This window comes from Streptomyces sp. NPDC007905 (assembly GCF_042959345.1).
In the GTDB taxonomy this organism is placed as follows: domain Bacteria; phylum Actinomycetota; class Actinomycetes; order Streptomycetales; family Streptomycetaceae; genus Streptomyces.
This window is the reverse complement of record NZ_JBIBKS010000008.1, coordinates 112,275-334,738: the sequence shown is the minus strand read 5'-3', so window position 1 is coordinate 334,738 and position 222,464 is coordinate 112,275. Positions and strand designations below refer to the sequence as shown.

Below are 222,464 nucleotides of genomic sequence, written 5' to 3'. Positions count from 1 at the left end.
GGTTACATTCCGAACCCGGAAGCTAAGCCTCACAGCGCCGATGGTACTGCAGGGGGGACCCTGTGGGAGAGTAGGACGCCGCCGAACAATCTTTGGGAAAACCCCCGCATCGAAAGATGCGGGGGTTTTCTGCGTTCCGGGTCCGTTTCCCCCGAGAGGGGCGGCAGAGGCTGATCAGAGTCGGCCGGCCGCCTTCAGAGCGAGGTACGCATCCGCCAGAGCCGGGGCCAGATCGTCAGGTGTCGCGTCCACAACCGTCACCCCATGACGACGGAGCTGCTCCGCCGTACGCCGGCGTTCGCTGTGTGCCTGTGCCGCCGCGGCGGCTTCGTACACCGCCTCGGTGTTCCCTCGGGCCTGCGCCATCCCCGCGATGTGCGGGTCGGCCACCGAGGCGACGAGCACCGTGTGGCGCTGGGTGAGCTGCGGGAGCACGGGCAGGAGGCCCTGCTCGACGGGCGCCGCGTCGAGTGTCGTCAGCAGCACGATCAGGGAGCGTCGAGGGGCCGTACGCAGAGCCGTCGCGGTAAGACCACGGGCGTCGGTTTCGACGAGTTCCGGCTCGAGCGCTGCCATCGCGTTGACCAGGGACGGCAGGACGTCGCCGGCGGAGCGACCCTGGACCAGGGCACGGACCCGGCGGTCGTAGGCGAGCAGGTCCACGCGGTCGCCGGCCCGTGAGGCGAGCGCCCCGAGGAGCAGGGCCGCGTCCAAGGAGGCGTCGAGGCGTGGGATGTCGCCGACGCGGCCGGCGGAGGTGCGGCCGGTGTCGAGGACCAGGAGGATGTGGCGGTCGCGTTCGGGCCGCCAGGTGCGGACGGCGACCGCGGACTGGCGGGCGGTGGCGCGCCAGTCGATGGAGCGGGTGTCGTCGCCGGGGACGTACTCGCGCAGGCTGTCGAACTCGGTGCCCTCTCCGCGGGTCAGCACGCTGGTGCGTCCGTCCAGTTCCCGCAATCGGGCGAGTTTGGACGGCAGGTGCTTGCGGCTGGTGAACGGGGGCAGGACTCGTACCGTCCAGGGCACCTTGTGGGCGCCCTGGCGGGAGAAGAGGCCGAGGGGGCCGTAGGAGCGGATCGTCACGCGGTCGGACTGGCGGTCGCCGCGGCGGGTGGGGCGCAGCCTGGTCGTCACGCGTCGGCGTTCGCCGGCCGGGATGCTGACGCGGTGCCGGGAGCCCTCGACCTCGGTGCCCGGCTGCCAGCTGCTGGGCGGCCATGCGTCCCGCAGTCGCGCCCGCAGCAGGCGCCGGGACGGGTTCGCGATCGTCAGCGTGACGTCGGCGCTTTCGCCGAGACGTGTGGAGGTGTCGCCGGAGCGGGACAGGACGAGGCGCCGTACGGGCGCCGCGAGTGCGAAGTCGCAGGCGCAGGCCAGCGCGAGCGGGCCGTTGACCGCGAGGATGCCCGTCCAGCCGGGTTCCAGGACGCCGACCGGGATCGAGCCGAGGGCCGCGAGAAGGGCGGCGCGTCCGGTGAGTGCCATCAGCGGGGGACCGGGACGTGGGCGAGGATGGCGTTGATGACGGAGTCGGCGGTGATGCCCTCCATCTCGGCCTCGGGGCGCAGCTGGATCCGGTGGCGCAGGGTGGGCAGGGCGAGGGCCTTCACGTCGTCGGGGATGACGTAGTCGCGGCCCGTCAGCCAAGCCCAGGCGCGCGAGGTGGCGAGCAGGGCCGTGGCGCCGCGCGGGGAGACGCCGAGGGTGAGGGAGGGCGACTCGCGGGTGGCGCGGCAGATGTCCACCACGTAGGCCGTGATCTCGGGGGAGACGGTCGTCTTGGCGACCGCCGCGCGCGCCGCGTCGAGGTCGGCCGGGCCGGCGACCGGGCGTACTCCGGCGGCGCGCAGGTCGCGCGGGTTGAATCCCGAGGCGTGGCGGGTGAGGACGTCGATCTCGTTCTGACGCGAGGGCAGAGGGATCGTCAGCTTGAGGAGGAAGCGGTCCAGTTGGGCTTCGGGGAGGGGATAGGTGCCCTCGTACTCGACGGGGTTCTGGGTCGCGGCGACCAGGAACGGGTCCGGGAGCGGGCGCGGGGTGCCGTCGACCGTCACCTGGCGTTCCTCCATGGCTTCCAGGAGGGAGGACTGGGTCTTGGGCGGAGTGCGGTTGATCTCGTCCGCCAGAAGCAGGTTGGTGAAGACCGGGCCGGGCTGGAAGGAGAACTCCGCTGTGCGGGTGTCGTAGACGAGTGAGCCGGTGACGTCGCTCGGCATCAGGTCGGGCGTGAACTGGACGCGCTTGGTGTCGAGTTCGAGGGCGGACGCGAGCGTGCGGACGAGCAGCGTTTTGGCGACTCCGGGGACTCCTTCGAGGAGGACGTGTCCGCGGCAGAGGAGGGCGACGACGAGCCCGGTCACGGCGGGGTCCTGGCCGACCACGGCTTTGGCGATCTCGGCGCGCAGGGCTTCCAGGGAGGCTCGGGCGCTGCCCGCGTCCCCGGTGCTCCCGGCGTTGTCAGTGGTCGGGTCCATCATGGACGGCGTACCTCTCTTTCGAGGGCGTCGAGTTGGTCGGTCAGTGCGATGAGGGCCGCGTCGTCGCCGGGCGGCGGTCCGAAGAGGAGGGAGTGCAGGGTCTGTCCGTCGCCGTGGAGGTGGGCGGACAGGGCGGGGAGCAGGGCTTCGGGCGAGTGCGCCTGGGCGACGGGGACGCCGACGAGGGGGGCGAGGCGCGTGCGGGTGGTGGAGCGAAGAGCGGCGGCCGCGCGGTCGCGGGCGTTGGCCTTGCGGTAGAGGCGGGCGCGGCCTTCGACGGTTTCGGAGGCGCGGATCGCCACGGGGAGGTTCTCGGGCACGAGGGGGCCGAACCGGCGTGCCCGCCAGAAGGCGGCGAGGGCCGCGGCGATGAACAGCTGCAGGGTGCCCCAGAGCCAGCCCGAGGGGAGCAGGTCGAGGAAGCTCTTCCGCTCGCCGTTGTCGGTGGCGGAGGTGTCGGAGAGCGAGGGGAGGTACCAGACCAGATGGGGGCGGGAGCCGAGGAGCTGAAGGGCGAGCGAGGCGTTGCCCTGCTTCTCGAGTCGGTTGTTGTAGAGGATGTCGGGCGCGCCGAGCACGACGGTGTCTCCGCCGCCGGAGGTCGCCGGGAGGCGGAGCAGGGTGGCGAGGCGTTCGCTGGGGTAGCAGGAGTCGGCGTCGAGGTGGGTGGTGGTGTAGCGGATGCCGCCGGTGTCGGCGCTGCCCGCCCGCCGGGCCTCGGGCAGGGTGCAGTCGGGGTCGAGCGTCGAGTCGAAGCTGGTGGCGGGGTCCGCGGTGACCCCGGGGGCGAGTCGCTCGACGGACCAGCTGCCGGCGGCTACGAGGACGGTGCGGCCGCCGGAGTGCGCCGTCGTGGAGTACAGCCCGGTCTGCTGACGGTGGGTCAGGAGGTCGGGGGCGGCGACGAGGAGGGTGGTGTCCGGGCCGGCGGCGGCGCGTGCCGCCCCGAGCGAGGTGACCACGCGCGTGGAGACGCCCCGGTCGGAGAGGAGTTCGGCGACGGCGCGGCTGCCGTAGGGGTCCGCGGAGCGCGGGTCGAGTTCGCCGTGCCGGGTCTGGGAGCGGACGGCGGCCATCGCGACGGCCGCGACCAGAATCAGCACTACGGCGAGGGCGATGCCTCGGGTGCGGGTCCACACCTGGCGGGCGGTGGGCGCCGTGGAGGTGGCGGGCAGGGTGACCCCGGTGGTCATTCGGCGGCTCCCTGGCGGGAGTTGTGGGCCGTGCCGGCTGCGCTGTTCGCGAGTACCGGCCGGCTGCGCTCCAGGTCGCGGTCGAGTTCGGCGATGCGCTGGTACGACTGCTTGCCCGCCCTTCGTCCGCCGTATGTGACGTCGTCGAACTCCCGGGCGGCCGAGCGCAGTCGGTCCGTGTGCGAGGGAAGGGTGCGGCCGGCCTCGGCGGCCGCTTCGTCGGCGGTGCGGCCGGGCCGGACGTCGAGCAGGGCCCGCTCCTCCAGGGAGCGGACGATGGCCCGCATGCGTTCCTGGACGGCCTGGTTCCAGTGGCCCTGGGCGGCGTGTGCCTCGCCGGCAGCGCGGTGTTCGGCGGCGCTGCGGGGCCGGTCGTCGAAGAGGGTGGCGGCGGAGACCGGTTGGCGGCGCGGAGTGCCCAGGCGCCACCACAGGGCGGCCAGGACGGCGACGGCGAACAGGACCACGACGAGCAGGCCGAACATGCCACCCGGTGTCGCCGAGGCGGCGGTGTCGAGCAGCCTGCCGAGCCAGTCCCAGAAGGCGTTCAGGGCGCGCTGGAGCAGGCTGGGGTCGTTCTCGTGGTACATCCGCTTGGACAGCTCGCGGCGCGCTGCTTCCCGTGCGGGATCGCGCGGAATGGTCACCGGTGGCTCGTCGCCCGAGCCGCCGGCCGCAAGGACGGTCGTGTGGACCGCGCCCAGCAGGCCTCGTGCGGCCGATCCGGCGGTGCCCGGCAGGGCTGGGGCCGCCGTGAGAACTCCCCCCGTCAGGCTCACCGCATCAGCTCCCCGGGACGGGGCCGGGGGCGCCGGCGGCGTAGCCCTGGACACCGGCGGCGCGGCCCAGTTCGAGATCGAGTGCCTCGCGGCGGATGCGCTGGTCGATGTACAGGAGCACGGTGACGCCCGCGTTGATCGGGAGCGTGATCATGGAGCCGATCACCGCGCCGATGCCGCTGATGATCAGGAAGGTCCAGCTGGGATTCTGGGCGCCGGTGGCGAGGAAGCCCACCATGCCGTCGCCGCCGATGGCGCCCGCGATGAGGGCGAAGGGGATCACCACGAGCGACGAGACGATGTTGGCGATGATCCCGGCGAGCAACTGTATGCCGAAGACGCGCCACCAGGAGCCGCGCACCAGTTTCACGGAGCGGCTCATCGACTTCACGATGCTCTGCCGTTCCAGCATCAGCGCGGGCGAGGCCAGGGAGAAGCGGACCGTCAGCCACACCATGACGACCACGGCGGCGAGGATGCCGAGGACGAGCAGCGCGATGCCGGCTCCCTCGCTTCCGCCGGCGACGGCGACGATGATGCCGGGCAGCGCGCCGCAGAGCAGCACGCCGACGGAGATGAGGCCCAGCAGAAGGAGCAGACCGAACAGCTTCGGTACCTGCGGGCGGGCGTCCCGCCAGGCCTCACCGGCGCTGACCGGCCTGCCGAGGACGGCGCGGCTGGTGACCGTCGTGAGCAGGGCGGTCGCGATGATGGTGCCGACGACGGTGACCACTGTCACGACACCGGTGCCGGCCGCGACCGCGCCGAAGGCCCGGAGCGCTTCGCCGGCCGAGGCGCTGGGGTCGTTGAGGGCGTTGGTGGTCTCGCTGTCCTTCAGGACGAGGCCCTGCAGGAGGATCACGCTGAGCCGGGTGAGGACCGCGACCGTCAGCGAGACGCCGAGGACGGTGCGCCAGTAGGTGCGCATGGTGGAGACGGCACCGTCGAGGATCTCGCCGACACCGAGCGGGCGCAGCGGGATGACGCCGGGCTTGGCCGCGGGCGGGGGACCGCCCCAGCCGCCGCCCCAGGCTCCGTAGCCGCCGGGAGTGCCGTAGCCGCCGTAGCCGCCGGGAGGACCGCCGTGCGGGCCGCCTCCGGGTCCGCCGTACCCGCCGGGCTGTCCGCCGCCCCAGCCCGGGCCGGGTGGTGGCGGCGGGGCCTGACCGGGGCTCGGGGGGCCCGTGGGAGCGGACCACTGCCCCGGTGGCGGCTGCTCGCTGGACCACTTCGGGCCTGGGCCCTGAGGGTCCGTGCCGGGCTGCGCGGCCGGTTCGGCGGGACCGGTGGGGCCGGGACGGTCAGCGGGCTCGGCGGGGCCGGACGCGCCGGGTTCCCGCCCGTCGGACGACGGGGCGGATCCGGGCGAGGCCCAGCCCGGAGTGTCTGTCATCGAAGCTCCTTCACGATGCCCGTCCGCGGTCGCGGTGGCAGGTTGGCAGACATCGTGCCATGGGGTGGTCACCGCGTGACCGGCCGCGGTAGGGGCTGCACTCCTTCAATTGTCCGCCGGTTCCGGGGCAGACTGACCGCATGGCTGATCAGTACGCGCAATCCCGCGAGGACAAGCGGCCGACCGAGATACCTGTGATCCGATGGGAGGAACCACCCGAAGGTCCCGTACTGGTGCTTCTCGACCAGACGAGGCTGCCGGCCGAAGAGGTCGAGTTGGTGTGCACGGACGCGTCGGCGCTGGTGGAGGCGATCCGTTCGCTGGCCGTGCGCGGGGCGCCGCTGCTCGGGATCGCCGGGGCGTACGGGGTCGCGCTCGCCGCCGCGCGGGGCTTCGCCGTGGAGGAGGCCGCGCGGGCGCTCGAAGGAGCCCGGCCCACCGCGGTGAACCTCTCCGTCGGGGTGCGCAAGGCCGAGTCCGCCCACCGGGCGGCGCTCGCCAGGACCGGCGACCCGACCGCGGCGGCGACGGCGGCGCTGGCCGCGGCGCGAACGCTGCACCGGGAGGACGCCGAGGCGAGTGCGCGGATGGCCGCCCACGGCCTGGCGCTACTGGACGAGCTGCTGCCGGGGGGTGGGCACCGGATCCTGACCCACTGCAACAGCGGGTCGCTGGTCTCGGGCGGGGAGGGGACGGCGTTCGCGGTGGCGCTCGCCGCGCACCGGGCGGGCCAGTTGCGGCGGCTGTGGGTGGACGAGACGCGTCCGCTGCTGCAAGGCGCTCGCCTGACGGCGTACGAGGCGGCCCGGCACGGTATGGCGTACACCTTGCTCACCGACAGCGCGGCCGGGTCGCTGTTCGCGGCGGGTGAGGTGGACGCGGTGCTGATCGGGGCGGACCGGATCGCGGCCGACGGTTCGGTGGCGAACAAGGTGGGGAGCTATCCGCTCGCGGTGCTTGCGCGGTACCACCATGTGCCGTTCATCGTGGTGGCGCCGCTGACGACGGTGGATTCTCAGACGCCGGACGGGGCGTCCATCGAGGTCGAGCAGCGCCCAGGCTTTGAGGTGACCGAGGTCACAGCACCCCAGGTGCAGGTGACGGGGGCGGGTGGCGGGATTCCGGTGGCGCCCCTGGGCACCCAGGCGTACAACCCGGCGTTCGACGTGACGCCGCCCGAGCTGGTGACGGCGATCGTCACCGAGGTGGGAGCCGTATCGCCGGTGACGGCCGAGGCACTCGCGGAGCTGTGTGCCGACCCCGGCCGGACAGCGCCCGGCTGACGGGCGGATGAGGCGTCCAGCAACGGAAAACGGCCCCTTCCCCTGCGGCGATTCGCAGAGGAAGGGGCGGTGGCGTCCGACGTCCACGTCAAGCAGGGGGCCCGACCGGCTCGCCTCTTCCGCGTGGAGGGGCTCTCAGCCGGTCACTCCGTCGCGCAGAATCCGCCGGGCCACCTCCCGCCGTGCCTCGGTGGGTTCGGCTGCGACGCCCCGCGCGCGGTCCTCGTCGCCCGTGACGGTCGCGGGGCGGGGCGCGCCGGCCCGGCCCGCGACCGTCACGGGCCGGGGCGCGCCGACGAGCAGGCAGTCCCGGCGCAGACGGGCCGGCGGATGGGTCTCGTCGATGTTGTGCCCGCGCAGTGCACCGGCGCGGCGCGGCCGCTCGTGCTCGCGCTCGGGGATCGACTCCATGTGTGCGGTGAGGCGCTCCCACAGTCCGTTCGCCCGGTCGCCGGCCCTGCTGCCGGTGCGTGCCCCGCTCCGGGCGGCGTCGTTGACCTCGCGCTGCAGGGTGGTCAGTGCGGAGTCGGCGACCAGGCGGCGGTTCAGGAGACCCACCGCGGCGGCGGTGGATCCGGCACGGGCGGAGGCGCGGTCGGCGAGGTACTCGACCCGCCGGCTTGCTCGCATCGTCAGCCGGTCGAGCAGGAACAGCACACCCTCGATCAGCCATGCGTCGGAGCCCTCGGAGCACGGGGATGAGGCCGCACAAGCACCATCGGGCACCCCTCTCCCGAGTACGGGGGCAGACAGTGACGGCCTCGTACGACTATCGTCACCGCCCAGTGACCTCGCTCACCAGCGCCTCTGTCACTGTTACGAGAATGGGATGATGTCGTTTATGAAGGGACGAGTCCTTGTCGTCGACGACGACACCGCACTGGCCGAGATGCTCGGCATCGTGCTGCGTGGTGAAGGTTTTGAGCCGTCTTTCGTAGCCGACGGCGACAAGGCGCTGGCCGCTTTCCGTGAGACCAAGCCCGACCTGGTGCTGCTCGATCTGATGCTGCCCGGCCGGGACGGTATCGAGGTGTGCCGCCTGATCAGGGCGGAGTCCGGGGTGCCGATCGTCATGCTCACGGCCAAGAGCGACACCGTCGACGTCGTCGTGGGCCTGGAGTCGGGCGCCGACGACTACATCGTGAAGCCGTTCAAGCCGAAGGAGCTGGTGGCCCGGATCCGGGCGCGGCTCAGGAGGTCGGAGGAGCCGGCGCCGGAGCAGCTCACCATCGGTGACCTGGTGATCGACGTGGCCGGGCACTCGGTGAAGCGGGACGGGCAGTCGATCGCGCTGACCCCGCTGGAGTTCGACCTGCTGGTCGCGCTGGCCCGCAAGCCCTGGCAGGTGTTCACCCGTGAGGTGCTGCTGGAGCAGGTGTGGGGCTACCGGCACGCCGCCGACACCCGCCTGGTCAACGTGCACGTCCAGCGGCTGCGCTCCAAGGTCGAGAAGGACCCGGAGCGGCCGGAGATCGTGGTGACCGTGCGCGGTGTCGGTTACAAGGCCGGGCCGAGCTGACGTGTCCGAGGACAGTGCCGCTTCGGCTCCCGGCCGGTCCGGGGACCGGCCGGGGCGGCCTGTCGGCCGCAAGACGGCGGGTTCGCGCTGGGGACGCCTCTTCGAGGGCGGCCTTCTGAAGGGCGGGGTCCAGGGCAGCCCGATCGTCCGGCTGTTCATGCGCTGGGTGCGTCGCCCGCTGCTGCCCCTCATGCGGCTGTGGCGGCGCAACATCCAGCTCAGGGTCGTCGCCACGACCCTGCTGATGTCGCTGGGTGTCGTCCTGCTGCTGGGCTTCGTCGTGATCGGTCAGGTGCGCAACGGCCTGCTGGACGCGAAGGTGAGGGCATCGCAGAGCCAGGCCACCGGCGGGTTCGCGGTGGCCAAGCAGAAGGCCGACGAGGCCGCCAGCGGCACGGGCACGGCCACCGGGACCGGTGACGGCACCGCCACCACCGACGGACGGCCGTCGCAGAACGTCATCCAGTGGATGAGCGACCTCGTGGAGTCGCTCTCCAGCGGGGGCGCCGGTGCCTTCGACGTCGTGACGCTGCCCGTGGGCGACGACAGCGGCGGCGGGCGCAGCCCCCGCGGCTCCGGGAACGTCGACCCCTCCTCCAGCGTGCCCACCGACCTGCGGGACCGGATCAACAGCAGTACGACGGCCGCTCAGAGCTACACGCGGATCGTCTACTACCACGGCAAGGAGTCCCAGCCGGCGCTGGTCATCGGCAAGCAGGTCAACGACCCCAACGGTCACCCCTACGAGCTGTACTACCTCTTCCCGCTCACCCAGGAGGAGAAGTCCCTCAGCCTGGTCAAGGGCACGCTGGCGACCGCCGGGCTCTTCGTCGTCGTACTCCTGGGCGCCATCGCCTGGCTGGTGGTGCGGCAGGTCGTCACACCGGTGCGGATGGCGGCCGGGATCGCGGAGCGGCTCTCCGCCGGGACCCTGCAGGAGCGGATGAAGGTCACCGGCGAGGACGACATCGCGCGTCTGGGCGAGGCGTTCAACAAGATGGCGCAGAACCTCCAGCTGAAGATCCAGCAACTTGAGGACCTGTCGCGCATGCAGCGGCGGTTCGTCTCCGACGTCTCGCACGAGCTGCGCACACCGTTGACCACCGTGCGGATGGCGGCCGACGTCATCCACGAGGCCCGCGAGGACTTCGATCCGGTCACCGCCCGGTCGGCCGAACTGCTCGCCGACCAGCTGGACCGGTTCGAGTCGCTGCTCGCGGACCTGCTGGAGATCAGCCGCTTCGACGCGGGCGCCGCGGCGCTGGAGGCCGAGCCGATAGACCTCAGGGAGGTGGTGCGGCGGGTGGTCGGCGGGGCCGAGCCGCTCGCCGAGCGCAAGGGCACCCGCATTCGGGTCATCGGCGACCAGCAGCCCGTCGTCGCCGAGGCCGACGCCCGTCGGGTGGAACGCGTACTGCGCAATCTAGTCGTCAACGCCGTCGAGCACGGAGAGGGCAAGGACGTCGTCGTCAAGCTCGCCGCCGCGGGCGGCGCGGTCGCCATCGCGGTGCGCGACTACGGCGTCGGACTCAAGCCCGGCGAGGCGACCCGCGTCTTCAGCCGCTTCTGGCGGGCCGATCCGGCACGCGCGCGTACCACCGGCGGCACGGGCCTCGGCCTGTCGATCGCCCTGGAGGACGCCCGGCTGCACGGCGGCTGGCTGCAGGCGTGGGGCGAGCCCGGCGGCGGCTCGCAGTTCCGGCTCACGCTGCCGCGGACCGCGGACGAGCCGCTGCGCGGCTCGCCGATACCGCTGGAACCCAAGGACTCGCGGCGCAACCGCGGACTCGACCAGGTCGGCCTGCCCCGCGGGAGCGAGGAGAAGCGGGCGACCGTACCGGTGCAGTCGAGCGCCGGCCAGGTGTCGCCGCTGCCCGCGCGCGCCCCACGTCCTGCCACCGGCACGTCCGCGGCCGACCCGACCGCGCTGCCCGGCAACGGCAACGGCGCGCGCGTGGTTCCGCGGCCGACCGGCGCCGCGCGGCGCCCCGACGACACGGCCGCGGCCGGGCCGGCACCCGACACACACGCGGGCCGTGGCGACACGGCCGGGACCGAGGACTCGACCCAGCCAGGGGAGGCATTTCGTGGGCGTTGACCGCGAGGGGGGCGTCCGGCGCAGGCCGGGACGCGCGGTGGCGTACGCGGCCCTGGGGGCCGTTCTGCTGGCCGGGTGCGCCTCGATGCCCGACAGCGGCGACCTGCGGGACGTCGAGTCCACGCCGCGGCAGGACACCGGGGTCCGCGTGTTCGCCATGCCGCCCGCCGAGGACGCCCAGGCCACCGAGATCATGCAGGGCTTCCTGGAGGCGCTGACCAGCGACGATCCCCAGTACGACACAGCGCGCAAGTACCTGACCGCCGACGCCGCGCGCGCCTGGCGGCCGGAGCGGTCGGCCACCGTCCTCGCCAACGGGCCGAGCATCGTGACCGACAACCAGCCGGCCGGCGGGGTCCCGACCGACAGCCTCACCTTTATCCTGTCGGGCAGCAAGGTCGCCACCGTCGACGCACAGCAGGCCTATGCGCCGGCCGGCGGGGACTACCGCAAGAAGGTGCACCTCACGAAGGACGCCAAGAGCGGGCAGTGGCGCATCGACTCGCTGCCCCAGGGCGTCGTCATGGGCAAGTCGGACTTCCAGCGCAACTACACGTCCGTCAACAAGTACTACTTCGCCTCCACCACGACGGCCGGGGCGACCGGGCAGCCGGTGGTGGTGGCCGACCCGGTGTTCGTCCGCGGCAAGGTGGACCCGATGACCCAGGTGGTGCGGTCGCTGCTGAGCGGTCCCACCAGCTGGCTCGAGGCGGTGGTCAGGTCGAGCTTCCCGACCGGTGCGGCCCTGCAGAAGGGCGTGTCGGACCTGACGCCGGACGACCAGAACAGACTGACGGTGCCGCTGAACGCCAAGGCCTCCCGGGCCGGGTCGGCCAAGTGCGTGGAGATGGCGACCCAGTTGCTGTTCACGCTGCGGAACCTGACCCCGACACTGGAGTCGGTCGAGCTGCAGGGACCCGGCGGGCACCGGCTGTGCGACCTCACCGGGGAGCGTGCCGACTCCGCCGCCTGGCGCGCCTCGGCCCAGCGCCCCTACTACCTGTACTTCCTCGACGGCAAGCACCGGCTTGTGCGGTTGCCGACCGGGGCCACGGGGACCAGCGCCCTTCCGGTGCCGGGCCCGCTGGGCACCGGTGACAAGGTGCTGCAGTCGGTGGCCGTCTCGCGGGACGAGCACACCGTGGCCGGCGTCGGCGCCGACGGCAAGGCGCTCTACGTCACCTCGCTGACGTCGGACGGTTCGCTCGGCGAGCCGGTGGTCAGCAGCAAGGGGCAGGCCGCGACCGACCGGCTGACCACCCCGAGCTGGGACGCCCACGGCGACCTGTGGGTGGCCGACCGCGACCCTCGTGATCCGAAGCTGTACGTCCTGGAGCAGGGCGGCGGCAAGCCGGTGCGGGTCGCCATCCCCGACCTGCCCGGGCGCATCCGGGACGTGCGGGTGGCGGCCGACGGGGTGCGGGTCGCGCTGGTCGTGGAGAAGGACGGCAAGCAGTCCCTGCGCATCGGCAGGATCGAGCGCGAGGACAAGCCGGGGGAGCGTCCCGTGGTCGTCGACTTGCGCTCGGCCGCCCCCGATCTGGAGCAGGTCACCGCCATGTCCTGGGCGGGGGACAGCCGGCTGGTCGTGGTCGGCCTCGAGCAGGGGGGCGTGCATCAGATGCGGTACGTCCAGGTCGACGGCTCCACTTTGGACGGTCCGGCGCCCGCGGCCCTGTCCGGCGTGAAGGCGATCGGCGCGTCCGAGGACGAACGGGCCCCGCTGGTGGCCTATTCGGAGGACGGGATCGTACGACTGCCGGCCGGGGCGCAGTGGCAGAAGGTGGACAAGGACGGCACGGCACCGGTCTATCCGGGTTGAGGGCGGAGCCATCTCGGCCGTTCCGGGCTGGGCGGGGTCGTGTCGGCCGGCCCGGGCTGCGGGGGAGGGCCGTGTCGGCCGGTTCGGGCTGCACGGCCGTTCCGGGCTGGGCGGGGTCGTGTCGGCCGGTTCGGGCTGCGGGGCGGGGTCGTGTCGGCCCGTTTCGGGCAGCGGGGCCTAGGACCTGTTGCGAGAGTCCCGCCTGCCCCGCCCTCCGGGCGGACGACGGGCGGCTTTGCACCGGCCCGCCCGGACTGAGGGTGTGACGGCGCCGACCAGTTCGGGCCGAGGCCGAAGATCCCGTCCGGGCGGATGGCCGTACGGTCCGCACTCGTGTGGGTGATGAGCGGCGGGCGTCGCTCCGGGCTGTCCACAGGGTGTTTTCCACAGGGGTGGCCGGTCGTGCCGGGCGTTGGCACAGTGGTGGGCATGCGGGGCTGGTGGCACGACCTCACCGACCTGGTGCTGCCGGCCGAGTGCGCAGGCTGCGGAGCACCTCGTACGGATCTCTGTCCGCGGTGCCGCACCGCACTGGGAGGAGCCGATCCGCGCCGGGTGCGGCCGACGCGGGAGCCGCCCGGACTGCCGGTGGTGCACGCGGCGGCTCCGTACGCGGGGGAGGTACGAGCGCTCCTCCTCGCGCACAAGGAGCGGGGCGCACTGGCGCTCACGGGAGCACTGGGCGCGACCTTGGCGGGGGTCGTGCGCGCGGGTCTCGGGCCGGCCGGGCCCGGCGACATGTCGGCGGTACGGCGCACGCCCGGGACCGTGCTGCTCGTCCCCGTGCCCTCGGCCCGGTGGGCCGTGCGGGCACGCGGACACGACCCGGTGCGGCGGATGGCGCTCGCGGCGGCCGGCGAGCTGCGGCGCACCGGTACGCCGGCCCGGGTGGCCGCCGTGCTGCGGCAGCGGCGGGCCGTGGCGGACCAGGCGGCGCTGGACGCCCGCCAGCGCCTGGCGAACCTCGCGGGCGCGCTGGAGGCGACGGCGGATGGGGCGCGGCTGCTCGCCGGTGGCCGTGTCGTGGTCGTCGACGACCTGATCACGACGGGCGCGAGCCTCGCTGAGGCGGCCCGCGCCCTTCGGGAGGCGGCGGTATCCCGCCGTGATGGCACAACGGCCGTGTACGAGGCCGCAACTCGGGAAGGAAGGGGGGAACGACGGATCGGAGCACGGTGGGAGAGGCAGAAGTGGGTGCATGGTGCACCGGAAAAGGTGGTACCGAACGCCATAGGAGAGGCGCTCCGGGCGGCCGTGATCGCCGCTCCTCCGGATTCTTTCGAAATAACCAGGAACTGACCGCTGACTTGCGTCGTTGCAGATAGCGAGAGGGCCAATTCACCTGAACGGAGGTACGCCGCAGTAGAGGGTGACGACATCCGTCCGGGCGAGATATGTTCGGTTGTGAGGAAAGGCGCAGGCCACACCTCTCATATCCGAATGCCGTGCTGCGGGTTTTCCGCTATCACCCGCGCCGGTGGGGTGGAGATCTTGCCCTTGGGGGAGGAGGAGGTGGAAGTCACCGAGTCCGAGGTTCCGGGGCTCACCGGGACCTGGTGCAAAAGGGAGATGCTCCGCCGATGGAGCGGAGCGATCCGGGAACGGAGTTCTGCGTGGACATCGTCGTCAAAGGCCGCAAGACCGAGGTGCCCGAGCGGTTCCGAAAGCACGTGGCCGACAAGCTGAAGCTGGAGAAGATCCAGAGGCTCGATGCCAAGGTGATCAGCCTCGACGTCGAGGTGTCCAAGGAGCCCAACCCACGACAGGCCGACCGTTGTGACCGAGTGGAGATCACGCTCCACTCCCGCGGTCCGGTGATCCGGGCGGAGGCAGCGGCCAGCGATCCGTACGCGGCACTCGACCTGGCGGCGGAGAAACTGGACGCCCGGCTACGCAAGCAGCACGACAAGCGTTTCTCACGGCGCGGCGCACGCCGGATCTCGGCGGCCGAGGTTCCCGACCACGTCCCGGACGCGGCAACGCTCAACGGCAACGGCCAACCCGTCCACGACGAGGAGACGGACGGAGTGCCGACCAAGAAGATCGGCTCGCTGGAGGTCAAGGGCGAAGGCCCCCTGATCGTCCGCGAGAAGACCCACGTCGCCTCCCCGATGAGCCTCGACCAGGCCCTCTACGAGATGGAACTGGTCGGCCACGACTTCTACTTGTTCGTCGACTCCGAGACCAAGGAGCCGAGCGTCGTCTACCGGCGACACGCCTACGACTACGGCGTCATCCACCTCAGCACGGACCCGATGGTCGCTGAGGTGCAGCCCCCCGCGGCAGGGGGCACGCTGGGCGGCTGACCCGCCCGGCCGAAGCTCAGCCGGTGCCCCTGGAAGCGTGTGTGCGCCCCCAGGGGCACCGGTGTGCGACCACTTCGCGCCCCGCACGTCACCTCCGTGTCGTCCGGGCATGGAATCATGGCCGCACCGGCCCAACCGGTGGGCCGATGCCTTGGGTTGGCGATGGCACAGGACCACAGGCCACAGCCTCTGGGGGAGGAACGATGGCGGACACCTTCGGACCGATGCGGAACGCCGACGACGGCGACGCTGTCATCGGCGTGGGCCCGGACTCGGGCTCTTCGCGCAAGGAGCCGATCAGAGTCCTGGTCGTGGACGACCACGCCCTCTTCCGCCGTGGCCTGGAGATCGTGCTCGCGGCCGAGGAGGACATCCAGGTCGTCGGCGAGGCGGGCGACGGCGCGGAGGCGGTGGACAAGGCCGCGGACCTGCTGCCCGACATCGTGCTGATGGACGTGCGGATGCCCAAGCGCGGCGGGATCGAGGCCTGCACCTCCATCAAGGAGGTCGCCCCCAGCGCGAAGATCATCATGCTGACGATCAGCGACGAGGAGGCCGACCTCTACGACGCGATCAAGGCGGGCGCGACCGGATACCTCCTCAAGGAGATCTCCACCGACGAGGTGGCCACCGCCATTCGCGCGGTGGCCGACGGGCAGTCACAGATCAGCCCGTCCATGGCGTCGAAGCTCCTCACCGAGTTCAAGTCGATGATCCAGCGCACCGACGAGCGCCGGCTGGTGCCCGCGCCCCGGCTGACCGACCGCGAGCTGGAGGTCCTCAAGCTCGTCGCCACGGGGATGAACAACCGGGACATCGCCAAGGAGCTGTTCATCTCCGAGAACACCGTGAAGAATCACGTCCGCAACATCCTGGAGAAGCTGCAGTTGCACTCCAGGATGGAGGCGGTGGTCTACGCGATGCGGGAGAAGATCCTCGAGATCCGCTAGCGCCCTGGGGCGTGTCTTTTCGAACCTGGCGGCGGCGCGGGGTCTGGCCCGCACCGTTGCCGCGCTGTCGTCGGTTGCCGATTCCCCGACGCTCGGCTGCGCTCGCGCGGGGGGACCCTCATCGCATCGGCGCCCGCCTCCGCCCTTGCGGCTGCACGCACCAGACCCTGTTCGGGTCGGCCGGTCAGGCACCGTTTCTGACCGCCGCCCTGATCCCAGAAGGCACCGCCTAGCCGAGCAGAACGGCGAGTTCCCGGGTGAGGGGCTCGCGGAGTTCGGGCGCGTCCACGCGTTCCACGCGGACGTCCGCGCAGTTCACCCAGGTCGCCGCCTCGATCAGGGCCTGCGCCACCGCGGGGACCGCCTTCGGGTCGTCCAGGGTGACCTGCCTGGCCACCAGCGTGTGGCCCTCGCGGGCCGGGTCGACCCGGCCGACCAGCCGGCCGCCGGCCAGCACCGGCATCGCGAAGTAGCCGTAGACCCGCTTCGGCTTGGGGACATACGCCTCCAGACGGTGGCTGAAGCCGAAGAGCCGCTCCGTGCGCGCCCGCTCCCAGATCAGTGAGTCGAACGGGGACAGCAGTGTCGTGCGGTGGCGGCCGCGCGGCGGTGCGGCCAGAGCCGCCGGGTCCGCCCAGGCCGGCTTGGCCCAGCCCTCCACCTCGACCGGCACCAGACCCGAGTCGGCGATCACCGCGTCGACCTGCTCGCCCTTGAGGCGGTGGTAGTCGGCGATGTCCGCGCGGGTGCCGACGCCGAGGGACTCACCGGCCAGCCGGACCAGACGGCGCACGCACTCGGTGTCGTCCAGCTCGTCGTGCAGCAGCGCGTCCGGGATCGCGCGCTCGGCGAGGTCGTACACCCGCTTCCAGCCGCGGCGCTCGACACACACCACCTCGCCGTACATCAGCGCGCGTTCCACGGCGACCTTGGTGCCGGACCAGTCCCACCAGTCGCTGGTCTTCTTCGCACCGCCCAACTCCGTGGCCGTCAGCGGGCCGTCGGCGCGCAACTGCTTGATGACCTGGTCGTAGACGCCGTCGGGGAGCTGGTGGTTCCAGTGCGGGCGGTTGCGGTAGGCGCGGCGGCGGAAGGCGAAGTGGGGCCACTCCTCGACCGGGAGGATGCACGCCGCGTGCGACCAGTACTCGAAGGCGTGGGGCCGTGCCGGAGCCGCGCCCATGGATTCGGGCTTCCAGTACGCGGCCTCGACGGTCTTGCGGCCGACCGCGCCGAGACGGGCGTACGGCACCAGCTCGTGGGAGCGGGCCAGGACCGAGATGGTGTCCAGCTGGACCGCGCCGAGGTGGCGGAGCACCCCGCGGACACCGGCACGCCGGTCGGGCGCACCGAGGAAGCCCTGGGCCCGCAGGGCGACACGCCGGGCGTCGTCCGCGGTGAGTGTGGTGGTGGGACGCGGAAGGGTCGTCATGCGTCGGACGATAGAGGGCGGCACTGACAGACCGGGAGCGACCTGCGGTTTCGTCCCGGCGGTCAGGTGCGGGCGGGCAGGTACGGCGCCGTCGACGGCAGGCCCAGGTCCGACGGGAGCAGGGAGCCCACCCAGCAGTCCCGGCGGACCCCCTTGTTGTTGATCGCCGAGCGCAGGGTGCCCTCGATGGCGAAACCGGCGCGCTCCGCCACCGCGCGGGAGGCGTGGTTGCCGACCTCGGCACGCCATTCGACACGATCGACGCCGGCCTCGGTGAAGATCCACCGGCAGGCGGTGAGCACGGCCTCGGTGACATAGCCCTGACCGCGATGCTCCTTGGCCGACCAGAAGCCCACCTCGGCCACGCCGAGCGCACGCATCGTCAGACCGAGCATCCCGGCCAGTGCCCCGCCGGCCGGAAACACGCCGAAGGTGAACATCGAGCCCTCGGACCAGCCGTCGGGGACCATCTGCTCCGTGAAGCTGCGGGCGTGCTCGGGCAGATAGGGCGAGGGGATCGTGGTCCAGCGCTGGATGTCCGGGTCCTGGGCGGCCTCGTACACCGCCTCGGTGTCGTCCGGGCCCACGGTGCGCAGAACGAGACGGTCGGTGGTGAGCGTGACGGGTTCCATCGGCCGATTCTGTTCGGGTGACTCCCGCGGCGCCAGCGTTTTCGCGGTGTGTGAGCGGGTGATCACAATTCGCGCAAATCCCCGCACCAGTGCGGCACTATCCGCGTGTGCCGTCCGTTGGACCGGGTGAAGCAGCCGTCGGGCCGCCAGGCCTCCCGGCGCAGCCGGGTCCTCGCATACGATGGCCGTTGCTCAGTACGTCAAAGGAAAACCGACCGTCCCAGGCCCGACCGGCAAGGAGACCAGCCCCCGTGTCCGTCCTCTCGAAGATCATGCGTGCAGGCGAAGGCAAGATCCTGCGCAAGCTGCACCGCATCGCGGACCAGGTCAACTCCATCGAAGAGGACTTCGTCGACCTCTCCGACGCCGAGCTGCGTGCCCTCACCGAGGAGTACAAGCAGCGCTATGCCGACGGTGAGAGCCTGGACGACCTGCTCCCCGAGGCGTTCGCCACCGTCCGCGAGGCCGCCAAGCGCGTCCTCGGCCAGCGTCACTACGACGTGCAGATGATGGGCGGCGCCGCCCTGCACCTCGGCTACGTCGCCGAGATGAAGACCGGTGAGGGCAAGACCCTCGTCGGCACGCTGCCGGCATACCTGAACGCCCTCTCCGGAGACGGCGTCCACCTCATCACGGTCAACGACTACCTGGCCGAGCGCGACTCCGAGATGATGGGCCGCGTCCACAAGTTCCTGGGCCTGAGCGTCGGCTGCATCCTCGCCAACATGACGCCGGCCCAGCGCCGCGAGCAGTACGCGTGCGACATCACCTACGGCACCAACAACGAGTTCGGCTTCGACTACCTGCGCGACAACATGGCGTGGTCCCAGGACGAGCTCGTCCAGCGCGGCCACAACTTCGCGATCGTCGACGAGGTCGACTCCATCCTCGTCGACGAGGCCCGTACGCCGCTGATCATCTCCGGCCCGGCCGACCAGGCCACCAAGTGGTACGGCGACTTCGCCAAGCTGGTCACCCGCCTGAAGAAGGGCGAGGCGGGCAACCCGCTCAAGGGCATGGAGGAGACCGGCGACTACGACGTCGACGAGAAGAAGCGCACGGTCGCCATCCACGAGTCCGGTGTCAGCAAGGTCGAGGACTGGCTGGGCATCGACAACCTCTACGAGTCGGTGAACACCCCGCTCGTGGGTTACCTGAACAACGCCATCAAGGCCAAGGAACTCTTCAAGAAGGACAAGGACTACGTCGTCATCGACGGCGAGGTCATGATCGTCGACGAGCACACCGGCCGTATCCTCGCCGGCCGCCGCTACAACGAGGGCATGCACCAGGCGATCGAGGCGAAGGAAGGGGTGGACATCAAGGACGAGAACCAGACGCTCGCCACGATCACCCTGCAGAACTTCTTCCGCCTCTACAAGAAGCTCTCCGGCATGACCGGTACGGCCATGACCGAGGCCGCCGAGTTCCACCAGATCTACAAGCTCGGCGTGGTCCCGATCCCGACCAACAAGCCGATGATCCGCAAGGACCAGTCGGACCTGATCTACCGCACCGAGGTGGCCAAGTTCGAGGCGGTCGTCGACGACATCGCCGAGAAGAACGAGAAGGGCCAGCCGATCCTCGTCGGCACGACGTCCGTCGAGAAGTCGGAGTACCTCTCGCAGCAGCTCAGCAAGCGCGGCATCCAGCACGAGGTGCTGAACGCCAAGCACCACGAGCGCGAGGCGTCGATCGTCGCCCAGGCCGGCCGCAAGGGCGCCGTGACCGTGGCCACCAACATGGCCGGCCGTGGTACCGACATCAAGCTCGGCGGCAACCCCGAGGACCTCGCCGAGGCGGAGCTGCGTCAGCGCGGCCTCGACCCCGAGGAGCACATCGAGGAGTGGGCCGCGGCCCTGCCCGCCGCCCTGGAGAAGGCCGAGCGGGCGGTCAAGGCCGAGAAGGAAGAGGTCGAGGACCTCGGCGGGCTGTACGTGCTGGGCACGGAGCGGCACGAGTCGCGGCGCATCGACAACCAGCTGCGCGGTCGCTCCGGCCGTCAGGGCGACCCGGGCGAGTCCCGCTTCTACCTCTCGCTCGGCGACGACCTGATGCGGCTCTTCAAGGCCCAGATGGTCGAGCGCGTGATGTCGATGGCGAACGTGCCGGACGACGTGCCGATCGAGAACAGGATGGTCACGAAGGCGATCGCGTCCGCGCAGTCGCAGGTCGAGCAGCAGAACTTCGAGACCCGTAAGAACGTTCTGAAGTACGACGAGGTGCTCAACCGGCAGCGCGAGGTCATCTACGGCGAGCGCCGCCGCGTCCTGGAGGGCGAGGACCTGCACGAGCAGGTGCGGCACTTCATGGACGACACGATCGACGCCTACATCGCCGCGGAGACCGCCGAGGGCTTCCCCGAGGACTGGGACCTGGACCGGCTGTGGGGTGCCTTCAAGCAGCTCTACCCGGTGAAGGTGACCATCGAGGAGCTGGAGGACGCGGCCGGTGACCGGGCCGGTCTGACCGCCGAGTTCATCTCCGAGTCCATCAAGGACGACATCCACGAGCAGTACGAGGCCCGCGAGGCGCAGCTCGGCTCCGAGATCATGCGCGAGCTGGAGCGCCGGGTCGTGCTGTCGGTCCTCGACCGCAAGTGGCGTGAGCACCTCTACGAGATGGACTACCTCCAGGAGGGCATCGGCCTGCGCGCCATGGCGCAGAAGGACCCGCTGGTCGAGTACCAGCGCGAGGGCTTCGACATGTTCACCGCGATGATGGACGGCATCAAGGAGGAGTCCGTCGGCTACCTGTTCAACCTGGAGGTCCAGGTCGAGCAGCAGGTCGAGGAGGTCCCGGTCGAGGAGGTCCAGCCGGTGGCGGGGGGTGTCCAGGACACGGTGCCGGCGCAGGCGGGCGCGCGTCCGGAGATCCGGGCCAAGGGGCTCGATGTTCCGCAGCGCCGCGATCTGCACTTCTCCGCGCCCACCGTCGACGGTGAGGGTGGCATCCTGGAGCGCGACCTCGAGGACGACGAGCCCGTTCGCTCCGAGTCCGACGGGCTGACGCGGGCCGAGCGCCGCCGGCAGGCGAAGGGCGGACGGCGCCGCAAGAAGTAGCCTGCGACGCTCGAGCCATTGACTCTGGGCCGGGTCTCCTTGTGGAGGCCCGGCCCTTCGGCTTGCGGCGGGCTGCCTGCGGGCGTTGCTTCGGCGCCCTGGGTTTCCGCCCCGGGGTCAGTCCTCGGGGGTGCGTGAGGGCCTCGGACCCAGTTCGATCGCTGTGCAGCGCCAGCGGTTGTCCGGGCCCTGTTCCAGACGGAAGGCCATGGCCCGGAGTTGGCTGCCTGCCGCGATGCGGGCGAAGACTTCGAGGGCGCCGGTGCGGGGGACGTAGTAGCCGATGTCGCGGACGACGGGGCGGGTGCCGCGGGTGCGCAGGGGGCGCCGTTCGGCGAGGCCGGCGAGGTCGTCGTAGGCGCGGCCCGCGGTGTGCCGGAGCATCCAGTGGACGGGGCGCTGGCCGCTGAGGACGGCCAGCAGACGGTCGGCGAAGAGGTCGGTGGGGCGTGGCCGCGCCGCGGCCGCCTCCGGCGTCGTAAGGGCCCTGCCCCGGACGGGGTTGCGCGGCGGCGTGCTGCCCGGGCGCCGGGAGTCCTGGCGGGTCGGAGGACGGTGGCGCGGGCGGGGCTGCGCGGCGCGGCTCATGACCTTGTTCATGGGGATCCCCGTTCGGCGGGCCCGGCACGTACCGGGCGGTAACTCGCTGGTGGGGATCTTGTACGGGGGCGGGGCCTGGCGCCGCAAGGAAGGTGGGCCGCGTGGTGAGGGCCCGGACATGTTCACCTATCCGGGTGGTGGAGGCCCCCGGAAACCCCATGGGCAGGCGGGGGCACCGGGTGAGGTGAGGGGCGTCGGGTGGACGCTGCCGAGGGTGCGGGCGGGGACCCGAAAGGGGACGGCCGCACGTATCCTGAAGGCCCGTCGGTGACCAGGAAAGAGCGGCCAGCCATGCGCGTCTACGTCCCCCTGACCCTCCCCGGTCTCGCCGAGGCGTACAAGACGGGTGAGCTGGGGAACGGCCCCTTCACGGCCTACGCCGTCACGCCCGCGTTGCGCGAGTGGTACCTCTCCGACGACATCGAGGAGCTGGAGTACGCGGCGCTCAGCCGGGCCGCGCTGGCTTCGCTGCGGCTGCTGGCGGACGATCCCGACGCGGGACGGCGCCGGGTCGTGGTCGCCGTCGACGTGCCCGACGGCGCCGCCACGACCGACCCGGACCGTGGGCTCGACCCCTCCGCGCTCGGCGAGGTGACGGTGGCCGTTACGGTGCCGCTCGCGAAGGCTGCGGCGGTGCACGTCGACGCCGACGACGCGGAGCAGGACGTGGCCGCGGCGGCTCAGGCGCTGGAGGCGGCCGACGGCGGGGACGACGACGCGCAGTTCGTCGTGGACGGGGCCGACGATCACGAGCTGCTGTGGTTCGCCACGCAGGAGATCCCCAACCTGGTCGACCGGGCCTAGGCGGTCGGGCCGGACCCCCGGCCGGCTCGCTCGGCTGCCGTGATTGTCAGCGGCGGCGGGTACGGTCTTTGGCATGGGGACGCACGCAAGCGCGCACATCGTCTGGGACTGGAACGGAACCCTGTTCCACGACAATGACGCGATCATCGGGGCGACGAACGCGGCCTTCGCCGAGCTGGGGCTGGCGCCGATCACGCTGGAGCAGTACCGGGCGCTGTACTGCGTACCGGTGCCGAAGTTCTACGAGCGGCTGCTCGGCCGGCTGCCCACGGATGCCGAGTGGGAGCTGATGGACGAGATCTTCCACCGCTACTACGCGGAGCACCGGGTGCGGTGCGGGCTCACCGAGGGCGCGGCCGAGCTGCTCGCGGGGTGGCGGTCGGCGGGACACAGCCAGTCCCTGCTGAGCATGTACGGGCACGAGGAACTGCTGCCGCTGGTGCGGGGGTTCGGGATAGAGGCGCACTTCATACGCGTCGACGGGCGTACGGGGCCGTCCGGGGGCAGCAAGGCCGAGCACATGGTGCGGCACCTGGAGGCGCTCACAGGTGCGGTGGAGCTCGCGCGCACGGTGGTGATCGGGGATGCCGCGGACGACGCGGTCGCCGCGCGGTACGTGGGAGCTCGGGCCGTGCTGTACACCGGGGGTTCGCACGGCCGGGCCAGCCTGGAGGAGGTCGGGGTGCCGGTCGTGGACACCTTGGCCGAGGCGGTGGCCGAGGCGCAGCGCATGGCGGCGTAGCCGCGGGCCGGGGCCGCGAGGCCCGCGGCTGCGTGTGAACGCTCTCGCTCAGCCCGCCGGTGCCTTCGCCCGCAACACGGTGAGGAACTCCCGCATCCACCCCGGGTGGTCCGGCCAGGCGCGGGCCGAGACCAGGGTGCCGTCGACCACCGTTTCGCTGTCCTCGAAGTGGGCCCCGGCGGACTGCATGTCCAGTTCCAGTGCCGGGTACGCGGTGACGCGGCGGCCGTGGAGGCTGTTGATCGCCGCGGTGAGCAGGGGGCCGTGGCAGATCTGGGCGACCGGCTTGTCCGCGTCGAAGAACGCCTTGAGGATCTTGCGCAGTTCGGGATCGTTGCGCAGGTACTCGGGGGCCCGACCGCCGGGGATGACCAGGGCCGCGTACTGGCCGGGGTCGACCTCGGAGAAGGCGAGGTCGGCGGGCCAGGTGTAGCCGGGCTTCTCCGTGTAGGTGTCGTAGCCGGGCTCGAAGTCGTGGACGACGAAACGGAGCGTCTTGCGGGCGGGGGCCGCGATGTCGACGTCGTAGCCTTCCTCGCGCAGGCGCTGGTAGGGGTAGAGGACTTCCAGGGACTCCGCGGCGTCGCCGGTGATGATGAGGATCTTCGCTGGCATGTCGGCTCCTCCGGGCGGCACTGTCCCCTCCGCGGGGGACGGGCACTGTCCAGGGCAACGTGCCTCGGCGGGGCGCGCTTGCCAAGAGGGCCCGTCGCTTTCAGGGTGCGGCCCGGGCCGCACCGGCGCGACCGGATGCGTCACCGACACGCACCAGGGACGCGGGACGGATGCGTCACCGACACGCACGGGACGCGCGACCGGATGCGTCACCCGACCCGCACGGGACGCGACCGGATACGCCACCCGCCCCCGTCCCGCCGCTGTGCAGAACGTCAAACTTCGGGCCCCTGTTTTGTACACATACGGCTCATGACGGGTCCGGGGTGAGGAGCGATAGCCTTGTGGCGTGATCAGCGCGATATCTCGCGGGGGCGATCCTGCTCCTGCCCTGCGCCCGGGTTGCACGGAACATCTCCGTGGCCGGGCGGCGATCGCTGGTCTTCGCGGGCGGGGCGGGGGCGCCGAAGCCCCCAGGACGCCGAGGGCGGCCCGGGACACGGCGGTGCCGAGAGCAGCGTCACATCCGGCAGACGTGCCGAGAATGGCCGAATGCCCCCCGCTCATCTCACCTTGCGGCATAGCGTCGGATCGGACCGGACACCCCGGGCCGTGGCGTCGAGCCGGAGGGAAAGAGACCGTACTTCCTTCTACGTCACGCAACGGCGCGCGACAGGAGCCAGAGGACAATGCAGACCAAGCTGGACGAAGCCAAGGCCGAGCTGCTCGAACGGGCCGCCCGGGTAGCTGAGAACAGCCCGGTCGGGGGGCACCTACCGACCGGGACGACGGGCGAGGGCACGGCCGGCACCCCCGACAGCGAGTCCGTGCTCGCGTTCCTCCAGCGCTACTACCTGCACACCGCCCCGGAAGACCTCGCCGACCGCGATCCGGTCGACGTGTTCAGTGCCGCGGTCTCGCACTACCGGTTGGCCGAGACCCGCCCGCAGGGCACCGCGAACGTCCGGGTGCACACCCCGACCGTGGAGGAGAACGGGTGGACCTGCAGCCACACCGTCGTGGAGGTCGTCACCGACGACATGCCCTTCCTCGTCGACTCGGTGACCAATGAGCTGACCCGGCAGGGGCGTGGCATCCACGTCGTCATCCATCCGCAGTTCGTCGTCCGGCGCGACCTCACCGGCAAGCTCATCGAGGTCCTGGCGACCCCGCCCACCGGCGATCTTCCGCACGACGCGCACGTCGAGTCCTGGATCCACGTCGAGATCGACCGGGAGACCGACCGCGCCGATCTGAAGCAGATCACCGCCGACCTGCTGCGTGTCCTGTCCGACGTCCGCGAGGCCGTCGAGGACTGGGAGAAGATGCGGGACGCGGCGATCCGGGTCGCCGACGGCCTGGAGAACGAGCCCGTGCCGGGCGACCTCCCCGCGCCCGAGGTCGGCGAGGCCCGCGAGCTGCTGCGCTGGCTGGCCACCGACCACTTCACCTTCCTCGGCTACCGCGAGTACCAGCTGCGCGACGACGACACGCTCGCCGCCGTCCCCGGCACCGGTCTCGGCATACTGCGCTCGGACCCGCACCACGCCGAGGACGACCAGCACCCGGTCAGCCCCTCCTTCGAACGCCTCCCGGCCGACGCCCGCGCCAAGGCCCGCGAGCACAAGCTGCTCGTGCTGACCAAGGCCAACAGCCGGGCCACCGTGCACCGGCCCTCGTACCTGGACTACATCGGCGTCAAGAAGTTCGACGCCGACGGCAACGTCGTCGGTGAGCGCCGCTTCCTCGGCCTGTTCTCCTCCGCCGCCTACACCGAGTCCGTGCGCCGGGTGCCGGTCATCCGCCGCAAGGTCGACGAGGTGCTGGAACGCGCCGGGTTCTCGCCCCACAGCCACGACGGCCGCGACCTGCTCCAAATCATGGAGACCTACCCGCGCGACGAGCTGTTCCAGACCCCGGTCGCCGAGCTGCAGTCCATCGTGACGAGCGTCCTCTACCTGCAGGAACGCCGCCGGCTCCGGCTCTACCTGCGCCAGGACGAGTACGGCCGCTACTACTCGGCCCTCGTCTACCTCCCGCGCGACCGCTACACCACCGGCGTGCGCCTGAGGATCATCGACATCCTGAAGGAGGAGCTCGGCGGCATCAGCGTCGACTTCACCGCCTGGAACACCGAGTCCATCCTGTCCCGGCTGCATTTCGTCGTCCGTGTCCCGCCGGGCACCGAGCTGCCCGAGCTGTCGGACGCCGACAAGGAGCGCATCGAGTCCCGCCTGGTCGAGGCCGCCCGCTCCTGGGCGGACGCGTTCGCCGAGGCGCTGACCGCCGAGGTCGGCGAGGAGCGCGCCGCCGAGGTGCTGCGCCGCTACAACAACGCCTTCCCCGAGGGCTACAAGGCCGACCACTCCCCGCGGGCCGCGGTCGCCGACCTCGTCCACTTGGAGCAGCTCAGCGAGGACAAGGCCTTCTCGCTCAGCCTGTACGAGCCGGTCGGTGCCGCGTCCGAGGAGCGCCGCTTCAAGATCTACCAGAAGGGCGGCACGGTCTCCCTTTCCCAGGTGCTGCCGGTGCTGAGCCGGCTCGGCGTCGAGGTCACCGACGAGCGGCCGTACGAACTGCGCTGCACGGACCGGACGACGGCCTGGATCTACGACTTCGGCCTGCGCATGCCGCGGACGGTGGGCATCGGCGGGGACCTGGGCGACGACGCCCGTGAGCGGTTCCAGGAGGCGTTCGCCGCGACCTGGACGGGCAGGGCGGAGAACGACGGTTTCAACGCGCTCGTGCTGAGCGCGGGGCTGACCTGGCGGCAGGCGATGGTGCTGCGCGCGTACGCCAAGTACCTGCGGCAGGCCGGGTCCACCTTCAGCCAGGACTACATGGAGGACACTCTCCGCAGCAACGTCCACACCACCCGGCTCCTGGTCTCCCTGTTCGAGGCACGGATGTCGCCGGAACGGCAGCAGGCGGGGCTGGAGATCACCGACGCCCTGCTGGAGGAGCTGGAGGCGGCCTTGGACCAGGTGGCGAGCCTGGACGAGGACCGCATCCTGCGTTCCTTCCTCACCGTCATCAAGGCGACCCTGCGCACGAACTTCTTCCAGGAGGCGCTCGGCGGCAAGCCGCACGAGTACGTGTCCATGAAGTTCGACCCGCAGGCCATCCCGGACCTTCCCGCGCCGCGCCCGGCGTACGAGATCTGGGTGTACTCGCCGCGGGTCGAGGGCGTGCACCTGCGCTTCGGAAAGGTCGCCCGAGGCGGTCTGCGCTGGTCCGACCGGCGTGAGGACTTCCGGACAGAGATCCTCGGCCTGGTCAAGGCGCAGATGGTGAAGAACACCGTCATCGTGCCGGTCGGCGCCAAGGGCGGCTTCGTCGCCAAGCAGCTGCCGGACCCGGCGGTCGACCGGGACGCGTGGCTGGCCGAGGGCATCGCCAGCTACAAGACGTTCATCTCGGCGCTGCTCGACATCACCGACAACATGGTGGCCGGCGAGGTCGTGCCGCCGCAGGACGTGGTGCGGCACGACGGGGACGACACCTACCTGGTGGTCGCCGCCGACAAGGGCACCGCGACGTTCTCCGACATCGCCAACGGGGTCGCCGAGAAGTACAACTTCTGGCTCGGTGACGCCTTCGCCTCCGGCGGCAGCGCCGGCTACGACCACAAGGGCATGGGCATCACCGCGCGCGGCGCCTGGGAGTCCGTGAAGCGGCACTTCCGCGAGCTGGGCGTGGACACGCAGACCGAGGACTTCACCGTCGTCGGCATCGGTGACATGTCCGGTGACGTGTTCGGCAACGGCATGCTGCTCTCCGAGCACATCCGCCTGGTCGCCGCCTTCGACCACCGGCACATCTTCATCGACCCCACCCCGGACGCGGCCACCTCCTACGCCGAGCGCCGCCGCCTGTTCGAGCTGACCCGCTCCAGCTGGGCCGACTACAACACGGAGCTGCTGTCGGCGGGCGGCGGGATCTTCCCGCGGACCGCCAAGTCGATCCCGCTGAACGCGCACATCCGTGAGGCCCTGGGCATCGAGGAGAAGATCTCCAAGATGACCCCGGCCGACCTGATGAAGGCGATCCTCCAGGCGCCGGTGGACCTGCTGTGGAACGGCGGCATCGGCACGTACGTGAAGTCGTCGGTGGAGTCCAACGCCGACGTCGGCGACAAGGCCAACGATGCCATCCGAGTCGACGGCAAGGACCTGCGCGTCAGCGTGGTCGGCGAGGGCGGCAACCTGGGCCTGACCCAGCTCGGCCGCATCGAGTTCGCGCTGCAGGGCGGCCGGATCAACACCGACGCGATCGACAACAGCGCCGGCGTGGACACCTCCGACCACGAGGTGAACATCAAGATCCTGCTGAACGGCCTGGTCGCGGACGGTGACATGACCGTCAAGCAGCGCAACAAGCTGCTCGCCGAGATGACCGACGAGGTCGGCGCGCTGGTCCTGCGCAACAACTACGCGCAGAACGTGGCGCTCGCCAACGCGCTGTTCCAGGCCAAGGACATGCTCCACGCCCAGCAGCGGTTCCTCCGCCACCTGGTGCGCGAGGGCCACCTGGACCGGGCGCTGGAGTTCCTGCCCACCGACCGGCAGATCCGTGAGCGCCTCGGTCACGCCCAGGGCCTGACCAGCCCGGAGACGGCCGTCGTCCTGGCGTACACGAAGATCACGGTGGCCGAGGAACTGCTGCACACCTCGCTGCCGGACGACCCGTACCTGCGCGGCCTGCTGCACGCCTACTTCCCGACGGCGCTGCGCGAGCGGTTCGTCGACGCCATCGACAGCCACCCGCTGCGCCGCGAGATCACCACGACCGTGCTGGTCAACGACACGGTCAACACGGGCGGTACGACGTATCTGCACCGGCTGCGGGAGGAAACGGGTGCCTCCCTGGAGGAGATCGTCCGCGCCCAGACCGTGGCCCGCGCGATCTTCCGCTCGGCGCCGGTGTGGGACGCGGTCGAGGAGCTGGACAACAAGGTCGACGCGGACGTCCAGACCCGGATCCGGCTGCACTCGCGCCGCCTGGTGGAGCGCGGTACGCGCTGGCTGCTGAACAACCGGCCGCAGCCGCTGCAGCTCGCGGAGACCGTCGAGTTCTTCTCCGAGCGGGTCGAGCAGGTCTGGCAGCAGCTGCCGAAGCTGCTGCGGGGCGCGGACCTGGAGTGGTACCAGCACGTGTACGACGAGCTGTCCGCGGCCGGCGTCCCGGACGAGGTCGCCACCCGCGTGGCCGGCTTCTCCTCCGCCTTCCCGGCGCTCGACATCGTCTCGGTGGCCGACCGCATGGCCAAGGAGCCGCTGGATGTCGCCGAGGTCTACTACGACCTCGCCGACCGCCTCGGCATCACCCAGCTCATGGACCGCATCATCGAGCTGCCCCGCGCCGACCGCTGGCAGTCCATGGCCCGCGCCTCCATCCGCGAGGACCTGTACGCGGCCCACGCGGCACTCACGGCGGACGTCCTCGCGGCCGGCAACGGCACCTCGACGCCCGAGCAGCGGTTCACGGCCTGGGAGCGGAAGAACGCGGCGATCCTGGGCCGGGCGCGCGCCACCCTGGAGGAGATCCGCGGTTCGGACTCCTTCGACCTCGCCAACCTGTCGGTGGCGATGCGTACGATGCGGACGCTCCTGCGCACGCATTCGTAGCCGTACGGCGATGAGGGCGCTCCGGGCCGGTCGAGGCCCGGGGCGCCTTCGTTCTTGCCGACCCTTAGCCGAAAACCTGCGGTGAATTTACCGTTTCCTGCTAATCGCGGCGTTTCGGATAGGGTCGGGGCTGTGACAGTGAACCTCACCGAGACCCGCCCGACGGCAGCGCCCGCGCCGGCTCCGGCCCGGCCGGTCACGCGCGTCGTGCTGGAAGTCGTGAAATTCGGGGTCGTCGGCGGCAGCGGTGTCCTCGTCAATTTCCTGGTGTTCAACCTGCTGCTGCATGGCCTGAGTTGGCCGGCGATGACCGCGACGGTCCTGGCCAGCTGTATCGCGATGGCGACCAATTACCTGGGCTTTCGCTATTTCGCCTATCGCGACCGCGCCTCGCGCAGCCGCCGCCAGATCGTCCTGTTCTTCGTCTTCAGCGGCCTCGGCGTGGTGCTGGAAAGCGGCCTGTTCTGGGTGGGTTATCAGGGGCTCGCACTGCACAGTGCGTTCGAGTCGAACGCGGTGAAGGCGCTGTCGATCGTGCTCGCGTCCGCCTTCCGTTTCCTCGTCTACCGCACCTGGGTGTTCCAGCAGGATGCGCGCCGCGCCGCCTAGCAGCGCGAGCGCCGGCCGGGCGCTGCCGCAGGCCGCCGCCGCGCTCGTCCTGCTCCTGATGGTCCTGGTGATCGTCCGTCTGCCGTGGGCGGGCGATCTCGGCATGCACGCGGCGACCGTGCAACGGCTGCGGCACAGCCTGCTGCACCCCGGGAACCCCCTGGTCGCCGCCGACACGCCGAGTCCGTACTACTCGCCGTGGATGCTGCTGCTGGGCGCTCTCGCCCGGATCACCAGCCTGTCGGTGTTCGACGTGCTGCGGATCGGTGCGCTCGCCGGGCTCGGGCTGCTGTTCACCGGCGTGTGGCGGTACGTCCGCACGCTCAGCGCCCATCGTGCCGCGCCCGCCCTGGCGATCCTGTGCCTGGTCTTCCTGTGGGGTCCGCTGCTGTTCAACTGGAGCGGCTTCCTGGGCCTCAACTCCCTCGCGCTGACGGTGTCGTACCCCAGCGTGTTCGCCCTCGGGCTCTCCTTCCACTTCTGGGCCTGGCTCACCCGGGCGCTGCGCGGTGAGAGCGGTTGGGGGGTGTGGCTGGGGCTGGGGCTTCTGTGGGCGCTGATCCTGCTGTGCCACCAGTTCACGGGAGTGGTGGCCACGCTCGGCGCGCTGGCCATGGTGATCGCCGCGCGGCCGGGCCGTGGGGTGCTGCCGCGGCTCGGCGCCGGGCCGGCACTGGGCGTGGTGCTGCTGTGGCTGTGGCCGTACTACGACTTCTTCGCGCTCCTCTCCGCGGGCGCGGATCTCGAGGCGATCCACCGGCCGCTGTACGAGCACCTGGCCGGGCGGTTCGGGCTGGTCCTGCTGGGGATCGTGGCCCTGGGCCTGCGCCTGCGGCGGGACCGCTGGGATCCCCTGGTCCTCTTCTTCGCGCTCGGCGTGCTGGTGTTCGCCGCGGGCGGGCTGACCGGGCACTACTCATGGGGGCGCGCGCTGCCGGCCGTGCTGATCCCGGCTCAGCTCGCGGCCGCGCTGGAGGTCGTGTCGGCAGGGAAGCGGGCGGTGCGGGTGGGATGGGCGTGCGTGCTGGGTGCCGCGCTGGCTGTGGGGGCGTGGGCGCAGGTGGGGACGCTCGGGTACGTGGTCGGGCGGGATGCGCTGCCCGGCGCGGTCGCGGCGAAGTACCGTACGCCGTGGGTCGGGTACCAGTGGATCACCCCCTGGGTGAAGTACGGGGACGTCGTCATGGCCCGGACGTTTCCGTCCCGGCAGATTCCCGCGTACGGGCCGTACACCGTGGCTCCTGGGTATCCCGATGTGTTCCTGCCGGATGCGGCGGGGCGGGATGCGGCGGTGACGCACTACTTCGCGACGGGCACGTCGGCTGATGCGCGGCGGGCCATAATCCGGGAGTACCGCGTGCGGTGGGTCCTGGGCGGCAAGGGGGCGGCCGGGCCGTGGCTGCGGCAGGTGGCCACCGGGCCGGGTGGCCAGGTGCTGTACCAGGTGGTGCGCTGACCGGCGCGGACGCGGGCGCCCCCAAGGGGGCGCGGGGGAACTGGGCGACCAGCCCCCGCGCACCGCTGGGGACTGGGCGACCGGCCCCCACGCACCCGCGGAGCGAAACGGTCCGGCGCTACCTCAGCACGCTCGCCACCAGCCGCGCGGCGTTGCGCACCTTCGGGCGGGCCATCTTCCGTACCACCGGGCGGATGATCCGGGCCGTGACTCCCACCGGGCGCCAGCGGATCTGCAGGCGCCCCGGGTTGCGGCCCTCCGGTTCGATGGTGACGTCGTGCGGGGTGGCGCCGGAGCGGTACTCGACGCGGGCGGTGACGGACGGGAAGTCCAAGGGGGCCAGGAGAAGGCCCGAGTGGGCGAGGCCCTGCTGCTCCAGGCGGAGCAGCGGGTGGCGTACGCCGTCGAAGCCCTGCACGGGAAGTGGTGCCGTCGCCAGGTCGAGACGTGCCCGGCCCTCGAAGATGCCCGGGCGGACCGGGTCCAGCCGGAACGGGACGGTCAGACGGCGCCGGCCGGGGGCCAGCACCAGACGTGCGCGCTGCGGGCCCACCGGCAGCCGCAGGCCGGGGTCGTAGGTGCGGATCGCGAGGGTGAGCGAGGCTCCGGGGCCCGGGGTCAGTTCGGTGATCTCGTGGCGGAACTGCGCGCTGGGGAACGGCCGGGTGTCCAGCTCCAGGTCGGAGATGTCCAGTTCGCGGCGGGCCCGGTCGGAGGAGGGGACGGTGTCGCCCCAGTAGGTGGCGCCGGACTCGTCGGTGGCGACGTGCCTCGGTGCCACGCCGTGGCCCAGGCCGCGTGCCGCCAGCCGGGCGTCGGACAGGCGGCCGTCCCGCAGGAGTTGGAGGACCACCCTTTCCGGGCGCGGCAGACGGGCGTACGCGCCCTCCGCCAGCGTGTCCAGGTACGGGCTCATGATCTCGGCGAAGGACTCCAGCCACTCGGCGTCCCGGTAGGGCAGGTCGCCCGCGTACATCCGGAAGTCGTGCTTGAGGAACTTGTAGTCCTTGTCCTCCCGCAGTACCGCGTGCCCGCTCTCCACCAGGAAGTCGTCGATCAGGCGCTGCACGTGCACCCGGTCGCGGACGTTGGAGATCTTGTGCCGCTGGTTGGAGATGGAGGCGGAGGCAGCGGTCGCGTAGGGCTCGATGTACCAGACGTACACCGGGTCCGGAATGATGGTGAACGCCTTCGCCAGGCAGTACGCCTGCGCCGAGAACAGCTGGTCCTCGTAGTGGATGCCCTCGGGGAAGCGCAGCCGGTGGCGGTCCAGGAACGCGCGGGCGTACATCTTGCTGGTGGACAGGTGCTCGAAGAGGAGTCGCGGGTCGGCCTCGATGCCGTCCAGCGTGCGGCGCTCGGCGACCAGGTGCGGCATCCACGTCGAGCACCGCCCGTTGTCCACCCGGACTCGCCGTACCGCGCCCATGGTGAAGTCCACCTCGCGCTCGCGGTGCTCGGCGAGCAGCAATTCGACGGCACGCGGCGGGAGTTCGTCGTCGCTGTCCAGGAACATCAGGTACGGCGCCCGGGCGATCTCGATGGCCCGGTTGCGCGGAGCGCTGCAGCCGCCGCTGTTCTCCGGCAGGCGCAGATAGCGGATGCGGTGGTCCTGGGCGGCCAACTCCCGCGCCACCTTTGGCGTGTCGTCGGTGGAGTGGTCGTCGCTGATGACGATCTCGATGTTGGCGTGGGTCTGGGCGCGCAGGGAGGCGACCGCCCGGGGCAGCCGGGCCGCGTCGTTGTAGACGATGACCGTGACCGTCACGTCGGGAGTCGTCATGCCGTGGCCTCCTCGGGCGTCGGGGCGGGGGTGCGTTCCTCGAGCGGGATCACCGCCGGCAGTGCTTCCTCGGGTTCGCCGAGGAAGACCCGTCGTACGACCCGCTCGGCGGCGCGCCCGTCGTCGTACTCGCAGAACCGGCGCCGGAAGGCGGCCCGCGCCTTGGCCGCGCCCTCGTCGCGCCAGGCACCCGAGGTGAAGATCTCCGCCAGTTCCTCCTGGGTACGTGCGACCCGGCCCGGGGCCTCGGCCATCAGGTCGAAGTAGACGCCCCGGGTGGTCCGGTACGTCTCCCAGTCGTCGGCGTAGACGACGATCGGGCGGTCCAGGTTGGCGTAGTCGAACATGATCGACGAGTAGTCCGTGACGAGCGCGTCGGCGGCCAGGCACAGCTCCTCGACCGGGTCGTAGGAGGAGACGTCGATGATCCGGCCGGAGCGGCGCAGGCCCGTCAGCGGGGAGGCGGCGCCGCCGTAGAAGTAGTGCGCCCGGACCAGCAGGACGGTGTCCTCGCCGAGGCGGTCGGCGAGGGCGGCCAGGTCGAGGCGGGGGGTGAAGCCGGCCTCGTAGTCGCGGTGGGTGGGGGCGTAGAGCACCGCGGTCCTGCCGGGGGCGATGCCCAGGCGCTCGCGGGCCGCGCGGACGTCGGCCGCCGTGGCGGTGTAGAAGACGTCGTTGCGCGGATAGCCGTAGTCCAGGGAGGTGTAGCGGGCCGGGTAGGCGCGTTCCCACATACGGGTGGTGTGGCTGTTCGCGCTGACGCTGTAGTCCCACTTGTCGACGCGGGCCAGCAGGGCGGCGAAGTCCAGGCCCTTGGCGGCGGCCGGGTGGTCCATCTGGTCCAGGCCCATGCGCTTGAGCGGGGTGCCGTGATGGGTCTGCAGGTGGATCGCGTCCGGGCGTTTGACCACCGCGTTCGGGAAGTTGACGTTGTTCGTCAGGTACTTGGCGGTGGCCAGCGTCTCCCAGTAGCGACGGGTGCCGGGGATGACATGGTCCGTGCCGGGCGGCAGGAGGGCCGTGTTCTCCTTGTTCACCACCCACACCCTGTGGATGTGCGGGGCGAGTTCGGCGAGCTTGGCGGCGATCGCGGCCGGATTGCAGGACACCCCGCGGTCCCAGTAGGCGGCGAAGACGGCCAGGCCGGGGTCGACCGGGCGGCCGAGCGCCCTGCGGTACTGCTGGTCGCGCAGCTTGGCGCCGACCTGGCGCTTACGGGTCCGTACGGCCTTGCGGGCCGCGCGCCGAGTGCGGTTGGCGGCCTGGAAGGCGCGGTACTTGGTGTAGGCGCCTTCTTCGAGCAGGCCGTGCCGGACGCCCTCGAGGCCGGCCGGGCGCCGGTGGTTCTCGGGGCGCCAGCGGACCGCGGCCAGGGAGGCCCGGCGGAAGAACTCGCGGGCCACCGGGTCGGGCAGGTTCTCACCGGCGAAGGTGCGCACCAGGTCGCGGACCATCAGGTCGTACATGACCGCGTGGGCGGCGCGGCGGTCCTTGGCGAGCGGGAGCAGGGATTCGTAGCGGTCGATGAGCGCGAACCGGGCCTCGGGGGTCAGGGGCGGCAGGCTCTCGGGACGCAGCATGCGGTGTTCGTACGCCACCTGGTTCAGGCAGGCGACTCGGCCGGCGTACAGCAGGGCCGCGTAGGCGGCGTGCGGCTCGTCGTCGGTGGTGAGCCGCTCCTCGTGCGCCCGCCAGAACCCGGTCCGCAGGGCGCGGGTGCCGAGCAGCGGGGTGAGGCGCAGCAGGTCGGCGGCGTCGTCCAGGGCGAGGTCGGTGCGGCCGGCGCCGGCCAGGAAACGGCCGTCGCGGGAGGGGGCGGCGGCGGTCTGCCAGGTGGTGGTGACGTGGTCGAAGAGGAGGACGTCCACCGTGTCGTCCAGCTCGGCGGCCCGCTCGGCGATCAGCCGGGTCGCCCCGGCGGGCAGGCCGTCCTTGGCGTGCACGAAGTGCAGCCAGCGGCCGGACGCCCGCGCGGCCCCCGCCGCACGGGCCGCCGCGTCACCGGTGCCCTCCGGCAGGGGAACCACGACCGTGTCGGGCGCGTGGCCCTCCGCGCTCTCCCGCGCCCAGTCGCCGACCGCGGCGACGATCACCTCGGCGTCCGGGAGGGGGCGGGTCTCCAACGCGTCGAGGAGTTCCGCCAGATGCCCCTGGGTGTTCGGCCCGTAGACGATGACGCTGAGTTGGGGCATCGCGAAGGACTCCTTCGGGTTGTCGTCTGGGGGGGGAGGAAGAGGGGGAACCTTTCTTAACATACTGTCACTAGTTGGGTGAAAGGGATAACACGCCTGAGGTAAGAGCGAGGCTCACGAAGGAAGAGGGAGCGTCGGCGTCGCGGGTTTCGGCGCCGCCTTCTTCGGGGCCGGCTGCTTCGCCGTCTTGTCGCCGGTGAACGCCTCGTACTCCTTCAGGACGTCCTCCGTCGGCCCGTCCATGCGCAGCTCACCACGCTCCAGCCACAGCACCCGCTCGCACGTGTCGCGGATCGACTTGTTGTTGTGGCTGACCAGGAAAACCGTGCCCGCGTGCCGGCGCAGCTCGCGGATCCGCTCCTCGGAGCGCTTCTGGAAGGAGCGGTCACCGGTGGCGAGGGCCTCGTCGATCAGCAGGACGTCGTGGTCCTTGGCGGCCGCGATGGAGAAGCGCAGGCGGGCGGCCATGCCAGAGGAGTACGTGCGCATCGGGAGCGTGATGAAGTCGCCCTTCTCGTTGATCCCGGAGAAGTCGACGATGTCCTGGTAGCGCTCCTTGACCTGCTCCCGGGACATTCCCATGGCGAGGCCGCCGAGGTGGACGTTGCGCTCGCCCGTCAGGTCGTTCATGAGGGCAGCATTGACGCCGAGCAGGGAGGGCTGGCCGTCGGTGTAGATGTGCCCGTTCTCCACGGGGAGCAGCCCGGCGACGGCCTTGAGCAGGGTCGACTTGCCCGAACCGTTGGTGCCGATGAGCCCGATCGCTTCACCCTTATAGGCGACGAACGAAACCTTCCTGACCGCGTGCACCTTGCGTACACCGGCCGCCTTCTCGACCTGCTTGCGGCGCAGGATGCGGTTGAGGGCGGCGGTGGCGGTGCCGCGGCCCGCGCCGGTGCCGTTGACCCGGTAGACGATGTCGACGCGGTCGGCGATGACGGTGGGGATGTTCTCTGCGCTTTCGGGGGTCTGCTCAGCCACGGCCGTACGTCTCCTCAGCCTTCCAGAAGTAGATGAAGCCGCCGATGCCGGCGAGCAGGGCCCAGCCGGTGGCCGCCGCCCACACGTGCGGGGGGAGCTGGTGGGCGTGGAAGCTGTCGATCAGCGCGTACCGCATCAGGTCGATGTAGACCGCGGCCGGGTTGGACTCCAGCAGGATCGTGACGATGTGCGGCAGGTGGTCCTTCTTGGTGAGCTTGTCGATGCTCCACATCACGCCGGAGACGTACATCCAGGTGCGCAGCACGAACGGCATCAGCTGCGCGATGTCCGGCGTCTTGGCGCCCATCCGCGCCATGATCATCGACACACCCGCGTTGAACATGAACTGCAGGACCAGCACGGGGAGCGCCAGCACCCAGGAGGCGGCGACCGGCACGCCGAAGCAGAGCAGGATGACGACCAGCGCGGCCATCGAGAACAGCAGCTGCTGGAGCTGCTGGAGCGCGAAGGAGATCGGCAGGGCGGCGCGCGGGAAGTGCAGGGCGCGGACGAGGCCGAGGTTGCCGGAGATGGCCCGGGTGCCCGCCATGATCGAGCTCTGTGTGAACGTCCAGATGAACACGCCCGTGACCAGGAACGGCACATAGTCGGGCACGTTGTGCTTGGTGCCGAGCAGTACGCCGAAGATGAAGTAGTAGACCGCCGCGTTCAGCAGCGGGGTCATGACCTGCCAGACCTGGCCGAGCTTCGCCTGGCTGTACTGCGCGGTGAGCTTGGCGGTGGCGAAGGCGGTGATGAAGTGGCGCCGGGCCCACAGCTGGCGGACGTACTCCGGAAGGGAGGGGCGGGCGCCGCTGACCGAGAGGCCGTGCCGGGCGGCCAGCGCCGCGAGGTCGTCGTCGGCCGGGGCCTGGGTCGGGGGCGGTGTGTGGAGGACCTGGCTCACATCCGCTGCTTTCGCTCGGGGGAGGGGGGTGTCCGGCTGCCGCCGGGCCAGTGCGGTCCCCGTCCGTCGTCCGGCGTTTCCTTACGCTTCTCTTCACGTTCTCTTACGTCAGGACGGGACCGTATCGTCGCAACGTGAGCGTAGAACCATCGGCCGTCGGAACGCAACCGTTTCGTCGTAACGCCCTATGCTGGTCCGCATGACGACGAACGCCGACGAGGCCCCGAAGCGTGCGCGCCGCCGGGCCCCCGCCGGGGCCGCCGTGCTCCGGGAGGACGTGACCGAGGCCATCCGGGCGGCCGTCTTCGAGGAACTGGCGGCCGTCGGCTATGCCCGGATGTCCATCGAGGGGATCGCGCGGCGGGCGGGCGTCGGCAAGACGGCGGTGTACCGGCGGTGGCGTTCCAAGCTGCATCTGGTGCTGGACGTGGTGTCGGCGATGGCGGTGCTGGGGCTGCCGGTGCCGGACACCGGGTCCCTGGAGGGGGATCTGCGGCTGCTGTACGAGGTGACATCGCGCGCTCTGCGCCACCCTGTCGCCTCCCAGATCATCCCCGACCTCCAGGCGGAGGCGGCCCGCAATCCGGAGATCGCGGAGGCGATGCAGAAGGCGCTGCGGGACGGCCAGGAGGGGGTCGCCAGCAAGATAGTGGCGGCGGCGGAGCAACGGGGGGAGGTGCGGGCGGGGGTCGACGCCGACCTCGCTCTGGATCTGATCTCCGGCCCGCTGTACTGGCGCGCGGTGGTGATCCGCTCCCCGAAGCTGCCGAAGGGCTACCTGGAGAAGCTGGCGCGGGCCACGGCGGGAGCGCTCAAGGCGTTGTGAGGGGACTGGGCCGGCCGGGCCAGCACCCCCCAGGGGCGCGGGAACCGCGCGACCAGCCACGTGCTATCCGCAGACCACTCCGGGGCCGAGTAGCCGCTTGGCCAGTGCGACCAGATCCCGGGCGCGCAGTACCCGGTCGCCGAAGCCCGGCAGGGGCACATGCAGCGGCTCCGTCCACCGCTTCGGTATCGCGCCGATCCCGTACACCGCTCCCGCCAACGCCCCGGTGACCGCCGCGACCGTGTCCGTGTCGCCGCCGAGGTCGATCGCGGCGCGGACGGCCTCCTCGTAGCCCGCCGTCGTCCGCAGGGCCCACACCGCCGAGCCCAGGCAGGGCCACACCGCGCCGTTGAACTCGGTGGCCAGGTCCGGGTGCCAGTCGGGGGAGAGGACGGTTGCGTACCGGGACCGGTGGTCGGGGTGGAGCGCCGCCAGGGTGTCGGGTACGGCGGTGAGCGGATCCGAGCCGGCGAGGGCGACCCGGATCAGCTCGTGGAGGGCGGCGGTGCCTTCCCAGGCCGCCCGGTCGCCGTGGGTCAGGGCGGAGAGGCGGCGCGCGGCGGTCATGGTGGCCTCACGCCCGTAGCGGGCGAAGTGGACCGCGGAAGGAGCCGCCCGCATCAAGGCACCGTTGCCGGCCGCCCGTTGACTGACCTGGAAGTGCAGTGCGGCCGCCGTGTCCCACGGATCGCCGCTGGTCAGGACCGCCTCCGTCTGGAGGCCGATGTCCTTCGGGCCGGCGGCCGCCCAGCGCTGGAAGCGCCGGAACACGTCCGGGAGGTCCAGGCCGCCGCGTTCCAGCAGCGACTCGGCGATCAGTACGGCCATCTGCGTGTCGTCGGTCGCCTCGCCCGGCTCCCAGCCGCCACCCCCGCGCATCTCGCCGCCGTGGCCGGCGTGCGGGAAGTGGGTCGAGAAGGCGCCCTCGGGGCCGAACTCGAAGGGCGCCCCCAGGGCGTCGCCGACAGCGGATCCGGCCACGACGCCCACGGCGCGCTCGACGAGCGGGGGGTCGGTCATCCGCGCAGCCTACGACCGCGCGGCCTCCGGGTGCAGTCGTACCCAGCCCTCCCAGGCCGAGGCGATCATGTCCTGGACGTCGTACTTGGCCTGCCATCCCAGTTCGGTGCCGATGCGGTCGGCCGAGGCCACGACACGGGCCGGGTCGCCGGGGCGGCGGGGGGTGACGGTCGGGGGGCGGTCGTAGCCGGTGACCGCGTTGATGTGGTCGATCATCTCGCGGACCGAAACGCCCTCGCCGCGGCCGATGTTGAGGGTCAGATCGCTGCCGGGGGTGGAGCGCAGGGCGCGGGCGACCGTCACATGGGCCTCGGCCAGGTCGGCCACGTGGATGTAGTCACGGACGCAGGTGCCGTCGGGGGTCGGGTAGTCGTCGCCGAAGATGCGCGGGGACGCGCCCTCGGTGAGCTTCTCGAAGACCATCGGGACCAGGTTGAAGACGCCGGTGTCGGCCAGGGCCGGAGTGGCCGCGCCGGCCACGTTGAAGTAGCGCAGCGAAGCGGTGGCGAGGCCGGTCGCCCGGCCGGTCGCGCGGACCAGCCACTCGCCGGCCAGCTTGGTCTCGCCGTAGGGGGAGAGCGGGAGGCAGGGCGTCTCCTCGGTCACGACGTCCACGTCCGGCATGCCGTAGACCGCGGCGGAGGAGGAGAAGACGAAGGCCGGGATGTCCGCCTGCGTCACCGCCTCCAGCAGGACGCGCAGGCCCTCCACGTTCTCCCGGTAGTAGTCCAGCGGGCGGTCCACGGACTCACCCACCTGTTTCTTCGCCGCCAGGTGGACGACCCCGGTCACCTCGTGGTCGGCGAGGGTGCGCGCCACCTTCTCGCCGTCCAGGGTCGAGCCCTGCACCAGGGGAACCTCGTCCGGCACACGCTCGGCGACGCCCGTGGACAGGTCGTCGTAGACCACGGTCCGCTCGCCCGCCTCGGTCATCGCGCGTACGACGTGTGCCCCGATGTATCCGGCGCCGCCGGTGATCAGCCAGGTCATGTACGGCCGTCCCCTCGTCAGCCGGCCTGTGGTGGCCGGCTCTGTGTCCTGTGGTTCTCAGTGAATCAGGCGGCGCAGCCGACCGCGGGCCACTGCCATGACTCCGCGTAGCCCGGCCGCCACGCGCAGCGCCAGGGCGCCGGAGTGGGTGGCGTACGGCTGGACCAGCAGCACGCCGTGCCGGGCGCTCGGGACGGCGTGCCGGCGCAGGCGGCCGGCGCCCGCCAGGGCGTGCGCCGTGACGTCCCGGGTCGTGCCGTCCGCGAAACGCAAGGTCAGGCGCAGGTCCCAGGTGCCCGCGCCGAGCGCGGCCAGGTCGACGGGCACCTCGGCCCACCACAGGTCCGTGCCGGAGGGCGTGAACGCCTTCGTCACCCGCTCGGCCGCGCGCTCGTCCTCCCGGCACTGCCACTCCACCTCCACCTCCTGCGGCACGGCCTCGGCCATCCGCCCGTACAGCTCGTGCAGCCGCAGGCGCACACGGGTGTCCCGCGCGCGTGGGCGCAGTTCCGCGTCCACCGCGAGTGGCAGGAGGGGGACGGGACGGGTCAGGAGAGGGGTGAGGGTGACGTTGGGGAGGTCGGCGGACCAGACGGGTGTGCCGTCGGGCGCGCGGGCGTAGGGCGGGAGCAGCCGGGCGGGGCGGGCGGCCAGCTCCTTCAGGCGGGGCAGGTCGCGCGGCTCCGGGGACTCGAGGACGACCCGCGCGAGCAGCCGGCCGGGCGCCACCGGGTTCGGTTCCCAGTCGGCGACGTCGTAGCGCCCGAGGTACTCCCGGGTGTGCGCCCACCACGCGCGCTGGTACTGCGCATCGCGCAACCCCAGCTCACGCGCGTACATGCGCAGCTCGTGGTCGAGGAACTTCGCCCGCGCGGCCCGCGCCAGCTCCTTCTGCCCGGCGCTCAGCAGAATGTCGTACGCCAGCGCGCACGCCTCGGTACGCGCCTTCCAGTTGTCGATGCGCTCCCGGTCCAGGGAGAGCGACAACTGCTCGGCCGATCGGCGCACGTGCCACACGTACACGCGCTGCGGTACGAGCGCGATGCGCGGCGCGGCGGCGAGCACGCGCGCGGTGAAGACGAAGTCCTCGTACAGGAAGCGCCCTTCGGGGAAGCGGATGCCGTGCCGGCGCAGAAAGGCGGTCCGGTAGAGCTTGTTGACGCACAGCGTGTCGTGGACCAGGCGGGGGCGCTGGGAGGGGCGTGCGAGGACGGTGTGCGCTGTGTAGAGGGGGGCCTGCCAGGGCTGTTCGCGCCCCGAGGGCAGCTCCCGGCGCACGCACAGGCCGCTCGTGACCTCGGCGTTCCCACCGGTGGCCGCGGCCAGCAGCGCGTCCACCGCGCCGGGCGGCAGCACGTCGTCGCTGTCGAGGAACATCACGTACGGCATCGTCACCGCGTCGATCCCGGTGTTGCGCGGGCTGCCGCAGCCGCCGCTGTTGACCTCCCGGCGCAGCACCCGCAGCCTGGGATCGTCGGCGGCCAGGCGGGCCAGCAGTTCGCCGGTGCCGTCCGTCGAGCAGTCGTCGACGGCCACCACCTCGCCGACGGCGGCTCCCTGGCCGAGCGCCGAGCGCACGGCGTCGGCCATGTGGGCGGCGTCGTTGTAGCCGATGACGACGACACCGACCTGGGGCGTCGGACGCGGGTCTCGCGGGTCTGGATGCATGGGGTCCACGGGCCGGAAGCGTAGAAATGTTAAGTAATAACCCGTTAAGAGATGCTTAATGCTCGGTCCGGAAGACGGTCGGAATCGGGTCGGGGTTCCGTCGCGGGCACGGGCTTTCCGGCCGGCGGCCGCGCGGAGCGCCACAGCAGGACGAAGGACAGCACCGCGGCGGCCGCCAGCAGCCCGTTGCGGGCCAGCATCAGCAGACAGCCGGTCCAGGTCCCGGCGACCACATCGCGGTAGAACATCGGGAACGCCACGGAACTCAGCGCGCTCGCGGCGAGGATCAGCACCGCCACCGGACGCTGGCTGGTGTGCCGCGAGGTCAGGCACACGGCGGCCAGCCCGAGCAGCCAGATCATGTACTGGGGGCTGATGACCCGGCTGGTGGCCGTGAACAGCAGCACCCCGGAGAGCGCGGCGTCGTACGGCGTGGCCGGGCTCCAGTGCCGCGCCCGCAGCCTCCACAGCACCAGCAGCGCGAACGCCGCCGCCGTGAGCGCGAGGGAGGCGGCGGCGACGGCGCGCACGTGCGGGCCGACCAGCTCGATCGCGCCGTACTGGTAGCGGGCCCGGCCGGACCAGCCGACGTGCCGGGCCAGATTGAGCGCCGTACCGCCGAACGACTCGATCTGCACTCCCCGGCCGCCTTGCTGCCACAGGAAGGCGAGCGGATTGTTGAACGAAACCTCGAAGAGTGCGAGGCAGGTTCCCCCGGCGGCCACCGCCCATCCCCACGCCCTCCGCGTCGCGGGCCCCTGGGGCGTGCCCAGCAGCACCAGCACCGGCCACACCTTCACCAGGGCGCCCAGGCCTCCCAGAACACCGCCCGCGCGCGGGGAGCGCGCCAACGTCAGCAGGGAGACGACGGCGAGCGCGGTCACCTGCACGTCGTACCGGGCGAGCGGCACCTGCAGCAGCAGCGGCAGACCGCCGGTCCACAGGGCCGCGCCGAGCAGGCTGTGCCCCGGACGCGTCCCCGCGCGGAAGAGGGTCACCGCGATCAGCGCGTCCGCGGCCAGCGTCAGTGCCACGAACGCCTGGAAGTACGTCCACCACGGCAGCAGGCCCGGCGCCAGCAGCACCGCGCCCGCGCCCGGCGGGTACTGCCAGGTGCTGTCGTGGGCCGGGAACGCGCCCCGCGACAGGACGCCGTACCAGTGGAAGTACAGCCGCCACACCTCGCGCGGCACCGAACCCCCGCCCAGCAGGGGCGAGCTGTCGTGGGTGAGCAGCCACGACATCAGGGCACGGGTGGCGAGCCATACGGCGGCGAGGGCGAGGACCGGGCCGGGGGTGACACGGAGACGGTTCATCAGGCGGGAGCCTAATCCGCGCGGATGGTATATCCATGCTGATACGCCGTCAATAAGTGGCAAATATTGGCTAATCGCAAAAGATCGGGCCGTGGTGAACGTCAGGCCTCTTGTGAAACCGCAGCCGCGCAGGGCGGCTGGAGCAGCAGCCGTCGCACCCCCCGGTGCAACGACCGGTGTGCCGAGCCGGATGCTGTGGCGCCTTCGCCGGGCCCTCGCCGTCTCCGTGCCCTCGCTGGTGATGCTCGCGCTGGGACTGTGGGGACTGGACCGCGCCGGGATGTGGCGGGACGAGGCCGTCACCTTCCAGGTCGCGCGCCGCACGGTGCCGCAGATCTGGCGGCTGGTGCACGGCGTGGACGCGGTGCATGGTCTCTACTACCTCCTCATGCACGCCGTCCTCACCGTCCATCCCGGCGAAGTCGTCCTCAGGCTGCCGTCCGTGTGCGCGGCGGCGCTGACCGCGGGACTGGTGGCCGCGCTCGGCACCCGGCTGGTCCGGCCGCGCGTCGGACAGTGGGCCGGACTGCTGTACGCGATCACGCCGATGGCGGGCCACTACGCCCAGGAGGGCCGGTCCTACGCCCTGGTCGCGGCCGGTGCCACCGGGGCGACGGTGCTGTTCGTGCGAGCCGTGCGGGGAGGTTCCTGGTGGGCGTACGGCGTCGCCCTCGGCCTGACCTGCTGGTTGCACGAGTTCGCGGTCCTGCTGCTGCTCGCCCACGCGCTGTCGCTGGCGCTGGCCCGGGTGGGGGCGCGGGTATGGCGGGGCTGGGGGTGTGCGGCGAGCGCGGTGGGGCTCGCGCTGGTGCCGATGATCCTCGTGTCGCGTGCCCAGTCGGCGCAGGTGGCGTGGTTGCGGGAGCCGACGCCGGAGACGGCGCTGGGCTTGCTCCGGACGTTTCTGGGACCGACGGACGGGGTGTGCTGGCCGTGCCTCGTACTGGCCCTGCTGGGGCTCGCGGGGTTGGCCGGGCGGCGGGGGGAACTGACCTGCGCGGGGGTCGCCCTGCCGTTGGTCGTGGTGCCACCGGGCGCGTTGATGCTGGTGTCGCAGGTCTCGCCGTTGTACGTCGACCGGTATGTGCTGTACGCCCTGTCGGGGGCGCCGTTGCTGGTGGCGGCGGGCGCCGATCGCGTGGCGGGGGCCGCCGCGCGACTGTGGGCACACGGGGACGGGACGACGCAAGGGCACCCGCGGCCGCCGGGGCCCACCAGGACCAGTCCCCTCTCCGGCTCCCCCCTCCTGACCCTGACCGGTGTTCTCGCTCTCGCCCTCGCCCTCACCCACCAACTGCCCCTCCTCGGCGACGACCGTGACCCGGGCCGCCGCCCCGACGACCTCGCGGCCGTCTCCCGGGTCGCCGGGCGGGCGGTGCGGCCTGGGGGCGCCGTGCTCTTTCTGCCGGCGCAGACCCGGAACACGGCCCTCACCTATCCGGGGGCGTTCCGCGGGGCGCGGGATGTGGCGCTGGCGCGGTCGGCGCCCGAGTCCGGGAGTCTGTACGGGCAGGAGGTCGGCGCGCAGACACTGCGCCGGCGGGTGGGCCGGCTGGAGCGGGTGTGGGTCGTGGCCGACCGGGATCTGCTCGCCGGGCGCTGGAGGCCGGGCAACCCCGCCGAGCAGGCGAAGCTCGCCGTTCTCGCACGGGACTTCGTCCCCGGCGAGGAGTCCGTGCAGGGCGATGTGGCGGTGCGGCTCTACGTCCGCCGGTCCGCCCTCAGCCGCAGCTCTGGGCCGCTTCCGGTGAGGCCTCTTCCAGTGCGGCCGCGTCCAGCGCGGAGGTGAGCCGGTCGAGACGCTCGCGCAGCTCGCCGATCTCCGCCAGTTCGAAGCCCGTCGCCGCCGCGATGCGCCGCGGCACCCGAAGGGCACGCTCGCGCAGCGCCGCGCCCTCCTCGGTCAGCCGCACCCGCACCGACCGCTCGTCCTGCGCGCTGCGCTCGCGCCGGACCAGACCGGCCCCCTCCAGCCGCTTGACCAGCGGGGAGAGCGTCCCCGAGTCCAGGCGCAGCTGCTCACCGAGCTTCTTGACCGGCAGGTCGTCCTGCTCCCACAGCACCAGCATCACCAGGTACTGCGGGTAGGTGAGCCCGAGGTCCTTGAGGATCACGCGGTAGACGCCGTTGAAGGCGCGGGACGCCGCGTGCAGGGAGAAGCAGATCTGGCGGTCCAGACGGAGCCAGTCCGCTTCGGAGGGGTTGGGGGTCGGCATGGCGGTCATGGGTCCAGGGTAGCTCCTGCGAGTAATTTAGTTGTGCACAACTAAATCGTGTGCTCTACTTGTGGTCGCAACGAACCCCACACCCGAGAGGGATGGTCTTCCATGGACGCGCTCTACACCGCTGTCGCCACCGCCACCCACGGCCGCGACGGCCGCGCCGTCTCCTCCGACGGCAAGATCGACCTCAAGCTGGCCCCGCCGGTGGAGCTCGGCGGCAACGGCGAGGGCACCAACCCGGAGCAGCTCTTCGCCGCCGGTTACGCCGCCTGCTTCGGCAGTGCCCTCGGCCTCGTCGGCCGGCAGGCGAAGGTGGACGTCAGCGACGCCGCCGTGACCGCCGAGGTGGGCATCGGCAAGCAGGGCGAGGGCTTCAACCTGAAGGTGACGCTGCGCATCGAGCTGCCCGGCACCGTGGACGAGGCGACCGGCCGCAAGCTGGTCGAGACCGCCCACCAGGTCTGCCCCTACTCCAACGCCACCCGCGGCAACATCGAGGTCGACCTCGTCATCGAGTAAGGCCCGAGGCCAGGGGTGACCTGCGCGGCCTCACGTCGGGGCCGGCAGGTCACCTCCGACGGCCTGACCGGGGATCCTCACGGCCCCCTCCCCGGCAGCGGGCATCGACTCGCCGAGCAGCAGTGTCCGTACGACCCGCTCGGCGGCCCGCCCGTCGTCGAACTCGCAGAACCGCTCACGGAAGTCCGCCCGCAGCCGCGCCGACTCCTCGTCCCGCCACGCCCCGGAGGCGAACAGCCGGGCCAGCTCCCGGTAGGAGCGGGAGACATGGCCCGGCGCCTGAGCGGTGATGTCGAGATAGGCGCCCCGGCTCGCGGTGAACGCGGCCCAGTCGTCGGCGTGGAGCACGATCGGCCGGTCCAGGTCGGCGTAGTCGAACATCAGGGCCGAGTAGTCGGTGACCAGCGCGTTCGAGGCGAGCATCACCTCCTCGGCGTGCGGCTCGTCCGTCGCGTCGACCACGACCCCGCGCCGGGCCAGCTCGGTCAGGCCCAGACCCCGCGCGGGGCCGGTCGCCAGCGTCGGGTGCAGCCGGACCACGAGGGTGTGTCCCTCGCCCAGATCGGCCGCGAACCGGGCCAGGTCGATCCGGTCCACATGTCCGCCCCTGCGGTAGTCCCGGCGGGTCGGCGCGTACAGCACCACCGTGTGGTCCTCGGGGATCCCGTGCCGCAGCCGGAAGGCGCCGCCGTCCCGGTCGCCGGCACGGACCAGCACGTCGTTGCGCGGGCTGCCGGTGCGCACCGAGGTGAAGTGGCAGGGGTAGGCCCGGTCCCACACCAGCTCCGAGTGCCGGTTGGCGACCAGGCTGTAGTCCCAGCGGTCGGCCCGGCGCAGTATCTGCGGCACGTCGAAGCCGAGCCGGGCGCCGGGCTTGCCCAGCAGGTCGGCACCCATGTACTTCAGCGGGGTGCCCTGGTGGGTGTGGATGTGCACACTGCCGGGCCGTTTGGCCAGCGAGCCGGGCCAGTTGACGTCGTTCACGAAGAACTTCGCCCGCGCGGCGACCTCCAGACAGCGCCGGGAGTCCACGAGCACGTGCTCGACCCCGGCCGGCAGTTGTGCCGCGGTCTCCTCGTCCCGGACCACCCACACCCCGCGCAGCCGCGGGGCGATCTCCAGGGCCTTGTGGTAGACGGCGGCCGGATCGCCCAGCACGCCTCGGTGTGACGACGCCGAGTACACCACCAGGTGCGGGTCCAGCGGCCGGTGTGCGTGCAGCCCGGCCCAGCCGCGCCGGGCCCGCCCGGCGGCGGCCCGGCGCGCCTGCACGGCCCGCAGCCCGGCCTCCCGCCCCACCCGCTCGGTCTGCCGTTTCAGCCGGTACATCGCGTAGGAGCCCTCCAGCAGGGCGGCCTCACCGTCCACGACCGCACCCTCGGGCCGGTGCCTGCGGATCATCTCCGCCGTACGCCGGAAGAACTCGGCCTTGTCCTCCGGCGGCAGCCGGTCCGGCTTGGCGAGGATGTCCAGGCAGTGCTCGGCCATCTTGCGGTGCAGGTACGGCCGCCGGCTCCACAGCTCCTCGTGCCGGTCCACGAAGGCGAACACCCGCTCGTACTGGTCGTGGATGTCGAAGTGCTTGCGGCTGGTGGTGGACAGGATGTTGCCCTGCCTGCGCTGCCGGTAGTTCAGGCAGATCCGGTCCAGGGCGGCGATCCGCCGGGCACTGAGCATGACCGGGAAGGTCCAGGGGGTGTCCTCGTAGTAGCCGGGCGGGAACTCGAAGCCGTTCTCCTCGACGAAGTCGCGCCGGTAGACCTTGTTCCACACCACCATCAGCAGGTCCAGGATCTCCGGCCGGTCGGCGGCCGCGAAGGTGTCCGCGCCGGCCTCCGTGAGCACGTGTGCGAGCACATTGCGCCGGGTGCCGCCCCACCAGTAGGTGCGCGCGTAGTCGAAGACCAGCACGTCCGGGTCCGCGGCCTCCGCAATGCGCTCGGCCATCGCGCGCAGCACGCCCGGGGTGAGGGTGTCGTCGCTGTCCAGGAAGAACAGGTAGTCCCCGGTGGCGTGCCGCAGCCCCGCGTTGCGGGCCCGGCCGAGGCCGACGTTCTCCGGCAGGTGCAGCACCTTCACGCGCGGGTCGCGGTCCGCGTACTCGTCCAGGATCGCGCCGCAGCCGTCCGGTGAGCAGTCGTCCACGGCGATCAGCTCGAGGTCGCTGAAGCACTGCAGCAGCACCGAGTCGAGGCACTCGCGCAGGAAGCCCTGCACCTTGAAGCAGGGGACGATGACGCTGAAGCGGGGCACGGCGGATCAGCTCCTCACGAGGGTCGCGGCGGCGGGGGCGGGGATGCGCTCCGCGAGCGGGATCACCGGCGGGATCGCCTCCGGCGGCTCGCCGAGCAGCACCCGCCGTACGACGCGTTCGGCGGCCCGCCCGTCGTCGAACTGGCAGAACCGCTCCCGGAACGCGGCCCGCGCGGCCCGGGCCCCCGGCCCCGCGTACGTGCCGTCGCGAAAGACGCGGGCCAGCTCCTCAGGGGTGCGGGCGACGGGCCCCGGCGGCTCGGTCATCAGGTCGAAGTAGACGCCCCGCGTCTCCTGGTAGACCTCCCAGTCGTCGGCGTACACGACGATCGGCCGGTCCAGGTTGGCGTAGTCGAACATGATCGAGGAGTAGTCCGTGACCAGCGCGTCCGCCGCGAGGCACACGTCCTCCGAGGAGCGGTGCGCCGTGACGTCGATGATCCGGTCCGAGCCCTGGGTGCACCCCCGGTCGTAGAAGTAGTGGGCGCGCAGCAGCACGACCACGTCCTCCCCGGCCGCCTCGCAGAACGCCTCCAGATCGAGGCCGGTCTCGAAGCCGGTGTGGTGGTCGCGGTGGGTCGGCGCGTACAGCACGGCCGTTCGGCCCTCGGGCACACCCAACTCCCGCCGCAGGCACGCCACATCGTCCGCCGTCGCGGTGTAGTAGACGTCGTTGCGCGGATAGCCGTACTCCAGCTGCTCGTACGAGCCGGGGAAGGCGCGCTCCCACACCTGCGTGGAGTGGCGGTTGGCGGAGAGGTTGAAGTCCCAGCGGTCCACCCGCCCCAGCAGCTTGGTGAAGCTGCCGGTCCGCGCGGCCACCACCGGGTACGTCGACTGGTCGACGCCCATCTTCTTCAGCGGCGTGCCGTGCTGGGTCTGCAGATGCACGCTGCCCGTCCGCTTGACGACGCCGTCGGCGAAGTTGGCGTTGTTGACCAGGTACTTGGCGCGGGCCAGCACCTCCCAGGAGCGGCGGGAGCCGATCACCGCGTAGTCGACGTCCCCGGGCATCGCATGCGCCTGGTCGGCCTCGACCAGGAACACCGAGCGGATGTGCGGGGCGAGTTCGCGGGCCTTGGCGTGGATCGCGGCCGGGTTGCAGGCGTAGCCGCGGCCCCAGTAGGCGCAGTACACGGCGAGCTGGGGGTCGAGCGGGCGGCGCAGGTCGCGGGCGTAGCGCAGCCGGGTGCGGAGCATGCGCGGGCGCGGCACGCTCTCGCCGGCCCTGGCCGTCAGCTGGTTGGCGCCACGCAGTGCGCGGAACGCGGTGTACGCGCCCGTTGCCAGCAGCCGGTGCTGCACGCCCAGGCTGCCGCCCGGCGCGCGGTAGCCGGCCGGCCGGTGCCGCCGGTACAGACGGCCGGCCCTGCGGAAGAACGCGCGGTGCCCGGCGGGCAGCCGCTCCGGCCGGGAGGCCGTCTTCAACACATGCGCGAACACCTGCTCGAAGAGCGCCCGGGTCCGCTCGGCGGACAGCCCGCTCTCGGCCACCCGGCCCAGCACCAGCTCCACCTGGTCCAGCAGGGCGTGCTGGTGCGGTCCCGGCAGATTGAGCCGGCTGCCCTGCCGGCGCAGCCGGTGCCGTACGACGACCCGGCGCAGCACCGCGACCCGTCCGGCGGCGATCGTCGTCAGGCCGCCCCAGCCGAGGTCCGTGAAATGGCTGTCGGGGAACACAAGTTTGTGCTCGGTGAGGAAGGTGCGGCGGTAGGCGGCGCTCCACGCCGGGAGCTTCACACCGGTCAGCTCGGGGAACGCGTCCGGCGTGAAGGCCCCTTTCGGCGCCCGGGCCAGTAATGGGGCGGCCGGGTTGGTGGGCTCTCCCTCCCACCAGGGCGTCCGCTCGTGCTCGACGTGGAGCACGTCGACACCGGCGGTCTCGGTCAGCCGCGCGTCCAGCGCCGCCAGCGCACCCGGCAGCAGCAGGTCGTCGCCGTCGAGGAACAGCACGTACGCGCCGGCCGCCGCCCGCATCCCGGCGTTGCGCGCCCCGCTCAGACCGGCGGACGGCGGCGAGTCGACCGGTGTCACCCGGGAGTCCCGCTCGGCGTATCCGGCGGCCACCGCGGCGGCCGGGGCGTCGGGAGCGTCGCAGACCGGGATCAGCTCCAGGTCGCCGAAGGACTGGCCGAGGACCGAGTCCAGCGCCTGGGACAGCCGACCAGCGACCCCGTGGGACGGGACGATGATGCTGAAGCGGGGCATTCTGCTCTTTCTGTTGTCTTGCGGACGCGGCTTGGCCGTCCGGCGGGACGCCAGGTGGACGGCCGGGCCGGAGTGGGCCGCGTCGTACCGAGGGGCATGCAAACTCCCGGAAGAACCAACGCTGTTCAGCGGAACTCGGTGACGGGAAGGGGGCCGGAGGGCTGCGGCACGGTGGCGAGCGGGGAGCGCGCGAGCCCCGCGGCGGCCGACGGCACGGGCCGGCGGTCGGCGAGCGGGATGAACTCCGGCCGCCCCTGCGTCTCGCCCAGCACGACATGCCGTACGACGCGTTCGGCGGCGCGCCCGTCGTCGTACGGGCAGAACCGCTCCCGGAAGGCCGCCCTCAGCTGGGCGGAGCGCGAGCCGCGCCAGTGGCCGCCGGCGAAGATGTCGATCAGCTCGTCCTCGCTGCGGGCGACCGCGCCCGGCGGGAAGTCGCGCAGGTCGAAGTAGGTGCCCCGGGTGGCCTCGTAGGCGTCCCAGTCCTCGGTGTGGACGATGATCGGCCGGTCCAGGTTGGCGTAGTCGAACATCAGTGACGAGTAGTCGGTGAGCAGCGCGTCCGAGGCCAGGCAGAGGGACTCCACGCTCGGGTGCTCCGAGACGTCGATGATCCGGGCGCCCTGGCCGAGGGAGCCGCCGTGCGCATGGTGGGCGCGGGCGAGGATCACGAAGCGCGGGCCGAGGCGGCGCAGGACGCGCTCCAGGTCCAGCAGCGGACGCTGGGTGCGGCGGTGGTCGCGGTACGTGGGCGCGTACAGGATCGCGACCGAGCCCTGCGGGATGCCCAGCGACTCGCGCAGCCGGGTCACGTCCAGCGAAGTGGCCCGCTGGAAGACGTCATTGCGCGGGTGGCCGTACTCCAGCGTGGTGTAACGGCCCGGGTAGACCCGCTCCCAGGTCAGGGTGGAGTGCCGGTTGCCGGAGAGCACGTAGTCCCACTGGTCCACGCCCCGCAGCAGCTCCTCGAAATCGGTGTCCCGGGCCGCCGCCGGGTGCTCCTGGAGGTCGAGGCCCATGTGCTTGAGCGGGGTGCCGTGCTGGGTCTGGACGAAGACCTGGCCGGGGCGCTTCTTCAGCCTGCGGTCGAAGTTGACGTTGTTCACCAGGTACTTGGAGCGGGCCAGCGCCGTCCAGTAGGCGGCCGTGCCGGGACGCAGCCGGCCCGGGCCCGGCGGGATCACCTGCTGGTGCTCGGGCCGGGCGATCCAGGCGGTGCGGATGTGCGGGGCGTGCGTACGGAACGCCTCCTCCAGGGCGCCCGGGTTGCAGCCGTGGCCGCGCCCCGCGTGGGCGGCGAACACCGCCCGGTCGGACCGCAGCGGCAGGCGCAGCTGGATCCGGTAGTGCAGCTGGAGCGCGGTGGTCCTGAGGGAACGGGCCAGCTTCACCGCGGACTTCAGTACACGGCGGCGGACGGCCGAGGCCAGGCGCAGGGCGCGGAAGGTGCGGTGCAGGCCGAAGCGGACCAGGACGTGCCGCAGCCGGAAGCGGTGGAGAGGGACCTTGGTGCCCGGGACGCGGTAACCGCGGTAGTGGGCACGGGCCCGGCGCAGGAACTCGGCGCGGCTGCCGCGGGGCAGCCGGTCGCGCCGGGTGAAGATCGTGACGTAGTGGTCGATCATCCGACGGAACAACTCCGGTCGCCACCGGTAGAGTTCCGGCCGCTGCTCGACGTAGGCGAACACCCGGTCGTACTGCTCGAAGATGTCGAAGTGCTTGCGGCTGGTGGTGCTCAGGATGTTGCCCTGCCGGCGCTGCCGGTAGTGCACGCACACCCGGTCCAGGGTGGCGATCGACTCCGCCGCCATCAGGGCCGGGAAGGTCCAGGGCGTGTCCTCGTAGTAGCCGGGCGGGAACGCGAAACCCTGCTCCGCGACGAACTCCCGCCGATAGGCCTTGTTCCAGGCGACCATCAGCACCCGCAGCAGCCCCGGGCGGTCCTCGAGGCGGAAGGGCGCCGGCTCCTGCTGGGTCAGCTGGGCGGTGACCTGGTTGCGGACCGCCTCGCCGTTCCAGTAGGTGCGCGCGTAGTCGAAGACCAGGACGTCCGGCTCGCCGGTCTCCTTGATGCGGTCGGCGATCGCGCGCAGCGCGTGCGGGGTGAGGGTGTCGTCGCTGTCCAGGAAGACCAGGTAGTCACCCGTCGCCTCGGCCATGCCCGCGTTGCGGGCGCGGCCCAGGCCCTGGTTCTCCGCCAGGTGTACGGCCTGCACGCGGGCGTCGCGGGCGGCGTACTCGTCGACGATCGCACCACAGGCGTCCGGTGAGCAGTCGTCGACGGCGATCAGTTCGAGATCGGGATAGGACTGCGAGAGCACCGAGTCCAGGCACTCCGACAGATACGCCTGGACCTTGTACGCGGGGACAATGACACTGAACCTGGGCAAGGGACATCCATGGGTCGGTCGGCGCGGGCGTTCTGCCCGGGAACGGCCGATGGAGTGACTTGGTTACGGTTCGTACGGCATGTGGGGGACATCCGGTGAACGCCGAGGGGCGGGCCGCTGAAGACCCGCCCCTCGAAAAGCGCCCGGTTGATGACTACTTGACCGCGCCCGCCATGACTCCGGAGACGAACTGCCGCTGGAACGCGAAGAACACGGCCAGCGGGATCACCATCGAGATGAACGCGCCCGGTGCCAGCACGTCGATGTTGTTGCCGAACTGCCGTACCTGCGTCTGCAGGGCGACCGTGATCGGCTGCGAGCCGGACTTGGTGAACACCAGCGCGACCAGCATGTCGTTCCACACCCACAGGAACTGGAAGATGCCGAGGCTCGCGATCGCGGGCCCGCCGAGCGGCATCACCACCCGGACGAACAGGCGCAGTTCACCGGCGCCGTCGAGGCGGGCCGCCTCGAGGAGTTCCCTGGGGATCTCCGCGAAGAAGTTCCGCAGCAGGAACACCGCGAACGGCAGGCCGAAGCCGACGTGGAACAGGATCACCCCGAAGATCGTCCCGAACAGCCCCAGCTTGCCGAACAGTTCCGCGATCGGGATCAGCGCGACCTGTACGGGCACCACCAGCAGACTGACCACGCCGAGGAACCACCAGTCCCGGCCGGGGAACTCCATCCACGCGAACGCGTAGCCCGCCAAGGAGCCGATCACGACGACCAGGATCGTCGCCGGGACCGTGATCAGCACGGTGTTCATCAGGGAGTTGGTGATGTCGCTGTTCTCCAGCAGCTTCTGGTAGCTCTCGAAGGTCAGCTGGGACGGCCGGCTGAACACCTTCCACCAGCCGCTCGCGCTCATGTCCTCCGGCGCGCGCAGGGAGGAGATGAGCAGACCGATGGTCGGCACCAGCCAGAACAGGCCGACGAGGACGAGGAAGACCCGGACCAGTCCGCCACCGAGCCTCTCGGTGATCTTCGAGCCGAGCGACTGCCGGGCCTTCACCGTCGTGCCGGCGGGTGCCACCTTCCCTATGCTTCCGGCGGCCGTGGTCATCGCCGCACCTCCCGCCTCAGCCGACGAACGTTGAACAGCATCACCGGGATCACCAGCAGCAGCAGGAACACCGCGATGGCGCTCGCGATGCCCGGCTGGCTCTCCGCGAAGCCCTTGCGGTACAGCTCCAGGGCCAGCACGTTGGCGTCATCCTGGGAGGATCCCGGCGCGATGATGTAGACGAGGTCGAACACCTTGAGCACGTTGATCATCAGCGTGACCAGGACGACCGCGAGGACCGGCGCCAGCAGCGGCACGGTGACCCGGCGGAACACCTGCCACTCGTTGGCCCCGTCCACCCGCGCGGCCTCCAGCAGCTCCCGGGGCACGCCCGCGAGCCCCGCCGCGATCAGCACCATCGCGAAGCCCGCCCACATCCACACGTACGAGCCGATGATGGCCGGGGTGACCAGCGCCGGGCCGAGCCAGTCGACGCCGTTGTACGGCTCCTTGAAGTTGTTCGCGGGAAGCCTCAGTCGGGCCCCGTCGGCCTTCGCGGGCAACGTGAAGGTGCCGTCGGCGGCGGCCGTCGTCGAGGCCACCACCGTGCCGTCCTTCACCGCCTCGATCCGCATCCCGGCGTAGCCCGGCTCGGACGGGTCGGGCGCGCCCAGCTTGCCCACGCCCTGGCCGCGCGTGAAGTCCTGCCAGGTGGTGCCGGTGACCTTGCCGGGCACCGGCTCGGCGGCCACCGCCTTCTTCGTGCCGTCGGGCAGCTGGTCGGGGGCGACGCCGACCAGCGGGAGCGTGACCGGACGGCCCACCTGCACCGTGGCCTTCGTGATGAAGCCGCCCTGCTCCGGTTCGAGCGGCGACTCGCGGCCCGGGTGTGCCTTCGGGAACGCCGACGACTGGGCGAAGGTGTCGTGGACGCCCACCCACACCGCGTTGGCGACGCCCTTGTCCGGGTCCTGGTCGTACACCAGCCGGAAGATGATCCCGGCCGCCAGCATGGAGATCGCCATCGGCATGAAGACGACCAGCTTGAACGCCGTGCCCCAGCGCACCCGTTCGGTCAGCACCGCGAAGAGCAGGCCGAGCGCGGTGGAGACCGTGGGCGCGAACACCACCCAGATGACGTTGTTCTTCAGCGCCGTACGGATGCCGTCATCGGTGAACAGCGCCTTGTAGTTGTCGACCCCGGCGAAACCGTCGCCCGAGGCGTTGTAGAAACTGCGGACGATCGAGTACCCGATCGGGTACACCACGAGCGCGCCCAGCAGCACCAGGGCGGGCAGCAGGAAGAGAGCTGCCACCGTCCTGCGGGTGCCGGTCACGCTCTTGCGGCTCTTCGGTGCGGCGGAGCCCGGTGGGGCCCCCGCCGCCGCTGCCGACGCCATGGCCGGATCAGCCTCCGTTCCCGTACGCGGCCGCCGCGTCCTTCTCCAGTTTCGCCTGGGCGCCCGCCACGTCCTTCGGGTTCTTCAGGAAGTCCTGCAGGTCCTTCCACTCGCCCTTGCCCGGGGTGCCGCCGAAGGCCTGCGGGGCCTGGTCGGACATGTCGAAGCGGAAGTCGTCACCGGACGCGATCAGCGCCTTGGCGATCTTCTGCTGCACCGCGTTCGGGTACGCCGAGACCGGCACGTTCTTGTTCGGGGAGAGGTAGCCGCCGAGTTTCGCCTGGATCGTCGCCGCGTCCGGGGAGGCCAGGAAGGTGGCCAGCGCCTGCGCCCCCTTGGAGTCCTTCAGGATCACGGCCGCATCACCGCCGGAAACCACCGGCGCGCCGGTGCCGACCGCCGGGAACGGGAACACCTTCGCGTCCGTGCCCACCTTCGCCTTGGTGTCACCGATGTTGACCTGCGCGAAGTCACCCTCGTAGACCATGGCCGCCTTCGGCTGGTCGCCGCCGGTGAAGGTCTGGGTGACGGACGCCGGGAACTCGGTCTGCAGGGCGCCGTCCGCGCCACCCGCCACATAGTCCTTCTTGCCCCAGATCTGGGCGAGCGTGGTCAGGGCCTGCTTCACCGAGGGATCGGTCCACTTGATCTTGTGCTGGGCGAGCTGGTCGTACTTCTCGGGGCCCGCCTGGGACAGATAGACGTTCTCGAACCAGTCCGTCAGCGTCCAGCCGTCGGCCCCGCCGACCGAGAACGGCGTGACACCCGAGTCGTACACCGCCCGCGCGCTGGTCAGCAGTTCCTGCCAGGTCTTCGGCTCCTTGGCGCCCGCGTTCTCGAACGTCTTGGCGTTGTACCAGATCAGCGACTTGTTGGCGGCCTTGTAGTAGACGCCGTACTGCCGGCCGCCGACCTTGCCGATGTCCTGCCAGCCCTGCGAGTAGTTCTTCTGCAGCTCCTTGAGCGCGTCCGCGCCGAGGGGCTTGGCCCACTTCTTGTCCACGGCCTGCTTGATCGCGCCCGGCTGCGGCAGCAGGGCGACGTCCGGCGGCTGTCCGCCGGCGATCTTCGAACCGAGGAAGTTGATGATCGGGTCCTGGGCGGGCACGAACGTCACCTTCGCGCCCGTGCGCTTCTCGAACTCGGCGAGGACCTTCTTGAAGTTCGCCTGTTCGGTGCCGGTCCAGACAGCGGCGACCTCCAGGTTCACGCCGTTCAGCTTCGGCAGGGTGACGCCGGAGCCGCTCCCGGTGGCCCCGCTGCTCGTGTCGCCGCTGCCCTTCTTGGCGTCGCTGCCGGAGCAGGCGGTGAGCGCGAGGGCTCCCGCGAGCAGTGCGGCGAGTGTGGTGACGGCCCTGTTTGTCCGGATGGTGTTGCTGCGCATCACTTCCCCGTTCGTCGTTCTCCGTTGAACGTCAGAAGACTGTCCCGTGCGCTCCGGTGTACGCCGGGCCGTACGGGAGCGGCAAGAGCGCCTGCGCCGTCCAGTGGTTCATCGTGACCGGCTCGTGATCAGGAAAGTATGCGCGCCGGGGCGGACGGGATCGTGGCGACAGGGCCTAGAGCAGTGAGGGCACCTCCGCCGCGGCGACCTCCCGGGCCGCGCGCTCCACCGCGCTGGCCAGCAGGGCCAGGTCGGTGGGGCCGTTGCCCAGTTCGCGCACGGGACGGCGGGCCGGCGGATCACCCATGCGCTGCCACTCCAGCGGCACCACGGTCGGTCGCTGGGTCGCCGTCCGCGGGATACGGCCCGTCACGCGGCCGCCCTGGAAGCCGACGGCCCGGCCGTCCGCGTATGTCAGCCGGCCCCGCCCCGGCGCCGGTTCGTCCGGTCCCGCGGACGGCGCGTCCAGTGCTATGTGCAGGGTGGCCCGCCGGGCCGGCTCCGTCTCCGCCGTACGACCGCCCGCCGCGGCCGCGGCCACCAGGTGTACGCCGAGCCGCTCGCCCTCCCGGGCCACCGCCTCCAGGGCCCGCAGCACCGACCCGGCGGCGGGGCGGCCCGGGGAGCCGAGCGCGGGGGAGACCAGTGCGTCCAGATCGTCGACGACCACGACGAGCCGGGGCAGCGGCGGTGCCGCCTCGGTGCGCTGCCGTGCCGCGGCGCCGGGCCGCAGCCGCAGAGTGGAGCTGGGCGGTGCCTCCATGTCCCCGGCTCCGGAAGCGGCCGGCCGCCCGTTGGGGGTGCGCTGCGCGACGATACGGCCCGACACCTCACGCCCCGCGTGCCACTGGGCGAAGTCCGTCCGGCCCAGCAACTCCGCGCGCCGCTTCAGCTCGGCGCTCAACGACTGCGCGAACTCCCGCATGCGCACGGGGTCGTTGGCGATGAGGTGGGTCGTCACATGGGGTATGTCCGTACAGACGCGCAGCCCCTCGCCGCGCCCCGCGCCCGTGCCGACGCCGTCCCGGCCGTCGATCAGCACCATGCCCAGCCGGTCGGGCCGCTCGGCGGCGGCCAGCGAGGCGACCACGGCCCGCAGCAACTCGGTACGGCCACTGCCGGCCGGCCCCTCGACCAGCAGATGCGGCCCGTCGGTCACCAGGTCGGCGGTGAGCGGGCCGCGCGGCCCGGCTCCGAGCACCGCTCGGGCCCGGCCCCCCATCGACTCCGTGTCGTCGGCCGCGTCCGCCCAGCGCGCCATCAGCGAGGCCGGGGTGGCCCGGGCCAGCCCCAGCTCGTCCAGGAGCCGCGCCGACTGCGGCAGCGGTACGGACACGCGCGCGTGCCGCTCGCCGACGGGGCCGTCCGGCCGTAGCGGCGCGAGGGCCCGCGCGAACCGCTCCGCCCAGGCGGCGGAGACGGCGTCGACGGTGGCCAGGGTGCCCGGGCCGACGGGTCCGGTGGGCGCGACACGCATTAGGTGCAGCGCGCCGGCGACATCGCCGCTGAGCAGGGCCACGGCACCGCAGTGCCGGATGGTGGGCGCGACCGCGCAGGCCTCCTCGTAGGTCCGCGCCACGGGCGAGGCGGGAGTGGCGGCCGCGGTCTCGGCGAGGCAGACGACGTGGATCCCGGCACGCGGTCCGGCCACGGCAAGCCGCGCCAGGCCCTCCTGCAGGGAAGCCCCGCCGGGGTCCCCGTCCACGACGACGACCGTGTACGGACCCGGGAAGCCGCCGCTTCCGTCCAGGTCGGTGTCCTCCCTGGCCCACGAGGGGCGGCGGGTGGGAGTGGTCCGGTCGGAGGCGACGGGGGAGACCGGGGAGGCGTGGGTGCCGGGGGCGGCGGGGCCCGGGCCGGGGGCCTGGTCGGTGGGGGCCGCTCCGGGTGCCGGATCCGGTGCGGTGCGGCCGCGCGCCGGGGCCGTCCGTGCCCCGGCGGGCAGGGCCGCGCTTCGGCCCGCCGTCGCGTACTCCTCCACCCGGCGCAGCAGTTCCTCCGTGCGCGCGGCCGCCTGTTCGCGGTCGTGGGCCAGCAGCAGCCGGCAGTCCTGGCCGTGGCCCGGGCGGACGTGCGGGAGCCAGCCCAGCCAGGACCACTCGGCCGTGCGCTCCTCCACCGGGCGGCTCCGGTCCGCGCTGATCAGCACGATCTCGAGCAGGTCGGGGGAGTGCAGCGCGGCCAGCTGGGCCAGCACCGCGCGGGCCAGCCCGGACAGCCGGGGGCGCGGACCGGCCAGACCCAGCGCACCCGCCTCGCGCAGCGCGGCGGTCACCGGTACGGCGGGCAGCACGCCCGAGCCGTCCGGTGCGCTCCGGTCGGCCGTACCGAGCCGCACGGTCAGCGCCTCCGGGTGACCCGGCTCCCGCTCCCACAGCCGGGGCCCCGGACCCAGCGCCGTCAGCAGCAGCGCGGCGGGGTCCGGCCAGGTCTCCGGCAGCTGCGGGACGTCGGCCGCCGGGGCGCCGGCCGTACCGGCCTGCGCGCTGCCGTAGGCCTCCCGCTCGGCCGCGGGCTGCTCGCCGCGCCCACTGGTCAGCCGGCGTGCCCATGCGCCGAGTCCGCCCCGGCGGCGGCCGCCCTGGGGCATGTCGGTGCCCCGCAGGGGTGTGTCCTTGCGGCCGCCGCCACCCGTCGCGTCCATGTCGGAAGCGGCGCTGTCCGGTGCCGGGCCGTGAGCCGCCGTACCGGCGTACGCGCCACCGGACAGGCCGCCCGGACCACCGACGCCGTAGTGCCCCACGTGCGTGTCCCCGCCACGGGAAGGCGCACCGGGCACGCCGGGTGCCGGGATGTCACCGCCGGACGCCGCATCCGGCGCTCCCGTGCCACCGTCCCGCGTCTCGACATGCGGCGCCCCGGCCTGACCGGGCACCGCCCGTTGGTCCCGGCGCTGGTACTCCTGGGCCCCCGCGCCGCCGCCCGAGGCGCCCCAGCCCGCCGCGCCGTGCGTGTGCTGCGTCGGTCCGGAGGGGCCGTCGGCTCCCGCGCCCGAGGCGGGTGCCACGCGCGCGTGCCCGGCGGCGTCCGCCGCGCCGGCCCCGGAGCCGGCACCCGGCGCAACGGGCCCGGCACCCGGCACCGCGGCGGCCCCCGAACCGCCTGCCGGCTCCGGAGCACCGGTTTCCCCGGCTCCCATGGCGACCCGCAGGCAGCCCTCTCCGTCCGGCACCGTCCGGACCCGGGCGCCGGGCCCCCCGGACGGGGTGACCCGCAGGGCGGACTCGCCGATCCTCAGCAGCGCCCCCGCGGGGAACCGCACCGGGCGCTCGCCCACGCGCGTGCCGTCCAGGGCCGTGCCGTTGGTGGAGCCGAGGTCGGCCACCGAGACGCGGCCGTCGGCGGCCACCGTGACCGCGCAGTGCAGGCGGGAGACGTCCGGGTCGTCCAGCGGGACGTCGGCGTCGCCGGAGCGGCCGACGGTGATCCGGCCGCCGTGCAGCAGATGGACCCCGCCCGCGTCCGGACCCGCGACCACGTGCAGCTGGGTCGGCGCGTCGTCCAGCTCGGGATGCGGCTCGGGGGCCGCCGGGGCGCCCAGGGACAGCACGGCGCCGTCGACCAGCGGAGGTTCGCCGAGGGTGCAGCGGCGGGGGTCCAGCCGCTCCGCGCCCGCGTACAGGACCACCGGGGCGCTACCGGTGTCCCGGCCCGTGCCGCCCTCGCCGGTGACCGCCGCGGTCAGCGCCGACGCCACCGCGGCCAGGTCCGTACCCGCGGGCGCCGTCACCAGCACGTCGCGGCTCGCGGCGCGGCCCCGCTGCGGGGACGGGCCCAGCGGGTCTACGACGGTCAGCCGGATCTGCATCGCCGTCAGCGGTCCCTTCTGCCCGGGCGCGGACGTCCCCCACCCCCGCACGAGCACGTCGGCCAGTACTGGACGCATCCTCGCACCTGTCACTGACAACACGCCCGCGACCCGGTGCCAAGTGATCTTGATTGGTCAGCTCTGCCCCCAAAAGTGCCTGACCAGTAGCGCATCGATGATCAGTTGAGATCGGTCACGTCCGCTCCCTGGCAACCACGAGACCAGAGCGAGCGTCTTTTCTTCGAACATCGACGACAACGCTTACGTAGTGCCCCTCGGGGGCGGCACTACAGTGGATCGGAACACCGGAACACAGGCGAGCAAGCAGCCAAGCAAGCAGCAGGGAGCGCGTGACGTGCGGCCAGTCGGCAGCAAGTACCTGCTCGAGGAGCCGCTCGGACGCGGCGCCACGGGCACCGTCTGGCGTGCCCGCCAGCGCGAGACCGCGGGTGCCGAGGCGGCCGTGCCCGGCCAGCCCGGCGAGACGGTCGCGATCAAGGTTCTGAAGGAAGAGCTGGCGAGCGACCCGGACATCGTGATGCGGTTCCTGCGGGAACGCTCCGTCCTCCTCCGGCTCACCCACCCCAACATCGTCCGGGTCCGCGACCTGGTCGTCGAGGGTGATCTGCTGGCCCTGGTCATGGACCTCGTCGACGGCCCCGACCTGCACCGCTACCTGCGCGAGAACGGCCCCTTCACCCCGGTCGCCGCGGCCCTGATGACGGCGCAGATCGCCGACGCCCTCGCCGTGAGCCACGCGGACGGTGTCGTCCACCGCGACCTGAAGCCCGCCAACGTGCTGCTCCAGCAGTACGACGGCCAGATGCACCCGATGCTGACCGACTTCGGCATCGCCCGTCTCGCCGACTCCCCGGGCCTGACCCGCACCCACGAGTTCGTCGGCACACCCGCGTACGTCGCGCCGGAGTCCGCCGAGGGCCGTCCGCAGACCTCCGCCGTCGACGTCTACGGCGCGGGCATCCTGCTGTACGAGCTGGTCACCGGACGTCCGCCGTTCTCCGGCGGCACCGCGCTCGAGGTCCTGCACCAGCACCTGAGCGCCGAGCCGCGCCGCCCGTCCACCGTCCCGGACCCGCTGTGGACCGTGATAGAGCGCTGCCTGCGCAAGAACCCGGAGGAGCGGCCGAGCGCCGAGAACCTCGCGCGCGGGCTGCGGGTCGTGGCCGAGGGCATCGGCGTGCACGCGAACTCCGCCCGGATCGCCGCCGCCGAGGGCGTCGGCGCCCTGCTGGCACCCGACCCGGCCCCGGCCGCCGTCCCGGGCGTGCCCGGCGCCGCCGACCCCACCCAGGTGCTGCCGACCAACGCGCCGGGGTCGTACGACCGGCACGATCCGAATGCGGCGACCAGCTTCCTGCCGCACACCGGCGGTCCCGTCGGCGCCGCCGACCCCACCGCCGTCCTGCCCAACACCGGCGCGGCCGACCCGACCGCCGTCCTGCCGCCGGTGCCCCCCGGGCAGCCCGGCGCGCAGCCCGACCAGCCGCATCCCTGGCAGACGCAGCTGCGCGCCGCCCGGGACCGCAACGAGCAGACGCAGATCCAGTACATCGACCCCGACGAGGACCCGCTGCGCCGCCGCCCCCAGCGGCAGGTCGCCCGGCCGCAGCAGCAACCGCGCCCGGCCCCGCAAGCGCGTCCGCAGCAGCCCCAGCCGCGCGGCAGGCAGCGCCCGCCGGCCGGGTACGGCTATCCGCAGCAGCAACCCCAGCAGTACGCCCCGCCGCAGCAGCCGCAGCGGTACGCGCCGCCCGCCCCGGAGCCGCAGCGGCCCGCGCGCGAGCCCCGGCCGGCGCGCCAGCGCAGCGCCAACCCGATGAAGATCCCCGGTCTGGGCTGCCTGAAGGGCTGCCTGTTCACGATCGTCATCCTGATCGTCGCGAGCTGGCTGGTCTGGGAGCTGACCCCGCTGCACACCTGGATCGGTCAGGGCAAGGGCTACTGGTCCCAGCTGAGCGAGTGGGCCGGCAAGGTGGGCCACTGGGCCAAGCGGCTGGGCGACTCCGCCCGTGGCGGCAACTGATCGCCGGTTTGGGGATTTGTCGACATCTGGCGGGTGATTTCCGTCTCCACGGTGAAGGTTGGCCCTTGCGACGCGTAGTTTTAGCGACAACACGCGTCGGTAGGAGCACTCTTGGCACGCAAGATCGGCAGCCGGTACACCGCCAACCAGATCCTGGGGCGGGGCAGCGCCGGCACGGTGTGGCTGGGCGAGGGACCCGACGGTCCCGTCGCCGTCAAGCTGCTGCGCGAGGACCTCGCGTCCGACCAGGAACTCGTCGGACGCTTCGTCCAGGAGCGCACCGCACTGCTCGGCCTGGAGCACCCGCACATCGTCTCGGTGCGCGATCTGGTGGTCGACGGCAACGACCTGGCCCTGGTCATGGACCTGGTGCGCGGCACCGATCTGCGCACCCGTCTCGAGCGTGAGCGGCGCCTCGCGCCCGAGGCGGCCGTGGCGATCGTCGCGGACGTCGCCGACGGGCTCGCGGCGGCCCACGCGGCCGGGGTCGTGCACCGCGACGTGAAGCCCGAGAACGTCCTGCTGGACATGCAGGGCCCGCTCGGCCCGGGCGGCGCCCACCCGGCGCTGCTCACCGACTTCGGCGTCGCCAAGCTGATCGACTCGCCGAAGCGGACGCGGGCCACGAAGATCATCGGTACGCCCGACTACCTCGCTCCCGAGATCGTCGAGGGCCTGCCGCCGCGCGCCGCCGTCGACATCTACGCCCTCGCGACGGTCCTGTACGAGCTGCTTTCGGGCTTCACGCCCTTCGGCGGCGGCCACCCCGGCGCGGTGCTGCGCCGGCACGTCACCGAGACCGTCGCACCGCTGCCCGGCATCCCCGACGAGCTGTGGCAGCTGATCGTGCAGTGCCTGGCGAAGGCACCCGCCTCCCGGCTGCGCGCCTCGGAGCTGGCCGCGCGGCTGCGGGAGCAGCTGCCGATGCTGGCGGGGATGCCCCCGCTGGACGTGGACGAGCCGGACCTCTCCGAGGAGGCGGAGGAAACCGTGCCGCCGGCCCCGTCCGTGGGCGAGCCGGTACGGCGACGCGGGGCGGTGTCGCTGGTGCCCGGCGCGAAGCCGGACTCCAACCGGGACACGCACACGTCGATGCGGGTGCCGGGGCCGGACGAGTTGGCCGGTGGGGCGCACGGGACGGCGCGGGTCCCCCGGGCGTCCGGTGCGCCCAGGCCGGGCTCGGCACGGCACCGGGCGGCCGTGCGGCGGCGCAGGATCACCCTGGGCGTGGCCGGGGTGGCCGTAGCGGCTGTCGTGGGCGTCGGGGCGTGGTGGGCCACCTCGGGGGAGGACCAGCCGCCCCAGGACACGCACAGCACGTCGGCCCCGTGACCTTCCGGCAGCCGGCGCCGCGGCCCCGGTACCCGTCGGCTGCGCGCACCCTGCCCTCGGCGCTCGACGGAGCCGTTACGCTGGAGGCGTGGCAGTCGTCGATGTATCCGAAGAGCTGAAGTCCCTCTCCTCGACCATGGAGTCGATCGAGGCCGTCCTGGACCTCGACAAGCTGAGGGCAGACATCGCCGTGCTCGAGGAGCAGGCGGCCGCGCCCTCGCTGTGGGACAACCCGGACGAGGCGCAGAAGATCACCAGCAAGCTCTCCCACCTCCAGGCCGAGGTCAGGAAGGCGGAGGCGCTGCGCGGCCGGATCGACGATCTCGCGGTCCTCTTCGAGATGGCCGAGGAGGAGGACGACCCGGACACCCGCGCCGAGGCCGAGTCCGAGCTGACCGCCGTGAAGAAGGCGCTGGACGAGATGGAGGTCCGGACGCTGCTCAGCGGTGAGTACGACGCCCGTGAGGCGCTCGTCAACATCCGCGCCGAGGCCGGCGGCGTCGACGCCGCCGACTTCGCCGAGAAGCTCCAGCGCATGTACCTGCGCTGGGCCGAGCAGCGCGGCTACAGGACCGAGGTCTACGAGACGTCGTACGCGGAAGAGGCCGGCATCAAGTCGACCACCTTCGCCGTGCAGGTGCCGTACGCCTACGGCACCCTCTCCGTCGAGCAGGGCACGCACCGCCTCGTGCGCATCTCGCCCTACGACAACCAGGGCCGCCGCCAGACGTCCTTCGCCGGTGTCGAGGTGCTCCCCGTCGTCGAGCAGTCGGACCACGTCGAGATCGACGAGTCCGAGCTGCGCATCGACGTCTACCGGTCCTCTGGCCCGGGCGGTCAGGGCGTGAACACGACCGACTCCGCGGTCCGCATCACGCACCTCCCCACCGGCATCGTGGTCTCCTGCCAGAACGAGCGGTCGCAGATCCAGAACAAGGCCACCGCGATGAACGTCCTGCAGGCCAAGCTGCTGGAGCGGCGCCGGCAGGAGGAGCAGGCCAAGATGGACGCCCTCAAGGGCGACGGCGGCAACTCCTGGGGCAACCAGATGCGTTCGTACGTGCTGCACCCGTACCAGATGGTCAAGGACCTGCGGACCGAGCACGAAGTGGGCAACCCGGAGGCCGTGTTCAACGGCGAGATCGACGGTTTCCTGGAGGCCGGCATTCGCTGGCGCAAGCAGCGGGAGAAGTAACTTTGTCGACATGCCAACTGCCGCCCTCGAGGCGGCAGTTGGCATTTGTCTGGCGTTTTACGTCACACTCACAGGCTCCAAGTCCCGGCAAACGCCGCCCCATCGGACATTACGCGCGCAACGGCCTTGACGTTGCTTTGAAAAATGGGAAAGGTGAAGCGTGGCATGCGTATCTCTGGGGCGCATGTGAACCGGGGGAATGGAAGCGCTCGACCTTGAATCGGGCTTCGTCAGCTGCCTCCGTCGATCACGGCAAGCCCCACGCGCCGCCTCACTGACGAACAGCTACTGGGGGTAGCAACCATATGACGAAGAAGACGCGGATCCGGGTCGCGCGGATAGCCGCCGGCGCCGTGATCGCGGCTGGTGCCTCGCTGACCGCCGCAGGCGCCGCCTCCGCCCTGGACCTCGGTGTCCAGGCGGGCCCGATCAGCCTCGGTGTGAGCGCGGACGGGAACGACGACGGCGGCACCGACGGTGGTGGCGGCTGCGACCCCGTCGGTGTCTGCGACACCACCGGGGGTGACTCGACCGGCGGCGACACCACGACCGGCGGTGACACGACCACGGGTGGTGACACGACCACGGGTGGTGACACGACCACGGGCGGTGACACGACCGGTGGCGACACGACCGGTGGCGACACCACGGGCGGTGACACCACCATCGGCGGTGTCATCGGTGGTGACACCACGACGGGCGGCGACACGACCGGTGGCGACACGACCGGTGGCGACACGACCGGTGGCGACACGACCGGTGGCGACACGACCGGTGGCGACACCACGGGCGGTGACACCACCACGGGTGGCAGCGGCACGACCGGTGGTGACTCCAGCACCGGCGGCTCCAGCAACGGCGGCGGCACCGGCGGCGGTTCCAGCACCGGTGGCGGCAACGGCGGCTCCGGCAGCACCGGCGGTTCCGGCAACGGCGGCTCCACCGGCGGCTCCAGCACCTCCGGCGGCAACGGCCACACCACCCCCGACGGCGGCGGCAACGACAACGTCTCCCAGGAGGAGGGCTCCTCGGCCCTCACCGACACGGGCTCGGACACCACGGCCCAGGGCGGCGACAAGCAGCTCGCCGAGACCGGTGCCGGGCAGACCGCGTTCCTGATCGTCGGCGCCGCGACGATGATCGCCGGCGGAGTCGGCTTCCGCGTCCTGCCGCGTCTGGTGAGCGGCCGCGGCGGCGCTGCCGCCTGAGCGTAGCCCCAGGGGCCACGCACAGCACATCGGGCACACGGCGAAGGGCCCGGAGCATGGCGCTCCGGGCCCTTCCGCCGTTTCTTCCGGCTTACGCGGTCTGGTGCGCCAGCAGCGCCACCGCGGCGATCAGCACCGCGAGCAGCGCGATCAGCGCCATGGGGTTCAGCCCCGCGAAGAAGCCCTCCTGCTGCAGTCGCTCGCGGTTGGCACGGCACACCGGGCACCGGCCCTCGCTCACGGGCGACGCGCAGTTCGCGCACACCAACCGGTCGTACGTCATGCGCTCGCCCTCCTTGCACCGGCCATCACACATACAACGCACACGGGAACCAGAACGTTCCCCCTCCACTCTGACAGGTTCCCCCGGAAAGGGCGCGGGCGCTCGGAGAAGCCCGAATTCAGGACGTACAAAAACGCACAAGCCCCACCCAACCGCGACCGGAGCCTGCGCTTGCGCACCCGGTTCGCGTATGGTCACGCTCATCTACCCCCGGCGACCCGTGGTGCATCCGTGATCCGATTCGACAACGTCTCCAAGGTCTACCCCAAGCAGACCCGCCCAGCCCTCCGGGATGTGTCCCTGGAAGTGGAGAAGGGCGAGTTCGTCTTCCTCGTGGGGTCCTCCGGCTCCGGAAAGTCCACCTTCCTGCGGCTCGTCCTCCGCGAGGAGCGGTGCAGCCACGGCCAGGTGCACGTCCTGGGCAAGGACCTCGCACGCCTCTCCAACTGGAAGGTGCCGCAGATGCGCCGCCAGCTGGGGACGGTCTTCCAGGACTTCCGGCTCCTGCCGAACAAGACGGTCGCGGAGAACGTGGCCTTCGCCCAGGAGGTGATCGGCAAGTCGCGGGGCGAGATCCGCAAGTCCGTGCCGCAGGTGCTCGACCTCGTCGGGCTCGGCGGCAAGGAGGACCGGATGCCGGGCGAGTTGTCCGGTGGTGAACAGCAGCGCGTGGCCATCGCGCGGGCCTTCGTCAACCGGCCCAAGCTGCTGATCGCGGACGAGCCCACCGGCAACCTCGACCCGCAGACCTCCGTCGGCATCATGAAGCTGCTCGACCGCATCAACCGGACGGGCACCACCGTCATCATGGCGACGCACGACCAGAACATCGTGGACCAGATGCGCAAGCGCGTCATCGAGCTGGAGAAGGGCCGCCTCGTGCGCGACCAGGCCCGCGGCGTCTACGGCTACCAGCACTGACGAGGAACGAAAGGCTTAACCAGACGCCATGCGCGCCCAGTTCGTCCTGTCGGAGATCGGTGTCGGTCTCCGCCGCAATCTGACGATGACCTTCGCCGTCATCGTCTCCGTCGCCCTGTCCCTGGCCCTCTTCGGCGGTTCGCTGCTGATGAGCGACCAGGTGAGCACCATGAAGGGCTACTGGTACGACAAGGTCAACGTCTCGATCTTCCTGTGCAACAAGAGCGACGCGCAGTCGGACGTCAACTGCGCCAAGGGCGCGGTCACCGAGGGCCAGAAGAAGCAGATCCTCGCCGACCTGGACAAGATGCCGATCGTCGCCAAGGTGACGTACGAGTCGCAGGACGAGGCGTACAAGCACTACAAGCAGCAGTTCGGCAACTCCCCGCTGGCCGGCTCGCTCACGCCGGACCAGATGCAGGAGTCGTACCGCATCAAGCTGAAGGACCCGCAGAAGTACCAGGTGATCGCGACCGCGTTCAACGGCCGTGACGGTGTGCAGTCGGTGCAGGACCAGAAGGGCATCCTGGACAACCTCTTCCAGCTGCTGAACCTGATGAACCGGGCGGCGCTCGGCGTGATGGCGCTGATGCTGCTCGTCGCGCTGCTGCTGATCGTCAACACCGTGCGCGTTTCGGCGTTCAGCCGTAGGCGCGAGACCGGGATCATGCGCCTGGTCGGTGCCTCGGGCTTCTACATCCAGGCGCCGTTCATCATGGAGGCCGCGGTCGCCGGCCTCATCGGCGGCGGCCTCGCCTGCATCTTCCTCGTCGTCGGGCGGTACTTCACGATCGACCACGGCATGGCCCTGTCCCACAAGCTCACTCTGATCAACTTCGTCGGCTGGGACGCGGTGTTGACCAAGCTCCCGCTGATCCTCGCGACCAGTGTGCTGATGCCTTCGTTGGCGGCGTTCTTCGCGCTGCGCAAGTACCTGAAGGTGTGACGCATGCCAAGAGGGCCGTACGGGCATCCGACCGTGCGGCCCTTCGCGTTGTCCTAGACTCACCGCCATGTCAGGCCGCGACCTGTTCTGTCAGCCCCGCCGCTTCGGCCGCGGGGCCGCCCTGACGTTGGTCTTCGCCGGTGTCCTCGTCGCAGGCGCCGCCACCGGCTCCTTCCCGGACACGGGTCAGACGGGCCAGTCCGGCCGCAGGGCCGCCTCCGGGCCGGCGCGTACGGCACTCCGGCACGAGGACGTGCGCAGGGCCGCCGCCGAGGCCATGGCCGACGGCAAGTCCCCGATGGAGGCGGCCGAGCGGGCCGTCAGCCGCAGCGGTGACCGCTGGGGCGCCGTCTACTCCGAGGGCGAGTACGAGGAGTTCCAGGAGGCCCTCGACGGCCAGTACACCGGCGTGGGCCTGTGGGCGCGGCGCGAGGCGGACGGACGTATCGAGGTGACCCGGGTGCAGTCGGGCTCGCCCGCGGCCGACGCCGGGATCCGCCCGGGCGACCGGCTGCGCAGCGTCGACGGCGGCAAGGTCGACGGGCGGCCGGTCACGGAGGTGGTCTCCTTACTCCGCGGCGACGCCGAGGACGCGCCCGCCGGTACGACGGTCACGCTCGGCCTGCAGCGCGGCACGCGCGCGTGGAGCGAGACCCTGCACCGGGCCCACCTCTCCACGGACTCGGTGACCGTCCACAGGCTGCCCGGCGGTGTCACCGTGATCAGGATCGCGGCCTTCACCAAGGGCTCCGGTGACGCCGTCCGCGCCGCGGTACGGCAGGCCCCGGCCGGCGTCGTGCTCGACCTGCGGGGGAACTCCGGCGGCCTGGTCACCGAGGCCGTGGACACCGCCTCCGCCTTCCTCGACGGCGGCCTGGTCGCCACCTACGACGTCGACGGCGCCCAGCGCGCCCTGCACGCCCACACCGGCGGCGACACCACCCGGCCCCTGGTCGCCCTGGTCGACGGGGGCACCATGAGCGCGGCCGAGATGCTCACCGGCGCACTGCAGGACCGGGGCCGCGCGGTGGTGATCGGCTCCCGCACCTTCGGCAAGGGCTCCATCCAGATGCCGACCGAGCTGCCCGACGGCTCGGTGGCCGAACTGACCGTGGGCCACTACCGCACCCCCTCCGGCCACGCCGTGGACGGCCGGGGCATCACTCCCGACCTGGACGCGGGCCCGGGGGCCCTGCAGCGGGCGGAGACGGTCCTCACCGGGCTCGGTGACCCCTCGTAGCTCCCGTTAATGCGCTTCCCCCGCACCCCCTCCATGGTGCGAAAATGGTGGGCACTATGAGCAAGGGAATGTACGTACCGAAGGAGTCCCAGCCCAAGCAGGGCGGAGGGGCCGCGAAGGCGGCCAAGGACGGCAAGCGCAAGATCGTCGCGCAGAACAAGAAGGCACGGCACGACTACGCGATCATCGACACCTACGAGGCCGGGCTCGTGCTCACCGGTACGGAGGTGAAGTCGCTGCGTCAGGGACGCGCCTCGCTGACCGACGGCTTCGTCCAGATCGACGGGAACGAGGCGTGGCTGCACAACGCCCACATCCCCGAGTACAGTCAGGGCACCTGGACCAACCACTCCGTGCGCCGCAAGCGCAAGCTTCTCCTGCACCGCGAGGAGATCGACAAGCTGGAGTCCAAGTCCCAGGAGACGGGTCACACGATCGTGCCCCTCGCCCTGTACTTCAAGGACGGCCGTGCGAAGGCGGAGATCGCCCTCGCCCGGGGCAAGAAGGAGTACGACAAGCGGCAGACCCTGCGTGAGAAGCAGGACCGGCGGGAGTCGGACCGGGCGATCGCGGCGGCGAAGCGCAAGCAGCGGGGAGCCTAGCCGTCCCGGCCGCCGGGAATGAACTGGCATCGTCGTGCGTTGGTCACGTACGATGGGACCGCACTCCACAGCGAGTGCGCACCCTCTTCGCGGAGGGTTTGAAAAAACAACATGGGGATGATCGGTTTCGACAGCGGATGTCGAAGCAGGGGAAGCGTGTCGAGGAAGCGGCAATGATCTCGTAAACCATATGTCGCAAAAAATAATCGCCAACACCAAGCGCGATTCCTCCTCGTTCGCCCTCGCTGCCTAATCAGCAGCTAGCGAACTCTCACAGGAGTGTCAGCCCGGGGCTGTTCCCGACCCGGATCCTGGCATCAGCTAGGGAACTAAACCTTGATCCCGGTCACGGGGTGAAGAGGGAAATCTAACAGTGACTGAGCCCGTCGGAGACTTGTCCGCGTGATCTCCGGGGCTGAGAAAAGCGAAGCGGACTGCACACGGAGAAGCCCTGATTCCGCACCGTTGGACGCGGGTTCGATTCCCGCCATCTCCACGAACTCCCTCCGGGGGGTACCCCATGTGGGCAACGGCCCCGTCGCTTCCGAGCGGCGGGGCCGTCGTCATGCCGTGGCGCTCCCGCCGTCACGCGGCGGCGGGAGCGACGGGAGCCGCGTCGGCGCCGGCGCGGGTCAGCGAGGCCAGCCCGAGGGCGACCGCGGCGGCGGTCACCGGCACGGCGTACGCGGTGGCGGGGGACAGGTGCTCCACCGCCCAGCCGCCCGTCGCCGACCCACAGGCGATCCCGGTCAGCAGCCCGGTCACCACCAGGCTCATCCCCTCGTTCAGACGGTCGGCCGGGGTGCGGCGCTGGACCAGGGTCATCGCCGTCACCATCGTCGGCGCCGTCGCCATCCCCGCCGGCAGCAGCGCGCCCGCCAGCACCCACAGCGATCCCGTGACCCACGCGGCCAGCCACGGCAGCGTCATCAGCACGGCCATCCCGGCCAGGCAGTGGCCGAGCCGCAGCCCGGCCGGCTTCAGGGCCCCGTAGAGAAGGCCCGCCGCGCACGAACCCGCCGCCTGCACCGCGAGGACGACACCGGCCGCCGCACGGTGTCCCTGCGCGTCGGCGTAGGCGATCGTGACGACCTCCATGGAGCCGAACACCGCACCGGTCGCCACGAAGCAGGCCAGCAGCGGCGGTATCCCCGGGCTGCGCAGCGGCGAGGGGCCCTTCGAACGGGCCAGTGGCGGCGGCTCGGTCGTCCGCTGGGCGGTGAACAGCAGCATGCCGCCGAGCAGCAGGACGGCACCGGTGAGCGTGCCCGCCTCCGGGAAGAGGGTGCCGGTCAGGAAGGACGCCAGCACCGGGCCGAGCATGAAGCACAGCTCGTCGGCCGCCTGCTCGAAGGAGTTGGCGGTGTGCAGCCCACCGGGATCGTCGCGCAGCAGGTGGGCCCAGCGGGCGCGGGACAGGCCGCCGATGTTGGGGGTGGCCGCGGTGGCGGCGTACGCGGCGAACAGCGTCCAGTCCGGGGCGTCGTAGCGGACACACAGCAGCAGAGCGAGGCTGCCGAGTACGGCCGCCACGGTGACCGGTACGGCGACCCGGGCCTGTCCGTACCGGTCGACGAGCCGTGCGATCCAGGGACCGGCCACCCCGGTCGCCGCGAGCCCGGTCGCGGTGACCGCACCCGCGAGGGCGTACGAACCCCGCGACCCGCCGATCATCACGACCGCGCTCACACCGAACATGCCCATCGGGAGGCGGGCGATCAGGTTGCCGGCGGTGAAGGCCCGGGTGCCGGGAGGAGAGAACAGGCGGCGGTATCCGGTGAGTTGTGCCGATCCATGCTGTATTCGGCTGTCATCGGTGGTCTGCTGGGGCATGGCTCAACGTTCACCCGAAGTCGATCAGCGGGTCCAACACCTTCTCGGCGCCGATTCACGCACCCTCGTTGTAAATTCCCCACCATGCCCGCTCCCGCCTCCATGGACCCACGCCTCCTGCGCGCCTTCCTCGCCGTCGCCGAGGAGCTGCACTTCCCCCGGGCAGCGGCCCGCCTCTACGTGGCCCAGCAGGCGCTCAGCCGGGATGTGCGGCGGCTGGAGCGGGAGCTCGGTGCCGAGCTGTTCCTGCGGACCACCCGGCAGGTCACGCTGACCCCGGACGGTGAGCGTCTGCTGCCGCATGCCCGGCGGGTCCTCGCCGCCCAGGACGACCTGCTCGCCGCCTTCGGCCAGGCCCGGCCGCTGCTGGTCGACCTCAACTCCGCGGGTCTGGTCACCGGCCGCCGCGTACTGCACCGGGCCCGCGAACTCGCCCCGAGCTGATGGCCCGCTACGAGAGTGGTCTCACGGGAGCGGCGGCCGAGCTGCTCGCCGGCCGGCTGGACGCCTCCTTCGGGCGCTTCGCCGGTCTGGAGGCGGGCCTGCGGTCCGGTCTGGAGCAGCAGCCCGTGCGCTACGAGCCGATGGCCGTGGTCCTGCCCGAAGATCACCCCCTGGCCGCCCTGGCGGAGGTGCCGCTGGCCGCGCTGGCCGGGGAGACGGTGTACGCCGGTGCCGGGAACCCGCGCACCCGGGAGTGGACCGACCTGGCCCTTCACCTCTTCGAGGGGCGCGGCATCCAGCTCGCCTCCCCCCTTCCGCCCGCGGTCGGGGACGAGGAGTTCGAGCGGATCATGGCCAAGACGGGGAACCCGATTCTGGCCGTGGTGGACTTTCCGGCCATGCCGCGCACGGTCCTGCGGCCGCTCGTCGACCCCGTCCCGCTGTCGCCCGTGTCGCTTGTCTGGCGAAAGGGGCTGGTCCATCCCGGAATGGACGCACTCAGGAGCGCCGCGACCGAGGTCGCGAGGGCCGAAGGCTGGCTGCGGCGACCGACCGGCCGATGGATTCCAGCCATCGATGTGGGTGTGATGAACGCCCATAAGTGACAGGTGGCAAACACGGAACCCCCGCGTGCGCGACATGCCTGGCCTGAACACGGTGGGGTAAAGGGGGCGCTCGGGCCAGGTGGGGGCTGGTTCGGTCGACGGGCGCTCGGGGTCGTAGGCGCACGTAGGCGCACCCAGAACGGTCCCGTGGGGGATGTGCGCGCGCGAAAGACTGGCGAGAAGACGCCCACTGGCCGCTGATCGGTCTGACCATCCTGGGCTTCGGCTGGATCGAGGACATCGCGGCGAAGCGGAGCCCGCGGCCGTGGCCGGACGGGGTGAGGCGGGGCGGGGGCCGGCGGAAGCCGGCGTGAGAGCGCCTGTCCTCACCGGCCGCCCTCCGCGCGAGTGAGAGCAACGTTCCCTTCCGGTCACTCACAGCCACAGCCAGGAAACGCGTCCTCCCTACCTTCGGGCTCAGTTCCTCATTGGAAGACCGAGTACCCGGAGCACCGTGGAGGCGCCATGACAGCCCCAGCCCCTACCCGTCGCAGTGGCCGCTGGATCGAGCGCTGGGATCCGGAGGACGAGGGATTCTGGGAGGCGACCGGGCAGAAGGTCGCCAACCGGAACCTCTGGTTCTCCGTGCTCTCCGAGCACATCGGGTTCTCGGTCTGGACCCTGTGGTCCGTACTCGTGCTCTTCATGGGGCCCGAGTACGGCCTCACCCCCGCCGACAAATTCCTGCTGACCTCCATGGTCACGCTGGTCGGCGCGGTCGTCCGCGTGCCCTACACCTTCACCGTCGCCGTCTTCGGCGGGCGGAACTGGACGATCATCTCGGCCGGCCTGCTGCTCGTGCCGACCATCGCCGCCTTCGTGGTGATGGAGCCGGGGACGTCCTTCTCCACCTTCCTGGGAGTGGGGCTGCTGGCCGGCATCGGGGGCGGCAACTTCGCCTCCTCCATGACCAACATCAACGCCTTCTTCCCGCTGAGGAAGAAGGGGTGGGCCCTCGGGCTCAACGCCGGCGGCGGGAACATCGGCGTGCCCGTGATCCAGCTGGTCGCCCTCGCGATCATCGGGGCGAGCGGCGGGCCGCGGGTGCTGCTCGGGATCTACATCCCGCTGATCGTCGTCGCCGCCTCCCTCGCCGCGCTGTTCATGGACAACCTGGCGACGGTGAAGAACGACACGGGCGCGGCGAAGGACGCCGCCAGGGACGGACACACCTGGATCATGTCCTTCCTCTACGTCGGGACGTTCGGGTCCTTCATCGGCTACAGCTTCGCCTTCGGGCAGGTGCTGACGAACCAGTTCGGGCGTACCCCGCTGCAGGCCGCCTACCTCACCTTCATCGGCCCGCTGCTCGGCTCCCTCATCCGGCCCATCGGTGGCCGGCTGGCCGACCGGTACGGCGGGGCCCGCATCACCCTGTGGAACTACGTCGGCATGGCCACCGCCACCGCCGTACTCGTGGTGGCCAGCATGCAGAAGTCGCTGCCGCTGTTCGTGTCGGTCTTCGTCGTGCTGTTCGTGCTCAGCGGGCTCGGGAACGGGTCGACGTACAAGATGATCCCGGGGATCTTCCAGGCCAAGGCCGTCGCCAAGGGGCTCGAGGGGGAGGAGGCGGCGGCTTACGGCCGGCGGCTCTCCGGTGCCTCCATGGGGCTCATCGGGGCCGTCGGCGCGCTCGGCGGTGTCGGCATCAACCTCGCGTTCCGCCAGTCCTTCCTGTCCTACGGCTCCGGCACCGGCGCCTTCGTCGCCTTCCTCGCCTTCTACGGCGTCTGCTTCGCGGTGACCTGGGCCGTATACCTTCGCCGCCCGGCTGGGCAGGTTCAGGCCAAGACCGCGGCTTCGGAGGCGAAGTCGCAGCTCAGCTATGCGGAAGTGTGACGTAACACCGCGGACATCACGCCGAACCGAGCCTGTCACGCACCGTTGACAGGCTCGTTCGGCATGCGGGCCAGGTAGGAGAGCGATGTACGACGAACAGCAGCAACCCGAACACGGACCCCTCGCCGGTTTCACCGTGGGCGTGACCGCCGCGCGCCGCGCCGAGGAGCTGGGCGCACTGCTCCAGCGGCGGGGTGCCACCGTGCTGCACGCGGCCGCCCTGCGCATCGTGCCGCTCGCCGATGACGGCGAACTGCTCGCCGCGACCAAGGAGCTCATCGACCAGGTGCCCGACGTCGTGGTGGCCACCACCGCCATCGGGTTCCGGGGATGGATCGAGGCCGCCGACGGGTGGGGACTCGGGGAACAGCTGCTGGACCGGCTGCGCGGGGTGGAGCTGCTGGCCCGCGGGCCGAAGGTGAAGGGGGCCGTACGGGCCGCCGGACTCACCGAGGAGTGGTCGCCGTCCAGCGAGTCCATGGCCGAGGTGCTCGACCGGCTGCTGGAGGAGGGCGTCGACGGGCGCCGGATCGCCGTACAGCTGCACGGGGAGCCGTTGCCGGGGTTCGTGGAGGCGCTGCGGGCCGGGGGAGCGGAGGTCGTTCCGGTGCCGGTGTACCGCTGGATGCCGCCGGAGGACATAGGCCCCGTCGACCGCTTGCTGGACGCCGTCGTCTCGCGCGGGGTGGACGCGCTCACCTTCACCAGCGCGCCGGCCGCCGCCTCGTTGCTGTCGCGGGCCGAGGAGCGGGGGCTGCTCGGCGAGGTGCTGGTCGCGCTCGGCCATGACGTGCTGCCCGCGTGCGTGGGCCCCGTCACCGCGCTTCCGCTCCAGGCCCGGGGCGTGGACACCGTGCAGCCGGAGCGCTTCCGGCTCGGGCCGCTCGTGCAGCTGCTGTGCCAGGAACTGCCGGGGCGGGCCCGGACGTTGCCGATCGCCGGGCACCGGGTGGAGATCCGGGGGCACGCGGTCCTGGTGGACGGCGCGCTGAAGCCGGTGCCACCGGCCGGGATGTCGCTCCTGCGGGCGCTGTCACGGCGGCCGGGGTGGGTGGTGGCCCGGGCCGAGCTGCTGCGTGCGCTGCCCGGCGCCGGGCGGGACGAGCATGCGGTGGAGACGGCGATGGCCCGGCTGCGTACGGCTCTTGGATCCCCGAAGTTGATCCAGACCGTGGTCAAGCGGGGCTACCGGCTGGCGCTGGACCCGGCCGCGGATGCGAAGTACGCGGACGCGTAGGGGGCCGCAGCCACGCGGTGGGGCGCCCCGTCATCGGCACCCGGGTCAGACACCCCAGCGCCACCGTCGACAGCACCGCCCGTACGACGTTCCACGCCACCCAAGGGCCCTCGAAGTGCAGCCTCAGGGAAGAGGGACTGCCCTGTCCCGCCAGGCCGTTGTTCAGCGGGACATCGAACACGACCGTGACGAGGAGGGCGAGCGCGTACGCGGCGAGTGCCGCCACCACCCACCGGCCTCCCGCCGCACCCCGCAGTTGCCACGCCGACACCCCCGTCAGCACCAGCGCCCCCAGGAACCTCAGGAAGAAGACCGGGTTCTGGATCACCTCGTCGCTGTCGCGCATGACCTCGACGTACGTCCGGTCGTCGCTGCGCGCCGGCGCCGGCATCACCGCGCAGGCGAAGACGTAGAAGACCCCGGCGATCAGGCCCATCGCGACCGTGGCCGCGCCCAGCACGACCCTGCCGCTCCTCGTGTCCGTCATGCGCTCCAGCCAACCGAAAGGCCTCCGCTCCGGACATCGCCGAGGCGCGCGGGCGCATACGTGTGCGTCCAAGCCCGGTACGGGGGGTTCCGGCCGGCCGCCGGGCCGGGCACTGTGAGGAGGAGCGACGGAACGGTTCCCCTGTCCTAGGCGGTGGCAGGCACATGGCACTGGGTACGGTCACGGTCCCGTACGAGCTGCGGTTCGACGCCGGGCGGATCTGTCTGGATCTCCTCGCGACCACGCATCCGGCCGAACGGCTGGACGCCGTCGAGCCGTTGCGTGCCTGGATCAGCGGATCCGGGCTCGTGCCACCCGGCACCCCGCTGGGCCACGCCGACGCCTCCTGGCCGGTGGGGTTCCGGGAACTGCGCGGGCTCGTCGGCCCGTTGGTGCGCAGCAGGGACACGGCGGACCCGGCGCCGTACGACCGTGCGCTCGGCCGGCTCAACGAGCTCGCCCGGGCCGCGACCCCGGTCCCGTGCGCGGTGCGGGGCGAGGACGGCACACTGGTGCGGCAGTTCGCGCGGGTGCCCGAGTGCGCGGGGCTGCTCGCCGTCGTCGCGCGGGACGCCCTTGAGCTGCTCACCGATCCCGTGGCGCGGGCGGCCGTCCGGGAGTGCGAGGGGGACAACTGCCCCCTCGTGTACCTTGACACGTCCCGGGGGCGCAGGAGGCGCTGGTGTTCCAGCGAGGTCTGCGGGAACCGGGAGCGGGTGGCCCGGCACCGGCGGCGGGCGGCCCTCGCGCGGGCCTGAGTGTCCGGTACGGGTCTTCTGCCGGATAGGGTCCGATAGCGTCCGCGTGGCGGCCGGAGTGATTTCGGCAACACCGGGTTTGCCGGTCGTCCCGCACGGGCAGCCCGGCCGCCTTCGGCGACGTGCCGGAAATATGAAGATCGCGTGGTGGGAATGTGCGCGCATGTCCCGCTCGTCGCGTCACTCACAAGAAAACTGTCACCCCACTTTGAACATCACGCCGCCCCCGTCCGTACGGGTGGGCGAGCGACCGACTGGGGGAACCCCCGGACACCGGAGGTGGGCGTGCGCAAGGATGCGGCCGTGGCCAATGAACGTGGATCGAGGGCCCGACATCGCATGTCCTCACAGCCCTCGGAACCGGATGAGGAGCTGATGCGTGCTCTGTACCGCGAGCACGCCGGACCTCTGCTTGCGTATGTCCTCAGGCTGGTCGCCGGAGACCGGCAGCGTGCCGAGGACGTCGTGCAGGAGACGCTTATCCGTGCCTGGAAGAACGCCGGTCAGCTCAATCGGGCGACCGGTTCGGTACGCCCCTGGCTGGTGACGGTCGCGCGCCGCATCGTCATCGACGGCCACCGCAGCCGGCAGGCCCGGCCGCAGGAGGTCGATCCGTCGCCGCTGGAGGTCATCCCCGCGGAGGACGAGATCGACAAGGCGCTGTGGCTGATGACGCTGTCGGACGCGCTCGACGACCTGACCCCGGCCCACCGGGAGGTGCTCGTCGAGACGTACTTCAAGGGGCGTACGGTCAATGAGGCGGCCGAGACGCTGGGCATCCCGAGCGGCACGGTCCGCTCCCGGGTGTTCTACGCCCTGCGGTCGATGAAGCTGGCACTGGAGGAGCGGGGGGTGACGGCGTGATGAGCGGATACGGGGGAATGCAAGGATTCGGCACGGGTGGTAGGGGTATGTCTGTCCCCATGCAGGGATCTCCGGTGCCGAACGAGCACGAGACCGTCGGCGCCTACGCCCTCGGGATCCTGGACGACTCCGAAGCAACCGCTTTCGAGGCCCATCTGGCCGGCTGCGAGTGGTGCGCCCAGCAGCTGGACGAGCTGGCCGGTATGGAGCCGATGCTGGCCGCCCTCGCGGACCTGCCGGGTTCCGGCAGCACGCCCGCGATCGGCGAGTCGCTGTCCGCCAAGCCGAGTCCACGGCTGGTGGAGAAGCTGGTCGACGAGGTCTCCGAGCGTCGTGCGCTGAAGCGCCGCAAGGGCTTCTACCTGGTCGCGGCCGCTGCCGCGCTGATCATCGGCGGCCCGGTGGCCATCATGGCGGTCAACGGCGGCGGTGACTCGGGGCAGACCGCCACACCGCTGGCGGCCACGGCCCAGACGACCTTCAACCAGCTGCCGGACAAGGTCTCGGGCACGGACGGCACCACGGGCGCCAGCGCGACCGTCGCCATGGGAGAGAAGGACTGGGGCACCTCGGCGGTCCTCCAGCTCAAGGGCGTCAAGGGACCCCTCAAGTGCTCCCTGATCGCCGTCGGCAAGAACGGCGAGCGCCAGACGCTGGGCTCCTGGTCCGTCCCGAAGTGGGGCTACGGCATCCCGGACGCGAAGACCCCGGAGTCCAAGAAACCGCTCTACATCGGCGGCGGCACGGCACTCAAGCCGAACGAGATCGCCCACTTCGAGGTGATGACCTTCGACGGGAAGAAGCTCGTCCAGGTGGACGCGTAGTCGCCGTAGCTTTGCCGGGTCCCCTTCGCGTACGGTTGACGGCTGCCCAGCACGTCAGAAGGGGGCCCGGTGGCCGCTCAGGTTCAGCAGTCCGCGGTCGGCTCGGTACACGGTGCACACGACTCCGTACGTGACCGAGAGATCAGCGTCGAACAGGAACACCTGGACCGGGTGTACCGGCGGCTCGAGGAGAAGATCCACGAGGCCGAGTTCCTGATGAACGACGCGGCCCAGCGCGGCCAGGTGGGCACGCCGGGCGCGCTGGCCGAGCGGGACGCGCAGGTCTTCCGGGCCGGTGTCCACCTGAACCGGCTGAACAACGAGTTCGAGGACTTCCTCTTCGGCCGGATCGACCTGCTGCTCGGCAAGGACGGCAAGAAGGGCCCCGACGGCGCGTACACGGCGGTGGAACCGGCCGAGGGCGCGGTGCGGGAGGACAGCACCGCCGACATCGCCGAGACCCTGCACATCGGGCGGATCGGGGTGCTCGACGAGGACTACGCCCCGCTGGTCATCGACTGGCGGGCACCGGCCGCCGCGCCTTTCTACCGGTCCACCCCGAGGGACCCCGGCCGGGTCGTGAGGCGCCGGGTCATCCGCTCCAAGGGCCGCCGCGTCCTCGGGGTCGAGGACGACCTGATGCGCCCGGAGCTGACGGCGTTCCTCGACGGCCACGAGCTGCCGGTCATCGGCGACGGCGCGCTGATGGCGGCCCTCGGGCAAGCCCGCAGCCACACCATGCGGGACATCGTCTCCTCCATCCAGGCCGAGCAGGACCTGGTCATCCGCGCTCCCGCCGCCTCCGTCACCTACGTCGAGGGCGGCCCGGGCACCGGCAAGACCGCGGTCGCCCTGCACCGCGCGGCCTACCTGCTCTACCAGGACCGCAGACGCTACGCGGGCGGCATCCTGATCGTCTCGCCGACCCCGCTGCTGGTGGCCTACACCGAGGGCGTGCTGCCCTCGCTCGGCGAGGAGGGCCAGGTCGCCATCCGCGCGATCGGCTCACTCGTCGACGGTGTCGAGGCCACGCTGTACGACTCCCCGGCCGTGGCCCGCGCCAAGGGCTCGTACCGGATGCTGAAGGTGCTGCGCAGGGCGGCGCGTGGCGCGCTGGAACTGGGGGCGGGCGGCGGCAGGGGCGTGCCCGCCGCAGGGCAGCTCGCCCTGGACGACGACACCGACGCCGCGCCGCAGCCCCCGGCGGGCCCGCCCGCCCGGCTCCGGGTGGTCGCCTTCGGGCGCCGCCTCGAACTGGAGGCGCCCGAGCTGGAACGTATCCGCCGTACCACCCTGGGCGGCACCGCGCCCGTCAACCTGTTGCGCCCCCGCGCCCGCAGGCTGCTCCTGGACGCCCTGTGGGCGAAGTCCGGCGCGGCCACCCGGCACACCGACCCGGAGCTGGCCGCCGAGCTGCGCTCCTCCTTCGACGAGGACATCACGAGCGAGGACTCCTTCATCGCTTTCCTCGACGCCTGGTGGCCCGAGCTGACCCCGAAGGGGGTCCTCGCCGCCATGGCGGACGAGAAGCGGCTCGGCCGCTGGGCCCGCCGGATCCTCAACCCCGGTGAGATCCGCAAGGTCGCCCGCGCCCTGAAGCGGGAGGGGTACTCCGTCCACGACGTCGCCATGCTGGACGAACTGCAGGCGGTCCTCGGATCCCCGGCCCGGCCGAGGAAGAAGCGCGAGTTGGACCCGCTGGACCAGCTGACCGGCCTGGAGGAGCTGATGCCGGTGCGCGAGGAGTCCCAGCGGGAGCGGGCCGAGCGGCTGGCGCAGGAGCGCACCGAGTACGCGCACGTCATCGTGGACGAGGCGCAGGACCTCACGCCGATGCAGTGGCGCATGGTCGGCCGCCGTGGCCGGCACGCCACCTGGACGGTCGTCGGCGACCCGGCCCAGTCCTCCTGGTCCGACCCGGACGAGGCGGCCGAGGCCCGCGACGAGGCCCTGGGCACCCGCCCCCGGCGCCGCTTCCAGCTCACCGTGAACTACCGGAACCCGGCCGAGATCGCCGAGCTGGCCGCCAAGGTCCTCGCCCTCGCCATGCCCGGCTCCGAGGCGCCCTCCGCCGTACGGTCCACCGGGGTCGAGCCGCGCTTCACGGTCGTACGGGACTCCCTGGAGAAGGCCGTGCGCGCGGAGGCCGAGCGGCTCCTCGAACTGGTGGACGGGACGGTCGGCGTGGTCGTCGCGATGAACCGGCGCGAGGAGGCCCGGCGCTGGCTGGCCGGACTCGGCGACCGGGTGGTCGCGCTCGGCAGCCTGGAGGCCAAGGGCCTGGAGTACGACGCCACGGTCGTCGTCTCGCCCGCGGAGATCGCCGACGAGTCCCCGGCCGGTCTGCGCGTGCTGTACGTGGCGCTGACCCGGGCCACCCAGCAGCTGACGGTGGTCTCGGGCGAGCGGGACGTGCCGGACCCGGCCGGGGTGCCGGACCTGCTGCGGGATGAGAACCTCATGAACTCCCCGTGGGGGAATGGCCGCGCCGGATCCGTTTGTTAGCCTTGGTGTGGCACCGGCCCGATCCAAGCCCCCGGGCCCAACCTTCGTCCCTGCGAGGGACCACTTGCCGCGAGGCGAGCATGGCGGGTCGGTGTCATGAACGTGAGAGAGGCCCACGTCCGATGTGACGTGGGCCTCTCTCTTTGCGTGGCGGGCCCCTTTCCCCGCCTGATCCCATCTCGTATGGTGGAAATGTTTTTCCGAATCATGCACCTGTCATGAACAAAACGTCCGCAATCCGGGGCGACTACCGCGTACTCAGGGGTAGGTGCGACGATCGGACGGCACAATTCGCGACACGGTGAAAGCAGAGGAAGTCGGCCATGGCAACGGCGCCCAGCGTCTCCTACTCGATGACCATCCGGCTGGAGGTGCCCGCGAGCGGAACGGCCGTCTCGCAGCTCACGACCGCCGTGGAGTCCTCCGGAGGCTCGGTGACCGGCCTCGACGTCACCGCGTCCGGCCACGAGAAGCTCCGCATCGACGTGACCATCGCGGCCTCCTCGACCGCGCACGCCGACGAGATCGTCGAGAAGCTCCGCGGCATCGAGGGCGTCACCCTGGGCAAGGTCTCGGACCGTACCTTCCTCATGCACCTCGGCGGCAAGATCGAGATGGCGTCGAAGCATCCCATCCGCAACCGTGACGACCTGTCCATGATCTACACGCCGGGTGTGGCCCGCGTCTGCATGGCCATCGCCCAGAACCCCGAGGACGCCCGCCGCCTCACCATCAAGCGCAATTCCGTTGCGGTCGTGACGGACGGCTCCGCCGTGCTGGGCCTCGGCAACATCGGCCCGAAGGCCGCGCTGCCCGTCATGGAGGGCAAGGCCGCCCTCTTCAAGCGCTTCGCCGGCATCGACGCCTGGCCACTCTGCCTCGACACCCAGGACACCGACGCCATCGTCGAGATCGTCAAGGCGATCGCCCCCGGCTTCGCCGGCATCAACCTCGAGGACATCTCCGCCCCCCGCTGCTTCGAGATCGAGGCCCGGCTGCGCGAGGCCCTGGACATCCCCGTCTTCCACGACGACCAGCACGGCACCGCGATCGTCGTCCTCGCCGCCCTGACGAACGCACTTCGCGTCACCGGCAAGGCGATCGAGAACATCCGGGTGGTCATGTCCGGCGCCGGCGCGGCCGGTACGGCCATCCTCAAGCTGCTGATCGCGGCGGGCGTGAAGAACGCCGTCGTCGCCGACATCCACGGCGTCGTGCACGCCGGCCGCGAGGACCTGGTGAACGCCCAGGCCGACTCCCCGCTGCGCTGGATCGCCGACAACACCAACCCCGAGGGCCTCACGGGCACCCTGAAGGAGGCCGTGCACGGCGCCGACGTCTTCATCGGCGTCTCCGCCCCGAACGTCATCGACGGCGACGACGTGGCCGCCATGGCCGAGGGCGCCATCGTGTTCGCGCTCGCGAACCCCGACCCCGAGGTCGATCCCGCAATCGCCCGTCAGACGGCCGCCGTTGTGGCCACCGGCCGCTCCGACTTCCCGAACCAGATCAACAACGTGCTGGTCTTCCCGGGCGTTTTCCGCGGCCTGCTGGACGCCCAGTCCCGTACCGTCAACACCGAGATGATGCTCGCCGCCGCGAAGGCCCTCGCCGACGTGGTGACCGAGGACGAGCTGAACCCGAACTACATCGTCCCGAGCGTCTTCAACGACAAGGTCGCCGGCGCGGTGGCCGGTGCGGTCCGGGAAGCCGCCAAGGCGGTGGGCACGGCGCCCTAGGAGCGCCGTACCGTAGGGTGCAGGGGCTGTGAGGATCGACACGGCAGCCCCCGCATCGGCGCGTCGTGGAACCCACCACCGGCGGGTGCCCTCTAGGGTGACGGCCGAGCAGGCGCTTTTTCGTGTGACTCCCTAGGGTGTTCTCACGACTCCTACGGGTGCCGGATTGGCTTTCCCGCCGCAGGTAGGGGCAGGATGCGTCCCTGGGCGCGAGCGCATCGGCATCGATCTCACCTCACGCCTCAACGGCAAGAAGAACACGGGAGTAAGAACATGAACCGCAGTGAGCTGGTGGCCGCGCTGGCCGACCGCGCCGAGGTGACCCGCAAGGACGCCGACGCCGTGCTGGCCGCGTTCGCCGAGGTCGTCGGCGACATCGTCTCCAAGGGCGACGAGAAGGTCACCATCCCCGGCTTCCTGACCTTCGAGCGCACCCACCGTGCCGCTCGTACCGCGCGCAACCCGCAGACCGGTGAGCCCATCAACATCCCGGCCGGCTTCAGCGTGAAGGTCTCCGCGGGCTCCAAGCTCAAGGAAGCTGCCAAGGGCAAGTGACCTTGCCGTCTCCGCACCACGGGACGGTGCGGGGCCGACACCGAACAACGCCGATGGGGCGGCAACCCGGATTCGGGTGCCGCCCCATCGTTGTACGGACGCGAGGGCCTCTGGCTAGCCGAGCGCCTTACCGGGCAGCTCCACCTTCGCCCCCAGCTCCACGAGCTTCTCCATGAAGTTCTCGTAGCCGCGGTTGATCAGCTCGATGCCGTGGACCCGGGAGGTGCCCTCGGCCGCGAGGGCGGCGATGAGGTACGAGAAGCCGCCGCGCAGGTCGGGGATGACCAGGTCGGCGCCCTGCAGCTTGGTGGGGCCGGACACGACCGCGGAGTGCAGGAAGTTGCGCTGGCCGAAGCGGCAGTCGGAACCGCCCAGGCACTCGCGGTAGAGCTGGATGTGCGCGCCCATCTGGTTGAGCGCGGAGGTGAAGCCGAGCCGGGACTCGTACACCGTCTCGTGGATGATGGACAGGCCCGTGGCCTGCGTCAGGGCCACCACCAGTGGCTGCTGCCAGTCGGTCTGGAAGCCGGGGTGCACGTCCGTCTCCAGCGCGATGGACTTCAGCTGGCCGCCCGGGTGCCAGAAGCGGATGCCCTCGTCGTCGATCTCGAAGGCGCCGCCTACCTTCCGGTAGGTGTTCAGGAACGTCATCATCGAGCGCTGCTGCGCGCCGCGGACGTAGATGTTGCCACTGGTCGCCAGCGCCGCGGAAGCCCAGGACGCGGCCTCCAGACGGTCCGGGAGGGCGCGGTGGGTGTAGCCGCCGAGCTTGTCCACACCGGTGATGCGGATCGTGCGGTCGGTGTCCATCGCGATGATCGCGCCCATCTTCTGCAGCACGCAGATGAGGTCCTCGATCTCCGGCTCGACGGCAGCGTTGGACAACTCCGTGACGCCCTCGGCGAGTACGGCCGTCAGCAGCACCTGCTCGGTCGTGCCGACGGACGGGTACGGCAGCCGGATCTTCGTACCGCGCAGCCGCTGCGGGGCCTCCAGGTACTGGCCGTCCGCGCGCTTCTCGATGGTCGCGCCGAACTGCCGCAGCACGTCGAAGTGGAAGTCGATGGGCCGGCCGCCGATGTCGCAGCCGCCGAGGCCCGGGATGAACGCGTGGCCGAGACGGTGCAGCAGCGGACCGCAGAACAGGATCGGGATGCGGCTCGACCCCGCGTGGGCATCGATGTCAGCGACGTTCGCGCTTTCCACATGGGTCGGATCGAGCACCAGCTCACCGGGTTCCTCACCCGGACGGACCGTCACCCCGTGCAGCTGGAGCAGGCCGCGTACGACCCGCACGTCACGGATGTCCGGGACGTTGCGCAGTCGGCTCGGCGCGCTGCCCAGCAGGGCGGCGACCATGGCCTTCGGTACGAGGTTCTTCGCACCGCGGACACGGATCTCGCCCTCCAGCGGGGTGCCGCCGTGGACAAGCAGTACATCGTCAGAGCCGTTGACGGTCATGTATCTCGCGTTCCGATGAGTCGGGCAGGGGTCGGCCGATCACTTGCGCGGGGGCCGGAGAGACAGGGTAATCGCCGACTACCCCCCTCCCATAAGCCCAAGTACCACCCAGCCGCGTCATAGCTGTGTCACAACACGAACCGTTCACCGTCGGGCACATCCGGTCACCGGCGAACGGGCGTGCGCCGGGCCCGCCCCGCCACGCCCGCCCGTCTGCGGCCACCACCCCCGGACGAGGCCCCCTGCCGGGCCGCACCACCCGAATCGAGCTGCGTTCACTCCCACACCCCGATTGGCTCCCCACACCAGGGGAAGATGCGGGATCATGTCTGGCATGACCGAGGTGTCCTCGCTCACAGGGCGGCTGCTCGTGGCCACGCCCGCCCTGGCGGACCCGAACTTCGACCGCGCGGTGGTGCTCCTTCTCGACCACGACGAGGAGGGCTCCCTCGGTGTCGTCCTCAATCGCCCCACCCCGGTGGACGTGAGCGACATCCTGGAGGGCTGGGCCGATCTCACCGGCGAGCCCGGCGTGGTCTTCCAGGGCGGTCCCGTCTCGCTGGACTCGGCGCTCGGCGTCGCGGTCATCCCGGGCGGCGCCAACGGCGACCACGCCCCGCTCGGCTGGCGGCGGGTGCACGGCGCTATCGGCCTGGTCGATCTGGAGGCCCCACCGGAGCTGCTCGCCTCGGCCCTCGGTTCCCTGCGCATCTTCGCCGGTTACGCCGGCTGGGGGCCCGGCCAGCTGGAGGACGAGCTGGTGGAGGGCGCCTGGTACGTCGTCGAGTCGGAGCCCGGCGACGTGTCCTGCCCTTCTCCGGAGACACTCTGGCGCGAGGTGCTGCGCCGCCAGCGCAACGAGCTGGCGATGGTGGCCACGTATCCGGACGACCCGTCGCTCAACTGATGCCTCCGCGCTTCAGTACCCTTGCTGGTATGAGCACTCTTGAGCCCGAGCGCGGGACTGGTACGGGGACCCTCGTAGAGCCGACGCCACAGGTGTCCCACGGCGACGGCGACCACGAGCGCTTCGCCCACTACGTCCAGAAGGACAAGATCATGGCGAGCGCCCTCGACGGCACTCCCGTCGTGGCGCTGTGCGGCAAGGTGTGGGTGCCGGGCCGCGACCCGAAGAAGTACCCCGTCTGTCCCATGTGCAAGGAGATCTACGACTCCATGGGCAGCGGTGGCGACGAGGGCGGCGACAAGTAGGAACGGTCACCCCGCCCGGCTGAAGCCGCTCGGGCCCCCGGGACGCGTCTCGACGCGCCCCGGGGGCTTTTGTGCTTTCTGGTCACAGAGCGGTTGAGACCTCTTGTCGGCATGTTCATGTTGCCCCTAGCCTCCGTGGCGTTGGCAGAGCGAAACAGTCGTTGCAAATGTTGCAACGCACTACTCCTCGGGGGAACGCTCCATGAAGCTGACCGTCCCCCTCGCCGCGCTGCTCACCCTCGCCGTAGCCACCGCCTGCGAGAACACCGGGGTCGACGTCGAGTACATCCAGGTCGAGACCCGCGCCCAGCGCGTCAAGGCGGCCTTCAACGACCCGAAGTCCGCGCCCGACGTCATCGAATACGGCAACACCGACACCGCCGGCTACGTCCACGACGGCGGACTCCCCGACGTCACCGGGGAGTTCTCCGCCTGGAGCGAGTCGAGGAACACCGACCCGACCGCCCGGCAGTCGGTCACGGTGGACGGAAAGGTCTGCTCGCCGTGACGCTGGTGTACCTGCGGCTGCTGCGCCGACAGGGGGAGGAGCTGTGAATCTTATTGGTGTGCGTGTGCGGCGACCGTGTCGGCCGGTCGCCGAGGCGACGGCCCTGCTGGTCGCGCTCGTGGTCGCCTTCCCGCTGTACTGGATGGTGCTGAGCGCCTTCAAACCGGCCGGCGAGATCGAGTCCGACCGGCCCCGGCCGTGGACGCTCTCGCCGTCCCTCGACTCCTTCCGGCGGGTCTTCGGGCAGCAGGAATTCGGCCGTTACTTCGTCAACAGCGTGATCGTCGCCGGTACGGTCGCGGCCGTCTCCGCGGTGATCGCGTTTCTCGCCGCGACCGCCGTCTCGCGATTCCGTTTCCGCTTCCGGACCACTTCGCTGATCATGCTTCTGGTGGCCCGGATGGTGCCCGTGGAAGCCCTCACGATCCCGCTGTTCTTCCTCATGCGGGACTTCGGCCAGTTGAACACCCTGGGCTCGCTGATCCTGCCGCACATCGCCTTCTCGCCGCCCTTCGCGATCCGGATGCTGAGGGGGTTCGTGAAAGCGGTGCCCGAGGCGCTGGAGGAGGCCGCGTACCTCGACGGGGCGAGCCGCGGGCGATTCCTCTGGCAGATCCTTTTCCCGCTCGTGTTCCCCGGCCTGGTGGCGACGAGCGTGTTTTCCTTCATCTCGGCCTGGAACGACTTCCTGTTCGCCAAGTCCTTCATCATCAGCGACACCTCGCGGTCGACCCTGCCGATGGCCCTGCTGGTGTTCTACAAGCCGGACGAGCCGGACTGGGGCGGGGGCATGGCCGCGTCCACGGTGATGACGATTTCCGGTGCTGGTCTTCTTCGTATTCGTACAGCGACGCCTGGTCTCGGGCCTGGGCGGAGCGGTAAAGGACTGACGTGACTGACTTCGTGGATGTGATTCCGGCTCCGGCGCGCTGTTCCCGGAACGCCGCCGGGTACACCGGCCTCGACAGCGGTACGGCCCTGGAGGCACGCCCCGGCACGGAGGGCGTCGCCCGCTGGCTGCGCGCCACGGTCGGTGCGGCGACCGGCCTGCCCCTTCCGGAGGCGGGCGACGGTGACCACCGCATCGTGCTGAGCATCGAAACCGACCTGCCCGCGGAGGGATACCGCCTCGTCGGCGGCGAGGGGCCGTACCGCATTCAGGGGGGCGGCGCGGCTGGTGTCTTCTGGGGAGCCCAGACCTTCCGGCAGTTGCTCGGACCCGACGCGTTCCGCCGGGCGCCGCTGCGGCCGGGACGGGTCTGGGACCTCCCGCGGATCACCGTCGAGGACTCCCCCCGCTTCCGCTGGCGCGGCCTCATGCTCGACGTCGCCCGGCACTTCATGCCCAAAGAAGGCGTGCTGCGTTACCTGGACCTGATGGCCGCGCACAAACTCAACGTCTTCCACTTCCACCTGACCGACGACCAGGGCTGGCGGATCGAGATCCGGCGGTACCCCAAGCTGACCGAGGTAGCCTCCTGGCGGGCGCGGACCAAATTCGGACACCGGGCCTCACCGCTGTGGGAGGAGAAGCCGCACGGGGGTTACTACACCCAGGACGACATCCGGGAGATCGTCGCCTACGCCGCCGAGCGGCATATCACCGTCGTCCCCGAAATCGACGTACCGGGCCACTCGCAGGCCGCCATCGCCGCGTATCCGGAACTCGGCAACACCGACGTCATCGACACCACCGCCCTCTCCGTCTGGGACAACTGGGGGATCTCTCCCAACGTACTCGCCCCCACCGACACCACCCTGCGCTTCTACGAGGGGGTGTTCGAGGAGGTGCTGGAACTCTTCCCGGCGGACGCCGCCGAGTTCTCGGCGTTCGTGCACATCGGCGGCGACGAATGCCGCAAGGACCAGTGGAGCGAGTCACTGGCCGCCAAGACCCGTATCACGGATCTCGGGCTCGCCAGCGAGGACGAGTTGCAGTCCTGGTTCATCGGGCACTTCGACCGCTGGCTCTCCGCGCGCGGGCGCCGGCTCATCGGCTGGGACGAGATCCTGGAGGGCGGGCTCGCGCCGGGAGCGGCGGTGTCCTCCTGGCGCGGCTACGGCGGCGGTGTCGCGGCCGCACGGGCCGGGCACGACGTCGTCATGTGCCCGGAGCAGCACGTCTACCTGGACCACCGGCAGGCCCCGGGCGAGGGCGAACCCGTGCCGATCGGCTTCGTGCGCACCCTGGAGGACGTCTACCGGTTCGAGCCCGTTCCGCCCCAACTCACCGCCGACGAAGCCGCGCATGTGCTGGGCACCCAGGCCAACGTGTGGACCGAGGCGATGGAGGACAGCGCGCGCGTGGACTACCAGACCTTCCCCCGGCTCGCCGCCTTCGCCGAGGTCGCCTGGAGCCGGCTGCCCGCCCCCCAGCAGCGGGACTACGCGGACTTCGAGCGCCGGATGGCCGCCCACTACCGGCGACTTGACGCCCTCGGCGTCGGCTACCGGCCGCCCACGGGACCCCGGCCCTGGCAGCAGCGCCCCGGTGTGCTCGGCCGCCCGATCGAGGGGCCGCCACCCACCCGCTGAGCGGGGGGAACAAAGAGCGGAAAAACCCCGGCAGGATCGCTGAAGAGTGGCAATTGGCGCGCACCGGCAAAGCTGTGTGAAATCGGACCATGTCCACGATGGGGTGGGCGAATGCCTCCTAGCGGACCCCCGCGTTCGGCTCTTGCGAAGATGTGCCAGAGTTGCCACGTCCGCCCTGTGAGCACGTACCGTACGGCCACACAGGTGGGACCAGTGGGGCAGCGGGAAGGGGCAGCCGGTTTGACCACGCACGCACCGCAGGCGGCGCAGGCCGTCACGCTGCCCACGACGCTGGACGAGGCCGTGGCGGCCCTCACCGCCATGCCCACGGCCGTCCCCGTGGCCGGCGGCACCGATCTGATGGCCGCCGTCAACTCCGGTCAGCTCAGGCCCGCCGCCCTGGTGGGCCTCGGGCGGATCAGTGAGATCCGCGGCTGGCAGTACCAGGACGGCCACGCTCTGCTCGGCGCCGGCCTCACGCACGCACGCATGGGCCGCCCCGACTTCGCGGCCCTGATCCCGGCGCTCGCCGCCGCCGCGCGCGCCGCGGGCCCGCCGCACATCCGCAACGCGGGCACCCTGGGCGGCAACATCGCCTCGGCGGCCCCCACCGGGGACGCGCTGCCGGTGCTGGCCGCCCTGGAGGCGACGCTGATCATCGCGGGCCCGGGCGGGGCCCGCCGGGAGATCCCCGTGTCGCACCTGCTGGCCGGCGTGGAGATGCTGCGCGGCGGCGAGCTCATCGGCTACGTGCGCGTGCCCCTGCTGCACGCCCCGCAGGTCTTCCTGAAGGCGACCGGACGCACCGGCCCGGGCCGCGCGGTGGCCTCCGTGGCCCTGGTGCTCGACCCGGCCCGGCGCGGGGTGCGGTGTGCCGTCGGCGCCATAGCGCCGATGCCGCTCAGGCCCCTGGAGGCCGAACAGTGGGTCGCCCAGCTGATCGACTGGGACAACGACCGGGCACTCGTCCCGGAGGCCCTGAGCGCCTTCGGGGAGTACGTCGCCGCGGCCTGCATCCCCGACCCCGCCCCGGAGCCGGACGGCTCCGTGGCCCCGCTTCCGCCCGCCGTACTGCACCTGCGGCGCACCGTCGCCGCGCTGGCCCGACGAGCACTGGGGAGGGCGCTGTCGTGACCGACGACCAGCACGGAGAGGGCGCGCCCCAGGGCGGCGGCCGCTGGAACCCGCTGCCCCAGGGCGACTACGACGACGGCGCCACCGCCTTCGTCAAGCTCCCCGAGGGTGGCATCGACGCCCTGCTGTCCGGTGACAGCCCCCTGGCCGCGCCCGGCCACGGCTACGTGCCGCCGCGGATAACGGCGGCCCCGGGGGAGAGCGACCCCGCCGCCACCGGCTCCTGGGCGATGCCCGCCGACGGCCACCAGTGGCCCGACCCCAACGCGGTGCCCCAGGAGCAGACGGCGGACGACCGGTTCACGTACCGGCCGGCGGCCACGCAGCAGTGGACGTTCGAGGAACCCGCGGCCCCGGCCGCCGCCGGGCACGACGTCACCGGGCGGTGGAGCATCCCGGTGGCCGGAGGTGACCTTCCGGACGAATCCGGCGAGTTCACCACCTCCTCGCTCGTCGAGCAGTGGGGCGGCACCCCTCCGGCCACGCTGCCCGGTGGCGCGGCCGCGCCGTGGGCGACGGAGGCGGCAGGGCAGCCGTGGGGGCAGCCGGAGCCCGCCGCCGGACCCCACGCGGCCGACGCGTCCCCGGCACCGGAGCACGCCCCCACCGCGCCGTACGCTCCCAACCCGCCCGTGCAGGCCCCTGAGGGCCCCGCCGACGGCCCGGCGCGGCACACGGAGCCCGCAGCCCACTCGGCCGCCCCGGAGGCCGCTGAAGCGCCGGACACGGCCGCACCCGCGGCCCCTGCGGACCCGGCACCCCCGGCCGACGCACCGGACACCGCCGCGGCGGACGCGGCCGGCACGCCCGAGGGCGCCGACACCGACACCGAATCCGCCGCGGCGGCGACGGAACCCGCGGCCCAGGCCCGCGCCCCCGAGGACCCCACGGACGAGGAGGCGCCCTCGGCGGCCCCCGGCCAGGACGCCCCCGAGGACCCGGCCCAGTCCGCACCCGCACCGAACGACGACCACCCCCTCGCCTCCTACGTCCTGCGCGTCAACGGAGCCGACCGCCCCGTCACCGACGCCTGGATCGGCGAGTCCCTGCTGTACGTCCTGCGGGAGCGGCTCGGCCTCGCCGGGGCCAAGGACGGCTGCTCGCAGGGCGAGTGCGGTGCCTGCAACGTGCAGGTGGACGGGCGCCTGGTCGCCTCCTGCCTGGTCCCGGCGGCCACCGCGGCCGGCAGCGAGGTCCGTACCGTCGAGGGCCTCGCCACCGACGGGCAGCCCTCCGACGTGCAGCGGGCGCTCGCCAGGTGCGGTGCCGTGCAGTGCGGTTTCTGCGTGCCGGGCATGGCGATGACCCTGCACGACCTGCTGGAGGGCAACCCGGCGCCGACCGAGCTGGAGACGCGGCAGGCCCTGTGCGGCAACCTGTGCCGCTGCTCCGGCTACCGGGGCGTCCTGGAGGCCGTCAAGGAGGTCGTCGCCGAACGCGAGGCGCACAGCGCCGGCGACGCCGAGACGGACGCGGACGGGGCACGTATCCCGCACCAGGCGGGTCCGGGCTCCGGGGGCGTCAACCCGTCGGCGTTCGATGCACCGGGAGTCTTCGACAGTCCCGGCACATTCGGTACACCGGGAGGGCACGACCAGCACTACGGCCAGGACGGAGGCCAGGGGTGAGCAACGAAGCGGCCACCGCGACCACCGCAGCGGAACCGGCGTCCGCCGCCGAGCCGTTGCCGCACGGCCTCGGCGCCTCGCTGCCGCACGCCGACGCCCGCGCCAAGACCGAGGGCACCTTCCCCTACGCGGCCGACCTGTGGGCCGAGGGCCTGCTGTGGGCGGCCGTACTGCGCTCCCCGCACGCGCACGCCCGCATCGTGTCCATCGACACCACCCACGCGCGTGAGATGCCCGGCGTACGGGCCGTCGTCACCCACGAGGACGTGCCCGGCACCCCTCGCCACGGCCGGGGCACGCCCGACCGCCCCGTGTTCGCCTCCGAGGTCGTACGCCACCACGGCGAGCCCATCGCCGCTGTGGCGGCCGACCACCCGGACACCGCGCGGATGGCCGCCGCCGCCGTCATCGTCGAGTACGAGGTGCTCGACCCGGTCACCGACCCCGAGCACGCCTTCGAGGCCGAACCCCTGCACCCCGACGGCAACCTGATCCGGCACATCCCGCTGCGCCACGGCGACCCGGACGCGATCGGCGACGTCGTCGTCGAGGGCCTGTACCGCATCGGCCGCCAGGACCCGGCCCCCATCGGCGCCGAGGCTGGCCTCGCGGTACCCCGCCCCGACGGCGGTGTGGAGCTGTACCTGGCCTCCACCGACCCGCACGCCGACCGCAACACGGCCGCGGCCTGCTATGCCCTGTCGCCCGATCAGGTGAAGATCGTCGTCACCGGGGTGCCCGGCGCCACCGCCGACCGCGAGGACCAGGGCTTCCAGCTGCCGCTCGGTCTGCTCGCCCTCAAGACCGGCTGCCCGGTCAAGCTCACGGCCACCCGCGAGGAGTCCTTCCTCGGCCACACCCACCGCCACCCGACCCTCCTGCGCTACCGCCACCACGCCGACGGCGAGGGCAGGCTGGTGAAGGTCGAGGCGCAGATCCTCCTCGACGCGGGCGCGTACGCCGACACCTCCGCCGAGGCCCTCGCCGCCGCCGTCTCCTTCGCGTGCGGCCCGTACGTCGTCCCGAACGCCTTCATCGAGGGCTGGGCCGTCCGCACCAACAACCCGCCCTCCGGCCATGTGCGCGGCGAGGGCGCCATGCAGGTGTGCGCCGCCTACGAGGCGCAGATGGACAAGCTCGCGAAGAAACTGGGCGTGGACCCGGCCGAGCTGCGCCTGCGCAACGCGCTCGCCACCGGGGACGTCCTCCCGATCGGCCAGACGGTGACCTGCCCGGCACCGGTGGCTGAACTCCTCCAGGCGGTCCGTGACTTCCCGCTCCCACCGCTGCCCAAGGACACCCCGGAGGACGAGTGGCTGCTGCCCGGCGGCCCCGAGGGCGCGGGCGAACCGGGCGCGGTGCGCCGGGGCGTCGGCTACGGCGTCGGCATGGTGCACATGCTCGGCGCGGAGGGCGCCGACGAGGTCTCCACCGCGACCGTCAAGGTCCACGACGGTGTCGCGACCGTGCTGTGCGCGGCCGTGGAGACGGGGCAGGGTTTCACCACGCTCGCCCGCCAGATCGTCCAGGAGACGCTCGGCATCGACGAGGTGCACGTGGCACCGGTCGACACCGACCAGCCCCCGGCCGGCGCGGGCTGCCGCGGCCGCCACACCTGGGTGTCGGGCGGTGCGGTGGAACGGGCGGCGAAAATGGTCCGCACCCAGCTGCTCCAGCCCCTGGCACACAAGTTCGGCATGTCCACCGAGCTGCTGCAGATCACCGACGGCAAGATCACCTCGTACGACGGGGTGCTGTCGACCACCGTCACCGAGGCGATGGACGGCAAGGAGCTGTGGGCCACGGCCCAGTGCCGCCCCCACCCCACCGAGCCGTTGAACGCCTCCGGCCAGGGCGACGCGTTCGTGGGCCTCGCCTTCTGCGCGATCCGCGCGGTGGTGGACGTGGACATCGAGCTCGGCTCGGTGCGGGTCGTGGAGCTGGCGGTCGCCCAGGACGTCGGCCGGGTGCTGAACCCGGCGCAACTGGTCTCGCGCATCGAGGCGGGCGTCACCCAGGGTGTGGGCATCGCCCTCACCGAGAACCTGCGCACGGCCCGCGGCCTGATCCGCCACCCCGACCTGACGGGCTACGCCCTGCCGACCGCGCTGGACGCCCCGGACATCCGGATCGTGAAGCTGGTCGAGGAACGGGACGTGGTCGCCCCCTTCGGCGCCAAGTCCGTCAGCGCGGTCCCGGTGGTGACGTCCCCCGCGGCGATCGCCTCCGCGGTCCGCGCGGCGACGGGCCGCCCGGTCAACCGCCTGCCGATCCGCCCCCAGGCCGCGGTGGTGACGGGCCAGTGACCACGCCCCCCGAGGAACCGCGCTACGAACCACCGCCCAGCGTGGGCAAGTTGTGCCTGTGGATCGTGCTGTTCGCCGCGGCGGCACTGGCCGTCGTCCTGGGCGGCATCTACTTCACATGAGGAGCGGTGTCGTCGCCATCACCGGGTGACGGCGTCCGGCAGGTCGACGGTCGCGGAACTCCTCGCCGAGCGGCTGCCCCGCGCGGCGCACGTCCGGGGCGGCCGGTTCCGCCGGACGATCGTTTCGGGCGGCGGGAAAACACCCCCGGCGCCGATGCCGACGACGAGGCGACGGCCCGACTGCGGCTGCTCCACCGGCTGTCGGCGGCCGCGGCGGACGGGTGGGCGGAAACCGGCTTCACGACGGCGGTGGTGCAGGACGTTCTGCTGGGCGAGCGACCGACGTCGTCTGCCGGCCTGATCCGCACCCGCCCCCCGTACGTGGCCGTCCTGGCGCGCCGCCCCCTGTACGTGGCCGTCCTGGCGCGCCGCCCCCGTACGTGGCCGTCCTGGCGCGCCGCCCCCTGTACGTGGCCGTCCTGGCGCGCCGCCCCCGTACGTGGCCGTCCTGGCACCCGTCCCGAGGACGTGGCGGCGCGCGAGGCCGGTCGCGCGAGGACCGGTTACCGGACCTGCACGGTGAGGGCCCTGGACGAGGAACTGCGCCTGCGCACCCCGCGCATCGGCCTGTGGCTTGACAGCTCGCCGGGGAGCCCGGCGAAGACCGTGGCGGCGATCCTGGCCGGGGCGGAACGGGCGGGGGTCGCCTGACGTCCTTGTTCCAGGGGCGTTGTTCCAGGGGCGTTGTTCCAGGGGCGTTGTCAGTGGTGCGGCGTAGTGTTCCGGGCAGTGGGGGACGGCCGCCTCCGACGGGAGGCCGCAGGACGGCCGGGCCCGCCCTGCCCAGGGACGGACGCACCGAGGAAGATCGCGGGGGAGCGATGAGCACGACCGACGCCGGGGTTCCGGCGATCACACTGACCGAGGCGCAGCTGGACCGCTACGTCACGCACGCGCCGACGCGCGGCCTGCTCACGGGCCCCGGAGTGCCCGCGGACACCGACCTGTTGACGTTCTCCCCGCTCCGCACGCACGGCCTGCGGACACTCGGCGACGCCACGGACGGCCCGTTCCGCCTGGCGGAGGAGCTGCGGGGCCGCCTGGTGATAGGCGAACTCCTCAACCCGGCGGGCATGGAGCGCGAGTCCATCCTGCTCGACGGCCGCACGGGCGAGATCACGACGGCCCACCTCTTCGCCCCGTCCGACCCCCGCCCCTTCGCCCCCTCCCTGGACACGCTCCTGCGCTTCGCCGCGGTCACGGAGGAACTGGCGGGCCTGCGCGGCCGCTTCTCCGCCCTGGCGGGCCGGTACGGCCCCAAAACCGTCGCGGAGGCCTCCCGCCGCCTCCTCTCCCTCTTCGAGGAGGGAACGGACGGCCGGGTCCCGCCCTACTGGAAGGCGGCGGCCCTGATCCGCCCGCTCGCCCTCATCGCCGGCCCCGGAACCGTCTCCGGCCTCACTCTGGACGTCCCCGCCCGCATCCTCGACCAGGAGTTCGGCCACGGCCGGGTGGCCCGCTTCGAGGAGGTCGACTTCCCCGCCACGCTCACCCACGAGCCGACCCGCCGCTTCCTGCGGGAGACGGGGCTGCCCGAGGAGGCGGTCCTCTTCCACGCCGACACCGACGTCCCGCTGCCCACCCTCACCGAGTACGTCACCGGCGAGCGCGCCGACGACCATCCCCTGGACGACCTCCCCGCCCACTCCGACCATTTGATCCGCCTCGGCCACCTGGTCGAGGACAACAGCCTGGTGATCGACGGCAGAACGGGCGCGATCCTCACGTTCAGCGAGCCCGAGGCGACGCTCCACCCCCTGAACACCGACGTCTCCACCCTGGCCTTCACCCTCTGGCTGCTGCACCACGAGCGCACCATCGACGAACACCTGTCCAACGAACTCACGGCGGACGCCTACGACCAGCTCGCCGCTGCGATGATCCGGACCCTGACGTCGATCGACCCCACCGCCCTGTCCCCGGCGACCGACTGGCACTACTGGACAGAACTGTTCCAGGACGAAGCAGGCGGGGTGCTCTGAAGCACCCCGCCCGGTAAGAGGCCGTGGCGGGAATCGAACCCGCGTAACTCGCTTTGCAGTCTGCTCACGCAGCCCAGAGACTCGTACCGAGTCTGCCAGGCTCGCCCTGTAGATCAAGCGGTTCAGATGAACTGAGGCGACTTACCCAACAGCGGGCACTGACAGCCGTAAGCAGACACAGAAGAGCCCTGGTTCCCTTGACTGGGATGTGGGGCTCTTCTGCTGCTCTCAGGGCTTGGAGACGAACGAACCTTGCCCGAGCACTGTGTAGAGCCTGCTCTCTTCCCTGAGAGCCGCTACGGCTTTCTGGACGGTGGAGGGAGCTACGTCCAGCTCAGTAGCAAGCTCCACCACGGCAGGGAACCTCTCGCCGGGCGGGTACTGACCAGCGTCCAGCCGTCGGCGCAGCTCGGCAGCAACCTGCGGCCATACGGGCTTGCTGCGATCAAGATCCATAGAACCGAGCATCCGTGAGTACGCGCATTCACGCGACCGCGTATACGCGAGGAGCTGATGACAGTGAGCCAGCCTAGCCATGTCCGGCTGTTGTCCTGGAAGGGGCCGGAAGGGAAGTCGGCGCACCTGATCACGGACGGCACGCCCACGCCCCTGTCCTTGCTGGCAGACAGGATCGAGAGCCAGCAGATCGAAACGGCAACGGTCATCGTGGAGTTGGCACGGCCGATGGTCGGTGAGGAAGCCAAGCTGACGGCGGGTGAGCTGAGGTGGATCGCCGGACGGCTGATCGAGAGCCTGACGGACGTACTGAACATCGCAGAGAGCCGGGGGCTGAGGCTGCCGGAGTACGAGGAGGAGTAGGTCTCCCCTACCTGTCAGAGAGCCCCTGGACGCGTGTCTGGGGGCTCTTTCATGTCCAAGCGCTGAGGTTCCTCAAGTCAGGGTCCAAGGGGCAGGAGTGCCTGAATGAGCATCACCGACCTGGACACCGACCGACTTTCCACGGCCAACGGCCTGGCACCCGTCCTGCTGACTGTCGAAGAGGCCGCAATGTGCCTGCGCATCGGCCGCACCACCTGCTTCGCGCTCATCCGTAGTGGCGAGCTGGAGTCCCTGCGGACCGGCGCCATGTCGAGCGCAAGACCCGCGCTGAAGTAACTGCGGCCGTACGTGAGCTGGAGAAGCAGCGCGACGCCAAGCCCGTGAAGAAGCCCGGCAAGGGGTGGACGGTCAAGGGATGGCTGACACACTGGCTTGAGAACGTTGCGCCCCACGCCGTTAACGACAACACGGTGGTCGGATACGGCGTCGCGGTGCGAAGCCATCTCATCCCTGGGCTGGGCGCTCATCGGCTCAACAGGCTCACCCCGGACCACATCGAAGCGTTCTACGCGAAGATGCAGGCCAACGGGAGCGCGCCCGGGACTGCCCACCAAGCGCACCGAACCTTTCGCGCGGCTCTCAATGAGGCTGTACGGCGCGGCCATCTCGGCAAGAACCCCGTCCTGTTGGCCAAGGCCCCGAAGGCGGGGGATTACGAAGTGGAGCCCTACAACGTCCAGAAGGTGCAGCGGTTACTCAAGGCCGCTGATCGGAGGCGTAACTCCGCACCGTGGGCCGTCGCCCTTGCCCTCGGACTGCGTCAAGGCGAGGTGTTGGGACTGAAGTGGGAGGACGTGGACCTTGAGGGTGGGTTCCTCGTTGTCCGCCGTAGTCGTCACCGGCCGCAGTACGCCCACGGGTGCGCGGAGCCTTGCGGACACAAGGCGGCCAGGTACTGCCCGCAAAGACGACGAACCAACCCGGAATTGTCCACCACCAAGTCCCGTGCCGGCCGTCGCGCCGTCGGTCTCCCCGAACAGCTTGTTGACCTGCTTGGTGCGCACCTCAAGGCGCAGGAAGCGGAGCGGGAGGCGGCCGGGAAACGATGGGAGGAAAACGGCCTCGTCTTCCCGGACGAGCACGGCCGTAGTCCGTCTCACCGCCGGGATTGGAGTGAGTGGAAGGCTCTTTTGGCAGAGGCCAAGGTCCGAGACGGGCGTCTACACGACGCGCGCCACACGGCTGCGACGTTACTGCTGATCCTTGGGGCCCCCGAGCGGGCCGTCATGGGGCTTATGGGGTGGTCGACCACCGCGATGGCCGCGCGGTTCAGCACATGGTGGACACCGTACGGGCCGACGTAGCGAGGCAGGTCGACGGTCTGATCTGGAAGAACGAGACGGACCGGCCAGACGACGACGGCACGGCTGGCGTGTTCGTGCCTACGCACTGAGGACTCTCGATGGGCAGCCCCGTCGGGGCTGCCCATCCGGCGCAGAGGCTATCGAGTTGTAACGATAATTACGCCACACATTGGGCAGGGGTCATTATGCCCGTCGCGGACCCACACGCTATTTCGACAATGCGGGCAGGTCGCTTTGATGTTTGCCATTACCTTCCCTCTTCGGAGTGTCCGTCTATTCGTAATCTGACTCTCGGCGGGTCGCTGAGCATTGACGGCATCCGTAGACGTACCATACTTGCTGGTTGCTGCCATACCGCTCGCCCATGGATTTGCGGAGATACTCCCATGAATGCGTTACGTTCGGGGTTTCCGTATTATCGCCAGGGCGGCAGGTGGCCTTTTCTGTCGCCGCATCTTGTTGGGGCTTCGAATTGCCGACTCTGCTTCTTTTGCGCCACAAAGGCATGGAGTCTCCCCAATGAATCAGCGTTGGCCGAGGTGCCTATTCTTGGCTTCATGTATCTGGTTGTCTGGATGCGTAGAAAAAAATACGTCTTGGGCGTACTCGTCTTGAACCGGAGGGCTCCAGGCTCAATGAGGCGGCGGGGCTGCAAGCGGCGGGCGTATGCCTCAGCGAAGGTCACGGTGGGCTGGCCACTCGCACGGACCGTCGACTTTCGCATCGCTGTCCAAGTGAGACGGAGACTGAGACGGACGACCAAAAGGGCGGCACCCCTTCGAGGGTGCCGCCCTTTCCTTTTGCCTGGTCAGGCGTCGGAGGCCGTGGCGGGAATCGAACCCGCGTAACTCGCTTTGCAGGCGAGTCCCTGAACCACTCGGGCACACGGCCGTGTCGGTGGAATGAACGTATGGGCCGGTGCGGGCGGGGTTCAAGGGGGCCGGCCGGGCTGCAATGAGGCTGCCACACGGCGTTCACGAAGCGGGGGCGTACGACCAAGGTCCGAGGCCGGCCCGGGCTATCGACAGGGGTCAAACCTTGTTGTGGACCTTACGCTGGCAAGCATGACCGCCCTTGAGTCCTCCGATGCCGCTGTTGTGGATGATGCCGTCGACAGAGCGGGCGGTGTGCTGAGCCGGGCCTACCGGGCGCTCAGCGTGGGGATCGTGTCCGTCGTGCTGCTGATCGCCTTCGAGGCGACCGCTGTCGGGACCGCGATGCCCGTCGCGGCGCGGGAGCTGGACGGGGTGGCGCTGTACGCCTTCGCCTTCTCGGGATACTTCACGACCAGCCTGTTCGGGATGGTGCTCGCGGGGCAGTGGTCGGACCGGCGCGGGCCGCTCGGCGCGCTGACCTGCGGGATCGGCGCTTTCGCGGCAGGGCTCGTGGTCGCCGGGACCGCCCAGGCCATGTGGGTGTTCATCCTGGGGCGGGCCGTGCAGGGCTTCGGCGGTGGCCTGGTCATCGTCGCGCTGTACGTCATCGTCGGGCGCGCCTACCCCGAGCGGCTGCGGCCCGCGATCATGGCGGCCTTCGCCGCCGGATGGGTCGTACCGTCCATCGTCGGGCCCCTCGCCTCGGGCGCCGTGACGGAGCACCTCGGCTGGCGGTGGGTCTTCCTCGGCATCCCCGTCCTGGTCGTGTTCCCGCTCGCGCTCGCGCTGCCGCAGATAGGGCGGAGGGCCGCCGGGCCGGTGCCGGGAGCCGGGGGTTCCGCCTCCTTCGACCGGCGCCGTATCCGGCTCGCCCTCGCCATCTCCCTCGGCGCCGGACTCCTGCAGTACGCCGCCCAGGATCTGACGTGGCTCTCCCTGCTTCCCGGTCTGGCCGGCGCCGGCCTCCTCGTACCCGCCGTCCTCGGGCTGCTGCCGCGCGGCACCTACCGCGCCGTGCGCGGCCTGCCCTCCGTCGTGCTGCTGCGCGGGGTCGCCGCCGGGTCCTTCGTCGCCGCCGAGTCCTTCGTCCCGCTGATGCTGGTCACCCAGCGGGGGCTGTCGCCGACGCTGGCCGGTTTCTCGCTGGCCGCGGGCGGCGCAACGTGGGCGCTGGGGTCGTGGGTGCAGTCCCGGCCGCGCCTGGAGCCGTACCGGGAGCGGCTGATGACGGTGGGGATGGTGCTGGTCGCCGCGGCGATCGCCACCGCGCCGAGCGTGCTCGTGCCTGCCGTGCCCGTCTGGATCGTCGCCGTCGCCTGGGGCTTCGGCTGCTTCGGCATGGGACTGGTGATCTCCTCCGCCGGCGTGCTCCTGCTGAAGTTGTCCGCCCCGCAGGAGGCCGGCGCCAACTCCGCGGCGCTGCAGATCTCCGACGCCCTGTCCAACGTGGTCCTCCTCGCCGCGACCGGCGCCGCGTTCGCGGCCCTGGGCGGCGGCAGCAGCGCGTCCGGCACGGCCACGACGGCCGGCAGCGGCCATCCGGCCGCCTTCGAGGCCGTGTTCCTGCCGATGGCCGCGGTGGCGCTGGTGGGGGCGTGGGTGACGACGCGGCTGCGGGCGGAGTCACGCTGACAACCACGTGGCACCAGGCAGCGTCGTCGGCGCATGGCCCGTTGGTCTGGGGCGCGCTGGACGTACCCGAGATCGCAGCCGGGTTGCCGCGCTTCGCGCGCCGACTGTGACGTGGGTCCCACCCGCGGGGGACCCGGCCTCGTCCGCGCGTTGACGGGGGCGGGGCGCCGGTAGGGTGGCCCGGTTGTCATACGTAGCCGAGCCCGACCACTGATCCACGGAGACCGTGACTACCGCCCGCCCGTCACCCGCCACCACCCTCAACGGAGGGCCCTCCGGGCCCACTCCCATGTCTGCTTCCTCCGCCCACTCCCACCACCTCTCGCCCGCCTTCCCGGGCCGGGCCCCCTGGGGTACCGCCGGCAAGCTGCGTGCCTGGCAGCAGGGGGCGATGGAGAGGTACCTCCAGGAGCAGCCGCGTGACTTCCTCGCCGTGGCCACGCCCGGCGCCGGCAAGACGACCTTCGCGCTGACGCTGGCCTCCTGGCTGCTGCACCACCACGTCGTGCAGCAGGTGACCGTGGTCGCGCCGACCGAGCACCTGAAGAAGCAGTGGGCGGAGGCCGCGGGCCGGGTAGGGATCAAGCTCGACCCGGAGTACAGCGCGGGCCCGCTCGGCAGGGAGTACGACGGGGTCGCGGTCACGTACGCGGGCGTCGGTGTGCGCCCCATGCTGCACCGCAACCGCGTCGAGCAGCGCAAGACCCTCGTCATCCTCGACGAGATCCATCACGCGGGTGACTCCAAGTCCTGGGGCGAAGCCTGCCTGGAGGCGTTCGAGCCCGCCACCCGACGGCTCGCGCTGACCGGCACGCCGTTCCGGTCCGACACCAACCCCATCCCCTTCGTGACGTACGAGGAGGGGCAGGACGGGATCCGGCGGTCCGCCGCCGACTACACCTACGGGTACGGCAACGCCCTGGCCGACCACGTCGTCCGGCCCGTCATCTTCCTCTCCTACAGCGGCAACATGCGCTGGCGCACCAAGGCCGGTGACGAGATCGCCGCCCGGCTCGGCGAGCCGATGACCAAGGACGCGATCAGCCAGGCCTGGCGCACCGCCCTCGATCCGCGCGGCGACTGGATGCCCAGCGTGCTGCGCGCCGCCGACCAGCGGCTGACCGAGGTCAGGAAGGCCATCCCGGACGCCGGCGCCCTCGTCATCGCCTCCGACCAGGACTCCGCCCGCGCCTACGCCAAGCTCATCCGTGAGATCACCGGCAGCAGGGCCACCCTCGTCCTCTCCGACGACGCCGGCGCCTCGAAGAGGATCGACGAGTTCAGCGAGAGCAACGACCGCTGGATGGTCGCGGTGCGCATGGTGTCCGAGGGCGTCGACGTGCCCCGGCTGGCGGTGGGCGTGTACGCCACCACCATCTCGACACCCCTCTTCTTCGCGCAGGCCGTCGGGCGTTTCGTACGGTCCCGGCGGCGCGGCGAGACCGCGTCGGTGTTCCTGCCGACCGTGCCCGACCTGCTGACCTTCGCCAACGAGATGGAGAAGGAGCGGGACCACGCCCTCGACAAGCCCAAGAAGGAGGGCGAGGAGGACCCGTACGCCGAATCCGAGAAGGAGATGGAGGAGGCGAACAAGCAGCAGGACGAGGACACCGGCGAGCAGGACATGCTGCCCTTCGAGGCGCTGGAGTCCGACGCCGTCTTCGACCGCGTGCTCTACGACGGCGCCGAGTTCGGCATGCAGGCCCACCCGGGGAGCGAGGAGGAGCAGGACTACCTCGGCATCCCGGGCCTGCTCGAGCCCGAGCAGGTGCAGTTGCTGCTGCAGAAGCGGCAGGCCCGGCAGATCGCGCACAGCCGCAAGAAGCCGGACACCGAGGCCGACCTGCTCGAACTGCCCGCCGAGCGGCGGCCCGTGGTCACCCACAAGGAGCTGATGGAGCTGCGCAAGCAGCTCAACACCATGGTCAGCGCCTATGTCCACCAGAGCGGCAAGCCGCACGGGGTGATCCACACCGAGCTGCGGCGCGTGTGCGGTGGCCCGCCGAGCGCGGAGGCGACGGCCGGACAGCTGCGGCAGCGCATCGCCAAGGTGCAGGAGTGGGCCACTCGCATGAGGTGAGGCTCCGCCCGCGGCACGGGTGCGGTGTGCGTATCCGGACGAATGCAGGCAGGCCGGATCCGCCCTTGCCCGGATTCTGGACGGAGGCTTCCGCTCAGCGAACCGGCTTCGCTACTGTCCCGCTACGCACACGCCCCGTGGCAGCGCCGCCGCGGAGCGCAGCCGTGAAGCGACATGGCCCGGAGCCGCCGGGCCGTCCTGCCGATCGGCGGCCTCTGAAGCGCGTCGCCGTCGGGACTCGGTGACGCATCCGTCGCTCAGGGACCCGCCGACCTCACCACCAAAGGAGTGGGCGTCGTGACCGCGGAGACCTCCCAGACGCTCGATCGGGGACTGCGCGTCCTCAAGCTGCTGGCCGACACGGACCACGGGCTGACCGTCACCGAGCTTTCCAACAAACTGGGCGTCAACCGGACCGTGGTGTACCGGTTGCTCGCCACGCTGGAGCAGCATGCGCTGGTCCGGCGCGATCTGGGCGGCCGAGCCCGGGTCGGTCTGGGAGTGCTGCGCCTCGGCCGCCAGGTGCATCCGCTGGTGCGGGAGGCCGCCCTGCCCGCGCTGCGCTCGCTCGCCGAGGACATCGGGGCGACGGCGCATCTGACGCTGGTGGACGGGACGGAGGCGCTGGCCGTCGCCGTGGTCGAGCCGACGTGGACGGACTACCACGTGGCCTACCGGGCCGGTTTCCGGCATCCGCTGGACCGCGGTGCCGCGGGCAAGGCGATTCTCGCCGCGCGGCAGTCGCCGTCGGGCGATCCCGGATACACGCTGACGCACGGGGAGTTGGAGGCCGGCGCGAGTGGGGCCGCGGCGCCGCTCGTCGGGGTCACCGGTGTCGAGGGCAGCGTGGGGGTGGTGATGCTCGCGGACGCCGTCCCGGAGAGGGTGGGCCCGCGGGTGGTCGACGCGGCTCGGGAAGTCGCGGAAGCGTTGCGCTGAGCGGGGGTCCTTCACCCGCCTCCCGATCCCCCGGTCTTTGGCCGATCTGCCCATCCGCCCGGCCGGCCTTTGGCCGATCTCCTCACCCTTTGCCGACCACCCCTCCGCATCATCAAGGGCCATACAGCCCAATGCGGAGGGAGCGGCACGGTGGAGAGAGTCGACAGCCGGCCAGGGGTCGGACAGCAGGAGGGCCGCGCGAGTCGGCTCACCCGGCGGCAAGCCGTGGGAACACTCGTCGGCGAAGCCGCCGCCAGCCCGCTCAAGCGGACCATGGGCGTCGCCCAGCTCACCCTGCTGAGCGTCGGCGCCACCCTGGGTACCGGCATCTTCGTGGTCCTGGGAGAGGCTGTTCCCGAGGCCGGGCCCGCGATCGTCGTCTCCTTCGTGCTCGCCGGAGTCACCGCCCTGTTCTCGGCGCTGTCCTACGCCGAGCTGGCCGGCATGATCCCGGGCTCGGGGTCGTCGTACAGCTATGCCTACGCCACGCTCGGCGAGCTGGTCGCCTGGGTGTGCGGGTGGTGTCTGATCCTGGAGTACGGAGTGTCGGTGGCCGCCGTCGCCGTCGGCTGGGGGCAGTACGTCAATGAGCTGCTCGACCTCGTCTTCGGCGTGACCCTGCCCGACTCGTTCAGCGCGCCGCCCGGCGCCGGCGGCACCCTGAACATTCCGGCCGCCCTCATCGTCGTGCTCGCCATGGTCGTGCTGCTGCGCGGAGCGAAGGAGAGCGCGGTCGCCAACACGATCATGGTGGCGGTGAAGATCGCCGCGCTCGTGCTGTTCTGCGCGGTCGCCTTCACCGCCTTCCGCGCCGGGAACTTCCACCCCCTCTTCCCGCTCGGCGCCGCCGGGATGAGTGCCGGGGCGGCCTCCCTCTTCTTCTCCTACATCGGCTTCGACGCCGCCTCCACCGCCGGCGAGGAGGCGAGGAACCCGCAACGGGACCTGCCCCGCGCGATCCTCGTCTCCCTGGTGCTGGTCACCGCCCTGTACGTCCTCGTCGCCGTCGCCGCGCTCGGCGCGATGCCGTGGAAACAGTTCGCGGGGACCGAGGCGACCCTGAGCGAGGTGCTGGTACGGTCCGTCGGCGGCGGGAACCTGTGGCCGATCCTGCTGTCCGTCGGGGCCGTCGTCGCCACCACCAGCGTCGTGCTCACCGTGCAGTACGGGCAGATCCGCATCCTGTTCGCCATGGCCCGGGACGGGCTGGTGCCCCCGCTGTTCGCCAAGGTCCACCCACGCACCGGTGTGCCCCGGGCCAACACCGTGATCGTGTCCGCGTTCATCGCCGTACTCGCCGCCCTCGTCCCGCTCGGCAGCCTCGCCGACGCCACCAGCATCGGCACCCTGTTCGCATTCATGCTGGTCAACCTGGCCGTCGTCATCCTGCGCCGGCGCAACCCGGGCGCCCCGCGCTCCTTCCGGGTCCCCCTCTCGCCGGTCACGCCCCTGCTCGGCGTCGGCTTCTGCGTCTACATGCTGGGCAGCCTCGGCGCCGACACCTGGATCGCGTTCGGGACGTGGATGGCGGCCGGGCTCGTGATCTACGGGCTCTACGGCATCCGGCACTCCAGGCTCGCCCCGCACCACGGGCAGGACCTCGGATGACCGCCCTCGACCTCACCACCGACGTCGTCGCCCTCACCCGTGCCCTCGTCGACCTCCCCTCCGAGAGCGGTGAGGAGGCCCGGATCGCGGACTCCGTGGAAGCGGCCCTGCGGGCCCTGCCCCACCTCACCGTCGACCGCGTCGGCAACTCCGTCGTCGCCCGCACCACCCTCGGCCGACCCGAACGCGCGCTCCTCGCGGGGCACCTGGACACCGTTCCGGCCGCCGGGAACCTCCCCTCCCGGCTCGCCGACGGCCGCGTCCACGGGCTCGGCGCCTGTGACATGAAGGGCGGGGTGGCGGTGGCGCTGCGGCTGGCCGCCACCGTCACCGAACCCGCCCGCGACCTCACCTACGTCTTCTACGAGTGCGAGGAGGTCGAGGGCGACCGGAACGGGCTCGCCCGGATCGCCGCCGCCCGGCCGGGACTTCTCGAAGAGGCCGGCCTGGCGATCCTCATGGAGCCGTCCGACGCCGGGGTCGAGGCCGGCTGCCAGGGCATCCTGACCGCCGACATCGTGGTCAAGGGCGCCCGCGCCCACACCGCCCGCGCCTGGCAGGGCGTCAACGCCGCCCACAAGGCCAACCGGGTGCTCCGGCGGCTGGACGAGCACACGCCCGAGCGGGTCACCGTGGACGGGCTGGAGTACCGGGAGGGGCTCAGTGCCGTCGCGGTGCGGGCCGGGGTCGCCGGGAACGTCGTACCCGACGAGTGTGTCGTCACCGTCAACTGCCGTTTCGCGCCCAGTCGTTCCCCCGAGGAGGCGGAGGCGTACGTGCGCGGGCTGTTCCCGGAGTACGAGGTCCGCGTCACCGAGGCCGTCGCGGGGGCCCCGCCCCACCTGGACCGGGTCGGCGGGCTCGTCTCCGCGCTCGGCGCCGAGCCCCGGCCCAAGCTCGGCTGGACGGACGTGGCGCGGTTCGCCGCGCTCGGCGTGCCCGCGCTCAACTACGGCCCCGGCGATCCGTCCCTGGCCCACACGGCGGGGGAGTACGTCCCCGTGGCGCACCTGGAGCGGTGCGAGGAGCGGCTCAAGCGGTGGCTCCGGTGAGCCCGGCCAGCGTCCGCAACTGAAGCCACAGCATCAGCCGCTCGTCGGGGTCGTCCAGGTCGACCCCGGCGTGCTGCTGCAGCTGCTTGAGCCGGTAGCGGCAGGTGTTGGGATGCACGGCGAGCAGTTTCGCCGCGCCCGCCATGTCGCAGCCCGCGTCGAACCAGCAGATGAGCGTGCGGGCGTACTCCGTGCCGTGCCCGGTGTCGTACGCCAGCACCCTTCGCCAGGCGCCCGCGCTCAACTCCCTTCGCTCGCCCATCACTTCGGACAGCCGCAGCAGCGTGACGCGCGGGCGCACCTCGTCCACCGTGGCGACCGGAAGTCCCGCGTCCAGCACCCGCAGCACCAGGTCCGCGTCCGCCCGGGAGTCCGCGAGGCCGCCCGGGTCCGGCACCACCTCGCCCAGCGCCGCCCGCACCGGCACCCGCAGCGCCTGCCCGGCCCGCCCGACGATGTCCTCGGCCAGCCGCCTGTGCCCTTGTCCGCGCGGCTCACGGGCACCAGGAGCAGGAAGTACCGCGTACACCACCCCGTCCAGCAGCACACACGCGTGCCGCCCGTAGCGCGCCTCGCACTGCAGGCGTACGACGTCCAGCAGGCGCAGCGCGGTGCGCTCGGCGTCCGGGACACTCGCCGCGGAGTCCAGGACGAACGCGGCCACCCGGGCCGGGCCCGCGACACCGAGGCGCTCAGCGGCCGTCGGCGCGTCCGTCGTGCCGTCCAGCAGGCGGCGCAGCAGATCGCTGCCCCGGTGCCGGGCCAGCTCGCGTGCCGCGCGGGCCCGGAGCAGGAGCAGGGCGGCCGTGGAGGCGCCCTGGGCGAGGGTGTCCTCGGCGTCCGCGGCGAGCGAGCCGCCGTCGATCACCCACACCGAGCCGAGCGTCTCCCCGCCGGCCCGCACCGGCATCGCCAGCCGCGGCAGGCCGGAGCCGGACAGCGCGGGCAGCCGCAGCGGCCGGTCGGCCGCGAACAGCCGCCGGTACTGCTCGGTGTTCTCCGCACTGGCAGGCACCTGCAGCCCGAGGATGCCCTGCCGCCGGTCCTCGTCCACCGGCTGCCCGGGGACGGTCGAGTAGGCGAGGATCCGCTGCCGGGGGTCCTCGATGGCCGTCGCGCCCCCGGCACCGGCGGCGATCGCGTCGGCCAGCGCGAACAGGTCACCGAGGCCGGTGTCGGTGGAAGCGGCGGGCCGGGCGCCGATGGCCGAGGCCAGCAGCAGGTGCACCTGGTGCCAGGCCGCGTCCTCGGCGACCGACAGCAGCGCCACGCCGTGCGCCTTCGCCTCCTCGACCGGCCCGTCGGCGCCCCGCACCACGACCCCGGTCAGCCCGGCCTCCGCCGCGGCCCGCACCAGCGGTCCCGACTCCGCCGCCCGCACGCCGACCGCCAGCAGGAGCGCACCGGGCAGCCGGGGGAGCGGGACCCGGCCGTCGTACAGCACAGCCTCGGTGACCGGCACGGCGTGCCCGGCTGGGGCGGTGTGCAGGCACAGGGCGGGGCCGCCGACGACGTCCAGGAGGTCGCCGAGGGTGCACGCGTCCATGGGAGTCCTCAGGGTCGGCTTGGCTGATGCTCAAACGAACGTACGTATCTCTTGGCCGCTCGCACAACCCGCCGTCCTTCGCCGCCTCCGAGACTCGTCCCATGACAGCAGCAGTCATGACAGCAGGAGTCACCGTCCGCACCGTCCGCGACGTCGCCGGGCTGGCGGCCGTGGCCGACTACTTCAGCGACGTCTGGCACACCCCGCGCACCGCGCCGCCCTACCCGGCCGAGGTGCTGCACAGCCTGGTCCACGCCGGCGGCGCCGTGCACGCCGCGTACGACGGGCAGCGGCTGGCCGGTGCCTCCGTCGCCGTCCTCGGCCCGCAGCAGGGCACGTACTCCCTGGTGGCGGCCGCCGACCGGGGCCTCGGGCACGCGGTGAAGCTGGCCCAGCGGGACTGGGCCGCCGGTCTCGGCGCCCGCACCATGCGCTGGACCTTCGACCCGCTGGTCGGCCGCAACGCCCGCTTCAACCTGGTCAAGCTGGGCGCCGTCGGCACGGAGTACCTGGTCGACTTCTACGGGCCGATGACCGACGGCGTGAACGACGGCGACGAGAGCGACCGGATGACGGTGACCTGGGACCTGGAGGGGCCTTCGGCCTCGTACGCCCCGCAGGACCACGAGCTGGCGCCCGCCACCCACACCGCCCCCGACGGCGGCACCCTCGCCCGCCGCGACCTCGCCGGCCGGCACGTCTTCTGCCGGGTCCCCGACGACATCGTCGAGCTCCGTGCCACCGACCCCGACCTCGCACTGCGCTGGCGGTACGCCGTGCGCGAGGTGTTCCTGGAGGCCTTCGCGGAGGGCTTCCGGGCGACGGACATGTCCCGCGACGGCTGGTACACGCTCACCCTCCCCCACTCTCGGCCGCGCTCGAGCGAGGGGACCCGCATGGAGGAGGCCGCGTGAAGCTCGAACGCGTCGAGATCGTGCACGCGGCGATCCCGCTGGTCACCCCGTTCCGTACGTCGTTCGGCACGATGACGACGAAGGACACCTTCCTGCTGCACGTCGTCACCGACACGGCCGAGGGCTGGTCGGAGTTCGCCGCCGACCCCGAGCCGCTGTACTGCTCCGAGTTCGTGGCGGGCGCGGAGATCGTGCTGCGCGACTTCCTGCTGCCCCGCGTGGCCGCCCTGCCGAACCTCACCGCCGCGGCCCTGGCCCCCGCCATGGCGAGGATCAAGGGGCACGAGCTGGCGAAGGCCGCCCTGGAGACGGCACTGCTCGACGCGGAGCTGCGGACGTACGGCATGCCGCTCGCCACCTACCTCGGCGCCGTACGCGACCGGGTGCCCGCCGGGGTCTCCGTCGGCATCAAGAACTCCGTGCCCGAACTGCTGGACGATGTCGAGCGCTACCTCGCCGAGGGGTACGTCCGGATCAAGCTGAAGATCGAGCCGGGCTGGGACGTCGAGCCCGTGCGGGCGGTCCGCGAGCGCTTCGGGGCCGAGCTGCCCCTGCAGGTCGACGCCAACACCGCCTACACCCTCGCGGACGCCGAACACCTGCGGCGGCTGGACGAGTTCGGGCTGCTGCTGATCGAGGAGCCGCTGGAGGAGAACAACCTGCACGCCCACGCCCTGCTGCAAAAGCGCCTGGCGACCCCCGTCTGCCTGGACGAATCCCTGCACCACGCCCGCGACACCGCCTCCGCGATCGCCCTGGACGCCTGCCGGGTGGTGAACGTCAAGCCCGCCCGGGTGGGCGGCTACCTGGAGGCCCGCCGCGTCCACGACGTGGCCCACGCGCACGGGGTCCCGGTGTGGTGCGGCGGCATGCTGGAGACGGGCATCGGCAGGGCCCCCAACCTGGCCCTGGCCGCACTCCCCGGCTTCACCCTGCCCGGCGACACCTCCGCCTCCTCCCGCTACTTCGCCGAGGACCTCACCGAGCCGTTCGTCCTGCGGGACGGCCATCTTCCGGTCCCGGACGGGCCCGGGATCGGCATCGAGCCGCTGCCGGACGCACTGCGGCGGTTCACCCGGGAGCGACGGGACCTGTACGCCGGACAAGGGGCAGGTGGCCGTCCCGTAGATTGATTGCGTGCTCTCACGTCTCACACGTCCTCAGGCCGTCGCCGTCTGTGCCCTGCCCGTCGTGGGGCTGCTCGCCACGGCGGTGTTCGCGCCGCTGCCGTTCTCGGTGGCGCAGCCCGGGATGACGGCGAACGTGCTCGGCGAGAACCGGGGCACGCCCGTGATCACCGTCTCCGGCGCGCCGGCCCGGACGACCAGCGGGCAGCTGCGGATGACGACCATCGCGGCGACCGGCCCGGACGCCCGGGTCTCCCTCGGGGACGTGCTCGGCAACTGGTTCCGCACGGACCGGGCCGTCATGCCGCGCGACTCGGTCTATCCGAGCGGCAACAGCGTCAAGGAGATCGAGAAGCACAACGCGGAGCAGATGCGGCAGTCGCAGGACGCGGCGACCCAGGCGGCCCTGAAGTACCTGCGCCTGAGCGCCGACAAGGTCAAGGTCAAGCTGAAGCTCGCCGACGTGGGCGGGCCCAGCGCGGGGCTGCTGTTCACCCTGGGGATCATCGACAAGCTGGACGGCGACGGCAGCGGCGGCGACCTCACCGGTGGCCACACCGTCGCCGGTACGGGGACGATCGACGCCGACGGCAAGGTCGGCGCGGTGGGCGGGGTGGCCCTGAAGACGCAGGCCGCGCGGCGGGACGGTGCCACCGTCTTCCTGGTGCCGAAGGCCGAGTGTTCCGATGCCAAGGCCGAGCTGCCGAAGGGGCTGCGGCTGGTCCCGGTGACCACGCTCACGGGCGCGGTCGGCTCCCTGGCGGCGCTGGAAAAGGGGAAGGGCTCGGTTCCGAGCTGTTAGGGCCGGACGACGGCGGGGGCCGGCTGCGGCTACTTACGTGTACGGCTGCTTCACGAGACCTCCGGTGTTTCATCCGGTCCGGTACCGCTCATGTCCCCGCCTCCAGCCCGCGCGGCCGCAGCAGCACCTCCGCCAGCGAGGCCAGCCAGTCGACCAGCAGGGCGAGGGCGACGGTGAGGACCGAGCCGAGCACCAGCAAGGGCATCCGCCCGCTGCTGATGCCCGTGGTGATCAGTACGCCCAGGCCGCCGCCCCCGCCGAAGGCCGCCAGGGTGGCCGTACCGACGTCGAGGACCAGGGCCGTGCGGACGCCGGCCAGGATCAGCGGGACGGCGAGGGGGAGTTCGACGCGGGCGAGGACGCCGAGCGGGGACATGCCGGTGCCGCGGGCTGCCTCCAGCAGGGCCGGGTCGTTGGCCCTCAGGCCCGTGATGGTCTGGGCCAGAACCGGTTTGGTGGCGTACAGGACGATGCCGATCAGGGCCGCCCTCGTCCCCGCGCCGAGCCAGAGCACCAGCAGGGCGAGCAGGCCGACCGCCGGGGTCGCCCGGCCCACGTCGGTGATCGCCCTCGCCACCGGGGCGGCCTTCCGCAAGGCCCGCCGGGTCAGCAGGACGCCCAGGGGGATCGCGGTGACCAGGACGAGGAAGGTCGAGATCACCGTCAGCCTCACGTGCTGCCACAGGGCCGTGGAGACCTGCCCGCGGGACAGGGCGTTCGCGGAGACGGGGTCGAGGTCCGCCTGCCGGAACCACAGCCAGGTGGCCAGCAGCATGGCGACCACGAACGTGGGCAGGACGGTCAGCCGCTGCCAGGTCAGGCGCCGCCCGGGCGGCGTGGCCGGCTCGACGGCCGCTGCGGCAACGGGTGTCTCAGACACGGCTTCTCCTGGGGATGGTCAGCCGTCCGAGCAGGGCGTACGCGGCGTCGAACAGGAGCGCGAGGGCGACGATCCCGAGCGTGCCCGCGAGCGCCTCGTTCAGGGCGTTACCGCTGCCCGGCGAGGCGAGCCCACGGAAGATCTCGTTGCCGAGGCCGGGCCCTGAGACGTAGGCGGCGAGGGCCGCGATGCCCATCAGCATCGGTGTGGCGACCCGGATGCCGGTCAGGATCGGCGGCCAGGCCAGCGGCAGCTCGATCCGCAGCAGCCGCATCGGCCGGGACATGCCGATGCCGCGGGCCGCTTCCACGAGCGCCGGGTCGACCCCGCGCAGGCCCACGACGGAGTTCCGGGCGACCGGCAGCAGCCCGTACAGGGTCAGCGCGATCACCGTCGGCGCGACGCCCGGGCCCGCGACCGGGACGGTCAGGCCGATCACCGCCAGGGAGGGGACGGCGGTGATGGTGGAGCTCGTGCGGGTGGCGAGGTTGCCCGCCCACTCGGTGCGGTGGGTGACGATCCCGATGAGCACCCCGAGAAGTGTCGCCACGACCACGCACGCGAAGACCGCGACGGCATGCCGGGCGGCGTCCGCGAGCAGCTGCTGGTGGCGGCTGCCCAGGTACTCCCAGAAGCTCACGCGTGCTCACCCCAGGTCGGCTGGTGCGGTGGCTGGAAAGGTGTGCCGGAAAGCTCGCGGCGTCCGGTGCTGGGGGCTCCTCCCACGCCGTCCGGGCAGTGGGGGAGCATCGCAAGGCGGAGCCACGTACGGGACGTACCCGCGTGACGCGACAGCGCGGCGAAGTGCCGTGCCGGGCGTCGCGAGCCGGTGAATCTTTCCGGTCACGGCATCAGGTCCCTTCTCCTTCGTCCCCGGCGGCCTGTTCCACCAGCGGGATGATCCGCAGCGGAACGGGGTTCTCCATGACGATCGCCGTGGAGGCCCGGACGATGCCATCAAAACCGACGACCCGGTCGATCACCCGCTGAAGATCGGCGTTCGAGCGTGCCACCAGCCGGCACAGCATGTCCCCGCTTCCCGTGGTGGTCAGCAGCTCGAGCACCTCCGGCACGGTCGCCAAGTAGGCCCGGACGTCCGCCCCTTGACCCTGACGGATCTGCAGCGTCGCGAACGCCGTGACCGGGTAACCGAGGGCCGCCGGGTCCACCTGGGGACCGAATCCGCGGATCACTCCATTCGACTGAAGCCGGTCCAGCCGCGCCTGGACCGTCCCCCGGGCGACCCCCAGCCGCCGCGACATCTCCAGCACGCCGACACGCGGCTCCCGAGCCAGCAGCACGATGATCCGCCCGTCCAGACGATCGATCCCCACAGCCCCTCCCGCTCTCTCTCGGGGTTGGTCATCCTGTACATAAAGACCGCCGAAACGGTCAGTACGCTGAGCAGATTGCTCAGCGATCACGCAAACTATTGCGCACCTTGCGGGCCGGGGTCACCCTTCCGGCATGACGCAGACCACACAGCACACTCCCGACACGACCGCCCGGCAGGCCGACCCCTTCCCGGTCAAGGGAATGGACGCGGTCGTCTTCGCCGTGGGCAACGCCAAGCAGGCGGCGCACTACTACTCCACCGCCTTCGGCATGAAGCTGGTCGCCTACTCCGGACCGGAGAACGGCAGCCGCGAGAGCGCGAGCTACGTGCTCGAGAACGGCTCCGCGCGCTTCGTCCTCACCTCGGTCGTCAAGCCGAGCACCCCCTGGGGTCACTTCCTCGCCCAGCACGTGGCCGAGCACGGCGACGGCGTCATCGACCTGGCCATCGAGGTCCCGGACGCACGCGCCGCGTACACCTACGCGATCGAGCACGGCGCGAAGAGCGTCGCCGAGCCCTACGAGCTGAAGGACGAGCACGGCACGGTCGTCCTCGCCGCGATCGCCACCTACGGCGAGACCCGCCACACCCTGGTCGACCGCACCGGCTACGACGGCCCCTACCTGCCCGGATACGCTGCGGCGAAGCCGATCGTCGAGCCGCCGGCCCAGCGCACCTTCCAGGCCGTCGACCACTGCGTCGGCAACGTCGAACTCGGCCGCATGAACGAGTGGGTCGGCTTCTACAACAAGGTCATGGGCTTCACGAACATGAAGGAGTTCGTGGGCGACGACATCGCCACCGAGTACAGCGCGCTGATGTCGAAGGTCGTCGCGGACGGCACCCTCAAGGTCAAGTTCCCGATCAACGAGCCCGCGATCGCCAAGAAGAAGTCCCAGATCGACGAGTACCTGGAGTTTTACGGCGGCGCCGGCGTCCAGCACATCGCGCTCAACACCAACGACATCGTGCAGACCGTCCGCACCATGCGCGCGGCCGGCGTCGAGTTCCTCGACACCCCGGACTCCTACTACGACACCCTCGGTGAGTGGGTGGGGGACACCCGGGTGCCGATCGAGACTCTCCGGGAACTGAAGATCCTGGCGGACCGCGACGAGGACGGATACCTTCTGCAGATCTTCACCAAGCCGGTCCAGGACCGGCCGACCGTCTTCTTCGAACTCATCGAGCGGCACGGCTCGATGGGCTTCGGCAAGGGCAACTTCAAGGCGCTCTTCGAGGCGATCGAGCGCGAGCAGGCGAAGCGGGGCAACCTGTAACAGCCGGGTCCCCGCCGGAGGCGAGGGGGGACCGTGGCGGAGCACATCGACCTTGCCGCACCGGCAGTCCGCTGGGTGCGGGAGAAGGCGACGCTGCGGGAGCCCACGGTCCTGCAGTCCTTCGCCTTCGACGAGGTGCGCCACCACCTCTACGTCCTCCAGGTCACCCGGGGCGGCCTGGAGGACGGGGACCTGTGCCTCAACCGCCTCGACCACGGGGGCGGACGGCTCGGCCACATGTACCTGAAGGGGTTCGGGCACGGCGTCAGCATGGGCGTGCAGAACGACCCCGACGGCACGGTCTGGATCTGGACCGAGGCCGACGCCCTGCACGGCTACGGCAAGGGCGTCACCCGCTTCAGATTCGCGAACGGGGCCACCCGCACCACCAAGGACGTCGAAGTCCGCTACCCCATCGAGGGTTCACGCAACAACCAGCCCACCCTGTGCACGGCCACCCGCCGCATGGCGATCCGGTACCGGCTGAAGAACGTCCCCCGCTACCGGGTCTGGGACCTGAACGCCTTCATCGCCCGCGACTACGCGAGCCCCCTGGCCGACTTCCCCCAGACGGGCGCCCACCCCGACCCGGCCGTCCCCTTCCAGGGCTACGCCCTGCACGGCGACCACCTCTACCAACTCGCCGGCACCGCCTACAACGCCAGGACCAACCCGGCCGCTCACCACGGCAACACCTACCTGTCCTGCCTCGACATCCGCACGGGCGAGCTCCTGGCGAGCCACCGCACGGGCGCGGCCCACACCCTGGACTACCGCGAACCCGAGGGCCTGGCGGTCCGGCACGCGGGCGGCCCCCGCCTGTACATCGGCTTCGCGTCCGGGGAGCCGGGCGCCCGCAAGTTCTCCCTGTACTACAAGCCCCAGACCTAGGGCCCTCAGTCCTCCTCGTCGGGCGCCGGCTCGTCCGGCACGTCCCCCAGCTCCCGCAGCGCCGCCTGCGCCGTGGGAACCCGCAGCGGCGAGAAGTACGGGTTGATCCGCAGCGCCTCCTGCAGATGGCGCCGGGCCGGCCCGTACTGCTCCAGCTCGCGCTCGATCATGCCCCGGTGGAACGTGTACAGCGCACTGCGCACCCCGCCGCCCTTGTCCTTGTCGGTGGCGATCGACGCGTATTTCAGCGCCTCCTGGTCGTCGCCGGCCCGGTGCAGCGCCCAGCCGAGGGCGTCGGCCACCTCGATCGCGGGCTGGCGCTGCCACTCCTCCTCCAACCGCAGCACCGCGTCCTGCGCGTCCCCGTGGTCCGCCTCGAACTGCCCGATCAGCAGCTCCTCGTCCACCCCGCCGTCGGCCGCCCGCCGTACCCGCTCCCGCATCAGGTCGTACTGCTGCCGGGCGGAGGAGAACTGCCCCAGCGACTCGTACAACTCGCCCAGTTCCAGGGTGTCCTGGGGGTCCGGCTGCTTGGCGAGCGCCGTCCGGTAGGCGGTGAGCGCCTCGTCGGTGCGGCCCAGCGCGGCCAGCGCCCGGCCCTTGCCCGACCGTGCCGTCCGCTGGTCGGGGTCGAGGCGTACGGCCGCCTCGAAGTGCCGCAGCGCGTCCTCCCGGTCGCCCCGCTCCCAGGCCAGCTGCCCGAGCCCGGTCAGATAGGCGGCCTGCTCGGCGGGTGTGCGGGCGGCCGCCGCCGCGTCCGTCAGCTGGGCCACGGCGTCCTCGCGCCAGCCGCGGTCCCGGTACACCGCCGAAGCCCGCGCCATCACGGCGGGCCGCGCGGCCGCGCCCGCGCGCAGCCCCATCAGCTTGTCCAGGGCGCTGCGGGCCGCCTTGTAGTCGCCGAGCCCGTTGTAGGCGTCGATCAGCGGCGGATACGCCGTCCAGCGCTTCGGCGCCAGCTTCAGCGCCTGCTCGCCGTACCGCTTCGCCGCCGGGAAGTCCCGGCGCGCGTTCGCCAGCGCGGCCAGCCCGCCCAGGGCCTCGGCGTTGCCGCTGCCACGCACCTCCATCGAGGTCAGCAGCGCCCGCTCGGCCTTCGCGTAGTTCGCCGCGTCGGCACTGCGCCGGCCCCGCTCCACGTACGCCGACCCGAGCACCGCCCACGCCCGCGCGTCCTGCGGCTGCGCCCGCACCCTGCTCTCCTGCTGCCCGATCAGCGCCGCCAGGTCGGGCAGCGCGGCCGGCACCCCGGAGGTGACCGCGGCCAGCGCCAGCGCCTGCGGCTGTGCCCTGGGGCCCGCCGCGGGCGGCGGTGCGGCCCGCCGGTCCGGCTCGGGCGTCGGCAGCATCAGCACCGCGCCCGCCGCCGCCCCGCCCGCCAGCGCGGTGACCAGCACCCGCCGCAGCCACCGCCGGCGGCGGCGGCGCGGCGGAGGCGGCTCGGCCACCAGGGACGTACCGGGGACGGAGGGTCCGTACTGTCGGTTCTCCATACCGCTCACTGTGCGCTAGTACGACGAGCACATCCGGGTGGCCCAAGGACGGCACGGACGGGGTTCACACCGATGGCCCCGAGTGTCACGCTGTGATCATGAGCCGTATCGAAGCCCCCCGCGACGAAACAACCGGTAACCTCACCGACCGGCTCCTGGCCGGCCTGCCCGCCGAGGCCGTCCTGACCGACCCCGACATCACCACCTCCTACGCCAACGACATGGCCAGCTTCTGCCCGGCCGGCGCCCCGGCCGTGGTCGTGCTGCCGCGCACCGTCGAGGAGGTCCAGCACGTCATGCGTACCGCGACCGAGCTGCGCATCCCGGTCGTCCCGCAAGGGGCCCGCACCGGCCTGTCCGGCGGCGCCAACGCCACCGAGGGCTGCATCGTGCTGTCCCTGACCAAGATGAACCGCATCCTGGAGATCAGCCCGGTGGACCGTATCGCGGTCGTCGAACCGGGCGTGATCAACGCGACCCTCTCCCGCGCGGTCGGGGAGCACGGCCTGTACTACCCGCCCGACCCCTCCAGCTGGGAGATGTGCACCATCGGCGGCAACATCGGCACGGCCTCGGGCGGCCTGTGCTGCGTGAAGTACGGCGTGACCGCCGAGTACGTGCTCGGCCTGGAGGTCGTCCTCGCCGACGGCCGCCTGATGTCCACCGGACGCCGCACGGCGAAGGGCGTGGCGGGCTACGACCTGACCCGGCTCTTCGTCGGCTCCGAGGGCTCGCTCGGCATCGTCGTACGGGCGGTCCTGGCGCTCAGGCCGAAGCCGCCGCAGCAGCTCGTGCTGGCCGCCGAGTTCCCCTCCGCGACCGCCGCCTGCGACGCCGTGTGCCGGATCATGCAGGGCGGTCACGTCCCGTCCCTCCTCGAACTGATGGACCGTACGACCGTCAAGGCGGTCAACGACCTCGCCCACATGGGTCTGCCGGAGACCACCGAGGCGCTGCTGCTGGCCGCCTTCGACACCCCGAACCCCGCCCCCGACCTCGCCGCGGTCGGCGCGCTCTGCGAGGCCGCGGGCGCCACGCGGGTCGTCCCGGCCGAGGACGCCGCCGAGTCCGAACTGCTCCTCCAGGGCCGGCGGCTGTCGCTGACCGCGCTGGAGGCGGTCAAGGGCACGACGATGATCGACGACGTGTGTGTGCCCCGCTCGAAGCTCGGCGCGATGCTCGACGGGGTCGAGCGGATCGCCGTCACGTACGGGCTCACCATCGGTGTCTGCGCGCACGCAGGCGACGGCAACACCCACCCCACCGTCTGCTTCGACGCCCAGGACCCCGACGAGTCACGGCGGGCCCGCGAGTCCTTCGACGAGATCATGGCCCTCGGCCTGGAACTCGGGGGCACCATCACCGGCGAACACGGGGTGGGCGTCCTGAAGAAGGAGTGGCTGGCCCGCGAGATCGGCCCGGTCGGCGTGGAGATGCAGCGGGCGGTGAAGCAGGTCTTCGACCCGCTCGGGATCCTCAACCCGGGCAAGCTGTTCTGACCCCTTCCCGCGAGCGCTCATCGGGCGAGCACCTGGTCGAGCGCGTCGTCCATGCCCAGCTGCCCGCCCTCACGGCCCGGGGGCACCACGCGCAGCGTCCGCTCCAGCCACGCCGACACCTGGGCGGCCGGCGCCTCCAGCAGGGCGTCCCCGTCAGGTGAACTCAGCGCCATCAGCACCACACCGCGCCCGTCGACCTTGGTCGGCCACACCCGCACATCCCCGTTCCCGCACGGCCGGAACACCCCCTCCACCAGGAGTTCCCGGGCGAAGGCCCAGTTGACGGGGTGCTCGGAGTCGATGGGGAAGGCGATGTGGACGGCGTAGGGGTCGTCGGAGCGGTAGCCGAGCCGGGCCGGGACCGGGACACTCCGCCCGGGCGACGGAATGAGCTTCAACTCCAGCTCCCGCTCCACCACGGTGGGTTGCATGACCTGTGTTTCCTCTCTGCCGGGGCCGCTCGGAGCGGGCCCGTACGAGGGGAGAAGGGGCAGGGGCGCGGCCATGACGCGGGTCCGGGACAATCTTCGGCCCCGGGTGACGGATCCGTGTACGGCGTTGCCCGGAAAGGGGTGGGTCCGGCGGGACTGGCGGTGTGGCATGCCCAGGTCTGATAGATGTGGAGGCCCCCATCCCACCTCCGAGCAGATACGGGACGACGGACATGAGCGCCCCAACCCCGGCCCCCGGTGACGACAGGCCCCGCGAGGGCTACTACCCGGACCCGTCCATCCCCGGCTACGTCCGGTACTGGAACGGCGCCTCCTGGGTGCCGGGCACCAGCCGGCCGGCGCCGACGGACGGCGAACCGCTCACCCCGCCGCCCGGCGCCCGCCCGGCGGCGCCGGCCGTCGAGGAGACGGGCCCGCACTTCTTCGACGAGGACCCACAGCCGGCTCCCTCCGGACCGGAACGGGCGTCCGGCTGGGGCGCCGACGGCGAGGCGCAGCCCCGGCAGCCCGGCTTCGGCGTCGACCCGAGGATTTCCGCGGACACCCCGTCCCCGCCGGCCGGCCACGCCTCCCGCGCCGACGGCGCGGCGCCGACCCCGCCCGCCGAGGACGGCAGCCCCGACCCCGGCGGCACGTTCATCTTCCGCCGCCCGGTACCGGGCCCCGCGGCCGTCAGGGACGACGGCGCGATGACGTTCCGTCCGGTGCCGGGGCAGGGCAAGCCGGGCGGCGACGCCGGGACCCCCGGCACGCCCGGCTTCGGCGCGCACGGCTCCTGGCCGGCAGCAGGGCCTTCCGGTTCGGCGGGGACCGCGGGCGGCTCCGGTGGCTTCGGGGCTCAGGGTCCGGTCGGCGTCCCGCAGGCCGGGCTGGGTGGCGCCGGCGGCCCCGGGGCGGCCGGCCCCGGGGTGCAGGGTCCGGCCGGGGCGCCCTCGGGTCAGTCCGGTCCGGCCGCGGGCTCCGGCTTCGGGGCCGGGAAGGCGGCCGCGGCCCGGGCCGCCGGCTCGGCGCAGCCACCCCAGTCCTCCCCGTCGGCCGTGGCCCCCTCGGTGCCGCAGCAGACGGGACCGCAGCAGGGTGGCGCCCAGCAGGCCGCTGCCCCGGCCACCCCCCTGACCGCGGGCTCCGGCGGCGGTCAGACCTCCTGGGCCCAGCAGGTGCACCGGCTGGCGGGGGGTGCGGACGAGCAGCCGGTGGCGCCGTGGAAGCCGCCGGTGGAGGACCTGTTCCAGGCGGCCGCCCGCCGGCAGGCAGCGGCCCGCCCGGCCGGCCTCGGCAGGCGGTTCGCCGCCCGCCTGATCGACAACCTGGTCCTCGGCGCCGTCACCGCCGCCGCGGCGGTCCCGCTCGGCGCCCGGGCGGTCGACCACGTCCAGCAGAAGATCGACGAGGCCAAGCTGTCCGGCCGTACCGTCACCGTCTGGCTGCTCGACGGCACGACCGGCACCTCTCTCGGCATCGTCCTCGCCGTCCTCCTCGTCTTCGGCGTCCTGTACGAGGTGCTGCCCACCGCCAAGTGGGGCCGCACCCTGGGCAAGAAGCTGTGCGGTCTGGAAGTCCGGGACATCGAGGGCCACGAGCCCCCGACGTTCGGCGCGGCCCTGCGCCGCTGGCTGGTCTACAGCGTCCCCGGCCTGCTCGGCATCGGCGTCGTCGGTGTGCTGTGGTGCGTGTTCGACCGGCCCTGGCGCCAGTGCTGGCACGACAAGGCGGCCCACACCTTCGTCGCGGACTGACGACACGGGCCCGTACCCCGTACGGCCGCCCGCCGGATGCGGAGCCGGGGAGTTCGCGGTGCACTCGGGCCATGAGCAGCGAACCGCCCCCCGGCTCCGGAGAGCAGCCCCCCGAGGACGACCCGTTCAAGAAGCGGCCCCCGTCGGACCAGGGGTCGGGCTCGCCGTACGACACGCCGCACGGCGACCAGCAGCCCCCACCCCCCGGCGGTCAGCCCCCGCCGCCCGGCGGCGAACAGCCACCCCCACCGGGCGGCTGGCAACACCCGCCCTACGGAGGCCAGCCCCCGCCCTACGGCGGTGGCCCGTACGGTGCCGGCGGCCCGGGGTATCCCGCCGACCCCCTCGCCGGCATGCCCCCGCTCGCCGACAGCGGCAAGCGGACCCTCGCGCGGATCATCGACATGATCCTCGTCGGCATCGTCGTCTGGCTGCTCACCCTGGTCTTCGGCGTCCGCGGGTACAACGTCAACGTCAACGGCAACGGCAACGGGATGGACGTGGCCCGGTCCATCGGGCAGGCCATCATCGCCGCCGTCCTCTACGTCGCCTACGACACCTTCCTGATCGCCAGGACGGGGCAGACCCTCGGCAAGAAGTGGCTCCACTTGCGGGTGGCCAACCTGGACAACGGCACCACCCCCTCCACCCAGACCTCGCTGATCCGTGCCCTGGTGCTGTGGCTGCCGTTCGCCTTCTGCTGCGCCTGCATCTGGACGGCGATCTGCGGGGGTTGCAGCTTCTTCGACAAGCCGTACAAACAGGGTTTGCACGACAAGGCGGCCAAAACGGTGGTGGTCAGCACGCGTTGAGATGTGAGGGCCACCCATACGAGAGCGGCGGTTCCGTGACAGTCACGCAACCGCCGCTCTCGTCTGCGTCGGTCAGAGCGCCGTAGGTACGCGCTCCTTCTCGGGCGCGCCCTCGGCCGCCGCTTCGACCGTGCGCGGCCCGGGCAGGGGAACCGTCATGGCCACCAGTAGCCCCAGGGCGAGCGCCGCGAGGGCGATGACGGCGACCCCGAGGCCCGAACTCGTCTGGGACAGCAGCAGCATGGCGAGCGTCGAGAAGATTACGGTGCACGAACCGTAGGCGAGCTGTGCGGCAGTCGGACGAGGCATGGCAATCGTGTCCTCGGAAGCTGGTTGTCGGGGGGTGCCATTTGACTCTATTCGCGTGCATGCCCGAACCGGACGCTTGGTAAGCGTGACCTAACCCACGGTGCCGGAGCACAGGGGGCGCACGGAGTCATGGAGTCCGGCAAGTGGACGGGCTCACGCGCCCGTCGGCCGACGCGAGGACGTTCGTAAAGCGAACGTCGGTTCCGCATAGTGCACTTGTCCTGCTCAAGTCAAGGTCTGTCTTTTCTTCTAAACCTCTAGTCAAATGTCGTCACTTGATTACACGCGTTGATCGTGCGCGCGCGGATCCATCCAAGACCAGGACCCCTTGTCCGTGCGCGCGGCGCGGGGGAGGAACTCATCAAGTGACCAGTAGACCCTGGATGTTCAGAGCCGCAGCGATCGGTGTGGCGCTCACGGCGGCCTCCGCCACGTTCGCGACCTTCGCCGTCGCCGAGGCGAGCAGCACCGCCCCGTCGGCCGCCGCGAACCGGCACGACCCGGCCCCGGTGAAGCAGCGGGCGCACGACCTCGACGGGCCGCTGAGCAAGACCCGGAAGGCCCAGCGTCAGGAGGCCCTGAACCAGCTGATATCGGGCAAGGTCAAGGCCACGGAGCGCAACGGCTCGAAGGTCGTCCAGCTCAAGAGCAGGAAGGGCGACAGCAAGTACGTCGAGCTGAGCCGCGAGAAGACCGACAAGATCTTCACCATCCTGGTGGAGTTCGGGGACCAGACGGACCCCAAGTTCGGTGGCACGGCGGGCCCGCTGCACAACAAGATCGCCGCGCCGGACCGCAAGAAGGACAACTCGACGGCCTGGCAGAAGGATTACAACCAGAAGCACTACCAGGACCTCTACTTCGGCACCGGCAAGAAGACCGAGTCGCTGAAGAAGTACTACGAGAAGCAGTCCTCGGGCCGCTACTCGGTCGCCGGCGAGGTCACGGACTGGGTCAAGGTCCCCTACAACGAGGCCCGGTACGGCAACAACGCCTGCGGTTCCACCAACTGCCCCAGCGTGTGGAACGTCGTCGGCGACGGCCTGAACGCCTGGGTGGCCCAGCAGAAGGCGGCCGGCAAGTCCGACGCCGACATCAAGGCGGACCTGGCCAAGTACGACCAGTGGGACCGCTACGACTACGACGGCGACGGCAACTTCAACGAGCCCGACGGCTACGTCGACCACTTCCAGATCGTGCACGCCGGTGAGGACGAGTCCGCGGGCGGCGGCGCCCAGGGCACCGACGCGATCTGGGCCCACCGCTGGTACGCCTTCGGCACCGACGCCGGTGCCACCGGCCCCGCGAACAACAAGCTGGGCGGCGCGCAGGTCGGCGACACCGGTGTCTGGGTCGGCGACTACACCATCCAGCCGGAGAACGGCGGCCTCGGTGTCTTCGCCCACGAGTACGGCCACGACCTCGGTCTGCCGGACGAGTACGACACCAACGGCGGCGACAACTCCACCGGCTTCTGGACGCTGATGTCCTCCGGCTCCTGGCTGGGCACCGGCAAGGAGGCCATCGGCGACCTGCCCGGCGACATGAACGCCTGGGACAAGCTGCAGCTGGGCTGGCTGAACTACGACAGCGCCAAGGCCGGCATCTCCTCCTGGCACAAGCTGGGCCTCGCCGAGTACAACACCAAGTACCGTCAGGCGCTGGTCGTCTCGCTGCCGGACAAGGCCGTCAAGACCGAGATCGTCACCCCGGCGCAGGGCGCGACCCAGTGGTGGAGCGGCAGCGGCAACAGCCTCAAGAACACGCTGACCCGGTCCGTCGACCTGACGGGCAAGTCGTCGGCCACGCTCACCCTCGACGGCTACTACGACATCGAGGCCAACTACGACTACCTGTACACCGAGGTGTCGACCGACGGCGGTGCCAACTGGACCGCAGTCGACGGCACGGTGGACGGCCAGGCCATCCCGCGTGACGGCAGCGGCAACCCGGCGCTGACCGGCACCGTCGACGGCTACAAGAAGCTGTCGTACTCGCTCGACGCCTACGCGGGCAAGAAGATCGACCTCCGCTTCCGCTACCTCACGGACAGCGGCGTGGCCCAGAAGGGCTTCGCGGCCGACGAGATCACGGTGACGGCGGACGGTACGGCGCTCTTCTCCGACAACGCCGAGAGCGCGGACGCCGCTTGGACCGCGAACGGCTTCTCCCGCATCGGCGCGTCCTTCACCAAGGACTACAAGCAGTACTACCTGGCGGAGAACCGCCAGTACGTGTCGTACGACAAGACCCTGAAGGTCGGCCCGTACAACTTCGGCTTCTCCAGCCGTCCGAGCTGGGTGGAGCACTACCCGTACCAGAACGGCCTGTTGATCTGGAAGTGGGACACCTCCCAGGCGGACAACAACACCAACGCCCACGACCACCCGGGCACCGGCCTGATCCTGCCCGTCGACGCGCACTGGAAGGCGCTGAAGTGGTCCGACGGCACGCTGCTGCGCAACCGCATCCAGGCCTACGACTCGCCGTTCGGCCTGGACGCCACGGACGGCTTCACGCTGCACAAGGCGGACAAGGGGACCAAGATCAAGTCGCAGAAGGGGGTGCCGGTCTTCAACGACCACACCAGCACCTACTACGACCCGTCGAACCCGGCCGGTGGCGTCAAGATCACTGACACCAACACCAAGATCAAGATCATCAAGCAGGCCAAGGGCGGCTCGACGATCGAGCTCGAAGTCGGCCCCGCGGTGAAGTAGCGGATATTTCCGCAGGTCAGAAGCGTATCGGCGGTGACCCCCTGGCGGGTTGCCGCCGATCGTGTTTAGGTGCGTCCTATGGCTCGCTTATTGACACCGACCGAAACGGGGATGTGACCGCATGGCCGCAGGAGGTTTCTGCAAGCTGCCGAACGGCATGGTGGTGGTGGCCCTGAACCTGCCCAGCCCCAGCCCTGCCGGCGGCTCGAGCGGGGTGCGGGTACTGGTGCACGCCCAGAACCGTGCCCGAGCCCTGACCAGGCTCCGCAACCTGGGCCTGCGCGCGGTCTACCTGCGGGGCAACGCGGCTCCTCCGACACCGGACGAGATCACGGCGGTCCTGCACCACCCCGACGGGCTGATATGGCGCACGGCCGCGGACAGCGGTGTCATCGTGACCGAGCTGTGGCATCCCATCCGCGCCCTGCTGCGCAGGTCGGCAGTGGTGCAGGGCTGAGGGTGGCTCCGCCGGCCGGGCGATCGCGGCTCCGATGTGGCCGGGGCGGGCGGGCGGGCGGCCGCGGGTGCGTGGTGGCTCGTCGCGCGGTTCCCCGCGCCCCCGGGCCGGCCGCCCGGCTCGGCGCCGTCGGCCTGCCGGCGCATTCCCGGCAAGCTCCTGTCGCCGGCTTCCTAGCCGCTGCTAGCCGCTGCTAGCCGCTGACCACCGGTTTGCCCGTGAGCTCCACCCCGGCCGCCCGCAGCTCCTCCAAGGCGCGTTCCGTCGTCTCCGGGGCGACCCCAGCGGTCAGGTCCAGCAGGACCTGCGTCCGGAAGCCCTCCCGGACCGCGTCCAGCGCGGTGGCGCGTACGCAGTGGTCCGTGGCTATACCGACCACGTCGACCTCGTCGATGTGGCGGGCGCGGAGCCACTCGGCCAGCAGGGCCCCGTTCTCGTCGGTGCCCTCGAAGCCGCTGTACGCCGCCGAGTACGCCCCCTTGTCGAACACCGCGTCCACCGATCCGGACGCGACGGCCGGGGCGAAGTTCGGGTGGAAGCCCACCCCCTCCGTGCCCGCGACACAGTGCGCGGGCCAGGAGCGGACGAAGTCGGGGTTGTCCGCGAAGTGCCCGCCCGGGGCGATGTGGTGGTCGCGGGTGGCGACCACGTGGCGGTATCCGGTGCCCGCCGCCTGGCCGATCAGCTCGGTGATGGCGGCAGCCACGTCGGCACCACCGGCCACCGCGAGGCTGCCCCCCTCGCAGAAGTCGTTCTGCACGTCTACGACGATCAAGGCGCGGCGCATGGTGGGTGTCCTTCGACTGTGGGTTAAGTAACTGAGCCTAGAGACTTTGGAGCCCCTGCGGGAGGGGGCGTCGGCGGGGGGCGGACGGCGGACGCGCTTTAGCTACCCGAGCGACCCTGGACGTACTCCGTCGGAAGGACTGGTTCCCCTCGGGAGAGCTGGGTCGCGGACAGCGGCAGATTGGCCCGCGCGGCGATGTGCCGCTCGCGGGGCACGTCGAGCGGCTCGCGTGCCACCACCTCGCCGTCCTTGAACAACTGCGCCAGCAGCTGCCGGTCGGCCAGCTCGTCGGGCACCTCACCGGTCCCCACGACCTCCGCCTCGGCCACGCCCTCCCCGTCCAGCCGCCGCGCCGCCCACTTGCGCCCGCCGATGGAGGTCTTGCCCCCGCTGGACTTCTTCGCGACCGGCACCAGTGGCGCCTTCGCGTCGGCGGACTCGGCCCGGGCGACCAGCTTGTAGACCATCGAGCAGGTCGGGTGCCCGGAACCGGTCACCAGCTGGGTGCCGACGCCGTACGCGTCCACGGGCGCCGCCGCGAGGGAGGCGATGGCGTACTCGTCCAGGTCCGAGGTCACGACGATCTTCGTTCCGGTCGCCCCCAGCTCGTCCAGCTGCTGCCGCACCCGGTGCGCGACCAGCAGCAGATCCCCCGAGTCGATGCGGACCGCGCCCAGCTCGGGCCCGGCCACCTCCACCGCGGTACGGACGGCCTCGGCGACGTCGTAGGTGTCCACCAGGAGGGTCGTGCCCCGGCCGAGGGCGGCCACCTGCGCCTGGAAGGCGTCCCGCTCCTGGTCGTGCAGCAGGGTGAAGGCGTGCGCGGAGGTGCCGACGGTCGGGATGCCGTATCGGAAGCCGGCCGCGAGGTCGGAGGTGGTCGCGAAGCCGCCGACATAGGCGGCCCGCGCGGCAGCCACGGCGGCCAGCTCGTGGGTGCGGCGGGCACCCATCTCGATCAGCGGCCGGTCGCCGGCGGCGGAGGCCATGCGCGAGGCGGCGGCCGCGATCGCCGAGTCGTGGTTGAGGATGGAGAGGATCACGGTCTCCAGCAGCACGCACTCGGCGAACGTGCCCTCGACCCGCATGATCGGCGAGCCGGGGAAGTACACCTCGCCCTCCGGATAGCCCCAGATGTCACCGCTGAAGCGGTAGTCGGCGAGCCACTTCAGGGTCTCCTCGTCGACGATCCCGCGCTCGCGCAGGAATGCGAGGACGCTCTCGTCGAAGCGGAAGTTCTCGACCGCGTCCAGGACGCGTCCGGTGCCCGCCACCACGCCGTAGCGGCGCCCTTCCGGCAGCCGCCGGGTGAAGACCTCGAACACGCTGCGCCGCTCGGCCGTGCCGCCCTTCAGAGCGGCCTGCAGCATCGTCAGTTCGTACTGGTCCGTGAAGAGCGCCGTCGAGGGAACGTCCACCGGCAGCCCAAGGTCCGCCACGTCCACCACAACCTCCCCTAGCTCGCGACTGCCCGGGCACCCCAGAATCGGCCGGGGGTCCGGGGGTTGTCCCCCGGTGGGGCAGCCTGGCAGGCAATCGTACCCCCATTTCGTCAGTGTGACGATTTATAGATCGCGTGGCAGCATGGGCTGTGTGACGTCACCCGCGCCCGTAGAGATCGAACGCACCGAGTCGGCGGAGGAGGTCTTCGCCGTACCCGAGCCCGACGTCCCCTGGGTCACGATCGTCCACAACGACCCGGTCAACCTCATGAGCTACGTGACGTACGTCTTCCAGTCGTACTTCGGCTACACCAAGGACAAGGCCACCAAGCTCATGCTCGACGTCCACCACCAGGGCCGGGCGGTCGTCTCCAGCGGAAGCCGCGAGGAGATGGAACGCGACGTGCAGGCGATGCACGGCTACGGTCTGTGGGCCACCCTCCAGCAGGACCGGAAGTAGCGAACCCGTCAGATGCCCGGACACTTCGAACCAATCCCCGGTGGCGGCGCGGCCGTCGCGCTCGACGACGTCGAGATCTCCATCATCCGGTCGCTGGCCGTCCAGCTCCTGGAACTCATCGGGCCCGGCCCCGGCGGGGACGCCCCCGACGACCCGCTGGCCGAGCTGTTCGCCGAGGGCCCCAGTGAGCCGCCCGACGACCCGGTCCTCAGAAGGCTCTTCCCGGACGCGTACAGCGACCCGGAGCAGGCGCCCGGCAACTCGGCCGAGGCCGAGGAGCGGCGGGCGCACTCCGCCGAGTTCCGGCGCTACACCGAGAACGACCTCAGGGCCGGCAAGCGGGACAACGCCCTCGCGGTGATCCGCACCCTGGACGCGCTGGCCCCGGTGGACGAGGGCGGGGCGATCCTCAAGCTCTCCCCGGAGGAGTCCAGGCGCTGGCTCGGCGCCCTCAACGACCTGCGCCTGGCGATCGGTGCCCGGCTGGAGATCACCGACGAGGACGACACCGATCTGCTCTACCGGCTCCCGGACGAGGACCCGCGCAAGCCGATGGTGCTGGCGTATCTGTGGCTCGGCGGCCTCCAGGAGACGCTCGTGAGCACCCTTATGTCGTAACGTGTCCGGTTTTCATGTTCGCTCAGAGGACGCTCAAATCCGGATAACGATCCCGTCACCGTTGCGGCCTGGTTTGCCGCGTTCGGGCGTTCTTTGTCCACTTTTCCCTGTGGTGTGCGCCACAGAGCCTTCCTGTGATCAATATTGCGGCCGTGATAAATCTTCACGACCGCCCGGCGAACACCACCCATGTTCGGCCGGGTGCGCCACCGAGCCGGCGACCGCCGGCCAGGCACGGGCGGGTTCGCGAAACCCCGCCCAGCTCCATCAATCCGGGGGGATCGAAACCCGATCCGAGGCCGACGAAAGGCCCGGGTCGGCATGGAGAAAGGCGCACCACACATGACCTCTGAGAAGGTCACCGAAGCCCCTGAGGAGGGGTACGAGCGCGGGCTCGGCAGCCGTCAGGTCCAGATGATCGCGATCGGCGGCGCCGTCGGCGTCGGCCTGTTCCTGGGAGCCGGGGCGAACATCGCCAAGGCCGGTCCCAGCCTGATCCTCATGTACGCCCTCGCGGGCGTGATCATCTTCTTCATCATGCGGGCCCTCGGCGAACTGCTGCTCTACCGCCCGGTCTCGGGGTCCTTCGCGGAGTACTCCCGCGAGTTCCTCGGCCCGTTCTTCGGCTACTTCACCGGCTGGACGTACTGGCTGATGTGGGTGGTGACCGGCATGGCCGAACTGACGGCCGCCGCCATCTACGTCAACTACTGGTTCCCGCACATCCCGCAGTGGGTGACGGCCCTGGTCTTCCTGGTGGTCCTGTTCGTGGCCAACCTGATCTCGGTGAAGCTGTTCGGCGAGATCGAGTTCTGGTTCTCCATGGTCAAGGTCACCGCCCTGATCGGCATGATCGTGATCGGTCTCGGCGTGCTCACCTTCGGCTTCAGTGCCGCCGGTGACACCGCCTCGGTGTCGAACCTGTGGCAGTTCGACGGCTTCTTCCCCAAGGGCATCGGCTCTTCCCTGATGACCCTGCAGGGCGTGATGTTCGCCTACCTCGCCGTGGAGCTGGTGGGCGTCACCGCGGGCGAGTCCGAGAACCCGGAGAAGACCCTCCCGAAGGCGATCAACACCCTTCCCTGGCGTATCGCGCTCTTCTACGTCGGCGCACTCACCGTCATCCTGTGCGTGGTCAAGTGGACCCAGTTCGCGGCGGGTGTCAGCCCGTTCGTGAAGGCGTTCGCCATGATCGGCATCCCGGCCGGCGCGGGCATCGTCAACTTCGTGGTGCTCACCGCGGCCCTGTCGTCGTGCAACTCCGGCATGTACTCCACCGGCCGCATGCTGCGCACCCTGGCCGACAACGGGGAGGCCCCGCGGGTCTTCTCCCGGCTCTCCGCCACCAAGACCCCGGCGCTCGGCATCACCGTCTCGGTGCTGTGCATGGGCATCGGCGTGGTCCTGAACTACGTCGTCCCGGAGAAGGCGTTCGGCTACGTCACCTCCGTCGCCACCGCGGCCGGCATCTGGACCTGGCTGATGATCCTGGTCAGCCACGTCCTGTACCGCCGCGCGGTGAACGCGGGCCGGCTGCCCGCCTCCTCCTTCCCGGCGCCGGGCGGCGCGGTGTGCTCGTACATCGCCATCGCCTTCCTGCTCTTCGTCACCGGCCTCATCGCGTACGACGCCGACTCCCGCGTCTGCCTCTACGTGATGGCGGTCTGGGCGGTCGCGCTCGGCATCGGCTGGCTGGTCCTGAAGGCCCGTACGCCGGAGATCGCCGACCGCCGCGAGCCGGAGCTGGAGAAGGTGGGCTGACCACCGGAAGGCCTCTCCCAGGACGTCCGGCCGCCGTGAGTACTCGTGGCGCCCCCGGCGGCCGCCGCTCAGGACGTCCATCAGGTGGGCCGTCTCGTACCACACTTCGGTACGGGGCGGCCCCTCTGCTTATCCTGACCCCCATGCTGACCATCACCCAGGCCCTGTACGACCAGATCGTCGCCCACGCGCGCGAGGACCACCCCGACGAGGCGTGCGGCGTGGTCGCCGGCCCGGTGGGCGCCGGCCGCCCCGAGCGCTTCATCCCCATGCTGAACGCGGCCCGCTCGCCCACCTTCTACGAGTTCGACTCGCAGGACCTGCTCAAGCTCTACCGCGAGATGGACGACCGCGACGAGGAGCCGGTGATCATCTACCACTCCCACACCGCGACCGAGGCCTACCCGTCCCGCACCGACATCGGCTACGCCAACGAGCCCGGTGCCCACTACGTCCTGGTCTCCACCGCGGACGCCGACGGCCTCGGCGAGTTCCAGTTCCGCTCCTTCCGGATCCTCGAGGGCGAGATCACCGAGGAGGAGGTCAAGGTCGTGGACGCGTACTGATCTCAGCCCTTGGTCGAGATCCGTCCGTCATGTGGGATCACATTCCAGGAGCCGGACCGGGAATCGATACGATGAGCCCATGGTTCTGAACGACGTGAGCGAGAAGACGCCGGGCATCCTGCTCGTGGCGCGGCTGCACGTCGACCTGTGCAGGCTGAACAGCGCCATCTGTTGACGTTACCCGCCGCCGTACGGCCGCTGCCGGGGCGCTCCCCCGTGCCGAATGCCTGGGGGACCCCGGGCGCGCGCACACCGAATCGACGAACCCTTTCCGACAGGAGCCCGCAACCATGGCCATCGAGGTCCGCATCCCCACCATCCTTCGCACCTACACCGACGGCCAAAAGGCGGTCGAAGGCGCCGGGGACACCCTCGCCGAGCTGTTCGCCGACCTCGAGACCCGGCACGTGGGCATCCAGGCGCGCATCGTGGACAACGGCCAGCTGCGCCGCTTCGTCAACGTGTACCTGAACGACGAGGACGTCCGCTTCGTCGACGGCATCAACACCAAGCTGTCCGACGGCGACACCGTGACGATCCTGCCGGCCGTGGCCGGCGGCATGGTCTGATCGGTCGCTGAGCAGCGATGCGCTACGACTCCCCGCTGGCCGCGGTGGGCAACACCCCTCTGGTGCGCCTGCCGCGGCTGTCGCCGTCCGCCGAGGTCCGGATCTGGGCCAAGCTGGAGGACCGCAACCCGACCGGCTCGGTCAAGGACCGCCCGGCCCTGCACATGATCGAGCAGGCGGAGAAGGACGGCCGTCTGACCCCGGGCTGCACGATCCTCGAACCCACCTCCGGCAACACCGGTATCTCCCTCGCGATGGCCGCCAAGCTCAAGGGCTACCGCATGGTGTGCGTGATGCCGGAGAACACCTCGCAGGAGCGCCGGGACCTGCTCGGCATGTGGGGTGCCGAGATCATCTCCTCGCCGGCCGCGGGCGGCTCCAACACCGCCGTACGCGTGGCCAAGGAGCTGGCCACCGAACACCCCGACTGGGTGATGCTCTACCAGTACGGCAACCCGGACAACGCGGGCGCCCACTACGCGACGACCGGCCCGGAGATCCTCACGGACCTCCCCTCCGTCACCCACTTCGTCGCGGGCCTCGGCACCACCGGCACCCTCATGGGCGTCGGCCGCTACCTGCGCGAGCACAAGCCGGACGTCAAGATCGTCGCCGCCGAACCGCGCTACGACGACCTGGTGTACGGCCTGCGCAACCTCGACGAGGGCTTCGTACCGGAGCTGTACGACGCCTCCGTCCTCACCACCCGCTTCTCGGTCGGCTCCGCCGACGCGGTCACCCGCACCCGTGAACTCCTCCAGCAGGAGGGGATCTTCGCGGGCGTCTCCACCGGCGCCGCCCTGCACGCGGCGATCGGCATCGGCAAGAAGGCCGTCAAGGCGGGCGAGAGCGCGGACATCGTCTTCATCGTGGCCGACGGCGGCTGGAAGTACCTCTCCACCGGCGTCTACACGGCGGCCACCACCGAGGAGGCCATCGAGACGCTGCAAGGTCAGCTCTGGGCCTAGCCGGCAGCGTCTTCCAGGCCGCATTTCAAGCCCGCGCCAGCCCCCTCCTATGAGGGGGCCAACCGCATCCTATGGAGGGGCAAAGAATTCCCTCCGGTACTGCCGGTCACCCTTGGGCCAGGGCTACGGTCCTCCCGCACCTGCCATGTCACGCTCATCCGACATTCTTGGTGTCATGCTCATGACTGCGCGGTTCTGCCGCCGCTACGCGCGTCACGGGCCTGCCCAACCAGTGCGAGAAACCCCACTTCCCCATGGAGGCAGTACCCCATGCGTGAGTCACGCCCGAGCAGGCGGAGACGGAGCCTGCGAAGACTCCTGTCCGTCGCCCTCCCCGCCCTCGCCCTGACCGTCGCCGGACTCGCCGCGGCACCGACGTCCGGGGCACAGGCCACCGTCCCCGCTCCCGCGCACCACACCTCCCGGGCCGCCCAGAACGCCAAGGCCCTGACCGCCCCCCAGCGGCAGATCTTCCACTCCACCGGCAAGGCCGGCCAGAAGGTCCCCACGGCCCATCTCTGCGCCACCGCCAAGCCCGGGCACGCGTCCTGCTTCGCCCAGCGCCGCACCGACATCAAGCAGCGGCTCGCCTCGGCGCTCGCCGCCGCCGCACCCTCCGGCCTCTCCCCGGCCAACCTGCACAGCGCCTACAACCTGCCCACCACCGGCGGCAGCGGCCTGACGGTCGCCGTGGTCGACGCCTACAACGACCCCAACGCCGAGTCGGACCTGGCCACTTACCGCTCCACCTACGGCCTGTCCGCCTGCACCAAGGCCAACGGCTGCTTCAAGCAGGTCAGCCAGACCGGTTCGACCACCTCGCTGCCCTCCAACGACACCGGCTGGGCCGGCGAGGAGGCGCTGGACCTCGACATGGTCAGCGCGGTCTGCCCGAACTGCAACATCATCCTGGTCGAGGCCAACTCCGCGAACGACACCGACCTCGGCATCGCCGAGAACGAGGCCGTCTCGCTCGGCGCCAAGTTCGTCTCCAACAGCTGGGGCGGCTCCGAGTCCTCCTCCCAGACCGGCGAGGACACCTCCTACTTCAAGCACCCGGGGGTCGCGATCACCGTCTCCGCGGGCGACTCCGGCTACGGCGCCGAGTACCCGGCGACCTCCCAGTACGTGACCGCCGTCGGCGGCACCGCGCTCACCACCTCCTCCACCTCCCGCGGCTGGAGCGAGTCGGTGTGGCACACCAGCTCCACCGAGGGCACCGGCTCCGGCTGCTCGGCGTACGACCCCAAGCCGAGCTGGCAGACCGACACCAGCTGCTCCAAGCGCATGGAGGCCGACGTCTCCGCGGTCGCCGACCCGGCCACCGGTGTGGCGGTCTACGACACCTACGGCGGCTCCGGCTGGGCGGTCTACGGCGGCACCAGCGCCTCCGCGCCGATCATCGCCGGCGTCTACGCCCTCGCGGGCACCCCGAGCGCCGGCGACTACCCGGCGAAGTACCCGTACTCCCACACCGGCAACCTGTACGACGTGACCAGCGGCAGCAACGGCTCCTGCTCCACCTCGTACTTCTGCACCGCGCGCACCGGCTACGACGGCCCGACCGGCTGGGGCACCCCCAACGGCACCACCGCCTTCACGGCCGGCACCAGCAGCGGCAACACGGTGACCGTCACCAACCCCGGCAGCCAGTCCACCACCACCGGCGGCTCGGTCAGCCTGCAGATCAAGGCCACCGACAGCGCGGGCGCGACCCTCACCTACAGCGCGAGCGGCCTGCCGGCCGGGCTGTCCATCAACAGCTCCACCGGCCTGATCACCGGTACGGCGTCCACCGCGGGCACCTACCAGGTCACGGTCACCGCGAGCGACTCCACCGGCGCCTCGGGCTCGACCTCCTTCACCTGGACGGTCGGCTCCTCCGGCGGCACCTGCACCTCGGCCCAGCTGCTCGGCAACCCCGGCTTCGAGTCGGGCAACACCACCTGGACCGCGACCAGCGGTGTCATCACCAACGACTCCGGTGAGGCCGCGCACGGTGGCTCCTACAAGGCCTGGCTCGACGGATACGGCTCCTCGCACACCGACACGCTGTCCCAGTCGGTGACCATCCCGTCCGGCTGCAAGGCCGGCTTCACCTTCTACCTGCACATCTACACCGCCGAGTCCGGCAGCACCGCGTACGACAAGCTGACCGTGACCGCCGGTTCGACCACCCTGGCGACGTACTCGAACGTCAACGCCGCCTCCGGGTACGCGCAGAAGACCTTCGACCTGTCCTCGTTCGCCGGTCAGACGGTCACCCTGAAGTTCAGCGCAGTGGAGGACTCCTCCCTCCAGACCAGCTTCGTCGTGGACGACACCGCCCTGACGACCAGCTGAGCCGTACGGCATCCGGTCCCGCACGCGGAAACGCCTGTCCGCGTGCGGGATCCGCCCGTGCGGGATCCATCCGTTGAGGGATTCGTCCAGGTGGGATCCGTCCGCGCCGGTGGTACGTCACATCTGCACCTAGGGGCCGGTCGGCCGGCCACGGCAGAAAGGCGGTCCCCCATGCGCCGTACGACACCCGTCGCCATCGCGGCGGCAGCGCTGCTCCTCGCGGCCTGCGGCCCCCAGAACGGCGGGGACAAAGGGGGCGGCAGCGGCAAGGTGTCCCCGTCGGCATCCGCCCCGTCGTCCGACGGCCGGTGCGTCACCCACGCGGAACTGACCGCCGCCGACAACGGCCGCACCGTCTGCCTGGTCAAGGGCGGCGAGCTGCGGCTCACCCTGGACGGCACCAGGGCCCGCCCCTGGAAGCCGGTCCAGGCGAGCGGCACCGCCCTGAAGGCGATCAACTCCGGCTTCGTCATCCAGCCCGGCGACGCCACGGCGGCCTACCGGGCGGTGGCGTCCGGAACCACGAAACTGACGTCCTCCCGCCCCCTGTGCGCCGAACCCACGGCCCCCGGCCAGGTCTCCTGCCAGGGCATCCAGGAGTGGACGGTCACCGTAAAGGTGCCCTAGGCGCGCTCCAGGAGGCACCTAACCGGCGAGGTGCCGTACCTGGTCCCACAGGACCGGGTCGACCACGCCCACCCGGCGGCGGAAGTCCCACACCGGTACCTCGCGCAGCTCGTCGGTCTGCAGGAAGCTGGGCCGGCCGTGGGCGTCGCCGACCGAACCGGGCGGCAGCGGGATCACCCCGGCGCGCTCGTCGTGGTACTTGCTGGTGATCTTCGCCACCGTGGCCCGGTTGCCGCGCACGGCCAGCACCAGGCAGGGCCGGTCCTTGGTCTCCGGGCGGTCCTCGTAGGGGACGTGCGCCCACCAGATGTCCCCCGGGTGCGGACGTGCCGTCAGGGTCCTGGCCCGTCCCCCCGGGCGCCCGGGCGGCCGCAGCCGCCGGCCGGCCCGGTGGCCGCGACCCCAGCCGTCGACGAGCGTGGCGACCAGCGCGAGCAGCACCACCGCCGCGAGCGCCAGCCACCAGGACGTGTCCATACGCACGACGTTACCGGCGCGCGCCCAGCAGCGCGCGCCCTCCCGCATGCTTCATGCGCCCCCGGTCCAGCCGAACCGGTGACAGCACAGGTGAGTTCGCCCACAACGGCCCCTGGCGGAGGAGCGACCCGCCCTTTCGCGCCTTACGCTCGACAAGCCGCACGGCCCCTGTCTGCTCCCTTCCCGAACCCCCTTTTCCGACCCCTCTCCGCTCCCCGCCACCGGTTCCCGCCAACGGAGGTTTCTGCTTCATGAAGCTCACCGTCGTCGGCTGCTCGGGGTCGTTCCCGTCTGCGGAATCGGCCTGCTCGAGCTACCTCGTCGAGGCCGACGGCTTCCGGCTGCTCCTCGACATGGGCAACGGCGCCCTCGGCGAGCTGCAGCGCCACTGCGGTCTCTACGACATCGACGCGATCTTCCTGAGTCATCTGCACGCCGATCACTGCATCGACATGCTCGGGTACTTCGTCGCGCGCTACTACCGCCACGACGGCGGCCGCTGCGCCCCGCTCCCGGTCTACGGTCCCGAGGGCACCGAACACCGGCTGACCACGGCGTACGCCGACACCCCCTCCGCCTCCTCGATGAGTGAGGTCTTCGACTTCCACACGGTCAAGCCGTCCACGTTCGACATCGGCCCGTTCACGGTGCACACCGAACGGGTCCGCCACCCCGTGGAGGCGTACGCCATCCGCATCGAGCACGGCGGGAAGTCCCTGACGTACTCCGGCGACACGGGCGTCAGCCAGGCGCTGGACGAGCTGGCCCGGGACGCCGACCTGTTCCTGTGCGAGGCGGCGTTCACGCACGGCAAGGAGAGCATCCCCGACCTGCACCTCAACGGCCGCGAGGCCGGCGAGACGGCAGCCCGGGCGGGCGCCCGCCTCCTCGTCCTCACCCACATCCCCCCGTGGACCGACCCCCAGGTCAACCTGGCGGACGCACGCGAGGTGTTCGACGGGCCGGTGGAGCTGGCCGCTCCGAGAACGTCGTACGAGATCTAGGGCCTGTCCGCCATGTGCGAAGGGCCCGGAACCGAAGCGGTTCCCGGGTCCCTCCGGGCGGCCGGGGCTCGGCCGGCGACGTCCTCCACCTCGGCCAGCACCCGGGTGAGCATCCTGAAGTCCTCCGTCACACTCCGGCCGGCGCCCCGGGCGACCGCTTTCCGGTAGGCGGGCAGGACGGCCTCGTAGCGGCCGCCGGCCAGGGCCGGCGTCGACTGCAGAGCGAACAGGCGCGCCATGAGATGACGGTTCGACGGTTCCTCGGCCGCCTCGACGGAGTCGATCCGGTCGACGAGCACGGAGAGCCGGCCGAGGAGCCGGCTGGATTCCATGAGTGTGCGGTAATACGTGCCCTCGACGGCACGTCCCGCCTCCATCAGCAGGTCCGTGTAGGTCCGCACGGCGTCGGCGTCCCCGAGCCGGAGGGCCGGCTCCCACAGCAGGCTCCAGGAGTCCACGGTCCGCTCGGTCCGGTAGCCGGGCGCGCCCGGGACGGATTCCGTCTTCCTCGGGGACTTTTTTCGTGGAATTCCGTTCGCGGGCACGCCGAATTCCCCGGCCGCGACACGGCCGGGGAATGCGGTACTCGGGCGAGTTGTTCGGAAGGCTCTACTTGGCCTCGGCCTTCTGCAGTTCCGCCAGTTCCTCGTCGGACTCGCGGCCCGGCGTGGGCAGGTTGAACCTGATGATGGCGAAGCGGAAGACGACGTAATAGACGACGCCGAAGCACAGCCCCACCAGCAGCAGGCCCCACGGGTTGCCGGCGATGCCCAGGTTCAGACCCCAGTCGATCACGCCGGCCGAGAACCCGAAGCCGTCCCGCATGCCCAGCGACCAGGTCAGCGCCATGGAGATACCGGTGAGGACCGCGTGGATCGCGTACAGGACCGGCGCGATGAACATGAAGGTGAACTCGATCGGCTCGGTGACGCCGGTGACGAAGGAGGTCAGCGCGAGCGAGAACATCATGCCGCCGACGACCTTGCGGCGCTCCGGGCGGGCGCAGTGCACGATGGCGAGGCAGGCGGCCGGGAGGCCGAACATCATGATCGGGAAGAAGCCGGTCATGAACTGGCCCGCGGTCGGGTCGCCGGCCAGGAAGCGCGCGATGTCACCGCTCTTGCCGTGGTAGTCGCCGGCCTGCAGCCAGGGGAAGGAGTTGAGCAGGTGGTGCATGCCGATCGGGATCAGCGCGCGGTTGGCGACACCGAAGATGCCGGCGCCGACGGCACCCGAACCCACCAGCCACTCACCGAAGTTGTGCAGCCCGGAGCCCAGGACCGGCCAGATGTAGCCGAAGACGATGCCGAGGACCAGGCCGGCGAGGGCCGACAGGATCGGCACCAGCCGGCGGCCGCCGAAGAAGCCCGCCCAGTCCGGCAGCTTGGTGCGGTAGAACCGCTGGTAGATGAGGGCTACGGCGAGGCCCATCACCACGCCGCCGAGGACCTTGGCGTCCGCGGGGGCGTCCATCATGACGACCTTGCCGTCGACGGCTGTCGCCACCTTGGGCAGGTTCTTGTCGGTGAAGGTGCCGAGCACGTTCTTGAAGACCAGGTAGCCGACGACCGCGGCGAGCGCGGTGGAGCCGTCCGACTTCTTCGCGAAGCCGATCGCGATACCCACGGCGAACAGCAGCGCCATGTTGTCGAGGATCGCGTTGCCGCCGGCCGCCATGAAGGAGGCGATCTTGGTGAGGAAGGCGGGGTAACCGGGGTCGCCGAGCATGTCGGCGTTGCCCAGGCGCACCAGGAGGGCGGCGGCCGGCAGTACCGCAACCGGCAGCATCAGGCTGCGGCCGATGCGCTGCAGCACAGCCATCACCCCGGCGCCCTTCTTCTTCTCCGCCGCGGGAGCGGCGCTGGCCGTGGTCACAAGTTCCTCCTGGGGGTACCCCCGGCCGCGGGCTGGGGGAGGGCAAGGCGCCGCCCGGGAACCATGAAAGGGGACGACGGCGTCTATGGTCTACACCACTCACTGGTGTAGACCTGTTGTAGCACGATGAAGGCGGTATAAGGAACCCGTGAATCCGCTACCGCGGCGTTACGCGCAGTGCAAGCGGAAGGGCCTCGCGGCGGCACGGCGAAAGCCTCCGGACCGGGCGGTCCGAGGGCCTTCTCGACGGTGGGTCAGACCTTGGTGACGTCCTCGACGTCCTCCTCCGGCTCCCGGCCCGGAGTCCTCAGGTCGAAAGCCGTGATCGCGAAGCGGAAGACGACGTAGTAGACGGCCGCGAAGCACAGCCCGATCGGGATGATCGCCCACGGCCTGGTCGCCAGGTTCCAGTTGATGACGTAGTCGATCAGCCCCGCCGAGAAGCTGAAGCCGTCGTGCACCCCGAGCCCCCAGGTCACCGCCATCGACACCCCGGTCAGCAGCGCGTGCACCACGTACAGCAGCGGCGCGATGAACAGGAACGAGTACTCGATCGGCTCGGTGATGCCGGTCACGAACGACGTCAGCGCCACCGACAGCATCAGGCCGCCGATCTCCTTGCGCCGGTGCGGCTTGGCGCAGTGCGTCATGGCCAGCGCGGCGGCCGGCAGCGCGAACATCATGATCGGGAAGAAGCCCGAGGTGAACTGGCCCGCGTTCGGGTCGCCCGCCAGGAACATGTTGATGTCGCCGTGGACGGGCCTGCCGCCCGGCGGCGTGTAGGTGCCGAACTGGAACCAGATGGGCACGTTCAGGAACTGGTGCAGACCGACGACGAGCAGCGCTCGGTTGGCTACGCCGAAGACACCCGCGCCCCAGGACCCCGCCTCCCGCAACCAGTGGCTGAAGCTCTCCAGCGCGCTGCCGATCGGCGGCCAGATCCACAGGCACACGGCGGCGAAGACGATGGCGACGAACGCCATGATGATCGGCACGAGTCGCCGGCCGTTGAAGAAGCCGAGCCAGTCGACCAGCCGGGTGCGGTGGAAGCGGGCCCAGAAGAAGGCGGACAGCAGACCCAGGACGATGCCGCCGAACACCCCGGGATTCTGGAAGGTGAAGGTCGTCACCGATCCGTCCTGGACCTGGCAGCCGACGTCCGGGATCGTCTTCGAGCCGCCCGGGCACTGCTCGGGAAACTGGTGCAGCACGCCGTAGTAGACGAGGAAGCCCGCCACCGCCGCGAGCGCCGTCGAGCCGTCCGCCTTCCGCGCCATGCCGATCGCGACGCCCACGCAGAACAGCAGCGGGAGCCCGATCGAGCCGTCGAGCAGGGCGCCGCCCGCTCCCTTCATCACCTTGGAGACGTCCGTCCAGCCCAGGCCCTGGTCCCCGAACACGTCCGGCTGCCCCAGCCGGTTGAGGATGCCCGCCGCCGGCAGGACCGCGATCGGCAGCTGCAGGCTGCGGCCCATCTTCTGCAGGCCCTGGAACAGCCGGTTCCACCGCTCGCGGGCCGGACCGGCCGAGGTGTCGGCGCTGCCTGCGCTCTCGGCGCTCATGGACGTCCTCCCGGGCGCTCGACTCGGGCGTTTGGCGACCGTCCCCCCTGTGGTGTAGACCAGTTGGCGGACGGTTCCGCTGTCGTGATCGCCATGATTCGTCACGTACGGCATGACCGCTCGCAAAGATGGGCCAACTGTGGGTTACTGCGACAAAGCGGTTCGGATCAGGGAGAAGGAACATGGCCAGCAAGGCTGAGAAGATCGTCGCCGGCCTCGGCGGCATCGACAACATCGAGGAGATCGAGGGCTGCATCACCCGGCTGCGCACCGAGGTGTCCGACCCCTCGCTGGTCGACGAAGCCGCCCTGAAGGCCGCCGGCGCCCACGGCGTCGTCAAGATGGGCACCGCCATCCAGGTCGTCATCGGCACCGACGCCGACCCCATCGCCGCGGAGATCGAAGACCTGATGTGAACCCGCCGGGCCACCCCGCCTCGTGGCCCCGCGTTTCACCTGTAAGGGGCTCTTCCCACCGCGGGGGGAGCCCCTCGCGTCACTCCGGATAGGCTCGTGGCCATGTCTCGAATCGACGGCCGCACCCCCGAACAGCTCCGCCCGGTCACCATCGAACGCGGCTGGAGCAAGCACGCCGAGGGCTCCGTCCTCGTCTCCTTCGGCGACACCAAGGTGTTCTGCACCGCCTCCGTCACCGAAGGAGTCCCGCGCTGGCGCAAGGGCAGCGGTGAGGGCTGGGTCACCGCGGAGTACGCCATGCTGCCCCGCGCCACCAACACCCGCGGCGACCGCGAGTCCGTCAGGGGCAAGATCGGCGGCCGTACCCACGAGATCTCCCGGCTCATCGGCCGCTCCCTGCGCGCCGTCATCGACTACAAGGCGCTCGGCGAGAACACCATCGTCCTCGACTGCGACGTCCTCCAGGCCGACGGCGGCACCCGCACCGCCGCCATCACCGGCGCCTACGTCGCCCTCGCCGACGCCGTCGCATGGGCCCAGGGCAAGAAGCTGATCAAGGCAGGCCGCCAGCCGCTGACCGGCACCGTGAGCGCGGTCTCTGTCGGCATCGTCGGCGGAGTGCCCCTCCTCGACCTCTGCTACGAGGAGGACGTGCGGGCCGAGACCGACATGAATGTCGTCTGCACCGGCGACGGCCGCTTCGTCGAGGTCCAGGGCACCGCCGAGGCGGAGCCCTTCGCCCGCGAGGAACTGAACGCCCTGCTCGACCTCGCCGTCACCGGCTGCACCGAACTGGCCGTCATCCAGCGCGCGGCCCGGGAAGCCACCCTCGGCGAGTGAACAGCCGCCCCGCCGAGGAAGGCGAGTAAACAGCCGCCCCGCCGAGTAAAGGGACGGCCAAGCCAATCCGTACACGGGGGCAACCCACACTCCCTTCCTGGCGTCCTACGGATACGGGCGCACGGTCCACCACCGTGCGCCCGGTCAGCCGTACCAGGGGAGGGACCCATCACCATGGCCGCCAGCCGACGTCGACGCCGTGGCGTCACCACCATCGCCGCCGCCGTGGCCACCGCGCTCACCGCCGGCCTCACCACCGGCTGCGACGCCGTGAACAAGGCCCTGGACTGCGTGCAGACCGCCGACTCCATCGCCGACAGCGTCACCGACCTCCAGCAGGCCGTGGAGAACGCCTCGAACGACCCCTCGCAGCTCGACGCGTCCCTCGCCGCCATCGACAAGAACCTCGACAAGATCGGCGACAAGACCGACAACGCCGACGTCAACAAGGCGGTCGACGATCTGAACAAGGCCGTGGGCAACGTCCGTACGGCCATCAAGAACGGCGACAACACGCCGGACGTCAGCCCGGTCACCGACGCGGCCGGCGAACTGACCAAGGTCTGCACGTCGTAGGGCAGAAGCCGAGGAGGCCGCCGACGCGGCGGCCGACCTGGCACCAGGCACCGGCGTTCTCCGTGCCGACGTTCTGCCTGCGGGTGTTCTCCGTGCCGACGTTCCCCGCGCCGGCCGCGCAAGCGCCCCGGAGCGGCGTGGGGAACCGTGCGACCAGCCACCGCAGGTCCGCGACCGGCCACCGCAGGTCCGCGACCAGCCGGAGCAGGCCCGCGGACGACCTCAGGCGGCCCCGGGACGACCACGGCGCTCTCGGCGTGGCGGTCAGTCCTCCCCGTTCCAGCGCCGCTCCCGCTCCTCGCGCCGGGAACGGTGCAGCTCGTGCCGCGACTCCCTGTACTCCAGCCGCTCCTGCCGGCGCTGCTCCTTGAGCCGCCGGCGCTCGGCCCGGGTGACCTTGCGCTCCACACCGACCCCGCCCCAGAACGCGAAGCCGCTGATGATTACCCGCGGGGCGCCCGGCTCGGGCGGGCCGTCGTCCCGAGGGTGCTCGAAGCCGCCCATCACACCGATGCCGCGCACCACGACCTCGACTCCCGGCGGTACGACGACCTGCACCCCGCCCATGATCGCCACACAGTTGATCTCGACCTCGCGGTCCGCGAAGTTCGCCTCCCGCAGGTCGATCTCGCCGCCACCCATGAAGGCGAAGCAGGTGAACCGCTTCGGCATGGTCCAGCGGCCCTTGCGCTCGAACCCCGACAGGATCGCGACCCCGCCGGTCGAGGATCCCTCCCCGCCGACGGTGCGGCCCGCCCAACTCCCGTTCAGCGCCGGTTCCTTGGTGAAGGAGACGGGACCGGGCGTCACGGCCCCACCCGTCGGAAGGTCACGCGTGATCGGCGTCAGCTCGCCGTATGTACGCGCCTTGTACGTCGCCTCCAGCCGCTCCTCGAACTCCTCCATGTCCAGGCGCCCCTCGGCCAGGGCGTCCCGCAGGAGCTCGGAGACCCGCTCACGGTCGGCGTCGGACGCGCGGAGCTCCGGGACTGCGTCGTCGGTCATGGCAGAAGCCTACGAGACCGCCTTCTCGGCGTACATCTTCGCGATGACGGCCTCGATGTCCGGCTCCCGCACCGACAGGTCCACCAGCGGAAATTCCGCCGCGATGTAGGCCACCAGCGGCGCCGCCGACTGTCCCGCCGGGAACGCCAGCCACTGCCGCGGCCCCTCCACCCGCACCACCCGGCAGGACGGCGCCTCGATCGGCGGCAACTCCCGTTCCAGGTCTACCACCAGCGTCCGCTCGCCCTCCCCGGCCTCGTGCAGCCCGGCGAGCGGACCGTCGTACATCAGCCGCCCGTGGTCGATCACCATCACCCGCGAGCACAACTGCTCGATGTCCTGCAGATCGTGCGTCGTCAGCAGCACCGTCGTCCCGCGCCCGGCGTTCAACTCCCTCAGGAAACCCCGCACTTTGGCCTTCGACACGACATCCAGGCCGATCGTCGGCTCGTCCAGGTACAGCACCTCCGGATCGTGCAGCAGCGCCGCCGCGATGTCCCCCCGCATCCGCTGGCCCAGCGAAAGCTGCCGCACCGGCACATCCAACAGATCACCCAGTTCCAGCAGTTCCACACACCGCTCCAGGTTCTCCCGGTAACGGCCGTCCGGGATCCGGTACATGCGGTGCGCCAGCCGGTAGGAGTCGATCAGCGGCAGGTCCCACCACAGCGTCGTCCGCTGCCCGAACACCACCCCTATACGGCGCGCGAGCCGCGTCCGCTCCCGCGAAGGATCGATCCCCGCCACCCGCAGCCGGCCGGCGCTCGGCATCAGGATGCCCGTCAGCATCTTGATCGTGGTGGACTTCCCGGCACCGTTCGGCCCGATGTAGCCGACCATCTCACCGCGCGCCACGGTGAACGAGATCGAGTCCACCGCCCGCACCTGCCGCCGCTCCCGCTTCAGAAACCCGGTCCTCCTGCGCACGTCGAAGACCTTCTCGACCCGGTCCACCTCGATGAACGCGTCCACCGTCAACTCCCTGTACTCCGATAGGACCGAAGACCCGCACGCCACGCCAGCCCCGCCGCCACGCAGCACACCACCGCCACCAGCGGCGTCGCGAAGGCCGCCCACTGAGGCAGGCCGCCCAGCGGATACGGCCGCCCCAGCACATAGGCCGCCGGCACCCAGTTGACGAAGGCCAGCGGCAGCATGAACGTCACCCCACGCACCAGCTCCTTGCCGAACACGGTCGGCGGGTACTGCAGCAGCGTCTGGCCGCCGTACGTGAACGCGCTCTGCACCTCGGACGCGTCCTGCGCCACGAACTGGAAGGCCGCCCCCGCCACGAACACCGCGCAGAAGATCACCCCGCCGCAGACCAGCATCCCCGGGACCATCAGCACCTTGACCGGAGTCCAGGCGATGTCCGACGCGACCAGCGCGTAACCCAGCACCAGCGCCCCCTGGAGGATCCGGCCGATCCGGCGCAACGCGAACCGGTCGGCGGCGACCTGCGCCAGCACCGGCGCGGGCCGCACCAGCAGAGTGTCGAGCGTGCCGTCACGCACCCGGGTGCCCAGCCGGCCCGCCGAGCCGATCGCCAGGTCCGCGAACCCGAACGAGGTCGCCGACAGCCCGTAGAGGAACGCGACCTCGGGCAGCGCATAGCCGCCGAGAACGTCGACCCGCGAGAACATCAGCAGGATCGAGACGAAGTCGAGGCCGGTCACCAGCAGACCGCCGAACACGGTCATCGCGAAGGACACCCGGTAGCTCAGCGTGGAGCGGATCCACATCCCGGAGATCAGCCGGTAGGCGCGCAGCCCCTCGGCCACGGGGTTGCGCTCACCCACCCTGAACCACCACCCGCCGGGCCGCCGCCGTCTGCACCAGCCGCCCGACCGCCAGCAGCACCACCGCCCACGCTGCCTGGAAGACGAAGGTGGGCAGCGGGTCGGCCTTCCCCATCAGCACATCCGCGGGCACCTGGATCTGCGCCGCCCACGGCAGTGCCCGTACGACCTCACCGAGCGCCCCGGGGAAGGCGTTCAGCGGCAGGGTCATCCCCGAGCAGAAAATGCCCGTCACCATCAACGCCTGGAGCGCCCCCGTGCCGTCGAGCAGCCAGAACCCGGTCAGTGCCACCAGGTAGCGGATCGCGAAGCTGACGATCATCGCGAGCGCGACGGCGACCAGGAAGGCCAGCCACGTGCCCGCATCGTCCGGAAGGGCCGTGGGGAAGACGAGCGCCCCGAAAGTGAACGGGATCACTCCACGCCCGAGCAGCTGGAACAGCGCCCGACCCAAGTCGTTCGCCAGCCACCACACCTGCAGGTCCGCCGGCCGGTACAGATCGATCGCCACCTCACCCGTACGGATGCGTTCCATGAACTCGGTCTCGAAGCCGCCCCCCTGGATCGCCAGCGTCGCGTACAGCGCCTGCCCCAGCCACACGAACGTGACCGCCTGTGCCTGGTCATAACCTCCCAGATGCGGCTTCTCGTCCCACAGCGCCAGGTAGGTGTAGACGAGGATCAGCCCGAAGACCGTGTTGGTGAATACCCCTGCCGCGGTGGCCGCCCGATACGTCGCGTACCGTCTGAATCCCCCCGCCGCGACGGCCACGTACAACCGTCCCGCGCCCACGTCAGTCGACCTCCCTGGACAGCTCGACACCGAAGCGCAGGAGCCTAGTCCGGAGGCCCGGCGACCGGCCACGCATTTTCGTGCCGGAAGCGTGCCGGAATCCGGGAACGGAACGCCAGGTGCGAGAGTCTTCAAGCAGGGGGCGCAGAGGCGTACGAGGCGTACGGGAAACGTACGACGCGAAACAGGAGTCCGTGCACGACATGAGCGACGAGCCGCAGCAGCAGGACAAGGGCGGGGCGCCAGGCAAACCGCTGCCGGCTGAAGGGCCCGGAGAGCCGGTGGGCCGCAAGGACACACCCCGCGAAGCGGGCCGGACGACCACCGAGAGGGTCGAACGGGCCGACAAGGGGACGACGGAGTCGGGGCCCGAGGCGTCTTCGGGGGACCGGTCGTCCCGGAACCCGACGATCCCGGCGGCCCGGACCGGCCGCCTGGACCAGGCACGCCGTGCGGCCCAGGCAGGCCGCACCGGCCGCCACGTCCCGGGCCCCCGCCCGACCGACCGGAGCGGGGAGGCGTCCGGGACGACCGGGGCGTCCGGGGCCTCTCGTGCGGCGGAGAGCGCCGGGCGGACCCAGGCCTTCGGAAAGGCCGAGTCGCCGAGCAGCTCCCAGCGGTCCGGCGAGAGCCAGCGGTCCGCCGAGCCCGAGAGGCCCGGTGGGTCGCGGGCGTCCGATGTGACGCAGCGATCCGGCATGGCCCAGGCGCCCGGGAAGGCTCAGGAGCTGGGCAACTCGCAGCACTCCGGTGAGTCCCAGCGGTCCCGTGAGCCCCAGTCGTCCGGTGAGAGTGGACGGGCCGACAGCGCCCAGGCCTCCCGCAGGGAGGAGGCGTCCAGCACGGCCCAGGCCTCGGAGAAGCCCCAGTCGGCCGAGAGCACGCAGGTGCTTCGGCGGGTCGAGGCGCCGCAGGCGTCCCCGGCGGACCGGTCCGGCAAGGTGGGCGCCGCGGCGCAGGCCGCAGGGGACACGACCCAGGCTCCCGACACCACCCAGGTCCTCCGGCGGGTCAAGGCTCCCCGGCAGGGCGAGCCGGCACGGCCGGAGCAGACACCCAAGTCGCCTCCTTCCACCCCGACATCCCGGACATCCCAGGCATTCGGGGCGTCAGCGGTAACCGGAGCAGCTCAGTCGGCCGGAGCCGGAGCCGGAGCCGCGGCCGCGGCCGCGGCGGCGGCGGCCCGGGCCGGCCTGGCGGGTGCCGCCGCCCAGGCACCCAAGGCCGCCCGAACCGCGAACGCCGCCGCCCCCGCGCCCCGCGCACCCCGCACCGGCACCACTCCCCGCACCACCCTCGACACCGACCCCAGCACATCCGCCAACCCCGCCAACCCCGCAGGCAGCGGAGGCAGCGGAGGCAGCGAGGGCAAGAAGTCCAAGCGGCCCAAGCGGACCGGATTGCGGCGGCTCCTCCCCACCTGGCGCATGCTGCTCGGCACCTTCCTGATCGGCCTCCTGCTGATCATCGGCCTGTTCTTCCTCGGCTACTCGATGGTGAACATCCCGTCCGCCAACGCCCTCGCCACCAAGCAGAGCAACGTCTACCTCTACGCCGACGGCTCCCAGCTCGCCCGCGACGGCCAGATCAACCGCGAGAACGTCACCCTCGCCCAGGTCTCCAAGGACGCCCAGCACGCCGTACTGGCCGCCGAGGACCGAGACTTCTACACCGAGTCCGCCATCGACCCCAAGGCCATGCTCCGCGCCGCGTGGAACACGGCCACCGGCAAGGGCAGGCAGTCCGGCTCCACCATCACCCAGCAGTACGTGAAGAACTACTACCTGGCCCAGGAACAGACCGTCACCCGCAAGGCCAAGGAGTTCTTCATCTCGATCAAGCTGGACCGCAACAAGCCCAAGGACGCCATCCTCGAGGGCTACCTCAACACCAGCTACTTCGGCCGCAACGCCTACGGCATCCAGTCCGCCGCCCAGGCCTACTACGGCAAGGACGCCGCCGACCTCGACCCGGCCCGTGCCGCCTACCTCGCCGCGCTCGTCAACGCGCCCAGCGAGTACGACGTCGTGGCCCACCCCGAGAACAAGCCCGCCGCCATCGCCCGCTGGAACTACGTCCTGGACGGCATGGTCACCAAGGGCTGGCTCAGCAAGTCCGAGCGCGCCGGCATGAAGTTCCCCATGCCGAAGGAGCAGACCATCTCCACCGGCCTCTCCGGCCAGCGCGGCTACCTCGTCGAGGCCGTCAAGGACTACCTCACCGAGAACGAGATCCTCACCAAGGAACAGCTGGAGGGCGGCGGCTACCGCATCACCACCACCTTCCAGAAGTCCAAGCAGAACGCCTTCGTCAAGGCCGTCAACGACCAGCTCATCTCCAAGCTGGACAAGAAGAACAACAAGGTCGACAACTACGTCCGGGCCGGCGGCGCCTCCGTCGACCCCAAGACGGGCAAGGTCGTCGCCCTGTACGGCGGCATCGACTACGTGAAGCAGTACACCAACGGCGCCACCCGCGGTGACTTCCAGGTCGGCTCCACCTTCAAGCCCTTCGTGTTCACCGCGGCGGTGCAGAACAGCTCGACCACCCAGGACGGCCAGCCCATCACCCCGAACACCACGTACGACGGCACCAACCGGCGCCCCGTGCAGGGCTGGAGCGGCGGCCCCTACGCCCCCGCGAACGAGGACCAGAAGTCGTACGGCGACATCACCGTCCGCAAGGCCACCGACCTCTCGGTCAACTCGGTCTACGCCCAGATGGCCGTCGACGTCGACCCCGCCAAGGTCAAGCAGACCGCCGTCGACCTCGGCATCCCCGCCGGCACCAAGGACCTCCAGCCCTACCCGTCCATCGCCCTCGGCACCGCCACCGCCAGCGTCGTCGACATGGCGGAGGCGTACGCCACGCTCGCCAACCACGGCAAGCACGGCACGTACACCATGATCGAGAAGATCACCAAGGACAGCACCGAGGACGTCAAGCTGCCCGACCGGGAGACCAAGCAGGCCGTCAGCCGCGAGGCCGCCGACACCACCACCTCCGTCTTGCAGAGCGTCGTCGACAACGGCACCGCCGTCGCCGCCCAGCAGGCCGGCCGTCCCGCGGCCGGCAAGACCGGCACCGCCGAGGAGGACACCGCGGCCTGGTTCGCGGGTTACACCCCCGACCTCGCCACCGTCGTCTCGGTCATGGGCCAGGACCCGGTGACGGCCAAGCACAAGTCGCTGTACTACGCCCTCGGCCAGCCCCGTATGAACGGCGGCGGCCCGCCCACCGCCATCTGGGCGCAGTACACGCGCGACGCCCTCAAGGGCAAGCCGGCCACCGAGTTCGACCTCGAACTCCAACAGGGCGCCGACGTGATCCTGCCCCCGAGCTCGAGCCCCTCCGACCAGCCCGGCACCACCGGCCAGGACAACGGGGCCACCACCGACAACGGGGGCCAGGACAACGGCGGCAGCACCAGCACCCCCTCCGGCACCCCGACCGACGGCGGCACCACCGGTGACACCACCGGCGGCGGCACCACGACTGACGGCGGCGGCACGACCACCGACGGCGGCGGGACCACCACCGGCGGCGACACGGCAGGGGGCACCAACGGTGGCGGCACCACGACCGGCGGCGGCGCACCGGGCGGCGGGACCAACGGCGGTGGCACCACCGCCGGCGGCGCCGACGGAGGCGCCCCGGGCGGCACCGGCACCACAGGACCCCAACCGTAGGACCGCGCCTGCGCAGGACCCAGGAGAAGGACGACGCCCGTCAGCGACCGCCGGCCGCTGACGGGCGTCCGTCCTCAGTGACCGCCGGTCACCTTCAGCCCGACCACGGCGACCAGCAGCAGACACACGAAGAAGATCCGGGCGGCGGTGACCGGCTCACCGAGCACCACCATGCCCAGCACCGCCGCCCCGGCCGCCCCGATCCCCACCCACACGCCGTAGGCGGTACCGATCGGCAGCGACCTGGCGGCGTACGACAGCAGCACCATGCTGGCGACGATCCCCGCACCGGTGAACAGACTGGGCACGAGCCGGCGGAAACCGTCCGTGTACTTCATCCCGATCGACCAGCCGACCTCCAGCAGACCGGCTACGACCAGCAGAACCCACGCCACGACACACACCTCCGAGACGAGACGACGACACCTCTTCCGGTGCGTCGTCCTTGCCTGCATCCCGGTACGGCGCGTCTCGTCGGGCTCCGGCGAACATAGCAAAAGAATGCAAGAGGGGCTGGTGACCACAGTCACCAGCCCCTCTCGGCCCTCGAATCAGAGGTACAGGCCCGTCGAGTCCTCGGCCCCCTCGAACCGGTCCGCGGCCACCGCGTGCAGATCCCGCTCCCGCATGAGCACATACGCCACGCCCCGCACCTCGACCTCGGCCCGGTCCTCCGGATCGAACAGGACCCGGTCGCCGGGCTCCACGGTCCGCACGTTCTGCCCCACCGCGACGACCTCGGCCCAGGCCAGCCGCCGCCCGACCGCCGCCGTCGCGGGAATCAGGATGCCGCCGCCCGACCGCCGCTCGCCCTCACCGGCCTCCTGCCGCACGAGAACCCGGTCGTGCAGCATCCGGATGGGCAGCTTGTCATGCTGAGGGTTGCTGTTTCTGTTGGCGCTCACGCCTCGAACCTACCTGCCTTGACCGCGACCGTACGCTCCCGGGTCGCTCCTCTGCTCAGCCCTTACGTCGCCGCGAGCCGAGGGCAAGCAGCCCCACGACCCCGACCACCACCAGCGCGACAGGCACGACCCGCTCGAGCCGCGGCGCGCCCTCCTCGTCCACGAACTGTGCCCGCACCTCACTCACCACTCGGTTGACCTGGACGTACGCCCGCCCAACCGTGTGATCGACATGGGCGACGACCTTGGCCTTGGCATCCCCGACGATCGTCTTCGGATGCACCCGCACCCCGATCTCGTCGAGCGTCTCGGCCAGCACTTCACGGCGGCGCTTGATGTCCGCCTCGATCTGCGCCGGGGTTCTGGTGTCCGACGTGTCCGCCACCGTACGGCCTCCGAAGTCTCCTGATGCTGTTCTGGACAGTCTGTCAGCTCCTGGCCCCACCGCACCGCAACGCCCCCCGTTACGCTGGACCGATGAGCGAGCGACTCCAGCCCGGGGACGTGGCCCCCGCCTTCACCCTCCCCGACGCCGACGGCAACGAGGTGTCCTTGTCGGACCACAAGGGCCGCAAGGTCATCGTCTACTTCTACCCCGCGGCCCTGACTCCAGGCTGCACCAAGCAGGCCTGCGACTTCACCGACAACCTCTCCGTCCTGGCCTCCGCCGGCTACGACGTGATCGGCATCTCCCCGGACAGGCCGGAGAAGCTCGCGAAGTTCCGCGAGAAGGAGTCCCTGCAGGTCACGCTGCTGGCCGACCCGGACAAGAAGGTCCTGGAGTCCTACGGCGCCTTCGGCGAGAAGAAGCTCTACGGCAAGACCGTCGTAGGCGTCATCCGCTCCACGGTGATCGTGGACGAGGAGGGCAAGGTCGAACGGGCCCTGTACAACGTGAAGGCCACCGGCCATGTGGCGAAGATCATCAAGGATCTGGCGATCTGAGCCCCGAGAACGCGTTTCTCCCGCCTGAGCGGCCCGCATCGGGATCACCCGGCCCGGGCCGCTCCGCATTCCGGCCGTCTGCCGCGCCCCAACTGCCCTGCAAGCACCCGCACCTGGTGCAGGGAGGCGGAAGGCAGCGGGCGGCTCCCGGTACGATGGCTGGCGACCAGCGGCGGTGGCGCAACGGCGACGCAGCAGACTTAGGATCTGTGGCCCCTGATCGGGCTTGAGGGTTCGAATCCCTTCCGCCGCACAAGAATGGCCTGCGAATCGAAGGTTCGATTCGCAGGCCTTCTGTTTCCTCAGCTCAACAGGTCCCGCACTACAGGCACCAACGCCCGGAACGCCTTCCCCCGATGGCTGATCGCGTTCTTCTCCTCGGGGCTCAGCTCGGCGCAACTCCGCGTCTCGCCCTCCGGCTGCAGGATCGGGTCGTAGCCGAAGCCGTTCGTGCCGGCGGGCGTATGCCGCAGGACGCCCCGCAGCTGCCCTTCGACCACCCGCTCCGTGCCGTCCGGCAACGCCAGCGCCGCCGCGCAGGCGAAGTGCGCGCCACGGTGTTCCTCGGCGATGTCGGAGAGCTGGGCGAGGAGGAGGTCGAGGTTGGCCTTGTCGTCGCCGTGGCGGCCTGCCCAGCGGGCGGAGAAGATGCCGGGGGCGCCGTTCAGGACGTCGACGCAGAGGCCGGAGTCGTCGGCGACGGCGGGGAAGCCGGTGGCCCGGGCGAGGGCGTGGGCCTTCAGCAGAGCGTTCTCCGCGAAGGTCACGCCCGTTTCCTTGACGTCGGGGACGTCCGGGTAGGCATCCGCTCCGACGAGTTCGTGGGGCAGGCCTGCCTCCGCGAGGATGGACCTGAGTTCGGTGATCTTTCCGGCGTTGCGGGTGGCGAGGATCAGGCGGGTCATGGGGGCCAGTATCCCTGGCGGGTCCGGCCCCCGGTGACCTCGGTCCTCACGGCCTGCTGGCCGCCGGCGGTGCTGCGGGTCCCTGGGGGCCGCGTGCCGTGCGTGTCGCCCCCTTGGCCTTGCTTGCCACGGCGGTCAGCGGACGGGCGATGTCCTCCAGGGAGCGGCGTTCGGCTCGTACGGCGAGTGCTGCCGCGACCAGGCCGGCCGCGCACATGAGGGTGGCGCCGATCTGGAAGGCGAGGACGGTGTCGCCGACTTTGCCGGTGTTCGTGAGGTCGGCGAAGAGCAGGGGGCCGCTGATGCCGCCGACGGCTGTGCCGAGGGCGTAGAAGAAGGCGATGGACATGGCCCGGGTTTCCATCGGGAAGATCTCGGAGACGGTGAGGTAGGCGCTGGAGGCGCCCGCCGAGGCGAAGAAGAGGACGGCGCACCAGCAGGCGGTCAGGGTGCCGGCGCTCAGGGAGCCCTGGTCGAAGAGCCAGGCGGTGCCGAACAGGAGCAGGCCCGAGAGCAGGTATGTCGAGGAGATCATGACCCGGCGGCCGACGGTGTCGAAGAGTTTGCCGAGGAGCAGGGGGCCGCAGAAGTTGCCGATGGCGATGACGGCGAAGTAGTAGCCGGTGTGGTCGGCGGGCACGTTGAAGAATTTGGTGAGGATGGCGCCGAAGCCGAAGGTGATGGCGTTGTAGAGGAACGCCTGGCCGATGAAGAGGGAGAAGCCCAGGACGGCGCGCTTGCGGTACTGGCCGAAGACGGTGCGGGCGATTTCCAGGAAGCTGACGCTCTTGCGCTGGTGGATCTCCAGCTCGCCCTCTGGTGCGGCGAGTGCTTCGCCCTTCTCCGTTTCGATCCGGTGTTCGATATTGGAGACGATTTCCTCGGCTTCCCGGTCCCTGCCGTGGATCAGCAGCCAGCGGGGGCTTTCGGGGACGTGGCGTCGTACGAGGAGGATCACGAGGGCGAGGAAGGCGCCGAGGGCGAAGGTCAGACGCCAGCCGAGGTTGGCGGGCAGCAGATCGGTGTTGAGTGCGACGATCGAGAGCAGGGAGCCGCCGACGGCGCCGAGCCAGAAGCTGCCGTTGATGATCAGGTCGACGCGGCCGCGGTACTGGGCGGGGATGAGTTCGTCGATCGCGGAGTTGATGGCCGCGTATTCGCCGCCGATGCCGAAGCCGGTGAGGAACCGGAAGAGGAAGAACCACCAGGGCGCGAAGGAGACGGCGGTGAGTGCGGTGGCCGCGAGGTAGACGGCCAGGGTGATCATGAAGAGGTTCTTGCGGCCGAAGCGGTCGGTGAGCCGGCCCCAGAAGAGGGCGCCGGTGCAGGCGCCCGCGACGTACAGTGCGGCGGCGGTGCCGGTGGTCTGGCCGGAGGTGATCGTCAGGCCGCTGCCGGGTTCGGAGAGGCGGCCGGCGATGTTGCCGACGACCGTGACCTCGAGGCCGTCGAGGATCCATACGGTGCCCAGCCCGATCACGATCGTCCAGTGCCAGCGGGACCAGGGGAGGCGGTCCAGGCGGGCGGGGATGTTCGTGGTGATGGTTCGGCCGGTGCGGGATGACGGTGTCTCGGCTGTTGTGCTCATGGGCTCCCTCCTCGTCGAGGACGAGGAGACGGGTGCCCTGCTCTGGTGCGATTAGGCCCCCAGGCCGCGTGACACGGCGTAGATCAGCAGGCCTGCCAGTGATCCGACCACGGTGCCGTTGATTCGGATGAACTGCAGGTCGCGGCCGATGTGGGCCTCGATCTTGCGGGTGGTGTGCTCGGCGTCCCAGCCGGCGACCGTATCGGTGATCAGGGAAGTGATTTCCTTGCGGTAGGTGGTCACGACGTGGACGGCCGCGCCTTCGACCCAGCTGTCGACCTTGTCCTGGACTTTGGGTTCGCGGGCCATCCGGGTACCGAGGGACAACAGGGCGGCGCGTACGCGCAGTCGTAGCTCGCTGCGCTCGTCCTCGGCGGCTGCGACGATCATGGATCGTACGGCGGTCCATGCGGAGGCGATCAGGTCCTGTACCTCGCCGCGGCCCAGTACGTCGCCCTTGAGGCGTTCGACGCGGGTGCGGGTGTCGGTGTCGGACTGCAGGTCGGAGGCGAAGTCGGTGAGGAAGCGGTCGAGGGCGCCGCGTGCGGGGTGGGAGGGCATGTCCCGCATTTCGGCGCAGAAGCGCAGTAGTTCCTTGTAGACGCGTTCGCCGACCTTTTTGTCCACGAACCGTGGGGTCCAGCCGGGTGCGCCGCCTTCGACGGCGACCATGACGTCGGTGCGGTGCAGTACCAGCCAGTCGTGGGCGCGGCCGACCACGAGGTCGACGACGCGTTTGTGGCCGCCGTCGGCGACGACCTTTTCCAGCATTTTGCCGATGCCGGGGGCGATCTCCTGGGCGTCGGCGCGGCGGGTGATCGCCTCTCCGACGACCGCCTGGACGTCGGAGTCGCGCAGGACGGTGAGGGCGCCTCGGAGTGCGGTGGCCAGTTCGGCCGTGACGCGGTCGGCGTGTTCCGGTTCGGCGAGCCAGGTGCCGAGCCGGCTGCCGATGCCGACGGCGCGCAGCCGTTGTCGTACGACGTCCTGGGAGAGGAAGTTCTCGCCGACGAATTCGCCGAGGGAGATGCCGAGCTGGTCCTTCTTGGTCGGGATGATCGCGGTGTGGGGGATGGGCAGGCCGAGTGGGTGCCGGAAGAGGGCGGTGACGGCGAACCAGTCGGCGAGCGCGCCGACCATGCCGGCTTCGGCGGCCGCCGCGACGTAGGCGGCCCAGTCTCCCGCGCCCTCGTGCGAGGCCCACTTGGCCAGCACGTAGACGACCGCCACGAACAGCAGCATGCCGGTCGCCGTCAGCTTCATGCGCCGCACCCCGCGCCGGCGTTCTTCGTCGGCCGGGGTGAAGGCGGTCATGGTCCGGTACGACGCGGCCCGGCCCGGTGTTCCCGTTTCCGTTCGTTCCATCAGCTCCACCCGTTCGGTGATCCCGCACACAATTGTCCCTTCCTGACCGACTCCCGGAACGGAACAGGAGTTCCCGGCGTCTGTCTCTTCGGGGGGTTTGCGGCAGGTCCCTGTCAGCTCTCCCCGGCCCATGACGCATCATGGGCTCATCGGATCGGAGCCTCGGGCTCCCATCTCCCGAGGAGAACAACACAAGCGTGACCAAGCGTCATGGTTATGCCGTACTGAGTGCGATCGTCGCCCTGGTCGTGGCTCTGTCCGCCGTCATCTACGTCACGGTGGCCGACGACGACGGCACCCCCCGCAGCACCTTCGCCGGCAACCGCCCGCACCACGAGTCCTCCGTCGCTCCCGCCTCCACCGGCACGTGGGTCGGCTCCTGGTCCACGGCGCCCGCGGGCGGCGAGCCGGGCACCGAGACCGGCGGGCTGGCCGGCCGGTCGGTGCGCAACGTCGTGCACGCGAGCACCGGAGGGACGAGTGCCCGCATCACGCTGTCCAACCTCTATGGCCAGTCTCCGCTGGCCATCTCGCACGCCTCCCTCGCCCTGTCGGCCGGTGACGGCACGGCGGCGGCCGACGCGGAGACGATGCGGCGCCTCACGTTCAACGGTGGCACCAGTGTCGTCATCCCGGCCGGCCGCCAGGTGCTCAGTGACGCCGTCCGCATCACGATCCCGCACGACACGGACGTCCTGGTCACCACCTACTCGCCCACCCCGTCCGGTCCGGTGACCTACCACCCGCACGCGCAGCAGGTGTCGTACGTCGCCCAGGGCGACCGCACCGAGGACGCGACCGGCATCTCGTACACCGAACAGACGCCGTACTGGCGCTATCTGACGGCTCTTGACGTCCTCAGCAACCAGGCCACGGGTACGGTCGTCGTCTTCGGCGACTCGATCACCGACGGCATAACCTCCACCGTGGGCGCGAACCGCCGATGGACCGACGTCCTCGCCGGGCGCCTGCGCACGGCCGTGGAGGGCGGTGCGGCCCTGCCCCGCTACGGCGTCGTCAACGAGGGCATCAGCGGCAACCAGGTCCTGGCCGACGGCCTCGGCCGTCCGGCCGAGAACCAGAGCGGCCTCGGCCGCTTCGGCCGGGACGTGCTCTCCCGGACCAACGTCAAGGTCGTCGTCATCGACCTCGGCATCAACGACATCCTGCGCAACCCGCACCTCGCCGATCCCGACAAGATCGCCGACGGCCTGCGCGCCCTGGTCCGCCAGGCTCACGCCTGTGGTCTGAAGGTCGTCGGTGCCACGCTCATGCCCTTCGAGGGCCACCGTGGCTGGACGCCGGTCCGGGAGGCGGTACGTCGGCAGGTCAACGCCCAGATCCGGGCCGGCGGGGTATACGACGCCGTCGTGGACTTCGACAAGGCCCTCAAGGATCCGTACGACCCCCGCCGCCTGCGTCCCGACTACGACTCCGGCGATCACCTGCACCCCAGCGACCTGGGCTTCGCCAGGATGGGCGATGTCTTCGACCTGACCGCGCTGAAGGGGGCGGGGCAGGCGGAGCTGTAGCCGGCGCCGGCCGTTCCTGGCGGGCAGGCAGGCCGGAGTCGCCGTGTTCGCCGTGTCCGCCGCGGAGCTGGGCAGTGCCGGCGGGCACAGCTGACCCCGGGTAACGGGCACGCCCGGAGACGTACGCGGTCGGCCGCCGACAACAGAGGCTCAGGCTCCGGTCGTCGACCCCGGACGCACGATCACCAGGATGGTCACGGCCACCCACAGCAGGTTGACCATTCCGGTGAACATGGCCGGCCGCACGGTCGTCTCAGGCGTGCCGCCGCCCTCGACGAGCGCGGTCCGGGCCGGCAGCACCGGCGCGGCGAGCACGGGGCGGCCAGGGCCCCCTGGAGCCCCTCCTGACCTGGCTGGAGCACCACTGCGACCGCGACCTCACCCTGCACGGGATCGCGGCCCGCGCCCGCATGAGCAGCCGCACCCTCAACCGCCGCTTCCACGAGCAGACCGGTACGACACCGCTGCGGTGGCTGCACCGGCCGCGGGTGCGGCGGGCGCAGTACCTGCTGGAGACGACGCCGTACCCCGTGGAGCGGATCGCCGCACAGGCGGGCTTCGGCTCCCCGACGGCGTTCCGGGAACGCTTCCGCCGGGTGCTCGGGACGAGTCCGCAGGCGTATCGGCGGTCGTTCCGGTCGTCGGGGGAGCCGACGACGGCCATCGGCTGAGCGGGCGCCGCCGACGAGGCTGGGCCGGCTGGGGTGGCGTTGGGGGTGGGTGGGTGGCTCGGCGCCGGTGGGCTGGGGCGGGGGCGGCTGATTCGGCCCGGCGGTGGGCTGGGTCGGCGTGGGGGTGGGTGGCTGATCCGGCCCGCGGTGGGCTGAGATGGGGTGGCTGACCACGCCTCGTGGCTCGGTCGCGTCGGCGTTCGCGGTCGGCCGGCTGACTCGGCGCCGAGCTTGCTGAGGCGGCGTTCGCGGTTGGCCGGCTGACCAGGAGCCGAGCTCGGCTGTCAGCCCCGACGTCGGTCGGCGACGGCCCAGGAGGCGAGGGCCACGGCGCCGGCGACACCGAGGACCGAAGGCCAGGCGCCGACCTTTTTCGCCAGCGGGTGGGACCCGGCGAACGCGGCGACGTAGGCGGCGGCGAGGGCGCCGGCGGCCTTCCCGCCCGCCTGCTTGCGCCACTGCTGCGCGGCGGCGGCACCCGCGACGGCCAGGACGGCCCCGCCGAGCTGCCGCTTCTTGGTCCAGCGGGCGACGCCATAGCCCCCGACGAGCCCGCTCGCGGCTACGACGGCACTGGGAACCCTGGCCATGACTGCCTCCTTGTATGCCTTTGTCCATGCTTGTTTGCCCGGTGCCGAGGCTAACGCGCCGACGCTCCGGCTCGCCCAACCTGAGTCGAGGCTTGTCAAGTTTCTCCACCCGAGCTATATAAGAAGCCGTAGGGCATCGCACCCAGCGCCTGGCGAAAGGAGTGACCCGTGATGCTCATGCGTACCGACCCGTTCCGCGAATTCGACCGCCTCGCGCAGCAGGTCTTCGGAAGCGCAGCTCGCCCGTCCGTGATGCCGATGGACGCCTACCGGTCCGGGGACGAGTTCCTCGTCCACTTCGACCTGCCGGGCATCGACCCCGAGACGATCGAGCTGGACGTCGAACGCAACGTCCTCAACGTCCGAGCCGAGCGCCGCACCCCCGCCCCCGAGGGCGCCGAGATGCTCGTAGCCGAGCGGCCCGCGGGCACCTTCACCCGCCAGCTCTTCCTCGGCGACACCCTCGACACCGAGCGCATCGACGCGTCGTACGAGGCCGGCGTCCTGACCCTGCGCATCCCGGTGGCCGAACAGGCCAAGCCGCGCCGCATCCAGATCGCCGGCGGCGAGGGCGGCCGCAAGCAGATCAGCGGCTGACCGCCCGCCCAGGGCGGCCGGCCGAACCCGCGCGTCCCGTGGCCCGAGCGGGGTCACGGGACGCGGTCGCCGCATTCCCGCCGCAACCGGCCGCAGCCGGCACACGCGCCGCATGCTGCACATTGGCCGAACTTCAGCCCATGCCCGCCGCATTACGGGGTACCGGGCTTCCGGTGTCCCGAAGCGTCCCGGAGGAGAAGCCCACGATGACCGTGACGAGCCCGCAGCCGAGAACCACGATCCCTGCCCCGTCCCTGCGCCCCCGCATCCCGGACGCAGCAGAGGACGTCGGCTGGCTGGAGCTCACGGCCGCGGTACGCGAGGCGGGCCAGTACCCGACGAGGGCGGAGGCGGAACGAGTGACCCGCACCGTCCTGTCGGCGCTCGGCGCCCATGTGACCGGCGACGAACGAGTGGCGATGGCCCAGGCCCTGCCCCGAGAGGCGGGCGGGGTGATCGCATCCCAGATCCCCGCAACGAACCCCCTGACCGCCCGCGAGTTCGTCGAGTCGGTGGCAACCCGCCTCGAGGGCTCGACCCCCGCGACGGCCCGCTGGGACGTGAGCTCGGTCCTCAGCGTCCTGGCGGACAAGATCGGCGAGCCCCTGACGATCCGCATCCTGACCCAACTCCCGCCCGGCTACGCCCTCCTGTTCGGCCGAGCGGACCTGGCGCCGACGGCATAACTCCTGCAGCCCGGGCGCCGCACAGACGACGGGCGGCGCCCGCTGGACCAGGGCCGACGGTCGGTGGCTTTTCTCAGACCCGCTCGGTGGCTTTTCTCAGCCCCGCTCAAGCGGCCGATTCTCAGACCCGCTCGAGCGGCCGATTCTCAGACCCGCTCGAGCGCCCGATGAGGCGCCTCGGGCAACTCCACGGCAATGGGGTCACCCGGCCGCACCACGCCCCCCGCCTTCACCACACCCATCACACCGGCCTTGTACAGGACGCGCCCGTCCTCACCCCGCCCCACGACCTGCTTCAACAGCCCGCGCTGGAAGTTGTCGATCTGAGCGCAGGGATTGCGCAGCCCGGTCACCTCTACGACGGCCTCGTCCCCGATCCGCAACAACGCCCCCGTGGGCAACCCGAGCAGATCGATCCCCCGAGTGGTGATGTTCTCGCCCAGCGCACCGGCAGCCACCCGGAACCCGCTCTCTCCGACTTCGTCGAAGAGCTCCTCATGGATGAGGTGCACCTGCCGCAGATTGGGCTGAGTCGGATCCTGAGCAACCCGGAACCGATGCTTGACGGTGACGCCGGCATGCACGTCCCCTTCGACCCCGAGCCCGGCGAGCAACCTGATGCTCTCCCGATTCGGCTTGGTGAAGGAGTACTCCCCGTTACAGCTGACGGCAGTGACAGTCCCACCCATACGGCACCCCCCGCTTCGACACTCCACTCCATGATGCGCCGCGAGCCTAACCTGGGCAGGTGAGCCCGCTGCGGGCACGGGCACGGGCACGTCAGGTCGGGCTTCGCACGGTTCGGAGAATCAGGTCACCACCGCGAGCGACAGGCACGAAGGGCGCTCGAGTAGAACCCGAGCGACCTTGCGGGAACGCTGGATCAGCTCCGGCCTGCTTCCGGCCGGCGGCGGCTCAGGACGCGGAGGCCGCCGGAGGGCCTCCTGGCCGAAACGCTCTTTCGTGCCGACCCAGAGATAGCCGTGACGATGCACGACTCGTTCCTGTCAGGCGTCGGCGGTCGACGGGGACCGGTCCCCGGAAGCCTCACACTTCGGCGGAGGCCAGTCGGGACCGGCCTAACTCGACCAGCGGGATGATCGATCGCGGTGCGCACAGGTCGCCCTCGTAGCGCGGTGGAATCACCCAATACGTGCCGGGCGGCTGTTGTTGGTCGAGCCGTGGCACTCCGAGGTAGGTGCCGTGTCCAAGGCATGTGGCGATGTCGTCGTACGCCCAGACCAAACCGGCGTGCCCTTGGATCAGGGCGTAGTACGTCCCGCCCGTCACGCGGTGGTCATAGATGATGGAGCCGCCCAGAATCTCGCCGAGTGCGGCCGCAACCTCGTCCCGGTCGCACGCAGCCACAGCGGCATGAACCACGTCGGCCGGCATTCGCACTGCTGCGAACCGATCGCCGAGAGGCAGGAGGGCGACGCCCTGGATCGCCCACTCGGTCCGCGCCAGCTCTGGGGTCGGATGAGCTCGGGCGAGCCACGCGGCAATGGCTCTGTCCAACGCCTTTTGCGTATCCACGCCTGCCTCCTGTGCCAGGTCCGATCAGGTAGGGCACTCAGGGTTGTCGAAGCAGTCGACAGATTCGAGGACTTCCAAAGGCCTCTGGAGGGACTCAGGGAGGGCCTTGCCTTCCCCTTCTGAGAGAAAACCTGCACAACATGGGACGTGTATGCCACTGTTGGAGGAGCTAGCAGTAGGAGGTGTCTCCGTGGCCAGGCCCACCGGCAATGTCCGACTCAAGGCCGCTCGCGTGGCAGCCGGGTTCAACTCGCAACAGGACCTGGCCGATGCGCTTACTCAGCACGCCAAGGACATGGGCATTCGCGGCCTGTCGATTGGAGTGCGCCAGGTCCGGCGCTGGGAGTCGGACAGCCCTCCGTGGCCGCAGCCGGACTGTCAGCGGGTGCTCGCCCACTTGCTGGGCCAGAACATGGAGGCGCTTGGCTTCACGCATCCGTGGGGCACTGACGGCTCACAGCAGTCCGGCCACGCGCGACGCATCCTCGTCCCGGGTGGCGCAGTGGCCCTGGGGCTGGCGGCTCTGCCTCAACGAGCCGGTGCGGCACCGCAACCCTCCACGGCCGGAACCGATTTTCAGGCAGTAACTCGATCTCACCGTCGGCTCTACTGGTCGGTCACACCGACCCAGTTGCACCCTGCCGTTGTCGCCCACGCGACTCTGGGCTGTGCTCTGCTGCCAGAGACGAGGGACTCGACTCGTCGCATGGTCGCCGCCGCTTTGGCCGAGACGTACCTTCTGGCCGGCCGGATCGAGTTCTTCGACCTCCGCGAGCCGAGCAGGGCCACCGACACTCTCCTGCTGGCTCTGCAAGCCGCCGGGGAAGCCGACGACGCGCTGCTCGGCTCGGCGGTCATCGCACACATGGCCTTCGTACCGGGCTGGGTGGCGGACCGCGAAGGAGCTCTGGAGCGCATGACAGCAGCGCGCACATACGCCCGCCGAGCCCCCGCCTCCGCCGAGTTCCTCGCTTGGCTGGATGCGGTGGAGGCCGAGTGCGAGACCAGGTGCGGGAACACCCGCACAGCACTGAACCTGATCGGTCATGCTGAGGACGTATTGGCGGCCGGGAACGATCACTCGTCGCCGGCATGGATGGACTGGTTCTCCCCGGCCCGACTGGCGGCCTTCAAGGGCAATACTCAGATGATCGCGGGCCACCTCCCGCAAGCTCGCGAGAGCCTGCTCCATGCCTTGGGCTCGATGACGCCCGCCGAGGACAAACAGCGCTCGGTGGTCTACGGCGACCTGGCAGCTGTGGAGGCGGCGTCAGGCAACCCGGAGCAGGCGTGCGGGTACGCGGGCCAGGCTCTCGACCAGTTGGCGACCACCTGGTACGCCACCGGCATGGAGCGAGTACGCGAGGTTCGCCGCGCACTCGCACCCCACCAGCATGAGCGCTGTGTCCGTGACCTCGATGACCGCCTGTACGACTGGGCGACGACTCTCAGCGCGCTAGGCCGTTGAACTGGCGGATCATTTCCGGCAGTTCCGCCAAGCTCTCGACTCGGAGAGTCGGCAGCTGCCTGGCCTCATCGGTGTTCCACTGAATGGTGGCCCAGGGCCCGCGACGCACAAGGGCGGTCCGCATGCCAGCCTGACGTGCGGGCCGGATGTCGTTGTCGCACCGATCCCCAACATAAAGGATCTGGTCCACGTCGAACGGCACGGCTGAGGCAACCTTCTTGAAGAACTCGAGGTCGGGCTTGCTGGCTCCCCAGTCGTCCGAGGTACCGATCAGGTCAACGTCGTCTGAGAACAAGTCACGAAGGATCCGTCCGGCACGCACGGTCTGGTTCCCGGCGATACCAAGCCACAGTCCGTCGGCCCGCAACTCGGTCAGGGCAGGTCGTACGTCCGCGTACAGATCCTCCTCGCCGAACGTCTCCGGCTGTCCCTCAGCGGCCCGCTTGTCCCGCTCCTCGTAGAGGTCGAAGCCGGGCTGGAACTCCTGGAAGACCTCCCGGTAGTCCCGACCCTGCGCGATCACGGCGCCGAACATGGCATGGAAGGTGTGCCTCGGCACGCCCAGCCAGTCGGCCCAGGTGCCGTACTCCCGAGTCTCGTCCACGAGGCACTCACCGACGTCGAAGACCGCTGCGCGAATCATGGGATCAGGATATGCGGAGGTCGAGCCCGTAGGTTTCTGCGTCCATTCGCTTTGGTACTGCGGTCACAGTGGCGGGGGCGGTGGGCTGGGCGGTGGTGGCGGCTGAGATGGGCGTGTGTTGGTGGCGCCAGCGTGACCAGTGCGGGTCCGTCTGTCGTCCAGGCCGCTGGCTTCAACTTGCCGGTACTCTTCGGCGTGGGAGCTGGGCGGCTGGATCGAGAGGGGGTTCAGCGTCCGAAATCGTGGTCAAACACTCAAGTCGACACTAGCGGCCTGCTGTTAACGAGTGTGTGGAAGAGTTGGCCCATGGCTTTGATCGAGAAGTTCGAGTCAGTCACGTCCGACGTCCAAAGAGTGCATGGGCCCGTAACGTGTGGGATTAGATCGTTCACCGTAGGTAGTCGGCGGATTCTACAGCTCGACACGTATGGATCCACCGATCGGCAGATTCGCGACAAGATCAGTCAGACCATCCAGCTGGATGCTGACAGGGCCCGTGAATTGGTCAAGATCATCGAGGACGCGTTTCCAGGCCTCATTCGCTAAGAGGCATTTCCTTGCGTGTTGTGGCCGTTGGGGTCGGCGAGGCGCCAACCCCAACCGCTTCCTGATGGGTCCCTCTATCGGGCCTGGCTCTCGCTGGCCCCGTAAGTCCCATGACACGCCTCGTAGATCCGACCTGCCCCACACCAACACTCCGCCCCCCTCTGCGGCGGCCAAGCCACAGCCCGTCCCCTCGCCGCCAGCGTGGTCGCGTACTGGGGGAGCAGAGTGAGGTCACCCGGTGACGAGCCCTCCGACGCCGCGAACGCCTCGTACGACGGGACCGTGCCTGTGACGATGCCCAGGTTCGGGGTGCCGGAGGACGCGAGTTCGCGCAGGGACGCCTCTATCGTCGCCAGGTGGCTGTCGTGGGAGGGGTACTCCGAGGACAGGATCGGGTACGCCGACAGCAGCTCCGCCAGTTCCCCCGCCGGCCAGTGCAGCACCGCCACCGGGAACGGGCGGGACAGCGCCTCCCGGTAGGCGCCCAGCTCGGCCCGCAGCCGGGAGATCTCCGCCTCCAGCTCCACCGGGTTGTCCGAGCCCAGGGACCAGACCCGTTTCGGGTCGTGGAGTTCGTCCAGGGGGACTGGGGAGGCGTGGAGGGTGTCCGCCAGGGTGTCCCAGTCGTCGTGGGGGAGGCCCAGCATGCGGCGGACCCGGTGGCGGCCGTAGAGGAGGGGGTGGGTGGAGTACGGGGGTTCCGACCCGTCCGTCAGCAGGAGGCGCGTCGCTTCCGTGAACGTCTGCTCCGCCGCCTCCAGCTCGTCGTGCGACTCCAGGGACTCGGCCACGATCACCCAGGGGGCCGGGTCGCGGGGGGCCGATGTGCGGATTCCGTCGATGATGGCCCTTGCCTCCGCCTCGTGGTCGTACTCCCACAGGTTCGAGGCCTTCAGGGCGCGGATGAGGTGGGGGTTCTCCAGCTCGTCCGAAGAGGACAGCAGGCGGTCGTACAGCGTCGTCGCGGCGGCGCGGTCGCCGGCCAGTTCCAGGTGGGCCGCGGCGCGCAGGAGCAGGGTCTCGGCGTCCTCGGGGTACAGGCCGGCGGTTCGCTCCAGGCGTGCCGCTTCGGCGGGGTGGTCGACGTTCTCGGCAGGCGTGTCGGGGCGCATGGGGGACACCGTACTGCCGACCAGTGACATAGGAGGAGTATGTGCTGGTCATCAGTGTCCCCCCGGAAGCACCTAGACCGTCGCGCCGTCCACTTGCAGTGTCTGTACCGACTTCGCCGCGAAGGGAACGGCCGGCGTCCTGCCGGACAGGTGGGTGTCCGAGTGGGGTGTGTAGAGGTCCGAGCCGCCGGTCGTCAGCGTGTTCCAGCGGGGGACCAGGCCGCCCGTCCCGCCCGTCGCCGTCGTGAAACGGGAGAGGTCGAAGGTCAGGGTCCGGGCGGACGAGGATGTGTTCGCCGCCACGATCACCAGGCGTGTCGACGGCTTGTCCAGGGCCGCTGCCGCGTCACTCACTCCTGTGTCGAGGATCGTCATTCCCGGGCGGATGTGGCAGCTGAACTGTGCCGTTACGTAGTACTTGGTCTGGATTGCGCCCGGCTGGAGGGTGTTCGCGTCGTAGGCGATCACCGCCCAGCCTGAGCCGGGGTCCAGCACCTGCCAGTAGACCCACGCCGTGGGGTGCAGCCGGCGGAAGTCGTAGAGGAGGTTGCCCGTTGAGGAAACCGATGTCGAAGGATGCAGGCACCGAGACCCCTTGCGGCACTGGTGAGTTGGAGTCTCCCGCCCTATCGTGCGGGCCGCTCCTGTGGGAGGTGGGTGTGCGGATGCGGGTAGTGCAGCACCGGGATCGGCGAAGGCGGGCGAGGTGGCGGCGGGGGCTGTGGGGCTCGGCCGAGGCGCTCGTCACCGTCGGGGTCGTCCTCATGCTGCTCGTCGTGCATCAGCTGTGGTGGACCAACCGGGAGGCACGGCAGGGGGCCGCGCGGAAGGTGGAGGCCCTGGAGAGGCAGTGGGGGAGTGGAGATGGGGGAGCCCCGGCTTCAGGCGGTACGCCCTCCACGTCGGCCTCGTCCCCGTCCACGGCGACCAAGGCTCCCCGGAGCGGGCGGCAGCGGTCGTACCCGCCCGTCCTCGCCTCCGGCCGGCCCCGCCACTCCCAGGCGTACGCCATCCTCACCATCCCCCGGCTGCGGCTCCGCGTTCCCGTCGCCGAGGGTGTGAGCAAGCCGGATGTGCTCAACAAGGGGTACGTCGGCCACTACCCCGGCACCCAGCAGCCGGGCCGGGCGGGGAGCTTCGCGCTCGCCGGGCACCGGAACACCCACGGTGAGCCCTTCCGGTATCTCCCGCGGCTCCGTCCCGGGGACACCGTCGAGGTCGAGACGAAGGCGGCGACGTACACGTACGTGGTCGACAAGATCCTGCCGCGGACGTCCGCCCGCGACTCCGGTGTCCTACGGGCCGTGCCGCGCTCCCTCGTCCGGCCGGGGTACGGGTACGACGAGCCGGGTTACCGGGGCTCTTGCAGAAAGCCCTGGCGTTCGCGCCGGGGATGAATGCATCTCAGGGCTGCTCTGACGTGCATCTTAGAGCGGACGTTTTTGCTGCTCGATGTACTGGCGGACGATTGACAACGGTGCTCCGCCGCACGATGCGGAGAAGTACGAGGGCGACCACAGGTGGCCGTGCATGATGGCGCGGTTGATCCGGCCGGTGAACTCCTGCCGTATCCGGCTGGCAGAAACGCCCTTGAGGCTGTTGACCAGTTTCGAGACGGCGACCTTGGGCGGGTAATGCACCAGGAGGTGGACGTGATCGCGTTCGCCGTTGAACTCCTTCAGCTCCGCTTCGAAGACCTCGCAGACCTTGCGCATGATCTCTTCGCAGCGCGTCAGCATCTCGCCGTCGAACACCCCGCGCCGGTACTTCGTCACGAAGACCAAGTGCACATGCATCGCCGAAACCACATGTCTGCCACGCCTCTAGTCATTCTGCCCCTCCATGAGACCAATTCTCGTAGGATCTTGGGTGTGCGGCTCCGCTACAACTACCGGGCCTACCCGGATGCCTCCCAACGCCGTGCTCTGGCACGTGCGTTCGGGTGCGCCCGCGTGGTGTGGAACGACTGCCTGCGCGACCGGAAGGAAGCGCACACGGCAGGACTGCCGTACGTGAAGTCGGCCGAGTTGTCCCGGCTTCGCATCACCCAGGCCAAGCGCACCGAGGAACGCGCCTGGCTCACCGACGTGTCGGCGGTCGTCCTGCAACAGTCCCTGCGGGACCTGGACACCGCCTACAAAAACTTCTTCGACTCGGCCAGGGGCAAGCGGCAGGGCCGCAAGGTAGGCCCGCCCCGGTACAAATCGAAGAAGGACACCCGGCAGTCGATCCGCCTCAACACCAACGCCTTCTCCCTTCAGGACAACGGCACGGTGTACGTGGCCAAGATCGGCAGTCTCAAGGTGAAGTGGTCCCGTCGGCTTTCGTCCGCTCCCACGTCTTTGACCGTCACCAAGGACAGCTCCGGCCGGTACTTCCTCAGCTTCGTCGTGGACACCGAGCCGGACGTCCTGCCCGAGGTGGAAGCGGAAACCGGTATCGACCTCGGCCTGTCCGCCTTCGCCGTCCTCTCGGACGGCCGAAAGATCGACAGCCCCCGCTTCCTACGCCGGGCGGAGAAGAAACTCAGACGCCTTCAGCGGGAGCTGTCCCGCAAGGCCAAGGGATCGAAGAGCCGGGCCAAGGCCCGTATCAAGGTCGCACGCCAGCACGCCAAGGTGGCGGACCGGCGCCGGGACTGGCATCACAAGGCTTCCACACAGATCATTCGCGACAACCAAGCGGTGTACGTGGAAGACCTCGCGGTGTCCGGCCTCGGCCGCACCCGGCTCGCCAAGTCCGTGCACGACGCGGGATGGTCCGCGTTCGTCGGCATGCTGGAGTACAAGGCAGTCAGGCACGGCCGCACCTTCGCCAAGGCAGACCGCGCTTTCCCGTCCTCACAGGTCTGTTCGGCCTGCGGGTTCCGGGACGGACCCAAGCCCCTGCACATCCGCGAGTGGACGTGCGGCGAGTGCGCCACCGTGCACGACCGCGACCACAACGCAGCACGCAACGTCCTCTTCGAAGGACGCCGTATCGTCGCCGCCGGACGGGCGGAGACGCCAAACGCCTGTGGAGTGCCGGTAAGACGGGCACACGTGCCCGCACAGCGCGGTGAAGCAGGAAGCCCCCGGAAGGGTCAGACGACCCAGGCCGGAATCCCCGGACTTTAGGCCAGGGAGCACGTCAATACATCACCCTCACCACCTGCACCCCCGCGTTCACCTCGCGGTACCGGATGGCGGTGTGGGGGAAGCTGGTGTCGATGCGGCCTCGGGGGTAGGGGAGTCCTTCACGCGCGGCCTCGGGGAGGGGAGTCCTGGCGCCCGCTCGCGCGGCCACCGGCAGCACCGCCCCGATCGCTGCGGGCCCTCGCGCGGTGGGGCCGCGAGCACTTCCAGGAGACTCAGCCGCGGTTCTTCCGGCACGCGGAGTGCGGCAGCGAACTCGGGCCGTACGGCGAATGTCCCGTGTGCGGAACCGTCGCGCCCCCGCGGACGTTGTCATGGTGCCGGGCCCGGGACTCGATCCCGATCCGGCGGACCCGGTCAGCAGGGCGCTGCTCAAGCCGAAGCGGCTGTTTGAGTCCCTGGAGATCGATCCGGTATGACAAAGGCGCAGGAGAACAGAAGCACCGGTGAGCTGGAGGGGGAGGCAATGGTCCGCAGTCGCGTCGCCGTCGCGCGTCCCGCCGCTCTGCTGCTGCTCCTGGTGAACGTACTCCTGCTCCAGGCCGCGCTCCTCGACACCGGCAGCCTCTCCACCACCGTCGCGCTCGCCGCGACCACCGCCGCCGGCTCCGCGTTCGCCGCCTGCTCGCTCATCGCCGCCCGCTCCGCGCCCGCCGTCCCACCCACCCGGGTCCGTACGGCGATACGCGACCGGGCCCGGCGTACGGCCTTCCTGCCGCAGCGCGACCCCGACGCCTCGGGACGCCCCCGGCCCCGGGCACCCGGACACGCCCTCGCGACGACCCGCGCGTAGGGCACCGGCCATCAGCGATACGTGACCCCCGCGCGGGTCGTCATGCCGCCCTGCCATGTCCCGTCACATGGCCTCTCCCACCACCGGCACGACGCACCCGCCATGAAGGGTCCACCCATGTCCGTTTTCGCACGCCTGGTCGAGCAGCTCGCCGACCTGCTCCAGCCGCTCTTCCACGCCTCCGCGGCCGCCGCCGCGATCGTCCTGTTCACCGCGCTCGTACGGCTCCTCGTGCATCCGCTGTCCCGGGCCGCCGCCCGCGGCCAGCGCGCCCGGGCCGCACTTCAGCCGAGAATCGCCGAGCTGCGCGAGAAGCACGCCGAGGACCGCGAGCGGCTGCAGAAGGCGGTGCTGGAACTGCACGCACAGGAGAAGGTCTCGCCGCTCTCCGGCTGTCTGCCCAGCCTGCTGCAACTGCCCGCCTTCTTCCTCCTCTACCACCTCTTCTCCAACTCCTCGATCGGCGGCGAGGCCAACGGGCTGCTGGGGCACCGGCTGTTCGCCGCGCCGCTCGGCGGGCGCTGGGCCGACGCACTCGCCGGCGGCGGGATCTTCGGGGCGGCCGGAATCGTCTACCTCGCGCTCTTCGCCCTCGTCGCGGCCGTCGCCGCCTTCAACTACCGGCGCACCAAGCTGATGATGGAAAAGAACCCGCTCACGGTCACGCCGGCCGGCGGAGGGGAGCAGGTGCCGGGGCTCGGCGCGGTCAACAAGGTCATGCCGTTCATGTCCTTCTTCACGCTCGTCACCGTCGCGGTGGTGCCGCTCGCGGCCGCGCTGTACGTCGTCACCAGTACGACGTGGAGCGCGCTGGAGCGGGCGGCGCTCTACCGCTGAACAGGCGCCGGTTACGGTCCAGGGCGTGAACAGGGTCTTGCGGAGTGGACCAGCGGTTTGGAGGATCGACCAGCCCTCCGATGGCTGCACCCATCGGCCGGGCGCCCGCGATCGAGGGAGATGGTGACCATGAAGCTGCTGCGAGTCGGTACGGCAGGGGCGGAGCGACCCGCGTTGCTCGACACCGACGGGACCCTCCGGGACCTGTCCGGGATCGTGGACGACATCGACGGGGCGCTGCTCGCCGACGACGGCGCGCTCGGCCGGGTACGGGCGGCGGCCGAGGCCGGTGAACTGCCCGCGCTGGACGCGACGGGCCTCCGGATCGGGCCCCCGCTCGGGCGGATCGGCAAGATCGTGTGCATCGGGCTCAACTACCACGACCACGCCCGCGAGACGGGGGCCGAGCCGCCCGCCGAGCCCGTGATCTTCTTCAAGGCCGCGGACACCGTCGTCGGGCCGAACGACACCGTGCTGGTGCCGCGCGGATCCAGCAAGACCGACTGGGAGGTGGAGTTGGCCGTCGTCATCGGGCGCACGGCCCGCTACCTGGAGTCGGCCGAGGAGGGGCTCGCGCACGTCGCCGGGTACGCGGTGGCGCACGACGTGTCCGAGCGTGAGTTCCAGATCGAGCGCGGCGGTACCTGGGACAAGGGGAAGAACTGCGAGACGTTCAACCCGCTGGGGCCCTGGCTGGTGACAGCCGACGAGGTTCCCGATCCCCAGCGGCTCTCGCTGAAGCTGTGGGTCAACGGCGAGCTGAAGCAGGACGGGACCACGGCCGAGCAGATCTTCCCCGTGGGGGAAGTGGTGCGGTACGTCAGCCAGTTCATGACGCTGTACCCCGGGGATGTCATCAACACCGGCACGCCCGCCGGAGTCGCGCTGGGCCAGCCCGAGCCGAAGCCGTTCCTGCGGGCCGGGGACGTGGTGGAGCTGGAGGTCGAGGGCCTGGGGCGGCAGCGGCAGGAGCTGAAGGACGCCTAGGGCTCCGCCGAGAGCGCCGGGGAATTGCGGATGGGTGGTCGGCCGCGGGTGGTTCGCGGTTGGTCGCGCAGTTCCCCGTGCCCCCTTGTCGGCTACGCCTCCAAAAGGGCGGCCAGGCGGCGCCATTCCTCCCGGGGAAGGGTGTCTCGGGGGCCGCCCGTCACCACCTGGATCGCCACGTGGTCCGCGCCCGCCTCGTGGAAGGCGTTGACGCGGTCCCGGATCCGGTTCTCGTCGCCCCAGGCGTACAGCGCGTCGATCAGGCGGTCGCTGCCGCCGCCGGTCAGGTCGTCCTCGGTGAAGCCGAGGCGCAGGAAGCTGTTGGTGTAGTTGGGGAGGGTGAGGTACATCGCGAGGTGCTCGCGGGCCAGGGCGCGGGCGGCGGACGGGTCGCTCTTCGGGACGACCGCGAACTCCGGCGCCAGCAGCGGCTCTGCGCCCAGGATCTCGCGGGCTTGGGCGGTGTGCTCGCAGGTGACGAGGTAGGGGATCGCGCCCGCCGCCCGGTCGCGGGACAGCTCCAGGGTCCTGGGGCCGAGGGCCGCCAGCACCCGGCGCCCGGCCGGGACACCGGCCGCGTCCAGCGCGTCGAGGTAGGCGACCAGGGCGGAGTACGGGCGCCGGTACTGGTCCGCGAGCTTGGCGTGGCTCACGCCGAGGCCGAGCAGGAAACGGCCGGGATGGGCCGACTCCACCTCGGCGAAACCGGCCGCGCTCTCCTCGCTCTCGTACTGCCAGATGCTCTGGATGCTCGTGCCGACGACCAGACGGGACGTCGCTTCGAGGAGCGGGACGGCGTGCCGGGCGGCGCTGCTGCCGCCCAGCCAGGCGGCCCCGTACCCGAGCTGTTCCAGCTCCGCGGCGGCCTCGGCGATGTCGCCGCGCCGGGCCGGGTCCTCCGAACGGAGCCCCACGCTCCAGACGCCGTACCGGCCGATCGTCTCCTTGAGGGTGCGCGCGCTGCTCGTCGACTCGCTCATCGGGTCCCTTCCTTCCGGGTGGGTGTGGTGCCGTGATCGTCGTGCACGTAGACCCCAACCGGAGGGAGCCGCGCGGTAATCCCGCGGACGGGCTGACAAGCCCTATTCGCCCAGGAACTGTTCCAGCGCCTCCACCACGAACCTGTGGTCCTGGAGTTGCGGCAGACCGGAGACCGTCACCGTGCCGATGACACCCGCGTTCTCGACGTGGATCGGGAAGGAGCCGCCGTGGGCGGCGTAGGTGTCCGGATCCAGGCGGGAGGACTCCTCGAACGTCGTGCCCTTGGCACGGAAGCGGGCGCCGACCAGGTAGGAGGAGGCGCCGTAGCGCTCCACCACCCGTCGCTTGCGGGCGATCCAGGCGTCGTTGTCGGGGGTGGAGCCGGGCAAGGCCGCGTGGAAGAGCTGCTGGCCGGCGCGGTGGATGTCGATGGCGACCGGGGCCTGGCGCTCCCGCGCCAGCTCGACCAGCAGGGAGCCCAGGGCCCAGGCGTCGTCGTACGTGAACCGGCGGAAGACCAGACGGCGTTCCTGCGCCTCCAGCTCCTCCACGCTCGGGGTGATCTCGGGGGCGAACTTCGGGGTGATCTGCGGGTGGTGCATCAGAGGGTCACCGTCACCTTGTCGCGGGCGGACCGGCGGGCCGCCTCCAGTACGTCGAGGGCCGAGGCCGCCTCCAGCGCGGTCACCGGGTTGGATCCGGTGCCGGTCAGGGCCGCGGCCACGGCCGCGTAGTAGGCGGGGTAGTCGCCGGGGAGGGTCGGTACGGGGCGGCCGCCGCCGGTCAGCGGGGACTCTCCGGCGCCGAGCCGGCCCCACAGGGACTCGGGTTCCGTGCCCCAGGCGGGGCCGGGTCGCAGCCCTTCCCGCAGGGCCGCCTCCTGCGGATCCAGGCCGTGCTTCACATAGCCCGCCCGCGAGCCCAGGACCCGGAAGCGCGGGCCGAGCTGGGCCGTGGTGGCGGAGACGTAGAGGTGGGAGCGGACGCCGTTCGCGTGGGTGAGCGCGATGAAGGTGTCGTCGTCGGTCTCGGCGCCGGGCCGGCGGATGTCCGTCTCGGCGTACACCTCGGTGGCCGGTCCGAACAGGACCAGGGCCTGATCGACGACATGGCTGCCGAGGTCGTAGAGCAGACCTCCGATCTCTGCGGGGTCGCCGGACTCGCGCCAGCCGCCCTTCGGCTGCGGGCGCCAGCGCTCGAAGCGGGACTCGAAGCGCCAGACGTCGCCCAGTTCGCCCTCCTCCAGCAGCTTGCGGAGGGTCAGGAAGTCGTTGTCCCAGCGGCGGTTCTGGAAGACCGAGAGGAGGAGGCCCCGCTCCTCGGCGAGAGCCGCCAGCTCGCGCGCCTCGGCGGCCGTGCCCGCGACCGGCTTGTCCACGACCACCGGCAGGCCCGCCTTCAGGGCGGCGGTGGCGAGGGGGACGTGCGTCCTGTTCGGGGAGGCGATGACGATCAGGTCCAGCTCGTCGGCGCGGTCGAAAAGCTCCTCGGGGGTGCCGGCGACGCGCACGTCCGGGAACTCGGCGCGGGCCTGCTCCTGCCGCTCGGGGTTCGAGGTGACCACCGTGTCCAGCGCGAGGCCCTCGGTGGCGGCGATCAGCGGGGCGTGGAAGACGGAGCCTGCGAGGCCGTAGCCGATCAGGCCGACGCGGAGGGGGGTACCAGTCATGCGTCCTACTTTCGCAACGCTGTTGCCAAAGTGCAAGCGGTGGGGAGAATGGGTGGCGTGAACAGGACGAAGAGCGGTGGGGCCGTAGGGGCGAATCTGTTCGCGGTGCGCAGTCACAACACCGCGCTGGTGCTGGATCTGCTGCGGGCGGCGGGGGCGGACGGCATCAGCCGTCTTGAGCTGGCCGAGCGGACCGGGCTGACCCCGCAGGCCGTCAGCAAGATCACCGCACGGCTGCGCGAGGAGGGGCTCGCGGCGGAGGCCGGACGGCGGGCGTCCACCGGGGGCAAGCCGCGCACCGTGCTGCGGCTGGTGCCGGAGGCCGGGCACGCGGTGGGGGTGCATCTGGACCGGGATGAGCTGCGGGCCGTGCTGGTGGATCTCGACGGGGCCGTGGTCGGGGAGCGGCGCCGGGCACTGGATCTGGGGGCGGGGGCGGAGGCCGTGCTGGGCGTCGTGGCCGCTGCGGTGGAGGGGCTGGTGGCGGACGTGCTGGGGGGTGGGGGGCTCTCCGGCGTCGGTTCGCTGCTCGGTGTCGGAATCGCCCTGCCCGGTCCGCTCGATCACGCGCGCGGGGTGCTGCACCGGGTCACCGGGTTCCCCGAGTGGGACGGCTTTCCGCTGCGGGACGCGCTGGCCGAGCGGCTGGGGGTGCCGGTCGTGGTGGACAAGGACACGAACGCTGCCGCGCTGGGGCTGGCGGTGGGCGGTGAGGGCGGGTCCTTCGCGTACCTGCATCTCGGTACGGGGCTGGGGGCGGGGTTGGTGATCGGCGGGCACGTGCACCGGGGGGCGCGCACCGGGGCCGGGGAGTTCGGGCACCAGGTGCTCCAGCTGGACGGACCGGCGTGCGAGTGCGGGAACCGGGGGTGCGTGGAGGTGTTGTGCCTCGGGGCTGTGGGGCGGGGAGAGGTGGGGGAGGCCGCGCGGGTGCTTGGGGTGGGGGCCGGGAATCTGGTGGGGTTGCTGGACATCGACCTGGTGCTGCTCGGGGGGCGCACTGTTGGCGCGGCACCGGAGGCTTTCGTCCGGGGCGTTGCCGAGGTGCTCGATGCCCGGGCCCGGCGGGAGGGGGTGCCCGGCGGGGCGGTTCCGGTGCGGGTGGCTCCCGGCGGGGAGCGGGTGGTGGCGGAGGGGGCCGCGCAGTTGCTGTTGGCTCCGCTGTTCGGGCGGGCGGGGGTGTGAGGGTGCCTCCGGCGGGTGCCGGGTGACTTGTTGGCGGGGGTGAGTGGCTGAGGGGTTCCGGGGGGTTGGGGGGCGTTGGCTGGGGCCGGCCGGCTGAGGGGCTCTGTGGGCTGGGGCTGGGGCTGGGGCTAGGTGGCTTTGGGGTTCTGTTGGCTGGGGCTGGGCGGGGGTTGGGGTGCTTGCCCGCGCCGGCGGGGTGCCGCTGCGCCCACCCGTGCCGCCCCAGCGGCACGACTGCCCGCAGCTGCGTGGGGGTACGTCTGCCTGTGGCTGCGCGTGGGGGTACGTCTGCCTGTGGCTGGGTGGGGTGTGTTGCCTCGGTGGGGTGTGTCTGCCTGTGGCTGCGTGGCGTGTGCCGTCTCAGGGGGTACGTCTGCCCGTAGCTGCGTGGCTGGGATGCGCGCCGCCACATGTGCCCCACTGCCCCCCGGTCGTGTCCGTCCGGGTCGGATGAGCTGTGACCGAGTGGGGACTCGGGGGCAGAAGTGACTGGTGTGGGTGAGTGAAGGGAGTGGTGGGGTGCATACGATCAAGGTGAGGGCGGCCGCCGGCCTGTTGGGGGCCGTCGCGCTGGGTCTCTTCATGCCGGTTCGGACGTTCGCCGACGTGCCTGCCGCCCCGGAGTCCGCCCGGTTCTGCGGAGTGGACGGAGCCTCCGGGCTCGGTGTGTCGGCCGCACCGAACGTGCCGTGTGCCACCGCTCTGCGGGTGGCGGCCGCCTACACCGAGGTGCGGCACGGCCCGGGAGACGCATCCGTCCACGTTCGCGCGGGTGGAGCCACATGGACCTGCCAGGAACGGCAAGGCGACCCCAACCCCTACCAGGAGTGCCTGAACACGGGCGACAGCGGCCGACGGGTCGTGCTCTCGTCCTGACCCGCCCGTGTCCCCCTGATCGCCCTGTCCCTCTCTCGCAGACCGGAGGTTTCCCATGGTGTCCATACGTCTGCCGGCGATCGCGGCCGGCACCGCGGTCCTCCTCGCGCTCGCCTCGGTGGCGTATGGCGCGCCCGACCCCGCCCAGGGCGCGTGTGCCAGGGCCCTGGCCGCCGCCGACCGGGCAGAACACGGCTACGAGGCCTTGAAGGGCCAGCTGCAACAGATCATTGCCGAGGGAGGGCACCCGGACGCCTCCCAACGGCAGGTGCTCGCGGCGGCCGAGGCCCGGCGCGACTCGACGGCGTCCCAGGCCCAGCGCGTCTGCGGTCCCTGACAGCTCGGCTGATCGAGCGGACTTCCCGCCGCCCCCGGAGTGGCACCCGCCGCCCCTGGCCACCACCCGGCATGGTCATGTGTTCATGCGACTGTGCACGTCCCTGTCCCTCTGCCTTGCCGCAGCCGCCGCTCTCGTCCCGGTGTCGTCGGAAGCCGCCCACGCGGACGCGACCCCCTCCTGCGCGGCCCCCGGCGACCGTGCCTTTCCACTGGCCACCCACATCCACGGCGGACCCGCCTCCTACGAGGCCGGCGGAGGCTACGGCACCTGGTACATCGACCTCACCAACACCACCCGACAGAGCTGTACCGACATCCACCCGGTCGTCGTCCTCACCGACGACAAGCGCGCCCTGAAGCCGTCCCAGGCCGAGCTGGACTTCTACGACGGCTCCCGCGCCCGGCCCGTCACCTTCGAGACCACCGACGAGCAGGAACTGGTCGGCGTCCTCGACGCGGAGGGGTTCGACGGGTTCACCGTGGCGCCCGGGAAGACCGTCACCGTCAAAGTCAGGCTCTCCCTCGCCTCCGACGCCGTACCGGACCAGGTCACCGCCAACGCCGCCGTCGTCCAGCGCCGGGGCGAGGACGGTGACTGGGTCGGCGAGTCCAACCCCTACCGCTTCGGGATCGGGGAGGACGTGGCGGGTGGGGACCAGCAGGGGACGGAGGATCCGGCGGATCCCCGGGGTACCGAGGACCCACGGAGTACGGCGGATCCGAGAGGTACGGAGGACCCACGGAGTACGGCAGATCCACGGGGTACGGCGGATCCCCGGGGTACGGAGGACCCACGGAGTACGGCAGATCCACGGGGTACGGAGGACCCACGGAGTACGGCAGATCCACGGGGTACGGAGGACCCGGGAGCCACGGAGGCCAGCCCGGCCGGTACTCCCCAGGCCACCTCGATCGGTGCCGACCCGGGTGACACCTCCCTCCCGTTCGCCCAGGAGGCCCAGGAAGCGGGAGAGCGGGCCCGGGAACTCGCCCGTACCGGACTCGGGCTCGCGCACGGGCTGCTCGCGGCCATCACCGCGCTCCTCGCCGTCGGCGGAGGCGCGTTCCTGCTGGCGCGCCGGCGCCGCTGAGGCCCGGATCGCCGTACGGCGGCCGGACAGGCGCACCGTCCCGCGCCCCCGCGCCCCCGCGTCCCGTCTCGTCGTCCTCGACCTGGCCGGCACCGTCGTCGCCGACGGCGGGCCTGGTCGAGCGCGCCTTCGACGGCGGCCGCCGAACCGGGCGTCGAGCCCGGCTCCGCCGACCACGTCGAGAAGCTGTCGTCGGCAACACCTCCCACGACGTGCTCAGTGGCGTACGCGCCCGAGGGGATCCGGTCGTGGGCGGGGCCTGGTCGCGGGCTGGGCCTCGCCGCGGGCGCCCGCGGGCCGCGACGCGTTCCGCGCCGCCGGCGCCACTCACGCGCTGGACTCCGTCGCCGGCCTGCCCGCCCCGCTCACGGGAGCCCGGTGACAGGGGCATCCGCTTCGGCTCCGTCGCGGTCGCCCACGAAGGCGAGGACGTCGGCCTGTCGGTCGCGGTCGCCCTCGAAGGCGAGGACGTCGGCCTGTCCGTCGCGGTCGCCCTCGAAGGCGAGGACGTCGGCCTGTCCGTCGCGGTCGCCCTCGAAGGCGAGGACGTCGGCCCTCCGTCACGGTCGCCCTCGAAAGCGAAGACGTCGTCCGGCAGTACCCACCCGCGACGTCGAGTACGGGAAGCCGGCAACCGGAAGCTGACCGGGGTCGAGATCCGGCGGTCCTGATTAGGCTGGTGGCCGTCGGTACGCCGTGGTTCCGGCGCCCCTGCTTCTTGCCCGCACGCACGCCTGGAGACGCAAGCACATGGCAGACCGCAAGCCCATCGAGTCGTGGCTCACCGACATGGACGGCGTCCTGATCCACGAGGGTGTCCCGATTCCCGGCGCCGACGCCTTCCTGAAGAAGCTGCGCGACTCGGGGCGGCCCTTCCTGGTGCTCACCAACAATTCCATCTATACCGCCCGTGATCTGCACGCCCGGTTGCGCCGGATGGGCCTGGACGTGCCGGTCGACAACATCTGGACCTCCGCCCTGGCCACCGCCCAGTTCCTGGACGACCAGCGGCCCGGCGGCAGCGCCTACGTCATCGGCGAGGCCGGCCTGACCACCGCGCTGCACGACATCGGCTACATCCTCACCGACCACGAGCCCGACTTCGTGATCCTCGGAGAGACCCGCACCTACAGCTTCGAGGCCCTGACCAAGGCCGTGCGCCTGATCAACAACGGTGCCCGGTTCATCGCCACCAACCCCGACAACGTCGGCCCGTCCGCCGAGGGCGACCTGCCCGCGACCGGCTCGGTGGCCGCCCTGATCACCGCCGCGACCGGTAAGAAGCCGTACTTCGTCGGCAAGCCCAACCCGCTGATGATGCGGGCCGGGCTCAACGCGATCGGCGCCCACTCGGAGACCTCCGCGATGATCGGCGACCGCATGGACACCGACGTCCTCGCGGGCCTGGAGGCCGGGATGCGCACCTTCCTGGTGCTGTCCGGCGTCACCCAGCCGAAGGACGTCGACCGCTACCCCTTCCGCCCCTCCCAGGTCGCCGAGTCCATCGCGGACCTGGTCGATCTCGTCTGAGCAGGCTTTTCCAAACCCCGTCCCACCCGTATGGAGTAAGCGCGCGCCTCCCGAGGATGCGGAGGCGCGCCTTACGGGGGAGCCTCCCAGTATCTGGAGGTTCACGATGGGCTCACTACGCCTCACTCTCTGCACAGGGATTCTCGCCGTCGCCGCCCTCACCCCGGCGGCGTACGCGGCCGACGACGGCCGTGGAATCACCGTGACCCCGGCCTCCCCGGCTCCGGGCGACGACGTGTCCCTGCGGGTGCGCGGCTGCACCGGAGCGCAGGCCACCGCCGCCTCGGCCGCCTTCGTCTCCGACGCACGGCTGACCGGCAGTCAGGGCTCCATGGGCGGCGAGACCCGCGTCCGCTCCTCGCTCGAGCCGGGCGCCTACGGCGTGCGCATCAGCTGCGCGGGCGTGGTGATGACCGGCACGATCACCGTCGTCGACAGGTCCTCCGGGCAGTCCACCGGGCAGGACACCGCCCCCAACACGGCCGCCTCACCCGTCGCCCCGGTCCACGCGGGCGGCGGCGGCACCGCGCACTTCGCCACGGTGGCCACCAGCGGGTCCGGCCCCGACACCGTCCAGGCGGTGACCGGCCTCGCCCTCGCCGGGATCGCCGCGGCCGCCGTCGGCTCGCGCGGGGCCCGGCGGAGCCGCGGCACGGACTGAGCGCCGCGGCCATGTCCGACGAGCACGGGCGCAGCCCCGGGACCGGGCGCCTGACCACCTGCCTGGCCTGGGCGGTCCTGCTGCTCGGGCTGTGGCTGTGGGGCCGCGGCGTGACCGACGTGCCCGAGAGCCCGGCCGGCCCCACCACGGGTGACGTGGCCGGACTGGGCCGCGAAAGGGTCCCGCTGCCGCCCGCGGCCAAGCCGCTCGGTGCCGCGCTCCCGTTGCGCGTCGACATCCCCCAACTCGGTGTGCAGGCCCCGGTCGTCGCCCGGGGCCTGGACGGCCGGGGCGCCGTCGACCCGCCGCCGTTCGACCAGCCGGGAGTGGTCGGCTGGTACCGCTCCGGGACCACGCCCGGCGCTGCGGGGGCCGCGCTGATGGTGGGCCACGTCGACACCGAGACCCGGCCCGCCGTCTTCTACAAGATCAGCACCCTGAAGCCGGGCGAGACGGTCCGGGTGGTCCGCGCGGACGGCAAGGTCGCCCACTTCACCATCGACGACGTCCGCGTCCTGCCCCGCGACGACTTCGACGCGGGTGCGGCCTACGGCCCGCGCACGCCGGGCCGCGCCGAACTCCGCCTGATCACCTGCGGCGGCACCTTCGACCGGACCAGCCGCAGCTACACGGCCAACGTGGTGGTCTCGGCGTACCTCACCGGCACCGGGCCGTGACCCCCGCGCGACCTCGTGACCGGCACGGTCGGTATGCCACGATTGGCACTCGGAACGATGCGCCCAGGGGGGAATCGCATGTACGACACCAGGGGGGCCCGGACTCAGGCACGGGCACGGGCGTCCGCGGTGGTGCTGGGGGCGGCACTGCTGCTCGCCGGGTGCTCCTCCGCAGACGGGGACGGGGCGGCCGGTCCGGGCGCCAGGATCACCCAACAGCCCAAGGCCGCCGACCCCTTCTGGGTGAACCCGGACGGTAACGCGGCCCGCCAGGTCGCCGCCTACGAGAAGTCCGGCGAGAAGACCGAGGCCGAGCAGATCCGCAAGATCGCCGAGCAGCCGGTGGGGGAGTGGATCGGCCCGGAGAACCCCGAGAAGGAGGCCCGCGGCTTCACCGAGGCCGCCGAGAAGTCCGACCGCACGGCCCTGCTCGTCCTCTACAACATCCCGCACCGCGACTGCGGCCAGTACTCCCAGGGCGGCGCGGCCGACGGCAACGCCTACCGCGCCTGGATCGACGGCATCGCCCGGGGCATCGGCGACCGCGCCGCCACCGTCGTCCTCGAACCCGACGCCGTACTCCACCTCGTCGACGGCTGCACCCCGGACGAGTTCCACGAGGAGCGCTACGACCTCCTCAAGGGCGCCGTCGCCAAGCTCAAGTCCCTGAAGAACACCAGGGTCTACCTGGACGCGGGCAACGCCGGCTGGGGCCATCCCGACCAGATCTTCCAGCCCCTCCGATTGGCCGGCATCGACCAGGCCGACGGCTTCGCCGTCAACGTCGCCAACTTCTACTCCACCCAGGACTCCATCGCCTACGGCAAACAGCTCTCGGCGAAGGTCGGCAACAAGCACTTCGTCATCGACACGAGCAGGAACGGCAAGGGCCCGTACACGGCCGGACAGCCGGCCGAGCGGTGGTGCAACCCGCCCGGCAGGGCCCTGGGAGAAGCCCCGACCACGAAGACGGCGGACCCCTCGGTGGACGCCTACCTGTGGGTGAAGCGCCCGGGCGAGTCGGACGGCACCTGCAAGGGAGGCCCGAAGGCAGGCCAGTGGTGGCCGACCTACGCCTTGAAGCTGGCGGAGGCGTCAACCCCGTAGGGGCGCGGGGAACTGCGCGACAGGCCACGACGAGCCCGCGGCCGCCGAACTGGCGCAGTTCCCCACCGTTCCGCTAGGGCACTTTCACCCACTGGGCCTTGCTCGGCGTCCCCTGATCGTCGTCCGCGAACAGCATGTACCACCCCGACTGCACCAGATTCCGGTTCTTCGGCACCGTCACCGTGATCTTGTCCCCGGACGTCTTGAAATCCAGCGCGATCGACCGCTGATCCACATCCGTCACATGCGTGGACGCGCTCGGCCGGATCAACCGCATCTTCTTGATGCTCGACGCATGCTGCGAAGTGAAGGTCCCGGACCCACCGCGAGCAATGGTCCGCGGCCCCCCGCTCAACGTGGGCCGGGAACCCCGGTACAGATAGGGCGGCGTATAGATCTCGATCCGCTGCTCGAACTTCCCCGGCTTCGTGTTCGCCTTGTCCGCGTACAGCGAGTCGGACCCGAAGAACATCACCCGCCCGTCGGGCAGCAGAATCGACCCGGAGTGGTAGTTCCGCCCCACCAGCGGATCGGCGACCTGCGTGAAGCTGTTGCTGTCCGGGTGGTAGAGCCGCGCCTGCAGGATGTTGGAGGCGCCGCGCCCCCGGTAGTCCTCCGAGCCGCCGGACACCAGCACGGTGTCGTCGGGCAGGATCGAGGACTGCGGATACCGGGTCCCCTTCTCCAGGTCGGGCCCGTCGACGAACCGCGGATGCTTCGCCTTCAGGTCGATCAGCCGGGTCTTCTTGCTGGACAGCTTCGACTCGCCGACCCCGCCACCACCGACCACCATGAACTTCTCGTTCTGGGCCGGAGGCAGCAGCACCGTTGCGGACGTCTCCAGCACGTTGGCGTCACCGAGACCGGGCAGCTTGGTGAACTTGTTGGTGTCGACGTCCCAGATGCCGGGCTTCCGGCCCACGTTGTCCGGACCGTACCCCGCATTGGACCCCGAGTAGAAGATCTTCCCGTTCTGCATCAGGAACAGCGCCGGATACGTCGGGAACTGCCGGAGCTTCTTCGTGTACGTCCACTTCTTGGTCTTGGGGTCGAAGATCTCGTTCTTGCCGGGGACCAGCTGACCGATGTCGTCCAGCCCTGAGACGCTGAGGATCCTGCCGTCCGACAGGGTCGTGAGCGTCGGGTACCAGCGGGCCTCGTTCATCGGGTCGACCTTGATGTACCGCTCGGCGACCGGATCGAACTCGTAGGCGTCGCGGATGCCCTGGAAGTCCTTCTTGTCGAGGGCGAGCTTCTGCGCGATGCCGTACGTGTTACGGGCGTCGGCACCGGTCAGCCCCTGGATCCGGTAGTTGTCCTGGGTACCGGTCTCGTACTTGGCGCCGCTGCGCTGCGCCTCGACGTAGATGCGGCCCAGACCCGGGTCGTTGCGCAGGAACGCGCCGGTCCTCGGGTCGAAGACCTTCTTCGCGCGTGGCACGAGCACCGGGTCCTTGGAGACGAACGTCCTGCCGTTGGACTTGCCGGTGAACTTCGTGCCCGCGGGCAGCGTGATCGGTTTGTCCGGGTTCTCGTTGTGGACGATCATCAGGCCGCCGGCCTTGGTGACGTCACCCTTCAGCTTCTCGTACCGCTTCGTCCCGCCGGCGATCAGCAGGTTGCCGTTGGCCAGCTGGGTGTGGCCGGTGCAGAACAGGTCGGTGGGCGTGGGGATCTTCTTGATCGTGCCCTTGACCGGGTCCCAGATCCGGGTGTCGAACTTCTTGGCGTTGAAGTTGTCCTGGTTGTTGCCCGAGCCGGCGACCAGCAGCACCTTGCCGGTGTGCAGGAGTGCCGCGTGGATGGTGTCCTGGCGGTACTCCGGGGGGAACTGGATGATGTCCCAGTGGCCGTTGGCTGCTTTGTACTCCGGCTTGTTGATCTTGTACTGGTGATACTGCTCGGTGCTGAAGCGGTACAGCCACGGCCCGTTCATCCCGGCCAGCGCGAGTACCACCGCCGTGCCTATCGCGAGTCGACGAGCACGGCGGCGGCCGGCCTGGTCCTTCATTCCTTACGTCCCCCAAGTCCACCAAGGGCGATCTGCATGGTCTGGTCGCTTTCCCCGGCCGGGCTGCCGCCCGGACCGCCCGGACGTCCGGGCGAGGCGGCCCAGGTGGGCCGCTGCTGCGGGGCGTGCGGCGCGCGGGCCGCGTAACGCGCGGGCACCGCGTCCTGCGGCTCCGCCACGGCCGGCGCGGGCGCACCCGCCGCGGCGGGCGCCCCTGAACCCGCCGCGCGCCGGGGCTGCTTCTTCTCCTGCCGCAGCGAGTACCGCCAGGCGAAGATCGGAGAGGCGGTGATCAGCAGGGCGAAGACCGCCCAGGTGATCATCGCGGGGTGGGAGTGCCCGAAGACGAACCCGGCGACCAGCGACCCGGCGAAGACCAGGATGAAGAACCAGTGGATCCGGAACGTCCCGAACAGCGTGTCAGGGCTGGCCGATTCGCCCTTCGGGGTCACCACGAACTTGCTCTTGCGGCGCAGCACCGCGTCCATCAGCGAGCGGGCGTAGATCGGCGCGGAGAGGGCCGACATCACCATGCCCGCGACACCGCCCGATCCCTCCGGCTCGTGCGGGGAGACGTTGTGCCGCCGGTTCCAGATGTACAGGCCGATCTGGAGCGCGGAGGCGTTCCCGTACAGCATCAGCCACACGGTCGGGTCGATGTTCACACCCGAGGCGCCAAGGCCCAGGAACAGCGCGCAACTCAGTGCCGCCAGGATCCAGTTGAGGGCGGACATCGGATAGAAGATGATCATCATCGTGTAGTTGAAGAGCTTGCCGGGCGGCAGCGTGAAGAAGCCCTTCCAGTACTGCTTGAGGATCGTCTCGTACGTGCCCCGGGACCAGCGCAGCTGCTGGGTGAAGAAGTCGGTCCAGGCGTTGGGCCCTTCACCGACGGCGAGTACGTCCGGGGTGTAGACGGACTTCCACTTGCGGCCGGTGGCCGGGTTCTTGGCGCGGTGCATCTCGAACCCGGTGGCCATGTCCTCGGTGATCGAGTCGTACAGGCCGCCGATCTGCTTGAGGGCGCTGATGCGCACCGCGTTCGACGTGCCCACGAACATGGGGGCGCCGTAGCGGTTGCCGGCCCGCTGGATCAGGGCGTGGAAGAGGAACTGCTGCGACTCGGCGGCCTTGGTGACGAACGTGTCGTAGTTGCCGTAGACCTGCGGGCCGATGACGAAGCCGACGTCCGGGTCGCGGAAGTAACCGAGCATCCGCTCCAGGTAGTTGGGCAGCGGCACGTGGTCGGTGTCGACGGAGGCGAAGAAGTCGTAACTGTCGCCGTGCGCCTCCAGCCAGGCGTTGTAGTTGCCGTGCTTGGTCTTGGCGCGGTGCGGGCCCTTGGGCTGGTTCCACCTGGCGACGCCCTTGCGGGAGAAGTGGTGCACGCCGAGCCGGGCGCAGACCTCCTTGACGGCCGGGTCGTCGCCCTCGTCCAGCAGCCACACGTGCATCAGGCCCCGGTGGCGCAGCTTGACCGCCGCCTCCAGGGTCTTCGTCACCATCTCCAGCGGCTCCTTGCCGGGCACGAAGGAGGTGAGGAAGGCGACACGGGTGCCGGCCTCGGGCACGACCGGGACCGGGTCGCGGGCGACCAGGGTGGCGTGCGCGTTGGACAGCACGTTCATGCAGCGGAAGAACTCGATCAGGCCGATCGAGACCAGCATGACGACGTCCAGCGCCGGCAGGAAGTCGTAGGCAGGGTAGTCGCGTTCGGTCCAGTGCTCCGGCTGGAGCAGCCAGAACAGCAGGACCAGGGACAGCACCGGGGCCGCGCCCAGCATGAGCGCGGCGCGTATGCGGTGCGGCTCCTGTGAGAGCAGTGACCGGTACTGCACCTGGTACGGCTTGTCCGGGTCGGGCTGGGTGAGGGGACCCGCGAGTCGGCTGTAGTGCTCGTAGTCGTATCTCGGCAGGCTCTTCCTGATCCGGCGGAACTGGCCGGTCCGGTGCGTCACCGCACGCAGCTGGGTGGTCTCTGACGGGTCGTTGTGCTGTTCGTGGCTCTGCCGGGCGCCCTTCGGCGTCGACGTCATGAGTCATTCCCCCCACACGCGAGTCATCGCGTGTTCATCGGTCTTCCCACCCGGACGGGGTCCCCTCGGCCGTCACGGGCGGGTCAGTGGTGGATCACGGTCCCCACGCCTTGCTCACCTATAGACACGGGACTGCGACCTTCCGGTTGCATGATGCCCCCCTCGGCACCGGTTCATGACGGGGCCCCCTCCCCGCCGGTCCGCAACCGCTTGATCTCCCCCAAGTGCCGCCAGGGCGCGGCTTCATGGACAACCAAGGGTTCTACGACGCCGCGCATGATCGCAAGACGTGAAACGCGCTGTTTACCGGTCAAACCTGTTCATTGTGGCGCGGGTGGTGCTCCGGAGGCTCGGATGCGCCGGTGGGGGAGAGGCGGGCACGGATGTTGCCGAAGTGATCCCTTATGGCCTCCTCCGCCCGTACGGAATCGCCGGACCGGACGGCGTCCAGGATCTCGCGGTGCTGCCGGCAGGTGACCCGCGGGTCCTGGGGCAGGTCCACCAGGTCCCGCTGGACGCGGTGGAAGGCGTCCCAGAACGCCTCCAGCACCTCGCTCAGCAGCACGTTGTCCAGCCCCCGGTAGAGGGTGGCGTGAAACGCGCGGTCGGTCTCGGCGAGGCCGCATCCCTCTGCGGCCTCCCGTTCCATACGGTTCACGAGGGCGTCCAGTTCAACGAGGTCCGCCTCCGGAAGCCGCCCGGCCAGCCGCGAGACGAGTCCCGTCTCGACGGCCTCGCGCAGTTCCAGCAACTGGAGCAGTGAGTCCTCGCCCCGGTAGTGCCCGGCGACCGTGCGGAAAGCGAGTCCGTCGATCATGGGTGCGAACGACATCGAGCCGACATAGGTCCCGAACCCGTGCCTGATCTCGACGATGCCCATCGCCTGCAGCGCCTTCAGGGCCTCGCGCACCGAGTTCCGGCTCGCCCCGAGGAACTCCATCAGCTCGGGCTCGGTGGGCAGCGGCGCGCCCGAGGGCAGCCGTCGGTCGATGATGAGCTTCTTGATCCGCTCTTGAAGGTCCCGGGCTGCCATGGCCAGAGGGTATCCGGCCAAACAGGGCACAGGCCCCTCGTCGGCACGAGAGGCCGGGTCCCGGCGGGGGGCGAAGCTCCACCGCGCGAGGCGTATCCGCGCGAAAAACAGAGATGGCGAGCCTGCTCCGCGCTTCTCGCGGACGTGGCTCGCCATCGTCATTGTGCGCCGCCAGGGACTCGAACCCCGGACCCGCTGATTAAGAGTCAGCTGCTCTAACCAACTGAGCTAGCGGCGCCTACTGACAGGAAAACTCTACATGACCTGGAAGGGTGCTCCGGACCACCCCCGGTCGGGCCCCCGGCCCGGCTCAGGCCCCCTTACATCATTCGGACCGTCAACATGCGCGCCCGGAAGACAGTTGTGAAACTGATCGACGTGCACACTCGCGGACAAATCCACCCCGAATGTGAGGCAGATCGCATGACCGCTCCGTTGTTCGAGGAAGTCGATCCCGTGAGAGGTTGCGGCTGCCCCGGCTGTGTCGAGGGGCGGCGGACGAGCGCTCGCCCGCTGCCCGGCCGCTTCCGCGGCCATCCGCTCGCCCGGGGGATCGTGGTCGTGGCCGCCGCCGCGTCCGCCGCCCTCGGCGTGATCCCCCCGGCCGCCGCCCTCACCACTCCCCACACCTCGCCCGGTCCCAGTACCCCCGCAGCGGACGGCGTGCCCGAGACCCCACAGGGCGCCAGGGCCCCGCTGCACGGACCGGCCGGCAAGCCGGCCGAGCCCTCGACCGCCCCGACTCCCGCCACCACCCGGACCGAGATCATCAAGCGGGCCAAGGTCTGGGTGGCTGCCAAGGTGCCGTACAGCATGACCGACTACTGGTCCGACGGTTACCGGCAGGACTGCTCGGGCTATGTGTCCATGGCCTGGGGGCTCACCTCAAACGAGTGGACCGGCAGCCTCGACCAGTTCGGGGTGAAGATCACCAAGGAGGAACTGCAGCCCGGCGACATCCTCCTCTTCCACAACCCGGACAACCCCGAGCGCGGCTCCCACGTCGTGATCTTCGGAGGCTGGACGGACCACATGCACACCGACTACCTGGTCTACGAACAGACACCCCCGCACGCCCGCAGCCAGTCGACCCCGTACCCGTACTGGACCAACGCCGACAAATACGTCCCCTACCGCTACAAGGGCCTGACCACCGCCGCCGGCGGGCAACCGGCCGCCGACAGCAAGGCGTCCGTGCCCTTCCCGGGCGCCGCCCACTTCGGTCCCGGCGCGAACAACAAGCACGTCACCCGGCTCGGCCGGATGCTGGTGGCCCACGGCGCCGGCTCCCACCACACCGAGGGCCTCGGCCCGGTCCGGGGCGAGGCGGAACGCAAAGCCACCCAGGCCTTCCAGCGGGCCCAGGGCCAGCCGGGCGCCGACGCCGACGGGCGGCCCGGCCCGCGCGCCCGGGAACTGCTCGCCACCGGGAAGGGCAGGGGTGTCGCGGCCGCCGGAACCGGGTCCACCCGGCCCGCCTCGCACGGCGTGCCCGGCTACCCCGGCCGGAACTTCTTCCGTCCGGGCACGGAGAACGGGTACGTCACCCAGCTGGGGGAGCAGTTGGCGAAGAAAGGGTTCGGCAGCTTCTACGCCACCGGGCCCGGCCCGAGCTGGGGCGAAGCCGACCGGCGGGCCGTGGAGGCTTTCCAGCGCGCCCAGGGCTGGCGCGGCGGCGCGGCGGACGGCTATCCGGGCCCGGAGACCTGGCGCCGGCTGTTCGGGTAGCCGCGATCCCTGATCCCCGACCCCTCGACCCCTGATTCCTGAGCCTGATCCCCGATTTTCACTCTCACTGTCATGACGCATCTGGCGCGGAGGCTGGAGCACGCATGAGTACGACCACGTCACACACGGCCGAGTCCGAGGAGCATCCACAGGGCGCGGCGGCCGCGGGGGGCACGGGAGGTACGGCCACCCGTCCGGCCCGGTTGATCCACAACGAGGCGACCACCGAGATCCCCGTCCACCTGCTCTTCCGCGACGACCCCGACCCGGTCTCGGTGCCGCTGAAACCGGCCGTCGTGGCCCGCCGGCAGGGCACCGGCGAGCAGCCGCGCCTCACGCGTCCGGCCCCGGCCCGCAGCCGGACGGTGCCGCAACTGGACCCCGGGCTGGTGGAGCGTCCGGCGCGGGTGCTGCCCGGCCTGGCCGGGGTGCTGGCCGGGGCGGGTGGCATCGCGGGATGCCTGGCCACTTCGTGGTGGGCGGGCGTGCTGCCGCCGCTCGCGGTGGACGCGCTGCGCCTGCCCGCGTACGGCGGCGCAGGGCTGGGCCCCGCCCAGTGGGCGGCGTACGCCGGAGCCGGGGCGCTCGGCGTGCTCGGTTTCGGCGGGCTTGCCCGGGGCCGGACCGGGCAGGCACGGCTGCTCGGACTGTTCGGCCGTTACCGCGGGACGGTCCGGCGCACCGGCCTGCTCTGGATGAACCCGCTGCTGGCACGCCGCCGGGTCGATGTGCGGCTGCGGCACTGGCGCAGCGAGGCGATGCCGGCGACGGACACCAACGGGGTGGCGGTGCGTGTGGTGGTGCTGGTGGTGTGGCGGGTGCGGGACACCGCGCGAGCCGTGCTCGGCATCGACGACCACGAGACGTATCTGCGGGAGTGTGTCGAGGCGGCGCTGGCCCGGGTGGCGGTGGACCTGCCGCGCGGCGCCCGGGGCGGGCCGGCGGCCGCCGCTGAGGCACTGACCAGGCTGGTGGCGGCGGACGCGGGGCCGATCGGCCTGGAGGTGTTCTCGGTGCAACCGCTCCGGGTGGAGTACACGCCCGAGGTCGCCGCCGCGATGCACCGGCGCCAGATCGCCGCGCTCGACGCCCGGGAGCGGTCCAGCATGCTCAACTCGGTCGTGGATTCGGTGGAGGACACGGTGACCCGGCTGACCATGCGCGGTCTCGTCGAACTGGACGACTACGAGCGCAAGGTGTGGGTGCGGGACCTGACGGTGGCGTTCTGCGCGGGGCGCCGGGAGCCGGCCTGATGGTTCGGGCCGGTGACGGGACTCGCGATTGGTATGGACATGTTCAACTAACGGCAATAATCTGGGACTTGGTCTAGACCTACTGCACGGCTCAGCTCAGTGAACCTCCCCCACGTTCTCCAGGAGCGGCAGCATGCGCACCAAGACCAAGTTGTCCGCGGCCGTGCTGGGCGTGGCGACCGCCGGAGCCTTCGTGCTCTCCTCCGGCGGCGCCAGCGGGCACGGCTACACCGACCTCCCCATCAGCAGGCAGAAGCTCTGCCAGAACGGCACCGTGGCGAACTGCGGCGACATCCAGTGGGAGCCGCAGAGCGTCGAGGGCCCCAAGGGCTTCCCGGCCGCCGGACCCGCCGACGGCCAGATCTGCAACGGCGGCCTGAGCCGGTTCGCCCAGCTCAGCTCGCCGACCACGCCGTCCGGCGCGGCCTGGCCGACCACCAAGGTGACCGGTGGTCAGTCGTACACGTTCCGCTGGCAGTTCACGGCCATGCACGCCACGACGGACTTCAAGTACTACGTCACCAGGCAGGGCTGGAACCAGAACCACGCGCTGTCCCGCTCGGACCTCAACCTCACCCCGTTCCTGACGGTGCCGTACAACGGCCAGCGCCCGCCGGCCACCCTCAGCCACAGCGGCACACTGCCGACCGGCCTGAGCGGTCACCACGTCATCCTCGCGGTGTGGACGATCGCCGACACGGGCAACGCGTTCTACGCCTGCTCCGACGTCACCTTCTGATCCCGCCCTCGGGCAGGGCCCGCGTGCGCCGGTACGGCTGCTTCCGGTTGAGCCTCCGGTACACGCGGTCCTGGCCGGCTTCCCGAGCCATGAGCGGGAGCCGGACCAGGTTCTGAGCTTCGCTTGAGGCCAACCGCCCGGTGCAGCGGGTACGTTCCCGCCACGCCGGTCAATCGGAGCGGCGTACCGACCGCGGGGGAATCTCATGGAGCTGCTCTTCTACGTCGTACCCATCCTCATGATCACCGGCTTCGGGTTCGCCGCGTACCTGCTGGTCCGTCGCGCCCGGCGGATCAGCCGGACGTGGGCCCACGGCCTGACGGCCGAGGCGCGCTGCCTGCGCTCGTACACCACCACCAGCGGGGGCGGCGGGGACACCTCGGTGCGCACCACCCTCCACCATGTCTACGAGTTCACCACCCGCGAGGGACGCACGGTCCGCTTCGACGAGGGGGACGGCCCCTCGACGATCGTCGAGGGCGACCACGTCACCGTGCGCTACCTCCCGGAGTACCCCGAACGGGCCACCGCCCGTCCCCCGGCTCGGGGCAGGCTCGCGGTCGGCACGGGATTCGGCCTGGCCTTCCTCGGCGTGGCCATCAGCTTCTGCGTCGGCTTCATCGCCGTCACCCACATGATTTTCGCGGAGTCGCAGGACCTGCTCCCCTAGTCCTTCCACATCTGACGTTACGTCAGCTATCGTGCGGGCCCATGGAGTCCACGAGGCGCACGGTCGCCGAACTGGTCGCCGCTCGGTGGGGGATCACCGGCCGGGGCTGTGGTGCGAGGAGCGGGTGCTGACGCAGCACGAGGTGGCGGCGGGTGCGGCCGCCCGGGCGGCTCTGCTCCGCGACGAACAAGATCGATCGGGGGTTGCTGCGGCGCGAGGGGCTGCGGTGTGCCGATCCGGTGTGGTGGCGGCCGCCGGGGGAGGACGCCTACCGGAGGCTCACCACGGAAGACGTCGAAGGGCCGATCGGTGGGGGTGTGGGTGGCGGAGCCCCCACCGCGCGCGGCGTAGCCGTGCAATAACAGAGATGGCGAGCCGGGTCCGCGCTCTCCGCGGACGTGGATGGCCATCGTCCGGTGGGGGTGTGGGTGGCGGAGCCCCCGCCGCGCGCGGCGTAGCCGTGCAATAACAGAGATGGCGAGCCGGGTCCGCGCTCTCCGCGGACGTGGCTCGCCATCGTCATTGTGCGCCGCCAGGGACTCGAACCCCGGACCCGCTGATTAAGAGTCAGCTGCTCTAACCAACTGAGCTAGCGGCGCATGACTCCCGCCTTCCGCTCTTCGCGGCCGGCGACGAAGAAAATACTACCTGGTCCGCAGGGGTGCTGGTGACCGACTAGATCGCCAGGGACAGCAGCACCGGTGCCGCGTTCCGGTTGAGGGTGTCCGCGGCCTGGCGGAGGCGGTGGGCGTGCTCCACCGGGAGGGAGAGGGCCAGGCAGCCGACCGAGGAGCCCGCGGTGATCGGGACGGCCGCGCAGACCGTGCCGATCGCGTACTCCTGGAGGTCCAGCACCGGCACCGTCGGCGGCTGGGACTCCAGGCGGGAGAGCAGCAGCTTGTCGCTGGTGATGGTGCGCGAGGTCAGGCGGGCCATCTTGTGCCGGGAGAGGTGGTCGCGGCGGCTGTTGTGGTCCAACTGGGTCAGCAGGCTCTTGCCGACGGCCGTGGCGTGCGCGGAGTAGCGGAAGTCGACCCACTCGTTGACCGCCGGGGTGGTCGGCCCGGCGGCGTACTGGGTGACCCTGACCTCGCCGTCCACGTACCGGCTCATGTACACGGCCGCGCCGACGGAGTCACGTAGCCGGTCCAGGGTGTGCTGGAGCTTGTCGCGCAGGGCCCGCTCCCGGTCATGTGCCGAGGTGAGGCGGCGCAGGGTGTCGCCGGTGACGTACGCCCCGTCGGTGATCTGCTCGACGTAACCCTCGCGGCGCAGCATGCGCAGCAGGGCGGTCAGCCGCTCGGGGTCCAGGCCGGTGCGGCGGGCCAGCTCGGTGTCGGTGACGCCGGCGGGGTGACGGGCCACGGTCTCCAGCACGCGCAGGGCGTCCTGGGCGGAGTGGTACGGGGCGGTCGGCTCGTGCATCAGCGCCACGGTTTCCCCCTGCGCTCGCCTGTCTGTGGCCGCGAAATCCGGTCGGCGGATCGATACCACGATAACGGGCAAAGGTCCGTTGGGGAGAGGGGGTTGGCGAGATTGGGCCGCCCGCCGTGCCCCTCCCAACTGCGACGCAGACCCTCTGGCATATGCCAGAGTCATCACCCAATGCCTGGACCTCGGCTCTTCCCGTCTTCACAGCTCGTAGTCACAGCACCGCGCTGAGGAATTCCCGGGTGCGTTCCCGCTCCGGATCGCTGAAGATCTTCTCCGGCGAACCCGACTCGATGACTCGCCCTGAGTCGAACATCAGTACCTGGTCGGAGATGTCCCGGGCGAAACCCATCTCGTGGGTCACGCACAGCATCGTGATGTCCGTGCTGCCGGCGATGTCCCTGAGCAGGTCGAGGACTCCCGCGACCAGCTCCGGGTCGAGCGCCGAGGTCACCTCGTCCAGCAGCAGCACCCGCGGCCGCATCGCCAGCGCCCGGGCGATCGCCACCCGCTGCTGCTGGCCGCCGGAGAGCCGGGTGGGCTTGGCGTCGCACTTGTCGGCGAGGCCCACCAGGTCCAGCAGCTCCCGCGCCCGGGCCTCGGCCTCGTCCCTGGACATGCCGAGGACCCGCACCGGCGCCTCGGTGATGTTCCGCAGCACGGACATGTTCGGGAACAGGTTGAACTGCTGGAACACCATCCCGATCTTCTTGCGGACCTCCCGGACCTGCTTCTCCGGCGCCGGGAACAGGTGTTCCCCGTCCACGGTGATCGTGCCCTCGTCCGGCTTGGTGAGGGTCATCAGCAGCCGCAGGATCGTGGTCTTGCCGGAGCCGGAGGGCCCGATCAGGGTCACGTGCTTGCCGGGGGCGACGGAGAAGGTCAGGTCGTCCAGGACGGTGTTCGTCCCGAAGCGCTTGGTGACCCCCTCCAGGCGGATCACATCGGTCGGCTGGGCGTCGGTGACGGACGACTTCATTCGGGTCTCAACGGACAAGGCGTCGCTCCAGGGCTCGCAGAAGAAGGGAGGCCAGGTAGGAGATGAGGATGAAGGCCACCCCGATCACGGTCAGTGGCTCGGTGAACTGGAAGTGCTGCTGGGAGAAGAGCCGGGCCCGGCCGAGCATCTCCAGCACGGTGATCACCATCAGCATCGGCGTGTCCTTGAGCATGGAGATCACGTAGTTGCCGAGGGCGGGCACCACCCGGCGGATCGCCTGCGGCAGGATCACCGCGGTCCAGGTCCGCCGCCGGGGCAGGTTCAGCGCCGTCGCCGCCTCCCACTGGCCGACCGGCACGGCCTCGATACCGGCCCGGTAGACCTGCATCGTGTACGTCGAGTAATGCAGACCGATCGCGAAGACGCCGGTGGCCAGCGCGGAGAAGGTCAGGCCCCACTCCGGGAGCACGTAGAAGAGGAAGAACAGCTGCACCAGCAGCGGGGTGTTGCGCACGAACTCCGTGACCACCCCGACCGGCCAGCGCACCCATCGGCTCGGCGTCCGCATCAGCAGCGCCCACACCAGGCCGAGCGTGAAGGACAGCAGTGAACCGAGGGCCAGGGCCTGCAGGGTGACCAGCAGTCCCTGCCAGAACTGCGGCATGAAGTCGCTGACGGCGTTCCAGTCCCACTTCATGCGACACCACCCCCGCCGACTCCGGTGGTCTGCGCGCGCTTGAGCTCACGCGCCGCCCACTCGGTACCGGAATCCTTGCCGATCCCTGCCTTCAGCCGTTTCTCCAGACCGCGCATCAGCCGTGTGAGCACGAAGGCGATCGCGAAGTAGATCAGCAGGACGTACGTGTAGATCTCCGCGCTCTGCTGCAGGGCCAGTCGCACCAGGTTGGCGCTGAACGTCAGATCGCCCATGCCCATGACCGACACCAGCGCGGTGCCCTTGAGCAGCTCGACCAGCAGGTTGCAGAGGGACGGGATCATCTCCGGCACCGCCTGCGGCAGCAGGATCAGCCTGAGCCGCTGGGCCGGTGTGAAGCTGAGCGCGATTCCGCCCTCCCGCTGGGCCGGGTCGACCGCCTTCAGCGCGCCGCGCACGATCTCCGAGCCGTACGCGCCGAACGTCAGCCCGAGCGCCAGCGTGCCCGCCCACATCGGCACCAGCTGCCAGCCGAAGGCGACCGGCAGCACGAAGAACACCCAGAAGATCATCACCAGCGCCGAGGTGCCGCGGAACACCTCGGTGTAGAAACCGGCGAGGAAGCGCACGATCCACAGCCGGTGGGTGCGCGCGATGCCGACGGCGAAGGACACCGCCGTGGCCAGCAGCGCGCTGAACACCAGCAACTGGACGGTGGTCCATATGCCTTGCAGTACGAGTTCCCAGAGACCGGAGGTCATCCGCCGCACAGCTCCTTCGCGGTGAGGTCCGTCATCTCGGCCTTGGTGAAGCCGAAGGGCCGAAGGATCCGGAACAGCTCCCCGCTCTTCTTCAGCTTGCGCAGCTCGACATTGAAGGCGTCCCGCAGCTTCGTCTCGCCGGGCCGGAACGCGAACGCCCCGCCGTCGACGTGCGGTTTGCCCTTGACCAGCGGTGCGAAGGGCTTGGTGGCCTCCGCCTTGCCGGACTTCCTCACCACCTCGCGGGTGGTGAGCGCCGTACCGGCGAAGACGTCGACCCGTCCCGCCTCGACGGCGTTCAACCCGGCCACCTGGTCCGGGACGATCAGGATGTCCCCCTCCCGGTACCCGGCCTCCACCGCGTACTGGATCTCGGCGTACCCGGTGCCGGTGGCGAACTTCGCCTTCTTCTCCACGACGTCCCGGTAGGTGTGGAGCCCTTTCGGGTTCCCCTTCCGGACGATGAACGAGTCCAGCATCTGGTAGTCCGGATCCGCGAAGATCACCTGCCGGCAGCGCTCGGGATTGACGTACATCCCGGCGGCCACGACATCGAACTGCTGGGAGTTCAGGCCGGGAATCAGCGAGCCGAACTCGGTCGGCACCGGCTGCACCCGGTCCACCCCTAGCCGCTTGAAGATCGCCTTCGCCAGCTCCGGCGCCTCACCGGTGAGCCGTCCGTTGCTGTCGATGTACCCGAACGGGATCTCACCGGCGATCCCGAGCCGTACGACACCCTGCGCGCGCAGCCGGTCGAGCAGCTCGCCGCCGTTCTCGTCCGACGCCGAGGCCACCCGCGTACAGCCGGCGGCACCCAGCGCGCCCACCGCACCCAGGGCCGCGGCAGCGACGAGCACCGAGCGCCTGCTGTGTCTGTGTTCCGGCCGGATCGTGTGCACATCGTTCCCAAGTGGTGGAGCCATGGCGGCGCAGCTACCCAAGCGCCCTCGTCCTATGCACCCTTGATTCCATGGCCGATCGATTCGTCACCGTCTCGCTCGACACGCGGGACGTGCACTGCACGGCACGACTGCTGGACGACCGCGCGCCCCTGACCTGCGCGGCGGTGTGGGAGGCACTGCCGCTCGCGGGCGACGTGTATCACGCGAAGTACGCGCGCAACGAGATCTACGCCCTCTTCCCGCCCTTCGCCTCCACGGAACCCCCACTGGAGAACCCGACGGTCACCCCGATCCCCGGCGACCTCTGTTACTTCTCCTTCGCCGGCACCGAACTGGGCACGCGGGCCTACGGCTACGACCGCGAGGTCCGCCCCGGCACCACCGTGGTCGACCTGGCCCTGTTCTACGAGCGCAACAACCTGCTGCTCAACGGAGACGTGGGCTGGGTGCCCGGGATCGTCTGGGGGCAGGTCGTGGCCGGCCTGGAGGCGATGGCCGAGGCCTGCAACGACCTGTGGCGCGGTGGGGCGGCGGGGGAGACGCTCAGCTTCCGGAGAGCGTGAGGCCCCCTTCGTACAGGGCGTGCGAGGCCCGCAGCACCAGGTCGTCGCGGTGCCGGGCGGCGACGATCTGCATCCCCACGGGCAGCCCCTCGTCGTCCGCGCCGACCGGAACGGTCGCCGCCGGCTGCTGGGTCAGGTTGAAGGGGTAGGTGAACGGTGTCCACCCGGTCCAGCGCCGCAGACCGGACCCCTCGGGGACCTCCCGGCCCGCCTCGAACGCCGTGACCGGCAGGGTGGGGGTGACCAGCACGTCGTACCGCTCGTGGAAGAGGCCCATCCGGCGGCCGAGGTCCATCCGGACGTCCACCGCGGCCAGGTAGTCCAGCGCGCTGAACTTCGCACCCTGCGCGCAGATCTCCCGCAGGCCCGGGTCGAGCAGCTGCCGCCGGCGGGGCGAGAAGTTCTGGGTGAGCCGGGCGGCGCCGCTGAACCACAGGGTGTGGAAGACGTCCACCGGCTCGCTGAAGTCCGGGTCGGCCTCCTCGACGTACGCGCCGAGGTCCGCGAGTCCGGCCACGGCCCGGCGGACGGCCGCCGCGACCGCCGGACGGACGGCCACCTGCCCGCCGAGGGACGGCGAGTACGCGACCCGCAGTCCGCGCACGCCCTTGTTCAGCCCCGCCGTGAACGACTCCGGCGACGGGGGCAGCGCCGACCAGTCACGTGGGTCGGGCGCGCCGATGACATCGAGCATCAGCGCCGCGTCCGCCGCGTCCCGGGTCATCGGGCCCGCGTGCGAGAGCGTGCCGAACGCGCTCGCCGGATACAGCGGCACCCTGCCGTACGTCGGTTTCAGCCCGAAGATCCCGCAGAACGCCGCCGGGATACGGACGCTGCCGCCGCCGTCCGTGCCCAGCGACAGCGGGCCCGCGCCGAGCGCGACGGCCGCCGCACTGCCGCCGCTGGAGCCGCCCGCGGTGCGGGAGGGGTCGTACGGGTTGCGGGTCACGCCGGACAGTGGGGAGTCGGTGACGCCCTTCCAGCCGTACTCGGGTGTCGTGGTCTTGCCGAGGAAGACCGCGCCGTGCTCGCGCAGCCGGGCGACGGAGGGCGCGTCCTCCTCCCAACGCCCCTGCTCGGAGATGGTCTTCGAGCCGCGCAGGGTGGGGTGCCCGCGCAGCAGCAGGATGTCCTTCACCGTCACCGGCACCCCGTCCAGCAGCCCGGCCGGCGCCCCGCTCCGCCACCGCTCCGCCGACTCCCGCGCCCGCGCGAGCGCGTCCTCCTCGGTGAGCCGCACAAAAGCGTTCACCTCCGGCTGGAGCCGCCGCGCCCGCTCCAGGGCCTGTTCGGTCGCCTCCACGGGGCTGAACTCGCCCTTGCGATAGCCGTCGAGGAGTTGTACGGCGGTCAGATCGGTGAGCTCCATGCACCCTCCCGGGGTGTCAGTGACCGGGCACGTATCCGCGTTTCTTGTCCACCACGTTCGCCAGCGACCGCCCCGCCGCCCACCGCTCGTACAACTCCACGAACTGCACGCCCAGTTCGTCCCGCCAGCCGACCGTGTCACCGCTCATGTGCGGGGAGACGATCAGCCCCGGCAGCCCCCACAACGGGCTTGCCCGGGGGAGGGGTTCGGTGGCGAAGACGTCCAGGGCGGCGCCCGCGATCCAGCGCCGGCGCAGCGCCTCGGCCAGGGCGTCCTCGTCGACCAGCTGCCCGCGGCCGACGTTCACGAACACCGTCGAGGGCTGCATCACGCCGAACCGGCGGGCGTCGAACATGCCGTACGTCTGCTCGGTCAGCGGTGCGGCGGCGATCACCCAGTCCGCGCGGGAGATCAGCCGGTCCAGGTCGCCCGGGCCGTGGATACCGGTGCGCGGGACCCGCCCGACCAGCGCCGTCGTCACCTCCAGCGCCTTCAGGGTGCGGGCGATCGCCCGGCCGATCGGCCCCGAGCCGACCACGCACGCGCGCGTGCCCGCCACCCGCCGGGTCTCCCGGTGCCGCCAGGTCCGCTCCCGCTGCAGCTCCAGCGTGCGCGGCAGGTCCTTGGCCACCGCCAGCACCAGGGCGGCCACGTACTCGGCGATCGGCTGGTCGAAGATCCCGCGCGCGTTGGTCACCACCGTGTCGGAGGCGGCGAGTTCCGGGCACATCAGATGGTCCACGCCCGCGCTCGCCGTGTGCACCCAGCGCGGCCGCGGGCCGTCCCCCGGCCAGGCCTCCCGCACGGCGTGCGAGGTGAGGTCCCACACCAGCAGTACGTCCGCCGCCGGCAGCCGCCCGGCGAGGCCTGCAGCGTCGGTGTGCACGATCCGGGCCCGGCCGGTGAGGCGCCCAAGGCGGGGCGGGGGGTCGGCGTCCAGGACGAGGAGGGTGGGCAGGGTCGGCGTCATGCGGGCGGCTCCGGGCGTCTGACATGCGCGGATTGACCACGCTCGCACCCGAACCTACCTTCGTCAACACGGGCGTGAGACGACCGTTCCCTCGTCTCCCGGAGTGAGGCCGGTGCCTTGCCATGGACGTCTCCTTTCTCGGCGGCCCCCGCCCCCAGCGCGGTGTCGGTGTCGTGGCCCCCTTCGACTTCGCCCTCGACCGCGAGCTGTGGCGCTGGGTCCCCGGCGAGGTGTCCCTGCACCTGACCCGGACCCCGTTCGTGCCGGTCGAGGTGAGCCTGGACCTGGCACGGCTGGTCAGCGAGCACCAGACCCTCGGCGAGGCGGTGCGCGCCCTGAGCGCCGTCGCCCCCGAGGTCGTCGCCTACGCCTGCACCTCCGGCAGCTTCGTCGACGGGATCGCGGGCGAGCGGGCGATGTGCGCGGCGATGAGCCTGGCGGGCGCGCTGCCCGCGGTGACCACCTCCGGCGCGCTGCTGGAGGCCCTGGAGGAGCTGCGGGTACGCCGGATCGCGCTGGTCACCCCGTACACCGTGTCCGTGACCCGCGCGCTGGAGGAGTACGTCGCCGAGGCCGGTGTACGGGTCGCCGGCCGCGCCTTCATGGGGCTGACCCGGCACATCTGGCAGGTGCCGTACCGGGACGTGGTCGCCATGGCCCGGCGCGCGGTCCGCCCCGGCGCGGCCGACGCGCTCTTCATCTCCTGCACCAACCTTCCGACGTACGACGTCATCCCCCAACTGGAGGCCGAGCTGCGCATCCCCGTGCTGTCGGCCAACCAGGTCACGATGTGGGCGGCGCTGCGCCGACTGGGTACCCGAGCCGTGGGGCCCTATCAGGCGCTGCTGGACGAAGCGGCGCGTGAGTGGCCCGTACGGCCGGAAGAAACGCAGGAACACGGAGAAGGGCTGACATGACTGCACTCGGCTTCCTCTACCCGGGCCACTCCGGCGAGGACGACTACCCGCGCATCGAGCAGCTCCTGGGCAGCGACATCCGGTTGGACGTGGTGCACACCGACATCGGTGTGGATGCGCACCGGGTGGACGCGCTGCGCGAGATGGGCTCGACCGAGCGGCTCGCCGCGGGCATGGACGGGCTGCGGCTGGCCGGTGCCGAGACGGTGGTGTGGGCCTGCACCAGCGGCAGCTTCGTGTACGGCTGGGAGGGCGCCCAGGACCAGGTGCGGGCGCTGGCCCGGCTGGGCGGGATGCCGGCCTCCTCGACGTCCTTCGCCTTCGTGCACGCGGCCCTGGAGCTCGGGGTACGCCGGGTCGCCGTGGCCGCGACCTACCCGGAGGAGGTGACCGCGCTGTTCGCGGACTTCCTGCGGGCCGGGGGTCTGGAGGTGGTCGCGGTGCGGTCGTCCGGGATCGTCACGGCGGCGGAGGTCGGGACGTGGGGTGAGGAAGAGGTGCTGACCCTGGCCCGGGCCGCGGATGGCGCCGACGCGCAGGCGGTGCTGCTGCCGGACACGGCGTTGCACACGGCCGCGCACCTGTCGCTGCTGGAGAAGGCGTTGTCGAAGCCGGTGCTCACGGCGAACCAGGTGTCGGTCTGGGAGGGACTGCGGCTGGCCGACCGGCGGGTGAACGCGCCCGCACTGGGGACGTTGTTCACCAGGGAACCCATCGTCCAGGTCTGAACGGACTCCACCTCCGGGTCTGAGCGGCCTCCACCTCCGGGAATAAGCGGAGACAGCCTCCTGTTACGTGAGGGCAGGACAGCTCACGGCCACAACAGGAGGCACAGACCGTGTCGGCAGACGAGATCAGGGGCACGACGCACGGGACCGCCCCCGTCCCCCTCTCCGTACTGGACCTGGTGACCGTCGGCGCGGGCAGTACCGCCACCGACGCGCTGCGCACCAGCGTGGAGCTGTCCCGGTTCGCCGAGGCGCGCGGCTTCCACCGGTACTGGGTGGCCGAGCACCACTCCATGCCCGGCGTCGCATCCTCCTCGCCCGCCGTGATCCTCGCCCACCTCGCCGCCCACACCGACCGCATCCGGCTCGGCTCGGGCGGCGTCATGCTGCCCAACCACGCCCCCCTGGTCATCGCCGAGCAGTTCGGCACGCTGGAGGCCATGGCGCCGGGCCGGATCGACCTCGGCCTGGGCCGCGCGCCGGGCACGGACGGGGCCACCGCGGCCGCCCTGCGCCGTACCGACACCCTCGACGAGGGCGCCGACGACTTCCCGCAGCAGCTGGCCGAACTCACCCGCTTCCTGGACGACGACTTCCCCGACGGCCATCCGTACCGGCGGATCCACGCGATCCCCGGCCCGGTGCAGGGCAGCACCCCCGGCGGTGTCCAGTCCCCGCACCGCCCGCCGATCTGGCTGCTCGGTTCCTCCGGCTTCAGCGCCCGCCTCGCCGGCCTGCTCGGCCTGCCCTTCGCCTTCGCGCACCACTTCTCGGCGCAGAACACCATCCCGGCCCTCGACCTGTACCGGCAGACCTTCCGGCCCTCCGGGATGCTGGACGAGCCGTACGCCCTCATCGGCGTCTCCGCCCTCGCCACGGACGACGAGCGGGAGGCCCGCCGCCAGGTGAGGGCCGCCGCGCTGAACATGATCCGGCTGCGCACCGGCCGCCCGGGCCTCTTCCCCGACCCGGACGACGCCGAGAAGTACGAGTTCGGTCCGATGGAGGAGGACTTCGTCGCCTCCTGGACCCGCAACATCGTCCACGGCACGGCCGACGAGGTCCGCTCCGGCCTGGACGACCTGCACAAGCGCACCGGCGCCGACGAGTTGATGCTCACCTCGCACGCCCACCACGGCGAGCTGCGGCTGCGCTCCTACGAACTGATCGCCGACGCCTACGGCTTGCCCACCGCGTAGCTCTGCTCCCCCAGCAGCTCGGAGATACGATCCGGCGGCACCGGACGGGAGTACAGCCAGCCCTGTCCGGTGTCGCAGCCGATCCGGCGCAGCCGCGTGGCCTGCGCCGAGGTCTCCACGCACTCCGCGGTGACCGTCAGCCCGAGGCGGTGGGCCAGCTGGATCATCGCCTCCACGATCACCTCGTCGGCCGGGTTGGGCGGAACACCCTTGGTCGCTTCCTCGTACTGGAAGCCGCGTACGAAGGAGCCGTCCAGCTTCAGGACCTTGACCGGCAGCCGGCTCAGGTACGCCAGGTTCGAGTAGCCGGTGCCGAAGTCGTCGATGGCGATGCGCACGCCCATGTCGCTGAGGGCCTGCAGGGCCTGGAGCGGACGGCCGCCCGAGCCCATGACGGCCGACTCGGTCAGCTCCAGCTGGAGCAGGTGCGGGGCGAGCCCGGTCTCGGCGAGGGTCTCCGCCACGTCCGCGACCAGATCGGAGTCCCAGACCTGGCGCACGGCGACGTTGACGCTGACGAAGATCGGCGGTTCGCCGGGGTGGTCAAGCTGCCAGCGGCGGGCCTGCCGGCAGGCGGTCGCCAGCGCCCAGCGGCCGAGTTGGACGATCGAACCGTCCTCCTCAGCCAATCCGATGAACCGATTCGGCGTCAGTGTGCCGAACTGAGGATGATTCCAGCGGACCAACGCCTCGACCCCGCTGAGGCGTCCGTCCTCCATGCCCACCAACGGCTGGTACTCGAGGGCGAATTCACCGCGCTCGATGGCGGGGCGGAGAGCGGAGGAGAGGGCCTGGCGGGTCATGCGGTGCGCGTTGCGCTCGGGGTCGAACAGGGTCCAGCGGGCCTTGCCGTCCGCCTTCGCCCAGTACAGCGTCGTGTCGGCCGCCTGCATGAGGCCGGTGGCGGTCGTACCGGCCGCGTGCCGTTCCACGACACCGATGGACGCGGTCAGCGACAGCCGTTGTCCGGCCAGGTCGAAGGGTTCCTCCAGGGCCTTCAGCGCGGACTCGGCGAGGTCGGCGAGCTGCTCGGTGCCCGTGGAGTCCTCCACCAGCAGGGCGAATTCGTCGCCGCCGAGCCGGGCCACCAGGGGGGTGCCGGCGCGGGCGTAGCCGGCCTCGTCGGCGACCCGGGTCAGCCGCTCGGCGACGGCCGCGAGCAGCCGGTCGCCGACGCGGTGGCCGAGGGTGTCGTTGACGGCCTTGAAACCGTCCAGGTCCAGGTAGCACAGGCCGATCCGGCCCGTGCCGCTCTGCTCGTACGACTCCGCCTCCAGCGCGGTCGACAGGCGCTCGAAGAACAGGGTGCGGTTGGGCAGCCGGGTCACCGGGTCGTGCATCTGCAAGTGCCGCAGCCGGGCCTGCAGTTCGCGGCGGGGGCTGATGTCGGCCACCGACAGCAGCACGCCGGGTCCGCCGCCGGCCAGCGGGGCGGCCGTGACCTGCACCCACACCGAGTGCCCCTCGGGATGCTTCAGGCGGCGGGTGCAGCGCAGCCTGGCCTGGCGGCCGCGCAGCAGCTCGCGGTAGGCGTGCCAGGTGCGGGCGTCCGAGGCCAGGTCCACCAGATCGGCGGCGACCCGTCCGCTCAGCGCGTCCGGGTCGGTGCCGAGCAGATCGCCGAAGGCGGCGTTGGCGCTGACGACGAGACCGTCGCCGTCGACGACGGCCATGGCGAGCGGTGCGGCCGCGAAGACACGGTGATAGGTGCTGTGATCACTGTCTGTAACGGCTGACCGGTCGAGGTCTGCCGCGGGCGTCGGCCCTTCGGACGTTCCGCTCACCGCTCGCTCCCGCAGTGCACTCGATCTCTGTCCGTGCCGGAAAGTGTGCCGATCATAGAGGCTGGCCCCGGGGCCTTCCAGTCACTCCCCAGTGTCCCGGACAGACCACAGGTTCTGACAGATCGTTTCTGCCCGCACCTGGACGGGTTCTTCAGGCCCCCGACCAGTTGTGACGTTCCGTGAATGTCTCGGGGTGTCGGCCGCCGGTGTGCGCCGGTGTGCAAACGGGCGTACTCACTCTTCTGGTTCAGGCAAACAGGACGAAACGCAATAAAGTCCCACAGTCTGGATGCGGTGTCCCGCGAACCGCCTCCGGAGGTCCTTCCGTGCCCAAGCTGCGCAGCACCGCCGCCGTGTTCACCACGATGTCGGCGCTCGCCGCGACCTCGATCCTCACCGGCCCGTCGGTCGCCGAGCCCTTCTCGACGGCCCCCTGCGCTCTGCATCGCACCGAGGCCCACCACTCGGAGGGCGTGGACACCTGGAATCCCGACTACACCCGCCCGACCGGCTCGCTCGACGCCGTCATGGTCTTCCTGTCCTTCCCGGACGCCACCCCGCACACCACCCCCGACGAGCTGGTCGCCGACCACTTCCCGGCCACCAGCCGCTTCTTCGAACAGGCGTCCTACGGCAGGTTCACGCTGCGCCCGCACCCACTGCGGCGCTGGCTGCGCATGCCGCGGCCGTCGTCCGCGTACGCCATACGGCGCGACTGGAGCACCGACGACCGTGCCGCCTACCTGCGCGACGCCTTCGCCGTGGCCGACAAGGAGGTGGACTTCTCCCGCTACGACGTCGTCTACTTCGTGGCCGACCCCGACGCGCCCGGCGTCGACTCGGACGCGACGAAAGTCGTCAACCTCGACACCCCCGTGCACGTGGACGGCACGGACGTGCGCCGGGTCGTCACGGTCTTCGAGAAGCATCCGCCCGACCGCCTGGTCCTCGCCCACGAGACCGGTCACATGTTCGACCTCCCCGACCTCTACCACCGCCCGGTCGACGGCAAGGGCGACTGGGACACGTACGTCGGTGACTGGGACCTGATGGGAAGCCAGTTCGGACTGGCACCGGACCTGTTCGCATGGCACAAGTGGAAGCTTGGCTGGCTGGATCCGCGCCAGGTGGTGTGCGTCCGGGGCGCGAGGCCGACCCGGCTGACCCTGGAGCCGCTGGCCGCCGGCCCGGGCATTCCGGTGCAGGGCACGGCCGGCGCCCCGGCCTTCGGCCTCGGCCACGGTACGAAACTGGCGATCGTGCGCACCGGCCCCGACAGTGTCCTGGCCTTCGAGGCGCGTGGCTCGGCGGGCAACGACCGTGTGGCCTGCCGCCAGGGAGTTCTGGTGTACCGGGTGCGGGGCGGCGCGGAGTCCGGCGGCGGTCCGGTCGAGGTGGTGGACGCCCACCCACGGACCGAGGCGTGCTGGGAGAACTCGGTCTACCCGCCGCTCGCCGACGCCCCGGTCTCTCTCGGCGAGAGCTTCACGGTGCCGGGGGAGGGCGTGAAGGTGGAGGTGGAGGGGCGGACGACGTCCGGGGCGTGGACCGTCAAGATCACACCCGGGATGGCCGGCTGACTTCCTGGGAAACGGTCGTGCGGCCGACCTCGCGGGGTGTGGGTGGCGGAGCCCCCGCAGTGCGCGGTGAAGCCGCGTAGAAAACGAAGATGGCGAGGGGGTTCGGGCTTTCTGCGAACACGCCTCGCCATCGTCCTCGGGGGGTGTGGGTGGCGGAGCCCCCGCAGTGCGCGGTGAAGCCGCGTAGAAAACGAAGATGGCGAGGAGGTTCGCGCTTTCTGCGAACACGCCTCGCCATCGTCCTCGGGGGGTGTGGGTGGCGGAGCCCCCACAGTGCGCGGTGAAGCCGCGTAGAAAACGAAGATGGCGAGGAGGTTCGCGCTTTCTGCGAACACGCCTCGCCATCGTCATCGTGCGCCGCCAGGGACTCGAACCCCGGACCCGCTGATTAAGAGTCAGCTGCTCTAACCAACTGAGCTAGCGGCGCCTGCTGACGTCGTAGACCTTAGCACCCTGATCGGCGGGAGGAAAAATCGATATCCGTACGGCCGAGCGGGCCGCCCTCACGGCCGCCCACAGCACGACCTCCGGGCCGGGCAGCCAGGGGTGACGGGTGTCCGGGGCGACCAGCCAGCGGCAGCTGCCGGGGGCGGCAGCGGGGGAGTCGCCACCGCCCAGCGCCGGGACGGTCACCGCGTCGCCGGTGCCGTGACAGGGCAGGGGCGGCACCGCCTCCGTGCGGTGGGACCCCCACTCCTCCCAGGTCAGCAGCGAGGGCAGCCGCTGGGCCGTGCCCGGTGCGGCGAACAGGAGCGTGCGGCCCCGGAACAACGCGACCGGCCCCGAGCCCGGGCCCTCGTCCCACAACCGGTCCAGCATGCGGCGCCCAAAGATCGCCGGCGCGCTCACCACGTCGAAGGCGGTGCCGCAGGGCAGCACCACAGGAGCGTCCGGGCGCTCCCGCCAGAGGGCGAGCGTGCTTCGCGGATACGCTCCCGCCGAGGCGAGCCAGGAGGCTCCGTCGGAGGTGGCGCGGGTGACATTCGGCGTGCTGCTCATACCGACTACATCTACCGGCCGTGAGCGAACGGTTCTCCTGGGTTGCGGAAATTCGGGACAGGAGGGGGCGGGGAGGAGTATCTTGCCCGCCTGGCATATGCCAGGCGCGTGTGGCCGGACGGCTGAGGCGTGTGGGCCGGACGGGCTGATCGGGCCCTAGACGGGATCGACGGGCGTCCGGCCCTCCGTGTCGACTCCCCGCATCAGATCCCGGCCGAACTCCACCATCTTCTTCGCGTAGTCCTCGGTCCACTCCGCTCGCTCGCCGATGTCCGCCGGGGTCAGCCGGTCGAATCGGCGCGGGTCGGCGAGCTGCGCCGCCGCGATCGCCTGGAACTCCACGGCACGGTCGGCCGCCGCACGGAACGCCTGGGCCAGCTCCGTCGCCCGCGCCAGCAGCGCCCGCGGATCCTCGATCGACTCCAGGTCGAAGAAGTGCTCGGGATCGGTGGCCGCCTCCGCGGGCTCGAAGAGCAGGGGCGCGGGGCGTAGCCGCGGTTCGTGCCGACGCGGCGTGGGCTCCGCCATGTCTTCATCTCCTCCTCGTTCGGTTCGGTGGGCGCCGCCTTCAGGTGGGCCACCCTCCATTGTCTCGCGCGGACGCAAGGGGACGTCAGGGCCGCCAGCCCACGCGGTGCTCGGCCAGATGTGCCAGCACCGCGTGGTTCGCCTCCCAGCCGTCGGGGAACTTCACCAGCGTGCCCAGCCGGACTGGTTCTGTGGACGGGTAGTCGTCCAGAAGGTCGCCGACCCCGGCGCGGCAGACCACGATGCAGGCGTGGCGGTGCCGGGAGGCCAGGACGCACAGGCGGCCGGTCTCCAGGTGGAAGGCGGTGGCGTCGGGGCGGCCGGACAGGGGGTGCAGGACGACCGTGACGTCGTACTCGCGGCCCTGGAGGCGATTGGCGGTGTCGACCGTGACGTCGAACACGCCCAGGTCGGCCAGCGCCGAACGGACCGCCGCCGCCTGGTCGCGGTGGGCCGTGCCGACGGCGATGCGGTCGGCGGTCAGCGGGGAGGGCTCCGGTGAGCGTTCGGACACCGCCGCGCCTCCCCTGTCCAGCAGGCGCCGTACGACCGTCGCCACCGCCCGTACCGCCTCCGGGTCCGTGCGCGGGGTGTGCCGGGCGGGCAGCTCCAGCAGGCCCCAGCCGGATTCCGCCGCCTCGTCGATCACCCGGTCCGGGCCCGAGCCGTCGGCGGGGACGGCGAAGGCGAGGCGGCGGTCGTCGTGGCCGGTGCCGCTGCGGAACGGGGTGTAGGGGTAGAAGGCGTCCGAGACCAGCGGGGCCGCGGAGGCCGGCAGGCGCCAGGAGACCGGAAGACGGTGCTGGGGAAGGTCCGGGTTGTGGGCCAGAAGGGTGGTGACCGCGGAGGCCGAGGGGTCGTACGACAGACCCGCCCACTGCTCGCTGCCCACGATCGCGAACGGGTCCAGCTGGCCCGGGTCGCCCACGAACAGCGCCCGCTCGAAAAGACCGGCCACGGCCAGCAGGGAGTCCGAGCGCATCTGGTACGCCTCGTCGACGATCGCGTGCCGCCACGGCTCGTCCGCCTTGACGTGCGCCCACTTCGCGGCGGTGGACAGGACGACCGGGAGGCCGTTCAGGTCGGCCGCCTTCGCCGACGTGCGGACGCCGGGCAGGTCGTCCAGCGCCTTGTCGTACGGGTCGGCGTCGCTGCTGTGCAGCCGGCCCACGGGCAGGTCCGGATTCTTCTCGGCGAGCCGCAGCACCAGGTCGTCGACCTGGGCGTTGGTCTGGGCCACCACCATCAACGGGCGACCCGCGTCGGCCAGTTCCAGCGCCGCGCGGACCACCAGGGTGGACTTGCCGGCACCGGGCGGGGAGTCGACGACCACCCCCCGCTCGGTGCCGTGCAGGGTGTCGTGGAGGATCGCGTCCGTGGCGCGCGCGGCTGCGGCTCCCGGGTCGAAGTCCACCGTCGTCACAGGACGTCCTCCTCGGTCACGGTGTCGGGAGCTTCCCGCACCGCCTCGCCCGGCGGGCCGCCGTGCGTCCACGGGGTCTCCTCCGGATCGGGCAGTTTCGCGCCGCCGCGCTGCTCGTGCTCGAAGAGCGTGAAGCAGACGGCGTCGCCCTTCTCGGGCACCGAACCGGGTTCGGGCTCCTTGCCCCGGCCCATCTTGTCCACGATCCGCAGCACCAGCAGGCCGTCCTCCGGGGAGCCCTCGTAGCCGGCGAACTCCGCCGCCTGGGGCTTGCCGCCCAGCGAGCGGTACACCTTCGCGCGCTCCGCCAGATGGGGCCGGTCGTCCGTGCGGACCGTCACCAGCGGGCGCGGGCTGGGCCGCTTGCCCTCGCTGTACGCCATGACGACATCGGTCACCTCGCCGGCGAACGCCTCACCGGCCAGCCGCCGCCCCGCCATCACCAGCGGGTCGTCCAGGGCTTCCTGCGCCTCGAGACGGGCCTGTTCCCGCTCGCGCGTGGCCAGCTTGTTCGCCGCCGTCACCGCGTCGTCGCGACGCGGCTGCGGGGGTTCACCGGCCAGGACCCGGTCGCGATGGCCGGTGAACGACCAGCGGTCCCGGGTCCAGCGCTCCTCGACGTGCCCGCCCTCCGGCAGCGTCCGCAACAGGTCCAGGCCCCGCCACACCGCGTCCCAGGTGGGGCGGGTGCGGCTCGCGACCAGGTCGCGGATCCGCTGTTCGGCCGCGGTGAGCGCGGCCAGCCGGTCGTCCGCCTCCAGGGCGTCCTCCGCGGCGGCCAGCGCGGTGCGGGCGCGGTCGTAGCGCTCGATGGCCGGGGCCAGGAGTGTGTTGTCGAACGCCGGGTCGGTGGCCGGGCCGGCCGGCGGGCACAGCAGCTGGCCGTCGGCATCGCGCGCGAGTTCGGCCCGGCGGGCGGCCTCGGCACCGCTGCCGTCCTCGGGCGGGTCGATCCAGGCGAGCAGCGCGCCCAGGTGCTGGTCCTCCAGGCCGGACTGGCCGGTCGCCCAGTGCCGGGACAGCACGTCGGTGAGGGCCAGCAGAAGGGAGGAGCCGGGTACGCGGGCCCGCTCGCCGTAGTGGGTCAGCCAGCGGCCGAGCAGGGGCACCCGGGGCGGTGCCGGGTGGGGCGTCTCCGGGTCCTGTTCGGCGGTGCGGCGGAAACGCATGGAGCGGCCGAGCAGCCGGACCAGGTCCAGGCCGGCCCGGCTCGGCACGATCAGCTGGGGCGCGTCCGCGCACAGCTCGACCTCGACCTTGACCCGTTTGCCGGTCTCCGGATCGGTCTCGGTGCGCTCGGCCGCCTCGACGTCCTCCGCGTACGAATCGACGTAGGGCAGCACGACATCGGCCAGTTCGGCGAGGAACGCGAAGCGCAGGTCGCGGTCGCGGGGCTGCGGTACGACCAGCAGACGCGGCGCGTCCCGGTCGGTGCCGACCAGCGCGCCGAGCGGGGCGCCCGCCTCACCGGCGGTGGTGAGCGGCACGAACACCAGGGGGCGGTCGGACAGATGCCGATGGCGGACGGTCGCGGCGGGCTGGGCCCGGCCGGTGCTGACGGCCTCGAGCCGGGCGAGGGTGTCGATCAGGGACAAGGGGTCACCTCCCCGGCGCGCGACAGGGCCTCCGCGCGGAGGGCCGCCGCCCGGCGCAGGGCCGCCACCGCCGGGTCGTCGGGGTCGCCGCTCTCGCCGCGGGCCGCGGCGAGGACGTCCTCGACCGTGGTCAGACCGCCCAGTTCGGCGCGCAGGGGGCGGCCGAGCCGGGTCACCGCGCCGGCCGCACGGGAGCGTTCCCGGCAGTGGAAGGCCAGTTCGCAGGCGGACAGGCACTCGGGCGCGTACGTCGCCGGGACCGCCTCGACAGCCGCCGTCAGCTCCTCGGCCGGGCGGTCCGGCGCGAAGCAGGTGCCCTCGGGCAGCGCGTCGGCGATGTCCTCGATGCGGGTGAGCCGGGCCAACTGGCGGGCGGTGACCGCGCGCTGCTTGCGCACGTCGACGGCGGAGGCGGTGGGCAGGTTGGAGAAGTCCTTCGGACACACCAGCAGCACCCGGTGCCGTACCGGGGGAGCGGGGGCGAGGCGGGCCGCGACCTCCTCCAGGGCCAGCACGTACACCGCCGCCTGCCGGGCGGCGGCGCCCACTTTCGCCGGGTCGGCCGAACCGTCCAGCATCGGGAAGGACTTGATCTCGACGACCGTCCAGCTGCCGTCCGGGTGCACCACGACCGCGTCCGGCTCCAGGAAAGCGAGCGAGCCCGCCACGTCCAGTGCCAGCATCGGGTGGTCCAGCAGCGTCCAGCCGCCCGCCCGCACGGCCTCGCGCAGCGCCAGCGCCGTACGGGCCGTACGACCCTCGGGGCCGGGCGCGGACAGGTCGGGGACCGCGGCCCCGGTGGGCGGCTCGGCACCCGGGTCGAGGCGCGAGTGGACCAGTCGCAGCAGCTCCGCACCCCCGTCGGCCTTCACCTTCGCCTCGAACGCGTTGCCCCGGGTCAGCGCGAACTGCGACTGCCCGAAGCCGGCGGGCGCGCCCAGCGCGCTCGCCAGCGCCGCCTTGTCCACCCCGGCGCCGTCCAGGATCGCCCGCCTGCGGCACCCGGGGTTCGCGGCGAGCGCCGCGAGGGCGCGCGCGTCCAGGGCCTTGGCCGGTACGTCGGGACCGCGCAGCTCAGCGAGCCGGTGCCGGAGCCTCTTCCCCCGCGTCTCGGGTGGAGGCGTCCGGTTCGGCTGCGGATGCGCGCTGCGACTCGCGCTGCCGTGGAATTCGCTCACCCGCGGAAGTCTGGCATCCGCCACTGACAATCGGGGAACCCGTGCCCGTCGGGACCGGTGCGGTACCGGTGCCGAGGCGGGCCCGGAGCAGATCCGCCCCGCGCATCACGCGCGGCGCGAGCAGCAGGCCCACGCCCATCACGGCCACGCCCGCGACCGCGTCCAGGAAGTAGTGGTTGGCGGTGCCCATGACCACGAGCGCGGTCAGCAGCGGGTAGGCGACGCCGAAGACCTTCGCAAGGCGCGTGCCGCCGTACCGCCACAGCATCACCCCGCACCACAACGCCCAACCGACGTGCAGGCTCGGCATCGCCGCGTACTGGTTGGTCATGCCGCCCATGCCGCGCGGCGCGCTGGCCTCGGCGCCCCACCAGCCGTAGGAGCTGTAGTGGGCCATCGTGTCGACGAAGCCGTGGCCCGCGGAGAGCAGCCGGGGCGGGCAGGTGGGCAGCAGGGTGAACCCGATCAGGCCGAAGAACGTGGACGCCATCAGCCAGGTGCGGGCCGCCCGGTAGCGCTCGGTGCGGGCCCGGAACAGCCAGACCAGGATGGCGGGCGTGACCAGGTAGTGCAGCGAGGCGTACCAGAAGTCGGCCGGTACGCCGAGCCACGGCTCGCGCGTGAACAGCCGGTTGAGCGGGTGCTCGGCGTTGAGGTGCAGGGCCTTCTCGACGCGCAGGATCGCCAGGCCGTGGTCGACGGCCGAGGCGACGTCGCCGCGGGCGAGGAGCCGGCCTGCCGAGTAGCAGCCGTAGACCAGCAGGATCAGGGGCAGCTCGGTCCACCAGCGCAGCCGGGTTCGCGGGGCCACCTCGGTGCCCGGTGTCTCGGTCTGCGGCATCCGATCGCCCTCCCCCTTCTGCTGTGGTGCGCCCCGGCGGGCGGCCGTGCCACTTTACGGTGTCCACACCCCGGCCACGCGGGCGCTCCAGCCCTCAAAGACGCCGGGATCGCCCGGCGGGTTGCCCGTGCCCAGGGTGAGCGATGATGGAGGGACTCCGCCTCCGATTTCTCCGGCGTCCGCTCGGCGTCCCTCTCGGAAAGGTCTCCCATGGCACCGCGCATCCTGCTGGCCCGGCACGGACAGACGGAATGGTCGCTGTCCGGCAAGCACACCGGCAGGACCGACGTGCCGCTCCTGGAAGAGGGCCGGCGCGGGGCCAAGCTGCTCGGCGAGCGCCTGCACCGGTCACCGTTCGAGGGGCTTGCCGGGGTGGAGGTGCGGAGCAGTCCGCTGGCACGCGCGCGTGAGACGTGTGAACTGGCCGGGTTCGGTGAGCGCGCCGAGTCCTGGGACACGCTCATGGAGTGGGACTACGGCGCCTACGAGGGCATGACCCCCGCCGAGATCCAGGCTGTGCGGCCCGGGTGGCTGATCTGGCGGGACGGTGTCCCCGAGGGGGAGAGCATCGCCGAGGTCACCGCGCGCGCGGACGAGGTCGTCGCGTGGGCTCGCTCGGCCGACCGTGACGTGCTGGTCTTCGCCCACGGGCACATCCTGCGGTCCATAGGTGCGCGGTGGCTCGGGTTGCCGCTGGACTTCGCGGCGCGGATCCGGCTGAATCCGACGTCGCTGTCGATCCTCGGCTGGGCTTATGGGGAACCGGCGATCGAGAGCTGGAACGACGTGGGGCACTTGGGGGCTTGACCGGTCGCCGCCCGGAAGTCCCCCCGGGCTCGGGAGGCACCGGGGGAGGCCCGCAGCTCCCCCCACGCCCCCGCAGCGTCGGCGACCGACGACAACACCGCACAGGGGCGTGCCGTGCCCCGCGATTCCGGCCTGATCCGCCGGACAGGCCCTAGGCCCGCCCGACTCGAGGCATCGACGCGTGCCGGTCGAGGAACTCCGAGACTCCCGACGCCCGCCGGTGCGGCAGCAGCACCCGCGCCGTCCCCGCCAGCATCGTCTGGATGCGGGAGGACTGGACCTGGTCCAGCAGGTCGAGAACGCGCAGCGCTGCCTGGGCCGCCTCGTCGGGGCGGCCCTCACGGGCCAGATCGTCGGCGAGTTCGGCGGTGTAGAGGGCGATGTTTCGGGTGAAGTGGGGGTCCTGCAGCCGGGCCGCGCGGCGGGCGTGGCGGGACGCGCGCCGCCAGTCGCCCAGCGTCGACCAGCACTGCGCCTTCAGACCCTCCAGCTCGGCCTCTCCGTAGAAGCTCATCCACTCGGGGTCGGCGTCCGAGTGGCCCCGCTCGAAGAGGGCCTGGGCGCGGACCAGCGCCTGTTCGCAGCCGGTGCGGTCCGCGAGCCCCGCCCAGCCGCCGGCCTCGCGCAGGGCGAGCAGGGACATCAGGCGGGGGGAGCCCAGGGGGCGGGCGAGGCGCTGGGCGGCCTGCGCGGCGCGTACCGCCTCGCGGGGGCGGCCGGCGTCGCGGGCCAGGAACGCCGTGTTGCAGAAGGCGTGGGCCTCCAGGGCCGGGTCGCCGGTCATGCGGGCGGTCGCGAGTGCCTCCGCGTAGTGCGAGCGGGCGTCGTCGAAACGGCCGGAGTCGTGGGCCAGCCAACCCACGGAGATGGCCAGTTCACCGGCGCCGGAGTGGAGCCGCTCGGCGGTCGTCTGCCGGGTCGTGCCGGCGTCCAGCAGCGCGTAGGCGGCGCGCAACGGCGCTGCCGCGCGCCGGTAGAGGCCGTCCGCGCCGTGCCGGTCGTCGAGCAGCCGGATGCGGCGGACGGCCTCCTCCAGGGCAGCCGCCTCGGGGGTGCCGGCGCGACGCAGCGGGCGGCCCGCCGCCGCGGCGTCGGTGGTGAGCCCCAGCGGGCCCAGCGTGGCGGCGGCCACCGTGGCGCCTCCGCCGGTCATGAATGCGCGACGCAGCACGTCGCTCTCCTCGTGGTTCAGGGGGTCGTTCTCGTACGGCTCGTGCGTGTCGTACGGGTTCTGCGGGTCGTGCCGGTTCTGCGGGTCATACGGCTCGATCGCCCCTGGCGTCTCAGTGGTACCGAACGCCGGGGGCACGTCCGCGGTCGTACGCGCCGCGCGTCCGCGGACGGACGAGCGCGGCGCGAAACCGAGGTCGGTGAGCGTGCGGCCGGGGTACATGTGCAGGAACACCCGTTCGTACGCGTAGTTCGGGCAGCGGATCTCACCCGCCTCGACCCTGCCGACGTAGCGCGCGTCACAGCTCACCCGCTCGCCGATCTCGCGCGCGGCCCGCCGCACCAGCGCGGCGAACTCGGCCGGTGAGCGCCGACCGCGCAGCTGCCGGAAGGCGAGGTTCGGCCGGGGTGGCCGTTCGGGCTGTGACGAGGTCTCGTGTGACGACGCCATGGCCGGGTCCTCTCGTGCGAACCGTCGAACCATGCCGGATCCGGGGTGGATTCGGGCCGAGTTGTCCGTGTGACACCCTGGTTCCGGCGAGCAAGAACGTACCTGCTGTGTCGGACCCGCCACGCTGTGTTTGGCTACAAACCGGATATCTCATGCACGATCCGCCATGAACTGCCATCCTTTGCGGCGCACTTGTGCCGTAGCCGTTGACGCGCTCGCGCGTTGAACCCGATGGACTGCAACAGGCGTGGTGGAGGCCGGCATGGAGACCAGCCAGAGCAACGATCCCTGTACTTCGGGTGCGTCGGGCACGGCGCCGACGGCACGTGACGCGGCGTGCGACCTTGTGACGGTACCGGCCCGGCAGGGGCTGGAGGCGGTCGACATCCTGCGCCGCGGGGCGGGGGAGGCGGTCGGGCCCGTGCTGCACGACGGTGGGTGCGACACCCTTGGCTTCCTGGTGCCGGCGGGCACCGCCGCCTGCTGGGACGTGCCGGGCAGCACGTGCACCGAGACGAACGGGCGGGGGCTGCGGCTGTACCCCGAGTCGCCGGTGGAAGGCGCGGCCTGGCTGCTGCCGCCCGGCGAGGCCGACCTCGCGACCGATCCGGTGGTGCTGCGCCGGGCCCTCGGGGAGGCGGCCCGGACGATCGAGGCGGCCGACGGCTGCCGGTGACGCGCCCGCTTCGGTCAGCTGCGAAAATGGACCGATGGGCAGGTCCAGGAACAACCGCCGCGGGTCGGCCGCCGCCGAGGCCGTGGTGGAAACGGTCGACGGCGGGCTCGCACAGCTCATACCCGACCCGGACCGCTCACGGGCCTGGACGCTGCTGATCGACGGGGCGCCCCAGTCACATGTCGACCTGGACGACCCGGCGTACCTGTCCTTCGAGTACCAGCGCCGCCTCGGTCATGTCATCGACCTCGTCGCCCCGCCCGGCAAGCCGGTGCAGGCGGTGCACCTCGGCGGCGGCGCCCTCACCCTCGCCCGGTACGTCGCCGCCACCCGGCCCCGCTCCACCCAGCAGGTCGTCGAGCGGGACGCGGCCCTCGTCCAGCTGATCCGCCGCGAGCTGCCGTGGGATCCCAGCGCGCGAATACGGGTGCGGTCGGTCGACGCCCGCGAAGGGCTGGCCAAGGTGCCGGACGGCTGGGCCGACCTGGTCATCGCCGATGTCTTCAGCGGCGCCCGGACCCCCGCCCACCTCACCTCCACCGAGTTCCTGAACGAGGTCCGCCGCGCCCTGAAGCCCTCCGGTGTCTACGCCGCCAACCTCGCCGACGGTCCGCCGCTCGCACATCTGCGCGGCCAGATCGCCACCGCCGCCGCCCGCTTCCCGGAACTCGCGCTGCTCGCGGACCCGGCCGTGCTGCGCGGCAAGCGCTTCGGCAACGCCATCCTGGCCGGCTGCGACCTCCCGCTCCCGCTCGCCGAACTCACCCGCCGCATCGCCTGCGACCCGCACCCCGCCCGGGTCGAGCACGGCAAGCGGCTCACCGACTTCACCGGCGGCGCCGCACCCGTGACGGACGAGGCGGCGGTGGCCTCCCCGGCCCCGCCGCCCTCAGCGTTCCGCTGACCCGTTCCGGATGACCGCGTTCTGGAAGTCCAAGCCCCGCGCCGGCATCGGAAGGTGGCGCTCGTACAGGCCCGTCAGGTCCTCCTTGCCGTCACCCTCCACCCAGTGCCGTACCAGCGTCGTGAAGAGACCGCGATGATCGCCGCGGCCGCGCACCTGATCTCCAGCTCGGCCGCGTTCCGGCCGGTGCGTTCGGCGATGACCTCGGCGACGGCCCGCTCGCTGCGCCCCCGCTCGGCGACGTTCGCGGCGCGCAGGCCAACGGGGGCGGCGGGGGTCTCACCACAAATGAGATTCCACCGTCAATATCTGATTGCCTTTCACTTCGGAGGGTTCAGTAGGTCTGCACCTCTACGTGCGGCGGCCCGTCGTGCCAGGTGCAGAACACCGACACCCGGTCCGCTCCCCTGCCGAACTCCACCCGGATCCATGTCTCCGTCTTCCACACCTGCATCGACCAGCCGGTCCCGGGGGTGGCCGAGACGAGCGTGGCGCTCGCCGGGCCCAGGTCGAAGACCGCCCGGCCGCCGTCGGTGTAGTAGGCCTTGACCTGGCCGGTGGCGGTGGCGGTGGCGGTGGCGGTGGCTGCCGGGGACGGGCTGCCGCCGCGGGCCGGCGTCCTGGCGGGCGTGGGCGTCGGGGGCCGCGTCGACGGGCTCTTCGACGGGGAGGGCCGGGCGGTCGGCGAATCCAGCGGCTTCGAGCGCTGCGTGGTCGTGTCGGCCGCCGTGATCGGCAGGGCGCGCGGTGGGTCGTACGCCGTTCCGGCCATCACCGTGTGCACGCCCCACCACGACAGCGTGACCGCCGCGCCCGTCGCGAGCAGCCACGCCAGTACGTGTACGAGTCCTCTGCGCATCACGGGCCATACTGCCTCAGTGGTACCGCCGTGCGCACGTGCCCCGGGTTGTCCACAGGTGCCGAACCCGCCTGTGCCGCATGGCGTACGGTGCGGCGCATGGCAAGTGTGCTCGTGGTCGAGGACGACCAGTTCGTACGCTCGGCGCTCATCCGGCAACTGACCGACGCCTCGCACACCGTGCGCAGCGTCGGTACGGCACTCGAAGCGCTGCGCGAGGTCGCCCATCTCCGTTTCGACGTGGTCATCCTGGATCTCGGGCTGCCCGATCTGGACGGCTCCGAGGCGCTGAAGATGCTGCGTGGCATCACGGACGTACCGGTGATCATCGCCACCGCGCGGGACGACGAGGCGGAGATTGTCCGGCTGCTGAACGCCGGGGCGGACGACTACCTGACCAAGCCCTTCTCGGTCGAGCACCTGTTGGCCCGGATCGCGGCCGTGCTGCGCCGGGCCCGCTCGGCCGGCGCGGAGACCCCGCCCTCGCCCGTCATCCGCGTCGGCGGGCTGACCGTCGACCCGCTGCGCCGGCAGGCAGAACTGGACGGCGTCCGACTCGACCTCACCCGCCGTGAGTTCGACCTGCTCGCCTTCCTCGCCGGCCGTCCCGGTGTCGTCGTACCGCGCAAGGAACTCCTCGCCGAGGTCTGGCAGCAGTCCTACGGCGACGACCAGACCATCGACGTCCATCTGTCCTGGCTGCGCCGGAAGCTGGGCGAGACGGCCGCCCGGCCGCGCTATCTGCACACGCTCAGGGGCGTCGGCGTGAAGCTGGAGCCGCTCATGCCCGCCGACGGGGGAGGGGAGTCGCCACGATGAGATGGGCCCTGGTCAAGGTGTGCCTGGCGGTCACCACGATGGTCGTGGTCGCCTTCGCCGTGCCGCTCGGTCTCGTCGTCAAGGAGATGGCCCGCGACCGCGCCTTCTCCAACGCCGAGCGGGAGGCCGCCGCCGTCGCCCCCGCACTGTCCATCACCACCGACCGGGACAAACTGGAGCGGGTGGTGGCCTCCGCCGGCGCGGACTCCGGTATGGCCGTGCACCTGCCCGCCGCCGACGGCCGGGGCGCGCTGGACCTCGGCCGGCAGCGCGCCGCCGACCGGGACATCGAGGCCGTGCGGAAGCTGGGCCGTGCCTCCACCACCTCGGTCGCCGGCGGCTCCACGCTGCTGCAGCCGGTCGCGCTCAGCTCCGGTGCGATCGCGGTCGTCGAGGTGTACGTCCCCGAGTCCGCGATGAGCAACGGCGTCGGCACGGCCTGGGCGGTGCTCGCCGCCGTCGGCCTCGCGCTCGTCGTCGGCTCGGTCGCGGTCGCCGACCGGCTCGGGGTGCGCATGGTGCGGCCCGCGCAGCGGCTGGTCGAGGGGGCGCACGAGCTGGGCGAGGGCAAGCTGGGCGCCCGGGTGCCGGAGAACGGCCCGACCGAACTGAGGCTCGCGGCGGTCGCGTTCAACTCCATGGCCGACCAGGTCGTCCAGCTGCTCGCCAATGAGCGGGAGCTGGCGGCGGACCTCTCGCACCGGCTGCGCACTCCGCTGACCGTACTGCGGCTGAACGTGGCCTCCCTGGGCGCCGGGCCCGCCGCCGAGCAGACCAGGACCGCCGTCGCCCAGCTGGAACGGGAGGTCGACACCATCATCCGCACCGCCCGGGAGGCCAAGCCGCAGACCGCGGCGGCCGGGCCCGGCGCCGGGTGCGACGCGGCCGAAGTGGTCCGCGAACGCATGGAGTTCTGGTCGGCACTCGCCGAGGACGAGGGCCGCAAGTGGCGGGTGGCCGGCGTGGAGCGGCCGGTGCGCATACCCGTGGTCCGGGCCGACCTGGCCGCCGCGCTCGACGCGCTGCTCGGCAACGTCTTCCGGCACACCGCCGAGGGCACCGCCTTCGCGGTCGACGTGCACAACGGCGAGGACGCGGTGATCGTGCTGGTCTCCGACGCGGGCCCCGGCATACCCGACCCCGAGGCGGCGATGGCCCGCGGCCGCGGCTCCGGCAGCGCCGGCTCGACCGGTCTCGGCCTCGACATCGTGCGCCGGCTCGCCGAGTCCACCGGCGGCGACGTCCGCATCGGCTCCTCGGTGCTGGGCGGCACCGAGGTGCGGATCTGGTTCCAGCTGGACGCGCGGAAACCGGGGGGCAGGGGGCACCGGGGGAGCGTGCGCAGGCGCCGGCGTACGGCGGCGGTCCGCTGAGGCGCCGGACGCGCCCGGACCCGCCGATTGGTCTCGACCTTTAATGGTCCCCGATCCCTTCCTTAAGCGCACCCTAAGTTCCCCGACGACTGTACTTAACAAGCCGTTTGTCTCTTTCCTGCTCGCTAGCGTGCTGCCTCACCCCACCCCGTGAACAGCGAAGGCAGGCACGCGCATGAGCACGCACCGGCGCAGGATCAGTGGCAGGAACAAGGCGATCGGCGGTCTGGTGGCCGCGGCCGTGGTCGGGGGCGGCGCGATCCTGCTGACCGGCACCGCGAACGCGGCCGGAGTGAACGCGGCGTACACCAGGACCAGCGACTGGTCGACGGGTTACACCGCGCAGTACGTCGTCACCAACAACAGCGGTCAGCCGGAGAAGACCTGGGCGCTGGAGTTCGACCTCCCGGTGGGTGCGACGCTCAGCTCGCTGTGGAACGGCGAGTCGAACGTCAGCGGTCGGCACGTCACGGTGAAGCCCGCGAAGTGGGACACGGACGGCCTCGCGCCGGGCAAGTCGGTCACCGTCGGCTTCGTGGTCAACGGCACCGGCGATCCGACGGGCTGTCGTATCGACAACGCCCAGTGCTCGGCGGACGACGGCGCCACCCCCGAGCCGAGCGGCCGCCCGACCCGGACCCAGTCGCCGACCCCCACCCCCACCCAGAGCGCGACGCCCACTCAGAGCGCGACCCCCACCCCGAGCGCGACGCCCACCCCCACCGGGAGCACCGGCAGCGGCACCACCGCCTCGGCCGGCTTCGCGCCGTACGTCGACACCTCCCTGTACCCGGCCTTCGACCTGCTCGGCGCGGCCGACGCGACCGGCGTGAAGAACTACCACCTCGCCTTCGTCACCGACGGCGGGAGCTGCACCCCCAAGTGGGGCGGTGTCACGGACCTGACCAGCGACGGCGTGGCCGCGCAGATCGGCTCGCTGCGCGCCAAGGGCGGTGACGTCCGGGTCTCCTTCGGCGGTGCCTCCGGCTCGGAGCTGGCCACCACCTGCTCCTCCGCGGACGCGCTGGCCGCGGCGTACGGCAAGGCCGTCGACGCCTTCAAGCTGACCAAGGTCGACTTCGACGTCGAGGGCGGCGCGCTGCCCAACTCGGCCGCCAACACCCGCCGCGCCCAGGCCATCGCCAAGCTCCAGGCCCAGCACCCGAACCTGGACGTCTCCTTCACCCTCCCGGTGATGCCCGAGGGCCTGACCCAGGACGGCGTGAACCTGCTGTCCAACGCCAAGTCCAACGGCGTGGAGATCAACACGGTCAACATCATGGCGATGGACTACGGCCCCGCCTACAACGGGGACATGGGCACCTACGCCGAGCAGGCGGCGACCGCCACCCAGGCCCAGGTCAAGAGCGTGCTGGGGCTGTCCGACTCCGCCGCCTGGAAGGCGGTCGCGGTCACCCCGATGATCGGCGTCAACGACGTCTCCTCCGAGGTCTTCAAGGTCGACGACGCCACCCAGCTGGCGGACTTCGCCAAGTCCAAGGGCCTCGGCGGACTGTCGATGTGGTCCGCGACCCGCGACAAGCAGTGCGACGGCGGCACCAAGGCCACCGCCGACGCCACGTGCAGCTCCATAGCTCAGGACAAGTTTGCGTTCTCGAAGGCGTTCGGCGCCTTCAACTGACCGAGCCGGAAAAGACCGAAGACCGGAGAGGACCCGAGAAGACCCGGGGAAGAAGGGCGCGGCCCCCAGCGGGCCGCGCCTCTTTCGTTCTCAGACCGCCGACTCCACTCCCGGCAGTGCCCCCGTCCGCGCCGCCTCGCTGTACCAGCGCGCGCTCGACTTCGGGGTGCGCTCCAGCGTCGTGTAGTCCACGTACACCGCGCCGAACCGCTTGCTGTAGCCGTAGGCCCACTCGAAGTTGTCGAGTAGGGACCACAGGTAGTAGCCACGGACGTCGGCGCCGTCGGCGATGGCGCGGCGGACCGCGGTCAGGTGGCCGTGCAGGTAGGCGATGCGCTCGGGGTCGTGCACCCGGCCGTCCGGGTCGGGCTTGTCCTCGTAGGCCGCGCCGTTCTCGGTGATGTAGAGGGGCAGGCCCGGGGCCTCACGCGTGTAACGCATGATCAGGTCGTGCAGGCCCGTCGGGTCGATCGTCCAGCCCATCTCCGTGCGCTCGCCGGCGGTCTGGTGGAAGAGCACGTCGTCGGCGGCCGGCCAGGAGGAGTGCTCGCCGGCGCCGTGGCCGTCCGCCCGCGGACCCGCGACCGTGGCTGCGGCCGCCGAGACCAGGGTCGGCGTGTAGTAGTTCAGGCCGAGTGCGTCCAGCGGGGCGTTGATCGTGCGGACGTCGCCGTCGAGGACGTACGACCAGTCCGTGACCGAGGCTGTCGCGGAGAACAGCGTCTCGGGGTACGCCCCGTGCAGCATCGGGCCGTGGAAGACCCCGTTGGCCAGGTCGTCGATCCGCTGGGCCGCCGCCAGGTCGGCCGGGTCCTGCGAAAGGGGCCGTACGACAGAGGAGTTGAGGCTGATGGCGATCTGGTTGCGGGCCGGTGTCACCGAGCGCAGGGCGGCCGTGCCCAGGCCGTGCGCCAGGTTGAGGTGGTGGGCCGCGCGCAGGGAGGCCGCCGGGTCGGTGCGGCCGGGGGCGTGCACACCGGAGCCGTAGCCCAGGAAGGCGCTGCACCAGGGCTCGTTGAGGGTGATCCAGTCTTCCACCCGGTCGCCCAGCGCCTCGCCGACCAGCTGCGCGTACTCGGCGAACCGGAACGCCGTGTCCCGCTCCGGCCAGCCGCCGGCGTCCTCCAGCTCCTGCGGGAGGTCCCAGTGATACAGGGTGATCGCCGGCTTGATGCCCTGCGCGAGCAGCTCGTCCACCAGGCGGCGGTAGAAGTCGAGGCCCACCTGGACCGCCGGGCCCCGGCCGGTCGGCTGCACCCGGGACCAGGAGATGGAGAAGCGGTAGGCGTTCAGGCCCAGCTCCGCCATCAGCGCCACGTCCTCGCGGTAGCGGTGGTAGTGGTCGACAGCGATGTCACCGGTGTCGCCGCCGGCCGTCCTGCCCGGTGTATGGCTGAAGGTGTCCCAGATCGAGGGGGTGCGGCCGCCCTCCCGCACCGCCCCCTCGATCTGGTACGCGGAGGTCGCGGCGCCCCAGAGGAAGGCGGGAGGAAAGGTCACGGGGGAAACGGAGTCAGGCATGGAAGCGCTCCCAAGGGGGTCGTAGGAGACCGACGGAGTAAGCGGGGAGGAGAAGCGGGAGGAAGGGGCCGGGGCGGCGGTGGCCCGGCCCCTGGGAGCGGACGGTCAGCCCTTGATCGCGCCCTGCATGATCCCGCTCACGATCTGCTTGCCGAACAGCAGGAAGGCGATCAGCAGCGGCAGCGTGCCGAGCAGCGCGCCCGCCATGATCACCGCCTGGTCCGGGACATAGCCGGTACCGAGCGAGTTCAGAGCCACCTGCACGGTCGGGTTCTGCTGGTTCAGGGCGATGATCGGCCACAGGAAGTCGTTCCAGGCGAAGACGAACGTCAGCAGGCCGAGCACCGCCATCGCGGGCCGGGCCGCGGGGAAGACGACGTGCCAGACCACCCGGAGGCTGCTCGCCCCGTCCACCCGGGCCGCCTCGATCAGCTCGGTCGGCAGCGCCTGCACCAGGTACTGCCGCATGAAGAAAGTACCGAACGCGGTGACGAGACTCGGCAGGATCACCGTCTGCAGCTGGTTCGACCAGCCGAAATCCGACATCCACAGGTACAGCGGTACGACGGCCAGCTGCGGCGGGATCATCATCGTGCCGATCGTCAGCAGCAACAGCAGGCTGGAGAACCGGAACCGCAGCTTGGCGAAGGCGAAGCCGGCCAGCGTGGAGAACAGCACCGTGCTGACGGTGATCGTGCCCGCGACGATCAGCGAGTTGAACATCGCGGTGCCGAGGCCGGCCTGGTCCCAGGCGGACTGCAGGTTCTTGAACAGGTTGCCGCCGAACCACAGCGGCGGCGGTGTCCGGGCCAGCCGCCGGTCGGTGCGCGAGGCCGCGATCGCCGTCCACACCAGCGGTGCCAGCGAGACCAGCGCGAAGACGGTCAGCACGACGTACGTCACGGGGCCCGCGTGCAGCTGCTTGCCCGCGCCCATGATCCGGCGCCGCCGCTCCGGCCTGGCCTTGGCGCCCTGCGGAAGTGTCAGTTCACTGGTGGTCATTGGGACTTCCTCAGCCGTCGGGTGAGCAGCAGGTTGACCGCGGCGACGATCAGCAGGATGAGGAACATCGACCAGGCGATCGCGGACGCCTTGCCGAGGTTGCCGATGATCCAGCCCTGGTCGTACATGTACAGACCGAGCGTCTGGTACTGGTGCTCGGAGCCGCCCTTGGAGCCGCTGACCCCGCCGAACAGCAGGACCTCACCGAAGAGCTGGGTCGCCCCGATGGTGGAGACCACCACGGTGAACAGGATCGTCGGCCTGAGCTGCGGGATCGTCACATGGCGGAACTGCTGCCAGCGGCTGGCGCCGTCGAGCGCGGCCGACTCGTACAGGTCGATCGGGATCGCCTGCATGGCCGCCAGGTAGATCAGCGCGTTGTAGCCGGTCCAGCGCCAGATCACGATCGTCGACACCGCGAACTGCGAACCCCAGTCCGACTCCCGCCAGTTGATGGCATCGACGCCGAAGAAGTGCAGGATCCAGTTGACCATGCCGCCGTCCCAGGAGTACAGCAGCGTGAACACCAGGGTCGCCGCGGCCACCGAGGTGGCGTACGGGGTCAGCATCACCACGCGCCACACGGTCGAGCCGCGCAGTTTGTAGTTGAGCAGGTGCGCCAGCCAGAGCGCGGCCAGCAACTGCGGCACCGTCGACAGCAGACCGATGGTGAACGTGTTCTCCAGCGCGTTCCAGAAGAAGTCCGAGGACAACAGGTTCTGGTAGTTGTCCAGGCCCGCCCAGGTCTGGTGGTCCAGCGTCGACAGCTGCACGTCGTGCAGCGAGTACCAGGCCGTGTACAGCAGCGGGACCAGGGTGAAGGCCCCGAACAGGACGAAGAAGGGGGCGACGAACGCGTACGGCGACGCCTTCATGTCCCAGCGGTACAGCCGGCTGCGCCAGGAGGCGGTGCCCGCCGGCGTACCGCGACCGTGAGCGCCCCGGGCCGCGCCCGGCGGGGTGCCGGGCGCGGCCTCGGCGCTCGACGCGGTGTGCGCGAGAGCCTGCTTGGAGCTGGTCACTGGCCGAGCACGTCCTTGATCTCCTTGGACGCGGCGTTCCAGCCCTG

At 71.3% G+C, this 222,464-nt stretch carries 194 protein-coding genes, 5 tRNA genes, 1 rRNA gene, 1 other RNA gene, 7 pseudogenes and 1 riboswitch (1 of these 209 only partly in view); of the genes and pseudogenes, 115 read left to right on the top strand and 93 right to left on the bottom strand.

The features are described 5' to 3' along the window. Positions 1-87 (top strand): 5S ribosomal RNA (gene rrf, locus ACFZDC_RS17245); the annotation flags it as partial. 87 nt (positions 88-174) lie between these two features. On the opposite strand, the gene ACFZDC_RS17240 is transcribed toward rrf, so the two are convergent. The 5 genes from ACFZDC_RS17240 to ACFZDC_RS17220 are packed head-to-tail and all read right to left on the bottom strand — an operon-like array spanning position 175 to position 5,842. Next, a complete protein-coding gene (locus ACFZDC_RS17240) occupies positions 175-1,485 on the bottom strand; it encodes a DUF58 domain-containing protein (protein WP_391324541.1) in 1,311 nt (436 codons plus the stop codon). Continuing rightward, positions 1,485-2,474, bottom strand: a complete 990-nt coding sequence (locus tag ACFZDC_RS17235) for an AAA family ATPase (RefSeq protein WP_391324569.1) — start codon at positions 2,472-2,474, stop codon at positions 1,485-1,487. The genes ACFZDC_RS17240 and ACFZDC_RS17235 overlap by 1 nt, the downstream gene beginning before the upstream one ends. Beyond that, positions 2,474-3,670, bottom strand: coding sequence for a DUF4350 domain-containing protein (locus ACFZDC_RS17230; protein WP_391324540.1), 1,197 nt, complete (start codon positions 3,668-3,670; stop codon positions 2,474-2,476). Before ACFZDC_RS17230 ends, ACFZDC_RS17235 begins: the two co-directional genes overlap by 1 nt. Next, positions 3,667-4,449, bottom strand: a complete 783-nt coding sequence (locus ACFZDC_RS17225; RefSeq protein ID WP_391324538.1) for a DUF4129 domain-containing protein — start codon at positions 4,447-4,449, stop codon at positions 3,667-3,669. The genes ACFZDC_RS17230 and ACFZDC_RS17225 overlap by 4 nt, the downstream gene beginning before the upstream one ends. Positions 4,450-4,453: 4 nt before the next feature. Beyond that, a complete protein-coding gene (locus ACFZDC_RS17220; RefSeq protein ID WP_391324536.1) occupies positions 4,454-5,842 on the bottom strand; it encodes a hypothetical protein in 1,389 nt (462 codons plus the stop codon). 140 nt (positions 5,843-5,982) lie between these two features. On the opposite strand from ACFZDC_RS17220, the gene mtnA reads away from it, so the two are divergent. Next, a complete protein-coding gene (mtnA, locus tag ACFZDC_RS17215; protein WP_391324535.1) occupies positions 5,983-7,125 on the top strand; it encodes an S-methyl-5-thioribose-1-phosphate isomerase in 1,143 nt (380 codons plus the stop codon). Between the two features lie 135 nt (positions 7,126-7,260). On the opposite strand, the gene ACFZDC_RS17210 is transcribed toward mtnA, so the two are convergent. Next, complete coding sequence (locus tag ACFZDC_RS17210) at positions 7,261-7,851, bottom strand: hypothetical protein (protein WP_391324533.1); 591 nt, start codon at positions 7,849-7,851, stop codon at positions 7,261-7,263. Positions 7,852-7,954: 103 nt separating this feature from the next. Between ACFZDC_RS17210 and mtrA the strand changes: the two genes are divergently transcribed. The 6 genes from mtrA to ACFZDC_RS17180 all read left to right on the top strand — a co-directional run bounded on the left by mtrA (position 7,955) and on the right by ACFZDC_RS17180 (position 15,820). Then, positions 7,955-8,644, top strand: coding sequence for a two-component system response regulator MtrA (gene mtrA / locus ACFZDC_RS17205; protein ID WP_191870552.1), 690 nt, complete (start codon positions 7,955-7,957; stop codon positions 8,642-8,644). Between the two features lies 1 nt (position 8,645). After that, positions 8,646-10,742, top strand: coding sequence for an MtrAB system histidine kinase MtrB (mtrB, locus tag ACFZDC_RS17200; protein WP_391324531.1), 2,097 nt, complete (start codon positions 8,646-8,648; stop codon positions 10,740-10,742). Beyond that, positions 10,732-12,564 (top strand): LpqB family beta-propeller domain-containing protein, encoded by a 1,833-nt coding sequence (locus ACFZDC_RS17195; RefSeq protein WP_391324529.1) that lies wholly within the window; start codon positions 10,732-10,734, stop codon positions 12,562-12,564. The genes mtrB and ACFZDC_RS17195 overlap by 11 nt, the downstream gene beginning before the upstream one ends. Positions 12,565-12,993: 429 nt before the next feature. Further along, complete coding sequence (locus ACFZDC_RS17190) at positions 12,994-13,863, top strand: ComF family protein (RefSeq protein ID WP_391324527.1); 870 nt, start codon at positions 12,994-12,996, stop codon at positions 13,861-13,863. A 314-nt stretch (positions 13,864-14,177) separates the two neighbouring features. Continuing rightward, positions 14,178-14,870 (top strand): ribosome hibernation-promoting factor, HPF/YfiA family, encoded by a 693-nt coding sequence (gene hpf, locus ACFZDC_RS17185; protein ID WP_391324568.1) that lies wholly within the window; start codon positions 14,178-14,180, stop codon positions 14,868-14,870. Between the two features lie 203 nt (positions 14,871-15,073). Next, positions 15,074-15,820, top strand: coding sequence for a response regulator (locus ACFZDC_RS17180; protein WP_391324525.1), 747 nt, complete (start codon positions 15,074-15,076; stop codon positions 15,818-15,820). A 229-nt stretch (positions 15,821-16,049) separates the two neighbouring features. On the opposite strand, the gene ACFZDC_RS17175 is transcribed toward ACFZDC_RS17180, so the two are convergent. Together ACFZDC_RS17175 and ACFZDC_RS17170 are read right to left on the bottom strand one after the other, a co-directional pair. Continuing rightward, a complete protein-coding gene (locus tag ACFZDC_RS17175; RefSeq protein ID WP_391324523.1) occupies positions 16,050-17,252 on the bottom strand; it encodes a DNA glycosylase AlkZ-like family protein in 1,203 nt (400 codons plus the stop codon). Positions 17,253-17,314: 62 nt separating this feature from the next. Continuing rightward, a complete protein-coding gene (locus tag ACFZDC_RS17170; RefSeq protein ID WP_391324521.1) occupies positions 17,315-17,884 on the bottom strand; it encodes a GNAT family N-acetyltransferase in 570 nt (189 codons plus the stop codon). 251 nt (positions 17,885-18,135) lie between these two features. Here ACFZDC_RS17170 and secA point away from each other — a divergent pair, with 251 nt between their 5' ends. Then, positions 18,136-20,946 carry a preprotein translocase subunit SecA gene (secA, locus tag ACFZDC_RS17165; RefSeq protein WP_391324519.1) on the top strand — a complete coding sequence of 937 codons (2,811 nt, stop codon included), beginning with the start codon at positions 18,136-18,138 and terminating at the stop codon, positions 20,944-20,946. A 117-nt stretch (positions 20,947-21,063) separates the two neighbouring features. On the opposite strand, the gene ACFZDC_RS17160 is transcribed toward secA, so the two are convergent. Next, entirely contained in the window at positions 21,064-21,546 is a 483-nt protein-coding gene (locus ACFZDC_RS17160; protein WP_391324517.1) for an Rv3235 family protein, read from the bottom strand. Positions 21,547-21,837: 291 nt separating this feature from the next. On the opposite strand from ACFZDC_RS17160, the gene ACFZDC_RS17155 reads away from it, so the two are divergent. Together ACFZDC_RS17155 and ACFZDC_RS17150 are read left to right on the top strand one after the other, a co-directional pair. Continuing rightward, the gene (locus ACFZDC_RS17155; protein WP_391324515.1) at positions 21,838-22,350 is read left to right on the top strand and encodes a DUF6912 family protein; all 513 of its coding nucleotides are present in this window, start codon (positions 21,838-21,840) and stop codon (positions 22,348-22,350) included. Between the two features lie 73 nt (positions 22,351-22,423). Then, positions 22,424-23,092, top strand: a complete 669-nt coding sequence (locus ACFZDC_RS17150; protein WP_391324513.1) for an HAD family hydrolase — start codon at positions 22,424-22,426, stop codon at positions 23,090-23,092. A gap of 48 nt (positions 23,093-23,140) precedes the next feature. Here the strand turns inward: ACFZDC_RS17150 and ACFZDC_RS17145 are convergent, their stop codons facing one another. Beyond that, positions 23,141-23,707: a DJ-1/PfpI/YhbO family deglycase/protease gene (locus ACFZDC_RS17145; RefSeq protein WP_391324511.1), complete on the bottom strand. Its 567-nt coding sequence runs from the start codon at positions 23,705-23,707 to the stop codon at positions 23,141-23,143. Positions 23,708-24,396: 689 nt separating this feature from the next. Between ACFZDC_RS17145 and ACFZDC_RS17140 the strand changes: the two genes are divergently transcribed. The 3 genes from ACFZDC_RS17140 (at position 24,397) to ACFZDC_RS17130 (ending at position 31,399) form a co-directional block, all read left to right on the top strand. Next, positions 24,397-29,334: an NAD-glutamate dehydrogenase domain-containing protein gene (locus tag ACFZDC_RS17140; RefSeq protein WP_391324509.1), complete on the top strand. Its 4,938-nt coding sequence runs from the start codon at positions 24,397-24,399 to the stop codon at positions 29,332-29,334. 132 nt (positions 29,335-29,466) lie between these two features. Continuing rightward, entirely contained in the window at positions 29,467-29,943 is a 477-nt protein-coding gene (locus ACFZDC_RS17135) for a GtrA family protein (RefSeq protein ID WP_391324507.1), read from the top strand. Next, positions 29,924-31,399: a hypothetical protein gene (locus ACFZDC_RS17130; RefSeq protein WP_391324505.1), complete on the top strand. Its 1,476-nt coding sequence runs from the start codon at positions 29,924-29,926 to the stop codon at positions 31,397-31,399. The genes ACFZDC_RS17135 and ACFZDC_RS17130 overlap by 20 nt, the downstream gene beginning before the upstream one ends. 118 nt (positions 31,400-31,517) lie before the next feature. Here ACFZDC_RS17130 and ACFZDC_RS17125 read toward each other — a convergent pair whose 3' ends face one another. The 4 genes from ACFZDC_RS17125 to ACFZDC_RS17110 form a co-directional block, all read right to left on the bottom strand. Then, positions 31,518-33,182 carry a glycosyltransferase gene (locus ACFZDC_RS17125; RefSeq protein ID WP_391324503.1) on the bottom strand — a complete coding sequence of 555 codons (1,665 nt, stop codon included), beginning with the start codon at positions 33,180-33,182 and terminating at the stop codon, positions 31,518-31,520. Continuing rightward, positions 33,179-35,374, bottom strand: coding sequence for a CDP-glycerol glycerophosphotransferase family protein (locus ACFZDC_RS17120; RefSeq protein WP_391324502.1), 2,196 nt, complete (start codon positions 35,372-35,374; stop codon positions 33,179-33,181). Before ACFZDC_RS17120 ends, ACFZDC_RS17125 begins: the two co-directional genes overlap by 4 nt. A gap of 114 nt (positions 35,375-35,488) precedes the next feature. Then, positions 35,489-36,355 carry an ATP-binding cassette domain-containing protein gene (locus tag ACFZDC_RS17115; RefSeq protein ID WP_391324501.1) on the bottom strand — a complete coding sequence of 289 codons (867 nt, stop codon included), beginning with the start codon at positions 36,353-36,355 and terminating at the stop codon, positions 35,489-35,491. After that, on the bottom strand, positions 36,348-37,262 hold the full coding sequence (locus ACFZDC_RS17110; RefSeq protein ID WP_391324500.1) for an ABC transporter permease: 915 nt from the start codon (positions 37,260-37,262) through the stop codon (positions 36,348-36,350). Before ACFZDC_RS17110 ends, ACFZDC_RS17115 begins: the two co-directional genes overlap by 8 nt. A gap of 199 nt (positions 37,263-37,461) precedes the next feature. Between ACFZDC_RS17110 and ACFZDC_RS17105 the strand changes: the two genes are divergently transcribed. Continuing rightward, positions 37,462-38,088, top strand: a complete 627-nt coding sequence (locus ACFZDC_RS17105; protein ID WP_391324498.1) for a TetR/AcrR family transcriptional regulator C-terminal ligand-binding domain-containing protein — start codon at positions 37,462-37,464, stop codon at positions 38,086-38,088. Positions 38,089-38,151: 63 nt separating this feature from the next. Here the strand turns inward: ACFZDC_RS17105 and ACFZDC_RS17100 are convergent, their stop codons facing one another. The 4 genes from ACFZDC_RS17100 to ACFZDC_RS17085 are packed head-to-tail and all read right to left on the bottom strand — an operon-like array spanning position 38,152 to position 43,082. After that, positions 38,152-39,108, bottom strand: a complete 957-nt coding sequence (locus tag ACFZDC_RS17100) for an ADP-ribosylglycohydrolase family protein (protein ID WP_391324496.1) — start codon at positions 39,106-39,108, stop codon at positions 38,152-38,154. Between the two features lie 9 nt (positions 39,109-39,117). After that, positions 39,118-40,098, bottom strand: coding sequence for a UDP-glucose 4-epimerase GalE (gene galE / locus ACFZDC_RS17095; RefSeq protein WP_391324494.1), 981 nt, complete (start codon positions 40,096-40,098; stop codon positions 39,118-39,120). A gap of 57 nt (positions 40,099-40,155) precedes the next feature. Then, on the bottom strand, positions 40,156-41,766 hold the full coding sequence (locus ACFZDC_RS17090) for a glycosyltransferase (protein ID WP_391324566.1): 1,611 nt from the start codon (positions 41,764-41,766) through the stop codon (positions 40,156-40,158). A gap of 44 nt (positions 41,767-41,810) precedes the next feature. Further along, entirely contained in the window at positions 41,811-43,082 is a 1,272-nt protein-coding gene (locus ACFZDC_RS17085; protein WP_391324492.1) for a glycosyltransferase 87 family protein, read from the bottom strand. Between the two features lie 190 nt (positions 43,083-43,272). On the opposite strand from ACFZDC_RS17085, the gene ACFZDC_RS17080 reads away from it, so the two are divergent. Continuing rightward, positions 43,273-44,871 (top strand): hypothetical protein, encoded by a 1,599-nt coding sequence (locus ACFZDC_RS17080; protein WP_391324490.1) that lies wholly within the window; start codon positions 43,273-43,275, stop codon positions 44,869-44,871. Here the strand turns inward: ACFZDC_RS17080 and ACFZDC_RS17075 are convergent. Then, positions 44,804-45,307, bottom strand: coding sequence for a MarR family transcriptional regulator (locus ACFZDC_RS17075; protein ID WP_391324488.1), 504 nt, complete (start codon positions 45,305-45,307; stop codon positions 44,804-44,806). The two genes, ACFZDC_RS17080 and ACFZDC_RS17075, sit on opposite strands and share 68 nt — an antisense overlap. 102 nt (positions 45,308-45,409) lie before the next feature. Here ACFZDC_RS17075 and ACFZDC_RS17070 point away from each other — a divergent pair, with 102 nt between their 5' ends. Beyond that, complete coding sequence (locus tag ACFZDC_RS17070) at positions 45,410-45,823, top strand: Ohr family peroxiredoxin (RefSeq protein ID WP_391324486.1); 414 nt, start codon at positions 45,410-45,412, stop codon at positions 45,821-45,823. A 30-nt stretch (positions 45,824-45,853) separates the two neighbouring features. Here ACFZDC_RS17070 and ACFZDC_RS17065 read toward each other — a convergent pair whose 3' ends face one another. The 7 genes from ACFZDC_RS17065 to ACFZDC_RS17035 form a co-directional block, all read right to left on the bottom strand. After that, complete coding sequence (locus ACFZDC_RS17065) at positions 45,854-48,076, bottom strand: CDP-glycerol glycerophosphotransferase family protein (protein WP_391324485.1); 2,223 nt, start codon at positions 48,074-48,076, stop codon at positions 45,854-45,856. A gap of 6 nt (positions 48,077-48,082) precedes the next feature. Further along, entirely contained in the window at positions 48,083-50,284 is a 2,202-nt protein-coding gene (locus tag ACFZDC_RS17060) for a CDP-glycerol glycerophosphotransferase family protein (RefSeq protein WP_391324483.1), read from the bottom strand. Between the two features lie 125 nt (positions 50,285-50,409). After that, positions 50,410-52,674: a CDP-glycerol glycerophosphotransferase family protein gene (locus tag ACFZDC_RS17055; RefSeq protein WP_391324481.1), complete on the bottom strand. Its 2,265-nt coding sequence runs from the start codon at positions 52,672-52,674 to the stop codon at positions 50,410-50,412. Positions 52,675-52,828: 154 nt separating this feature from the next. After that, positions 52,829-53,740, bottom strand: a complete 912-nt coding sequence (locus ACFZDC_RS17050) for an ABC transporter permease subunit (protein WP_391324479.1) — start codon at positions 53,738-53,740, stop codon at positions 52,829-52,831. Then, positions 53,737-55,080 (bottom strand): ABC transporter permease subunit, encoded by a 1,344-nt coding sequence (locus tag ACFZDC_RS17045; protein WP_391324478.1) that lies wholly within the window; start codon positions 55,078-55,080, stop codon positions 53,737-53,739. Before ACFZDC_RS17045 ends, ACFZDC_RS17050 begins: the two co-directional genes overlap by 4 nt. 7 nt (positions 55,081-55,087) lie before the next feature. Further along, the gene (locus tag ACFZDC_RS17040) at positions 55,088-56,464 is read right to left on the bottom strand and encodes an extracellular solute-binding protein (RefSeq protein ID WP_391324476.1); all 1,377 of its coding nucleotides are present in this window, start codon (positions 56,462-56,464) and stop codon (positions 55,088-55,090) included. A gap of 175 nt (positions 56,465-56,639) precedes the next feature. Further along, entirely contained in the window at positions 56,640-60,272 is a 3,633-nt protein-coding gene (locus ACFZDC_RS17035) for an FtsK/SpoIIIE domain-containing protein (protein ID WP_391324564.1), read from the bottom strand. 355 nt (positions 60,273-60,627) lie between these two features. Between ACFZDC_RS17035 and ACFZDC_RS17030 the strand changes: the two genes are divergently transcribed. The 4 genes from ACFZDC_RS17030 (at position 60,628) to ACFZDC_RS17015 (ending at position 66,051) form a co-directional block, all read left to right on the top strand. Beyond that, positions 60,628-62,316: a protein kinase gene (locus ACFZDC_RS17030; RefSeq protein WP_391324474.1), complete on the top strand. Its 1,689-nt coding sequence runs from the start codon at positions 60,628-60,630 to the stop codon at positions 62,314-62,316. Positions 62,317-62,427: 111 nt separating this feature from the next. Continuing rightward, entirely contained in the window at positions 62,428-63,648 is a 1,221-nt protein-coding gene (locus ACFZDC_RS17025) for a protein kinase (RefSeq protein ID WP_391324472.1), read from the top strand. Positions 63,649-63,736: 88 nt separating this feature from the next. Beyond that, entirely contained in the window at positions 63,737-64,843 is a 1,107-nt protein-coding gene (prfB, locus tag ACFZDC_RS17020) for a peptide chain release factor 2 (RefSeq protein ID WP_391324471.1), read from the top strand. A 305-nt stretch (positions 64,844-65,148) separates the two neighbouring features. Next, the gene (locus tag ACFZDC_RS17015) at positions 65,149-66,051 is read left to right on the top strand and encodes a hypothetical protein (protein WP_391324470.1); all 903 of its coding nucleotides are present in this window, start codon (positions 65,149-65,151) and stop codon (positions 66,049-66,051) included. A gap of 91 nt (positions 66,052-66,142) precedes the next feature. Here the strand turns inward: ACFZDC_RS17015 and ACFZDC_RS17010 are convergent, their stop codons facing one another. Beyond that, a complete protein-coding gene (locus ACFZDC_RS17010; RefSeq protein WP_199210755.1) occupies positions 66,143-66,334 on the bottom strand; it encodes a hypothetical protein in 192 nt (63 codons plus the stop codon). Between the two features lie 231 nt (positions 66,335-66,565). Between ACFZDC_RS17010 and ftsE the strand changes: the two genes are divergently transcribed. The 5 genes from ftsE to ssrA all read left to right on the top strand — a co-directional run bounded on the left by ftsE (position 66,566) and on the right by ssrA (position 70,542). After that, the gene (gene ftsE / locus ACFZDC_RS17005) at positions 66,566-67,255 is read left to right on the top strand and encodes a cell division ATP-binding protein FtsE (protein WP_031159396.1); all 690 of its coding nucleotides are present in this window, start codon (positions 66,566-66,568) and stop codon (positions 67,253-67,255) included. A gap of 28 nt (positions 67,256-67,283) precedes the next feature. Continuing rightward, entirely contained in the window at positions 67,284-68,201 is a 918-nt protein-coding gene (gene ftsX, locus ACFZDC_RS17000; protein ID WP_391324467.1) for a permease-like cell division protein FtsX, read from the top strand. Between the two features lie 67 nt (positions 68,202-68,268). After that, on the top strand, positions 68,269-69,441 hold the full coding sequence (locus ACFZDC_RS16995) for a S41 family peptidase (RefSeq protein WP_391324465.1): 1,173 nt from the start codon (positions 68,269-68,271) through the stop codon (positions 69,439-69,441). 56 nt (positions 69,442-69,497) lie between these two features. Beyond that, positions 69,498-70,043 (top strand): SsrA-binding protein SmpB, encoded by a 546-nt coding sequence (smpB, locus tag ACFZDC_RS16990; RefSeq protein WP_361452803.1) that lies wholly within the window; start codon positions 69,498-69,500, stop codon positions 70,041-70,043. Positions 70,044-70,156: 113 nt separating this feature from the next. Further along, positions 70,157-70,542: a transfer-messenger RNA gene (gene ssrA / locus ACFZDC_RS16985) on the top strand. An 86-nt stretch (positions 70,543-70,628) separates the two neighbouring features. On the opposite strand, the gene ACFZDC_RS16980 is transcribed toward ssrA, so the two are convergent. Then, entirely contained in the window at positions 70,629-71,876 is a 1,248-nt protein-coding gene (locus tag ACFZDC_RS16980; protein WP_391324463.1) for an MFS transporter, read from the bottom strand. An 84-nt stretch (positions 71,877-71,960) separates the two neighbouring features. On the opposite strand from ACFZDC_RS16980, the pseudogene ACFZDC_RS16975 reads away from it, so the two are divergent. From ACFZDC_RS16975 to ACFZDC_RS16965, 3 genes and pseudogenes are all read left to right on the top strand, one after another. After that, positions 71,961-72,925, top strand: a pseudogene (locus tag ACFZDC_RS16975) (LysR family transcriptional regulator). Between the two features lie 465 nt (positions 72,926-73,390). Beyond that, entirely contained in the window at positions 73,391-74,764 is a 1,374-nt protein-coding gene (locus tag ACFZDC_RS16970; protein WP_391324462.1) for a NarK family nitrate/nitrite MFS transporter, read from the top strand. Positions 74,765-74,849: 85 nt separating this feature from the next. Then, positions 74,850-76,001: a uroporphyrinogen-III synthase gene (locus ACFZDC_RS16965; protein ID WP_391324460.1), complete on the top strand. Its 1,152-nt coding sequence runs from the start codon at positions 74,850-74,852 to the stop codon at positions 75,999-76,001. Here ACFZDC_RS16965 and ACFZDC_RS16960 read toward each other — a convergent pair. Beyond that, positions 75,940-76,488, bottom strand: a complete 549-nt coding sequence (locus ACFZDC_RS16960) for an anthrone oxygenase family protein (protein WP_391324458.1) — start codon at positions 76,486-76,488, stop codon at positions 75,940-75,942. The genes ACFZDC_RS16965 and ACFZDC_RS16960 overlap by 62 nt on opposite strands. Positions 76,489-76,652: 164 nt before the next feature. On the opposite strand from ACFZDC_RS16960, the gene ACFZDC_RS16955 reads away from it, so the two are divergent. The 6 genes from ACFZDC_RS16955 (at position 76,653) to ACFZDC_RS16930 (ending at position 83,733) form a co-directional block, all read left to right on the top strand. Beyond that, positions 76,653-77,246 (top strand): ABATE domain-containing protein, encoded by a 594-nt coding sequence (locus ACFZDC_RS16955; RefSeq protein WP_391324456.1) that lies wholly within the window; start codon positions 76,653-76,655, stop codon positions 77,244-77,246. Positions 77,247-77,525: 279 nt separating this feature from the next. Then, complete coding sequence (locus tag ACFZDC_RS16950; protein WP_030167252.1) at positions 77,526-78,110, top strand: sigma-70 family RNA polymerase sigma factor; 585 nt, start codon at positions 77,526-77,528, stop codon at positions 78,108-78,110. Then, positions 78,110-78,934 carry a zf-HC2 domain-containing protein gene (locus tag ACFZDC_RS16945; protein ID WP_391324454.1) on the top strand — a complete coding sequence of 275 codons (825 nt, stop codon included), beginning with the start codon at positions 78,110-78,112 and terminating at the stop codon, positions 78,932-78,934. Before ACFZDC_RS16950 ends, ACFZDC_RS16945 begins: the two co-directional genes overlap by 1 nt. A 69-nt stretch (positions 78,935-79,003) precedes the next feature. After that, the gene (locus ACFZDC_RS16940; protein ID WP_391324452.1) at positions 79,004-81,439 is read left to right on the top strand and encodes a UvrD-helicase domain-containing protein; all 2,436 of its coding nucleotides are present in this window, start codon (positions 79,004-79,006) and stop codon (positions 81,437-81,439) included. Positions 81,440-81,762: 323 nt separating this feature from the next. Then, positions 81,763-83,178, top strand: a complete 1,416-nt coding sequence (locus ACFZDC_RS16935) for a malic enzyme-like NAD(P)-binding protein (protein ID WP_391324450.1) — start codon at positions 81,763-81,765, stop codon at positions 83,176-83,178. A 273-nt stretch (positions 83,179-83,451) separates the two neighbouring features. Then, positions 83,452-83,733, top strand: coding sequence for an HU family DNA-binding protein (locus tag ACFZDC_RS16930; RefSeq protein ID WP_018549700.1), 282 nt, complete (start codon positions 83,452-83,454; stop codon positions 83,731-83,733). Positions 83,734-83,847: 114 nt separating this feature from the next. Here ACFZDC_RS16930 and murA read toward each other — a convergent pair whose 3' ends face one another. Continuing rightward, positions 83,848-85,194 carry a UDP-N-acetylglucosamine 1-carboxyvinyltransferase gene (murA, locus tag ACFZDC_RS16925; RefSeq protein ID WP_391324448.1) on the bottom strand — a complete coding sequence of 449 codons (1,347 nt, stop codon included), beginning with the start codon at positions 85,192-85,194 and terminating at the stop codon, positions 83,848-83,850. 334 nt (positions 85,195-85,528) lie between these two features. Here murA and ACFZDC_RS16920 point away from each other — a divergent pair, with 334 nt between their 5' ends. From ACFZDC_RS16920 to ACFZDC_RS16870, 11 genes and pseudogenes are all read left to right on the top strand, one after another. Continuing rightward, positions 85,529-86,101, top strand: a complete 573-nt coding sequence (locus tag ACFZDC_RS16920) for a YqgE/AlgH family protein (protein ID WP_391324447.1) — start codon at positions 85,529-85,531, stop codon at positions 86,099-86,101. 29 nt (positions 86,102-86,130) lie between these two features. Further along, entirely contained in the window at positions 86,131-86,406 is a 276-nt protein-coding gene (locus ACFZDC_RS16915; protein ID WP_317443630.1) for a DUF3039 domain-containing protein, read from the top strand. Between the two features lie 265 nt (positions 86,407-86,671). Next, positions 86,672-86,902: pseudogene (locus tag ACFZDC_RS16910) on the top strand (ABC transporter substrate-binding protein); the annotation flags it as partial. Between the two features lie 64 nt (positions 86,903-86,966). Beyond that, a pseudogene (locus ACFZDC_RS16905) lies at positions 86,967-87,804 on the top strand (carbohydrate ABC transporter permease). A gap of 1 nt (position 87,805) precedes the next feature. Next, the gene (locus tag ACFZDC_RS16900) at positions 87,806-89,449 is read left to right on the top strand and encodes a family 20 glycosylhydrolase (RefSeq protein ID WP_391324445.1); all 1,644 of its coding nucleotides are present in this window, start codon (positions 87,806-87,808) and stop codon (positions 89,447-89,449) included. 240 nt (positions 89,450-89,689) lie between these two features. Next, positions 89,690-90,583 carry an FAD binding domain-containing protein gene (locus tag ACFZDC_RS16895; RefSeq protein WP_391324443.1) on the top strand — a complete coding sequence of 298 codons (894 nt, stop codon included), beginning with the start codon at positions 89,690-89,692 and terminating at the stop codon, positions 90,581-90,583. Next, a complete protein-coding gene (locus tag ACFZDC_RS16890) occupies positions 90,580-92,211 on the top strand; it encodes a 2Fe-2S iron-sulfur cluster-binding protein (RefSeq protein WP_391324441.1) in 1,632 nt (543 codons plus the stop codon). Before ACFZDC_RS16895 ends, ACFZDC_RS16890 begins: the two co-directional genes overlap by 4 nt. Continuing rightward, complete coding sequence (locus ACFZDC_RS16885) at positions 92,208-94,517, top strand: molybdopterin cofactor-binding domain-containing protein (RefSeq protein ID WP_391324439.1); 2,310 nt, start codon at positions 92,208-92,210, stop codon at positions 94,515-94,517. Before ACFZDC_RS16890 ends, ACFZDC_RS16885 begins: the two co-directional genes overlap by 4 nt. Further along, positions 94,514-94,639: a hypothetical protein gene (locus ACFZDC_RS16880; RefSeq protein ID WP_391324437.1), complete on the top strand. Its 126-nt coding sequence runs from the start codon at positions 94,514-94,516 to the stop codon at positions 94,637-94,639. Before ACFZDC_RS16885 ends, ACFZDC_RS16880 begins: the two co-directional genes overlap by 4 nt. Before the next feature lie 6 nt (positions 94,640-94,645). Next, entirely contained in the window at positions 94,646-95,290 is a 645-nt protein-coding gene (locus ACFZDC_RS16875) for a hypothetical protein (protein ID WP_391324435.1), read from the top strand. A 170-nt stretch (positions 95,291-95,460) separates the two neighbouring features. Further along, positions 95,461-96,621 (top strand): SUKH-4 family immunity protein, encoded by a 1,161-nt coding sequence (locus ACFZDC_RS16870; protein ID WP_391324434.1) that lies wholly within the window; start codon positions 95,461-95,463, stop codon positions 96,619-96,621. A 228-nt stretch (positions 96,622-96,849) separates the two neighbouring features. Here ACFZDC_RS16870 and ACFZDC_RS16865 read toward each other — a convergent pair whose 3' ends face one another. After that, positions 96,850-97,077 carry a GntR family transcriptional regulator gene (locus tag ACFZDC_RS16865; protein ID WP_391324432.1) on the bottom strand — a complete coding sequence of 76 codons (228 nt, stop codon included), beginning with the start codon at positions 97,075-97,077 and terminating at the stop codon, positions 96,850-96,852. Between the two features lie 57 nt (positions 97,078-97,134). On the opposite strand from ACFZDC_RS16865, the gene ACFZDC_RS16860 reads away from it, so the two are divergent. The 3 genes and pseudogenes from ACFZDC_RS16860 to ACFZDC_RS16850 all read left to right on the top strand — a co-directional run. Then, positions 97,135-97,440 (top strand): hypothetical protein, encoded by a 306-nt coding sequence (locus ACFZDC_RS16860; RefSeq protein ID WP_391324430.1) that lies wholly within the window; start codon positions 97,135-97,137, stop codon positions 97,438-97,440. Between the two features lie 105 nt (positions 97,441-97,545). Then, on the top strand, positions 97,546-97,737 hold the full coding sequence (locus ACFZDC_RS16855; RefSeq protein WP_391324428.1) for an excisionase family DNA-binding protein: 192 nt from the start codon (positions 97,546-97,548) through the stop codon (positions 97,735-97,737). Beyond that, positions 97,698-98,854: pseudogene (locus ACFZDC_RS16850) on the top strand (tyrosine-type recombinase/integrase); the annotation flags it as partial. The gene ACFZDC_RS16855 and the pseudogene ACFZDC_RS16850, both read left to right, overlap by 40 nt. A 730-nt stretch (positions 98,855-99,584) precedes the next feature. Here ACFZDC_RS16850 and ACFZDC_RS16845 read toward each other — a convergent pair. Beyond that, a tRNA-Cys gene (locus tag ACFZDC_RS16845) sits at positions 99,585-99,656 on the bottom strand. Positions 99,657-99,829: 173 nt separating this feature from the next. Here ACFZDC_RS16845 and ACFZDC_RS16840 point away from each other — a divergent pair. The 5 genes from ACFZDC_RS16840 (at position 99,830) to dapE (ending at position 106,951) form a co-directional block, all read left to right on the top strand. Further along, positions 99,830-101,272 (top strand): MFS transporter, encoded by a 1,443-nt coding sequence (locus ACFZDC_RS16840; protein WP_391324426.1) that lies wholly within the window; start codon positions 99,830-99,832, stop codon positions 101,270-101,272. A 289-nt stretch (positions 101,273-101,561) separates the two neighbouring features. Further along, positions 101,562-103,352: a DEAD/DEAH box helicase family protein gene (locus ACFZDC_RS16835; protein WP_391324424.1), complete on the top strand. Its 1,791-nt coding sequence runs from the start codon at positions 101,562-101,564 to the stop codon at positions 103,350-103,352. A 297-nt stretch (positions 103,353-103,649) separates the two neighbouring features. Next, positions 103,650-104,291 carry a helix-turn-helix domain-containing protein gene (locus ACFZDC_RS16830; RefSeq protein WP_391324422.1) on the top strand — a complete coding sequence of 214 codons (642 nt, stop codon included), beginning with the start codon at positions 103,650-103,652 and terminating at the stop codon, positions 104,289-104,291. A 225-nt stretch (positions 104,292-104,516) separates the two neighbouring features. Beyond that, entirely contained in the window at positions 104,517-105,899 is a 1,383-nt protein-coding gene (locus ACFZDC_RS16825; RefSeq protein ID WP_391324421.1) for an amino acid permease, read from the top strand. Then, positions 105,896-106,951 (top strand): succinyl-diaminopimelate desuccinylase, encoded by a 1,056-nt coding sequence (gene dapE, locus ACFZDC_RS16820; RefSeq protein ID WP_391324419.1) that lies wholly within the window; start codon positions 105,896-105,898, stop codon positions 106,949-106,951. The genes ACFZDC_RS16825 and dapE overlap by 4 nt, the downstream gene beginning before the upstream one ends. On the opposite strand, the gene ACFZDC_RS16815 is transcribed toward dapE, so the two are convergent. Further along, positions 106,932-108,497 carry a helix-turn-helix domain-containing protein gene (locus ACFZDC_RS16815; RefSeq protein WP_391324417.1) on the bottom strand — a complete coding sequence of 522 codons (1,566 nt, stop codon included), beginning with the start codon at positions 108,495-108,497 and terminating at the stop codon, positions 106,932-106,934. The genes dapE and ACFZDC_RS16815 overlap by 20 nt on opposite strands. A gap of 101 nt (positions 108,498-108,598) precedes the next feature. Between ACFZDC_RS16815 and ACFZDC_RS16810 the strand changes: the two genes are divergently transcribed. Genes ACFZDC_RS16810 through ACFZDC_RS16800 form a run of 3 tightly spaced genes read left to right on the top strand, consistent with a single transcriptional unit; the run spans position 108,599 to position 111,340 of the window. Then, the gene (locus tag ACFZDC_RS16810) at positions 108,599-109,411 is read left to right on the top strand and encodes a chorismate synthase (RefSeq protein WP_391324416.1); all 813 of its coding nucleotides are present in this window, start codon (positions 108,599-108,601) and stop codon (positions 109,409-109,411) included. Next, positions 109,408-110,544 carry an o-succinylbenzoate synthase gene (menC, locus tag ACFZDC_RS16805; protein WP_391324414.1) on the top strand — a complete coding sequence of 379 codons (1,137 nt, stop codon included), beginning with the start codon at positions 109,408-109,410 and terminating at the stop codon, positions 110,542-110,544. The genes ACFZDC_RS16810 and menC overlap by 4 nt, the downstream gene beginning before the upstream one ends. Positions 110,545-110,548: 4 nt before the next feature. Beyond that, complete coding sequence (locus ACFZDC_RS16800) at positions 110,549-111,340, top strand: S16 family serine protease (RefSeq protein WP_391324412.1); 792 nt, start codon at positions 110,549-110,551, stop codon at positions 111,338-111,340. An 88-nt stretch (positions 111,341-111,428) separates the two neighbouring features. Here the strand turns inward: ACFZDC_RS16800 and ACFZDC_RS16795 are convergent, their stop codons facing one another. The 3 genes from ACFZDC_RS16795 to ACFZDC_RS16785 all read right to left on the bottom strand — a co-directional run bounded on the left by ACFZDC_RS16795 (position 111,429) and on the right by ACFZDC_RS16785 (position 113,554). Then, on the bottom strand, positions 111,429-112,220 hold the full coding sequence (locus tag ACFZDC_RS16795; RefSeq protein WP_391324410.1) for an ABC transporter permease subunit: 792 nt from the start codon (positions 112,218-112,220) through the stop codon (positions 111,429-111,431). Then, entirely contained in the window at positions 112,213-112,860 is a 648-nt protein-coding gene (locus tag ACFZDC_RS16790; protein WP_391324409.1) for an ABC transporter permease subunit, read from the bottom strand. Before ACFZDC_RS16790 ends, ACFZDC_RS16795 begins: the two co-directional genes overlap by 8 nt. A 211-nt stretch (positions 112,861-113,071) precedes the next feature. Beyond that, positions 113,072-113,554, bottom strand: a complete 483-nt coding sequence (locus ACFZDC_RS16785) for an Lrp/AsnC ligand binding domain-containing protein (RefSeq protein WP_391324562.1) — start codon at positions 113,552-113,554, stop codon at positions 113,072-113,074. Positions 113,555-113,687: 133 nt separating this feature from the next. Here ACFZDC_RS16785 and hppD point away from each other — a divergent pair, with 133 nt between their 5' ends. After that, entirely contained in the window at positions 113,688-114,836 is a 1,149-nt protein-coding gene (hppD, locus tag ACFZDC_RS16780; protein WP_391324407.1) for a 4-hydroxyphenylpyruvate dioxygenase, read from the top strand. Positions 114,837-114,869: 33 nt separating this feature from the next. Continuing rightward, entirely contained in the window at positions 114,870-115,727 is an 858-nt protein-coding gene (locus ACFZDC_RS16775) for a Teichoic acid biosynthesis protein C (Precursor) (RefSeq protein ID WP_391324405.1), read from the top strand. Between the two features lie 5 nt (positions 115,728-115,732). Here ACFZDC_RS16775 and ACFZDC_RS16770 read toward each other — a convergent pair whose 3' ends face one another. After that, a complete protein-coding gene (locus ACFZDC_RS16770) occupies positions 115,733-117,220 on the bottom strand; it encodes a tetratricopeptide repeat protein (RefSeq protein ID WP_391324403.1) in 1,488 nt (495 codons plus the stop codon). Between the two features lie 92 nt (positions 117,221-117,312). Here ACFZDC_RS16770 and ACFZDC_RS16765 point away from each other — a divergent pair, with 92 nt between their 5' ends. Beyond that, positions 117,313-118,719 carry an FAD-linked oxidase C-terminal domain-containing protein gene (locus ACFZDC_RS16765; RefSeq protein WP_391324401.1) on the top strand — a complete coding sequence of 469 codons (1,407 nt, stop codon included), beginning with the start codon at positions 117,313-117,315 and terminating at the stop codon, positions 118,717-118,719. Between the two features lie 17 nt (positions 118,720-118,736). On the opposite strand, the gene ACFZDC_RS16760 is transcribed toward ACFZDC_RS16765, so the two are convergent. Beyond that, positions 118,737-119,150 carry an SsgA family sporulation/cell division regulator gene (locus ACFZDC_RS16760; protein ID WP_391324400.1) on the bottom strand — a complete coding sequence of 138 codons (414 nt, stop codon included), beginning with the start codon at positions 119,148-119,150 and terminating at the stop codon, positions 118,737-118,739. Between the two features lie 233 nt (positions 119,151-119,383). Between ACFZDC_RS16760 and ACFZDC_RS16755 the strand changes: the two genes are divergently transcribed. Both ACFZDC_RS16755 and ACFZDC_RS16750 read left to right on the top strand, forming a co-directional pair. Next, positions 119,384-120,907 carry an RDD family protein gene (locus ACFZDC_RS16755; protein ID WP_391324399.1) on the top strand — a complete coding sequence of 508 codons (1,524 nt, stop codon included), beginning with the start codon at positions 119,384-119,386 and terminating at the stop codon, positions 120,905-120,907. A gap of 71 nt (positions 120,908-120,978) precedes the next feature. Further along, positions 120,979-121,719 carry an RDD family protein gene (locus tag ACFZDC_RS16750; protein ID WP_391324397.1) on the top strand — a complete coding sequence of 247 codons (741 nt, stop codon included), beginning with the start codon at positions 120,979-120,981 and terminating at the stop codon, positions 121,717-121,719. Positions 121,720-121,791: 72 nt separating this feature from the next. Here the strand turns inward: ACFZDC_RS16750 and ACFZDC_RS16745 are convergent, their stop codons facing one another. Next, positions 121,792-122,028: a hypothetical protein gene (locus tag ACFZDC_RS16745; protein ID WP_391324395.1), complete on the bottom strand. Its 237-nt coding sequence runs from the start codon at positions 122,026-122,028 to the stop codon at positions 121,792-121,794. 365 nt (positions 122,029-122,393) lie between these two features. On the opposite strand from ACFZDC_RS16745, the gene ACFZDC_RS16740 reads away from it, so the two are divergent. Both ACFZDC_RS16740 and ACFZDC_RS16735 read left to right on the top strand, forming a co-directional pair. Beyond that, positions 122,394-124,748, top strand: coding sequence for an immune inhibitor A domain-containing protein (locus tag ACFZDC_RS16740; protein WP_391324393.1), 2,355 nt, complete (start codon positions 122,394-122,396; stop codon positions 124,746-124,748). 121 nt (positions 124,749-124,869) lie between these two features. After that, complete coding sequence (locus tag ACFZDC_RS16735) at positions 124,870-125,205, top strand: hypothetical protein (protein ID WP_391324391.1); 336 nt, start codon at positions 124,870-124,872, stop codon at positions 125,203-125,205. Positions 125,206-125,398: 193 nt separating this feature from the next. Here ACFZDC_RS16735 and ACFZDC_RS16730 read toward each other — a convergent pair whose 3' ends face one another. Together ACFZDC_RS16730 and ACFZDC_RS16725 are read right to left on the bottom strand one after the other, a co-directional pair. Beyond that, positions 125,399-125,992 (bottom strand): isochorismatase family protein, encoded by a 594-nt coding sequence (locus tag ACFZDC_RS16730; RefSeq protein WP_391324390.1) that lies wholly within the window; start codon positions 125,990-125,992, stop codon positions 125,399-125,401. Between the two features lie 98 nt (positions 125,993-126,090). Then, positions 126,091-127,437: a nicotinate phosphoribosyltransferase gene (locus tag ACFZDC_RS16725; RefSeq protein ID WP_391324388.1), complete on the bottom strand. Its 1,347-nt coding sequence runs from the start codon at positions 127,435-127,437 to the stop codon at positions 126,091-126,093. A 139-nt stretch (positions 127,438-127,576) separates the two neighbouring features. On the opposite strand from ACFZDC_RS16725, the gene clpS reads away from it, so the two are divergent. From clpS to ACFZDC_RS16680, 9 genes are all read left to right on the top strand, one after another. After that, on the top strand, positions 127,577-127,894 hold the full coding sequence (gene clpS, locus ACFZDC_RS16720; protein ID WP_391324386.1) for an ATP-dependent Clp protease adapter ClpS: 318 nt from the start codon (positions 127,577-127,579) through the stop codon (positions 127,892-127,894). Positions 127,895-127,906: 12 nt separating this feature from the next. Then, positions 127,907-128,512, top strand: a complete 606-nt coding sequence (locus ACFZDC_RS16715; protein ID WP_391324385.1) for a DUF2017 family protein — start codon at positions 127,907-127,909, stop codon at positions 128,510-128,512. Between the two features lie 342 nt (positions 128,513-128,854). Next, complete coding sequence (locus ACFZDC_RS16710; RefSeq protein ID WP_391324383.1) at positions 128,855-130,273, top strand: amino acid permease; 1,419 nt, start codon at positions 128,855-128,857, stop codon at positions 130,271-130,273. 143 nt (positions 130,274-130,416) lie between these two features. Next, positions 130,417-130,839, top strand: coding sequence for a Mov34/MPN/PAD-1 family protein (locus tag ACFZDC_RS16705; RefSeq protein WP_391324381.1), 423 nt, complete (start codon positions 130,417-130,419; stop codon positions 130,837-130,839). A 79-nt stretch (positions 130,840-130,918) separates the two neighbouring features. After that, complete coding sequence (locus tag ACFZDC_RS16700) at positions 130,919-131,014, top strand: putative leader peptide (RefSeq protein WP_020940333.1); 96 nt, start codon at positions 130,919-130,921, stop codon at positions 131,012-131,014. Positions 131,015-131,129: 115 nt separating this feature from the next. Further along, on the top strand, positions 131,130-131,408 hold the full coding sequence (locus ACFZDC_RS16695; RefSeq protein ID WP_391324379.1) for a MoaD/ThiS family protein: 279 nt from the start codon (positions 131,130-131,132) through the stop codon (positions 131,406-131,408). A gap of 17 nt (positions 131,409-131,425) precedes the next feature. Then, positions 131,426-132,376 (top strand): cysteine synthase, encoded by a 951-nt coding sequence (locus ACFZDC_RS16690; protein WP_391324377.1) that lies wholly within the window; start codon positions 131,426-131,428, stop codon positions 132,374-132,376. A 270-nt stretch (positions 132,377-132,646) separates the two neighbouring features. Then, a complete protein-coding gene (locus tag ACFZDC_RS16685) occupies positions 132,647-134,719 on the top strand; it encodes a putative Ig domain-containing protein (RefSeq protein ID WP_391324376.1) in 2,073 nt (690 codons plus the stop codon). A 171-nt stretch (positions 134,720-134,890) separates the two neighbouring features. Next, complete coding sequence (locus tag ACFZDC_RS16680; RefSeq protein WP_391324374.1) at positions 134,891-135,346, top strand: hypothetical protein; 456 nt, start codon at positions 134,891-134,893, stop codon at positions 135,344-135,346. Between the two features lie 18 nt (positions 135,347-135,364). On the opposite strand, the gene ACFZDC_RS16675 is transcribed toward ACFZDC_RS16680, so the two are convergent. Next, positions 135,365-135,823 (bottom strand): type II toxin-antitoxin system PemK/MazF family toxin, encoded by a 459-nt coding sequence (locus ACFZDC_RS16675; RefSeq protein WP_391324372.1) that lies wholly within the window; start codon positions 135,821-135,823, stop codon positions 135,365-135,367. 251 nt (positions 135,824-136,074) lie between these two features. Between ACFZDC_RS16675 and ACFZDC_RS16670 the strand changes: the two genes are divergently transcribed. Continuing rightward, positions 136,075-136,827, top strand: a complete 753-nt coding sequence (locus ACFZDC_RS16670; protein ID WP_391324370.1) for an MBL fold metallo-hydrolase — start codon at positions 136,075-136,077, stop codon at positions 136,825-136,827. Here ACFZDC_RS16670 and ACFZDC_RS16665 read toward each other — a convergent pair. The 3 genes from ACFZDC_RS16665 to ACFZDC_RS16655 form a co-directional block, all read right to left on the bottom strand. Continuing rightward, positions 136,824-137,372, bottom strand: coding sequence for a hypothetical protein (locus ACFZDC_RS16665; protein ID WP_391324368.1), 549 nt, complete (start codon positions 137,370-137,372; stop codon positions 136,824-136,826). The genes ACFZDC_RS16670 and ACFZDC_RS16665 overlap by 4 nt on opposite strands. Before the next feature lie 64 nt (positions 137,373-137,436). Next, the gene (locus tag ACFZDC_RS16660) at positions 137,437-138,702 is read right to left on the bottom strand and encodes a PTS transporter subunit EIIC (RefSeq protein ID WP_391324366.1); all 1,266 of its coding nucleotides are present in this window, start codon (positions 138,700-138,702) and stop codon (positions 137,437-137,439) included. Positions 138,703-138,956: 254 nt separating this feature from the next. Next, complete coding sequence (locus ACFZDC_RS16655) at positions 138,957-140,264, bottom strand: PTS transporter subunit EIIC (RefSeq protein WP_391324364.1); 1,308 nt, start codon at positions 140,262-140,264, stop codon at positions 138,957-138,959. A 182-nt stretch (positions 140,265-140,446) separates the two neighbouring features. On the opposite strand from ACFZDC_RS16655, the gene ACFZDC_RS16650 reads away from it, so the two are divergent. The 3 genes from ACFZDC_RS16650 to ACFZDC_RS16640 all read left to right on the top strand — a co-directional run bounded on the left by ACFZDC_RS16650 (position 140,447) and on the right by ACFZDC_RS16640 (position 142,096). After that, positions 140,447-140,680: a glucose PTS transporter subunit EIIB gene (locus tag ACFZDC_RS16650; RefSeq protein ID WP_147999538.1), complete on the top strand. Its 234-nt coding sequence runs from the start codon at positions 140,447-140,449 to the stop codon at positions 140,678-140,680. A gap of 102 nt (positions 140,681-140,782) precedes the next feature. Continuing rightward, a complete protein-coding gene (gene rph / locus ACFZDC_RS16645) occupies positions 140,783-141,520 on the top strand; it encodes a ribonuclease PH (RefSeq protein WP_391324363.1) in 738 nt (245 codons plus the stop codon). Between the two features lie 174 nt (positions 141,521-141,694). Then, positions 141,695-142,096, top strand: a complete 402-nt coding sequence (locus ACFZDC_RS16640) for a hypothetical protein (RefSeq protein WP_391324361.1) — start codon at positions 141,695-141,697, stop codon at positions 142,094-142,096. A gap of 264 nt (positions 142,097-142,360) precedes the next feature. On the opposite strand, the gene ACFZDC_RS16635 is transcribed toward ACFZDC_RS16640, so the two are convergent. Genes ACFZDC_RS16635 through ACFZDC_RS16620 form a run of 4 tightly spaced genes read right to left on the bottom strand, consistent with a single transcriptional unit; the run spans position 142,361 to position 145,693 of the window. Then, positions 142,361-143,101 (bottom strand): DUF1707 domain-containing protein, encoded by a 741-nt coding sequence (locus tag ACFZDC_RS16635; RefSeq protein WP_391324359.1) that lies wholly within the window; start codon positions 143,099-143,101, stop codon positions 142,361-142,363. Between the two features lie 9 nt (positions 143,102-143,110). Then, entirely contained in the window at positions 143,111-144,079 is a 969-nt protein-coding gene (locus ACFZDC_RS16630; protein WP_391324358.1) for an ATP-binding cassette domain-containing protein, read from the bottom strand. After that, entirely contained in the window at positions 144,076-144,843 is a 768-nt protein-coding gene (locus ACFZDC_RS16625; protein WP_391324560.1) for an ABC-2 family transporter protein, read from the bottom strand. The genes ACFZDC_RS16630 and ACFZDC_RS16625 overlap by 4 nt, the downstream gene beginning before the upstream one ends. A gap of 49 nt (positions 144,844-144,892) precedes the next feature. After that, the gene (locus ACFZDC_RS16620; RefSeq protein ID WP_391324357.1) at positions 144,893-145,693 is read right to left on the bottom strand and encodes an ABC-2 family transporter protein; all 801 of its coding nucleotides are present in this window, start codon (positions 145,691-145,693) and stop codon (positions 144,893-144,895) included. Between the two features lie 1,427 nt (positions 145,694-147,120). Between ACFZDC_RS16620 and ACFZDC_RS16615 the strand changes: the two genes are divergently transcribed. Continuing rightward, positions 147,121-149,382, top strand: coding sequence for a transglycosylase domain-containing protein (locus tag ACFZDC_RS16615; RefSeq protein WP_391324558.1), 2,262 nt, complete (start codon positions 147,121-147,123; stop codon positions 149,380-149,382). Positions 149,383-149,456: 74 nt separating this feature from the next. Here ACFZDC_RS16615 and ACFZDC_RS16610 read toward each other — a convergent pair whose 3' ends face one another. From ACFZDC_RS16610 to ACFZDC_RS16600, 3 genes are all read right to left on the bottom strand, one after another. Beyond that, positions 149,457-149,777, bottom strand: coding sequence for an SMR family transporter (locus ACFZDC_RS16610; protein WP_391324355.1), 321 nt, complete (start codon positions 149,775-149,777; stop codon positions 149,457-149,459). 38 nt (positions 149,778-149,815) lie between these two features. Then, a riboswitch (guanidine-III (ykkC-III) riboswitch) is annotated at positions 149,816-149,881 on the bottom strand. 52 nt (positions 149,882-149,933) lie between these two features. Then, positions 149,934-150,236 (bottom strand): GroES family chaperonin, encoded by a 303-nt coding sequence (locus tag ACFZDC_RS16605; RefSeq protein ID WP_391324556.1) that lies wholly within the window; start codon positions 150,234-150,236, stop codon positions 149,934-149,936. Between the two features lie 106 nt (positions 150,237-150,342). Further along, a complete protein-coding gene (locus ACFZDC_RS16600; RefSeq protein WP_391324354.1) occupies positions 150,343-150,672 on the bottom strand; it encodes a DUF3618 domain-containing protein in 330 nt (109 codons plus the stop codon). Between the two features lie 92 nt (positions 150,673-150,764). On the opposite strand from ACFZDC_RS16600, the gene bcp reads away from it, so the two are divergent. Beyond that, positions 150,765-151,232 carry a thioredoxin-dependent thiol peroxidase gene (bcp, locus tag ACFZDC_RS16595; RefSeq protein WP_391324352.1) on the top strand — a complete coding sequence of 156 codons (468 nt, stop codon included), beginning with the start codon at positions 150,765-150,767 and terminating at the stop codon, positions 151,230-151,232. Between the two features lie 169 nt (positions 151,233-151,401). Then, a tRNA-Leu gene (locus tag ACFZDC_RS16590) sits at positions 151,402-151,485 on the top strand. Between the two features lie 49 nt (positions 151,486-151,534). On the opposite strand, the gene rdgB is transcribed toward ACFZDC_RS16590, so the two are convergent. The 3 genes from rdgB to ACFZDC_RS16575 are packed head-to-tail and all read right to left on the bottom strand — an operon-like array spanning position 151,535 to position 155,090. Next, a complete protein-coding gene (rdgB, locus tag ACFZDC_RS16585; RefSeq protein WP_391324350.1) occupies positions 151,535-152,137 on the bottom strand; it encodes an RdgB/HAM1 family non-canonical purine NTP pyrophosphatase in 603 nt (200 codons plus the stop codon). Positions 152,138-152,183: 46 nt separating this feature from the next. After that, the gene (locus tag ACFZDC_RS16580; protein ID WP_391324348.1) at positions 152,184-153,725 is read right to left on the bottom strand and encodes an MFS transporter; all 1,542 of its coding nucleotides are present in this window, start codon (positions 153,723-153,725) and stop codon (positions 152,184-152,186) included. 51 nt (positions 153,726-153,776) lie between these two features. Beyond that, on the bottom strand, positions 153,777-155,090 hold the full coding sequence (locus ACFZDC_RS16575; protein ID WP_391324346.1) for a DUF445 family protein: 1,314 nt from the start codon (positions 155,088-155,090) through the stop codon (positions 153,777-153,779). A gap of 197 nt (positions 155,091-155,287) precedes the next feature. Between ACFZDC_RS16575 and ACFZDC_RS16570 the strand changes: the two genes are divergently transcribed. Next, entirely contained in the window at positions 155,288-156,622 is a 1,335-nt protein-coding gene (locus tag ACFZDC_RS16570; protein WP_391324344.1) for a GDSL-type esterase/lipase family protein, read from the top strand. A 150-nt stretch (positions 156,623-156,772) separates the two neighbouring features. Here ACFZDC_RS16570 and ACFZDC_RS16565 read toward each other — a convergent pair whose 3' ends face one another. After that, positions 156,773-156,937, bottom strand: a complete 165-nt coding sequence (locus ACFZDC_RS16565; RefSeq protein ID WP_391324342.1) for a hypothetical protein — start codon at positions 156,935-156,937, stop codon at positions 156,773-156,775. 17 nt (positions 156,938-156,954) lie between these two features. Here ACFZDC_RS16565 and ACFZDC_RS16560 point away from each other — a divergent pair. Then, positions 156,955-157,293 (top strand): annotated as a pseudogene (locus ACFZDC_RS16560) (helix-turn-helix domain-containing protein); the annotation flags it as partial. Positions 157,294-157,577: 284 nt separating this feature from the next. Here the strand turns inward: ACFZDC_RS16560 and ACFZDC_RS16555 are convergent. After that, positions 157,578-157,883 (bottom strand): hypothetical protein, encoded by a 306-nt coding sequence (locus ACFZDC_RS16555; RefSeq protein ID WP_391324340.1) that lies wholly within the window; start codon positions 157,881-157,883, stop codon positions 157,578-157,580. Between the two features lie 171 nt (positions 157,884-158,054). On the opposite strand from ACFZDC_RS16555, the gene ACFZDC_RS16550 reads away from it, so the two are divergent. Next, on the top strand, positions 158,055-158,480 hold the full coding sequence (locus ACFZDC_RS16550; RefSeq protein WP_391324555.1) for an Hsp20 family protein: 426 nt from the start codon (positions 158,055-158,057) through the stop codon (positions 158,478-158,480). Positions 158,481-158,686: 206 nt separating this feature from the next. Next, the gene (locus ACFZDC_RS16545; protein WP_391324338.1) at positions 158,687-159,166 is read left to right on the top strand and encodes a DUF2267 domain-containing protein; all 480 of its coding nucleotides are present in this window, start codon (positions 158,687-158,689) and stop codon (positions 159,164-159,166) included. 146 nt (positions 159,167-159,312) lie between these two features. Here ACFZDC_RS16545 and ACFZDC_RS16540 read toward each other — a convergent pair whose 3' ends face one another. Further along, entirely contained in the window at positions 159,313-159,855 is a 543-nt protein-coding gene (locus tag ACFZDC_RS16540) for an MOSC domain-containing protein (RefSeq protein ID WP_391324336.1), read from the bottom strand. Positions 159,856-160,213: 358 nt separating this feature from the next. Then, the gene (locus ACFZDC_RS16535) at positions 160,214-160,702 is read right to left on the bottom strand and encodes a hypothetical protein (protein WP_391324334.1); all 489 of its coding nucleotides are present in this window, start codon (positions 160,700-160,702) and stop codon (positions 160,214-160,216) included. Between the two features lie 190 nt (positions 160,703-160,892). Between ACFZDC_RS16535 and ACFZDC_RS16530 the strand changes: the two genes are divergently transcribed. After that, entirely contained in the window at positions 160,893-162,170 is a 1,278-nt protein-coding gene (locus tag ACFZDC_RS16530) for a transcriptional regulator (RefSeq protein WP_391324332.1), read from the top strand. On the opposite strand, the gene ACFZDC_RS16525 is transcribed toward ACFZDC_RS16530, so the two are convergent. The 3 genes and pseudogenes from ACFZDC_RS16525 to ACFZDC_RS16515 all read right to left on the bottom strand — a co-directional run. Beyond that, on the bottom strand, positions 162,151-162,813 hold the full coding sequence (locus ACFZDC_RS16525; RefSeq protein ID WP_391324330.1) for an HAD-IA family hydrolase: 663 nt from the start codon (positions 162,811-162,813) through the stop codon (positions 162,151-162,153). The two genes, ACFZDC_RS16530 and ACFZDC_RS16525, sit on opposite strands and share 20 nt — an antisense overlap. Before the next feature lie 620 nt (positions 162,814-163,433). Then, a complete protein-coding gene (locus ACFZDC_RS16520) occupies positions 163,434-164,471 on the bottom strand; it encodes a hypothetical protein (RefSeq protein ID WP_391324328.1) in 1,038 nt (345 codons plus the stop codon). A gap of 72 nt (positions 164,472-164,543) precedes the next feature. Beyond that, positions 164,544-165,023, bottom strand: a pseudogene (locus ACFZDC_RS16515) (beta-1,6-galactanase); the annotation flags it as partial. Between the two features lie 107 nt (positions 165,024-165,130). Between ACFZDC_RS16515 and ACFZDC_RS16510 the strand changes: the two are divergent. Further along, positions 165,131-165,868 carry a class E sortase gene (locus ACFZDC_RS16510; RefSeq protein ID WP_391324326.1) on the top strand — a complete coding sequence of 246 codons (738 nt, stop codon included), beginning with the start codon at positions 165,131-165,133 and terminating at the stop codon, positions 165,866-165,868. 30 nt (positions 165,869-165,898) lie between these two features. On the opposite strand, the gene tnpA is transcribed toward ACFZDC_RS16510, so the two are convergent. Beyond that, complete coding sequence (tnpA, locus tag ACFZDC_RS16505; protein WP_391324324.1) at positions 165,899-166,279, bottom strand: IS200/IS605 family transposase; 381 nt, start codon at positions 166,277-166,279, stop codon at positions 165,899-165,901. A gap of 63 nt (positions 166,280-166,342) precedes the next feature. On the opposite strand from tnpA, the gene ACFZDC_RS16500 reads away from it, so the two are divergent. The 5 genes and pseudogenes from ACFZDC_RS16500 (at position 166,343) to ACFZDC_RS16480 (ending at position 170,222) form a co-directional block, all read left to right on the top strand. Next, complete coding sequence (locus ACFZDC_RS16500) at positions 166,343-167,587, top strand: RNA-guided endonuclease TnpB family protein (RefSeq protein ID WP_391324323.1); 1,245 nt, start codon at positions 166,343-166,345, stop codon at positions 167,585-167,587. 186 nt (positions 167,588-167,773) lie between these two features. After that, positions 167,774-168,024: pseudogene (locus ACFZDC_RS16495) on the top strand (transcriptional regulator); the annotation flags it as partial. 47 nt (positions 168,025-168,071) lie between these two features. Next, positions 168,072-168,398 carry a DUF6412 domain-containing protein gene (locus ACFZDC_RS16490; protein WP_391324553.1) on the top strand — a complete coding sequence of 109 codons (327 nt, stop codon included), beginning with the start codon at positions 168,072-168,074 and terminating at the stop codon, positions 168,396-168,398. Between the two features lie 117 nt (positions 168,399-168,515). After that, on the top strand, positions 168,516-169,235 hold the full coding sequence (locus ACFZDC_RS16485) for a membrane protein insertase YidC (protein WP_391324321.1): 720 nt from the start codon (positions 168,516-168,518) through the stop codon (positions 169,233-169,235). A 129-nt stretch (positions 169,236-169,364) separates the two neighbouring features. After that, positions 169,365-170,222: a fumarylacetoacetate hydrolase family protein gene (locus ACFZDC_RS16480; protein WP_391324319.1), complete on the top strand. Its 858-nt coding sequence runs from the start codon at positions 169,365-169,367 to the stop codon at positions 170,220-170,222. A 92-nt stretch (positions 170,223-170,314) separates the two neighbouring features. Here the strand turns inward: ACFZDC_RS16480 and ACFZDC_RS16475 are convergent, their stop codons facing one another. From ACFZDC_RS16475 to ACFZDC_RS16465, 3 genes are all read right to left on the bottom strand, one after another. Next, positions 170,315-171,202, bottom strand: coding sequence for a TIGR03620 family F420-dependent LLM class oxidoreductase (locus tag ACFZDC_RS16475; RefSeq protein ID WP_391324318.1), 888 nt, complete (start codon positions 171,200-171,202; stop codon positions 170,315-170,317). Between the two features lie 102 nt (positions 171,203-171,304). Then, positions 171,305-171,805, bottom strand: a complete 501-nt coding sequence (locus ACFZDC_RS16470) for a heme-degrading domain-containing protein (protein ID WP_391324316.1) — start codon at positions 171,803-171,805, stop codon at positions 171,305-171,307. Continuing rightward, positions 171,805-172,872 (bottom strand): Gfo/Idh/MocA family oxidoreductase, encoded by a 1,068-nt coding sequence (locus ACFZDC_RS16465; RefSeq protein ID WP_391324314.1) that lies wholly within the window; start codon positions 172,870-172,872, stop codon positions 171,805-171,807. Before ACFZDC_RS16465 ends, ACFZDC_RS16470 begins: the two co-directional genes overlap by 1 nt. A gap of 48 nt (positions 172,873-172,920) precedes the next feature. On the opposite strand from ACFZDC_RS16465, the gene ACFZDC_RS16460 reads away from it, so the two are divergent. From ACFZDC_RS16460 to ACFZDC_RS16420, 9 genes are all read left to right on the top strand, one after another. After that, complete coding sequence (locus ACFZDC_RS16460) at positions 172,921-174,057, top strand: ROK family protein (RefSeq protein WP_391324312.1); 1,137 nt, start codon at positions 172,921-172,923, stop codon at positions 174,055-174,057. A 519-nt stretch (positions 174,058-174,576) separates the two neighbouring features. Beyond that, positions 174,577-174,933, top strand: a complete 357-nt coding sequence (locus ACFZDC_RS16455; protein ID WP_391324310.1) for a hypothetical protein — start codon at positions 174,577-174,579, stop codon at positions 174,931-174,933. 55 nt (positions 174,934-174,988) lie between these two features. Beyond that, positions 174,989-175,270 carry a hypothetical protein gene (locus ACFZDC_RS16450; protein WP_391324308.1) on the top strand — a complete coding sequence of 94 codons (282 nt, stop codon included), beginning with the start codon at positions 174,989-174,991 and terminating at the stop codon, positions 175,268-175,270. A gap of 85 nt (positions 175,271-175,355) precedes the next feature. Then, positions 175,356-176,363 (top strand): hypothetical protein, encoded by a 1,008-nt coding sequence (locus tag ACFZDC_RS16445; RefSeq protein ID WP_391324307.1) that lies wholly within the window; start codon positions 175,356-175,358, stop codon positions 176,361-176,363. Positions 176,364-176,611: 248 nt separating this feature from the next. After that, positions 176,612-177,034 carry a hypothetical protein gene (locus tag ACFZDC_RS16440; RefSeq protein WP_391324305.1) on the top strand — a complete coding sequence of 141 codons (423 nt, stop codon included), beginning with the start codon at positions 176,612-176,614 and terminating at the stop codon, positions 177,032-177,034. 79 nt (positions 177,035-177,113) lie between these two features. Further along, the gene (locus ACFZDC_RS16435) at positions 177,114-177,893 is read left to right on the top strand and encodes an HAD-IIA family hydrolase (protein ID WP_391324303.1); all 780 of its coding nucleotides are present in this window, start codon (positions 177,114-177,116) and stop codon (positions 177,891-177,893) included. Positions 177,894-177,999: 106 nt separating this feature from the next. Then, the gene (locus tag ACFZDC_RS16430; protein ID WP_391324302.1) at positions 178,000-178,554 is read left to right on the top strand and encodes a hypothetical protein; all 555 of its coding nucleotides are present in this window, start codon (positions 178,000-178,002) and stop codon (positions 178,552-178,554) included. Between the two features lie 11 nt (positions 178,555-178,565). Next, a complete protein-coding gene (locus tag ACFZDC_RS16425) occupies positions 178,566-179,231 on the top strand; it encodes a class F sortase (RefSeq protein ID WP_391324300.1) in 666 nt (221 codons plus the stop codon). Between the two features lie 78 nt (positions 179,232-179,309). After that, positions 179,310-180,338: a glycoside hydrolase family 6 protein gene (locus tag ACFZDC_RS16420; protein ID WP_391324298.1), complete on the top strand. Its 1,029-nt coding sequence runs from the start codon at positions 179,310-179,312 to the stop codon at positions 180,336-180,338. A gap of 73 nt (positions 180,339-180,411) precedes the next feature. Here the strand turns inward: ACFZDC_RS16420 and ACFZDC_RS16415 are convergent, their stop codons facing one another. The 4 genes from ACFZDC_RS16415 to ACFZDC_RS16400 form a co-directional block, all read right to left on the bottom strand. Beyond that, entirely contained in the window at positions 180,412-182,349 is a 1,938-nt protein-coding gene (locus tag ACFZDC_RS16415; protein WP_391324296.1) for a galactose oxidase-like domain-containing protein, read from the bottom strand. After that, positions 182,346-184,385 carry a glycosyltransferase family 2 protein gene (locus ACFZDC_RS16410; protein ID WP_391324294.1) on the bottom strand — a complete coding sequence of 680 codons (2,040 nt, stop codon included), beginning with the start codon at positions 184,383-184,385 and terminating at the stop codon, positions 182,346-182,348. Before ACFZDC_RS16410 ends, ACFZDC_RS16415 begins: the two co-directional genes overlap by 4 nt. Positions 184,386-184,695: 310 nt before the next feature. Beyond that, positions 184,696-185,418, bottom strand: coding sequence for an FCD domain-containing protein (locus ACFZDC_RS16405; protein WP_391324292.1), 723 nt, complete (start codon positions 185,416-185,418; stop codon positions 184,696-184,698). Positions 185,419-185,582: 164 nt separating this feature from the next. After that, positions 185,583-185,656 (bottom strand) — tRNA-Lys (locus ACFZDC_RS16400). A gap of 185 nt (positions 185,657-185,841) precedes the next feature. On the opposite strand from ACFZDC_RS16400, the gene ACFZDC_RS16395 reads away from it, so the two are divergent. From ACFZDC_RS16395 to ACFZDC_RS16380, 4 genes are all read left to right on the top strand, one after another. Then, positions 185,842-187,146, top strand: a complete 1,305-nt coding sequence (locus tag ACFZDC_RS16395; RefSeq protein ID WP_391324290.1) for a peptidoglycan-binding protein — start codon at positions 185,842-185,844, stop codon at positions 187,144-187,146. 104 nt (positions 187,147-187,250) lie between these two features. Beyond that, the gene (locus ACFZDC_RS16390; RefSeq protein WP_391324288.1) at positions 187,251-188,399 is read left to right on the top strand and encodes an SPFH domain-containing protein; all 1,149 of its coding nucleotides are present in this window, start codon (positions 187,251-187,253) and stop codon (positions 188,397-188,399) included. Positions 188,400-188,532: 133 nt separating this feature from the next. Continuing rightward, positions 188,533-189,138 carry a lytic polysaccharide monooxygenase gene (locus ACFZDC_RS16385; RefSeq protein ID WP_391324286.1) on the top strand — a complete coding sequence of 202 codons (606 nt, stop codon included), beginning with the start codon at positions 188,533-188,535 and terminating at the stop codon, positions 189,136-189,138. 205 nt (positions 189,139-189,343) lie between these two features. After that, positions 189,344-189,808 carry a DUF3592 domain-containing protein gene (locus ACFZDC_RS16380; RefSeq protein ID WP_391324284.1) on the top strand — a complete coding sequence of 155 codons (465 nt, stop codon included), beginning with the start codon at positions 189,344-189,346 and terminating at the stop codon, positions 189,806-189,808. A 525-nt stretch (positions 189,809-190,333) separates the two neighbouring features. Here the strand turns inward: ACFZDC_RS16380 and ACFZDC_RS16375 are convergent. The 6 genes from ACFZDC_RS16375 to ehuB all read right to left on the bottom strand — a co-directional run bounded on the left by ACFZDC_RS16375 (position 190,334) and on the right by ehuB (position 194,518). After that, positions 190,334-190,407, bottom strand: a tRNA-Lys gene (locus tag ACFZDC_RS16375). A gap of 76 nt (positions 190,408-190,483) precedes the next feature. Beyond that, positions 190,484-191,242 carry an IclR family transcriptional regulator C-terminal domain-containing protein gene (locus tag ACFZDC_RS16370; protein WP_391324282.1) on the bottom strand — a complete coding sequence of 253 codons (759 nt, stop codon included), beginning with the start codon at positions 191,240-191,242 and terminating at the stop codon, positions 190,484-190,486. 211 nt (positions 191,243-191,453) lie between these two features. After that, on the bottom strand, positions 191,454-192,218 hold the full coding sequence (ehuA, locus tag ACFZDC_RS16365) for an ectoine/hydroxyectoine ABC transporter ATP-binding protein EhuA (RefSeq protein WP_391324280.1): 765 nt from the start codon (positions 192,216-192,218) through the stop codon (positions 191,454-191,456). Between the two features lie 7 nt (positions 192,219-192,225). Further along, complete coding sequence (gene ehuD / locus ACFZDC_RS16360; RefSeq protein WP_391324279.1) at positions 192,226-192,876, bottom strand: ectoine/hydroxyectoine ABC transporter permease subunit EhuD; 651 nt, start codon at positions 192,874-192,876, stop codon at positions 192,226-192,228. Next, positions 192,873-193,595, bottom strand: a complete 723-nt coding sequence (gene ehuC, locus ACFZDC_RS16355) for an ectoine/hydroxyectoine ABC transporter permease subunit EhuC (RefSeq protein WP_391324277.1) — start codon at positions 193,593-193,595, stop codon at positions 192,873-192,875. Before ehuC ends, ehuD begins: the two co-directional genes overlap by 4 nt. Next, positions 193,592-194,518 (bottom strand): ectoine/hydroxyectoine ABC transporter substrate-binding protein EhuB, encoded by a 927-nt coding sequence (ehuB, locus tag ACFZDC_RS16350; protein ID WP_391324274.1) that lies wholly within the window; start codon positions 194,516-194,518, stop codon positions 193,592-193,594. Before ehuB ends, ehuC begins: the two co-directional genes overlap by 4 nt. A gap of 47 nt (positions 194,519-194,565) precedes the next feature. Between ehuB and ACFZDC_RS16345 the strand changes: the two genes are divergently transcribed. Then, positions 194,566-195,060, top strand: coding sequence for a DUF3830 family protein (locus ACFZDC_RS16345; RefSeq protein ID WP_391324273.1), 495 nt, complete (start codon positions 194,566-194,568; stop codon positions 195,058-195,060). Here the strand turns inward: ACFZDC_RS16345 and ACFZDC_RS16340 are convergent. Together ACFZDC_RS16340 and ACFZDC_RS16335 are read right to left on the bottom strand one after the other, a co-directional pair. Beyond that, a complete protein-coding gene (locus ACFZDC_RS16340; protein WP_391324271.1) occupies positions 195,041-196,429 on the bottom strand; it encodes an amidase in 1,389 nt (462 codons plus the stop codon). The genes ACFZDC_RS16345 and ACFZDC_RS16340 overlap by 20 nt on opposite strands. Before the next feature lie 16 nt (positions 196,430-196,445). Beyond that, positions 196,446-197,399, bottom strand: coding sequence for an NAD(P)-dependent oxidoreductase (locus tag ACFZDC_RS16335; protein ID WP_391324269.1), 954 nt, complete (start codon positions 197,397-197,399; stop codon positions 196,446-196,448). 122 nt (positions 197,400-197,521) lie between these two features. Between ACFZDC_RS16335 and ACFZDC_RS16330 the strand changes: the two genes are divergently transcribed. The 3 genes from ACFZDC_RS16330 to ACFZDC_RS16320 all read left to right on the top strand — a co-directional run bounded on the left by ACFZDC_RS16330 (position 197,522) and on the right by ACFZDC_RS16320 (position 200,243). Continuing rightward, complete coding sequence (locus ACFZDC_RS16330) at positions 197,522-198,316, top strand: decarboxylase (protein WP_391324267.1); 795 nt, start codon at positions 197,522-197,524, stop codon at positions 198,314-198,316. Further along, positions 198,313-199,044 (top strand): decarboxylase, encoded by a 732-nt coding sequence (locus ACFZDC_RS16325; RefSeq protein ID WP_391324265.1) that lies wholly within the window; start codon positions 198,313-198,315, stop codon positions 199,042-199,044. Before ACFZDC_RS16330 ends, ACFZDC_RS16325 begins: the two co-directional genes overlap by 4 nt. A gap of 110 nt (positions 199,045-199,154) precedes the next feature. After that, a complete protein-coding gene (locus tag ACFZDC_RS16320) occupies positions 199,155-200,243 on the top strand; it encodes an MsnO8 family LLM class oxidoreductase (RefSeq protein WP_391324264.1) in 1,089 nt (362 codons plus the stop codon). Here ACFZDC_RS16320 and ACFZDC_RS16315 read toward each other — a convergent pair. Next, complete coding sequence (locus ACFZDC_RS16315; RefSeq protein WP_391324262.1) at positions 200,222-202,027, bottom strand: EAL domain-containing protein; 1,806 nt, start codon at positions 202,025-202,027, stop codon at positions 200,222-200,224. The two genes, ACFZDC_RS16320 and ACFZDC_RS16315, sit on opposite strands and share 22 nt — an antisense overlap. Before the next feature lie 365 nt (positions 202,028-202,392). On the opposite strand from ACFZDC_RS16315, the gene ACFZDC_RS16310 reads away from it, so the two are divergent. Then, positions 202,393-203,607 carry a M6 family metalloprotease domain-containing protein gene (locus tag ACFZDC_RS16310; protein WP_391324551.1) on the top strand — a complete coding sequence of 405 codons (1,215 nt, stop codon included), beginning with the start codon at positions 202,393-202,395 and terminating at the stop codon, positions 203,605-203,607. Between the two features lie 353 nt (positions 203,608-203,960). Here ACFZDC_RS16310 and ACFZDC_RS16305 read toward each other — a convergent pair. The 7 genes from ACFZDC_RS16305 to ACFZDC_RS16275 form a co-directional block, all read right to left on the bottom strand. Continuing rightward, positions 203,961-204,034: transfer RNA gene (locus tag ACFZDC_RS16305), tRNA-Lys, on the bottom strand. Next, on the bottom strand, positions 204,025-204,606 hold the full coding sequence (locus tag ACFZDC_RS16300; protein ID WP_391324260.1) for a bifunctional DNA primase/polymerase: 582 nt from the start codon (positions 204,604-204,606) through the stop codon (positions 204,025-204,027). Before ACFZDC_RS16300 ends, ACFZDC_RS16305 begins: the two co-directional genes overlap by 10 nt. A 156-nt stretch (positions 204,607-204,762) precedes the next feature. After that, a complete protein-coding gene (locus ACFZDC_RS16295; RefSeq protein ID WP_391324258.1) occupies positions 204,763-205,134 on the bottom strand; it encodes a hypothetical protein in 372 nt (123 codons plus the stop codon). 85 nt (positions 205,135-205,219) lie between these two features. Continuing rightward, positions 205,220-206,557 carry an AAA domain-containing protein gene (locus ACFZDC_RS16290; protein ID WP_391324256.1) on the bottom strand — a complete coding sequence of 446 codons (1,338 nt, stop codon included), beginning with the start codon at positions 206,555-206,557 and terminating at the stop codon, positions 205,220-205,222. Continuing rightward, complete coding sequence (locus tag ACFZDC_RS16285; RefSeq protein ID WP_391324254.1) at positions 206,554-208,152, bottom strand: hypothetical protein; 1,599 nt, start codon at positions 208,150-208,152, stop codon at positions 206,554-206,556. Before ACFZDC_RS16285 ends, ACFZDC_RS16290 begins: the two co-directional genes overlap by 4 nt. Next, positions 208,143-209,330: a hypothetical protein gene (locus tag ACFZDC_RS16280; protein WP_391324253.1), complete on the bottom strand. Its 1,188-nt coding sequence runs from the start codon at positions 209,328-209,330 to the stop codon at positions 208,143-208,145. Before ACFZDC_RS16280 ends, ACFZDC_RS16285 begins: the two co-directional genes overlap by 10 nt. Then, positions 209,227-210,171 (bottom strand): phosphatase PAP2 family protein, encoded by a 945-nt coding sequence (locus tag ACFZDC_RS16275; protein ID WP_391324252.1) that lies wholly within the window; start codon positions 210,169-210,171, stop codon positions 209,227-209,229. Before ACFZDC_RS16275 ends, ACFZDC_RS16280 begins: the two co-directional genes overlap by 104 nt. Before the next feature lie 210 nt (positions 210,172-210,381). Here ACFZDC_RS16275 and ACFZDC_RS16270 point away from each other — a divergent pair, with 210 nt between their 5' ends. After that, a complete protein-coding gene (locus tag ACFZDC_RS16270) occupies positions 210,382-210,978 on the top strand; it encodes a histidine phosphatase family protein (RefSeq protein ID WP_391324250.1) in 597 nt (198 codons plus the stop codon). A 151-nt stretch (positions 210,979-211,129) separates the two neighbouring features. Here ACFZDC_RS16270 and ACFZDC_RS16265 read toward each other — a convergent pair whose 3' ends face one another. Then, complete coding sequence (locus tag ACFZDC_RS16265) at positions 211,130-212,599, bottom strand: hypothetical protein (protein WP_391324249.1); 1,470 nt, start codon at positions 212,597-212,599, stop codon at positions 211,130-211,132. 262 nt (positions 212,600-212,861) lie between these two features. Between ACFZDC_RS16265 and ACFZDC_RS16260 the strand changes: the two genes are divergently transcribed. Further along, a complete protein-coding gene (locus ACFZDC_RS16260) occupies positions 212,862-213,275 on the top strand; it encodes a hypothetical protein (RefSeq protein ID WP_391324247.1) in 414 nt (137 codons plus the stop codon). A gap of 34 nt (positions 213,276-213,309) precedes the next feature. After that, entirely contained in the window at positions 213,310-214,179 is an 870-nt protein-coding gene (locus ACFZDC_RS16255; protein ID WP_391324245.1) for a fused MFS/spermidine synthase, read from the top strand. Between the two features lie 74 nt (positions 214,180-214,253). Here ACFZDC_RS16255 and ACFZDC_RS16250 read toward each other — a convergent pair whose 3' ends face one another. Next, the gene (locus tag ACFZDC_RS16250; RefSeq protein WP_391324550.1) at positions 214,254-214,436 is read right to left on the bottom strand and encodes a hypothetical protein; all 183 of its coding nucleotides are present in this window, start codon (positions 214,434-214,436) and stop codon (positions 214,254-214,256) included. Positions 214,437-214,513: 77 nt separating this feature from the next. Further along, positions 214,514-215,038, bottom strand: a complete 525-nt coding sequence (locus tag ACFZDC_RS16245; RefSeq protein ID WP_391324243.1) for a hypothetical protein — start codon at positions 215,036-215,038, stop codon at positions 214,514-214,516. A gap of 99 nt (positions 215,039-215,137) precedes the next feature. Between ACFZDC_RS16245 and ACFZDC_RS16240 the strand changes: the two genes are divergently transcribed. From ACFZDC_RS16240 to ACFZDC_RS16230, 3 genes are all read left to right on the top strand, one after another. Beyond that, positions 215,138-215,857: a response regulator gene (locus ACFZDC_RS16240; protein WP_391324242.1), complete on the top strand. Its 720-nt coding sequence runs from the start codon at positions 215,138-215,140 to the stop codon at positions 215,855-215,857. Continuing rightward, positions 215,854-217,230 (top strand): ATP-binding protein, encoded by a 1,377-nt coding sequence (locus ACFZDC_RS16235; protein ID WP_391324240.1) that lies wholly within the window; start codon positions 215,854-215,856, stop codon positions 217,228-217,230. The genes ACFZDC_RS16240 and ACFZDC_RS16235 overlap by 4 nt, the downstream gene beginning before the upstream one ends. Before the next feature lie 175 nt (positions 217,231-217,405). Next, complete coding sequence (locus ACFZDC_RS16230) at positions 217,406-218,872, top strand: cellulose binding domain-containing protein (RefSeq protein ID WP_391324238.1); 1,467 nt, start codon at positions 217,406-217,408, stop codon at positions 218,870-218,872. Positions 218,873-218,962: 90 nt separating this feature from the next. Here ACFZDC_RS16230 and ACFZDC_RS16225 read toward each other — a convergent pair whose 3' ends face one another. The 4 genes from ACFZDC_RS16225 to ACFZDC_RS16210 all read right to left on the bottom strand — a co-directional run. Continuing rightward, positions 218,963-220,393, bottom strand: a complete 1,431-nt coding sequence (locus ACFZDC_RS16225) for a GH1 family beta-glucosidase (protein WP_391324236.1) — start codon at positions 220,391-220,393, stop codon at positions 218,963-218,965. 105 nt (positions 220,394-220,498) lie between these two features. Then, positions 220,499-221,395: an ABC transporter permease subunit gene (locus ACFZDC_RS16220; protein ID WP_391324235.1), complete on the bottom strand. Its 897-nt coding sequence runs from the start codon at positions 221,393-221,395 to the stop codon at positions 220,499-220,501. Beyond that, complete coding sequence (locus tag ACFZDC_RS16215) at positions 221,392-222,417, bottom strand: ABC transporter permease subunit (RefSeq protein WP_391324232.1); 1,026 nt, start codon at positions 222,415-222,417, stop codon at positions 221,392-221,394. The genes ACFZDC_RS16220 and ACFZDC_RS16215 overlap by 4 nt, the downstream gene beginning before the upstream one ends. Next, positions 222,414-222,464, bottom strand: the 3' end of a protein-coding gene (locus ACFZDC_RS16210) for an extracellular solute-binding protein (RefSeq protein ID WP_391324231.1). It continues 1,281 nt past the right edge of the window; only the last 51 of its 1,332 coding nucleotides appear in the window; the start codon falls outside the window, past its right edge; the stop codon is at positions 222,414-222,416. Before ACFZDC_RS16210 ends, ACFZDC_RS16215 begins: the two co-directional genes overlap by 4 nt.

Coding starts and splice junctions, on each gene's coding strand:
- ACFZDC_RS17240 (WP_391324541.1), bottom strand. CDS start 1,485: ATGGCACTCACCGGACGCGCCGCCCTTCTCGCGGCCCTCGGCTCGATC.
- ACFZDC_RS17235 (WP_391324569.1), bottom strand. CDS start 2,474: ATGGACCCGACCACTGACAACGCCGGGAGCACCGGGGACGCGGGCAGC.
- ACFZDC_RS17230 (WP_391324540.1), bottom strand. CDS start 3,670: ATGACCACCGGGGTCACCCTGCCCGCCACCTCCACGGCGCCCACCGCC.
- ACFZDC_RS17220 (WP_391324536.1), bottom strand. CDS start 5,842: ATGACAGACACTCCGGGCTGGGCCTCGCCCGGATCCGCCCCGTCGTCC.
- mtnA (WP_391324535.1), top strand. CDS start 5,983: ATGGCTGATCAGTACGCGCAATCCCGCGAGGACAAGCGGCCGACCGAG.
- mtrA (WP_191870552.1), top strand. CDS start 7,955: ATGATGTCGTTTATGAAGGGACGAGTCCTTGTCGTCGACGACGACACC.
- ACFZDC_RS17190 (WP_391324527.1), top strand. CDS start 12,994: ATGCGGGGCTGGTGGCACGACCTCACCGACCTGGTGCTGCCGGCCGAG.
- ACFZDC_RS17180 (WP_391324525.1), top strand. CDS start 15,074: ATGGCGGACACCTTCGGACCGATGCGGAACGCCGACGACGGCGACGCT.
- ACFZDC_RS17175 (WP_391324523.1), bottom strand. CDS start 17,252: ATGACGACCCTTCCGCGTCCCACCACCACACTCACCGCGGACGACGCC.
- ACFZDC_RS17170 (WP_391324521.1), bottom strand. CDS start 17,884: ATGGAACCCGTCACGCTCACCACCGACCGTCTCGTTCTGCGCACCGTG.
- ACFZDC_RS17160 (WP_391324517.1), bottom strand. CDS start 21,546: ATGAACAAGGTCATGAGCCGCGCCGCGCAGCCCCGCCCGCGCCACCGT.
- ACFZDC_RS17155 (WP_391324515.1), top strand. CDS start 21,838: ATGCGCGTCTACGTCCCCCTGACCCTCCCCGGTCTCGCCGAGGCGTAC.
- ACFZDC_RS17150 (WP_391324513.1), top strand. CDS start 22,424: ATGGGGACGCACGCAAGCGCGCACATCGTCTGGGACTGGAACGGAACC.
- ACFZDC_RS17145 (WP_391324511.1), bottom strand. CDS start 23,707: ATGCCAGCGAAGATCCTCATCATCACCGGCGACGCCGCGGAGTCCCTG.
- ACFZDC_RS17140 (WP_391324509.1), top strand. CDS start 24,397: ATGCAGACCAAGCTGGACGAAGCCAAGGCCGAGCTGCTCGAACGGGCC.
- ACFZDC_RS17130 (WP_391324505.1), top strand. CDS start 29,924: ATGCGCGCCGCGCCGCCTAGCAGCGCGAGCGCCGGCCGGGCGCTGCCG.
- ACFZDC_RS17125 (WP_391324503.1), bottom strand. CDS start 33,182: ATGACGACTCCCGACGTGACGGTCACGGTCATCGTCTACAACGACGCG.
- ACFZDC_RS17120 (WP_391324502.1), bottom strand. CDS start 35,374: ATGCCCCAACTCAGCGTCATCGTCTACGGGCCGAACACCCAGGGGCAT.
- ACFZDC_RS17105 (WP_391324498.1), top strand. CDS start 37,462: ATGACGACGAACGCCGACGAGGCCCCGAAGCGTGCGCGCCGCCGGGCC.
- ACFZDC_RS17100 (WP_391324496.1), bottom strand. CDS start 39,108: ATGACCGACCCCCCGCTCGTCGAGCGCGCCGTGGGCGTCGTGGCCGGA.
- galE (WP_391324494.1), bottom strand. CDS start 40,098: ATGACCTGGCTGATCACCGGCGGCGCCGGATACATCGGGGCACACGTC.
- ACFZDC_RS17090 (WP_391324566.1), bottom strand. CDS start 41,766: ATGCATCCAGACCCGCGAGACCCGCGTCCGACGCCCCAGGTCGGTGTC.
- ACFZDC_RS17085 (WP_391324492.1), bottom strand. CDS start 43,082: ATGAACCGTCTCCGTGTCACCCCCGGCCCGGTCCTCGCCCTCGCCGCC.
- ACFZDC_RS17080 (WP_391324490.1), top strand. CDS start 43,273: ATGCTGTGGCGCCTTCGCCGGGCCCTCGCCGTCTCCGTGCCCTCGCTG.
- ACFZDC_RS17075 (WP_391324488.1), bottom strand. CDS start 45,307: ATGACCGCCATGCCGACCCCCAACCCCTCCGAAGCGGACTGGCTCCGT.
- ACFZDC_RS17070 (WP_391324486.1), top strand. CDS start 45,410: ATGGACGCGCTCTACACCGCTGTCGCCACCGCCACCCACGGCCGCGAC.
- ACFZDC_RS17060 (WP_391324483.1), bottom strand. CDS start 50,284: ATGCCCCGCTTCAGCATCATCGTCCCGTCCCACGGGGTCGCTGGTCGG.
- ACFZDC_RS17050 (WP_391324479.1), bottom strand. CDS start 53,740: ATGACCACGGCCGCCGGAAGCATAGGGAAGGTGGCACCCGCCGGCACG.
- ACFZDC_RS17045 (WP_391324478.1), bottom strand. CDS start 55,080: ATGGCGTCGGCAGCGGCGGCGGGGGCCCCACCGGGCTCCGCCGCACCG.
- ACFZDC_RS17040 (WP_391324476.1), bottom strand. CDS start 56,464: ATGCGCAGCAACACCATCCGGACAAACAGGGCCGTCACCACACTCGCC.
- ACFZDC_RS17035 (WP_391324564.1), bottom strand. CDS start 60,272: ATGCAGATCCGGCTGACCGTCGTAGACCCGCTGGGCCCGTCCCCGCAG.
- ACFZDC_RS17015 (WP_391324470.1), top strand. CDS start 65,149: ATGACGAAGAAGACGCGGATCCGGGTCGCGCGGATAGCCGCCGGCGCC.
- ACFZDC_RS17010 (WP_199210755.1), bottom strand. CDS start 66,334: ATGACGTACGACCGGTTGGTGTGCGCGAACTGCGCGTCGCCCGTGAGC.
- ftsX (WP_391324467.1), top strand. CDS start 67,284: ATGCGCGCCCAGTTCGTCCTGTCGGAGATCGGTGTCGGTCTCCGCCGC.
- ACFZDC_RS16995 (WP_391324465.1), top strand. CDS start 68,269: ATGTCAGGCCGCGACCTGTTCTGTCAGCCCCGCCGCTTCGGCCGCGGG.
- smpB (WP_361452803.1), top strand. CDS start 69,498: ATGAGCAAGGGAATGTACGTACCGAAGGAGTCCCAGCCCAAGCAGGGC.
- ACFZDC_RS16980 (WP_391324463.1), bottom strand. CDS start 71,876: ATGCCCCAGCAGACCACCGATGACAGCCGAATACAGCATGGATCGGCA.
- ACFZDC_RS16970 (WP_391324462.1), top strand. CDS start 73,391: ATGACAGCCCCAGCCCCTACCCGTCGCAGTGGCCGCTGGATCGAGCGC.
- ACFZDC_RS16965 (WP_391324460.1), top strand. CDS start 74,850: ATGTACGACGAACAGCAGCAACCCGAACACGGACCCCTCGCCGGTTTC.
- ACFZDC_RS16960 (WP_391324458.1), bottom strand. CDS start 76,488: ATGACGGACACGAGGAGCGGCAGGGTCGTGCTGGGCGCGGCCACGGTC.
- ACFZDC_RS16955 (WP_391324456.1), top strand. CDS start 76,653: ATGGCACTGGGTACGGTCACGGTCCCGTACGAGCTGCGGTTCGACGCC.
- ACFZDC_RS16945 (WP_391324454.1), top strand. CDS start 78,110: ATGAGCGGATACGGGGGAATGCAAGGATTCGGCACGGGTGGTAGGGGT.
- ACFZDC_RS16935 (WP_391324450.1), top strand. CDS start 81,763: ATGGCAACGGCGCCCAGCGTCTCCTACTCGATGACCATCCGGCTGGAG.
- ACFZDC_RS16930 (WP_018549700.1), top strand. CDS start 83,452: ATGAACCGCAGTGAGCTGGTGGCCGCGCTGGCCGACCGCGCCGAGGTG.
- murA (WP_391324448.1), bottom strand. CDS start 85,194: ATGACCGTCAACGGCTCTGACGATGTACTGCTTGTCCACGGCGGCACC.
- ACFZDC_RS16920 (WP_391324447.1), top strand. CDS start 85,529: ATGACCGAGGTGTCCTCGCTCACAGGGCGGCTGCTCGTGGCCACGCCC.
- ACFZDC_RS16915 (WP_317443630.1), top strand. CDS start 86,131: ATGAGCACTCTTGAGCCCGAGCGCGGGACTGGTACGGGGACCCTCGTA.
- ACFZDC_RS16870 (WP_391324434.1), top strand. CDS start 95,461: ATGAGCACGACCGACGCCGGGGTTCCGGCGATCACACTGACCGAGGCG.
- ACFZDC_RS16865 (WP_391324432.1), bottom strand. CDS start 97,077: ATGGATCTTGATCGCAGCAAGCCCGTATGGCCGCAGGTTGCTGCCGAG.
- ACFZDC_RS16860 (WP_391324430.1), top strand. CDS start 97,135: ATGACAGTGAGCCAGCCTAGCCATGTCCGGCTGTTGTCCTGGAAGGGG.
- ACFZDC_RS16855 (WP_391324428.1), top strand. CDS start 97,546: ATGAGCATCACCGACCTGGACACCGACCGACTTTCCACGGCCAACGGC.
- ACFZDC_RS16840 (WP_391324426.1), top strand. CDS start 99,830: ATGACCGCCCTTGAGTCCTCCGATGCCGCTGTTGTGGATGATGCCGTC.
- ACFZDC_RS16835 (WP_391324424.1), top strand. CDS start 101,562: ATGTCTGCTTCCTCCGCCCACTCCCACCACCTCTCGCCCGCCTTCCCG.
- dapE (WP_391324419.1), top strand. CDS start 105,896: ATGACCGCCCTCGACCTCACCACCGACGTCGTCGCCCTCACCCGTGCC.
- ACFZDC_RS16815 (WP_391324417.1), bottom strand. CDS start 108,497: ATGGACGCGTGCACCCTCGGCGACCTCCTGGACGTCGTCGGCGGCCCC.
- ACFZDC_RS16810 (WP_391324416.1), top strand. CDS start 108,599: ATGACAGCAGCAGTCATGACAGCAGGAGTCACCGTCCGCACCGTCCGC.
- hppD (WP_391324407.1), top strand. CDS start 113,688: ATGACGCAGACCACACAGCACACTCCCGACACGACCGCCCGGCAGGCC.
- ACFZDC_RS16770 (WP_391324403.1), bottom strand. CDS start 117,220: ATGGAGAACCGACAGTACGGACCCTCCGTCCCCGGTACGTCCCTGGTG.
- ACFZDC_RS16760 (WP_391324400.1), bottom strand. CDS start 119,150: ATGCAACCCACCGTGGTGGAGCGGGAGCTGGAGTTGAAGCTCATTCCG.
- ACFZDC_RS16755 (WP_391324399.1), top strand. CDS start 119,384: ATGAGCGCCCCAACCCCGGCCCCCGGTGACGACAGGCCCCGCGAGGGC.
- ACFZDC_RS16750 (WP_391324397.1), top strand. CDS start 120,979: ATGAGCAGCGAACCGCCCCCCGGCTCCGGAGAGCAGCCCCCCGAGGAC.
- ACFZDC_RS16745 (WP_391324395.1), bottom strand. CDS start 122,028: ATGCCTCGTCCGACTGCCGCACAGCTCGCCTACGGTTCGTGCACCGTA.
- ACFZDC_RS16735 (WP_391324391.1), top strand. CDS start 124,870: ATGGCCGCAGGAGGTTTCTGCAAGCTGCCGAACGGCATGGTGGTGGTG.
- ACFZDC_RS16730 (WP_391324390.1), bottom strand. CDS start 125,992: ATGCGCCGCGCCTTGATCGTCGTAGACGTGCAGAACGACTTCTGCGAG.
- clpS (WP_391324386.1), top strand. CDS start 127,577: ATGGGCTGTGTGACGTCACCCGCGCCCGTAGAGATCGAACGCACCGAG.
- ACFZDC_RS16715 (WP_391324385.1), top strand. CDS start 127,907: ATGCCCGGACACTTCGAACCAATCCCCGGTGGCGGCGCGGCCGTCGCG.
- ACFZDC_RS16710 (WP_391324383.1), top strand. CDS start 128,855: ATGACCTCTGAGAAGGTCACCGAAGCCCCTGAGGAGGGGTACGAGCGC.
- ACFZDC_RS16705 (WP_391324381.1), top strand. CDS start 130,417: ATGCTGACCATCACCCAGGCCCTGTACGACCAGATCGTCGCCCACGCG.
- ACFZDC_RS16700 (WP_020940333.1), top strand. CDS start 130,919: ATGGTTCTGAACGACGTGAGCGAGAAGACGCCGGGCATCCTGCTCGTG.
- ACFZDC_RS16695 (WP_391324379.1), top strand. CDS start 131,130: ATGGCCATCGAGGTCCGCATCCCCACCATCCTTCGCACCTACACCGAC.
- ACFZDC_RS16690 (WP_391324377.1), top strand. CDS start 131,426: ATGCGCTACGACTCCCCGCTGGCCGCGGTGGGCAACACCCCTCTGGTG.
- ACFZDC_RS16685 (WP_391324376.1), top strand. CDS start 132,647: ATGCGTGAGTCACGCCCGAGCAGGCGGAGACGGAGCCTGCGAAGACTC.
- ACFZDC_RS16680 (WP_391324374.1), top strand. CDS start 134,891: ATGCGCCGTACGACACCCGTCGCCATCGCGGCGGCAGCGCTGCTCCTC.
- ACFZDC_RS16675 (WP_391324372.1), bottom strand. CDS start 135,823: ATGGACACGTCCTGGTGGCTGGCGCTCGCGGCGGTGGTGCTGCTCGCG.
- ACFZDC_RS16670 (WP_391324370.1), top strand. CDS start 136,075: ATGAAGCTCACCGTCGTCGGCTGCTCGGGGTCGTTCCCGTCTGCGGAA.
- ACFZDC_RS16655 (WP_391324364.1), bottom strand. CDS start 140,264: ATGAGCGCCGAGAGCGCAGGCAGCGCCGACACCTCGGCCGGTCCGGCC.
- ACFZDC_RS16650 (WP_147999538.1), top strand. CDS start 140,447: ATGGCCAGCAAGGCTGAGAAGATCGTCGCCGGCCTCGGCGGCATCGAC.
- rph (WP_391324363.1), top strand. CDS start 140,783: ATGTCTCGAATCGACGGCCGCACCCCCGAACAGCTCCGCCCGGTCACC.
- ACFZDC_RS16640 (WP_391324361.1), top strand. CDS start 141,695: ATGGCCGCCAGCCGACGTCGACGCCGTGGCGTCACCACCATCGCCGCC.
- ACFZDC_RS16635 (WP_391324359.1), bottom strand. CDS start 143,101: ATGACCGACGACGCAGTCCCGGAGCTCCGCGCGTCCGACGCCGACCGT.
- ACFZDC_RS16625 (WP_391324560.1), bottom strand. CDS start 144,843: ATGTGGATCCGCTCCACGCTGAGCTACCGGGTGTCCTTCGCGATGACC.
- ACFZDC_RS16615 (WP_391324558.1), top strand. CDS start 147,121: ATGCTGCTCGGCACCTTCCTGATCGGCCTCCTGCTGATCATCGGCCTG.
- ACFZDC_RS16605 (WP_391324556.1), bottom strand. CDS start 150,236: ATGCTGCACGACCGGGTTCTCGTGCGGCAGGAGGCCGGTGAGGGCGAG.
- bcp (WP_391324352.1), top strand. CDS start 150,765: ATGAGCGAGCGACTCCAGCCCGGGGACGTGGCCCCCGCCTTCACCCTC.
- rdgB (WP_391324350.1), bottom strand. CDS start 152,137: ATGACCCGCCTGATCCTCGCCACCCGCAACGCCGGAAAGATCACCGAA.
- ACFZDC_RS16580 (WP_391324348.1), bottom strand. CDS start 153,725: ATGAGCACAACAGCCGAGACACCGTCATCCCGCACCGGCCGAACCATC.
- ACFZDC_RS16575 (WP_391324346.1), bottom strand. CDS start 155,090: ATGGAACGAACGGAAACGGGAACACCGGGCCGGGCCGCGTCGTACCGG.
- ACFZDC_RS16555 (WP_391324340.1), bottom strand. CDS start 157,883: ATGGCCAGGGTTCCCAGTGCCGTCGTAGCCGCGAGCGGGCTCGTCGGG.
- ACFZDC_RS16550 (WP_391324555.1), top strand. CDS start 158,055: ATGCTCATGCGTACCGACCCGTTCCGCGAATTCGACCGCCTCGCGCAG.
- ACFZDC_RS16545 (WP_391324338.1), top strand. CDS start 158,687: ATGACCGTGACGAGCCCGCAGCCGAGAACCACGATCCCTGCCCCGTCC.
- ACFZDC_RS16540 (WP_391324336.1), bottom strand. CDS start 159,855: ATGGGTGGGACTGTCACTGCCGTCAGCTGTAACGGGGAGTACTCCTTC.
- ACFZDC_RS16525 (WP_391324330.1), bottom strand. CDS start 162,813: ATGATTCGCGCAGCGGTCTTCGACGTCGGTGAGTGCCTCGTGGACGAG.
- ACFZDC_RS16520 (WP_391324328.1), bottom strand. CDS start 164,471: ATGCGCCCCGACACGCCTGCCGAGAACGTCGACCACCCCGCCGAAGCG.
- ACFZDC_RS16490 (WP_391324553.1), top strand. CDS start 168,072: ATGGTCCGCAGTCGCGTCGCCGTCGCGCGTCCCGCCGCTCTGCTGCTG.
- ACFZDC_RS16485 (WP_391324321.1), top strand. CDS start 168,516: ATGTCCGTTTTCGCACGCCTGGTCGAGCAGCTCGCCGACCTGCTCCAG.
- ACFZDC_RS16480 (WP_391324319.1), top strand. CDS start 169,365: ATGAAGCTGCTGCGAGTCGGTACGGCAGGGGCGGAGCGACCCGCGTTG.
- ACFZDC_RS16475 (WP_391324318.1), bottom strand. CDS start 171,202: ATGAGCGAGTCGACGAGCAGCGCGCGCACCCTCAAGGAGACGATCGGC.
- ACFZDC_RS16470 (WP_391324316.1), bottom strand. CDS start 171,805: ATGCACCACCCGCAGATCACCCCGAAGTTCGCCCCCGAGATCACCCCG.
- ACFZDC_RS16465 (WP_391324314.1), bottom strand. CDS start 172,872: ATGACTGGTACCCCCCTCCGCGTCGGCCTGATCGGCTACGGCCTCGCA.
- ACFZDC_RS16460 (WP_391324312.1), top strand. CDS start 172,921: ATGGGTGGCGTGAACAGGACGAAGAGCGGTGGGGCCGTAGGGGCGAAT.
- ACFZDC_RS16450 (WP_391324308.1), top strand. CDS start 174,989: ATGGTGTCCATACGTCTGCCGGCGATCGCGGCCGGCACCGCGGTCCTC.
- ACFZDC_RS16445 (WP_391324307.1), top strand. CDS start 175,356: ATGCGACTGTGCACGTCCCTGTCCCTCTGCCTTGCCGCAGCCGCCGCT.
- ACFZDC_RS16435 (WP_391324303.1), top strand. CDS start 177,114: ATGGCAGACCGCAAGCCCATCGAGTCGTGGCTCACCGACATGGACGGC.
- ACFZDC_RS16430 (WP_391324302.1), top strand. CDS start 178,000: ATGGGCTCACTACGCCTCACTCTCTGCACAGGGATTCTCGCCGTCGCC.
- ACFZDC_RS16425 (WP_391324300.1), top strand. CDS start 178,566: ATGTCCGACGAGCACGGGCGCAGCCCCGGGACCGGGCGCCTGACCACC.
- ACFZDC_RS16420 (WP_391324298.1), top strand. CDS start 179,310: ATGTACGACACCAGGGGGGCCCGGACTCAGGCACGGGCACGGGCGTCC.
- ACFZDC_RS16415 (WP_391324296.1), bottom strand. CDS start 182,349: ATGAAGGACCAGGCCGGCCGCCGCCGTGCTCGTCGACTCGCGATAGGC.
- ACFZDC_RS16410 (WP_391324294.1), bottom strand. CDS start 184,385: ATGACGTCGACGCCGAAGGGCGCCCGGCAGAGCCACGAACAGCACAAC.
- ACFZDC_RS16405 (WP_391324292.1), bottom strand. CDS start 185,418: ATGGCAGCCCGGGACCTTCAAGAGCGGATCAAGAAGCTCATCATCGAC.
- ACFZDC_RS16395 (WP_391324290.1), top strand. CDS start 185,842: ATGACCGCTCCGTTGTTCGAGGAAGTCGATCCCGTGAGAGGTTGCGGC.
- ACFZDC_RS16390 (WP_391324288.1), top strand. CDS start 187,251: ATGAGTACGACCACGTCACACACGGCCGAGTCCGAGGAGCATCCACAG.
- ACFZDC_RS16385 (WP_391324286.1), top strand. CDS start 188,533: ATGCGCACCAAGACCAAGTTGTCCGCGGCCGTGCTGGGCGTGGCGACC.
- ACFZDC_RS16380 (WP_391324284.1), top strand. CDS start 189,344: ATGGAGCTGCTCTTCTACGTCGTACCCATCCTCATGATCACCGGCTTC.
- ehuA (WP_391324280.1), bottom strand. CDS start 192,218: ATGAAGTCGTCCGTCACCGACGCCCAGCCGACCGATGTGATCCGCCTG.
- ehuD (WP_391324279.1), bottom strand. CDS start 192,876: ATGAAGTGGGACTGGAACGCCGTCAGCGACTTCATGCCGCAGTTCTGG.
- ehuC (WP_391324277.1), bottom strand. CDS start 193,595: ATGACCTCCGGTCTCTGGGAACTCGTACTGCAAGGCATATGGACCACC.
- ehuB (WP_391324274.1), bottom strand. CDS start 194,518: ATGGCTCCACCACTTGGGAACGATGTGCACACGATCCGGCCGGAACAC.
- ACFZDC_RS16345 (WP_391324273.1), top strand. CDS start 194,566: ATGGCCGATCGATTCGTCACCGTCTCGCTCGACACGCGGGACGTGCAC.
- ACFZDC_RS16340 (WP_391324271.1), bottom strand. CDS start 196,429: ATGGAGCTCACCGATCTGACCGCCGTACAACTCCTCGACGGCTATCGC.
- ACFZDC_RS16335 (WP_391324269.1), bottom strand. CDS start 197,399: ATGACGCCGACCCTGCCCACCCTCCTCGTCCTGGACGCCGACCCCCCG.
- ACFZDC_RS16330 (WP_391324267.1), top strand. CDS start 197,522: ATGGACGTCTCCTTTCTCGGCGGCCCCCGCCCCCAGCGCGGTGTCGGT.
- ACFZDC_RS16325 (WP_391324265.1), top strand. CDS start 198,313: ATGACTGCACTCGGCTTCCTCTACCCGGGCCACTCCGGCGAGGACGAC.
- ACFZDC_RS16310 (WP_391324551.1), top strand. CDS start 202,393: ATGTCGGCGCTCGCCGCGACCTCGATCCTCACCGGCCCGTCGGTCGCC.
- ACFZDC_RS16300 (WP_391324260.1), bottom strand. CDS start 204,606: ATGAGCAGCACGCCGAATGTCACCCGCGCCACCTCCGACGGAGCCTCC.
- ACFZDC_RS16295 (WP_391324258.1), bottom strand. CDS start 205,134: ATGGCGGAGCCCACGCCGCGTCGGCACGAACCGCGGCTACGCCCCGCG.
- ACFZDC_RS16275 (WP_391324252.1), bottom strand. CDS start 210,171: ATGCCGCAGACCGAGACACCGGGCACCGAGGTGGCCCCGCGAACCCGG.
- ACFZDC_RS16270 (WP_391324250.1), top strand. CDS start 210,382: ATGGCACCGCGCATCCTGCTGGCCCGGCACGGACAGACGGAATGGTCG.
- ACFZDC_RS16265 (WP_391324249.1), bottom strand. CDS start 212,599: ATGGCGTCGTCACACGAGACCTCGTCACAGCCCGAACGGCCACCCCGG.
- ACFZDC_RS16260 (WP_391324247.1), top strand. CDS start 212,862: ATGGAGACCAGCCAGAGCAACGATCCCTGTACTTCGGGTGCGTCGGGC.
- ACFZDC_RS16255 (WP_391324245.1), top strand. CDS start 213,310: ATGGGCAGGTCCAGGAACAACCGCCGCGGGTCGGCCGCCGCCGAGGCC.
- ACFZDC_RS16245 (WP_391324243.1), bottom strand. CDS start 215,038: ATGCGCAGAGGACTCGTACACGTACTGGCGTGGCTGCTCGCGACGGGC.
- ACFZDC_RS16240 (WP_391324242.1), top strand. CDS start 215,138: ATGGCAAGTGTGCTCGTGGTCGAGGACGACCAGTTCGTACGCTCGGCG.
- ACFZDC_RS16235 (WP_391324240.1), top strand. CDS start 215,854: ATGAGATGGGCCCTGGTCAAGGTGTGCCTGGCGGTCACCACGATGGTC.
- ACFZDC_RS16230 (WP_391324238.1), top strand. CDS start 217,406: ATGAGCACGCACCGGCGCAGGATCAGTGGCAGGAACAAGGCGATCGGC.
- ACFZDC_RS16225 (WP_391324236.1), bottom strand. CDS start 220,393: ATGCCTGACTCCGTTTCCCCCGTGACCTTTCCTCCCGCCTTCCTCTGG.
- ACFZDC_RS16220 (WP_391324235.1), bottom strand. CDS start 221,395: ATGACCACCAGTGAACTGACACTTCCGCAGGGCGCCAAGGCCAGGCCG.